Source organism: Campylobacter concisus (assembly GCF_002165775.1).
GTDB lineage: Bacteria > Campylobacterota > Campylobacteria > Campylobacterales > Campylobacteraceae > Campylobacter_A > Campylobacter_A concisus_E.
On record NZ_NDYP01000002.1, the window covers coordinates 115,344 to 346,029 of the forward strand.

At 37.5% G+C, this 230,686-nt stretch carries 227 protein-coding genes, 4 tRNA genes and 4 pseudogenes (2 of these 235 only partly in view); 170 read left to right on the top strand and 65 right to left on the bottom strand.

Features of this window, described 5'->3' with window-relative positions; translation table 11 throughout:
* From B9N66_RS01580 to B9N66_RS01725, 30 genes are all read left to right on the top strand, one after another.
* Positions 1 to 397 carry the 3' portion of an NINE protein gene (locus B9N66_RS01580; RefSeq protein ID WP_141083426.1) on the top strand. The gene continues 71 nt to the left of window position 1, outside the view, so the window shows 397 of its 468 coding nt (coding positions 72–468); the start codon falls outside the window, past its left edge; the stop codon is at positions 395 to 397.
* A 1-nt stretch (position 398) separates the two neighbouring features.
* Positions 399 to 929 carry an Lcl C-terminal domain-containing protein gene (locus B9N66_RS01585; RefSeq protein ID WP_087579613.1) on the top strand — a complete coding sequence of 177 codons (531 nt, stop codon included), beginning with the start codon at positions 399 to 401 and terminating at the stop codon, positions 927 to 929.
* Between the two features lie 66 nt (positions 930 to 995).
* Positions 996 to 1,133 carry a hypothetical protein gene (locus B9N66_RS09640; protein ID WP_180382046.1) on the top strand — a complete coding sequence of 46 codons (138 nt, stop codon included), beginning with the start codon at positions 996 to 998 and terminating at the stop codon, positions 1,131 to 1,133.
* Positions 1,134 to 1,450: 317 nt separating this feature from the next.
* Positions 1,451 to 1,909 (top strand): Lcl C-terminal domain-containing protein, encoded by a 459-nt coding sequence (locus B9N66_RS01590; protein ID WP_087579614.1) that lies wholly within the window; start codon positions 1,451 to 1,453, stop codon positions 1,907 to 1,909.
* 95 nt (positions 1,910 to 2,004) lie between these two features.
* Entirely contained in the window at positions 2,005 to 3,660 is a 1,656-nt protein-coding gene (locus tag B9N66_RS01595) for an McrB family protein (protein ID WP_087579615.1), read from the top strand.
* 4 nt (positions 3,661 to 3,664) lie between these two features.
* Positions 3,665 to 4,918, top strand: a complete 1,254-nt coding sequence (locus tag B9N66_RS01600; protein WP_087579616.1) for a 5-methylcytosine restriction system specificity protein McrC — start codon at positions 3,665 to 3,667, stop codon at positions 4,916 to 4,918.
* Between the two features lie 454 nt (positions 4,919 to 5,372).
* Entirely contained in the window at positions 5,373 to 6,605 is a 1,233-nt protein-coding gene (locus B9N66_RS01605) for a hypothetical protein (protein WP_087579617.1), read from the top strand.
* Positions 6,606 to 6,644: 39 nt separating this feature from the next.
* Positions 6,645 to 6,974, top strand: coding sequence for a type II toxin-antitoxin system RelE/ParE family toxin (locus B9N66_RS01610; protein ID WP_087579618.1), 330 nt, complete (start codon positions 6,645 to 6,647; stop codon positions 6,972 to 6,974).
* Entirely contained in the window at positions 6,971 to 7,255 is a 285-nt protein-coding gene (locus B9N66_RS01615; RefSeq protein ID WP_084041731.1) for a helix-turn-helix domain-containing protein, read from the top strand. Before B9N66_RS01610 ends, B9N66_RS01615 begins: the two co-directional genes overlap by 4 nt.
* A gap of 823 nt (positions 7,256 to 8,078) precedes the next feature.
* The gene (locus tag B9N66_RS01625) at positions 8,079 to 13,082 is read left to right on the top strand and encodes a retention module-containing protein (protein WP_087579620.1); all 5,004 of its coding nucleotides are present in this window, start codon (positions 8,079 to 8,081) and stop codon (positions 13,080 to 13,082) included.
* Positions 13,083 to 13,182: 100 nt separating this feature from the next.
* Entirely contained in the window at positions 13,183 to 13,776 is a 594-nt protein-coding gene (locus B9N66_RS01630; RefSeq protein ID WP_054196173.1) for a LemA family protein, read from the top strand.
* The gene (locus B9N66_RS01635; protein ID WP_180382047.1) at positions 13,776 to 14,630 is read left to right on the top strand and encodes a TPM domain-containing protein; all 855 of its coding nucleotides are present in this window, start codon (positions 13,776 to 13,778) and stop codon (positions 14,628 to 14,630) included. The genes B9N66_RS01630 and B9N66_RS01635 overlap by 1 nt, the downstream gene beginning before the upstream one ends.
* A 66-nt stretch (positions 14,631 to 14,696) precedes the next feature.
* A complete protein-coding gene (locus tag B9N66_RS01640; RefSeq protein WP_087579622.1) occupies positions 14,697 to 15,377 on the top strand; it encodes an ABC transporter substrate-binding protein in 681 nt (226 codons plus the stop codon).
* Positions 15,358 to 15,879 carry a 4'-phosphopantetheinyl transferase family protein gene (locus B9N66_RS01645; RefSeq protein ID WP_087579623.1) on the top strand — a complete coding sequence of 174 codons (522 nt, stop codon included), beginning with the start codon at positions 15,358 to 15,360 and terminating at the stop codon, positions 15,877 to 15,879. Before B9N66_RS01640 ends, B9N66_RS01645 begins: the two co-directional genes overlap by 20 nt.
* A 23-nt stretch (positions 15,880 to 15,902) precedes the next feature.
* The gene (locus B9N66_RS01650; RefSeq protein WP_257639741.1) at positions 15,903 to 16,280 is read left to right on the top strand and encodes a hypothetical protein; all 378 of its coding nucleotides are present in this window, start codon (positions 15,903 to 15,905) and stop codon (positions 16,278 to 16,280) included.
* Positions 16,264 to 17,433, top strand: coding sequence for a beta-ketoacyl synthase N-terminal-like domain-containing protein (locus B9N66_RS01655; protein WP_257639742.1), 1,170 nt, complete (start codon positions 16,264 to 16,266; stop codon positions 17,431 to 17,433). The genes B9N66_RS01650 and B9N66_RS01655 overlap by 17 nt, the downstream gene beginning before the upstream one ends.
* Positions 17,433 to 17,873 (top strand): ApeP family dehydratase, encoded by a 441-nt coding sequence (locus B9N66_RS01660; RefSeq protein ID WP_257639743.1) that lies wholly within the window; start codon positions 17,433 to 17,435, stop codon positions 17,871 to 17,873. Before B9N66_RS01655 ends, B9N66_RS01660 begins: the two co-directional genes overlap by 1 nt.
* Positions 17,866 to 18,585 carry a 3-oxoacyl-ACP reductase FabG gene (fabG, locus tag B9N66_RS01665; RefSeq protein WP_087579625.1) on the top strand — a complete coding sequence of 240 codons (720 nt, stop codon included), beginning with the start codon at positions 17,866 to 17,868 and terminating at the stop codon, positions 18,583 to 18,585. The genes B9N66_RS01660 and fabG overlap by 8 nt, the downstream gene beginning before the upstream one ends.
* Positions 18,585 to 19,838, top strand: a complete 1,254-nt coding sequence (locus B9N66_RS01670; RefSeq protein ID WP_087579870.1) for a beta-ketoacyl-ACP synthase — start codon at positions 18,585 to 18,587, stop codon at positions 19,836 to 19,838. The genes fabG and B9N66_RS01670 overlap by 1 nt, the downstream gene beginning before the upstream one ends.
* 11 nt (positions 19,839 to 19,849) lie before the next feature.
* Positions 19,850 to 20,266 (top strand): hypothetical protein, encoded by a 417-nt coding sequence (locus tag B9N66_RS01675; protein WP_021090821.1) that lies wholly within the window; start codon positions 19,850 to 19,852, stop codon positions 20,264 to 20,266.
* On the top strand, positions 20,266 to 20,934 hold the full coding sequence (locus B9N66_RS01680; RefSeq protein ID WP_087579626.1) for a beta-ketoacyl synthase chain length factor: 669 nt from the start codon (positions 20,266 to 20,268) through the stop codon (positions 20,932 to 20,934). Before B9N66_RS01675 ends, B9N66_RS01680 begins: the two co-directional genes overlap by 1 nt.
* Positions 20,861 to 21,670: a lysophospholipid acyltransferase family protein gene (locus B9N66_RS01685; protein WP_257639744.1), complete on the top strand. Its 810-nt coding sequence runs from the start codon at positions 20,861 to 20,863 to the stop codon at positions 21,668 to 21,670. Before B9N66_RS01680 ends, B9N66_RS01685 begins: the two co-directional genes overlap by 74 nt.
* Positions 21,654 to 21,911, top strand: coding sequence for a phosphopantetheine-binding protein (locus B9N66_RS01690; protein WP_021090881.1), 258 nt, complete (start codon positions 21,654 to 21,656; stop codon positions 21,909 to 21,911). The genes B9N66_RS01685 and B9N66_RS01690 overlap by 17 nt, the downstream gene beginning before the upstream one ends.
* Positions 21,912 to 21,913: 2 nt before the next feature.
* Positions 21,914 to 22,159 (top strand): acyl carrier protein, encoded by a 246-nt coding sequence (locus B9N66_RS01695; protein WP_021090641.1) that lies wholly within the window; start codon positions 21,914 to 21,916, stop codon positions 22,157 to 22,159.
* A 22-nt stretch (positions 22,160 to 22,181) separates the two neighbouring features.
* A complete protein-coding gene (locus B9N66_RS01700; protein WP_257639745.1) occupies positions 22,182 to 22,694 on the top strand; it encodes a DNA gyrase subunit B in 513 nt (170 codons plus the stop codon).
* A complete protein-coding gene (locus tag B9N66_RS01705) occupies positions 22,684 to 24,240 on the top strand; it encodes an AMP-binding protein (protein WP_087579629.1) in 1,557 nt (518 codons plus the stop codon). Before B9N66_RS01700 ends, B9N66_RS01705 begins: the two co-directional genes overlap by 11 nt.
* Complete coding sequence (locus B9N66_RS01710) at positions 24,237 to 25,847, top strand: glycosyltransferase family 2 protein (RefSeq protein WP_087579630.1); 1,611 nt, start codon at positions 24,237 to 24,239, stop codon at positions 25,845 to 25,847. Before B9N66_RS01705 ends, B9N66_RS01710 begins: the two co-directional genes overlap by 4 nt.
* 2 nt (positions 25,848 to 25,849) lie before the next feature.
* Positions 25,850 to 26,272, top strand: a complete 423-nt coding sequence (locus B9N66_RS01715; RefSeq protein ID WP_257639746.1) for an acyl-CoA thioesterase — start codon at positions 25,850 to 25,852, stop codon at positions 26,270 to 26,272.
* Positions 26,269 to 26,787 carry a LolA family protein gene (locus tag B9N66_RS01720; RefSeq protein ID WP_087579631.1) on the top strand — a complete coding sequence of 173 codons (519 nt, stop codon included), beginning with the start codon at positions 26,269 to 26,271 and terminating at the stop codon, positions 26,785 to 26,787. The genes B9N66_RS01715 and B9N66_RS01720 overlap by 4 nt, the downstream gene beginning before the upstream one ends.
* Positions 26,784 to 29,012: a hypothetical protein gene (locus tag B9N66_RS01725; RefSeq protein ID WP_087579632.1), complete on the top strand. Its 2,229-nt coding sequence runs from the start codon at positions 26,784 to 26,786 to the stop codon at positions 29,010 to 29,012. The genes B9N66_RS01720 and B9N66_RS01725 overlap by 4 nt, the downstream gene beginning before the upstream one ends.
* A gap of 155 nt (positions 29,013 to 29,167) precedes the next feature.
* Here the strand turns inward: B9N66_RS01725 and B9N66_RS09845 are convergent, their stop codons facing one another.
* The 3 genes from B9N66_RS09845 to B9N66_RS01735 form a co-directional block, all read right to left on the bottom strand.
* On the bottom strand, positions 29,168 to 29,488 hold the full coding sequence (locus B9N66_RS09845; protein ID WP_257639747.1) for a pectate lyase family protein: 321 nt from the start codon (positions 29,486 to 29,488) through the stop codon (positions 29,168 to 29,170).
* The gene (locus B9N66_RS01730; protein WP_257639748.1) at positions 29,482 to 30,300 is read right to left on the bottom strand and encodes a pectate lyase family protein; all 819 of its coding nucleotides are present in this window, start codon (positions 30,298 to 30,300) and stop codon (positions 29,482 to 29,484) included. The genes B9N66_RS09845 and B9N66_RS01730 overlap by 7 nt, the downstream gene beginning before the upstream one ends.
* 122 nt (positions 30,301 to 30,422) lie before the next feature.
* A complete protein-coding gene (locus B9N66_RS01735) occupies positions 30,423 to 31,520 on the bottom strand; it encodes a CinA family protein (RefSeq protein ID WP_087579633.1) in 1,098 nt (365 codons plus the stop codon).
* Between the two features lie 95 nt (positions 31,521 to 31,615).
* On the opposite strand from B9N66_RS01735, the gene ileS reads away from it, so the two are divergent.
* The 14 genes from ileS to B9N66_RS01805 all read left to right on the top strand — a co-directional run bounded on the left by ileS (position 31,616) and on the right by B9N66_RS01805 (position 49,063).
* Entirely contained in the window at positions 31,616 to 34,372 is a 2,757-nt protein-coding gene (gene ileS / locus B9N66_RS01740; protein ID WP_087579634.1) for an isoleucine--tRNA ligase, read from the top strand.
* Between the two features lie 99 nt (positions 34,373 to 34,471).
* Complete coding sequence (gene gatA, locus B9N66_RS01745; RefSeq protein WP_087579635.1) at positions 34,472 to 35,830, top strand: Asp-tRNA(Asn)/Glu-tRNA(Gln) amidotransferase subunit GatA; 1,359 nt, start codon at positions 34,472 to 34,474, stop codon at positions 35,828 to 35,830.
* 4 nt (positions 35,831 to 35,834) lie between these two features.
* On the top strand, positions 35,835 to 37,283 hold the full coding sequence (gene guaB / locus B9N66_RS01750) for an IMP dehydrogenase (protein WP_087579636.1): 1,449 nt from the start codon (positions 35,835 to 35,837) through the stop codon (positions 37,281 to 37,283).
* A complete protein-coding gene (metX, locus tag B9N66_RS01755; RefSeq protein WP_087579637.1) occupies positions 37,283 to 38,389 on the top strand; it encodes a homoserine O-acetyltransferase MetX in 1,107 nt (368 codons plus the stop codon). The genes guaB and metX overlap by 1 nt, the downstream gene beginning before the upstream one ends.
* Positions 38,390 to 38,392: 3 nt before the next feature.
* Positions 38,393 to 38,584, top strand: a complete 192-nt coding sequence (gene xseB, locus B9N66_RS01760) for an exodeoxyribonuclease VII small subunit (protein WP_004317712.1) — start codon at positions 38,393 to 38,395, stop codon at positions 38,582 to 38,584.
* Entirely contained in the window at positions 38,577 to 39,371 is a 795-nt protein-coding gene (locus B9N66_RS01765; RefSeq protein ID WP_087579871.1) for a carbon-nitrogen hydrolase family protein, read from the top strand. The genes xseB and B9N66_RS01765 overlap by 8 nt, the downstream gene beginning before the upstream one ends.
* Before the next feature lie 91 nt (positions 39,372 to 39,462).
* Positions 39,463 to 39,816, top strand: a complete 354-nt coding sequence (locus B9N66_RS01770; protein ID WP_087579638.1) for an MmcQ/YjbR family DNA-binding protein — start codon at positions 39,463 to 39,465, stop codon at positions 39,814 to 39,816.
* An 87-nt stretch (positions 39,817 to 39,903) separates the two neighbouring features.
* Complete coding sequence (gene murC / locus B9N66_RS01775; protein WP_087579872.1) at positions 39,904 to 41,211, top strand: UDP-N-acetylmuramate--L-alanine ligase; 1,308 nt, start codon at positions 39,904 to 39,906, stop codon at positions 41,209 to 41,211.
* Entirely contained in the window at positions 41,211 to 41,528 is a 318-nt protein-coding gene (locus B9N66_RS01780; RefSeq protein ID WP_087579639.1) for a hypothetical protein, read from the top strand. The genes murC and B9N66_RS01780 overlap by 1 nt, the downstream gene beginning before the upstream one ends.
* On the top strand, positions 41,522 to 41,866 hold the full coding sequence (locus B9N66_RS01785; RefSeq protein ID WP_087579640.1) for a hypothetical protein: 345 nt from the start codon (positions 41,522 to 41,524) through the stop codon (positions 41,864 to 41,866). The genes B9N66_RS01780 and B9N66_RS01785 overlap by 7 nt, the downstream gene beginning before the upstream one ends.
* On the top strand, positions 41,863 to 44,064 hold the full coding sequence (locus B9N66_RS01790; RefSeq protein WP_180382048.1) for an endonuclease MutS2: 2,202 nt from the start codon (positions 41,863 to 41,865) through the stop codon (positions 44,062 to 44,064). Before B9N66_RS01785 ends, B9N66_RS01790 begins: the two co-directional genes overlap by 4 nt.
* Before the next feature lie 174 nt (positions 44,065 to 44,238).
* On the top strand, positions 44,239 to 46,053 hold the full coding sequence (locus B9N66_RS01795) for an EAL domain-containing protein (RefSeq protein WP_257639749.1): 1,815 nt from the start codon (positions 44,239 to 44,241) through the stop codon (positions 46,051 to 46,053).
* 8 nt (positions 46,054 to 46,061) lie between these two features.
* Positions 46,062 to 47,156, top strand: a complete 1,095-nt coding sequence (dapE, locus tag B9N66_RS01800; RefSeq protein ID WP_087579643.1) for a succinyl-diaminopimelate desuccinylase — start codon at positions 46,062 to 46,064, stop codon at positions 47,154 to 47,156.
* A 122-nt stretch (positions 47,157 to 47,278) separates the two neighbouring features.
* Complete coding sequence (locus B9N66_RS01805) at positions 47,279 to 49,063, top strand: P-loop NTPase fold protein (RefSeq protein WP_087579644.1); 1,785 nt, start codon at positions 47,279 to 47,281, stop codon at positions 49,061 to 49,063.
* On the opposite strand, the gene polA is transcribed toward B9N66_RS01805, so the two are convergent.
* Positions 49,055 to 51,691 (bottom strand): DNA polymerase I, encoded by a 2,637-nt coding sequence (polA, locus tag B9N66_RS01810; protein WP_087579645.1) that lies wholly within the window; start codon positions 51,689 to 51,691, stop codon positions 49,055 to 49,057. The two genes, B9N66_RS01805 and polA, sit on opposite strands and share 9 nt — an antisense overlap.
* A gap of 119 nt (positions 51,692 to 51,810) precedes the next feature.
* On the opposite strand from polA, the gene B9N66_RS01815 reads away from it, so the two are divergent.
* The 6 genes and pseudogenes from B9N66_RS01815 (at position 51,811) to B9N66_RS01840 (ending at position 57,687) form a co-directional block, all read left to right on the top strand.
* Positions 51,811 to 52,854, top strand: coding sequence for a glycosyltransferase family 4 protein (locus tag B9N66_RS01815; RefSeq protein WP_087579646.1), 1,044 nt, complete (start codon positions 51,811 to 51,813; stop codon positions 52,852 to 52,854).
* Positions 52,851 to 53,795, top strand: coding sequence for a lipopolysaccharide heptosyltransferase II (gene waaF, locus B9N66_RS01820; protein WP_087579647.1), 945 nt, complete (start codon positions 52,851 to 52,853; stop codon positions 53,793 to 53,795). Before B9N66_RS01815 ends, waaF begins: the two co-directional genes overlap by 4 nt.
* A gap of 135 nt (positions 53,796 to 53,930) precedes the next feature.
* Positions 53,931 to 54,358: pseudogene (exbB, locus tag B9N66_RS01825) on the top strand (TonB-system energizer ExbB).
* Positions 54,345 to 55,445 carry a TonB system transport protein ExbD gene (exbD, locus tag B9N66_RS01830; protein ID WP_087579648.1) on the top strand — a complete coding sequence of 367 codons (1,101 nt, stop codon included), beginning with the start codon at positions 54,345 to 54,347 and terminating at the stop codon, positions 55,443 to 55,445. The pseudogene exbB and the gene exbD overlap by 14 nt, the downstream one beginning before the upstream one ends.
* A gap of 151 nt (positions 55,446 to 55,596) precedes the next feature.
* Positions 55,597 to 55,672 (top strand) — tRNA-Phe (locus B9N66_RS01835).
* Positions 55,673 to 56,019: 347 nt separating this feature from the next.
* Positions 56,020 to 57,687: an anaerobic C4-dicarboxylate transporter gene (locus B9N66_RS01840; RefSeq protein WP_054196208.1), complete on the top strand. Its 1,668-nt coding sequence runs from the start codon at positions 56,020 to 56,022 to the stop codon at positions 57,685 to 57,687.
* A 51-nt stretch (positions 57,688 to 57,738) separates the two neighbouring features.
* Here B9N66_RS01840 and flhB read toward each other — a convergent pair whose 3' ends face one another.
* Complete coding sequence (flhB, locus tag B9N66_RS01845) at positions 57,739 to 58,812, bottom strand: flagellar biosynthesis protein FlhB (RefSeq protein ID WP_087579649.1); 1,074 nt, start codon at positions 58,810 to 58,812, stop codon at positions 57,739 to 57,741.
* Between the two features lie 143 nt (positions 58,813 to 58,955).
* On the opposite strand from flhB, the gene B9N66_RS01850 reads away from it, so the two are divergent.
* From B9N66_RS01850 to rpmA, 3 genes are all read left to right on the top strand, one after another.
* Positions 58,956 to 59,918, top strand: coding sequence for a hypothetical protein (locus B9N66_RS01850; protein WP_087579650.1), 963 nt, complete (start codon positions 58,956 to 58,958; stop codon positions 59,916 to 59,918).
* Positions 59,919 to 60,025: 107 nt separating this feature from the next.
* Positions 60,026 to 60,340, top strand: coding sequence for a 50S ribosomal protein L21 (gene rplU, locus B9N66_RS01855; protein WP_021090648.1), 315 nt, complete (start codon positions 60,026 to 60,028; stop codon positions 60,338 to 60,340).
* An 11-nt stretch (positions 60,341 to 60,351) separates the two neighbouring features.
* Positions 60,352 to 60,609 carry a 50S ribosomal protein L27 gene (gene rpmA / locus B9N66_RS01860; RefSeq protein WP_002942569.1) on the top strand — a complete coding sequence of 86 codons (258 nt, stop codon included), beginning with the start codon at positions 60,352 to 60,354 and terminating at the stop codon, positions 60,607 to 60,609.
* A 45-nt stretch (positions 60,610 to 60,654) separates the two neighbouring features.
* Here rpmA and B9N66_RS01865 read toward each other — a convergent pair whose 3' ends face one another.
* The 4 genes from B9N66_RS01865 to B9N66_RS01880 are packed head-to-tail and all read right to left on the bottom strand — an operon-like array spanning position 60,655 to position 65,220.
* Entirely contained in the window at positions 60,655 to 61,761 is a 1,107-nt protein-coding gene (locus tag B9N66_RS01865; protein ID WP_087579651.1) for a glycosyltransferase, read from the bottom strand.
* 3 nt (positions 61,762 to 61,764) lie between these two features.
* Positions 61,765 to 63,033, bottom strand: a complete 1,269-nt coding sequence (locus B9N66_RS01870) for a hypothetical protein (RefSeq protein WP_087579652.1) — start codon at positions 63,031 to 63,033, stop codon at positions 61,765 to 61,767.
* The gene (locus B9N66_RS01875) at positions 63,017 to 64,141 is read right to left on the bottom strand and encodes a glycosyltransferase (protein WP_087579653.1); all 1,125 of its coding nucleotides are present in this window, start codon (positions 64,139 to 64,141) and stop codon (positions 63,017 to 63,019) included. The genes B9N66_RS01870 and B9N66_RS01875 overlap by 17 nt, the downstream gene beginning before the upstream one ends.
* Positions 64,138 to 65,220: a glycosyltransferase family 4 protein gene (locus tag B9N66_RS01880; RefSeq protein WP_087579654.1), complete on the bottom strand. Its 1,083-nt coding sequence runs from the start codon at positions 65,218 to 65,220 to the stop codon at positions 64,138 to 64,140. The genes B9N66_RS01875 and B9N66_RS01880 overlap by 4 nt, the downstream gene beginning before the upstream one ends.
* Positions 65,221 to 65,373: 153 nt before the next feature.
* Between B9N66_RS01880 and obgE the strand changes: the two genes are divergently transcribed.
* The 24 genes from obgE to B9N66_RS02000 all read left to right on the top strand — a co-directional run bounded on the left by obgE (position 65,374) and on the right by B9N66_RS02000 (position 84,336).
* Positions 65,374 to 66,432, top strand: a complete 1,059-nt coding sequence (obgE, locus tag B9N66_RS01885; RefSeq protein ID WP_087579655.1) for a GTPase ObgE — start codon at positions 65,374 to 65,376, stop codon at positions 66,430 to 66,432.
* Between the two features lie 118 nt (positions 66,433 to 66,550).
* On the top strand, positions 66,551 to 66,814 hold the full coding sequence (locus tag B9N66_RS01890; protein ID WP_180382049.1) for a hypothetical protein: 264 nt from the start codon (positions 66,551 to 66,553) through the stop codon (positions 66,812 to 66,814).
* Between the two features lie 16 nt (positions 66,815 to 66,830).
* Positions 66,831 to 67,736: a methionyl-tRNA formyltransferase gene (fmt, locus tag B9N66_RS01895; RefSeq protein WP_087579657.1), complete on the top strand. Its 906-nt coding sequence runs from the start codon at positions 66,831 to 66,833 to the stop codon at positions 67,734 to 67,736.
* Between the two features lie 25 nt (positions 67,737 to 67,761).
* Complete coding sequence (thiD, locus tag B9N66_RS01900) at positions 67,762 to 68,550, top strand: bifunctional hydroxymethylpyrimidine kinase/phosphomethylpyrimidine kinase (RefSeq protein ID WP_087579658.1); 789 nt, start codon at positions 67,762 to 67,764, stop codon at positions 68,548 to 68,550.
* Position 68,551: 1 nt separating this feature from the next.
* Complete coding sequence (locus B9N66_RS01905; protein WP_087579659.1) at positions 68,552 to 69,187, top strand: biotin--[acetyl-CoA-carboxylase] ligase; 636 nt, start codon at positions 68,552 to 68,554, stop codon at positions 69,185 to 69,187.
* The gene (locus B9N66_RS01910; protein WP_021090449.1) at positions 69,184 to 69,966 is read left to right on the top strand and encodes a ParA family protein; all 783 of its coding nucleotides are present in this window, start codon (positions 69,184 to 69,186) and stop codon (positions 69,964 to 69,966) included. Before B9N66_RS01905 ends, B9N66_RS01910 begins: the two co-directional genes overlap by 4 nt.
* Positions 69,967 to 69,981: 15 nt before the next feature.
* Positions 69,982 to 70,842 (top strand): ParB/RepB/Spo0J family partition protein, encoded by an 861-nt coding sequence (locus B9N66_RS01915; RefSeq protein ID WP_087579660.1) that lies wholly within the window; start codon positions 69,982 to 69,984, stop codon positions 70,840 to 70,842.
* A gap of 95 nt (positions 70,843 to 70,937) precedes the next feature.
* Positions 70,938 to 71,360 (top strand): FoF1 ATP synthase subunit B', encoded by a 423-nt coding sequence (locus tag B9N66_RS01920; RefSeq protein WP_087579661.1) that lies wholly within the window; start codon positions 70,938 to 70,940, stop codon positions 71,358 to 71,360.
* Positions 71,361 to 71,369: 9 nt separating this feature from the next.
* Positions 71,370 to 71,882, top strand: a complete 513-nt coding sequence (locus B9N66_RS01925) for a F0F1 ATP synthase subunit B (protein ID WP_012001332.1) — start codon at positions 71,370 to 71,372, stop codon at positions 71,880 to 71,882.
* Positions 71,882 to 72,412, top strand: coding sequence for a F0F1 ATP synthase subunit delta (locus B9N66_RS01930; RefSeq protein ID WP_002939419.1), 531 nt, complete (start codon positions 71,882 to 71,884; stop codon positions 72,410 to 72,412). Before B9N66_RS01925 ends, B9N66_RS01930 begins: the two co-directional genes overlap by 1 nt.
* A gap of 14 nt (positions 72,413 to 72,426) precedes the next feature.
* Positions 72,427 to 73,944, top strand: coding sequence for a F0F1 ATP synthase subunit alpha (gene atpA, locus B9N66_RS01935; protein ID WP_087579662.1), 1,518 nt, complete (start codon positions 72,427 to 72,429; stop codon positions 73,942 to 73,944).
* 9 nt (positions 73,945 to 73,953) lie between these two features.
* Positions 73,954 to 74,841, top strand: coding sequence for an ATP synthase F1 subunit gamma (gene atpG / locus B9N66_RS01940; protein ID WP_087579663.1), 888 nt, complete (start codon positions 73,954 to 73,956; stop codon positions 74,839 to 74,841).
* Positions 74,842 to 74,852: 11 nt separating this feature from the next.
* Entirely contained in the window at positions 74,853 to 76,250 is a 1,398-nt protein-coding gene (gene atpD, locus B9N66_RS01945; RefSeq protein WP_087579664.1) for a F0F1 ATP synthase subunit beta, read from the top strand.
* An 18-nt stretch (positions 76,251 to 76,268) separates the two neighbouring features.
* Complete coding sequence (gene atpC / locus B9N66_RS01950; RefSeq protein ID WP_087579665.1) at positions 76,269 to 76,658, top strand: ATP synthase F1 subunit epsilon; 390 nt, start codon at positions 76,269 to 76,271, stop codon at positions 76,656 to 76,658.
* Positions 76,659 to 77,243, top strand: a complete 585-nt coding sequence (locus B9N66_RS01955; RefSeq protein ID WP_087579666.1) for a MotA/TolQ/ExbB proton channel family protein — start codon at positions 76,659 to 76,661, stop codon at positions 77,241 to 77,243.
* Positions 77,244 to 77,642, top strand: a complete 399-nt coding sequence (locus tag B9N66_RS01960) for a biopolymer transporter ExbD (protein ID WP_021090535.1) — start codon at positions 77,244 to 77,246, stop codon at positions 77,640 to 77,642. It begins immediately after the preceding gene.
* 1 nt (position 77,643) lies between these two features.
* The gene (locus B9N66_RS01965; RefSeq protein ID WP_087579667.1) at positions 77,644 to 78,591 is read left to right on the top strand and encodes a TonB C-terminal domain-containing protein; all 948 of its coding nucleotides are present in this window, start codon (positions 77,644 to 77,646) and stop codon (positions 78,589 to 78,591) included.
* A 24-nt stretch (positions 78,592 to 78,615) separates the two neighbouring features.
* Positions 78,616 to 79,872: a Tol-Pal system protein TolB gene (gene tolB / locus B9N66_RS01970; protein ID WP_087579668.1), complete on the top strand. Its 1,257-nt coding sequence runs from the start codon at positions 78,616 to 78,618 to the stop codon at positions 79,870 to 79,872.
* 64 nt (positions 79,873 to 79,936) lie between these two features.
* Positions 79,937 to 80,443: an OmpA family protein gene (locus B9N66_RS01975; RefSeq protein ID WP_021090913.1), complete on the top strand. Its 507-nt coding sequence runs from the start codon at positions 79,937 to 79,939 to the stop codon at positions 80,441 to 80,443.
* Between the two features lie 17 nt (positions 80,444 to 80,460).
* On the top strand, positions 80,461 to 81,303 hold the full coding sequence (locus tag B9N66_RS01980; protein ID WP_087579669.1) for a tetratricopeptide repeat protein: 843 nt from the start codon (positions 80,461 to 80,463) through the stop codon (positions 81,301 to 81,303).
* Between the two features lie 56 nt (positions 81,304 to 81,359).
* Positions 81,360 to 81,962: an FKBP-type peptidyl-prolyl cis-trans isomerase gene (locus B9N66_RS01985; protein ID WP_223155301.1), complete on the top strand. Its 603-nt coding sequence runs from the start codon at positions 81,360 to 81,362 to the stop codon at positions 81,960 to 81,962.
* Positions 81,963 to 81,971: 9 nt separating this feature from the next.
* The gene (gene fabD / locus B9N66_RS01990; protein ID WP_087579671.1) at positions 81,972 to 82,901 is read left to right on the top strand and encodes an ACP S-malonyltransferase; all 930 of its coding nucleotides are present in this window, start codon (positions 81,972 to 81,974) and stop codon (positions 82,899 to 82,901) included.
* The gene (locus B9N66_RS01995) at positions 82,898 to 83,581 is read left to right on the top strand and encodes a 5'-methylthioadenosine/adenosylhomocysteine nucleosidase (RefSeq protein ID WP_087579672.1); all 684 of its coding nucleotides are present in this window, start codon (positions 82,898 to 82,900) and stop codon (positions 83,579 to 83,581) included. The genes fabD and B9N66_RS01995 overlap by 4 nt, the downstream gene beginning before the upstream one ends.
* Positions 83,578 to 84,336: a tRNA 2-thiocytidine biosynthesis TtcA family protein gene (locus B9N66_RS02000; protein WP_087579673.1), complete on the top strand. Its 759-nt coding sequence runs from the start codon at positions 83,578 to 83,580 to the stop codon at positions 84,334 to 84,336. Before B9N66_RS01995 ends, B9N66_RS02000 begins: the two co-directional genes overlap by 4 nt.
* Positions 84,337 to 84,606: 270 nt before the next feature.
* Here the strand turns inward: B9N66_RS02000 and recO are convergent, their stop codons facing one another.
* From recO to bamA, 7 genes are all read right to left on the bottom strand, one after another.
* The gene (gene recO, locus B9N66_RS02005) at positions 84,607 to 85,221 is read right to left on the bottom strand and encodes a recombination protein RecO (protein WP_087579674.1); all 615 of its coding nucleotides are present in this window, start codon (positions 85,219 to 85,221) and stop codon (positions 84,607 to 84,609) included.
* Positions 85,222 to 86,145 carry a tRNA dihydrouridine synthase gene (locus B9N66_RS02010; protein WP_087579675.1) on the bottom strand — a complete coding sequence of 308 codons (924 nt, stop codon included), beginning with the start codon at positions 86,143 to 86,145 and terminating at the stop codon, positions 85,222 to 85,224.
* Positions 86,142 to 87,140 carry a uroporphyrinogen III synthase HEM4 gene (locus B9N66_RS02015; protein WP_087579676.1) on the bottom strand — a complete coding sequence of 333 codons (999 nt, stop codon included), beginning with the start codon at positions 87,138 to 87,140 and terminating at the stop codon, positions 86,142 to 86,144. The genes B9N66_RS02010 and B9N66_RS02015 overlap by 4 nt, the downstream gene beginning before the upstream one ends.
* A 9-nt stretch (positions 87,141 to 87,149) precedes the next feature.
* Complete coding sequence (dksA, locus tag B9N66_RS02020; protein ID WP_035167251.1) at positions 87,150 to 87,506, bottom strand: RNA polymerase-binding protein DksA; 357 nt, start codon at positions 87,504 to 87,506, stop codon at positions 87,150 to 87,152.
* A 10-nt stretch (positions 87,507 to 87,516) separates the two neighbouring features.
* Positions 87,517 to 87,972, bottom strand: a complete 456-nt coding sequence (locus B9N66_RS02025; protein ID WP_087579677.1) for a 23S rRNA (pseudouridine(1915)-N(3))-methyltransferase RlmH — start codon at positions 87,970 to 87,972, stop codon at positions 87,517 to 87,519.
* A gap of 2 nt (positions 87,973 to 87,974) precedes the next feature.
* Positions 87,975 to 88,889 (bottom strand): acetyl-CoA carboxylase, carboxyltransferase subunit beta, encoded by a 915-nt coding sequence (accD, locus tag B9N66_RS02030; protein ID WP_087579873.1) that lies wholly within the window; start codon positions 88,887 to 88,889, stop codon positions 87,975 to 87,977.
* A gap of 129 nt (positions 88,890 to 89,018) precedes the next feature.
* On the bottom strand, positions 89,019 to 91,274 hold the full coding sequence (gene bamA / locus B9N66_RS02035; RefSeq protein ID WP_087579678.1) for an outer membrane protein assembly factor BamA: 2,256 nt from the start codon (positions 91,272 to 91,274) through the stop codon (positions 89,019 to 89,021).
* Positions 91,275 to 91,363: 89 nt separating this feature from the next.
* Here bamA and B9N66_RS02040 point away from each other — a divergent pair, with 89 nt between their 5' ends.
* The 12 genes from B9N66_RS02040 to ribD all read left to right on the top strand — a co-directional run bounded on the left by B9N66_RS02040 (position 91,364) and on the right by ribD (position 102,888).
* On the top strand, positions 91,364 to 92,194 hold the full coding sequence (locus tag B9N66_RS02040; RefSeq protein WP_084108777.1) for a prephenate dehydrogenase: 831 nt from the start codon (positions 91,364 to 91,366) through the stop codon (positions 92,192 to 92,194).
* Positions 92,195 to 92,255: 61 nt separating this feature from the next.
* Positions 92,256 to 93,626, top strand: a complete 1,371-nt coding sequence (locus B9N66_RS02045) for a M23 family metallopeptidase (protein WP_087579679.1) — start codon at positions 92,256 to 92,258, stop codon at positions 93,624 to 93,626.
* 62 nt (positions 93,627 to 93,688) lie between these two features.
* On the top strand, positions 93,689 to 94,573 hold the full coding sequence (gene lpxC / locus B9N66_RS02050; RefSeq protein ID WP_087579680.1) for a UDP-3-O-acyl-N-acetylglucosamine deacetylase: 885 nt from the start codon (positions 93,689 to 93,691) through the stop codon (positions 94,571 to 94,573).
* A gap of 80 nt (positions 94,574 to 94,653) precedes the next feature.
* Positions 94,654 to 95,016 (top strand): glycoprotease, encoded by a 363-nt coding sequence (locus tag B9N66_RS02055; protein WP_180382057.1) that lies wholly within the window; start codon positions 94,654 to 94,656, stop codon positions 95,014 to 95,016.
* Positions 95,017 to 95,024: 8 nt separating this feature from the next.
* Positions 95,025 to 95,909, top strand: a complete 885-nt coding sequence (gene thrB, locus B9N66_RS02060; protein WP_087579682.1) for a homoserine kinase — start codon at positions 95,025 to 95,027, stop codon at positions 95,907 to 95,909.
* A gap of 21 nt (positions 95,910 to 95,930) precedes the next feature.
* A complete protein-coding gene (locus B9N66_RS02065) occupies positions 95,931 to 96,185 on the top strand; it encodes a hypothetical protein (protein ID WP_035167247.1) in 255 nt (84 codons plus the stop codon).
* A complete protein-coding gene (gene infB, locus B9N66_RS02070; RefSeq protein ID WP_087579683.1) occupies positions 96,172 to 98,820 on the top strand; it encodes a translation initiation factor IF-2 in 2,649 nt (882 codons plus the stop codon). Before B9N66_RS02065 ends, infB begins: the two co-directional genes overlap by 14 nt.
* On the top strand, positions 98,817 to 99,182 hold the full coding sequence (gene rbfA, locus B9N66_RS02075) for a 30S ribosome-binding factor RbfA (protein WP_021090755.1): 366 nt from the start codon (positions 98,817 to 98,819) through the stop codon (positions 99,180 to 99,182). The genes infB and rbfA overlap by 4 nt, the downstream gene beginning before the upstream one ends.
* On the top strand, positions 99,175 to 99,591 hold the full coding sequence (gene rimP, locus B9N66_RS02080) for a ribosome maturation factor RimP (protein WP_087579684.1): 417 nt from the start codon (positions 99,175 to 99,177) through the stop codon (positions 99,589 to 99,591). The genes rbfA and rimP overlap by 8 nt, the downstream gene beginning before the upstream one ends.
* Positions 99,592 to 101,241, top strand: a complete 1,650-nt coding sequence (locus tag B9N66_RS02085) for a formate--tetrahydrofolate ligase (protein WP_087579685.1) — start codon at positions 99,592 to 99,594, stop codon at positions 101,239 to 101,241. It abuts the gene before it with no gap.
* Positions 101,242 to 101,253: 12 nt separating this feature from the next.
* A complete protein-coding gene (locus B9N66_RS02090; protein ID WP_087579686.1) occupies positions 101,254 to 101,805 on the top strand; it encodes a hypothetical protein in 552 nt (183 codons plus the stop codon).
* Between the two features lie 15 nt (positions 101,806 to 101,820).
* Positions 101,821 to 102,888, top strand: a complete 1,068-nt coding sequence (gene ribD / locus B9N66_RS02095) for a bifunctional diaminohydroxyphosphoribosylaminopyrimidine deaminase/5-amino-6-(5-phosphoribosylamino)uracil reductase RibD (RefSeq protein ID WP_087579687.1) — start codon at positions 101,821 to 101,823, stop codon at positions 102,886 to 102,888.
* Here ribD and B9N66_RS02100 read toward each other — a convergent pair.
* The 3 genes from B9N66_RS02100 to B9N66_RS02110 all read right to left on the bottom strand — a co-directional run bounded on the left by B9N66_RS02100 (position 102,885) and on the right by B9N66_RS02110 (position 104,235).
* The gene (locus B9N66_RS02100; RefSeq protein WP_087579688.1) at positions 102,885 to 103,748 is read right to left on the bottom strand and encodes a VIT1/CCC1 transporter family protein; all 864 of its coding nucleotides are present in this window, start codon (positions 103,746 to 103,748) and stop codon (positions 102,885 to 102,887) included. The genes ribD and B9N66_RS02100 overlap by 4 nt on opposite strands.
* Positions 103,749 to 103,803: 55 nt before the next feature.
* A tRNA-Leu gene (locus tag B9N66_RS02105) sits at positions 103,804 to 103,888 on the bottom strand.
* A gap of 44 nt (positions 103,889 to 103,932) precedes the next feature.
* Positions 103,933 to 104,235 carry a F0F1 ATP synthase subunit C gene (locus B9N66_RS02110; RefSeq protein WP_087579689.1) on the bottom strand — a complete coding sequence of 101 codons (303 nt, stop codon included), beginning with the start codon at positions 104,233 to 104,235 and terminating at the stop codon, positions 103,933 to 103,935.
* A 205-nt stretch (positions 104,236 to 104,440) separates the two neighbouring features.
* Here B9N66_RS02110 and B9N66_RS02115 point away from each other — a divergent pair, with 205 nt between their 5' ends.
* The 7 genes from B9N66_RS02115 (at position 104,441) to pckA (ending at position 113,969) form a co-directional block, all read left to right on the top strand.
* Entirely contained in the window at positions 104,441 to 105,787 is a 1,347-nt protein-coding gene (locus B9N66_RS02115) for a sodium-dependent transporter (protein WP_087579690.1), read from the top strand.
* Positions 105,784 to 107,115, top strand: coding sequence for a sodium-dependent transporter (locus B9N66_RS02120; RefSeq protein WP_087579691.1), 1,332 nt, complete (start codon positions 105,784 to 105,786; stop codon positions 107,113 to 107,115). The genes B9N66_RS02115 and B9N66_RS02120 overlap by 4 nt, the downstream gene beginning before the upstream one ends.
* Positions 107,115 to 108,455 (top strand): sodium-dependent transporter, encoded by a 1,341-nt coding sequence (locus B9N66_RS02125; protein ID WP_021090462.1) that lies wholly within the window; start codon positions 107,115 to 107,117, stop codon positions 108,453 to 108,455. Before B9N66_RS02120 ends, B9N66_RS02125 begins: the two co-directional genes overlap by 1 nt.
* A 9-nt stretch (positions 108,456 to 108,464) precedes the next feature.
* A complete protein-coding gene (locus B9N66_RS02130; protein ID WP_087579692.1) occupies positions 108,465 to 108,974 on the top strand; it encodes a TRAP transporter small permease subunit in 510 nt (169 codons plus the stop codon).
* The gene (locus B9N66_RS02135) at positions 108,974 to 110,362 is read left to right on the top strand and encodes a TRAP transporter large permease (protein WP_054196248.1); all 1,389 of its coding nucleotides are present in this window, start codon (positions 108,974 to 108,976) and stop codon (positions 110,360 to 110,362) included. Before B9N66_RS02130 ends, B9N66_RS02135 begins: the two co-directional genes overlap by 1 nt.
* A 122-nt stretch (positions 110,363 to 110,484) precedes the next feature.
* Complete coding sequence (locus tag B9N66_RS02140) at positions 110,485 to 112,287, top strand: biotin/lipoyl-containing protein (protein WP_087579693.1); 1,803 nt, start codon at positions 110,485 to 110,487, stop codon at positions 112,285 to 112,287.
* Between the two features lie 107 nt (positions 112,288 to 112,394).
* A complete protein-coding gene (gene pckA / locus B9N66_RS02145; protein WP_180382058.1) occupies positions 112,395 to 113,969 on the top strand; it encodes a phosphoenolpyruvate carboxykinase (ATP) in 1,575 nt (524 codons plus the stop codon).
* A gap of 354 nt (positions 113,970 to 114,323) precedes the next feature.
* Here the strand turns inward: pckA and B9N66_RS02150 are convergent, their stop codons facing one another.
* The 3 genes from B9N66_RS02150 to B9N66_RS02160 are packed head-to-tail and all read right to left on the bottom strand — an operon-like array spanning position 114,324 to position 116,905.
* The gene (locus B9N66_RS02150) at positions 114,324 to 115,679 is read right to left on the bottom strand and encodes a cation:dicarboxylate symporter family transporter (RefSeq protein ID WP_087579695.1); all 1,356 of its coding nucleotides are present in this window, start codon (positions 115,677 to 115,679) and stop codon (positions 114,324 to 114,326) included.
* 12 nt (positions 115,680 to 115,691) lie between these two features.
* Positions 115,692 to 116,186: a peptidylprolyl isomerase gene (locus B9N66_RS02155; RefSeq protein ID WP_087579696.1), complete on the bottom strand. Its 495-nt coding sequence runs from the start codon at positions 116,184 to 116,186 to the stop codon at positions 115,692 to 115,694.
* A gap of 11 nt (positions 116,187 to 116,197) precedes the next feature.
* Positions 116,198 to 116,905 (bottom strand): YebC/PmpR family DNA-binding transcriptional regulator, encoded by a 708-nt coding sequence (locus B9N66_RS02160; protein WP_087579697.1) that lies wholly within the window; start codon positions 116,903 to 116,905, stop codon positions 116,198 to 116,200.
* 149 nt (positions 116,906 to 117,054) lie between these two features.
* On the opposite strand from B9N66_RS02160, the gene B9N66_RS02165 reads away from it, so the two are divergent.
* From B9N66_RS02165 to B9N66_RS02180, 4 genes are read left to right on the top strand one after another with little or no spacing between them, the layout of a single operon-like run.
* Positions 117,055 to 117,609 (top strand): GNAT family N-acetyltransferase, encoded by a 555-nt coding sequence (locus B9N66_RS02165; protein ID WP_087579698.1) that lies wholly within the window; start codon positions 117,055 to 117,057, stop codon positions 117,607 to 117,609.
* Positions 117,606 to 117,809: a heavy-metal-associated domain-containing protein gene (locus B9N66_RS02170; protein WP_087579699.1), complete on the top strand. Its 204-nt coding sequence runs from the start codon at positions 117,606 to 117,608 to the stop codon at positions 117,807 to 117,809. Before B9N66_RS02165 ends, B9N66_RS02170 begins: the two co-directional genes overlap by 4 nt.
* A gap of 1 nt (position 117,810) precedes the next feature.
* On the top strand, positions 117,811 to 119,988 hold the full coding sequence (locus B9N66_RS02175; protein ID WP_087579700.1) for a heavy metal translocating P-type ATPase: 2,178 nt from the start codon (positions 117,811 to 117,813) through the stop codon (positions 119,986 to 119,988).
* 3 nt (positions 119,989 to 119,991) lie between these two features.
* Positions 119,992 to 120,531, top strand: a complete 540-nt coding sequence (locus tag B9N66_RS02180; RefSeq protein WP_087579701.1) for an oxidoreductase — start codon at positions 119,992 to 119,994, stop codon at positions 120,529 to 120,531.
* 2 nt (positions 120,532 to 120,533) lie between these two features.
* Here B9N66_RS02180 and B9N66_RS02185 read toward each other — a convergent pair whose 3' ends face one another.
* On the bottom strand, positions 120,534 to 120,923 hold the full coding sequence (locus B9N66_RS02185) for a hypothetical protein (RefSeq protein ID WP_087579702.1): 390 nt from the start codon (positions 120,921 to 120,923) through the stop codon (positions 120,534 to 120,536).
* 205 nt (positions 120,924 to 121,128) lie between these two features.
* On the opposite strand from B9N66_RS02185, the gene argH reads away from it, so the two are divergent.
* From argH to B9N66_RS10045, 3 genes and pseudogenes are all read left to right on the top strand, one after another.
* The gene (argH, locus tag B9N66_RS02190) at positions 121,129 to 122,541 is read left to right on the top strand and encodes an argininosuccinate lyase (RefSeq protein ID WP_087579703.1); all 1,413 of its coding nucleotides are present in this window, start codon (positions 121,129 to 121,131) and stop codon (positions 122,539 to 122,541) included.
* Positions 122,542 to 122,986: 445 nt separating this feature from the next.
* A pseudogene (locus tag B9N66_RS10040) lies at positions 122,987 to 123,265 on the top strand (methyl-accepting chemotaxis protein); the annotation flags it as partial.
* 84 nt (positions 123,266 to 123,349) lie between these two features.
* Entirely contained in the window at positions 123,350 to 123,658 is a 309-nt protein-coding gene (locus tag B9N66_RS10045) for a CZB domain-containing protein (RefSeq protein WP_374057415.1), read from the top strand.
* 45 nt (positions 123,659 to 123,703) lie between these two features.
* Here the strand turns inward: B9N66_RS10045 and B9N66_RS02200 are convergent, their stop codons facing one another.
* Positions 123,704 to 124,057: a histidine triad nucleotide-binding protein gene (locus B9N66_RS02200; RefSeq protein WP_087579705.1), complete on the bottom strand. Its 354-nt coding sequence runs from the start codon at positions 124,055 to 124,057 to the stop codon at positions 123,704 to 123,706.
* 118 nt (positions 124,058 to 124,175) lie between these two features.
* On the opposite strand from B9N66_RS02200, the gene pheS reads away from it, so the two are divergent.
* From pheS to efp, 8 genes are all read left to right on the top strand, one after another.
* On the top strand, positions 124,176 to 125,171 hold the full coding sequence (gene pheS / locus B9N66_RS02205) for a phenylalanine--tRNA ligase subunit alpha (RefSeq protein ID WP_087579706.1): 996 nt from the start codon (positions 124,176 to 124,178) through the stop codon (positions 125,169 to 125,171).
* The gene (pheT, locus tag B9N66_RS02210; protein ID WP_087579707.1) at positions 125,168 to 127,504 is read left to right on the top strand and encodes a phenylalanine--tRNA ligase subunit beta; all 2,337 of its coding nucleotides are present in this window, start codon (positions 125,168 to 125,170) and stop codon (positions 127,502 to 127,504) included. The genes pheS and pheT overlap by 4 nt, the downstream gene beginning before the upstream one ends.
* A complete protein-coding gene (gene aroA, locus B9N66_RS02215; RefSeq protein WP_087579708.1) occupies positions 127,501 to 128,778 on the top strand; it encodes a 3-phosphoshikimate 1-carboxyvinyltransferase in 1,278 nt (425 codons plus the stop codon). The genes pheT and aroA overlap by 4 nt, the downstream gene beginning before the upstream one ends.
* Complete coding sequence (locus tag B9N66_RS02220) at positions 128,768 to 129,592, top strand: 4-hydroxy-3-methylbut-2-enyl diphosphate reductase (RefSeq protein ID WP_021090890.1); 825 nt, start codon at positions 128,768 to 128,770, stop codon at positions 129,590 to 129,592. Before aroA ends, B9N66_RS02220 begins: the two co-directional genes overlap by 11 nt.
* 80 nt (positions 129,593 to 129,672) lie before the next feature.
* Positions 129,673 to 131,349 (top strand): 30S ribosomal protein S1, encoded by a 1,677-nt coding sequence (locus B9N66_RS02225; protein ID WP_087579709.1) that lies wholly within the window; start codon positions 129,673 to 129,675, stop codon positions 131,347 to 131,349.
* A gap of 5 nt (positions 131,350 to 131,354) precedes the next feature.
* Positions 131,355 to 131,837, top strand: coding sequence for a hypothetical protein (locus B9N66_RS02230; RefSeq protein ID WP_054196265.1), 483 nt, complete (start codon positions 131,355 to 131,357; stop codon positions 131,835 to 131,837).
* A complete protein-coding gene (gene serA, locus B9N66_RS02235) occupies positions 131,831 to 133,411 on the top strand; it encodes a phosphoglycerate dehydrogenase (protein WP_257639761.1) in 1,581 nt (526 codons plus the stop codon). The genes B9N66_RS02230 and serA overlap by 7 nt, the downstream gene beginning before the upstream one ends.
* Positions 133,412 to 133,430: 19 nt before the next feature.
* Entirely contained in the window at positions 133,431 to 133,997 is a 567-nt protein-coding gene (gene efp, locus B9N66_RS02240) for an elongation factor P (protein WP_021090997.1), read from the top strand.
* Between the two features lie 344 nt (positions 133,998 to 134,341).
* On the opposite strand, the gene B9N66_RS02245 is transcribed toward efp, so the two are convergent.
* On the bottom strand, positions 134,342 to 134,599 hold the full coding sequence (locus tag B9N66_RS02245; protein ID WP_257638046.1) for a SelT/SelW/SelH family (seleno)protein: 258 nt from the start codon (positions 134,597 to 134,599) through the stop codon (positions 134,342 to 134,344).
* An 84-nt stretch (positions 134,600 to 134,683) separates the two neighbouring features.
* Between B9N66_RS02245 and B9N66_RS02250 the strand changes: the two genes are divergently transcribed.
* From B9N66_RS02250 to B9N66_RS02260, 3 genes are all read left to right on the top strand, one after another.
* On the top strand, positions 134,684 to 135,235 hold the full coding sequence (locus B9N66_RS02250) for a DJ-1 family glyoxalase III (protein WP_087579711.1): 552 nt from the start codon (positions 134,684 to 134,686) through the stop codon (positions 135,233 to 135,235).
* 223 nt (positions 135,236 to 135,458) lie between these two features.
* Complete coding sequence (locus tag B9N66_RS02255; protein ID WP_087579712.1) at positions 135,459 to 135,704, top strand: RNA recognition motif domain-containing protein; 246 nt, start codon at positions 135,459 to 135,461, stop codon at positions 135,702 to 135,704.
* The gene (locus tag B9N66_RS02260) at positions 135,682 to 136,572 is read left to right on the top strand and encodes a glutamate--tRNA ligase family protein (protein WP_087579713.1); all 891 of its coding nucleotides are present in this window, start codon (positions 135,682 to 135,684) and stop codon (positions 136,570 to 136,572) included. Before B9N66_RS02255 ends, B9N66_RS02260 begins: the two co-directional genes overlap by 23 nt.
* A 73-nt stretch (positions 136,573 to 136,645) precedes the next feature.
* Here the strand turns inward: B9N66_RS02260 and sppA are convergent, their stop codons facing one another.
* Both sppA and mqnF read right to left on the bottom strand, forming a co-directional pair.
* Complete coding sequence (gene sppA, locus B9N66_RS02265) at positions 136,646 to 137,509, bottom strand: signal peptide peptidase SppA (RefSeq protein ID WP_087579714.1); 864 nt, start codon at positions 137,507 to 137,509, stop codon at positions 136,646 to 136,648.
* Positions 137,497 to 138,714 carry an aminofutalosine deaminase family hydrolase gene (gene mqnF, locus B9N66_RS02270; RefSeq protein WP_087579715.1) on the bottom strand — a complete coding sequence of 406 codons (1,218 nt, stop codon included), beginning with the start codon at positions 138,712 to 138,714 and terminating at the stop codon, positions 137,497 to 137,499. The genes sppA and mqnF overlap by 13 nt, the downstream gene beginning before the upstream one ends.
* Before the next feature lie 84 nt (positions 138,715 to 138,798).
* On the opposite strand from mqnF, the gene aroQ reads away from it, so the two are divergent.
* From aroQ to B9N66_RS02345, 15 genes are all read left to right on the top strand, one after another.
* Positions 138,799 to 139,278 carry a type II 3-dehydroquinate dehydratase gene (gene aroQ, locus B9N66_RS02275; RefSeq protein ID WP_009294223.1) on the top strand — a complete coding sequence of 160 codons (480 nt, stop codon included), beginning with the start codon at positions 138,799 to 138,801 and terminating at the stop codon, positions 139,276 to 139,278.
* Positions 139,275 to 140,300 (top strand): M24 family metallopeptidase, encoded by a 1,026-nt coding sequence (locus tag B9N66_RS02280; protein WP_087579716.1) that lies wholly within the window; start codon positions 139,275 to 139,277, stop codon positions 140,298 to 140,300. The genes aroQ and B9N66_RS02280 overlap by 4 nt, the downstream gene beginning before the upstream one ends.
* Positions 140,297 to 140,773, top strand: coding sequence for a 2-amino-4-hydroxy-6-hydroxymethyldihydropteridine diphosphokinase (folK, locus tag B9N66_RS02285; protein ID WP_087579717.1), 477 nt, complete (start codon positions 140,297 to 140,299; stop codon positions 140,771 to 140,773). Before B9N66_RS02280 ends, folK begins: the two co-directional genes overlap by 4 nt.
* A gap of 10 nt (positions 140,774 to 140,783) precedes the next feature.
* The gene (gene flhF, locus B9N66_RS02290; protein ID WP_087579718.1) at positions 140,784 to 142,142 is read left to right on the top strand and encodes a flagellar biosynthesis protein FlhF; all 1,359 of its coding nucleotides are present in this window, start codon (positions 140,784 to 140,786) and stop codon (positions 142,140 to 142,142) included.
* A complete protein-coding gene (locus B9N66_RS02295; protein WP_085657667.1) occupies positions 142,135 to 143,001 on the top strand; it encodes a P-loop NTPase in 867 nt (288 codons plus the stop codon). Before flhF ends, B9N66_RS02295 begins: the two co-directional genes overlap by 8 nt.
* Before the next feature lie 13 nt (positions 143,002 to 143,014).
* Entirely contained in the window at positions 143,015 to 143,359 is a 345-nt protein-coding gene (locus tag B9N66_RS02300; protein ID WP_087579719.1) for a hypothetical protein, read from the top strand.
* On the top strand, positions 143,331 to 144,035 hold the full coding sequence (locus tag B9N66_RS02305) for an RNA polymerase sigma factor FliA (RefSeq protein ID WP_087579720.1): 705 nt from the start codon (positions 143,331 to 143,333) through the stop codon (positions 144,033 to 144,035). The genes B9N66_RS02300 and B9N66_RS02305 overlap by 29 nt, the downstream gene beginning before the upstream one ends.
* Positions 144,035 to 145,138: a flagellar motor switch protein FliM gene (fliM, locus tag B9N66_RS02310; protein ID WP_087579721.1), complete on the top strand. Its 1,104-nt coding sequence runs from the start codon at positions 144,035 to 144,037 to the stop codon at positions 145,136 to 145,138. The genes B9N66_RS02305 and fliM overlap by 1 nt, the downstream gene beginning before the upstream one ends.
* On the top strand, positions 145,128 to 145,976 hold the full coding sequence (gene fliY, locus B9N66_RS02315; protein ID WP_087579722.1) for a flagellar motor switch protein FliY: 849 nt from the start codon (positions 145,128 to 145,130) through the stop codon (positions 145,974 to 145,976). The genes fliM and fliY overlap by 11 nt, the downstream gene beginning before the upstream one ends.
* Complete coding sequence (locus B9N66_RS02320; RefSeq protein ID WP_087579723.1) at positions 145,976 to 146,569, top strand: LOG family protein; 594 nt, start codon at positions 145,976 to 145,978, stop codon at positions 146,567 to 146,569. The genes fliY and B9N66_RS02320 overlap by 1 nt, the downstream gene beginning before the upstream one ends.
* 48 nt (positions 146,570 to 146,617) lie before the next feature.
* On the top strand, positions 146,618 to 147,640 hold the full coding sequence (gene mnmA, locus B9N66_RS02325) for a tRNA 2-thiouridine(34) synthase MnmA (protein WP_087576724.1): 1,023 nt from the start codon (positions 146,618 to 146,620) through the stop codon (positions 147,638 to 147,640).
* A 112-nt stretch (positions 147,641 to 147,752) separates the two neighbouring features.
* Positions 147,753 to 147,827: transfer RNA gene (locus tag B9N66_RS02330), tRNA-Asn, on the top strand.
* A gap of 326 nt (positions 147,828 to 148,153) precedes the next feature.
* Entirely contained in the window at positions 148,154 to 148,408 is a 255-nt protein-coding gene (locus B9N66_RS02335; RefSeq protein ID WP_035145040.1) for a helix-turn-helix transcriptional regulator, read from the top strand.
* Positions 148,408 to 148,725, top strand: coding sequence for a plasmid mobilization protein (locus tag B9N66_RS02340; RefSeq protein ID WP_087579724.1), 318 nt, complete (start codon positions 148,408 to 148,410; stop codon positions 148,723 to 148,725). Before B9N66_RS02335 ends, B9N66_RS02340 begins: the two co-directional genes overlap by 1 nt.
* 2 nt (positions 148,726 to 148,727) lie before the next feature.
* Positions 148,728 to 150,278 carry a relaxase/mobilization nuclease domain-containing protein gene (locus B9N66_RS02345; protein WP_087579725.1) on the top strand — a complete coding sequence of 517 codons (1,551 nt, stop codon included), beginning with the start codon at positions 148,728 to 148,730 and terminating at the stop codon, positions 150,276 to 150,278.
* A gap of 106 nt (positions 150,279 to 150,384) precedes the next feature.
* Here the strand turns inward: B9N66_RS02345 and B9N66_RS02350 are convergent, their stop codons facing one another.
* On the bottom strand, positions 150,385 to 151,407 hold the full coding sequence (locus B9N66_RS02350) for a hypothetical protein (RefSeq protein WP_087579726.1): 1,023 nt from the start codon (positions 151,405 to 151,407) through the stop codon (positions 150,385 to 150,387).
* A 134-nt stretch (positions 151,408 to 151,541) separates the two neighbouring features.
* On the opposite strand from B9N66_RS02350, the gene B9N66_RS02355 reads away from it, so the two are divergent.
* The 5 genes from B9N66_RS02355 (at position 151,542) to B9N66_RS02375 (ending at position 159,147) form a co-directional block, all read left to right on the top strand.
* A complete protein-coding gene (locus B9N66_RS02355; protein WP_087579727.1) occupies positions 151,542 to 152,858 on the top strand; it encodes a DUF262 domain-containing protein in 1,317 nt (438 codons plus the stop codon).
* Positions 152,839 to 154,515, top strand: a complete 1,677-nt coding sequence (locus B9N66_RS02360; protein WP_087579728.1) for a DUF262 domain-containing protein — start codon at positions 152,839 to 152,841, stop codon at positions 154,513 to 154,515. Before B9N66_RS02355 ends, B9N66_RS02360 begins: the two co-directional genes overlap by 20 nt.
* A complete protein-coding gene (locus B9N66_RS02365) occupies positions 154,502 to 155,980 on the top strand; it encodes a DUF2779 domain-containing protein (protein ID WP_087579729.1) in 1,479 nt (492 codons plus the stop codon). The genes B9N66_RS02360 and B9N66_RS02365 overlap by 14 nt, the downstream gene beginning before the upstream one ends.
* 56 nt (positions 155,981 to 156,036) lie before the next feature.
* Positions 156,037 to 157,245, top strand: coding sequence for a PDDEXK-like family protein (locus tag B9N66_RS02370; protein ID WP_087579730.1), 1,209 nt, complete (start codon positions 156,037 to 156,039; stop codon positions 157,243 to 157,245).
* A gap of 153 nt (positions 157,246 to 157,398) precedes the next feature.
* Positions 157,399 to 159,147 carry a DUF262 domain-containing protein gene (locus tag B9N66_RS02375; RefSeq protein ID WP_087579731.1) on the top strand — a complete coding sequence of 583 codons (1,749 nt, stop codon included), beginning with the start codon at positions 157,399 to 157,401 and terminating at the stop codon, positions 159,145 to 159,147.
* 28 nt (positions 159,148 to 159,175) lie between these two features.
* Here B9N66_RS02375 and B9N66_RS02380 read toward each other — a convergent pair whose 3' ends face one another.
* The gene (locus tag B9N66_RS02380) at positions 159,176 to 159,466 is read right to left on the bottom strand and encodes a hypothetical protein (protein ID WP_087579732.1); all 291 of its coding nucleotides are present in this window, start codon (positions 159,464 to 159,466) and stop codon (positions 159,176 to 159,178) included.
* A gap of 128 nt (positions 159,467 to 159,594) precedes the next feature.
* On the opposite strand from B9N66_RS02380, the gene B9N66_RS02385 reads away from it, so the two are divergent.
* Entirely contained in the window at positions 159,595 to 159,927 is a 333-nt protein-coding gene (locus tag B9N66_RS02385) for a hypothetical protein (protein WP_087579733.1), read from the top strand.
* Here the strand turns inward: B9N66_RS02385 and B9N66_RS02390 are convergent.
* The 4 genes from B9N66_RS02390 to B9N66_RS02405 are packed head-to-tail and all read right to left on the bottom strand — an operon-like array spanning position 159,909 to position 162,643.
* A complete protein-coding gene (locus B9N66_RS02390) occupies positions 159,909 to 160,484 on the bottom strand; it encodes a metallophosphoesterase family protein (protein WP_087579734.1) in 576 nt (191 codons plus the stop codon). The two genes, B9N66_RS02385 and B9N66_RS02390, sit on opposite strands and share 19 nt — an antisense overlap.
* A complete protein-coding gene (locus B9N66_RS02395; protein ID WP_087579735.1) occupies positions 160,477 to 160,794 on the bottom strand; it encodes a hypothetical protein in 318 nt (105 codons plus the stop codon). Before B9N66_RS02395 ends, B9N66_RS02390 begins: the two co-directional genes overlap by 8 nt.
* A 59-nt stretch (positions 160,795 to 160,853) precedes the next feature.
* Positions 160,854 to 161,771 (bottom strand): helix-turn-helix transcriptional regulator, encoded by a 918-nt coding sequence (locus B9N66_RS02400; RefSeq protein ID WP_087579736.1) that lies wholly within the window; start codon positions 161,769 to 161,771, stop codon positions 160,854 to 160,856.
* A gap of 53 nt (positions 161,772 to 161,824) precedes the next feature.
* Positions 161,825 to 162,643 (bottom strand): SIR2 family NAD-dependent protein deacylase, encoded by an 819-nt coding sequence (locus tag B9N66_RS02405; protein ID WP_087579737.1) that lies wholly within the window; start codon positions 162,641 to 162,643, stop codon positions 161,825 to 161,827.
* A gap of 103 nt (positions 162,644 to 162,746) precedes the next feature.
* Here B9N66_RS02405 and B9N66_RS02410 point away from each other — a divergent pair, with 103 nt between their 5' ends.
* On the top strand, positions 162,747 to 163,493 hold the full coding sequence (locus B9N66_RS02410) for a hypothetical protein (protein WP_087579738.1): 747 nt from the start codon (positions 162,747 to 162,749) through the stop codon (positions 163,491 to 163,493).
* Positions 163,494 to 163,507: 14 nt separating this feature from the next.
* Here B9N66_RS02410 and B9N66_RS02415 read toward each other — a convergent pair whose 3' ends face one another.
* Positions 163,508 to 164,305 carry an agmatine deiminase family protein gene (locus B9N66_RS02415; RefSeq protein ID WP_087579739.1) on the bottom strand — a complete coding sequence of 266 codons (798 nt, stop codon included), beginning with the start codon at positions 164,303 to 164,305 and terminating at the stop codon, positions 163,508 to 163,510.
* A 133-nt stretch (positions 164,306 to 164,438) separates the two neighbouring features.
* Between B9N66_RS02415 and B9N66_RS02420 the strand changes: the two genes are divergently transcribed.
* The 8 genes from B9N66_RS02420 (at position 164,439) to B9N66_RS02455 (ending at position 176,436) form a co-directional block, all read left to right on the top strand.
* Positions 164,439 to 165,026 (top strand): hypothetical protein, encoded by a 588-nt coding sequence (locus B9N66_RS02420; RefSeq protein ID WP_087579740.1) that lies wholly within the window; start codon positions 164,439 to 164,441, stop codon positions 165,024 to 165,026.
* A 9-nt stretch (positions 165,027 to 165,035) separates the two neighbouring features.
* Positions 165,036 to 165,932 carry a hypothetical protein gene (locus tag B9N66_RS02425; RefSeq protein WP_087579741.1) on the top strand — a complete coding sequence of 299 codons (897 nt, stop codon included), beginning with the start codon at positions 165,036 to 165,038 and terminating at the stop codon, positions 165,930 to 165,932.
* 130 nt (positions 165,933 to 166,062) lie between these two features.
* Complete coding sequence (locus tag B9N66_RS02430) at positions 166,063 to 166,410, top strand: hypothetical protein (protein WP_087579742.1); 348 nt, start codon at positions 166,063 to 166,065, stop codon at positions 166,408 to 166,410.
* A 593-nt stretch (positions 166,411 to 167,003) separates the two neighbouring features.
* A complete protein-coding gene (locus B9N66_RS02435; RefSeq protein ID WP_087579743.1) occupies positions 167,004 to 169,421 on the top strand; it encodes a type I restriction-modification system subunit M in 2,418 nt (805 codons plus the stop codon).
* Positions 169,418 to 170,512: a restriction endonuclease subunit S gene (locus B9N66_RS02440; protein ID WP_087579744.1), complete on the top strand. Its 1,095-nt coding sequence runs from the start codon at positions 169,418 to 169,420 to the stop codon at positions 170,510 to 170,512. Before B9N66_RS02435 ends, B9N66_RS02440 begins: the two co-directional genes overlap by 4 nt.
* 3 nt (positions 170,513 to 170,515) lie before the next feature.
* Complete coding sequence (locus B9N66_RS02445) at positions 170,516 to 173,593, top strand: type I restriction endonuclease subunit R (RefSeq protein ID WP_087579745.1); 3,078 nt, start codon at positions 170,516 to 170,518, stop codon at positions 173,591 to 173,593.
* Positions 173,594 to 173,655: 62 nt separating this feature from the next.
* Entirely contained in the window at positions 173,656 to 174,276 is a 621-nt protein-coding gene (locus B9N66_RS02450; RefSeq protein WP_257639750.1) for a M48 family metallopeptidase, read from the top strand.
* A gap of 141 nt (positions 174,277 to 174,417) precedes the next feature.
* The gene (locus B9N66_RS02455) at positions 174,418 to 176,436 is read left to right on the top strand and encodes an AAA family ATPase (protein WP_087579747.1); all 2,019 of its coding nucleotides are present in this window, start codon (positions 174,418 to 174,420) and stop codon (positions 176,434 to 176,436) included.
* A 322-nt stretch (positions 176,437 to 176,758) separates the two neighbouring features.
* Here the strand turns inward: B9N66_RS02455 and B9N66_RS02460 are convergent, their stop codons facing one another.
* Both B9N66_RS02460 and B9N66_RS02465 read right to left on the bottom strand, forming a co-directional pair.
* Positions 176,759 to 177,841, bottom strand: a complete 1,083-nt coding sequence (locus tag B9N66_RS02460; protein ID WP_087579748.1) for a Fic family protein — start codon at positions 177,839 to 177,841, stop codon at positions 176,759 to 176,761.
* Between the two features lie 133 nt (positions 177,842 to 177,974).
* Positions 177,975 to 179,120: a tyrosine-type recombinase/integrase gene (locus B9N66_RS02465; RefSeq protein WP_087579749.1), complete on the bottom strand. Its 1,146-nt coding sequence runs from the start codon at positions 179,118 to 179,120 to the stop codon at positions 177,975 to 177,977.
* A gap of 541 nt (positions 179,121 to 179,661) precedes the next feature.
* Between B9N66_RS02465 and B9N66_RS02470 the strand changes: the two genes are divergently transcribed.
* From B9N66_RS02470 to B9N66_RS10050, 4 genes are all read left to right on the top strand, one after another.
* Complete coding sequence (locus B9N66_RS02470; RefSeq protein WP_087579750.1) at positions 179,662 to 179,928, top strand: hypothetical protein; 267 nt, start codon at positions 179,662 to 179,664, stop codon at positions 179,926 to 179,928.
* 34 nt (positions 179,929 to 179,962) lie between these two features.
* Positions 179,963 to 180,385, top strand: a complete 423-nt coding sequence (locus B9N66_RS09850) for a hypothetical protein (protein ID WP_257639751.1) — start codon at positions 179,963 to 179,965, stop codon at positions 180,383 to 180,385.
* 98 nt (positions 180,386 to 180,483) lie between these two features.
* A complete protein-coding gene (locus B9N66_RS09855) occupies positions 180,484 to 181,467 on the top strand; it encodes a hypothetical protein (RefSeq protein ID WP_257639752.1) in 984 nt (327 codons plus the stop codon).
* Between the two features lie 433 nt (positions 181,468 to 181,900).
* A complete protein-coding gene (locus B9N66_RS10050; protein ID WP_374057414.1) occupies positions 181,901 to 184,144 on the top strand; it encodes a molybdopterin oxidoreductase family protein in 2,244 nt (747 codons plus the stop codon).
* A 196-nt stretch (positions 184,145 to 184,340) separates the two neighbouring features.
* Here B9N66_RS10050 and fdh3B read toward each other — a convergent pair whose 3' ends face one another.
* The 6 genes from fdh3B to tupB form a co-directional block, all read right to left on the bottom strand.
* A complete protein-coding gene (gene fdh3B / locus B9N66_RS02490; protein WP_087579753.1) occupies positions 184,341 to 184,982 on the bottom strand; it encodes a formate dehydrogenase FDH3 subunit beta in 642 nt (213 codons plus the stop codon).
* A gap of 1 nt (position 184,983) precedes the next feature.
* Positions 184,984 to 187,794 carry a formate dehydrogenase subunit alpha gene (locus B9N66_RS02495; RefSeq protein WP_087579874.1) on the bottom strand — a complete coding sequence of 937 codons (2,811 nt, stop codon included), beginning with the start codon at positions 187,792 to 187,794 and terminating at the stop codon, positions 184,984 to 184,986.
* 46 nt (positions 187,795 to 187,840) lie between these two features.
* Positions 187,841 to 188,017 carry a twin-arginine translocation signal domain-containing protein gene (locus tag B9N66_RS02500; RefSeq protein ID WP_084040950.1) on the bottom strand — a complete coding sequence of 59 codons (177 nt, stop codon included), beginning with the start codon at positions 188,015 to 188,017 and terminating at the stop codon, positions 187,841 to 187,843.
* Positions 188,004 to 188,729, bottom strand: a complete 726-nt coding sequence (locus B9N66_RS02505; RefSeq protein WP_087579754.1) for a TorD/DmsD family molecular chaperone — start codon at positions 188,727 to 188,729, stop codon at positions 188,004 to 188,006. The genes B9N66_RS02500 and B9N66_RS02505 overlap by 14 nt, the downstream gene beginning before the upstream one ends.
* A gap of 301 nt (positions 188,730 to 189,030) precedes the next feature.
* Complete coding sequence (gene tupC, locus B9N66_RS02510; RefSeq protein ID WP_087579755.1) at positions 189,031 to 189,984, bottom strand: tungstate ABC transporter ATP-binding protein TupC; 954 nt, start codon at positions 189,982 to 189,984, stop codon at positions 189,031 to 189,033.
* A 93-nt stretch (positions 189,985 to 190,077) separates the two neighbouring features.
* A complete protein-coding gene (gene tupB / locus B9N66_RS02515; RefSeq protein ID WP_087579756.1) occupies positions 190,078 to 190,770 on the bottom strand; it encodes a tungstate ABC transporter permease TupB in 693 nt (230 codons plus the stop codon).
* A 74-nt stretch (positions 190,771 to 190,844) separates the two neighbouring features.
* On the opposite strand from tupB, the gene tupA reads away from it, so the two are divergent.
* Positions 190,845 to 191,663, top strand: a complete 819-nt coding sequence (gene tupA, locus B9N66_RS02520) for a tungstate ABC transporter substrate-binding protein TupA (protein ID WP_087579757.1) — start codon at positions 190,845 to 190,847, stop codon at positions 191,661 to 191,663.
* Positions 191,664 to 191,750: 87 nt separating this feature from the next.
* Here the strand turns inward: tupA and B9N66_RS02525 are convergent, their stop codons facing one another.
* The 8 genes and pseudogenes from B9N66_RS02525 to B9N66_RS02565 all read right to left on the bottom strand — a co-directional run.
* Complete coding sequence (locus B9N66_RS02525) at positions 191,751 to 192,731, bottom strand: hypothetical protein (RefSeq protein ID WP_141083428.1); 981 nt, start codon at positions 192,729 to 192,731, stop codon at positions 191,751 to 191,753.
* Positions 192,716 to 192,961, bottom strand: coding sequence for a hypothetical protein (locus B9N66_RS02530; protein ID WP_087579759.1), 246 nt, complete (start codon positions 192,959 to 192,961; stop codon positions 192,716 to 192,718). The genes B9N66_RS02525 and B9N66_RS02530 overlap by 16 nt, the downstream gene beginning before the upstream one ends.
* Positions 192,962 to 193,012: 51 nt before the next feature.
* The gene (locus tag B9N66_RS02535) at positions 193,013 to 194,338 is read right to left on the bottom strand and encodes an aminotransferase class V-fold PLP-dependent enzyme (RefSeq protein ID WP_087579760.1); all 1,326 of its coding nucleotides are present in this window, start codon (positions 194,336 to 194,338) and stop codon (positions 193,013 to 193,015) included.
* Positions 194,339 to 194,520: 182 nt separating this feature from the next.
* Positions 194,521 to 194,709 carry a hypothetical protein gene (locus tag B9N66_RS02540; protein ID WP_004320751.1) on the bottom strand — a complete coding sequence of 63 codons (189 nt, stop codon included), beginning with the start codon at positions 194,707 to 194,709 and terminating at the stop codon, positions 194,521 to 194,523.
* A 27-nt stretch (positions 194,710 to 194,736) separates the two neighbouring features.
* Positions 194,737 to 195,504 carry a winged helix-turn-helix domain-containing protein gene (locus B9N66_RS02545; protein WP_087579761.1) on the bottom strand — a complete coding sequence of 256 codons (768 nt, stop codon included), beginning with the start codon at positions 195,502 to 195,504 and terminating at the stop codon, positions 194,737 to 194,739.
* Complete coding sequence (gene fdhD, locus B9N66_RS02550; protein WP_087579762.1) at positions 195,497 to 196,279, bottom strand: formate dehydrogenase accessory sulfurtransferase FdhD; 783 nt, start codon at positions 196,277 to 196,279, stop codon at positions 195,497 to 195,499. The genes B9N66_RS02545 and fdhD overlap by 8 nt, the downstream gene beginning before the upstream one ends.
* A 1,132-nt stretch (positions 196,280 to 197,411) precedes the next feature.
* The gene (locus B9N66_RS02560) at positions 197,412 to 197,684 is read right to left on the bottom strand and encodes a helix-turn-helix domain-containing protein (RefSeq protein ID WP_087579763.1); all 273 of its coding nucleotides are present in this window, start codon (positions 197,682 to 197,684) and stop codon (positions 197,412 to 197,414) included.
* Positions 197,671 to 197,928 (bottom strand): annotated as a pseudogene (locus B9N66_RS02565) (type II toxin-antitoxin system RelE/ParE family toxin); the annotation flags it as partial. The pseudogene B9N66_RS02565 and the gene B9N66_RS02560, both read right to left, overlap by 14 nt.
* 127 nt (positions 197,929 to 198,055) lie before the next feature.
* Between B9N66_RS02565 and B9N66_RS02570 the strand changes: the two are divergent.
* Positions 198,056 to 201,139 (top strand): type I restriction endonuclease subunit R, encoded by a 3,084-nt coding sequence (locus tag B9N66_RS02570; RefSeq protein WP_087579764.1) that lies wholly within the window; start codon positions 198,056 to 198,058, stop codon positions 201,137 to 201,139.
* Positions 201,129 to 201,788, top strand: a complete 660-nt coding sequence (locus B9N66_RS02575) for a M48 family metallopeptidase (RefSeq protein ID WP_087579765.1) — start codon at positions 201,129 to 201,131, stop codon at positions 201,786 to 201,788. The genes B9N66_RS02570 and B9N66_RS02575 overlap by 11 nt, the downstream gene beginning before the upstream one ends.
* Before the next feature lie 111 nt (positions 201,789 to 201,899).
* On the opposite strand, the gene B9N66_RS02580 is transcribed toward B9N66_RS02575, so the two are convergent.
* The 6 genes from B9N66_RS02580 to aspS form a co-directional block, all read right to left on the bottom strand.
* Positions 201,900 to 201,976, bottom strand: a tRNA-Ile gene (locus B9N66_RS02580).
* 123 nt (positions 201,977 to 202,099) lie between these two features.
* The gene (gene ppa, locus B9N66_RS02585; RefSeq protein ID WP_087579766.1) at positions 202,100 to 202,618 is read right to left on the bottom strand and encodes an inorganic diphosphatase; all 519 of its coding nucleotides are present in this window, start codon (positions 202,616 to 202,618) and stop codon (positions 202,100 to 202,102) included.
* A gap of 70 nt (positions 202,619 to 202,688) precedes the next feature.
* Complete coding sequence (locus tag B9N66_RS02590) at positions 202,689 to 203,024, bottom strand: NirD/YgiW/YdeI family stress tolerance protein (RefSeq protein WP_087579767.1); 336 nt, start codon at positions 203,022 to 203,024, stop codon at positions 202,689 to 202,691.
* Positions 203,025 to 203,095: 71 nt separating this feature from the next.
* On the bottom strand, positions 203,096 to 203,560 hold the full coding sequence (locus tag B9N66_RS02595; protein WP_087579768.1) for a hypothetical protein: 465 nt from the start codon (positions 203,558 to 203,560) through the stop codon (positions 203,096 to 203,098).
* Positions 203,561 to 203,697: 137 nt separating this feature from the next.
* Positions 203,698 to 204,267, bottom strand: a complete 570-nt coding sequence (locus B9N66_RS02600) for an adenylate kinase (protein WP_087579769.1) — start codon at positions 204,265 to 204,267, stop codon at positions 203,698 to 203,700.
* Positions 204,268 to 204,453: 186 nt separating this feature from the next.
* Positions 204,454 to 206,211, bottom strand: a complete 1,758-nt coding sequence (gene aspS, locus B9N66_RS02605) for an aspartate--tRNA ligase (RefSeq protein WP_087579770.1) — start codon at positions 206,209 to 206,211, stop codon at positions 204,454 to 204,456.
* Positions 206,212 to 206,303: 92 nt separating this feature from the next.
* On the opposite strand from aspS, the gene B9N66_RS02610 reads away from it, so the two are divergent.
* The 13 genes and pseudogenes from B9N66_RS02610 (at position 206,304) to mrdA (ending at position 217,918) form a co-directional block, all read left to right on the top strand.
* Positions 206,304 to 207,179 (top strand): NAD(+) kinase, encoded by an 876-nt coding sequence (locus B9N66_RS02610; protein WP_087579875.1) that lies wholly within the window; start codon positions 206,304 to 206,306, stop codon positions 207,177 to 207,179.
* Entirely contained in the window at positions 207,172 to 208,692 is a 1,521-nt protein-coding gene (locus B9N66_RS02615) for an AAA family ATPase (RefSeq protein WP_180382051.1), read from the top strand. Before B9N66_RS02610 ends, B9N66_RS02615 begins: the two co-directional genes overlap by 8 nt.
* 88 nt (positions 208,693 to 208,780) lie before the next feature.
* Complete coding sequence (locus tag B9N66_RS02620) at positions 208,781 to 210,037, top strand: GGDEF domain-containing response regulator (RefSeq protein ID WP_087579771.1); 1,257 nt, start codon at positions 208,781 to 208,783, stop codon at positions 210,035 to 210,037.
* Positions 210,034 to 210,819: a TatD family hydrolase gene (locus B9N66_RS02625; protein ID WP_087579772.1), complete on the top strand. Its 786-nt coding sequence runs from the start codon at positions 210,034 to 210,036 to the stop codon at positions 210,817 to 210,819. The genes B9N66_RS02620 and B9N66_RS02625 overlap by 4 nt, the downstream gene beginning before the upstream one ends.
* A 64-nt stretch (positions 210,820 to 210,883) precedes the next feature.
* Positions 210,884 to 212,095 (top strand): lytic transglycosylase domain-containing protein, encoded by a 1,212-nt coding sequence (locus B9N66_RS02630; protein WP_087579773.1) that lies wholly within the window; start codon positions 210,884 to 210,886, stop codon positions 212,093 to 212,095.
* 127 nt (positions 212,096 to 212,222) lie between these two features.
* Positions 212,223 to 212,939, top strand: a pseudogene (locus B9N66_RS02635) (septal ring lytic transglycosylase RlpA family protein); the annotation flags it as partial.
* 15 nt (positions 212,940 to 212,954) lie between these two features.
* Positions 212,955 to 213,530, top strand: a complete 576-nt coding sequence (gene hisB / locus B9N66_RS02640) for an imidazoleglycerol-phosphate dehydratase HisB (RefSeq protein WP_180382059.1) — start codon at positions 212,955 to 212,957, stop codon at positions 213,528 to 213,530.
* Positions 213,527 to 214,015, top strand: coding sequence for a KdsC family phosphatase (locus B9N66_RS02645; protein WP_021090575.1), 489 nt, complete (start codon positions 213,527 to 213,529; stop codon positions 214,013 to 214,015). The genes hisB and B9N66_RS02645 overlap by 4 nt, the downstream gene beginning before the upstream one ends.
* Entirely contained in the window at positions 214,006 to 214,533 is a 528-nt protein-coding gene (locus tag B9N66_RS02650; protein WP_087579776.1) for an LPS export ABC transporter periplasmic protein LptC, read from the top strand. The genes B9N66_RS02645 and B9N66_RS02650 overlap by 10 nt, the downstream gene beginning before the upstream one ends.
* Positions 214,506 to 214,982, top strand: a complete 477-nt coding sequence (gene lptA / locus B9N66_RS02655; protein ID WP_087579777.1) for a lipopolysaccharide transport periplasmic protein LptA — start codon at positions 214,506 to 214,508, stop codon at positions 214,980 to 214,982. The genes B9N66_RS02650 and lptA overlap by 28 nt, the downstream gene beginning before the upstream one ends.
* Positions 214,979 to 215,590: a ribosome biogenesis GTP-binding protein YihA/YsxC gene (yihA, locus tag B9N66_RS02660; RefSeq protein ID WP_087579778.1), complete on the top strand. Its 612-nt coding sequence runs from the start codon at positions 214,979 to 214,981 to the stop codon at positions 215,588 to 215,590. Before lptA ends, yihA begins: the two co-directional genes overlap by 4 nt.
* 1 nt (position 215,591) lies before the next feature.
* On the top strand, positions 215,592 to 216,083 hold the full coding sequence (locus tag B9N66_RS02665) for a hypothetical protein (protein ID WP_087579877.1): 492 nt from the start codon (positions 215,592 to 215,594) through the stop codon (positions 216,081 to 216,083).
* Positions 216,080 to 217,918: a penicillin-binding protein 2 gene (gene mrdA / locus B9N66_RS02670; RefSeq protein WP_087579779.1), complete on the top strand. Its 1,839-nt coding sequence runs from the start codon at positions 216,080 to 216,082 to the stop codon at positions 217,916 to 217,918. The genes B9N66_RS02665 and mrdA overlap by 4 nt, the downstream gene beginning before the upstream one ends.
* 205 nt (positions 217,919 to 218,123) lie before the next feature.
* On the opposite strand, the gene queC is transcribed toward mrdA, so the two are convergent.
* Positions 218,124 to 218,870: a 7-cyano-7-deazaguanine synthase QueC gene (gene queC, locus B9N66_RS02675; protein ID WP_257639753.1), complete on the bottom strand. Its 747-nt coding sequence runs from the start codon at positions 218,868 to 218,870 to the stop codon at positions 218,124 to 218,126.
* Here queC and ybeY point away from each other — a divergent pair.
* Positions 218,862 to 219,305 carry an rRNA maturation RNase YbeY gene (ybeY, locus tag B9N66_RS02680; RefSeq protein WP_087579781.1) on the top strand — a complete coding sequence of 148 codons (444 nt, stop codon included), beginning with the start codon at positions 218,862 to 218,864 and terminating at the stop codon, positions 219,303 to 219,305. The two genes, queC and ybeY, sit on opposite strands and share 9 nt — an antisense overlap.
* Here the strand turns inward: ybeY and B9N66_RS02685 are convergent.
* From B9N66_RS02685 to mobB, 5 genes are read right to left on the bottom strand one after another with little or no spacing between them, the layout of a single operon-like run.
* On the bottom strand, positions 219,302 to 220,285 hold the full coding sequence (locus B9N66_RS02685) for a ferrochelatase (protein WP_087579782.1): 984 nt from the start codon (positions 220,283 to 220,285) through the stop codon (positions 219,302 to 219,304). The two genes, ybeY and B9N66_RS02685, sit on opposite strands and share 4 nt — an antisense overlap.
* A complete protein-coding gene (metG, locus tag B9N66_RS02690) occupies positions 220,286 to 222,208 on the bottom strand; it encodes a methionine--tRNA ligase (protein ID WP_087579783.1) in 1,923 nt (640 codons plus the stop codon).
* Positions 222,209 to 222,223: 15 nt separating this feature from the next.
* The gene (locus B9N66_RS02695; protein WP_087579784.1) at positions 222,224 to 222,442 is read right to left on the bottom strand and encodes a hypothetical protein; all 219 of its coding nucleotides are present in this window, start codon (positions 222,440 to 222,442) and stop codon (positions 222,224 to 222,226) included.
* Positions 222,442 to 223,305 carry a class 1 fructose-bisphosphatase gene (locus B9N66_RS02700; RefSeq protein WP_257639754.1) on the bottom strand — a complete coding sequence of 288 codons (864 nt, stop codon included), beginning with the start codon at positions 223,303 to 223,305 and terminating at the stop codon, positions 222,442 to 222,444. The genes B9N66_RS02695 and B9N66_RS02700 overlap by 1 nt, the downstream gene beginning before the upstream one ends.
* The gene (mobB, locus tag B9N66_RS02705; RefSeq protein WP_084040860.1) at positions 223,305 to 223,784 is read right to left on the bottom strand and encodes a molybdopterin-guanine dinucleotide biosynthesis protein B; all 480 of its coding nucleotides are present in this window, start codon (positions 223,782 to 223,784) and stop codon (positions 223,305 to 223,307) included. The genes B9N66_RS02700 and mobB overlap by 1 nt, the downstream gene beginning before the upstream one ends.
* A 121-nt stretch (positions 223,785 to 223,905) precedes the next feature.
* On the opposite strand from mobB, the gene B9N66_RS02710 reads away from it, so the two are divergent.
* The gene (locus tag B9N66_RS02710; RefSeq protein WP_087579786.1) at positions 223,906 to 224,385 is read left to right on the top strand and encodes a hypothetical protein; all 480 of its coding nucleotides are present in this window, start codon (positions 223,906 to 223,908) and stop codon (positions 224,383 to 224,385) included.
* Here B9N66_RS02710 and B9N66_RS02715 read toward each other — a convergent pair.
* Genes B9N66_RS02715 through gltX form a run of 3 tightly spaced genes read right to left on the bottom strand, consistent with a single transcriptional unit; the run spans position 224,306 to position 227,518 of the window.
* Entirely contained in the window at positions 224,306 to 225,943 is a 1,638-nt protein-coding gene (locus B9N66_RS02715) for a lytic transglycosylase domain-containing protein (RefSeq protein WP_087579787.1), read from the bottom strand. The two genes, B9N66_RS02710 and B9N66_RS02715, sit on opposite strands and share 80 nt — an antisense overlap.
* On the bottom strand, positions 225,921 to 226,214 hold the full coding sequence (locus tag B9N66_RS02720; protein WP_021090481.1) for a YggT family protein: 294 nt from the start codon (positions 226,212 to 226,214) through the stop codon (positions 225,921 to 225,923). Before B9N66_RS02720 ends, B9N66_RS02715 begins: the two co-directional genes overlap by 23 nt.
* A gap of 8 nt (positions 226,215 to 226,222) precedes the next feature.
* Complete coding sequence (gene gltX / locus B9N66_RS02725) at positions 226,223 to 227,518, bottom strand: glutamate--tRNA ligase (RefSeq protein ID WP_087579788.1); 1,296 nt, start codon at positions 227,516 to 227,518, stop codon at positions 226,223 to 226,225.
* Between the two features lie 145 nt (positions 227,519 to 227,663).
* Between gltX and mscL the strand changes: the two genes are divergently transcribed.
* The 4 genes from mscL to B9N66_RS02745 all read left to right on the top strand — a co-directional run.
* The gene (gene mscL / locus B9N66_RS02730) at positions 227,664 to 228,068 is read left to right on the top strand and encodes a large-conductance mechanosensitive channel protein MscL (protein WP_087579789.1); all 405 of its coding nucleotides are present in this window, start codon (positions 227,664 to 227,666) and stop codon (positions 228,066 to 228,068) included.
* A 102-nt stretch (positions 228,069 to 228,170) separates the two neighbouring features.
* On the top strand, positions 228,171 to 228,809 hold the full coding sequence (locus B9N66_RS02735; RefSeq protein ID WP_087579790.1) for a Crp/Fnr family transcriptional regulator: 639 nt from the start codon (positions 228,171 to 228,173) through the stop codon (positions 228,807 to 228,809).
* Positions 228,810 to 228,929: 120 nt separating this feature from the next.
* Positions 228,930 to 229,502 (top strand): cytochrome c3 family protein, encoded by a 573-nt coding sequence (locus B9N66_RS02740; protein ID WP_087579791.1) that lies wholly within the window; start codon positions 228,930 to 228,932, stop codon positions 229,500 to 229,502.
* Between the two features lie 9 nt (positions 229,503 to 229,511).
* Positions 229,512 to 230,686: the 5' portion of a multiheme c-type cytochrome gene (locus B9N66_RS02745; protein WP_087579792.1), read on the top strand. 193 nt of this gene lie beyond the right edge of the window; 1,175 of the gene's 1,368 nt are visible here — the first part of the coding sequence; it begins with the start codon at positions 229,512 to 229,514; its stop codon lies off the right edge, out of view.

The window sequence follows — 230,686 nt, forward strand, 5'->3', positions numbered from 1 at the left end:
AGTAATCAAAGATAGAATACAGAAGTTGGAGGCAAAAGGTATAAAATTCGATATATCGCCTACTTTGGCTAGGCTCAAATTTCCCGTAACGGGCTTATTGCTCGGCTTATTTATAGGATGCATTGGTGCGGACAGATTTTACAAAGGCGATAAGAATCTTGCAATAAATAAGCTAAGCTATTTTATCGTAGCGATCGTGTTTACCATACTAGGCATATATCATAGCAGCGAAAGTGAAATTACTTTTTCTTTTATACTATACCTTATTGTTTCTATTTGGTGTTTGGCCGATATTCTCCCAGTATTTTTCGGTATCAAAAAAGATAACTTCGACAAAATAATGCAAGCTTTGGACGATTATGAAAACAAAGACGTGAATTTAACTCAGAAAGGATAAAATGAAGAAAATTTGCTTTATGCTTGCACTTTTGCTGTGCAGTAGCTCCGCATTTGATTTTAACCCAGTAATATTGATTAAAAGGGCATTGAGCTCAGACTTTACTACTAACAAAAAGGCACCAGGGATCACAGCCGGGTTTGGCAGAGATGACCGTTTGGGGGTTGTTAGAGATGATATATATAAGCTGATGTGGCAAGACGGTGAGGAGATATTTAAAGGCGATTACGACGAGGCGGTAAAATACTGCAAAAATTTAAATTTTGCCGGTTTTGATGACTGGCGTTTGCCTACGATAAATGAGCTTTTAAGCATCACGGACGATACTAGGGTTGATCCTGCCATAAACAAAGCTTTTAAAAACATCGCATACGAGACGAACGATAAAGGTGAGAAAAATTACTTGTACTGGAGCTCTACCAAAAATGCCGGCTACCAGTCTCATGCGTGGATGGCGTATTTCTGGGGTGGTAGCGACTTCTTGGCCGGCGTTTCTGATCGCGGCTTCGTGCGGTGCGTACGGCAGTATTGATTTTTGAAAGGACTTTAAAGAGTTGCTATACGAAAATTTGCCTATATGTAGAGCTTCTATGAGACTTTGCGTTTATTTGGAAGATGGGGTCATGGGCTTAGTGCTATCACACCGTTAGAGACTATCTTAGAAGCTGCGCTAGGGAGACGTGATTTTTACGCTAAGCGTATAGATAAAGATAGGCCGTTTGAAATTTTAAACTAGTCAGTTTTTGCCAACTAAGAGCTAACTGTTTAGGGCTTGATTTCTTACGATATATCATAAGAGATAGATATGTGCTAGTAAGAAACAAAGTGGTGAAAAACTATAAATTTAAAAACTTCGTATCTAAATAAATACGAAAAAAGAAAGGAAAAATGGATAAAAAAGAGATAGATAAATTTTTTAGCCATTCAAGCTTCGTTTCTAGCTCATATAAAATTGGCTAACTCGTATAGGCCAAGGCAAAAGGTGGCTTTGATAAACGAAAGCCGAGAAAATATCCAAGCGATATATAACTTTAGAAAGTAAAAGGAATATGGATGAAAAAATGCATAACTATATCTTTGCTACTTTGCGGTTTGCTTCACGCAGAGGCGCTAAGCCCTGAGTGCTACCGAGATAACGATAAAAACGTAGTGATATGTAGCGAAAAAAAGCTAGGAAGACTAATGTGGCAAGATGAAAAGCAAAACTTTGAAGGAACGTGGGAGCAGGCACAGGAGTATTGCAAACTAGTAAATCTAGCCGGATACAAAGACTGGAGGCTACCTACGAGAGTGGAGCTACTAAGCATAGTGGATAAGAGTAGATATAAAACCACTCTAAATATGGCTTTTAAATACATAGCAGACGCCGACTATCTATCTCACTTTTACTGGAGCTCTACAAAAAGTGCCGACGTCTCGTCTTTTGCGTGGTATGTGTATTTCGCGACTGGCGTCGTCGGCTGGGACGACGTTTCTGGACGCTCCTTCGTGCGGTGCGTCCGAGAGGATTAATTTATGAAAATTTTAGGAAATTTGGACTTAACGGTAGCGCTTTGAAAAGCCTTTTGCTCCCATTGTGGGAGCTTTTTAAAATTTAGGAGAATAAAATGAGTAACTTTACAGCTGAGCAGATAATAAAAATAAACGAAATTTTTAGTAGAGTTGTCGACTGTAAGGGAAATTTGAAAGTGTTTAATGGGGCGTGGGATAAAATCAAAGACTCCGTAGCAATATGCGTAGAGGATAATAAAAACAAAGACAAGCCCAAAGCTTTTGATGAAAATAAGCTAAACAGCTCAAACCCAATATATAAAAACAAAATCATTGAGTACTATAATGGTAAAAATAATGGAGCGATACTGGACATATGTATAAAAGGCAATATAATCGACTACAAGAATATCAACGATATAAAATTTACTATAGGGGATATACAGAAAGAACCTATTGACACACATTTTTCTTCATTATTGTATAAATTTGATATTCTTGAAAAAGAGGATTTTGCTATTCTTTATGGTGCTTTTTACGATGTATTGGCAATTTGCGGCTACGACTTTAATTCAAGTGATAATCATACGATACTTTATCTAAACATTTTTCAAAGATTAATTGATTACTTCAAGGACGGCAAAATAAATTTTGACGTAAAGGACGGTAATGTAAAACAAATAGACAATATTTTGGCTGAAAAATTAAAAGAAATCTACGAGATAAATAAGCTATTTTGCAAGATTAAAACAAGTCAAAATTTATACAATCTAAATGATGATGAAAAATTAATTTTTAAGAAATATGGATATTTAGTAAAAGTTGCCGTTTTTGTCACATCAATAGAAAAGTGTCCTAAAAATATGATTTTCTACGGTGCGCCTGGAACCGGCAAGACGAAATTCGTAAAAGACTGCCTTGATATTTTAGATCCAAACCGCGCTAGAACCGAGTGGGTACAGTTTCATAGCGGTTTTGAATACGAGGATTTTATAGACGGCATAAAACCGGTCGGCATACAAAACGGAAATTTAAATTTAGCTTTGACAAACGGCGTATTTAAAGAATTTTGCTTAAAAGCGGCGCAAAATAAAAAAGAAAATTTCTTTTTTATGGTCGATGAGATAAATAGAGCCGACATAGCAGCGGTATTTGGCGAGACATTATCACTTTTGGAGGAGAATTACCGAGGTGAAAGCATAAAGACTAAAAATTATACGCTTAGTAAGCAGGAGTTTTCTATACCAAGCAACATATATTTCATAGGTATGATGAACGATGTGGATAAGAGCATCGACTGCTTTGATCTGGCTCTTAGAAGGCGCTTTGCGTGGGTCTTGATGGAGTGTAATTATGAGGTTGTAGAAAATGCAACGGATGAAGCTTACAAGACAAAATGTGAAAGTTTAAATAACTACATCACCAGCGATCTCAAATATTTAGTCGAATACGAAGATGAAACTAGGGTAAAAATAAAATCCGTTCAGTCTTATAATGATGCCGAAAACAGAGATGATGCTTATAATAAATTATTCTCAAATGCATCTAACCAAGAAAAGGATAAGAAAAGATACGAAAAAACTAGTGGTTTAAATTTAGGTAGAGCTTATGAGATTGGGCATTCGTATTTTCTAAAAAAAGAAACGACGGATGAGAAAGAAATCTGGGCTAGGCATATAGAACCGATCTTACGTGAATATATCAGAACGCAGTTTGGCGACGGCGAAGTAGAGAAAAAGCTAGAGACAGCTAAGAAAATTTTCGTGGGCTAATGCGATGTTTGAAGATAATAGCCCCTGCGATAGCGTAACGCATCAAAAAGAAATCACCTTTGATGAGCTGGCAAAAGGCAAGACGGATGTAATCTTTTTAAACGGACGGCACGATAAATTTAAACCCAAGATAAAAGACGACAAAGATGCGCACTATATTTTAAGAAAGTGCGAGAATGGCGGTTTTAAATTCGGCAACTATATAGGCCGTTTTACCTTTGAGGGGCAAGAGTATGTCATAAACTCGCACTTTGGCAAAGAACTAGAAGCCGAGCTTTTAAAAACTATCGACTCGGCGTTTTTTAGCTCTGGCAGTAGCGTCGCCGAGATAAATGGCGAGATCCCTATGGACCACATCCTTTACGCCTCGTTTATCAGCCGCTTAAAGCTAGCCAAGCTAAGCGGCTTCCCAAGCGTTTATAAAAAGATTCTTTTTAGAGACTACGGCCTACACGGAAGCCTTGACGTTAAAAATTTCATCAAAAAAGATCAGCCCTTTACGGGTAAAATTTCAAGCTGCAAAAGCTCGCGAGTGCCTGACGAAGTGGTCGCAAGGGTGCTTTTAAAAGCTTACGATATCTTGGTTAGAAAAAACCCTAAATTCGCACTTTATGACAAAGAAATAAGGAATTTTTTGATAGCCAATGCTAACGGCGAGATGAAAAGTATCAGAGATATAGATGCGGCTTTGAACTCAAAATCCGTGATGAACGAGCTTTATAAAGACTACAAAATTGCTCTTCAAATCGCTAGGATTATCATTTTGCAAGATTCAAGATACACTAGCAAAAATGCCGTCAAAAATCTAAAATTTGGTTATTTACTGTATGCACCAAATCTCTTTGAGCTTTACGTTGAAAGTCTCATAAGAAGCGTATTAGGCGAATTTGGTGGTAAATTTAGGCTAGAAACTCAGTATAAAATTCCAGGCTCAAATTTGAGACCTGATTTTGCGATAAAAGATGAAGAAGGGAAAATTTTAGCTGTTTTGGATGCTAAATATAGGCATTTTTGTAATGCCAATTTAGGTGAAACTGATTGCAAGAATTTGCTACAAATAAAAAGATATACAAAGAAAGCTGGTTCAAACACCGGAATTCTAATCTATGCCAAAAGTAACGTCTTTAATGGGTTAGGAATCATAAGACATAGTTCTGAAAACAAAATTTTTATATTCAGTGTATTAAGAAATGATAATAAAACATTTGCTGACAAATTTAAAAAGTATCTTAAGAAGATTTTAGAAACTATAAAATAAAAGAGATAATGTGAAAAACATTATAAAGGTTGTAGCGTTTATGACTATAAGCTTGTTGGATGCAAAAGCTACTTTGTCCATAGAAGGATATATGGCAAAGATGTTCTTTTAAAAGAAAAAAGATGGCAACACTGTCTATGTGGCAAATGATGTACAAACAAGCTAGTAGAGGGTATACATAAAAGGACTCATTTAATCTATTTGGGTCAAATTTAAACTACGATCCGCTACTTTCAAAGTCTATACAAGCTAGAGTACTTTGAAACAAGCAAGTCAAAATAGGACTTAGATTTTTAAAAGAATGTAGGCTGTCTCTCTTGCATTAGAAAGCCTCGCAGAGCCCAAGGGTTTAGAGTTCTCTAAACCCATTTGGGCATTAAATGGTTAAAACCTACTCTTTTTAACAAAATACATATAATTAATAGTAATTAGATCATAGTTTTTGGAGAGTAAGATGTTTAAAGACCAACAAGCAAATATAACATTTGAACTAGCAAGTGAGCACCTGAATGCTCATAACAGTAGAGAAAACCGACCAAAATATCTCATGCCGGGATACTACTTAAATGAAAATTTTTGCGTATCTAAGCCAGTGGAGTATATAAGGCTAAACGAGCTTAGTTTTGATGAGCTGTGGCAAAAAAGAAGAGATGAGATGAAGAGTGAAGTGGTGCGTAATGGCAAAACAAAGCTGGTGGATATAGAAAGGGGCAAAAAACCACTCAAGCAAAACTGTCACTATGAGTGCGTCATAGGGCTAAATGAGCATACAAGTGTTTCAAGCCTGCTACGCTCCATAAAGGCAGTAGGAGAAATTTTAAACATAGAGCCCATAAATGTCTATATACATAGCGATGAGGGCCATCTTTTAAGAAAGCGTGATAGTAAAGAGATATATCCACTCTTTCGTGATGAAAATGGTAAGCTAGGTGGTACGTATGTGACTGATACAGACGGCAGAGCATACTACATACATATCAAAGAAAACAAAAAAGGCGAACAGTACTATGAAAAAGGAGCGGAGCTAAGATATGATGAGTTTGAGCCTATGTTTCAAAGGCATGCACACGTAGAGTGGAACACTCTAGTATCTAGCAGAAACCAGATGCAAAGGTTTAAAAGATACAGTGCTGATGCAAATTTAGATGCTAAGACTGTTTTTAAAAATGTATATAACACAAATGCTGAAATTTTAGGTATGAAAAAAGGCAGTGGCAACAGCAAACACAAAAAACTAAAAGAGTTTAGAGTGGCTAGTGAAAACGAAAAGCTAGCTAGTCAGATAGAAGAGCTAAAAAGTCTAGTAGAGCAAAAGGAAGCTCAGATGCAAAGCGCCTTTGAAACTGAGGTAAAGCAAAGGGATAAGATAAGAGAGCTGGCTATACAAAACGAAGGGCTGAAATCTGAGATAAAGGAGCGTATAGAACTATACGCTATGAAGTTACTTGAGCTACTAGATACTAAAGATGAGCTCGCACTAGCAAATGAAACACTTGCCGAGAAAGATATTGAGATAAAAAATTTAATAGATGAGATATCTTACAAAGATGAAGAGATAATGGCAGCTAGAGAAGAGATAGAACAAATAAAAGAGCAAATGCGTAATATAGAATACAAGCAAGAAGCAAGTATAAAACCTGCCAATACAAAAGGCAAAAGTCGTGAGGTGTATGAATTTGGGATGTGAAATTGACAATAAGTTATCAAATATGATAATATAGCCAACATGAAAGATCAATTATGGAAAATTACATTTTATGATAAGAGTGTTGAAGACGAGACACTATCTTTGCCAGATACGATACTAGCTAATTTACTTAGAGTACTTGAAATGGCAAAAGAGGTTGGACCAAATTTGGGTAGACCGCATAGTGCTCCTCTTGGAAATGGGCTATTTGAGTTTAGGGCAAAAGGCAAAGAAGGTATTGCAAGAAGTGTCTTTGTAAATGTTATAAATAAAGAAATAGTGATTTTGCATACGCTCATTAAAAAATCAGACACCATTCCTAAAAAAGATATGAAGATCATTATGCAAAGAGCAAAGGAGATAAAATGAGACCAACATTTGAGGACTTTAAAGAAAAAGCTCTAAAAAGAAGCGAGGTAAAAAAAGAATACGATAGGCTGGAGATTGAATTTGAGTTAAAACTAAAGCTTATAAAGATCAGAAAAGCTGCAAATCTAACTCAAGAGGAGATGGCTAGCAGGATGAATACTAGTAAAAGCAACATCTCAAGATTAGAGAGCCTAAACTCTAAAATTTCACCAACAATCTCTACTTTAAATGCCTATGCAAATGCTGCGGGATATAGGCTGGATGTAAATTTTGTGCAGTAAATTTTAGTGGCGTATAGGTTAGTGAAAGTATATAAAAATTTTTATGAAAGAATGTATGTGGAGGCTGATGTGTTTGGGTTTAGGGTACATTTGATATTTTATAAAATCTGTCCTGATTTAGGACAAAATTCTTCCAATAAAAATGTTATTTATAGTTTAATAAAAAGGGCTAGAGTGTGTTACATAGAATTTGGACTTTTGTTACAGAAAATAAGTAAAAATAAAGCTTTACAATGTATAATTGTAAAGTTCATAAAACACGTCTATATAAGCGTTTCTGAAAGGTTAAATGTGTATCAAAACGCCAAAATGGCGGAGTGTCCCTCTCTGTCCGCCACTGCTTATAAATAATCATAAATTTTTATTATCATTTCATATTATTTTTTGAATATCTTTATATAAATTTTTCGCGTTAGAAAATTGCTTACCTAGAAAAACTTAACTATAAGTTTGTAGATTTTAGACTGATGATTTTTTGTGAAATTTATAAGTAAAAATTTTATAGTGATCACACATTTTTAAAAAATTATGATTTTTTTGGTTATATTGTTGTTTCAAACTAATTAAAAATATCTTAAATTAAGTTTTTATTATAAAAAGTATTATATTTTACATGACTAATTATATTGACAATCAAAAAGCTATTTTTTTGATAAAAGCTCAGAATTCGCTTTTTACAAACTATTGACATTTGGAATTTATATATTTAATTAATATATTTTTTTCTTAAAAGATAAAATTTCTCATATAAAGTTATATCTTATAAAGATAGTATATAATCACGCAAAAATTTAAATAATACAAAAAATAATAAGGAGTAATCTTGGCTAAAGAAGCTGGAGTAGTAAAATTTATTAGTGGCAAGGCAGTTGCTATCGATCAAAACGGAAATGAGAGAGAGCTAAAAGTAGGTGACATCCTTTATATGGGAGAGAGCATCAAGACAAGTGATACCGCTGATAAAATAACAATCGTTTCAAATAATGGAAAAGAGATTACGATTGTAGGCAATGATACGCTTGCTTTAAATCAAAGCACCATAGGCGCGGAAGGTTTGGCAGATATTAGTGATTTGCAAAATGCTATTTTAAATGGTGGAGATCTAACAAAACTTGAAGAGACTGCTGCTGGTGGAAACACTGCTGCTGGTGGTGGAGATGGTGTTAGCCTAGGTGATGCTAAATTTGCTGAGGGCGGTCACTACTCAAACGTTAATGCAACATATAGAAATTTAAGTGATACAAACAGAGCTTTTGCATCATACGACAGCCCAATAAGCGGATACAATGGTGGAGATGATACTATAATCCCAAGCAATCCTCTTGTAACTTTTATAAGCGATCTTAATAACGATGGTACTTTAAGCAGGGTTGAGCATGCACGCGATACAAATTTAAACACATCAAAAGTTCTTATTACAATTCCAAATGATGGCACAGTAAGGGCCGGAGATATACTAAATATCACTATAACTAAGCCAGATGGTAATACTGAAAATAAAACAATTCCTATCACTCCAACTATCATAAGCAATGGTTATCAGTTTGATGCACCAATACAGACTGGCAAAATTTCAAAAGTTGATGCAACTATTACAAATTTTCAAGGAAATGTTAGTGGTAGAAGTGAAGATAGCGTAACTTCAAGTGGCTTTAGTGCTCCAGAGGTTAAATTTACAGAAGATAACAGCCCTGATAATAATCTATTAACATATACTGAAAATGCTAAAGATGGCAAATTAAATGAAACTCCAGTACTTATAACTGTAAAAGATGTGATTGTCGGAGATGTGCTTCACGTGACTTTAACAAAGCCTAATGGCACAACCGAGGTTAGAAATGTATCTATTGATCAAAACATAATAGATAATGGATATAAGATAGATAATATGCCAGTTGAGCACGGTAAGCCTTCAAAAGTAGAAGCTTATGTAGCAGATAGCACAAACACGATGAGAAGTGCAACTGCAAGCGACTCTACTACTCTTGATGTAAAACCGACTTTAACATTTACAGAGGATCAAGATAACAATGGCTATTTATATGATCCAGAAAATAGTCAAGACAATGACTTTAGAAGCACGACAGTAGAAATAACTCTACCAAAAGATGTAGTTATTGGCGATAAAATCGTTATAACTTATACCGATCCACTAACTAAGCAAGATACAACAAAAGAAATTTCTCTTACACAAGAGATGATTGATAGTCAAAAAGTAAATACCTCTCTTCCGATATTTCCAGATGTAAGAACATCAGCTAGTGTTCATGTGGTAGATAAAAACAATGTTCGAAAAAGTGAAGAGTCAGATCAAGATAGTGTAATGCCTATTGGCAGAAATTTAGAAATGACATTACCAGAAGAAAAGACTCTTCATGAAATTTCAAGACAAGAGAGTATGGATGAGCATGAAGTAAATGAGACAACAGCTCTTATAAGACTTCCGAATAAAATAGATAATGGTGACATAGTTACACTTACTATAAACGAGCCTACAAATGGAGTTTATACAAGAAATTTCACTATAAATATGAATGATAAAGGTGAGGTAACAAGTATAACAGAGATCGGCAATGGCGGACAAAATTTCCCATTGACAAAAGAGAGTTATAATCAATACTCATTTAAAGTACCAGGCTTTGATCTAAGAAATGGACAAGATACGACTATCAGAGCTAGCATCACAAACATGACACCAGGCAGACATACATCTATAAATGAGTCAGAAGTATCGGCTAGTTTAGAATATGTAAAAAAACCTGAAGTTATCTTTGGGGAGGCTAATGGCACTAGGAGCATGAGCAGAGAGCAAGCTATGAGTGATCATGATCTTAATAGCACAACAGTTACCATCAAGCTTTCTAAAAATGCAGTAAGTGGAGATAAACTAACTGTAACTATAAAAGAGCCAAATGAAGCTACTGCTAGAGAAATAAAATACACTATTGGAAAAGATAATAATGGTAAGTTCTTTGTAAAAGATAGCGATGGCAATAAAATAGATACAGAAACAGATGGTAGAAGCTTTAAAATTTCTGGTATTAAAACAGCAACTGGTCTAGAAACTAAAGTAACAGCTGAGATAAAAGATAAAGACGGTATTCAGCATGCAGAAGATACAAGCACAGTTACTATCTCAAATATAAACGATATGGCGGTATATTTCAAAGAGGATGCTGACCGTAACGTATCCTTAACGAGAGCAGAGAGCAAGGACGCAGATGGCGACCTACATAAAACGACAGTAGTAGTAAAAGTGCCAAATAACGTTATAGTTGGTGATATGGTAACTGTAAAAATAGATAATGGCACTTCACCTAAAACTTATAAGGTTACAGGTAGAGACCCAAGCGGTAAAATCATGCTAGAAGATACTTCTACTCATGCTTCTATAACTGCAAGTGATAAAAATGAGATAGAAATTCCTGGCGTAGAGATCATTGCTGGCAAGACCATTAATGTAACCGCAGAGACCACCGATGCAAGCGGTGGTAAAAAAGCTGAAGCACAAAATCATAATACTCTTGAAAAGCTTCATGAAGATATGGAGATAACTTTTGAAAAAGATACCGATAATGATGGCATTTTGGGTAGTGCAGAGGCAACTGGAGCGACTACTATAGCAACTATCAAGCTTCCTTCAAATTTTGTTTTAGGTGATAAATTAATAGTAGAGTCACATAACGAAGATACACCAAACAATAAAACAACTAAGACATACGAGATAGTAAAAGATAATAACGGCAAATTGATAGCCAAAAATGGTAGTGAAGAGCTTGATATTACCGATGATGCTGACGGCAATAAGGTGGTCAAATATACACTTGGCTTAACAGAAGATCATAAGACTATCATTAATGCTAAGGTTACTGATAATACTGGCGCTGATAAGGTTGAGACAAATAGCGATATTACGCTTGATGCTCAAGGTAGCGGCTCTGGAACAGGCTTTAGGCTATTTATTGATGAGGATAAAGATAGAAACGGAGTTCTAAGTAGAGATGAAGCTATGAAGGATGGAAAATTAAATACCACTTCGGCGACACTTCAAATCCCAACCACTGTAAATAGTGGCGATATTATAAAAGTCAAGGTAAATGGTGGAGCAGAGAAAACTTATACCGTTGCTTCAAATGATGGTGCAAACGTTACCATAAAAGATGCAGGTGGCAGCCTTGTCGCACTTGAGCCAGGAAATAAACTAAAAATTTCTAATGTTCATATAGATAAAGATCATCCAGCAGTGGTTGAAGCTACTATAAATGGAGTAACAAAGACAGCTAAAGCTACACTGGAGTCAGTAGATACTAAAAATTTAAAGATTGAATTTGTTGAAGATAATGCAAGTAGAGACAATGTAATAGACAGAGATGAAGCTATTTTGGACAATGATATAAAAAAGACAATTATAAGCGTTCAGGTGCCGCATAATGTCACAAATGGCGATAAGGTAGCAGTAACAATAAAAGAGCCTCAAGCTAATGGTACAACAGGGTCTAGAACCATAACTTATACAGTTTCAAAAACTGCTAATGGTAAAATTTCATTAACAGATGATAGTGACACTACTCATACTCCACATGAACTAGAAAATAACACTATAAAAATTCCTGGTGTTGCTATGCTTCCAGGTCGCGAAACTAGTGCAGTAGCTACTATAACAAATGGTGCTGAGACTACAACTAGTAGCGAAGCAAAAGCTAAACTTGCACCTTTAAGTGAAGCAGGATTAAGTGTAAGCATAGTTGCTGACAAAAATGACAATGGCATTATCTCAAGAGATGAGTCAGGTAGTAAAATTTCAAAGGTTTATGTTTCTATCCCAGGAAGTGTTATAGCTGGTGATAAGATAGATGTCAAGATAACAAATCCTAATGGGTCTATCTTAACTAAACATTATGAAGTTATGGGAAAAGATGTAAATGGAAAAATTAAACTTAAAAATTTAGATGATGGTTCTCAACAAACGCTTGATAGAGATAATCCACTTGAACTTGATGCTACTATCGCAGTTGATAAAGAAACAAAAGCTGAAGTTACCCTAACTGACACATTTGGTGAGAGCAAAACAGTAAGCGATACGGCACATGCTGAAATCGATGCTATAAGAGGCATCATGTTTAATAAAGATATAAAAACCTCAGAAAGCGGTGAGAGATCTACTACGGTTAAAGTTTATCTTAATGAAGATGCTAGAGATGGAGATACGGTAGAGCTTAAGTACACTGATCCAGACAACCATGCATTAACTAAGACCGCAACATATACTCTATCAGCTGCAGATATAGCAAAAGGCACATTTGACCAAGAGCTTGATATCAATGCAAGATCAGCCTATGATCTAAATGTTAAAGCCTCACTTAAAACTTCAGATGGCTTAGAGTCTAAATCTTATGAGCCTTATAAACCACTTCATATAGGCGTTGAAAACTATACGGTTAAATTTGACGCAAGTAAAGATATGAAAGGTGGCGAAGGTCATGATACCTTGGTGTTTGATAAGCAAATAGTTGATCTTAGAGGCATTGCTAATCTTGATTCAAAAGTGGAAAGCTTTGAAAACCTTGAGCTTAAAGGAGAAACAAAGATCAAATTTAATGCACAAAATATCCTTGATATCACTGATAATCCTGACACGGTGCTTAAGATAAAAGGTGGTGATGTTGATGCTAATGGCAATAAAATCACAAAAGTTGATCTAGTTCATAAATGGACCGCAGATCATTCATATGATACTGCTGGATTTAAAGGCTACTCAAGCATTGATCAAATAAATGGAAAAACTATCCATATCCAAATAGACGATAAAATCCAAACCGATCTTTAATCCCCAAAATGAGTGCGTAAATTCGCACTCATTCCAAACTCAAACTCACATTATTTTTTAAGTCTTGTTTTACTAATATTTGCTCCTTAAAGGAGAAAATATGAAAAATTTAATAGCCGTTATTATAGTTATTGCTGCACTTGCTTTTGGTGCTTTTAAGTATATAAATTCATTTGTTGCGCTTGATGAAAATGTAAATGCAAAGTGGTCACAGGTGTTAAATCAATATAAAAGAAGAGCCGAGCTTGTACCAAATTTGGTTGAAACTGTAAAAGGCTACGCAGCTCATGAGCAAAAAATTTTTGAAGATGTGGCAAATGCTAGAAGCAAGAGCATGCAAGTAAGCGTTGATGCAAGTGGTCTTAGCGATGAAGCTAAGATGAAAGAATTTATGACAGCACAAAGCTCATTTGGCTTGGCGCTTGGCAGGCTTATGGCAGTTAGTGAGAACTATCCAGAGCTAAAAGCAAATCAAAATTTCTTATCTCTTCAGAGTCAGCTTGAAGGTACGCAAAACCGCATAAGTGTAGCAATGCATGATTATATCGAAGCTGTAAAAGAATATAACGTAGCCCTTAGAAGCTTTCCAAATAAATTTATAGCAAGTGCTTTTTATCCTGAGCTAAAGCCAAAACAAAATCTTGAAATAAGCAACGAAGAGAAGATAAATCCAAAAGTTTCATTTGAGAAATGATGAAGAAAATTTTTGCTTTTTTATTTTTTACATTTTGCTTTTGTTTTGCCATAAATTTTAACGAGCAGATAAATGACGAGGCTCAAATTTTCTCTAAAAATGAGAAAGCTGAGCTTTTAAGCTTAGTGCAAAATTACGAGCAAAATAGCACGACGCAAATTGCTATCGTGACGCTTAAATCACTAGAAAATAAAAGCATAGAAGAGATCTCTCTTGAGATAGCTAGAGGCTACAAGCTGGGACAAAAACAAAGCAGTAATGGAGTGCTTTTAATAATCGCTCCAAACGAGAGAAAAGTACGTATAGAAGTTGGTTATGGGCTTGAAGGCGTACTAACCGACGCTATATCAAGCCAGATCATAAATGATGTGATAGTGCCTAAATTTAAGCAAGGAGATATGGGCGGTGGCGTGATAGATGGCATAAGAGCCATCATAAAAGTGGCTAGTGGCGAAGAATTTGAAAGTGTGAGTGATGATGAAGAGATACCATTTGGAATAGTTGCCTTTTTTGCTGGCATGATCTCGTGTTTTGTCTCTGGCTTTTTAGGTAAATTTTTTATGCGAATTGGCTTTAGTGCGTGTTTTGCAGGGCTTACATCTACGGTATTTGAGCAATTTTTTGGCGTAAAAAATTACTTCATTGTCTTTGCCATTGTATTTGTAATATTTTTTATTATTTTAAAAAATGCCTTTAAAAAAAATACTCAAAGCAAAAATACACACAGTGACTTTAGGCGCGATAGATCAGACTCAAATAGTAGTGGCAGCGGCCATTCAAGCAGTTCAAGAGGTGGTAGCTTTAGTGGCGGCGGAGGCGGTTTTGGCGGAGGTGGAGCAAGTGGCAGTTGGTAAAATTTCATCAAAGATTAGCTTGTAAAGCTCAAACCCTTTAAAATATATAAAAACTTAGGAGCAAAGATGCTAGCTGGCGAGCTACTTAAAAGCCATTTTGCTAAATTTGATCTAGTGACGGTGCTTAGTAAATTTTTAGAGCAAAGTCATTTTGATAAAGAAAAATTTGATCTGCTTAAACAAAATAACTTTAAAATTTTAGATAAAAATATAAAACAAGAGATAGTTGGGACTGCTGGCTTTAAAGAGTTTTTTGATAAGAAATTTCAGAGCTTTTTATGTGAGCTTATGCAAAGTAAAGTTTTAATTGTTTCTGGCAAAGAGTATAAATTTAGCGAGATTGAAATTTATACTTGTTTTGACGCAAATACCTACAAAAGGCAGTGTGAAGCTGGAGAGATTTACTTTCATAACTTTGGCTTTGACATATCTTTTAAAAGCGAGCCATCGCTTTATGGTGGCGTTTTAGTAAGAAGCCTAAAGCCTTCAAATGGGCAAAATTTTATCTTTGGGCCAAGAAAATGTGCCTTGCATATCTTAAATAGCAAAATGAGCAATTTAAACTTTGATCTAGAAGAGGCTAATTTTAGAAAAGATGAGATTACTTTTACGTCACGTATTAGATCATTTGGCGATGAAAATCAGCAAAAAAATGATCGTCTTAGAGCATTTACTGCTGAGTTTGAAAAAGCCTTAGAGTGCGATGAAAATTATAAAAAGAGATTAAATGTCTATAAAAAGGGGTGAAATTTATCTTTTTATCAGCTTTTGCGGTGAGGAATTTAGCCAAAAAATGTTAGATAAAAAAGATCGCAGAAGAGTAAAAAAATACCCAAATTTAATAAAACAAAACTCATTTAAAATATCTCGCTACTTAAAATTTAAAGCAAAGATGAGAGGTAGAATCTGTTTTTCTCATAAAGAAAATATCGCAGTTTTAGCCATTTCAAAAGAAAAGATCGGAGTCGATGTAGAAGAGCTAAAGCAGAGAAATTTTGACGCAGTAGCTAGCTTTTGCTTTACAAAAGAAGAGAGCAAAAATTTGGCAAATGCAAAAGATAAAACGCAAAAATTTTATGAAATTTATACCGCAAAAGAGGCGATTTTAAAGCTTAAAAATTTATCGTTTAGCGATCTTGGTACTACCAGCTACGATGAAATGGCAAAAAAATACTTAATTATTAATAATTCATTTATTATTTGCCTTGCATTTAAGCAATGCAAAGATATAATTATTAAACTTTTGTAATTTTTAACATTAAAAGGTAAAGATTGCTTATAAAAAAAATAGTCATGATCCTTGCTATTTCGCTTTTTGCTCTTGGATGTGCAAAGAAATTTGATACGCCACAGATGGCAGATTTTGACTTAAAAACATTTAAGGTAAGCTCATCAAAAGGTCTACTTTTGCTTTACGTGCAAAATAGCGAGAACGAGTATAAATTTAGCCTTGTAAACGCACTTGGCGCGCCAGAAGCCAGGCGAGTTTTAAAAGATGGTAGCTTTAAAAATTTAGGTTTTTTGCCACCAAATAGCGCCTACAATGAACTTTTTATAAAAGTGCTAGAGATGATAAAAGATGAAAAAAATGAGCAAAAATTTATGATAGATGATCAATATTATAAGGTAGAAAGTGTTGATCTACATTAGCAAACCAGCCATTATTAGTGCAGCAGGGAGCAGTAGTGATGAGAATTTGAGCTCGCTTTTAAGTGGAAAGAGATTTCTAGGCCTTAGCAGTGAGTTTCATCCTGAGAATAAATTTTTAGTAGCGAAATTTGATAAGGCACTGCCAGAGTTTGCCAAGAACACAAAAGAACACTTCAAAACAAGAACCAATGCTTTGCTTCTAAACACGCTTCTTGAGCTTGACGATGAGATAAAAAAGGCTATCAAAAAATTTGGTAAGAGCCGTGTAGGTGTTATTTTAGGCACTACAACGAGCGGAATTGAAGAAAATTTTTGGACTTTTAAAGAGTATATAAAAACTGAAGTTTTTGATAAAAGCAAGTTTGGCATAGATAGAAACTGTCTTGCAAATGTGACCGAATTTGTGAGCGAATTTTATGGACTAGAAGGTCCAAGTTTTTGTGTTTCAACTGCCTGTACTTCTGGTGTTAAGGCGATTATTGAGGCACAAAGACTAATAAAAAGCGATATTTGCGATGCGGTTATATGCGGTGGCGTCGATAGTTTAAACACCTTAACCATAAATGGCTTTAACTCACTTAGCATTTTAAGCCAAAAACCAAGCGAACCCTTTTCTAAAAATAGAGAGGGCATAAACATAGGCGAGGGAGCTGGGCTGTTTTTGCTGAGCCGTGATGAAATTTCAAACGTCGTTGTTGCTGGCTCAGCCTCAAACTGCGACGCTTTTCATATGACTCAGCCTGATTTTAATGCTAAAATGGCAATTTCTTGTATAGAAGAAGCTTTAAAAAAAGCTGGCATGAGTGGCGTGGATTATGTAAATTTGCATGGCACCGGTACGCAAGCAAATGACAAAATGGAGGCAAAAGCTGTAAATTTAACGCTTGGCTTTGCATATGCTAGCTCGTTAAAGCCGCAGATCGGACACACGCTAGGAGCTGCTGGAGCCATCGAGAGCGCCATTTGCGTGATGCTTTGCATGCAAGAAAATAGCGCCTTGCCACCGCATGTTTATGACGGAGCTTACGATGAGGAGCTCGAGCGTCTAAATTTAGTAAAAAGTTGCACGAAATTTGACGTAAAGACGGCGATGTCACTATCTTTTGCATTTGGCGGAGATAACGCCGCAATAATTTTTAAAAGAGTGAGATGATGATAAGTGATTATTTGCCGCACAGTAGCGCCATAACCCTGATCGATGAAATTTTGGAATTTACGCCTTGTGAGAGCATCAAAGTAAGAAGCGTGATAAATGATCAAAATCCATTTTTAGAAGATGGGAAATTTCATACACAAAAGGCTATCGAAATGATGGCTCAAAGCCTAGGGATCTATGACTCAAAGATGCGTGAACTGCGCGGCGAAAAGGCGATATTTGGCTTTTTGCTTGGAAGTAGGAAATTTGAAATTTTTAGGCCGTATTTTAAAGTGGACGATGAGATAGTGATCATCTCAAACTGCTCGATCCAAGATGAGAGTGGATTTGGCGTTTATGACAGTGAGCTTTTTGTAAACGGCGAGCTTGGCGCAAGGGCGGTTTTAAATGTGATGAGCCCTGATGAAGAATTTGTAAAAAAGGCACTTAGTGAGTAAGAGAGTATTGATAACTGGATCAAGCAGGGGCATAGGAGCTAGCATCGCTAAATGCCTAGCTAGCGAGTACGAAGTGGTGCTTCATGCAAGAAGTAAGAGCGATGAGCTTTTAAAGATGGCTAGTGAGCTTGGGGCTAAATTTTTGATATTTGACGTGGCTGACACCGCTGCAGCAAAAGAGGCGATAGAGGCCGACATGGAGGCAAATGGCGTTTACTATGGCGTCGTTTTAAATGCTGGCATAACAAGAGATAACACCTTTGTCGGTCTTAGCGATGAAGAGTGGTTTGACGTGATAGATGTAAATTTAAATGGCTTTTATAACGTGCTAAGGCCAACTTTGATGCCGATGATAAGGGCTAGAAAGCCAGCTAGGATAGTGACACTAAGCTCTGTTTCAGGGGTTATTGGCAACAGAGGTCAGGTAAACTACTCGGCTAGCAAAGCTGGCATCATAGGAGCTAGCAAAGCCCTTGCAGTTGAGCTTGCAAGTAGAGGCATAACAGTAAACTGCGTGGCCCCAGGGCTTATAAAGACAGATATGAGTGAAGAAATTTTAAATAGCGACTTTTTAGATGAGGTGCTAAAAGCCATACCTGCAAAAAGAGCTGGCGAGGCCAGCGAGGTGGCATGGCTGGTAAAATTTCTACTAAGCAGTGATGCTAGCTATATCACAAGGCAGGTCATCGGCGTAAATGGAGGACTTTGCTAATGCGTGTATTTGTCACAGGTATCGGCACTGTCAGTGCTTTTGGCAATAGCTGGGAGGAGATGAGGGCTAAATTTCTTGAAGGCAAAAATGCCGTCAGATATATGAGCGAGTGGGATGGCTATAAGGATCTAAACACGCGCCTAGCAGCGCCTATCATAGACTACAAACACCCACAGGAGTGGGACAGAAAACAGTTAAGAAGTCTTGGTAAGGTCTCGTGTTATAGCGTACATGCGGCTGGACTTGCTTTAAAAGACGCTGGCTTGCTAAAGGGCGAAGCTTTGATGGCTACAAATTTAGACCCAAGTGTGCAAGATGGCAGGATGGGCGTAGCAAGTGGCTCAAGCACTGGCAGCACGGACTCCATCCTTGATATGGCAAAACTAGTTTTGGACATGGATAGTGGTTTTAACGCAAATACTTACATAAAAATGATGCCTCACACCACAGCGGCAAATATTGCACTATTTTACTCACTAAAAGGCCGCATCATCCCTACATCTTCGGCATGCACAAGCGGTTCGCACGCCATTGGCTACGCATACGAGAGCATAAAAAATGGCAGCATAGATATGATGCTAGCTGGTGGAGCTGAGGAGCTTTGCGTGAGCGAGGCGTACGTCTTTGACAAGCTTTACGCGACTAGTGTCAAAAACAGCACGCCAAATTTGAGCCCAACGCCATTTGAAAAAGATAGAGATGGCTTGGTGCTTGGCGAGGGGGCTGGATTTTTAGTGCTTGAAAGTGAAGAGAACGCCTTAAAAAGAGGAGCTAAAATTTACGCTGAGGTTGTTGGATTTGGCTCGACGTGTGATGGCACGCACATCACTAGGCCACAAAGTGCGACAATGAAAGCGGCGATGAGTCTAGCGCTTCGTGACGCAAATTTAGAGCCAAAAAGCATAGGTTACGTAAATGCTCATGCGACTGCGACAAAACATGGCGATATAGCTGAAAGCATCGCCACAAATGAGCTTTTTGGAGAGGATATCGCCATTAGCTCGCTTAAAAGTTATCTTGGTCACACGCTTGGAGCTTGCGGCGGACTGGAGGCGATCGCTTCTATCATGATGATGAGAGAAGAGCTATTTTTTCCAACTATAAATTTAAACGTGATCGATCCAGAGTGTGCAAAGCTAAACTATTTAAAAGAGCCAACCCCGATAAAAACGGACTTTGTGATGAGCAATAACTTTGCATTTGGTGGTGTAAATACATCTTTGATATTTAAAAGAGTTAAAAACATTTTTTAAAAAGGATAAACATGAAAAAATTAGTTTCATTAGTTGCCATTTTGGCATTTGCTACAAGTCTTAATGCAAGAGATGATGTGAAATATCACTCACTTGATTTCCTAAATGGCCCAAAAGCTAAAAATTTCTTACTTCCAAATGTAAGTATCAGCTTTGGCACAGGCTATAGCGGTCAGGTAATCGTAAAAGATCTAACATCAAATAAAAAGACAAATGGTTTTAATAAAAGTGATGAAGAGGCATGCCAAATTGCACTTCTTTCGGCTTTAAAGACTTTCCAAGAAAGAGCATTAAAAGAAGGCGGCACAAAGGTTGTAAATCTAACTGGCTACTACAAAAAACAGCCATTTAACTCAAAAACTCAGTTTCAATGTGGAAGCGGCGCTTTGATGTCTGGCGTTACTCTAAAAGGTGATATCGCGAAATAATGAAATTTCAGGTAGATTTTTTTGATGCGATAGCTTATGGCGATGTCGGCGAGGATCTAGCTAGATATAAAAAAGAATTTGATCTAGCAAAGATCCCACCGATTCAAAGAAGAAGATTGAGTAGTGCTGCAAAGTGCGCTTTTAGCTTGCTTGGTGGTTTTGACGAGCTTGATATGCCAGTTATTTTTAGCTCATATGAAGGAGAGATAAATCGCTGCTTTGAGCTAGAGACTACACTGGCAAAAGCTGAGCCTGTTTCGCCTACATCGTTTTCACTTTCTGTGCATAACGCTATCTCGTCACTTCTTAGCATAGAAGCTAAAAATCACAATGAAATTCTTGCCATATCGTCATTTAGTCCAGTTGAAGATGCCTTGCAAGCGGCATTTTTAAGACTAAATGATGGATATGAAAAGGTGCTAATACTTGCCTATCATGAGTCGATAAAGCAGAGTTATTTTGATGAGAAAAAGCCGTCATTTATGCTCGCTCTTGTTGTCTCAATGGCAAAAGATGAGAGAGTTTTAACTCTAAAAAGAGCTAAAAAAGAAAAAGAAATTTGCGAGAATTTATTACAAAACTTTATTGTAAATTTTGATCCAAAAATATCAAAAAGCTGGCAAAGTTGTAGTTATTCTTCATCTTGGAATTTTAGCTATGAGCCTTAAAATTTTAAGAGCTGGATTTTTATTTTTCCTTTTTGCGATCATTTGCATAAGCGGAGATTTACTGCTTGTGCCAGTGGTGCTTTTGAGGCTAAATAAATTTAAATTTATACAAAATTTATGCCGTGATCTAGTTAGAATTTCTTGGGGATTTTTTATAAAAGTTACTAAAATTTGTGGGCATCTGGACTATAAATTTGAGCTTGGTGAGCTAAATGGCGGATCAAATTTAGTCATAGCAAACCACCCTTCGCTTCTTGATGTGGTCTTTTTGATCTCAAGATTTAAAAGGATAAACTGCATCGTAAAGGGCGAGCTTGGTAAAAATATATTTTTATTTGCTGCAATTAGAGCGTGCAACTATATACCAAACACAAATAATGAGGAATTTTTACAAAAAAGCGTAGAAGTTTTAAAAAGTGGTGAAAATTTATTAATTTTCCCAGAAGGCACACGTACGAAAGATAAAATTATTTTTCATAAGGCAGCTGCTCACATAGGTGTAAAAGGCGCTAAAAATATTGTATGTATCGGCATCAATATGCATCCAAGAAGTCTTAGAAAAAATGAACCATGGTACAAAATACCAGATGAAAAGATAAAATATCATTTTAAAGAGATGAAAAATTTTGATGTTGATATGTTTTTACAGGATAGGCCAAGTCCGGTAAGGGCTAGGGCAATGCATGATGAGATAAGTAAAATTTATAAGGAGGAATTTGGTGAAAGAGCTAGTTAATGAGATAAAAGAGTTGATCATCACAAGCTTAAATTTAGAGGATATGAAGCCAAGCGATATTGATGAGAATGCGCCACTTTTTAATGATGGTCTTGGGCTTGATAGCGTTGATGCTTTAGAGCTTGGGCTTGCGGTGCAGAAAAAATATGGCCTTGTGCTTGACTCAAAGAGTGCAAATCTAAAAGAAATATTTTTTAGCGTATCTTCTCTTGCAAAATACATTTACGAAAATAGGAAATAACGATGAGTGAAAAAGAAATTTTTGAAATTTTAAAGAAAGCCTTGATCGATCTTTTTGAGATAGATGAGAGCAAGATAAAGCCAGAGACTAGGATATATGAGGATTTGCAGATTGATAGCATTGACGCTATTGATATGATTGACTACATCAAACGTCAAACCGGACATAGGCTGATGCCAGAGGATTTTAAAAACGTAAAAACGCTTGATGATATCGTAAAAGCCGTAGCAAAGAAATTTGAAGCATAAGATAGTAAAAGTAGCGCTAGTTTTGATAAGTATTGCTTACCCTTTAGTGCTATTTTTCTGGCAAGAAAATGCCACTTTTATATTTGGTGTTTTATGTGTGCTTTGGGGGCTTAGAGCCTATTTTGAAAGTGGCAGGAAAAGGCAGGTTTGCTTATCGGCTGGGACATTTTTTGCTATTTGCGCTATTTTTAGAAGTGTAAATTTAGCACTTTTATATCCAAGTATCGTAAGCCTTGGCTTTTTGGCTCTCTTTTTTTACAGCTTAAGGGGCGAGGCGATCATAACCAAAATCGCTAGATTAAAAGAGAAAAATATAGATGAAAAGGTCGTTAGCTACACAAGAGAGTTAACAAAAATTTGGTGCTTATTTTTTATATTTAATGCAGTTGTTGCCTTTGCTTTATCGTGTTTTGAAAATAAAATTTATTGGAGTATTTACTGCTCCTTTATCTCTTATATTTTGATGGGATTTTTGTTTTTTGGAGAAATTTTATATCGTAAAGTTTTTATTTTAAAGAGGAAAGATGGAGTTTGAAAATAGTCTAAAAGACTTTAAATTTGTTGATATTGATAAAAATTTATACTCACAAGTTGTTATTTTTGGGGCAAATTTAAAAGAGTATGGCCTAGGTGAGGTAGAGATCTATCTAAGCGAAACTTTTGACTTTTGTGTAGCCTTTTTTGGAGTACTTGCGATCGGCGTGAGACCGATTTTGCTTGCAAAGCCTATTTTTAGTAGTGATAAATTTAATATCAATGATGAAAATTTCAAGAATTTTTTGGCTCCAGCTAGAAATATAGAGCCAAAATTTGATATAAACTCTACTTTTTTTCTTCAGACTTCGGGCTCGACTGGAAATAGCAAAAATATCCCAAAAAGACTTGGTGCAATGATAGAAGAAGGGCTATTTTTAAAAGAAGAACTTGGATTTAATGAAAGTGATACATTTTTTTCAAGCGTTTCGCATCAGCATATGTTTGGTCTTACTTTTAAGGTATTTTTGCCCATCATTTCTGGTGCAAAGGTTGTTAGTAGGGAGCTAAATTACCCAGAGGCGATCTTTGAGTTAGAGCTTGAAAATTTAAGTTTCATAACAAGCCCAGTTTTGCTTCAAACGCTAATTTCTAGTCCAAGAGCAGCTGAAATTTCAGGACTAAAAAACATAATCTGTGCTGGCTCGGCACTAAAGAGTGAGCTAAGAGCTAGCATATCAAAACTAAGCAAAACACGCATTATTGACATCTATGGTAGCACCGAAACTGGTGCAGTGGCTAGAAATTTAGGCGATGAACTTTTACTTTTTAGTAAGGTAAAGGCAGGTATTAGCGAGGACGAGGCATTAAACGTGAGCTCGCCATGGTGTGAGTTTTTCCAAACTAGCGACTGGGCACAGATAAATGGCAGCAAGCTCACGCTAAAAGGTAGGATCGATAGGATAGTCAAGCTAAATGATAAAAGGGTCAATCTAATAAGCATCGAAAATAAGATGTTTGAAAGTGGCCTTTTAAAAGACTGCTACTGTGATACGCATCCAAAATTTAAGCGTCTGGCCGCACTTTTAGAGCTTAGTGAAGAGGGTGTGAAGCTCTTTAGAAATAGCGGTAAAAAGGGCGTTGTAGCAAGGCTAAATGAGCTTTTAAGGCCTGAGTTTAAAAATAGTGTTAGGTATTTTAAAATCGTTAGCTCGCTTTGTAAAAACGCTCAAGGGAAATTTCTAAAAGCAAATTTTAAAGAGCTTTTGGAGAAAAACGAGGAGCTTGTTTGGGAAAAAAGTAGCGAGAATGGCATTTATAAATTTAAGATAAAACTTAGCCCAGCACTTGGCATTTTTACTGAGCATTTTCCAAATTTACCGCTGCTACCTGGCTTTGTGCAGCTTGATTTTGTATTTAAATTTGCAAGAGAGCTTGGCGCAGAAATAGGCGATCAGTGCGTGGTGGAGAATCTGAAATTTTTAAAATTTGTAAGGCCAAATGACGAGCTTTGTATAGAAATTTCGCAAAAAGATGAGAAGGTTTACTTTGAGATATTTTGTAATGGCACTAGAAGCAGCGTTGGCAGGATAAAGCTGGGCTTATGAAGACGCTCTTTCTCATACCATTTTATAACCATCCAGAGAAGATTAAAGACCTTTGCGAGGCGCTTGCAAGATATAATCTACACATTTTAATAGTCGATGATGGCTCAAACGAGACTTCAAAAAAAGCTTTGCAAAATTTGAGCGGATTTGGCGTAGAAATTTTGACAAGAGAGCAAAACGGCGGCAAGGGAGCTGCACTAAAAGATGGCTTTAGACACGCTGTGCAAAATGGCTACACGCATGCGTTTCAGATCGACGCTGACTTTCAGCATGATATAAGCGAGGTGGCAGAGTTTTTAGAGCTTAGCAAAAAGTATCCACACGATATGATAATGGCTGATCCGATTTATGGCGAGGACGCGCCAAAGTCTAGATTTTATGGTAGAAAGATCACAAATTTTTGGGTCAAGGTAAACACCTTAAACACCAACATAAAAGATGCGATGTGTGGCTTTAGAATTTATCCGCTAAAAGAGCTTGAAAGCGCGATCGCTCATAGTGGCTCAAATAGGATGGAATTTGACATGGAAATCCTAGTAAATGCTGTGAGAGCAGGCATTGGACTAAAGTGGATACCGTTAAAGGTAAGATATGAAAAAGGTGGAATTTCTCACTTTAAAATGCTAAAAGATAACATGCTAATAAGCCTTATGCATGCAAAATATTTTTTTAGTTTAGTTCCATTTTTGCTAGGTAAAGCCTTTAAGAGGCAAAAATACGCATGGTGGCAAAAAGGCGAAAGATCAAATGAATTTTTCTTAAGGGTGAGCTTGTTTTTAACCAAGAATTTGCCTATTTTTCTTATAAAACCTATCGTTATGATCGTCGTTTGTTTTTATTGTATTTTTTCAAAAATAGAGAGAAAAAATATAAGAGAATTTTTGCAAAATGTAGAGAAATTTAGTGGTAAAAAGCCGGTTACTGGTGTTTTTAGAAATTTTTATGATTTTGGTATAGCTATTTGCGATAAATTTCGTATTTGGCAAAATGGTGTGCTCGAAAATGAACTAGATATTGACGAACTCATGTGGATAAAAGAAGAGTTTGAGGCATCAAAGCGTGGCAGAATTTTGCTAACAAGCCATCTAGGAAATGTAGAAATTTGCAAGACACTTTCGCTTAGATCGCCAAGTTTTCGTATGATCATCTTGGTTTATAGCAAGGGAAATGAAAATTTTTATAAAATTTTAGAGCAGATAAGTAAGGGGCAGATCAAGCTAATAAGCGTAGAAAACCTCGATGCAGCAGCTATGCTTGAGCTAAAAGAGGCGGTAGAAAACGGCGTAAATATCGGCATAATGGGCGATAGAACCCCAGTAAATGGCGATAAATTTGTTGAGGTTAGCTTTCTTGGCAAGATGGCTAAATTTAACTATGGCCCATACTTATTAGCTGGCATTTTGGGTGTAAAAATGAGCACGCTTTGGTGCGTGAAAAATGGCGATAAATTTAGTATCGAGCTAAGTGATATCGCAGATGAGATAAAACTAGGTCGCGACCGTAAGGCAAGCGTCATGCCATACGTGCAAAGCTATGTAAAACAGCTCGAGGATCACGCTTGCAAGAACCCATCGCAGTGGTTTAATTTTTTTGATTTTTGGAGATAAATTTGGAAATTTCACACGTTAGCACATTTAAAGTGGCGTTTTTTGACGTTGATAGCATGGAGGTGATGTGGCATGGCAACTACGTCAAGTACCTAGAAATGGCGCGCTGCGAGCTACTTGATAAGCTAGGGTACAACTACATCGCTATGAAAAAAGATGGTTACGCCTTTCCTATCGTAAAACTTGACGTAAAGTACGTGCGCCCAGCCTTTTTTAACGACGTCATAAAGGTCACGACGACGCTTAGCGAGTGCGAAACGTTTTTGAAATTTCACTATCTTATAGAAAATGAAAAGGGCGAAAAACTAAGCGAGGCAAATACTGCGCAAGCCGTCATCGATATGAAGAGCTTACAAACTTGCTTTGAGATGCCAGAGGCGCTAAAAAAGGCGATCGAAGCTTACACTAAAAAGGAAAATTTATGAAAAATGTAGCTCTTTTTTTAGCCATTTTTATATCTTGCTTTGGCTATGAACTAAGCGAGCTTAAAAATATAGTAAAAACAGATGGCGTAAGCGGAAATTTCACGCAGACAAAGAGCCTGGCTGGCTTTAATAAAAACATAAAAAGCACAGGCGAGTTTAAGCTAGAAAAGAGCGGTCTTTACTGGGATACGCTAGAGCCAGTCTTCTCAAAGGTTTTTATAAATAAAGATGGCATTTTTAAAAACGAAAATGGCAAGCTTGAAAAGACAACGGCAAATTTTGATGAAAAGCTCTTTCTTGCTATCATCAGCCTAGATGAGAGCGAGCTTAGAAAAGAATTTGATATAAAAACAAGCGGCAGCTTAAAGGAGTGGAGCATAGAGTTAAGCCCTAAAAATTTACTCTTTAAACAAATTTTTAAAAGCATAAAGATAAGCGGCGATGAGGCGGTAAAAAAGATCGAGCTTGACGAGATAAGCGGCGATAAAACGATAAATGAGTTTAGTCTAAAATGAAAAAACTAGCCACGATCTTGGCTTTTATCTTTGTTTTTTTAGCCTCGCTTGGATATTCGCTTGCGAGCCTAAAAAACGTCCAAACCGACATCTTTTCGCTGATAAATTTTAAAGACGCCAAAGAGGCAAAGGTGCTAAAAGAGGTGCAAGATGAGATGGTGTCAAATTTTTTAGTGCTGGTAAATTCTAAAGAGCTGGCCAAAAATGTGCAAAATTTAGCTCTTAAAAGTTCGCTTTTTAAGAGCTTTGAGGTGAACATTGACGTAAATTTAAATGATATAAAAAACGACATCAACCGCTCAAAGATCGCGCTTTTAAGTAGGGCTGATCTAGAACTTTTAAAAAACGATAAAAACACCTTTTTTAAAAAGCGTGCAGAGGAAATTTTTAGTAGCTTTAGCTTTAAGCTTTTAAATGTAAAAGATGATTTTTTCTCGCTAAGTAGTGGTTTTAGTGCAAAAAATGGCAATGTGAGCTTAAATTTAGCCGAGCTCATGCTTGAGGTAAAGGACGGAGAGAAGAGCTTTTTCTTGCTAAAAGGCGAGCTAAAAAGTGGCGTGAGAGGTGAGGGGCTAATAAAATTTTATAATGAGCTAAATGCGCTAAAAATTGGACAAAACGAGCTTTTTGTACACTCAAGTGCGCTTTATCAGGCATTTTCAAAGCAAAAAAACGAGAGCGAGAGCCTTTATATGAGCACGGTCTCGCTTAGTTTGACCGCTATATTTTTGATGCTTGCCTTTAGAAATTTGCGAATTTTTTATGTGATATTTATTGCTGTATTTGGCTTTAGCGTGGCATTTGCAGGCACTTTGCTATGTCTTGGTGAGCTAAATATCCTTACTATTTTAATAAGCACAAGCCTTATTGGCCTTATGTTTGACTACGTCTTACACTGGCTTAGCAAAAACGAGGGCGAAGTGATCAGGGCAGGCAGCATAAAAAATATGCTAAAAATTTTCTTGCTAGGCCTTCTTGTCACGCTTAGTGGCTATCTAGCTTTTACGTTTTCTGATCTTAGGCTGCTTAAAGAGGTGGCGCTATTTTCGGCGTTTGCGCTAGTTGCTGCGTTTTTAGCTAGCTACTTTTTCATGCCTTTGGTTTTTGAAGGGGTAAAATTTTATAGATCAAAGCTCTTTGATAGGTTTTTAACTAAATTTTGTGAGCTCTCAAGCATAGTTGCTAGGCATTTGGGGGTTAAATTTCTAGCTATTTTGCTTATTTTGCTAGCCATTTTTCTAGGATTTGACCTTAAAAATTTATCAAAAAGCGAAAACGTAAAAGACTACTCAAATATGCCAAAGAGCCTACTAGCGGACTCTTCTTATATCTTAAGCCTAACTGGCGACAACCAAAACACGATGATAGTGACAAGATCAAGAGGCGACATTTTAGGAGGTGAAAAGAGTCTTTTAGATGAGCTAAAAAAGAGAAATTTGATAAAAGATGAGAGCTCGCTAAGCGATATGTTTTTAAGTAAAAGCGAGCAGGGTGAGCTAAAAGAGGCCCTTAAAAAGGCACTTGATGATGAGCAAATTTACGTGATTTATGAGAAATTTGGCTTTAGCAAAGATGAAGTGCGAAGCGAAATTTTAAAGGTTTTGAGCGAAAAAGAGCTTAGCGTGAGTGAAATTTTAGCTCTAAAATCAATGAAAGATTTTAAGAAATTTATGCTTGATGAAAATACAAGTGTGGCTTACGCGAGCGGCTTTGTAAAAGGGGCGCAAAGTGATGAGGTGCTAGAGCGCCACAACGCTTTTAGCCTAAATTTCGCTGACTCGCTAAATGAGAGCCTAACTCAGGCAAAAGAGCTTGCTCTAAAGCTAAAAATAGTAGCGCTCGTGATCGCGTTTGTACTGCTGTGGTTTTATTTTAGTGCGATCATTTCGGCACTTGTGATGGGCACCATCGTCTTTGGCGTGCTTCTTACGCTCTTTATTTTCGCCATTTTTGGCATAAATTTAAGCATCTTTGGTGTCTTTGGGCTCATACTTGCAAGCGCTGTAGGGATTGATTACATGATATTTGCGCTAAATGATAGCCTTAGCGAAAAAGAGCGAATTTATGGTATTTTTTGCGCATTTATCACGAGTTTTATCTCGTTTTTTATGCTCTCTTTTAGCCAGACCGCCGCTCTTAGCGTCTTTGGGCTAAGTGTTAGCCTTTGCGTGCTGATATATGGGCTGATCGCCAGCGTTTTATCTTGTAAAAATATAAAAATTTAGTTTGATTTTCATGCCCCAAGTGGCTTGCTTGGGGCTTTGATTTTTTTATCTTATAATGGCTAGTTTGCCGGTGCCGGCGTTTTTATTTACCTTGTTTTGGACGTCTGAGGCTTTGAGGAGCTCAAATTTATATGGAGGCTCAAATGGCGGCTTGGTTAGCTTTTCGCAAACGCTGCCTTTTTTGAAAGGTCTATGTTGCCGCTTTCAAAAATGGTGCCTTTGTTACACTTGTAGCTTATTTTGACGCCATTTGTAAAGTAGTTGTTTTGAGCGTATATTAGCGAGCCAAAGCGCACGCCAATGGCGTATTTTTGGTCATAGAAGCCATCTTTTGAGTCATAAAAGTTGTTATAGACGTGCACCTTTGCATTGCGTGCCATAGGTAGGCGTTGCGCGCAGTTGTCAAAAACGTTACGAGCGACCGTTATAGTCCTTGTTTCGCTGCTGCCGTCAGAGTCTCTTGAGCCTATTAGCATCGTTTTGTCATGGTTTTCAAAGATGTTGTGCGAGATCGTGATAGCCGCACTATCTCTCGCACAGTTCCGTCGTAAGTCTGCCATTTAATAAGCTCTCCACCTGCTAAATGCACATGGCTAAGATCCACAGTATCCTTAAAATGGCAGTGATCTACCCAGATGTTTTTGCTTGACTCTATGCTGACGCCGTCATATTGCGCATTAAAGCCGTCATTTTTTTGTATATCTGGAAATGGATCAAAAGCATCTTCGATCTTTATATTGCGGATCGCGATATTTTGGACATTTTTTAACAAAAGCGAGCCGCCTTTTATGCCTGAGTTTTCGCCTAAGCCGATTATTGTGGTGTTGCTAGCTACCGGCACTACGATGAGCTTTTTGTACTCGTTGGCTAAATTTTTGCGAAGCGCTGCTAGCTTTGGATCTTGCGAACTGTCTAAATTTGCACGGCATGAAGCGCCGTAAGCCTGCATAAATTTGGCATAAGAGCTAAACTTGCTACCGCTAATCTCACTTATAAATTTATCCAGCCCATCGCTATTGCCATTTTGTGGAATCTTGCCTTCGCTAAGGTCTATGAGCCCATCCACATAGATGACGTAACCACCAATTTGAGCGTATTTTACGAGCTCTTGCCTATCTTTTACGACGACTTCTTTACTCTCTTTGCCGACGTATCCGCCAAAATTTTGCTCTACTCCAACGCTAGCGTAACCAAAGGGCGAGTCGCTTGCTTTTATCTCGCCCGCTTGTGTCTCAGCACCAAATGCAAATAATGCACCAACGACGAGAAACAATATCTTTTTAAACATCTTTAGCCTCCCAAATTTGGCTTTTTATTTTTGATCTTCTGTTATAAAATCGCTGCCGAATTTTATTTTGGCTCATTAAATTTAGCGTAAGACTTTTATAAATTTTTAGTAAAAGCGAAATTTTACGCGAAAAATATCTCGCTTTTTAGACGAAGTAGGCATAGATAGGCGCTTAGCACGCTTTGTTCTCTAATGTAGTTGCGATCCCCTTTTAAAAGTAACCTCTCAACCTCGATGTTGCCGTTTCTATCGCCAGCTGCGACGTAGACCGTGCCAACTGGCTTGCTAGCTGTGCCACCACCTGGTCCTGCTATGCCGCTAATGGCAAGTGCAAAGTCCGCATTTGTCGTGCTTAGTGTGCCTTTTACCATCGCTTTTACGCAAGGCTCGCTCACAGCTCCGTAGGTCTCTAAAATTTCATCCTCGACGCCAAGCCACTCGTGCTTTATGTGGTTTGCGTAGGTTACTAGCGAGCCATCAAAGCTAGCTGAGATGCCACCATATCTTGCAAATTTAGCCGCCGCAAGCCCAGCCGTGCAAGATTCGGCAAATGAAATTTTAAGCCCCTTTTGCATGAGCCTCTTTGCTATAAATTCGATCACGTCTTTTTGTGGGATAAATTTTTGCGAAAATAGCGTTTTTACTCCCTGTAAAAAGCTCTCGATCTGACCAAATTTATTACTTTTTGCCCTTACTAGTATCAAATTTGGCAGGATCTGCGCAAGAGTGATATCGACTTCATAAGTTTTAGCAAGTGGCAGCATAAGGATCCTCGCGCTATCTGCGTCGATATCCATTAGATGAAAGTAGCTAAAATCAGGCTCGTATTCGATTAAAAACTCGCCCAGCTCTTCATTTGGATTAGCTTTTATGAGATTTATCTGGGCGTTATTTAGGCTAGCTAAAAAGCTATTTTTTGAGTAGTCTAAGCTATCTTTAAGTGCAAGCGTTGTGCTGTCTTTTAGTTCTAGTGAGCCCCCAGTTAGCGTTGCTACGATCTTTGCGGCGATGGCAAAATTTTCATCCGAGCCAAAAATGCTTACAAAGTCGTAATCTTTTGATAAATTTTCTATGATAAAAGGTAGCTCTTTGCTATTTTTTGGAGCAAAACTAACCACTCCAAGCTCGCCAAAATGATCCTCGTAACTTTGAAAAATGTAGTTTAGAAATTCTCTATTTATCTCAAGATCTTCGCCTATTATCAAGATACTTTGTCTCATTTTTAAGCTCCTTTTTTTGCCTCATTATACTATTTTTCAGTGTGATTTAACCAGCACAGGTGTAAAATTAGCAAATTTTAAAATCAAGGTAAAAAATGGACTACAAAGAGACACTTTTACTCCCAGAGACAAATTTCCAGATGCGCGGAAATCTCCCACAAAATGAACCACAAAGACTAAAATCATGGTACGAAGACCGCAAGGTTTACGAAAAAATGAAAAAAAACCGCCAAAATGCGGTTAAAAACTTCAACATCCACGACGGCCCTCCGTATGCAAACGGACACCTTCACATCGGCCACGCGTTAAATAAAATTTTAAAAGATATCATCACAAAAACGCACTATTTTTACGGCGAAAACGTCCGCTACGTGCCAGGCTGGGACTGCCATGGTTTGCCGATCGAGCAGCAAGTCGAAGTTAAGCTTGGCGATAAGAAAAAAGATCTTAGCAAGGTCGAGATCAGGGAGCTTTGCAGACAGCACGCGAGAGAATTTATAGATATCCAGCGCGATGAGTTTAAGACTCTTGGTATTATCGGCGACTTTGAAAATCCATACATGACGATGAAATTTGAGTTTGAGGCTGACATCTACAAAGCACTTTGCGAGATCGCTAAAAAGGGCCTTTTGATAGAAAGAAGCAAGCCAGTTTATTGGAGCTGGGCGGCCAGATCGGCGTTAGCTGAAGCTGAGGTCGAGTACGAGGAGAAAGAGGACTACTCTATTTACGTAGCATTTGAGCTTGATGGCGACGCGCTAGAAAAGCTTGGCGTAAAAGAGGCAAGCGCTGTCATCTGGACGACCACGCCTTGGACACTTCCAGCAAATCAAGCCATAAGCCTAAAACCAGATGAAATTTATGTGCTAACGGCTGAAAATTTGATCTTTGCAAAGCCACTACTTGAAAGCGTTGTGCAAAGTGGCCTAAGCAAGGGCGAGATCAAAAAAGAGTTTAAATCAAGCCTACTTGAAAATACTCACGCGATAAATCCATTAAATGGCAGAAAGTCGCGATTTTTACTAGGCGATCACGTCATGATGGACGGGGGTACTGGACTTGTTCATACAGCTCCAGGTCACGGCGAGGACGACTACTACGTCTGTTTGAAATATGGCTTTAGTGAAATTTTGATGCCAGTTGATGATGGTGGCTGCTACGATGAGAGCATAAAACATCACGGACTATTTAGAAGCGACGTGATAGACGAGTTTGTCGGTATGCACATCTTTAAAGCAAATGAGAAAATTTTAGAGCTACTTGGCAAAAATTTACTTAGCGTCTCTAAATTTAGACACTCTTATCCTTTCTGCTGGAGAACGCACAAGCCTGTCATTTATAGAGCCACAAAGCAGTGGTTTATCGCTATGGACGAGGCTAAACTTGGCGGCAAAACGCTTAGACAAACAGCGCTAAAAGAGCTTGAAAAGGTTAAATTCTACCCAAGCGTTGGCATAAAAAGAATAGGCTCTATGATAGAAAATCGCCCAGACTGGTGTATCTCACGCCAGCGTGACTGGGGCGTGCCGATCGCGTTTTTCAGAGATAAAGCGACAAAAGAAGTTATATTTGATAGTGAAATTTTAGACCACATCGTGGCTATCTTTAAAGAAAAAGGCGCTGATGCGTGGTGGGCGCTAAGTATAGATGAGCTTTTACCAAAGGGCACAAAATACAAGGCTGAAAATTTAGAAAAAGTGATGGACATCCTTGACGTTTGGTTTGATAGCGGCTCGACATGGCATGCGGTCTTGCAAAGCGACAACTACGACGCTGGCAAATACCCTGCAAGCATGTATCTTGAGGGCTCAGACCAGCACCGCGGCTGGTTTCAAAGCTCGCTTCTAGTAAGCACAGCTATAAATTCTCACGCACCTTACGAAAGCATCCTAACTCACGGCTTTACTGTCGATGCTAAGGGCGAAAAGATGAGCAAGAGTAAGGGCAACGTCATCGCTCCACAAGATGTGGCCAAAACTCACGGCGTGGAAATTTTACGCCTTTGGGTTGGCATGAGTGATTACTCAAGTGACCTAAAGATAAGCGAAGATATATTAAAACAAATAAGCGAGCAATACCGCAAAATCCGCAATACGATCCGCTTTTTACTAGCAAACGTAAATGATCTTGAGAGCTTAAATACAGAGTTTAACATCCTTGATAAATGGATATTAGCTCGTGCTAAAAAGGTCTTTGACGAGGCGAGCGCTTGCTTTAGAAATTATGACTTTTCAAAGGGCTTTAACATCCTTTTAAATTTCTTATCAGCCGATCTTAGCGGCGTCTATCTTGACGTTTGTAAAGATAGACTTTACTGCGACGCAAAAGACGCCCCAAGAAGAAGATCAGCTCAAAGCGCAATGGCGATCATAACAAAGGCACTTTTGCCACTCATCGCCCCAACGCTTACTTACACCGTTGATGAGGTGATGGACTACGCTCCAAAGATCATCAAAGGCGACGCAAAAGACGCGTTTGATCTAGTCTATGAGCCAATCAAATTTGACCTTAGTTTTGAAGATGAGCTGCTTTTTGCCAGTAGGGAGAAATTTAACGAGATCGTGGATGTTCTTAAAAAAGAGAAAAAGATAAAATCAACCCTCGAGCTAAGCCTAGAGACCACAAACCATAACATCACAAGCTACGACGAGCGCGAAGTGGCCGATCTTTACATGGTAAGCTCGGTTAAAGCTTACGATGATAGTGAGACACTAGCCGAGTTTGAGCTAGAGGGTGATAAATTTAAGATTATAGCAAGCAACCTTCACAAATGCCCAAGATGCTGGAAATTTAACGCTAGCAAAGAAGATGCGCTATGCCCAAGATGTGAAGAGGTCATAAGTGCTAAGTGAGCCAGTAAGCGCAACTATCATAATAGCAACGATCGCTGCGGTGGTCGTTGTTAGCTTGTTTGGCATATTTTTGGTTAATAAATTTAAAGGATAAAAATAGTGGTAACTTTAAAAGAAGCTTTGAAATTTTCAGCTGAAGAGATAAGAAATTTAAGAGCCGAGCTTGAGGCGAAGATCATAAAAGAAAAAGAGCTTGGCGCTTATGTCGAGCAGCTAGCAAATTTGGAGATCGCAAAACTAGGCGAGGGCGTGCCTATCGCTATAAAAGACAACATCCAGGTAAAAGGCTGGAATGTAACAAGTGCTTCAAAAATTTTGCAAGGCTATGTGGCACCATATAATGCAACTGTCATTGAGAAGCTACTTAGTAAAAATTTAGCTCCATTTGGCCGCACAAATATGGACGAATTTGCGATGGGAAGCACGACTGAGAGCTCATTTTACGGCAAGACTCTAAACCCACTAAATCATGCCCATGTACCAGGTGGCAGTAGTGGTGGCTCGGCAGCAGCAGTCGCAGCCGGTCTTGCAGTAGCAGCACTCGGAAGTGATACTGGTGGCTCGATCCGTCAGCCAGCGGCATTTTGTGGATGTGTGGGCTTTAAGCCAACCTACGGCAGAGTGAGTAGATATGGGCTTGGCGCTTACTCAAGCAGTCTTGATCAGATAGGACCGATCGCTCAAAACGTAGAAGACGCAGCCATTTTATATGACGTGATCGCTGGACACGACCCAAAAGATAGCACGAGCGCAGATGTACCATTTGTGAGCATTAGCGACAAGATAGATAGCGAGAAGAAGCTAAAAATTTGCGTTGTAAAAAACTATGTTGAAAACGCAAGCGAACAGACAAAAGTCGCTTTAAATTTAGCAATCGAGAAGCTAAAATCACACGGTCACAGTGTAACTTACACAAATTTTGAAGACTCAAAATATGACGTCGCAACCTACTACATAATAGCAACTGCAGAGGCAAGCGCAAATTTAAGCCGCTATGATGGCGTAAGATACGGCAGAAGAGCTGATGCTAAAAATTTAAAAGAGCTATATATTAACTCACGCTCTGAGGGTTTTGGTGAAGAGGTAAAAAGAAGAATTTTGCTTGGTACGTTTGTGTTAAGTAGCGGATACTACGATGCTTACTATATCAAAGCACAAAAAGCAAGAGCACATATAAAAGCTCAATACGAGAGAATTTTAGAAGAAAATGACCTGATATTTATGCCAGTAGCTCCGAGCACAGCCTATAAATTTGGAGCCCACAGTGATCCGCTACAAGCTTATCTAAGTGATATTTACACTATCAGCGTAAATTTAGCAGGCCTTCCAGCTATCTCTGTGCCAGTTGGCAAAGATGATCTAAATCTAAATATAAGCGCACATCTAATCGCAAAAGCATGGGATGAACAGACCTTGATAAATGGTGCCAAGAGCCTAGAAAATTTAATAAAAGGATAAAAATATGAAGATAGTAAAGAGAGCTTTAACATTTGAGGATGTGCTTCTTGTGCCTCAGTACTCTGAGATCTTACCAAAGCAAGTAAATGTTGCAAGCAGGATCAGCAAAAACGTCACTCTAAATATCCCAGTGGTCTCTGCTGCGATGGATACGGTGACTGAGCACAGAACTGCTATTATGATGGCAAGGCTTGGCGGTATAGGCGTAATACATAAAAATATGGACATCGAAAGCCAAGCAAAAGAGGTCAAACGTGTCAAGAAAAGCGAAAGTGGCGTCATCATCGATCCTATCTTTATAAATCCAGAAGCGACCGTGGCTGAAGCTTTAAGCCTTATGTCAGATCTTCATATTTCAGGCGTTCCAGTTATAGATAAGGACCGCAAACTAATAGGAATTTTAACAAATCGAGATCTTAGATTTGAAACAAATATGAGCACTTTGGTAAAAGACCGCATGACAAAAGCACCGCTTATCACTGCACCAAAGGGCTGCACACTTGATGATGCGGAGAAAATTTTCTCTCAAAATAGGGTTGAGAAGCTACCTATCGTTGATAAAGATGGCAGACTTGACGGGCTTATCACCATAAAAGATCTAAAAAAACGCAAAGAGTATCCAAACGCAAACAAAGACAGCTACGGCAGACTTCGCGTGGCTGCGGCTATTGGTGTGGGTCAGATAGAGCGTGCTAAAGCACTAGTTGATGCTGGCGTAGACGTCATCGTTATCGATTCGGCTCACGGCCACTCAAAGGGTATTATCGATACTTTAAGAGAGGTAAAGGCAAAATTCAAAGTTGATGTCGTAGCTGGCAATATTGCAAACCCAGCGGCTGTAAAAGACCTAGCAGAAGCAGGAGCGGACGGCATAAAAGTAGGTATTGGACCAGGATCAATATGCACCACAAGGATCGTTGCTGGTGTTGGTGTACCGCAAATTTCTGCCATTGACGACTGCGCAAGCGAAGCAGCAAAATATGGCATCCCAGTTATCGCAGATGGTGGTTTAAAATACTCAGGCGACGTGGCAAAAGCCCTTGCAGCAGGGGCAGCTTGCGTTATGGCGGGAAGCTTGCTTGCAGGTTGCGAGGAGAGCCCAGGCGAGCTTATAACATTTCAGGGTCGCCAGTACAAAGTATATCGCGGCATGGGCTCAATAGGCGCTATGACAAAGGGTAGCTCGGATCGCTACTTCCAAGAAGGCACCGCTCAAGACAAGCTTGTGCCTGAAGGTATCGAGGGTCGTGTGCCATTTGCTGGTAGCATAAAAGATGTGATACATCAGCTAATAGGCGGCCTAAGAAGCGCTATGGGCTATGTCGGTGCAAAAGATATCCCAACCCTTCAAGAAAAAGCTGAATTTGTCGAGATAACAAGCGCAGGACTAAAAGAGAGCCACGTTCACGACGTAGTTATTACTCACGAGGCACCAAACTACAAAGTTAATTAGTGTTAGACCTGCAAACTAGAACTATTAAATTTAACGAGCCACTCTATCTTGAGAGTGGCCGTATACTATCAAATTTCAAGCTTATTTATGAGACTTATGGCACGTTAAACGCCGATAAAAGCAACGTTATCGTGATCTGCCACGCTCTAACTGGCTCGCACCACGCAGCTGGCACTTACGCAGGCGATGAAAAAGCTGGCTGGTGGGACGGGTTAATAGGCAGCAAAAAGGCGGTCGATACGGATAAATTTTACGTTATTTGCGTAAATATACTGGGTTCATGCTTTGGCTCGACTTCGCCACTAAGTGTAGATAGAAGCAGTGGTAAAGAGTATAGGCTAAATTTCCCAGTCCTTGCCATAAGCGACGTAGTAAAGGCGCAAATGAGGTTATTTAGCGAGCTAGGCATCACAAGAGTAAGAGCCGTGATAGGTGGCAGTCTTGGCGGTATGCAAGCACTTTGCTACGCTATCGAGTTTCCAGAATTTGCGCAAGATATCATCATGCTTGCAAGCACCTATCAGACTAAGCCTTGGGCGATAGCTTTTAACAAAATAGCCATCGAAGCCATTTTAAACGATGAAAATTTCAAAAACGGCGAATATGACGCGGAATTTATAAGAAAAAATGGTCTAAAAGGCATGGCTTACGGCAGGATGGCAGGGCACATCAGCTTTTTAAGCCCTGATAGCATGGATGAGAAATTCGGGCGAAACTATGTTGAGACAGACGGCCTTTATGAGCTTTCTGGGCGCTTTCAGGTGGATCGCTACATGGAGTACAACGGTTACAACTTCCCAAAGAGGTTTGACCCACTAAGCTACCTATACATCGTAAAAATGATGAACATCTTTGACTGTACAAGACACTATGACAACCTAAAAGACGCCCTTGCGCCGATCAAAGCAAATTTACATCTAATCGCTTTCAAAGGCGATCTACTCTTTCCGCCAAGCTGCATGAGAGAAATTTATGACACGCTTTGTGAGATGGGGCGAGGAGAGAATACAAATTTCGTAGAGATAGATAGCAACTACGGCCATGACGCATTTTTGGTCGAGATAGAAAAATTTGATGGATATATAAAAAATATATTAAAAGGATAGAAAATGGAGCAAAAAGAGCAAAGCTTTGAAGAAAAATTAGCCCTAGCAGATAAAATTTTAAACGATCTAAACAAAGATGATGTGAGCCTAGAAAATAGCATAAAGCTGCACGAGCAGGGCAAAAAGCTCTTAAATGAAGCAAGAGAAATTTTAGAAAACGCAAAACTTAGCATAAAGCAGGTGGATGATGAGTAGAATTTGTGCTCTTCAGCTACCAACTCAGCCTTTAAGTGAGGCAAGGCTTGATTATTACCTAAAAATTTGTGCGGACGAAAACGCAAGGCTAGTTGTGCTTGGTGAATATGTGCTAAATAGCTTTTTTAAAGAGCTCATTAGCATGCCAAAAAGCCTTATAAAAGAGCAAAGCGAGCGCAAAAAAGAGGCTCTTTTTTTAATGGCAAAAAAGTATGATCTAAATATCGTTGCACCTATTGTAAATCTAAAAGGCAAGGAAATTTTTAAAAGTCTAGCTAAATTTACCCCAACACAAGTAAAGCTATATGATCAGCAAATTCTCATGCCTTACGCTCACTGGAATGAGGCGAAATTCTTTAATAACACAAGCGATGAGCTAAATTTGCCTATTTTTACCTACGATAAATTTAAAGTCGGCGTCATGTTTGGCTATGAGGCGCACTTTGATGTGTGCTGGGCCTATATGAGCGCTAAGAAGGTCGATATTGTGCTCGTGCCAACGGCTTGTACATTTTTCTCGCAGGCGCGCTGGGAGGAGCTTTTAAAGGTTAGAGCTTTTACAAATAATGTCTACGTGCTGCGCGTAAACCGCGTAGGAAGCCACAAGAGCGATGATGCGCAGTGGAGCTTTTACGGCGATTCGATGCTTATTAATCCGTTTGGTGAAGTCAAAAATAGACTCGGCAAGAACGAAGAGATGATGATAGATGAGCTTAGCAAAAAGGAGCTTAGCGAGGCTAGAAGCACTTGGGGCTTTATGCAGATAGAGGCTAAATTTAAAAGATAAAACGCTGTGCCTAGGTAGAAAAGAGCAAATTTAGCAAAAGTTATCACGATTGCGAGAATGAGCGCTATTTAAAAGAATTTTGGAGTGAAATTTGAAACAAAGTGACGTTGAAGGATATATAAAAGAGAAATTTAACGTTTTGGGCGAGCAAATTTTCCCAAAATTTCCAAAAATTAATGTCTTTCGTCACAAGAAAAATGAGAAGTGGTTTGCACTGCTTATGGAGATAAGCGCTAGCAAGCTAGGGCTTAAAAATGACGAGATGATAGAGATTTTAAATCTAAAATGTAGCCCAGATCTAGCCATGGTACTAGTTGATGAGCAGCAAATTTTTAAAGCATATCATATGAACAAAAAGCACTGGATAAGTGTAAATTTAAACTCCAAAATCTCACAAAAAACAGTTTTTGACCTGATAGATGAAAGCTTTACCTTAAGCAAATAAAAGCCATTTTTCAGCCTTAAATTTAGTAGTTTTTGTTAAAATTACGAAAAAATTTAAGGATAAAATTTGCAAGAGCTAAACAATGAGATCAAAAAAGTCCATTTCATAGGCATCGGCGGCATCGGTATCTCAGCTATCGCTAGATTTTTACACGAAAAAGGCCACAAGATAAGTGGTAGCGACATCAAAGAGAGCAAAACGACGCTAGAGCTTCAAGATGAAGGCATCGAGGTTATCACTCCGCACTGTAAAGAGGCGATAAAAGACCAAGACTTTGTGGTCTACTCGGCCGCGATAAAAGAGGATAATATCGAGCTAGTGGAGGCTAGAAACAAGGGCATAAAGTGCTTTTCTAGAAAGGAAATTTTGCCTTATGTGCTTGAAGATAAGTGTGTCTTTGCAGTAGCTGGCGCGCACGGCAAAAGCACGACTTCAGCGATGCTAGCAAGCCTAATTGAAGGCTCAGTCATCATCGGCGCCATCTCAAAGCAGTTTGGCTCAAACATGCGCTACGCCAAAAGCGACAACGTCGTATTTGAGGCAGATGAGAGCGACTCGAGCTTCTTAAACTCAAACCCATATCTAGCCATCGTCACCAACGCAGAGCCAGAGCACATGGAGCACTACGACTACGATCTAGCTAAATTTTACGCAGCCTACAAGGGCTTTTTGGAGCGCGCAAAGGTTAGAGTAATAAACGCTGAGGACGAGTTTTTAAGCACGCTTAAGCTTGATGCGATCAGACTCTTTCCAAGCACTGATATCACCGAGCTTACGATGGTTGTAAGAGACTATCAGCCATACACCAGTTTTAATCTTAAAAATTTAGGCAAATTTGAGGCCTTTGGCATGGGCGAGCACATCGCTATAGACGCATCTTTGGCAATTCTCGCTGCGATGCACGAGACGCCGCTAAAAGATATAAGAGAAAATTTATTAAATTTTAAAGGCATCAAAAAGCGTTTTGACATCCTTAGCGCAAACAAAAATTTCGTCCTAATAGACGACTACGCGCACCATCCAACCGAGATAAAAGCGACGCTAAAATCAGTCTTTGAATACGCTAAAATTTTAGGCATAAACAGCGTCACAGCGATATTTCAGCCACACCGCTACACAAGGCTTAGTACAAATTTAGCCGGCTTTAAAGAGTGTTTTAAAGGTGTTGATGAGCTTGTTATCTTGCCAGTTTATGCAGCCGGTGAAAATCCGATCGAGGTTGATATGAAGAGCGAATTTAGCGAGTATAACCCGATCTTTACAGGCAAGGTCGAGAGGGTTGAAGAGGGGATAGAATTTACAGATGAATTTGGCGTGAAAAACCGCCTAAGTGACGGCATCGTAGTTGGTTTTGGAGCGGGCGATATCAGCGTGCAGCTAAGAGGCGACTACTAATGGATCTAGATAACTTCAAGCACCAAGATGAAAATGAAATTTTAAAAGAGATAAAAGAAAAAGAGCTAAGCGAGGATGAAATTTCTAGCCTTATAAATTTAGGCAAAAAAGATATCTTGATCGCACTTGCAAGGGAGCAAAAGCTAAGTAGCGCTCAGATAAAAGATATGCTGCCAAATGCCCCGTATATGGTTGTTTGCTTGCTAGTCGAAAAACAAGATATAAGTGAGGTTAAGGCTGAAATTTTAGAAAAGATCGAGCCTCATGCTGAGCTTTACAAAGAGCTCATCGCAAAGTATAAAGGCGTAAAATGGTAAGAAATTTGATAATAATCGCCGGCGTGATACTGCTTTTTGGAGCGATCTGGGCGATAAAAGATGAAAAGATCAGCAAAGGCATAAAAGCGCTTGTTAGCGCGGTGCTTGTAGCGATCTTTATTTGCGTCTATTTTTACGAAGAGAATTTATCAAAAAACGAGGATGCTATCTCAAAGCTAGTTAGCGATTTTAAACAGGGCAAAGTGCTAAAATGTGGCGAATACAACGTGAGTGCTGAGAAATTTAACTACGAATTTGGCACGGCGTCTTTTTTGCCAAAGCGAGAATTTAGTGATCTCTCAGGCGTCATCGTGCCTATAACGAGCTGCGAGCAATGAACGATATATTTGCAAAGCTCGATCTGGGCGAGTATCTGGATAAATTTAACTCCTTTTTAGCAAGGCAAAAACCGCTATTTTTACAAGGCGACAGCAAAATCCACTTTGAAAACATCAGCGAGCTTTCAAAGTATGATTTTAAGGCACCTGACGAGATAAAAGAGCTTGATGATGCGCTTATGAGACTTAGCAAGCAAGCAGTGCTTCACATCAGCGAAATTTACGAGTTTGCAAAGATTATTAAGTATTTTTCATATCTAAAAAAGCAAAAATTTGAAGGCAGGCTAGGCGAGTGGATAGCAAAGGTTGAAATTCCTGAAGCGATGATCACTTTGGCAAACAGCTTTGATGAAAACGGCGAGTTTAGTGACAGCGTAGATGAGAGATTTCACGCGATAAAGCAGGCGTTTAGCGAGAAAAAGCGCCAGATAGATGCCGAGCTTAAAAAGCTCATCTACTCAAAGCACATCACGCCCTATCTAGTCGACACCCAGACGCACTACATCAACTCGCAAGAGGCACTTTTAGTGCGTGGCGGCTTTAATCACGCCCTAAAAGGTACCGTGATCGCTAGAAGCTCAGGCGGCTACTTCTACGTCGCACCTGCAAGTACAGAGCGCCTAAAAAAGGAGCAAAGCGAGCTACTTGATAGAAAAGAGGAGATCATTTTTGAGCACTGCAAGAAATTTAGCTTGCAGATGAGCAAGAGCCTACTCTTTTTGAAATTTATAAATAACGCTTTTGATCAGTTTGACGCATATCAGGCGCGCGTAAATTTGGCTAGATCACGTGACTATGAGTTTATTTTGCCAAACAGCTCACACGTTATCAAGCTTGAGAAATTTGCCCACCCAGCGCTAAAAAATCCAAAGAGCGTGAGCGTGGACTTTAGCAAAAAGGTGCTTTTAATAACTGGCGTAAATGCTGGCGGTAAGTCGATGCTTTTAAAATCGATCATCTCAGCCACGCTGCTTGCAAAGTATCTGCTGCCTATGCGTATCGACGCAAACCGCTCAAGCATCGGCTCTTTTAAAGAATTTGACGCGATCATAGAAGATCCGCAAAGTGTGAAAAACGACATCTCGACCTTTGCTGGCAGGATGGTGCATTTTGCAAAGCTTTTTACTAAAAAATCGATCATCATCGGCATCGACGAGATCGAGCTTGGCACCGACTTCGAGGAGGCTGCGAGCTTGTATGGCGTCATGATAGAGCGTCTCATCACTCAAGATATCAAAATGATCATCACGACCCACCACAAGCGCCTTGCGATGTTGCTAGCTAAAAATCCAGAGGTTGAGCTAGTGGCGGCACTTTACGACGAGACGGCACAAAGGCCAAAATTTGAGTTTTTAAAAGGCACGATCGGCAAGTCTTATGCCTTTGAAACAGCGGCAAGATACGGCATATCTCAAAATCTAGTGGCGCAGGCTAAGAAAATTTATGGTGAAGATAAAGAGAATTTAAACGAGATCATCACAAAGACGCTAAATTTACAAACTAAGCTTGATGAGGGCATAAAAGAGGTCACGGCAAAAGAGGAGCGGCTGGAGCGCTTGCTCGAGGAGCAAAAAGAGCTAAAAGAGAAAAATGAGATCAAGCTAAATGCGACTATTTCACGTCTGGAAAAAGAGTATTTTGAAGCAATAAATGCGGCAAAAGCGGTTATAAATTTCAAGGATATAAAAGACAAACAAAGAGCGCTAAATGTGGCAAATGAGAAAAAAGCTGCTATCGTTAAGCCTAAAAAAACTGAGCGTGAGAGCCTAAAAGTAGGCGATAGAGTGAAGTATGAAAATATAAAAGGCACGGTTTTAAGCATCTCAAAAAATGATGCAACGATCGAATCAAATGGCATAAATCTGCGCGTGCCACTTGAGCTTTTAAGAAAAAATGGCAACGAAGTAGTCTTGCCTAAAAAAGGTGGTGTGAGCCTAAATGTCGATAAGCCAAAGTCTGCCTCGCTCTCAATTGATCTACACGGCATGAGAGCTGACGAGGCGATAGCAAAACTTGATAAATTTATCTCAGATAGTCTTGTTATGGGATTTGATGAGGTTAGCGTATTTCACGGCATCGGCACTGGCAAGCTAGCCTTTGCTGTCAAAAATTTCTTAAAAGAGCATCCAAGTGTGAAAGATTTTTTTGACGCACCAGCAAATCAAGGTGGATATGGAGCTAAAATAGTCAGGCTTTAACTTCTTCCTAAAAGTTAAAATTTATTTTAAGGTTGATATAATCAGGGCAAGTACACAAAATAAGGGAAGTAACTTTTGAGTAACAAGGACGAGCAAACGGGTAAAAATCTAAACATCACTAAAACGATTATAGGTTTAGTGTTTGTTTTGGGAAGTATTTTTTTAGTCGAAAACTTGGCAGTTTTTTATTTTAAATTTAATAATGCTTCTGCTGAAAATGGTTTTAATCTTCGAAAGAAAGTTGATTATTTGACATATCAATATGTTGATTATTTCAAAAATGTCAGCAAATATGATGTCACAAATTTTCAATCTTACATTAACGATAGTGCTATGGGTGATGTTCTTTTATTAAAGGATGATAATAAAAATGGATACAAGGTCGTAGCGTCTTCAGATAAAAGAATAATAAATCAAGAATTTAACGACAAAAGCTGTGGAAACATCTTTGCTCATAATTTCCAAAAAGATTATTTTTGGGCAAAAATTTTGCCAGAAAATGCTGCTAAAGTTTGTATGTTTGTGCCAGTTGGAGAGTATATATTAGGCTTTAAAGGAAAGGTCGATCAGCGTATTACTGGCACGCATGATGAGTACTTTTTTGAGTGGCTTTTAAATAATATGACTTTAACATTCATCTTAAGCTTCGTTGGCGCAATAGTTGCTTTGTCTACTTGTATATGGTATGCGGTTAAATATATAAAAGAAAAAAATAACTATAACGCATTAAAAACAGATACTAAAAAACAGATAGAAGAGCTTGGAGAAAAGCTTTATATCGATCCAATGACTGGACTTTTAAATAAAACAGCATTGGTGCGTGATATTAATAGCTATGAAAATCCTAAAGTAGTGCTTATAGATATTGACGATTTTGGCAAGATGAATGACTTTTACGGTAAATTTGCATGTGATCAGATTTTGGTCAAAATGGCTGATTTGATCAGTGAATTTGCCAAAGATGAGAATATGAAGGCTTACTGTATAGAAGCAGATAGGTTTGCTCTAGTAGAAGATAGTGATAGCTTTATCGATAGATATGAAGATATGGTTGAAGATTTGATAGAAATTTTTAAAGGTCGTATGCTAAGTATAGTCGATGAAGATGGTAGGGAGATAGAAGGTATCGAGATACATAGTACAATAGGCTTTGCTCTTGATAGTGACCAAACACTAAGAAAAGCAACAATAGCGTTAAAAACGGCGAAAGAGCAAGATAAAGACTATGTTTGCTATTTTAAAGGACTAAATCAAAAAGAGGAATACGCAACTCAAATAGAACGCTCTAAACTGATACAATACGCCACTATAAACAACAATATTGTCCCTTATTTTCAGCCGATAGTTAATGACCAAAAGGTACCTGTAAAATACGAATGTTTGATAAGACTTTTAGATAGAGGCGACGTTATATCACCAAATGTCTTTTTGGATATCTCAAAGCGTATTAAGCGTTATGCTGATCTTGAGAAACAACTCATTAAAAAGTGTTTTAAGCAGCTTGTAGAGGATAAGAATTTAGTACTTTCTATAAATTTAAGCAGTAGAGATATGATCGATGGTGATGTTAGCTCACTTGTTTTAAATTTATTAAATAAGCACAATGTTGCTGGTAGAGTAGTATTTGAGATCGTTGAAGATGAAGAGCTTAAAAATTTAGAGAGAGTTTCAAATTTTATCGAGCGTGTAAAAAGCATGGGTGCAAAGATTGCTATTGATGATTTTGGCTCAGGATATTCAAATTTTTCTTACATCATAAAGATCAAGCCTGACTACGTGAAGATCGATGGTTCTATTATAAAAGATATAGACATAAATAAAGATTCACACTCTATCGCAAGTGCGATCGTGGCATTTGCAAAAGACCTTGGTATAAAAACTATTGCTGAATATGTGCATTCAAAAGAGATATTTGAAATCTGTAAAGAGATCGGTGTAGATGAGTTCCAGGGCTTTTACTTTGGTGCACCAGAGCGCGCTGGCTCATAAGGCACTTAGTGGTAATTAGCTTTTTAAAAGAGCTTTTAAGCTTTCGCTCTATCACGCCTAATGATGCTGGAAGCTTAGAATTTATCGCTAAATTTTTGCCTGACTTTGAGGCGAAATTTATAGAAAAAAATGGCACCAAAAATCTCATACTTTCTAAAATTTATGGAGACGGCGAGCATCTAGCTTTTGCTGGACACGTTGATGTCGTGCCTCCAGGAGATGGCTGGGATAGCGAGCCATTTAGCCCACTTGAAAAAGATGGCTACATCTACGCAAGAGGCGCACAGGATATGAAAAGTGGTGTGGCTGCCTTTGTTTGTGCTGCTAAAGATGCGAAATTTGATGGGAAGCTAAGCCTCATATTAACAAGTGACGAAGAGGGCGATGGCACATATGGTACGCCTTTAGCACTTGAATATTTACGCGAAATAAATGATTTGCCAAAATTTTGCGTAGTAGCTGAGCCAACTTGCGATAAAGAATTTGGCGATAGCATAAAAGTTGGCAGACGTGGCTCAATAAATGGCAAGATCGTGATAAAGGGCGTTCAAGGGCACGTGGCGTATCCTGAAAAGTGCATAAATCCGGTAAATTTGATAGCTCCACTTTTAAGCAAGATTGCAAATCACGATATGGACGCTGGGAGCGAGTTTTTTAGTCCAAGCAAGATCGTGGTAACGGATATTAGAGGCGGCATGCAAGTTTGCAACGTCACTCCAAGTGAGCTTAGCATAATGTTTAATGTGAGAAACTCAAATTTAACCGACGTAAATGACGTTGAGAGCTATCTTAGAGAGGTCTTAAAAGGGCTTGATTACGAGCTTAGTATAAAGCAAAGCTCAAAGAGATTTTTAACAAACAAAGATAGCAAAATCGTAAAAAATTTAATAGCTTCTGTCAAAAAGATCACCGGAGTCACGCCGGTTCTAAATACAAAGGGCGGCACGAGCGATGCAAGGCACTTTGCTGAATTTGGTGCAGATGCGATAGAATTTGGCGTCATAAACGACCGCATACATGCCAAAAACGAGCGAGTTAGTACCTACGAAGTAAATAAACTTTATGAAATTTTTAAAGATCTCATAGAAAATTTCAAAGAATAATATTCACAAATTTTCACTACACTAAAAACAAAAATACGAACCTTTTTCTAAGACAGCTTTTTAGCTGGTTGTGCTAAATTTTCTATTGTAATTTTTAAAAATAAAATTTGCAAAGGTTTACTATGAATAGCTCAAAAGTAGATATTGAAGAAAGACTAGAAAAAATACTAAAACGCGAAGTTGGCACATGCATTGTTTTAGACGGTGAATGGGGCGTAGGGAAAACAACTTTTTGGAAAAATTTTTCTGATACAAAATTTAATGAAAAATCTGTTTATGTCTCCTTGTTTGGCAAGGAAAGTATCCAAGAAATAAAGCAAGAGATAAGTTTAAAATTTTATAGAAAGAATAAAATTGTATCAAGGATATCAGAAAAATTTATTCCTACAGGTATTTTTAGTTTCTTTACAAAAAGATTTGCCGACAATAAAATTGCAGAATTTAGTTTAATTATGCTCGACTCCTTGTATACAGATAAGTACAAAGATGCAATAATCTGCTTTGATGACTTTGAAAGAATGTCTAATAAGATAAATTTAAAAGATGTTTTAGGATTGATTTCCGAATATAAAGAGCAGCAAAATTGTCATATAGTTATGATTTTAAATCGCTCAAAGATGACGGCTCTTGCTAATGAAGCACAAAAAGCAGATGATGAAAATTTAGAAGATAAAGAGCTCAAAAAAACTAGCCAAATAAAAGAGAATAAAACAGAACTAGAAAAAATTTTATCAGAATACAAAGATAAAATCATGGACTACGAATTTTATTACGATCCAACTCCACAGGAATCTTTTAGTGTCATATCAGACAAACTAGAGGAAGTTTACCGAGATGCGGCATTGCGGTATTTCGCAAAGCACGCCATAAATAATATTAGAGTGATGAGGCGAGCTATAAATGCTTTAAATGATTATTATCAATTTATAGAGAAGATGTTGCAAAATGATGGATTAATAAAAGAGGAGGTCATAAATCATATCATAGGAGTGTCAGTTGTAAATGCCATTGGTCTGTCTTCTAAGCTTGATGGATTTTTGTTTCGCAAAGATAAGAGCCAGACAGAGCTAAGAGATATGTTTGTTTTACTTATTGGTCATGAATTTGGTTATGAAATGTCACAAAATTCTCGCCGATTAATTAAAAATATATTTTCTTATGTAAAAAGGTCTATTGTAGATTATGAAGATCTTGAACAAATTATAAAGGATATAGTTAAGAAATATAATAATAAAACTATAAGAGAAAATATAAGAAGTGAATATTTTAATGGTGTATATAATCTGCAATATAAGAATTCTTACTTTGTAAATAATTTATTTGATTTATTGAAAAAAAATAAAGAAAACATATTAGACATCGTAGAGATTGGTTCGTTTTTATTGTATATAGAAAAATTGGAAGATTTTGATAAAAAGCATAAAAAAGAATATCGTAAATTTGCCTTCGAAGTATTATTAGAATATTTAAAATATATATTTGATAGCGAAAAATATGAAGATCCTGACATATGGATCATTATTGATAAAATGATAGAATTTGATCAGAAATTTAAAGATTTATATGATGAGTTTATGTATAAAAAAGAACTTTTTAAAATATCTACTGCAGAAGGTATAATAGAAAATGTTTTTAAAGGCAAGAGTCGAGTTAAAAAAGAATCTTTGACAAAAATACCAGAAGAAAAATTAGAAGAATATTGTTGTAAAAATAATGATTTTGTATATAACGCAACAAAATTTATACGCTCTAATAGATATCCAGAAGCTGAAGATTTTAAAGGTAAAATTCAAAAAATATTTCAAAAGATATCAAAAAATGGAAATGAAAGCCAAAAACTACAAATGACTTTATTACTTGAGTTCTTAGAAAAAGAAAAGGGTAAGCCAAGCATGGAGTTACTTTAACTCACCCCAGTTTTTGGCGATATTTAGCGATGTTTTAAGTGGTACATTTAGTGTGTAAATTTCCTCCATTGTCTTTTGTGTCGCTTCGCCAAATTCTTGTGCAAATTCGTCTTTTACTTCAAATATCAGCTCATCGTGGATTTGAAGCAACATTCTCGCGTTTCCATCTAAATTTGCTCTAACTTTTACCATCGCCATCTTGACTAGATCTGCTGCAGAGCCTTGAAAGACTGTATTTACCGCCTCACGCTCAAACATGGCTATTTGCATAGGTGTGGCACTTTTAAAGTCAAAGTAGCGCCTTCTGCCAAGTAGTGTCTGCACAAAGCCGTCGTTTTTAGCTGAAATTTTTATCCCCTCTAAAAACTCTTTAATCGTCTCAAACGCCTTAAAATAGCGCTCTATATACTCTTTTGCCTCGGCTCTTGTGATATTTACTTGATTTGCCAGCTTGCTTGAGCCCATGCCATAAATGAGGCCAAAATTTATACTCTTTGCCACGGCTCTATTTTGCCCGTCACTGCTACCAAATATGCTAATAGCCGTCCTTGCGTGGATGTCCTCGTCATTTTTAAATGCTTCAAGAAGTGCTGGATCACGGCTGAAGTGAGCTAGCAGCCTAAGCTCGATCTGGCTGTAGTCAAGCCCCACAAAGCTATAGCCCTCGCGCGCCTCAAAGCACTCTCTGACGTCCTTTGCGAGGCTACCACGAGCTGGGATATTTTGTAAATTTGGATTTTTACTTGAAAGCCTGCCAGTGCTTGTGCCAGTTTGCAAAAAGCTCGTGTAAATTCGTGAGCCCTCATCCTTTTTCGCAAGCGCTAAAAGTGGCTCGCAGTAGGTGCTTTGCAGTTTATATAGCTCTCTGTAAGCTAAAATTTTTTCTATCACCGGATGAGCGTCCGTAAGCTCAGCTAGCACGCTCTCATCGGTGCTATATCCTGTTTTTGTCTTCTTTTTGGTAGGGAGTTTTAGGTGTTCAAAAAGTATGACGCCAAGCTGTTTTACTGAGTTTATGTTGAAATTTTCGCCGCTTAGCTCGTAAATTTCGTTTGTTAATGCCTTTAGTTTGGTGTCGTTTTCGAGGATTAGTTTTTGCATTTTGGCTTCGTTTATCTTGATGCCGTTTTGCTCCATGTCAAAGAGTGTGAGGATAAAAGGAAACTCGTGTGTATCGGCAAGGGCTAGTAAATTTTTATCAAGCGTGTTTAAAAAAGTTTTATAAAATTTAAGCGTTATCCAAGCGTCCTCACTCGCGTATTTGGCGGCATTTTCTAGCGGTACATCGCCAAAAGTCTGCCCCTTTTTGACCACATCTTCAAATTTAATCGTGTCGTAGTCATAAAGCCTCTTTGCCAGCGCGTCCATGCCGACACTTGAGTTTGGATCGCTAAGCCAAGCAAGTATCATCGTATCTTTAAAATTTGCTGGGGGATTTAGACCAAGATTGTTTTTCACGATCTCAAAGTCATATTTTAAATTTTGTCCGATCACGCAACCTTTGTAAATTTGCCCTACCGCCCAAGTGGTAAATTTTAGGTCTATTTGCTTTGGCGCGCCTAGGTAGTTGTGAGCCACTGGCACGTAGTAGGCGTCCTCGTCGTTAAAGCAAAAGCTAAATCCAACGATCTTTGCGTTCCTGCTATCAATGCCTGTGGTCTCGGTGTCAAAGGCGACGATGGTCTCTGGCGTGATGCCTGATAAGAGCTTTTCAATGCTAGCCTCATCAAGGAGTAAATTTGCTCTAAAGCCAAGTTTAAATTCAGCATTTTCCTCTTTTTGCAAGCTCTTAAGAAGTCTGTTTAGGTCGTACTCTTTTAAAATTTCTGAGATATTTATTAAAGGATTTTGCTCTGGAAATTTAGAGTGTTCAAGATCAAATGAGCTAACTGCGTCATCAAATAAAGTGGCTAGCTTTTTGCTCAAAAATGCTTCGTCTTTTGCAGCTGCTAGCATATTTTTAGTGCGCTCGTTTCTAAGAAGGGCTAAATTTTCATAAATTCCCTCTAAGCTGCCATACTCTGCCAAAAGCTTCTTGGCCCCCACTGCGCCGATGCCTTTGACGCCTGGGATGTTGTCCGAGCTATCGCCTGCGATCGCTAGAAAGTCCCTTACTTGTGCCGGATAAACTCCATACTTTTCAAAGCAGCTTGCACTATCATGATCGATCTTGCTTTGCGGGCTGTAGATACTCACTTTGCCGTCCTCTATGAGCTGGTAAAGGTCTTTATCGTGGGTGACTATTCGCACAAATATATCTTTGTCTTTACAAAATTTAACCGCACTTGCGATGATATCATCGGCCTCATAGCCCTCGCGGCTAAGGCTGTAAAGTCCCATTTTTTCTATCATATCTATACAAACTGGAAGTTGCTCTTTTAGCTGAGCCGGTGGCTCGTTTCTATTTGCTTTATAATCACCTAAAATTTCGTGACGTAAGGTCTTACCTTTGCTATCAAGTGCGAAGATGAGATAGTCGCTTTGGTATTCATCCTTGAGGCTTGCTATAAAATTTGCAAAGCCACTTATCATACCGCTTGGCTTGCCTTCGCGGTTTTTAAGTCCGCTCATGGCGTAGTAGAGCCTAAAAAAGAAACCAAAAGTGTCAATAATCGTAAGTGTTTTCATTTTTATCCTTTGTGTAATTTTATGAAATTTAGGCAAAAAATAGGCTGATTTATAAAAATTTTTGATATTATGGCGGACATTGCAAATAAAAAATCACAAAAACAAAAAGCTTTGAGGTCATGAAAAAAATAGTTTTTTTACGTATCAATCCAAATGCAGTCGGTGGTGCCGAACGCTATTTAAGAAGGCTTACTAAAGCCCTAAAAGACGTAGGTATAGACACATCTATACGCTCATATCTAGGAGAGGCTAGGATCTCGTCATGGAAAAAGGCTTTGAGATTTAACTCACAGGTAAAACGCCAGAAACAAAGCAATGAGGTATATTTTAGCTTGGAGCGAGTGAGCTGCGCAGATATTTATAGAGCAGGGGACGGTGTGCATAAAATTTATCGTGCCACAAAGCCATTTTGGTGGGTTAATCCTCTAAATTTTGTCTATCCATATCTAGAAAAACGTTGCTTTAAAAATTCTAAAAAGATAATCGCAAATTCAAACTACATAAAAGAGCAAATTATTTCAGCTTACGGTGTCGATGAGTCAAAAATCGTTACCATTTACAACGGTATAAATTTGCCACAAAAAGTAGAAAAAGGAGAAGCAAAACTTAGCGTATGTGAAGAATTTGGACTCGATTACAATTTACCAATTGTGCTTTTTGTCGGAAATGGCTTTAAAAGAAAAGGAGCAAAAGACTTTTTACTTCTTGTCTCAAAGCTAAAAACGCCAGTAAATGCACTAATAGTAGGCAAAGATAAAAATTTAAATTCATATAAGAAGCTAGCAAAAAAGCTAAAAATAAAGGCATTTTTTACAGGTGAGCAAAAAATGACTGCAAAATTTTATGAAGCAAGCGATATTTTTATATTTCCAACACACTATGAGCCATTTTCAAATGTCGTTTTAGAGGCACTTAGCTTTAAAAATATTGTCTTTACAACGGCTCAAAATGGGGCAGCTGAAATTTTAGAAAATCGTTTTGTTATGCGTGAACCAAATGATGAAAGTATACTGGAGCTAGTGGAGCAGGTGCTTAATGATAATGACATGATGAGAGAGCTGCAAGAGAAGTCATTTTTACTTTCGCAAAAATTTAGTATAGAAGAAAATGCAAGCAAAACTCTTGAAATCATAAACGAAGTGCTAAATTTGGAGCAAAAGTGAGAGTTTTTATAGAGCTTCCAACTTGGCTTGGAGATGCTGTGATGGCGAGCGGGGCGATAGAAAATTTAAGCAAAAATGCTAAAAATATTGTATTTTTTGGCTCTTATGTGGCCTGTGAGCTTTACAAATCACATCCAAAGTGCGAAAAAGTAGTCATTGACGATAGTAAAAAGCAAAACTCAAGATATCTAAGTCTTATAAAAACAGCTCACAAGCTTGGAAAATTTGATATTGCTATTAGTTTTAGAAGCTCATTTGCTAGTAAATTTTTGCTTTTTTTTCTAAAAGCAACGCAAAAATTTTGCTTTAAAAAGAGTAGCGAGAGCTTGCATCAGGTGCAGAAATATCTAAATTTCATAAAGCAAAGCCTAAATTTAAAAGAAATTTCAAACGAACTAAAAATTTATTATGAAGCTAAAAAAAGCGAGCAAAAGCTCCTCGTGCTAAATCCAGGTGCTAGCTACGGAAGCGCCAAAAGGTGGTATCCGCACTATTTTGCAGAGGTTGCACTGCATTTTAAAAATGAATTTGATGTAAAGATCACTGGCTCAAAAGCCGAGCTTGAGATCTGCAATGAAATCGAGCAAATACTCTTACGAAATGGTATGAAATGTGAAAATTTGGCTGGAAAAACAAGCATAAAAGAGCTTTGTGAGGTTATAGGTTCTATAAAAAATGGCATCTTTTTGACAAACGATAGTGGTCCTATGCATATCGCAGCTGCCTATAAAGTGCCGCTTGTGGCTCTTTTTGGACCGACTAAATTTAAAGAGACTAGCCCATGGCAAGATGAGAGTGCAAAGATAGTGCATTTAAATTTAGAGTGTATGCCATGTATGAAGCGGGTGTGCCCTATAAAAACACATGCCTGTATGAAGGAGCTTACGCCAAAAATGGTTATTGCTGAAATAGAGCTACTAAGAAAAAAATTAAATTTTTGAAATTCTAAACATAATTAAATATATACATACATAATTAAAAATTTTAGTTTTTATTTGATCGCATTTTTACCAAGCATTTGACATTGGTTATCAATATAGCTATAACCACGCAAAAATTTTTACTAAGAAGGTATTATGGAGCTAATTAAACATCACATTGATCATGTAATTATTGCAATTTTGGCATTATGAGTTTTTTTGTACTTTGGTATACGATTGAGCGTATCATTTTTTATTCGCGCGTTGATATAAAAGGCTATAAAAGTATAGAATCGCTTGAAGAAGCACTAACCAAAAATTTAACCGTGCTTTACATTATCTACTCAAATGCACCATATGTAGGACTTCTTGGTACAGTTGCTGGCATTATGATCACATTTTATGATATGGGTATGGTAGGCGGAATCGATACTAAAAGCATAATGGTCGGACTCTCTCTTGCGCTAAAGGCAACTGCTTTTGGACTACTTGTGGCGATACCAACTTTGATGATTTACAATGGTTTTGTCAGAAAAGTAGATGTAATGCTAAATAGATACAAGGCTGAAAATGCGTCTAAATAAAAAAGATGGGTTAAATATTGTCCCATTTATTGATATTATGCTTGTTTTACTCGCCATCGTGCTTAGTATTTCGACTTTTATTGCTCAAGGCAAGATAGCTATTGATCTTCCAAGTGCAAACAGTGCCGAGCAAAGTAAAGAAGACGATAAAAAGGTAAGCGTAGTAATTGATAAGGATAATAAATTTTTTATAGATGATGTAGAAATTTCTGAGAACGAACTCAAAGATAAGCTAAATGCGGTTGATATAAAGACATTGATCGAACTAAAAAGCGATAAAAATTCGAAATTTGATAGCTTTGTCAAAGTAATTGATATATTAAAAGAGAAGGGCCACGAAATTTTGCAATCCAAACAATCTCTGAATAAAATTTCAAATTACAGCGGCTTAGCTGTTTCGCTTGTAGTGCATGGAGCAGCAGTATATTTTTTGCTTTCACATAATTTTGATGAGATAAAAATAGGTGAGCAAAAACCGATAAAAATAGCTCTTAATTCATTTACTCCAGTGCCACAAGTCTCAGCACCTCAAATAGCGGAGCAAATGCTTATACCAGAGCCACCAAAACCTGAGCCAAAGCCGGAACCAAAACCTGAACCTAAAAAGGTGGAGAAACCAAAGCGTGAAATAAAAAAGGTAGAGCCTAAAAAAGAGAAAAAAATAGAGCCCAAGCCTGAACCGGTAATTGCTCAGCCAGTGCAGCCTATTGTACCGCCAGCTAGTGTAAATACAAATTTGCCAGCCAATAACAAGTCTATCGCTGCAGCTCCAGTTCAAAATGTAACACCTGAGCTAAATTTATCAAATTCGCAAGGTGATGAAGATTTTACGAAGGTTATAATCGCAGTTAAGAGGCATAAGAGTTACCCAAATAATGCTAGACGTATGAAACATCAAGGAGTTGTAGAAGTTAGGTTTTTACTTAAGCAAGACGGCAGCATAGATGAACTTAAAGTTAGTAAAAGCTCTGGTTTTGAGTCGCTTGATAATGGTGCTTTAGAAAATATTCAAAGAGCAAGTTCTGAGTTTCCAAAGCCTAAACAAGATCGTTATCTGCGCTTTCCTATTTCATATACATTAAAATAAATTACAAGCTTATTTAAGCTCGTAATTTATTAGAATTTCTTTTATATTTCAAGTCAAAATAGAAAAACATAACTTATTTTATTTAAAAAAGTGTGTATTTTAAACTTGCTTTAAATATTAAACATGTATAATCTGACTTTCTTTAACGGGTGGTTGGATAGCTCAGTCGGTAGAGCAGCAGACTGAAAATCTGCGTGTCGGCAGTTCGATTCTGCCTCTAACCACCATTAACCTTTCCTTAAACATCAATCATTTTTCTCTTGGTTTTATTAAATTTCGTATTTACAAGGCTTTTATGCTATTTTTCTAGGTTATTTATAAAATTTAAATAAATTTTTATTATTAATAAATTTAGAATATAACAATGCTATTTTCATTTTATATATTCTAAGACAAATAAAATCTTCAAGATCAAATAAAAATTTGTAAGAGATAATCTTATAAAAATTTATTCTAAATAAGCTTTTTTAATCAAAACATTATGTTTATATCAAGTTGTCCTTAAAATATAAGTTTAATCTAAATTCATAAGAGATATAATCTTGATTAAATTTATATTAACTTAGGAGGTTTCATGGATTTTCTCATGAATTTAAGTGAAGGCATGCAGTTTGCTATCCAGCTTCTCATCGTCCTTATCTGTTTGTTCTACGGAGCTAAAAAAGGCGGTATCGCACTTGGTATGCTAGGCGGTATCGGTCTTATAGTTCTTGTTTTTGGATTTAATATCGAGCCTGGTAAGCCAGCAATTGATGTTATGCTAACTATCCTTGCTGTTGTTGTGGCAAGTGCTACGCTTCAAGCTAGTGGTGGTCTTGATGTTATGCTTCAAATAGCAGAAACTATACTTAGAAAAAATCCAAAATATGTAAGTATCTTGGCTCCTTTTGTAACATGTACGCTTACTATTTTATGCGGTACTGGACACGTTGTTTATACTGTGCTTCCTATCGTTTATGATATTGCTATCAAAAATGGTATCCGCCCAGAGCGACCAATGGCAGCAAGCTCAATAGCTTCACAAATGGGCATCATAGCAAGTCCAGTTTCAGTTGCTGTTGTAACTCTTACAAGCTTTCTTATTAATGCTAAAACTCACCTAGCTGGCTTTGATGGGTATTTAGATCTTTTAAAGATTACAATTCCATCAACATTTTGTGGCGTTTTGGTGGTAGGAATTTTTAGCTGGTTTAGAGGCAAAGATCTTGATAAAGACGAAGTATTTCAAGCAAAGCTTCAAGATCCTGAGTTTAAAAAATATGTTTATGGCGATAGTGCGACACTTTTAGGCAAAAAGCTTCCTGGCTATCAATGGGCTGCAATGTGGATATTTTTAGGCTCTATTCTTGTAGTTGCGCTTCTTGGATATTTTAAAGATCTTCGTCCAAGCTGGACCACTTACAAAGATGCAACAGTCGTTCAAGTAATAGCCAACCTCCCGACTGAACAAAAAGTCTTAAAAACCTTAAAAATAAAAGATGCTAGCATCCAAACAGAGGCGGCTGAGCTAAAAGTAGCAAACGATAAGCTAAATGCTAACCAAAAAGCTCAATCAGTCAAAATCATCGGCAAAGATGCAAATCAAACTCTTACTCGCACAGCTGATGGTGCAGTAACATATATAAATGAAAAAGGCGCAAAAGAAGAATTTCAAGGTGCTTACATTAATATAAGCAACAAACAAGCATCTTCAAAGAGCTTAAGCATGGTTCATGTCATCCAAATTTTCATGCTTTTAACTGGCGCTATCATTTTAATCTTTACACCAACAGATGCTAGTAAGATCGGTAAAAACGAGATATTTAGATCAGGTATGATCGCTCTTGTTGCAGTATTTGGTATCTCTTGGATGGCTGAGACTATGTTTGCAGTGCATACTCCGATGATGAAAGAGGCGCTAGGAAGCATCGTAAAAGAGCACCCTTGGACTTATGCGGTTATGCTCTTGATTATCTCAAAATTTGTAAATTCTCAAGCTGCAGCCTTGGTTGCATTTGTGCCATTAGCTTTAAATATCGATGTTAATCCTGCTATCATTCTAGCCTTTGCACCAGCTTGCTACGGATACTACATCCTACCAACATATCCAAGCGACCTTGCAGCTATTCAGTTTGATAGAAGCGGTACGACACATATTGGTAAATTTGTTATCAATCATAGCTTTATCATTCCGGGTCTTATTGGCGTTATATCCTCTTGTATATTTGGCTATATTTTTGCAACTGCTTTTGGATATCTATAATAGATAAATTCTCTTGCTGCTAGTAATTTCTAGTGGCAAGAGTAGAATTTATCAAAGCTTATCTTTAAATTTTTGTTTATTGCTCATATAAACGAAGCTTAGCACCTCAGCTACGGCTCTAAAAAGATGTGCTGGTATCGTATCATCGACTTCACAAATTTTATAAAGCTCTCTTGCGAGTGGTGGATTTTCATAAATTTGCACACCATTTTCAACGGCTATTTTTTTTATTTGCAGTGCTAAAAAATCAACACCTTTTGCAAGTATTATCGGCGCCTCGTCACGACTTTTATCATATCTTATCGCCACGGCGTAGTGAGTAGGGTTTGTGATGACTACGTCAGCTTGTGGGATATTTTGCATCATTCGACGCTTGGCTGCACGCATTTGGGCTTGACGAATTCTGCCTTTTACCTGCGGATCTCCTTCCATTTGCTTATACTCATCTTTTATCTCTTGCTTGCTCATACGAAGGTCTTTAAAGTATTGAAAACGCACGATAAGAAGGTCAATAAGTCCGATCACAAAAAGGATAAAAAGCATGACGCTAACAAGAATGATGAGCTTTTCTTTTAGCCAAGCAAGCTGATCAAACATAGAAAAAAAGAGCGTGTGTGGCAGCTCCTTTATAAACTGCAAGAAAAAATAAAATCCAACTCCAAAGACGATGCTAACTTTTAGCACGATTTTGATGCTATCTATCACTTTTTTCATCGAGAATAAATTTTTTAGCCCTTTTAGCGGGTTTATCTTGCCAAAATTTGGCATTATAGGCTTTGTAGTAAAGATAAATCCAAACTGCATTACATTTGCGATGACACCAGCGATTGCCACACAGATACAAACTGGAAGTATCATAAGAAGCGACCTTGCAAAGGTATTTACGACAATCATTTTTACAGTTGGCAAGGTAAGTGGCTGACCGATAAATTTTGAGTAGTAGATATAAAGTGAGATGATCTGTTCTTTCATAAAATTTAGCATCGCAAGTAGTATGCCAATAGCAATAACTAGGGTCACGAAGCCTGATAGGTCTTGACTTTTGGGAACGTTGCCGTCATTACGGGAGTCTTCTATCTTTTTGGAGGTGGGTTCTTCAGTTTTTTCTTGGTCTTCGCCTGCCATCTTTTTCCTAGGGTTGCTTAAATTTGGGCGATTATAGCCAAAATGCGGTTAAAATATCCGCTAAATTTAACTTTTTGTGAGCCAAAAAACTAAGCCATTTTAGGCGTTTTTGGCTAAAATTAGCAAAAATAAGGAGACGCAAAATGTCATTTTTAGAAGGCTTATTTAACATTTTCAAAGCCAAAAAACCACCAAAAAGCGATGAAGAGCTACTTTTAGACGAGTACGCAAGCATTTACGCCGAGATAAAAGAGAAAAATTTAAACGATTACGACTTTTTATTTAAGCTCATACGCTCGCTATCTTTTTCAAGAGCTAGGCGTTACGATTTTTGCCTTGAAAAGTGCCTAGCTGATGGCGACGACGAGGCATTAAATAATCTCATTTTTCAATACGCTAAGCTAAATTTACTCCCAGGATGCAGCGGTGGATATGATCAGTGCGAGAAGCTGATCCCTGCATTTTTTGCTATCGCTTGTGGTGATACAGATAGTATGGCAAGGATCTTTCCAAAAGGCCTGCCACCCAGCAAAAACGGCTATAAATTTCTATGCGTCATGCACGATCTGCTCACGGCGATGCTTTGGCAAGATGAAAATTTACTCACCCCTGCTCTAGAAAAGGCTCGCACCTTTGCAGAGTCTAAAAAACCAGCAAACGAAAGAGAAGCGGTTAAATTTGTGCTAGCCTTGCATGAAAAAGATACGGCTGCCATGAGCGAGCATTTGCAGAAATTTTGCTCCACTTTTGGCAGGACAGATGCGCCCAAATTTGAAAAACGACTTTACATTTTTGCACACGGACTTCATGCTTTGGCACGCTACTTTTTACCGCTTGAACTCTTTAAAGAGATAAAGCTACCAAAAAATGAAAATTTCAGTAAATTTTACGCACAAAGGCTCTTTCAAAATGAAATTCCTAAGCCAAAACTTTATTTTGTTTTTCCGCCTGAGCTTGAACTGATAAATGTGATCTTAAGCGCACCAGTAGCCAAAACACTGATATATCAGCCACATTTGCCAAGTGACAAAACATTTTTATTAGATCATACATCTATGATAAGAAATTTAGCTGACGAGATCATAAGATCAGGGGCATTAAAGTAGAATTTATAAACTTTTGGCTAATATTCACACCTTACAACCAACAAAGCTCCATAAATCTTTTGCAAAAAAGTGCTTTTTGGTCTTACCAAATTTTAGAAAGGTAGAGTATGTCAAAATACGCTATATTTAAGCATGGCGGCAAGCAATATCGTGTTAGCGAGGGTGAGTACCTTAAGCTAGATCACTTTAGTGCTGAAGCTAAATCAACCGTTGAGATTACAGAAGTTTTAGCTGTAAATGACGGCGAAGTAAAGGTAGGTGCGCCATTTGTTAAGGGTGCAAAAGTTGTTCTTGAGGTCGTTAATGAAGGCAAAGACAAAAAAGTAGTTATCTACAAAAAACGCAGACGTAAAGACTCAAAACTAAAACGCGGCTTTAGAAGACAATTTACACGTGTAAAAGTCGTAAGTATTGCAGCTTAAGGAGATAAGATATGGCACACAAAAAAGGTCAGGGTTCAACCCAAAATAACCGTGATAGTATCGGACGCCGATTAGGTGTTAAAAAATTTGGTGGTGAGTTCGTTCGTGCTGGAAACATAATCATCCGCCAAAGAGGAACAGCAACTCACGCTGGAAATAACGTAGGTCTTGGCAAAGATCACACTATTTTTGCATTAGTCGATGGCTTTGTAAAATTTGAAAGACTTGATAAAAACAGAAAAAAAGTATCTGTTTATCCAGCTGCATAATACCAGGGGCAATCGCCCCTTTTTCTTTTAAATCCACTCAAAAATTTAATTTATCTTTTCTAATTCTTTGATTATTTTTCTAGCTCTATTTTTCCAAGTATTTTCGCTCATATTCTCATAAGCATTTTTTGAAATTTTATTTAGCTCATCATTACTTAACGTCTTTATATAGTTAAATTTTTCTTCTAGACTTTTTTTATCTCCTGCTTCGTACAAAAAACCATTTTTGCCATCTTTTACTATCTCGGCAACTGGTGGAAAATTTGGAGCTAAGACAACGTTTGAGTTTGCCATATACTCAAAAAGCTTTAGCGGAGTGCTATAAAGAGAATAAGCACTTTTTACACTAGGTATTATCAAAATTGTATTGTTTTTAATGAGACTTTTTACAACTTCTTTTTGAGGTAACATCCCTTTAAAACATACCAGACATTCGATCTTTCTTTCTTTAAGAGTATTTTTTAAATTTATAAAACTATTTCCACTATTCTTACCATACAGCTCGAGTTTTATCCTGGTTTTTAAAGCAAAATCCAGCATCAGATCAAGACCTTTCCATAACAAGAATGAGCCATAATAGTTTATACTTGAAAAATCAAAATCTTTTTTCTTAAAAACATAATCTTGTTTGCAACCATTATAGACAACTGCCGAATTTGTTATTTGTAAGTCAAAAAATTTTCTAAGTTCATTTAATGTGCTGATATTGTGCGAAAAGATAAAATCAGCATCTTTTAGTATCTCTTTTTCCATATTATAAAGTGCTTTGTTGCCCAAGGTAAAACACTCATGCACTTCAAATACAACCTTTTGATTGGATATTTTATTTTCTAGTAAAAATTTAGCTATCTTTAAATGTCTCGTATAAAATATTGCGTCTTTATTTGAATAGTTATTTATTATCTTTTTTAGAAAAAAATTAAAAATTTTATTACTTTTTAAAAATAGAATCCTTTTTCTTACAAACAATATGTCATTAGCTTTTAGCTTTAAAGCGAATTTCTCATTTACCTCATTTAAATTTAAAGGAGACTGCGGTAAGACCAGTTTAGCATCGCACATATTACTAAGCTCAAAAAATGTATTTAGTATTGCTATCTCTCTTGCATTACCTTGCGGAATTTGTTCTGGATATATGTAAAATAGTTTCATGAATCACTCCTTGTTCTTGCATAAAAACACTATAAAAAGACCAAGCATTACATAAAGATGAGTAAAGTACATAGTTTCAAATAATCCCCTAAATATATAAGTGAAAAGTATGCTTCCAAATATTGCTATATAAAATTTGTTGTTTGACAAATACCTTTTAAAAGAGACAAAAAGTATATAAAAAACAAGTACAATAAAAAGAGCAGTACCTACTACACCATAATGATAATACTGACCAATAAATACAGGCTCATCATGATATGGATGTTTGGTGCCATCATTTTCTATGCCAGTTGGACCAAGATCCTCATTGTTAATATTTTTATCATTTAAAAATTTAGTATATTGCTTACCGCCAAAACCTATGCCTATGTAAGCTCTATCAGAGCTAAAAAGAAGCGGTAATCTTTTTATTAAAATATCTCCTCTACCAGAAGTATAAAATCCTTGTGAAATCTTAAATTGTAAAAGCGTGGAGTTATAGTAGACGCAAGCATAGGCAGCAAATAAAAATAGGCAAAATATCATAGATTTTTTATTTATAAGATTAATTTTTTCATTTTTAAATATTAGGACTAATATCACTACTAAACTTAGAACAAGTGCAAGCCATGAGCCTCTTGCTCCTGTAAGCAAAATAAAAATTAAGCTAATAATGATATTAAAAATAGTAATAAAAAATTTATAAAAATTATTTTTTATAAAAAATAGTGATATCAAAGAAAAAATGAATAAACTATCAAAGAAACTTGAATAAAATCTATCGATAGGTTGAATCAATTGATTTTTTGCATTTCTTAAATTTAAAAGCGTTCCTTCTTCTATTCCTTTTACAAAAAAATGTAAATTGTCTAAACTTAAAGCTATAACCATGGCAAAAAACAACCATTTTGAATTTTTATAATTACCATCATGCCAAAGGAGAATAATAAAAATAAATACAAAAGCTCGTTTAAATTCACTAAATGCTGAAAGAAATGCATTTTGGGTAGTGTCATAAGGAAAAATTGATATCCCGAAAACATATAAATTTAGTAAAATAAAAAGCAGCAATATAGTTTTATTGTTCTTTATATTATTTTTTATATTTTCTAATGTATTTTTAGTATTAATAATAAAAAGAATCATAGTTGAAAATAGAGCCAAATATATACCTAAATTCTTTACAGCAGTAATATGTTCGTTATATTGACCTATTAAAAAAAGAGACAACAAAAATAGAATTGAACTTTTTAAAAATGTTATCAAATTTGATTTATTTTGAAGTGTCATTCAACACCCCTTTATAAAATTTTTGTATATCCTCGGCGATCTTATCCCAAGAAAAATTCTCCTCACACATTTTTCTAGCATTTGTAATGATTTTTAGTTTATCTGACTCTTTTAAATTTAAAATATACTCTTTTACTTCTTTAGCAAAATTTTCAAACTCAAAAAGCTTACAATTTTCACCATCCACCATATACTCTTTACTGCCGCCACCTGCTCTTGCTATAACAAAACTCTCACAGCTCATGGCCTCTATGCCAACCATGCAAAATGGCTCTCTATCATTTAGAGGAACAATAGTAAAATCAAAGCTATTATAGGCAGTGTAAACTTTATCTGGTGAGATATTATCGAGAAAATCTATATTATTTAGGTTGTATTCTTTTATCTTTTTAACAAGACTTTTGTAGTATTCATAATTATCTTTTCTTTTAATTATTTCACCTATTATTTTAAAATTGTACTCAGATAAATTTTTAAATTCTCTTGCTAGTTCAATCATGTATTCAACATTTTTTTGACTAACTATTCTTCCCACAAAACCAATAATAATTTTTTTATCTTTTTTAAAATTTATTTTTTTAAATTTGTCTATATCTACACCATTTTTTATAACTTTATAAATTTTTGCATTAGGTAGATCTTCAAAATTATTCATAAGAAAATCACTACAAGCTATAACAGCATCAAGCTTATCAAAATTTTTATTTTTAAAATCATAAAAATTATGCAGGTGAAGGATCACTTTTATATCTTTATTCCAAGTTTTTATCTTTTTTGCTAACTTCTCTACACCATTATGATAGTTTTGAAAATGCACAATATCAGGATTTATTTTTTTTATCTCATTGAAAACTCTGTCATTGTAAGAGTAGACGTCCCAGCCTAATATCTTTTGAAAAATTCTTTTATAAATTTTTGAAAGGCGAATCCTATGGTGATAAACACCATCCCTATATTCTTTTAATGGCAAAAATTCATCATCTATACAAATAGTATGAGGCTCATAAAACCAAAGCCTCTTTGCTACTTCATTTGTCCAGGTCTGAACAGCGGCACCCTTGAGTGGGGGTATGGCATAAAAATTACTTACATAAGCTACTTTTTTCATAACCCAACCAGTTCCTGTGCAAATTTTGACCACTCGTACATGCCTTTTATGCTCTCTCTTGGTCTTAAATTTTCTATATTTTCTAGCGTTAAATTTATTTTTTCTATCATGTCGCTTTCATCAGAAATTTTAAATTTATACCCATTTACTCCATCTTTTATTATTTCTTTCATGCCGCCATTTATACTAACTACACAAGGTTTATTGGCGGACAAGGCTTCAATTACGGTTATGCCAAAAGCCTCATGACCAATGCTTGGCTGCAGATAGACGTCGCAGGCGTTATAATACTGATTTAACTCATCATGTCTGGTAGCACCGATAAAAATAACCTTTTGGCTTACATTAAGTTTGGTTGCTAGCTCTCTTAGACTTTGTAAATTTTCACCATCGCCAACAAGCATAAATTTAGCGTTTTTGATCTTGTCTATATTTTTCACCATCAAGCCAAAGCCTTTCCAGCCAACTACTCTACCAACGCTTCCTATTAAAATTTCATCACTATTTACGTCAAATTTTTCTCTTATTTTTTCTTTTAGTGATGCATCTGAATAAAACTTCTCTTTATCTACACCATTATAAACCACTTTTATCTCTCTGCCATATCTTTTTCGTAAGATGTCAGCATTTGCGTCACTCACACTAATGATTTTGTCAATAAATTTAACAAAAAAGCGATCAAAAAAATAAAAATCCTCTCCACCACTTACAAATATAGTCTTTAAATTTTTATCATATTTTTTAAGTAGATATGCTACAAAGAAATCAAATGGTTTATGAATAACTAAAACATCAAATTTTTGAGACTTCAAAAATTTTCTAGCATTAAAATAAAAACTAACTCTCTCAACAAATTTCCTAAACCTATTGCCTAGTTTTAAAACCTTCTCTCTTGGGCAAAAGTCAAACATTTTTAGTTCAATATTGCTTTCTTTTAAAAAGGCTGGCACAAATTTACCTCGCCCAGTACAAATAGTGACTTTATGGTCTTTCATAAGCTCTTTAGCCACAGAATAATAAAAAGTTTCAACACCACCTATTTTTAATGCAGTTGTTACATTGTAAAGTAGAATTTGCAAGATTTTATTCCTTGAATTAGTTTTTGGGCTAATTCTATCATAAAAGCAGCTTTTACCTTGATGAGATTTAATAAAAAACAAATTTTAATTATTTAAAAGATATAATCCAGCCCAAATTTAAAAATAAAAAAATAGATAAATTTAAGGTAAAAAATGTTTATAGATAGTGCAAGATTGACTTTAAGTTCGGGACATGGTGGAGCTGGAGCTGTGAGTTTTCGCCGTGAAAAACACGTCATTTTAGGTGGTCCTGATGGCGGAGATGGCGGAGATGGCGGAGATGTTTATTTTGTTTGTGACAACAATACCCATACTTTAGCAAACTATAAGGGTAAAAGAGCCATGAAGGCTGGCAATGGTGAAGCTGGCATGGGCAAGCGAATGACTGGCAAAAAGGGCGAAAATTTAGAACTCATAGTCCCTCCTGGCACAGCTGTTTATGATGCACAGACAAATGAACTACTCTGTGATATAGTTAGTGAGGGTCAAAAGACGCTATTTTTAAAGGGCGGTAAAGGCGGACTCGGAAATTTTCACTTTAAAAGCTCTATCAACCAAGCTCCAGAATACGCACAAAAAGGTATGCCTGAAGAGAGTATTGAAGTAAGGCTTGAACTAAAGCTCATTGCTGACGTGGGCCTTGTTGGCTTTCCAAATGTTGGCAAATCAACCCTCATCTCAGCCGTCTCAAACGCTAAGCCACAGATAGCAAACTACGAATTTACCACGCTTACACCAAAGCTCGGCCTCGTCGAGGTTGACGAATACAGCGGCTTTGTCATGGCCGATATCCCTGGTATCATAGAGGGGGCTAGCGACGGACGCGGCCTTGGCGTGCAGTTTCTAAAGCATATCGAGAGAAATAAAATTTTGCTTTTTATGATAGATAGTGCAAACTACAGAAGCATGAGCGAGCAGTTTAGTGTGCTAAAAGAGGAGGTCGCTAAATTTTCAAGCGTGCTTGCTAATAGGGACTATGCGATCGCTATCACCAGAGTTGATGCAGCGGAAAATTTAGATGAAAATATAAAAGAATTTATGAAAAGTATAAATTTAGGGCCAAGACAAGATGGTAAATTTGTTTATAAACAAGACCTATACAGCTTTGACGCAAAAAAACCATACTTTGTTTTACCGATCTCATCAGCGACAAATGAGAACATCGACGAGCTTAAATTTGCACTGCTTGAGCTGCTAAAAAAGGAACTTTGAGTTGCAACTTTTTAGTGCTTTGGGCATAGAAATTTGAGAGTATAAAATTAAGAAATTTTTTTGCATTATGCTATTTTACTTTAGCGCATATAGCTGTGATCCAGCGGATCCGGCGTATATGTTTTTGGATTACAATGACATAGATCGTGACGGCATGCTAAATTTAGATGAGTGGACGTCCTGCAAAGTGCCATCAGCACTAAAAATAGCACCAGATCTATGCACTAGTGAGGAATTTAAGAGACTGGATCTTGATCGTAGTGGCAAAGTTAGCATTAATGAGCTAGGAAGTTTGATATTTCAAAAGATTGACTGGCGTGAAGATCCATGCGTCTTTTGGCCGCCAAGCAGTCAAAAAGCAGATCAAAATAAAAGTCGTTGAAATTTAAAGGAAAGTGATGAATGTAGTTTTTATGGGGACGCCTGATTATGCCGTTAGGATACTTAGGCACCTAAAAGAGGCTGGCTTTAATATAAAAGCAGTCTTTACCCAGCCTGATAAGCCAGTTGGTAGAAAGCAAATTTTAACCCCAAGCGAGGTGAAAATTTACGCACAAAATGAGCTAGCAGGCGTGCCAGTCCTTACGCCAAATACGCTAAAAGATGAGGCGGTAGTTAACAAGCTAAAGGCATTTGCGCCTAAATTTATTGTAGTAGCAGCTTATGGCAAAATTTTGCCCCAAAGCGTTTTAGATGTGGCAACTTGCATAAATTTGCACGCTTCGATCTTGCCAAAGTATAGAGGCGCAAGCCCCATACAAAGCGCGATCCTAGCAGGCGAGAAACAAACTGGCGTCACAGCTATGCTAATGGATGCTGGTCTTGATACTGGCGATATGCTAGACTTCATCTACACACCTTGCGAGAGTAAGATGTCAAGCGAGCTTTTTGGTGAGCTAGGCGAGCTTGGCGGCGAGCTAATCGTAAAAGTGCTTAAAAATTTTGAAAATTTAAAACCACAAAAGCAAGATGATGCACAAGCTACGCACTGCAAAAAAATAAGTAAAAGCGACGGGCTTTTTAGCTTTGATGAAGAAGCAGGGCAAATTTATAATAAATTTCGTGCGCTTACACCTTGGCCGGGGATTTATCTGGCAAGCGGGCTAAAAATTTTATCGCTTGAGCTAAGTGAAAAAAATGGCAAGAGTGGAGAAATTTTAAGCGTAGAAAAAGATCACGTTGTGGTTGCTTGCAAGGGTGGGGCGGTCAAAATTTACGAGCTTCAAGAGCCAAGTAAAAAGCCAACAAACGCAAAAGCATATATAAATGGTAAGCGTCTTAGTGTTGGCGACAAGATAGAGTAATAATCAAAATTTAATAGGAGAAAATATGAAAAATGCGTTAAGTATAGCAGGTGTTGATCCAAGCGGCGGAGCTGGAGTTTTAGCTGATATAAAGGTCTTTATAGCACACGGTGTATATGCGATGGGAGCGATTACGGCGGTCACTGCTCAAAATACAAAGGGTATATTTGGCATGCAACTAGTTGAACCAAAGCTCATCGAGGATCAGATTAAGGCGATATTTGACGATATAAAAGTTGATGTGATAAAAATAGGCGTTGTCCCAAGCGTTGAGATCATTAAAAGCGTCGCAAAAACATTAAGAGAGATCAAAAATTTACCGCCAGTCGTGCTTGATCCTGTAATGAGCTGTAAAAATGGCGACATCTGGCTAGAGGGCGCTGCAAAAGATGCGATCGTGGAGGAGCTATTTCCACTTGCGAGCGTAATCACGCCAAATATCTTTGAAGCGCGTGAAATTTTAAAGCATGAGCTAAAGGGCGAGGGCGAGCTGAGAGAGGCTTGCAAGGATCTTTTGAAATTTGGCACAAAAAGCGTCTATCTAAAATGTGGCGAGATAGAAGGCAAGTCGCTTGATATATTTTATGATGGCAGTGAATATGAAATTTTTAGCGATGAGCGTATAAAAACGACTGCGACACACGGCTCAGGCTGCTCGCTATCAAGCGCTATAGCTTCAAATTTAGTAAATGGCCAAAGCCTAAAAGAGAGCGTAAAAAATGCGCATGATTATATCTTTAACGCTATCAAAAACGCGGTTATAATCGGCGGTGGACAAAATCCGGTAAATCACTTCTATAAATTTAAGGTGTGATTTGAAAGTAGAGTTTTTTCAAAGTCTGCCTTCGACGCAGGAATTTTTGATAGAGGCCCTAAAAAACGGCGAGATAAAAGCTCCGTATATGGTTGTGACGTATAATCAAACCAAAGGCATCGGCAGCCGCGGCAACAGCTGGGAGGGACTTGGCGGAAATTTATTTATGTCATTTTGCATAAGCGAAGATGAGCTGCCAAGCGATATACCTCTGCCCTCGATCTCGATATATTTTTCTATGCTGATGCGTGAAGTCTTGAGCGAACTTGGCTCAAAGTGCTGGCTAAAATGGCCAAATGACTTTTATGTGGACGAGCACAAAATAGGCGGCACTTTGACAAATAAAGTGGATGAAATTTACATCTGTGGAATGGGGATAAATTTAACGAGTGCGCCTGAAAATGCGGGCATTTTAGACATAAAGACTAGCGTAGATGAGCTAGTTTGGGGCTTTGTTAGCATGCTTGATAAAAAGATTTTATGGAAGCCAATTTTTAGCAAATTTAGGATAGACTTTTGCAAGTCAAAAGGTTTTATTACGCATATTGCAAATAGAGCTGTTTCGCTTCAGGATGCTGAAATTTGCGATGATGGAGCGATCTTACTAAATGGGGAAAAGGTATATTCTTTAAGATGAGCGAGATAATAACAATAGCTAATCAAAAAGGCGGCGTTGGCAAGACTACAACAGCCGTAAATTTAGCCGCATCACTGGCGGTTGCTGAAAAAAAAGTATTATTAATAGACATCGATCCACAGGCAAATGCGACAACTGGACTTGGTTTTAGCAGAAGTGACTATGAGTTTAACATTTATCACGTCTTAACAGATAGAAAAAAGCTCTCGCAAATCGTATTAAAAACTGAGATCCCAACACTTTTTTTAGCTCCGTCAAATATAGGACTTGTCGGCATTGAGCAAGAATTTAACGATCAAAATAAGGATTATAAACTAATCCTTAAAAATAAAATTTCAGAAGTTGTAAACGACTATGATTTTATCATCATCGATAGTCCTCCGGCACTTGGTAGCATTACGATAAATGCTCTTAGTGCAAGTGATAGTGTTATCATCCCGATTCAATGTGAATTTTATGCACTTGAGGGGCTAGCGCAGATCCTAAATACAGTCAAGATTATTAAAAAAACGATAAATCCAAAGCTAAATATAAAAGGCTTTTTACCGACTATGTTTAGTTCGCAAAATAATCTCTCAAAAGAGACAATTGCAAATTTAAAGCAGCATTTTGAAAATAAGCTCTTTAAGAGTAAGGACAGCAAAGAGGAATTTGTGGTCGTTCCAAGAAATGTGAAACTTGCTGAAAGCCCAAGTTTTGGCAAGCCAGTGATACTTTATGATATAAAATCACCAGGCTCGATCGCGTATCAAAATTTGGCATATTGTATTTTAAACTAAAAAATAAGGAAAAAAATGGCTAAAAAAGGTGGATTAGGGCGAGGACTTAGTGCGATACTTGAAGATGTAGAGCAGGCCTACAGCAAAGAGATTGCAAATTTAAACGACTCTGAGATAGTTGAAGAGATAAATATAGATGAAATTTTACCAAACCCATACCAACCAAGAACACATTTTGATGAAGAGGCCTTAAAAGAGCTAAGTGCCAGCATCAAAAGGCACGGACTAATACAGCCAATAATCGTTATCAAAAAAGATGATGGCTATATGTTAATAGCTGGTGAGCGCAGATACCGCGCCACAAAGATGCTCGGAGCAAGCAAGATAAAGGCGATCATCGCTGATATCAAGTCTCAAAATTTAAGAGAGCTTGCGCTTATCGAAAATATCCAACGTGAAAATTTAAATCCAATCGAACTTGCAAAGTCGTATAAAGAGCTCATAAATGAGTATAAGATCACACAAGATGGCCTAGCAAACATCATCCATAAGAGTAGAACTCAGATAACAAATACTATGAGGCTTTTACTTCTTAGCGACTACACGCAAAAACTTCTACAAGAAGATAAGCTCACGCAAGGCCATGCTAAAGTTATAGTAGGACTTAGTACTGAAGAAGAAAAGATGGTTGTTGATACGATCATCGGTCAAAAGCTAAGCGTTAGAGATACAGAAATTTTAGTAAAAAAGATAAAAAATAAGGAAGAGATAAAAGACAAAAAGCCAAAAATTTCTGAGGAAATGAGCAAAAAATTATCAAATTTACAAGAAATTTTTAAAAATTTAAAGATAAAGACAAAAGTAAAATCTGGCAATCTAGTTTTAGAATTTAATAATATTTCACAGGTGGAAGAATTTATTTCTAGGCTAAAATAGAATTACAAATTTATTTTTATTTTTAGTAATTTATTGTAAAATCAGACTTTAATTTGAATATTAAATAACACTTAATGATAAAATAAGGAGAGTGGATGTTAGAAATAGATGTGCCATTGATGCTTTTAACGGCTATCGTTTTCTTGGTATTGATCGCTATTTTGAATTCCTTGCTGTATAAGCCAATGCTCAAATTTATAGATGACAGAAATGCTTCTATAAAAAATGATGAAGAGAGTACTAGCAAAAATGCAAGTGATCTAAGCGTTCATGAAAAAGAGATTGAAGAGATTATATTAAACGCAAGGACTGAGGCCAATAAAATAAGGCAAGAAGCCTTAAATTTGGCAAAAGAAGAGTCTTTAAAAGAAGTAAATGCTGTAAAAACTAGTTTAGAGGCTGATTACAATGAATTTTTAAATGCTCTAAGCTCTCAAAAAGATAACTTAAAGGCAGATCTATCAGCTAAACTACCTGAACTTAGAGCGGCTTTAAATGCCAAGCTCTCTAAAATTTAAAGGAAATTTATGAAGATAAAAATTTTATTTTTTCTAGCACTTCCATTTCTAGCATACGCTAGCGAGCATGGTGGAACAAACTACGACATAGTTGAGAGAACGCTAAACTTCTTACTTTTCTTTGCCATTTTGGTCTATTTTGCTGCTAAGCCACTAAAAGCTCTTTATCAAAGCAGGATCGATAGGATCGCAAATAAGCTTGAGAGTATCCAAGAGAAGCTTCGTGAGTCAAAAGCTAAAAAAGATGACGTTTTAAAGCGTGTAGAAGAGGCTAAGCAAAATGCAAATGCTCTAATCGAAACTGCGAAAAAAGAGGCTGTAAATTTAGCTGCTAAAGTTAAAAAAGAGGCTCAAAACGATATCGCAAATATCGAAAAAGGCTACAAAGAGCAAAAAGAATTTGAAGAGCGCAAGATGACAAAAGGCGTTGTAAATGAAATTTTGAGCGACATTTTCTCAAGTGATAGCCTAAAAGTCGATCAAAAAGAGCTTGTAAATATCATACTTAAAAAGGTTAGCTAATGAATGAAGTAGTAGCTAAAAAATACGTAAAGGCGATCTTAAGCGACGTAAAGTCCAATGAACTTAATGCATTTGTTGAAAATTTATCAGAGCTAGCTGCTGCTTTTGCTAGCGATAAATTTAAAAGCATTATAAGTTTGCCGACATTAAAGGCTTCACAAAAGGTTGAATTTGTACTATCTTTGGTTAAAAATCAAGATGCTAAATTTGCAAATTTTATAAAGCTTCTTGGTGCAAACAAAAGACTAGAGCTTATACCTGCGATACTAGATGAGATGAAGATAGAGCAATCTTTGCTTGAAAATACATATCGTGGCGAGGTTGTTGGAAATTTTGATCTAAGCGCTGAGCAGCTAAAAGCTTTGGAAGAGAATTTCTCTAAGAAATTTAACTCTAAGATCAAGCTTGATGGCTCAAAGAGCGATTACAACGGTGTAAAAGTTGAGTTAGACGATTTAGGTGTCGAGGTAAATTTCTCGATCGACAGACTAAAAAGTCAAATGAGTGAATATATATTAAAAGCAATTTAAAAAGGAGTGAAAGCGTGAGTGCAAAAATTAAAGCTGACGAAATTAGCACGATAATCAAAGAGCGTATTGAAAATTTTGATTTAAGTGTTGATGTAGAAGAGACTGGTAAAGTCATCTCAGTCGCTGATGGCGTTGCTAACGTTTATGGTTTGAAAAACGTTATGGCTGGCGAGATGGTTGAATTTGAAAGCGGCGAAAAGGGTATGGCTCTTAACCTTGAAGAGAGCAGTGTTGGTATAGTTATCCTTGGAAAAACTAGTGGCATTACAGAAGGAAGCTCTGTAAAAAGACTTAAAAAACTTCTACGTGTTCCAGTTGGTGACGCATTGATCGGCCGTGTTGTAAATTCACTTGGTGAGCCAATCGACGCAAAAGGACCAATCGAAGCTACTGAATCTCGCTTCGTCGAAGAAAAAGCAAAAGGTATAATGGCTAGAAAGAGCGTTCATGAGCCACTTCAAACAGGTATCAAAGCTATCGACGCACTTGTGCCAATCGGCAGAGGTCAAAGAGAGCTAATCATCGGCGACCGCCAAACTGGTAAAACAACAGTTGCGATAGATACTATCATCAACCAAAAAGGTCAAGATGTCATTTGTATCTACGTAGCTATCGGTCAAAAACAATCAACCGTTGCTCAAGTCGTTAAAAAACTTGAAGAGTACGGTGCTATGGACTACACGATAGTTGTAAATGCTGGTGCTGGCGATGCAGCTGCGCTTCAATACCTTGCTCCATATGCTGGCGTAACAATGGGTGAATATTTTAGAGACAACTCTCGCCATGCGCTAATCATCTATGATGACTTATCAAAACACGCGGTTGCTTACCGTGAAATGTCTTTGATCCTAAGAAGACCACCAGGTCGTGAAGCTTATCCAGGCGACGTTTTCTACCTTCACTCAAGACTTCTAGAAAGAGCAAGTAAGCTAAATGACGCACTAGGCGCTGGATCTTTGACAGCTCTACCTATTATCGAGACACAAGCGGGCGACGTTTCAGCTTATATTCCAACAAACGTTATTTCTATTACAGATGGTCAAATTTTCCTTGAGAGTGACCTATTTAACTCAGGTATCCGCCCAGCGATCAACGTTGGTCTTTCTGTATCTCGTGTCGGTGGTGCAGCTCAGATCAAAGCTATTAAACAAGTTTCTGGTACACTAAGACTAGACCTTGCTCAGTACCGCGAACTACAAGCATTTGCTCAGTTTGCAAGCGATCTTGACGAGAGCTCAAGAAAACAACTAGAGCGCGGTCAAAAGATGGTTGAAGTACTAAAACAACCTCCATATTCTCCGCTTCCAGTTGAGAATCAAGTAGTTATTATATTTGCTGGTGCTAAGGGCTATTTAGATGACGTTGCAACTACAAATGTAACAAAATTTGAAGCTGAGCTATATCCATATATCGAGGCAAAATACCCTGAAATTTTTGAGCAGATCAGAACTAAAAAGGTTCTTGATAAAGAAGTAGAAGAAATTTTACATAAAGCGTTGAAAGATTTTAAAGCGACTTTTGCCGCTAACTAGGGCTAAGATATGTCAAATTTAAAAGATATAAAACGAAAGATCAAGAGCGTCCAGAACACTCAAAAGACGACGCGTGCGATGAAGCTTGTCTCAACAGCAAAGCTTCGCAAAGCTGAAGAGGCTGCACGCTATTCTAGAGTTTACGCACTTAAGATCAATGAGGTTTTATCAGAGATAGCTTATAAGATCAATCAATACGCTTCAGTTATGACTGAGAGCAAATTTTTTAATACAACAAAGAGTGTAGAAAAGGTTGATATTATATTTGTGACGGCTGATAAAGGGCTTTGCGGTGGCTTTAACGTCCAGACTATAAAGACAGTTAGGCACATGATCAATGAGCTAAAAGCCAAAAAGATCAAAGTTAGACTAAGAGCTGTTGGTAAAAAAGGTATAGAATTTTTCAATTTCCAAGGTGTTGAACTACTTGAGACATATGTCGGAGCTAGCTCTTCTCCTACTTATGAAAAAGCTCAAAAGATCATAAAAGATGCCATTGATGACTTTACAAACGGCATAACAGATAAAGTAGTGCTAATACACAATGGCTATAAAAATATGATTTCTCAAGAGATTAGAGTAAATGATATTGTGCCTATTGAGCCGTCTAAGATAGTTGCGGTTGAGACAAATTCTTTGATGGAATTTGAGCCAGAAGACAACTATACTAAGATTATGGATGAATTGCTCAATAAATATTTTGAGTATAGTATGTATTATGCTTTGGTTGATTCTTTGGCGGCTGAGCACAGTGCTAGAATGCAAGCTATGGATAATGCAACAAACAATGCTAAAGAGCGCGTAAAACAGTTAAATCTTGCTTATAATAAAGCAAGACAAGAGTCTATTACCACTGAGCTTATCGAGATTATCAGTGGTGTTGAATCAATGAAATAAAAGGAGTATGAATGAAGGGTGTTATTAGTCAAGTTATGGGCCCTGTGGTCGATGTTGACTTTAATGACTACTTGCCGAAGATCAATGAAGCTATTGAAGTTTTCTTTGAGGTTGAGGGCAAGAAACATAAACTAATATTAGAAGTTGCTGCTCACCTAGGTGATAATAGAGTTAGAACGATCGCTATGGATATGAGCGAGGGTCTGACTCGTGGCTTAGAGGCTAAAGCGCTTGGTGCACCTATAAGTGTGCCAGTTGGCGAAAAAGTTTTGGGTAGAATTTTTAACGTAGTTGGCGATTTGATCGACGAGGGCGAGAGTATAAATTTTGATAAGCATTGGTCTATCCACCGCGATCCTCCTCCATTTGAAGAGCAAAGTACGAAAAGTGAAATTTTTGAAACTGGTATCAAGGTGGTTGACCTTCTAGCTCCTTACGCAAAGGGTGGTAAAGTAGGCCTATTTGGTGGTGCTGGCGTTGGTAAAACGGTTATTATTATGGAGCTTATCCACAACGTTGCATTTAAACACAGCGGTTACTCTGTATTTGCAGGCGTTGGTGAGAGAACTCGTGAAGGAAACGACCTTTATCACGAAATGAAAGAGAGTAACGTTTTGGATAAAGTTGCCTTGTGCTACGGCCAAATGAACGAGCCACCAGGGGCAAGAAACCGTATCGCTCTAACAGGTCTTACAATGGCTGAGTATTTCCGCGACGAGATGGGACTTGACGTTTTGATGTTTATCGATAACATCTTCCGTTTCTCTCAATCAGGTGCAGAGATGTCAGCTCTACTTGGACGTATTCCATCAGCTGTTGGTTACCAGCCAACTCTTGCAAGTGAGATGGGTAAATTCCAAGAGAGGATCACATCAACCAAAAAAGGCTCGATTACCTCTGTTCAGGCTGTTTACGTTCCAGCTGATGACCTTACAGACCCAGCTCCTGCGACCGTTTTTGCTCACCTTGATGCTACAACAGTTCTTAACAGATCTATTGCAGAAAAAGGTATCTATCCAGCCGTTGACCCACTTGATTCTACTTCAAGAATGCTCGATCCTCAAATTTTAGGAGCAGATCACTATAAGGTAGCTCGCGGCGTTCAAGCTGTGCTTCAAAAATATAAAGACCTTCAAGATATCATCGCTATCCTTGGTATGGACGAGCTTAGCGAAGAAGATAAGCTAACTGTTGATAGAGCAAGAAAGATAGAGAGATTTTTATCTCAGCCATTCTTCGTTGCTGAAGTATTTACAGGTAGCCCTGGTAAATATGTAAGTCTTGACGAAAACATCGCTGGCTTTAAGGGAATTTTAGAAGGTAAATATGATCATTTGCCTGAAGCAGCATTTTATATGGTCGGAAATATAGATGAGGCTTTAGCTAAAGCTGAGAAACTTAAGGCTTAAATTTAAAAAGGAAGCGTAATGGATAAATTACATTTAGAAATCGTAACTCCTCAAGGTCAGATATTTAATGATGACGTGAGTAGTGTAGTGCTTCCAGGTAGCGAGGGTGAGTTTGGTGTTTTACCAAACCATGCCTCATTAATATCTCTTTTAAAAGCAGGTATTATAGATATAGAACATAAAAATAAAAAACATGACGTTGTTGCGATTAACTGGGGCTATGCAAAGATTGACGAAGGTAAGGTAATAATACTTGCTGACGGTGCGGTTTACGTCTCTGGCGATAGTGAAAGTGAGCTTGCAAATTCATTGGAGGCTGCTAGAAATTTGATAGAGAGCATGAGTAGTGATACAAATGCTTTTGCAGCAACTATATCTAAAATGGAAAATGTAGTGAGAACTAGATAAGTGGGCGGTATAGATTTATTTTTAAATTACATTCAAAGAAGTAGTTTTATTACAATTATTGTTTTAACTTGGCTGTCAATATATTTTATAGTTAGTTTCACAATTCTTTTTTCAAGAATGGCTGGTATTGGAGCTTGGCAAAAACGTGAGCAAAATGCACTTGAAGCACTGCTTATGGGTGCTAAAAATATTCCAAATGATTCGTCTTTGAGAAAATGTGCAAGTGGAAGAATCTCAAGAGAAAAACTAAACGTATGTATAAGTATAGCCGAAAAAAATGCTACAAGTGGACTAACGTGGCTAAGTGTAATAGCATCTACTTCGCCTTTTATCGGCCTTTTTGGAACCGTTGTTTCTATTTTAGAGACATTTTCACAGCTTGGAAATGGTGGAGGTTCATCACTTGGTATTATCGCTCCAGCTATTTCAGAGGCACTTGTTGCAACTGGTTGCGGAATTTTTGTTGCCATCCCAGCATATACATTTAACTTACTCATAAAAAGAAAAGCTTATGAATTAATGAGTGTTATTGAGCGTCAGGCTGATGTAATGATAGCACTTAAAAAAGATGATGAGATACTATAAATGGCCGTTAAATTTACCGATGAGACACCAGAGCTAAATATAACTCCTCTTGTTGATATTATGCTTGTTTTACTAGCCATTTTAATGGTTACTATGCCAACCATAACATATCAAGAGGATATTACTCTTCCGGATGGTTCAAAGGCAAAAACTTCAACATCTAAGCAAAAAGACCTTATAGTATCTATAAATTCGCAAGGACAAGTTAGAGTTGATCAGAGTACTATGAGCCTTGCTGAGTTTCCTGATAATATCGCATTAATGAGTACAAAATATGATAAAACCTCGCCTATCTATATAAAAGCTGATAAAAATTTAAAATACGATGATGTTATGTTTGTATTAAAGACTTTGAAAGGTGCTGGTTTTAATAAAGTAGCTTTAGAGACAAACGGTTAAAATGTCAAATAAAGTTAAATTTCCAACGATTAGTTCGTTTCTTGTAGCATCTTGTATTTACGTTATTATTATACTTGTTTTGTTTATAAAGCTTACTTTTTTTGCAGAACCTCCTAAAAAATATACCGATGATAAAGATGCTATTATGGATGTGGTTATGGTTGATAGAGAAGTTGATCAAACCATTAAAGCTCCAAAACAAGCAGATGAAGTAGTTAAAGAGACAAAGCCTGAACCTAAAAAGGAATCTGAAGAAGATAAACAAGAGACTACAAATAAGCCTGTTGTACCAGATGAACCATTACCTGCCCCAAGCTTACCAACTCCTCCAAAAGAAGAGCCAAAGCCTGAGCCTAAAAAACCAGAACCAAAACCAGAAATTTTAAAACTAAGTGAAGAACCCAAAGAAGATATTAAGCCAGAGCCAAAACCTGAGCCTAAGCCTACACCAAAGCCAGTTGAAAAGCCAAAACCAAAAGAGCCAAATATAAAAGACCTCTTTAGTGACATAGACCCTGCAAAACTCAAAAAAGATGATGGTATAAAAAAGGACGAAAATAAAGTGCAAAGCCGTAAAAAAAGCGAAGCTTCTAGTTCAAAAGCCGCAAAAGAAGCTAGTGATATAATAAAGAGTTTAAAGATAGATCAAAATCCAACTGCTCCAAAATCACAATCTACTGGTACTTACGATCCACTAATGGGTGCGATAACAAAACAAATTCAAAGAAGATGGCAAAGCTATAAGGCTGATTCTGCAAATTTGGCCAAAGTTAAAGTTATGATAGATCAGAGCGGAAATTTTAGCTATGAAATTTTAGAGCTATCATATAATGAAGAATTTAACGCAAAAGTAAGAGAGTGCTTAGAAAAACTTACAATGGAGAAATTTCCATTCAATCCAGACAAAAGCACTACTTTTAATTTAAATTTAGAAGATAAAATAAACTAAAATTTATAAAATTATGGAGTAGAGATGAAGAAAATTTTTCTTTTTTTATGTGTTGCTCTAGGGCTTTATGCTGCTGATGCGACCATATCTGTTGTAAATCAAGGTATTGCCTTGCCAAAGATAGCTTTGCAAGATGCAACAACTGCTGTTAGCGATATGGCTTTTAAAGATAAATTCTTTAAAATCATGCTAGGAGATCTAAAGGTTAGTTCCGATTTTGAAGTAATCGAAGATCATGTGCCTTCTACCTATGAAGGGGATGCGACTACTAATACAATGAGCGATAAAGGCGTCGAGCTTATCTTTAGATATGCTCTTGAGGGCTCTATGGGCTCACCTCTTACTTTGAGAGTAAAACTGATAAACGCTAAAACAGCAACTACAAGATATGAGAAGGTTTATACTATGCCAGACGGCGCAAAGTATCCGTTTTTGGCGCATAAAAGTATAGTTGAGCTTACTAATGAGCTAAATTTACCACCAGTTGGCTGGATGGAAAAATTTATTATTCTTTCAAAATATACTTCAGCTCGCCAAAGCTCTATCATAGTTGCAGATTATACACTTACATATCAAAAGACCATAGTAAGTGGCGGACTAAATATTTTTCCTAAATGGGCTGGAGCTGATCAAAGTAAATTTTACTATACATCTTATGTGAATAATAAGCCAACTTTATTTAGATATGATCTAAATTCTGGTACAAAAACAAAGATAATTGATAGCATTGGCATGCTTATAGCCTCAGATGTTAGTAAAGATGGAAGTAAAATTCTATTAACCATGGCACCAAAAGATCAACCAGATATTTTTATCTATAATACAAATAGTAAAAATTTGACGCAGATTACCAATTATCCAGGTATAGATGTAAATGGAAATTTTGTTGATAATGACAGTAAGATAGTTTTTGTATCAGATAGGCTTGGTTATCCTAACGTTTTTGCAACTCCTGCTATTTCTGGCGGAAGCGTTGAACAAATGGTATTTCATGGTAAGAATAACAACTCTGTAAGCACATTTGAAAATTATGTTGTTTATTCAAGTAGGGAAGCAAGTGGTAGTTTTAATATATATCTAATTTCAACTCAAACGGATTTTATACGCCAGCTTACAGCAAATGGCAAAAATAACTATCCAAGATTCTCAAGCGATGGGCAAAGTGTTGTCTTTATAAAAGAGCTTGGCGGTCAAAGTTCATTAGGGATTGTTAGGCTAAATGAAAACAGAAGTTTTCAGTTTCCTTTAAAAGTAGGAAAAATTCAATCTATAGATTGGTAATATTCTGATAAAATTTAAAATTTTTGTGATATAATTCGACCAAATTTCTAAAAAAGGATAAGGAATGAAAAAAGTAGTTCTAGCAAGTGTTGCAGTTGCAACTTTATTGTTGAGCGGTTGTAGCTCAAAAAACCCTGAAGTTGATATGAATTCAAATTCAAATCAATCTGCAGACAATTCAGGTAGCATGAGCGATGCCGATAGATTAGCAGCTCTTATTGCTAACATCGAGAGTCAAGTTAAAAGTGTATACTTTGACTTTGATAAATTTAATATCAAAGCTGATCAACAAGGTGTTGTTAGCTCAAATGCATCAGTATTCAACCAAGCTGACGCTCAAGCTCTTTCTATAAAAGTAGAAGGTAACTGCGATGAGTGGGGTACAGATGAGTATAACTATGCTCTTGGTTTAAAACGTGCTAAAAGTGCTAAAGATGCTCTTGTAAGAAATGGCGTTAGTGCTGATAGAATCGCTGTAGTTAGTTTTGGAGAAAGCAATCCAGTTTGTACAGACAAAACAAAAGCTTGCGATGCTCAAAATAGACGTGCAGATTTCAAAGTACTTCCATAATTTATAATTAAATAATAATGAACAAAAAAATAATTGTAGTGGCTCTGATTGGAGCCACTATCTCCATTACCTCTGGCCAAGAGATTTCAGCTTTTGATGCAGGCAATATGGATAGTGCGAATCCATATGGTCTAACTGATAATGAAAAAGTTACCTTAAATAATAAGCGAAGCGTTCAAAATATTGAAGAGAATATGAATAATGTTTTAGAACAACTTCAAGGTTTGCAAAGCTTGATTGAGAGCATGAGTGCTAGAATGAATAAGCTTGAGCAAAGAATAAATGATATAGAGACGAAGGTAAATGGTGGCATAAGTGATTCTGGTGTAAGTTTGACATCATTGAAGGCTTATGTTGATGAAACTAGAGATATACAAGACAAAAACTACAAAAATATTACTGCTGCCTTAAATAAATTAGGTGCAATAATGGATAAAAATGCTGCTCAACCAAAGCAAAATGCAAATCCAAAACAACAAAGTAAGCCAACTTCAAATTTTAGTGGAAAAAGCGATAAAGATATTTTGGCTGATGGCATTAAGCTTCTAAATTCTGGCAATAGCACAGAAGCAGCTGAATATTTTGAATATTTAAATAAAAAAGGCTATAAAACTGGTGCAACAAATTATTATTTAGGTGAAGTTGCTTACAGTCAAAAATCATACAGTACAGCTATACAATACTATAAAAAAAGCATACAGAACGAAGATAAGGCTGACTATACACCAAAACTTCTATATCACACAGCTATAAGCTTTGATAAGATAGGTGACACGCAAAGTGCAAATAGATTTTATAAGGCTTTAAAAGTCGGTTATCCAGATAGTAAAGAAGCCAAAGCCTCTCCCAATAGAAACTAAATTTTAATCTTTTTTAGATATAATCCCACATTAATCAAAAAACCAAATCTAAGGAGATTATTGTGAGTAAAGATCAAGTTATAACTATGTTTTACGAACTAAAAGATGCTAATACTGGTGAAATTTTAGAGTCAAACATGCAAGAAGGTGGCCAAATTTCGTTTATAACAGGGCATGGCCATATTATAGAAAAGCTTGAAGAAGAAGTAAGCAAATTAAAATCAGGCGAAAGAGCAACTATAAGCGTAAAGGCAGCAGAGGGTTGTGGTGAATATAATAACGAAGCCATTCAGTCGTTACCAAAAGAGCAGTTTGCTGGTATAGATTTACATGAAGGAATGGAACTTTTTGGTCAAAATGAGGATGGCTCAAGCGTTCGTGTTATTGTTAAAGAGATCAAAGATAACGAAGTAACAGTTGATTTTAATCACCCATATGCTGGTAAAGATTTGTTATTTAATGTTGAAGTTTTAGAAGTCAGAGATGCGACAGAAGATGAAAAAGCAACAGGTATGGTAGCCGGGGCTCATACTTGCGGTTGCGGTGGTCACGATCATGAGCATGAACATGAGTGCTGCGGGGGTCATGGACATGGGCATGGACACGGACACGAGGATGGTGGTTGCGGTTGCGGTGGACACGGACATCACCATCATTAAGAAGCTAAAATGAAAAAAATTGCTTTTGTTTTTGCGGGCCAAGGCTCGCAAAGTATTGGTATGGGAAAAGACTTTTACGAAAATTTTTCTACTGCTAAACTACTTTTAAATGATGCTTGTAATGACACTGGCATTGATTACAAAGAGCTTTTATTTACACAAAACGATAAGTTGGATAAAACAGAATTTACTCAGCCAGCTATTGTTTTAAACTCGCTAATGACTTATTTGGCTTTTTCAAATTTTATTAAAGAAAAACCAGAATTTAGTCTTGGGCACTCACTTGGAGAATTTACTGCTCTTGCAATTAGTGGAGCATTTAATTTTATTGATGCGATTAGGCTTGTGAATTTACGTGGTAAATTTATGCAAGAAGCTTGTATTGGTAAAGATGCCGGCATGATGGTAGTTCTTGGACTTAGTGATGAAGTGGTTGAAGAAATTTGTAAAAAAGCAAGAGAAGAAGGTTTGCAAATTTATGCTGCAAACTACAACTGCGATGGACAAATCGTTGTCGCTGGCGTAAGAGCTGATCTTGCTAGCTATGAAGCAAAATTTAAAGAAGCTGGCGCAAAAAGAGCAGTGCTTTTAAATATGTCAGTAGCAAGCCATTGTCCGATACTTGAGCCAGCTAGTGTTAGGTTGGCAAGTGAGCTTGAGAGTACTTTGGCTACCAAATTTTCTCCAGTTGTCTCAAACGTAAATGCTAAAATTTATACCGATAAAAGTGAAGCACTAGTTCTGCTAAAAGAGCAGCTAATAAAACCAGTTTGCTATAAACAAAGCATTAAAAACTATGAAAACGATGTTGATTGTTTTATCGAGCTTGGCGCTACGACGCTAAAGGGCATCAATAAAAAAATTACTGAAAAGCCAACTTATAGTATTACTGATATGGCAAGTCTTGAAGAAGTTGTGAAAATTTTGGAGGAGAGATGATAGCGATACTAGGAGCCATGCAAGAGGAGATAACACCGATCCTTGAAATGGTTGGTGAATATAAAACTGTTCAATATGCAAATAATAAATTTTACTTAGCAAACTATAAAGGAAAAGAGCTAGTCATTGCCTATTCAAAGATAGGCAAGGTAAATGCAGCCATAACGGCAACTTTAATGATAGAAAAATTTAAGGCCTCAAAGTTGCTCTTTACTGGCGTAGCTGGCTCACTTGATGAGAGTTTAAAAATAGGCGATATGCTTTATGCTACTAGCTTAGTGCAACATGATCTTGATATCACGGCTTTTGGCCATCCTTATGGCTATGTACCAGGCACAAGTATATTTGTTAAAAGCGATGAAGGACTAAATGAACTGGCAAAAAAGATAGCTGATAAAAAAGATATGAGCTTAAGTGCTGGTATTATTGCGACCGGAGATCAGTTTATCTGCGATAATGAAAAGAAAGCTTGGATAAAAAAGATATTTAATGCGAGCGCTACCGAGATGGAAGGTGCTAGCGTTGCACTAGTTTGCGAAACACTTGGTGTGCCATTTTTTATACTAAGAGCTATCAGCGATGGAGCTGGTGATGCAGCAGAGTTTGACTTTGATAAATTTTTGCAAGATTCAGCAAATGTTAGTGCAAAATTTATACTTGAAATGGTAGAAAGCTTATGATAGAGCTTAGTAAAAGGCTTCTTAGGCAAGTTGGTCAGACAAACGCCAGATACAAGATGATAGAGGGCGGAGATAAGATCTTGCTTGGTCTTAGCGGTGGTAAAGATAGCCTCGCACTAGCTCACGTACTAAAGCATATCCAAAACGTTACACCTGAGAAATTTGAGTTTAAAGCAGTAACACTAAGCTACGGCATGGGTGAGGACTACGCTTATCTTACGAAGCATTGCAATGAGCACGGAATAGAGCATGAAGTAATAGATAGCTCAATCTTTGAAATTTCAAAAGAGAAAATCCGTAAAAATTCTAGCTTTTGCAGTTTCTTTTCTCGTATGAGAAGAGGTTATCTTTATACTTACGCCTTAAAGCATGGTTTTAATAAACTCGCGATTGCTCATCATTTAGACGATGCAGCGGAGAGCTTTTTTATGAACTTTACATATAATGGTGCACTAAGGACGCTTGCTCCAAAATATACTGCAAAAAATGGAATCACGGTTATTAGACCGTTTATCTTCATTCGCGAGAGACAGCTTCGCGAAAATGCTATCAAAAATGAATTAAGAGTCATTGGCGATGAAGCATGCCCTGCAATGAGATTTGACGTAAAGATGCCGCATGCTAGATATGAAACCAAACAGCTTTTAGCGACTTTAGAAAAAGAAAATCCAAAGCTTTTTACTTCGCTAAAAGCAGCATTTGAAAATATCCATACTGATACTTTTTTTGCTCTCAATAGCAGTAGTGAAGAGTAAAATTTTACTTGCTTTTTGGGACTAATCCCAAGAAGCAATCTATAAATATTTCTATTTTAATTGGCTTTTATCAAAATAAATACAAAATGTATGAATAGATGAAATTCTTGTGCTTGTGCATAAATCAAAACTGTCATATACAACAAATACAAAAGCATTTAGTGCAAAAACCACTGGTTAAAATTTTGTAACTTAGAAAATTTAAGCTTAAAAAAATAGTCATGTGCTTTAAATATTAAAAAATAGCTATTTAAAATAGCAAGCTATAACTTAAAGTCCGTCAAGTAAAATTTTATAAAGTCGGTTTATCTCATCGTCATTTAGCTCGATCGTGCTTTTTGTATCAAATAAATTTTTGATCTTGCTAGCGTCAAATTCGCTCCTATCAAGGCAGTGCTTGTGAGAGGGTAAAAAACCACGAGTTAAGCAAAGCTCACTCTCTATCTCCTCGTCGCAGATGAAACACTCAAGCTCGCTGTGAAGCCTACCTTCATACTCTAAAATTTTAACGTAGCTTTCGATGATAAGGCGTTTTGGATTTTGTAGCTGCATCTGTTTGGCGCAGCGATCAATCTCATTAAAATAAATTTCATCGAGCTGCTCGACCTCTTTTAGATGATCATAAAGTAGGCGCATGAACTGCTGCCAAATGATGAGCTTGTCTCGCTCTAACAGCCATTTAAAGCCAAGATGAAGTATGCTTCTAAGCTTTGGTAGAAATTTTGCCTCTTGCTCTAGCTCAAAGTCGATCTTGTAGCCGGTCATGATATTTGAGTGGCGTGCGCCAAAAAATCTATATGACTTTACGAGCAAATTTGGCGTTAGCACAAAGACTAAAAGGTCCTCGTCTCTGACCTTTTGCACGCGCAGGATATAGCCTTGCATCTAGGCAAAAAACTCCTTTATACGCTCTCTCATCGCTGTCGCGTCTTTGATGAAATTTATATCGTTTCTAAAGGTTGTTGCACCGTCGATGCCCTTGCTGTACTGATGCAAATGCTTTCTAAATATGCAAAGTCCATGCTCTCCGTAGTGCTCGATCATCGCATCAAAGTGAACTAGGATGATCTTTTGTTTTAGCGCCTTATCTACGCTAGTTTTGGTCTTTATCTCGTGAAATATCCAAGGATTACCAATGCTTGCTCTACCGATCATTAGGGCGTCGCACTTTGTGAGGTTTAAAATTTCATCTGCATTTTGTGCGTTGATATCGCCATTTGCGATGACTGGGATTTTCACGCTTGCCTTTACCCTAGCGATCGCTTCGTAATCAACCTTTGCGCTGTATCCGCCAGCTCTGGTACGCCCATGTACTGCGATATAGTCTGCGCCGGCTTCTTCGCAGGCTTTTGCTATCTTTTTTTCGTTTTTGTCGTTAAAGCCAAGTCTAAATTTAACGCTTAGGCTCTCTTTGTTTGAGACACTTTTTATGGCTGAGATGATGCTTTGAAGCTTGTCAAGATCGTTTAGTAAAGCAGAACCCGCACCTTGTCTAACGACCTTTGGCACAGGGCAGCCGCAGTTTAGATCGAGCCCATAAATTCCATTAAATTTATTGATGATTTGCACAGCTTTTTTTATATTTTCTGTGTCATTACCAGCTATTTGAACGACGTAAGGCTCTTCGTTTGGGGATTTTTTAATCATTTCAAGAGTTTTGTCACTACTCTCATATACTAGAGCATTTGCGCTGATCATTTCACTAACAGTGACATCACAGCCAAATTTCTTAACTACGCTTCTTAGTGGCAAGTCAGAAAAGCCAGCAAGAGGTGCTAAGAAAAGTGGTTTTTTGCTAAAGTCTATCATTTAAAAAATAGCGAGCTAGGCACCATTTTGCCGTTATCTCGTAAAAACAGCAAGACTTTTATCTCTTTAAACTCATCTGGGTCGCTACCTTCGATAGCCTCTCTTACTTTATCAAGCATCTGAAGCTCAAATAGCGCATATACGTAAGCCTCATCAGCATCAGTATGGATGCTTTTTAGCTTCTCAAAGATGCCGATAAATGCATCTGGTTTTAGCTTATTTTTAAGCATTATGGCTGCTTTGTCGTATTGTGCTTTTGTTACTTTTGCGTTGTTTAAAAGATCAAAAATTTCATCACTGCTTATATCGATCTCGTCATTTACAAAGCGGGTAATAATAAGCATTATATCTTCACTTGCTAGCTCAAAATTTAATCTTTTGATCTCGCTAAAAGAAGCTACTTTTATAAGTTTATCAAATGCAGCTTTTTTAAGGCTCTCATTTTGATCTTGATTTTTAAGTATGTCAAGATAGTAAGTAGGTAGTTGCTCGATCTTATTTAGCTCATTTAGGATATTCAACTTGCTATCTTTTGCTAGTCTAAATTTCTTTAGATCGACAATCTCTTTATTTTTTATACTTTTTATAGTTTGTAAGATATTGTTTATCTCAGCATCATCTACACCGACATCTTTAAGCTCGCCTACTGGTGAGATAGAGCGAGTGAGCTGCGAGGCGATCTTGTAAGTGTCGGTTTTGAAGTCTTTATTGCTCTCAAAGCCAAGAAGCGTCTCTTTGGCTAAGTCTTTATAAAGCTGGCTATCTTTTTTGATCCATTTTTTATATCTATAAAAAGCATATCCATGATAAGCGATATGAAGTAGGGCAAGAAGTGCTAAAACAGCTACTGGAAGAGCGACCCAAATAGCAATTGGCAAAGTTATAGTTTGGCCTAAAAGCTCAAATGTGTAATCAGAACTATTAAGAGAATAAGTAAGTCCTGCAACAACTACTATGTATATTATGCAGTAGACGAGAAATTTTCTAGTTTTCATATTTTCTCCTTAGTTTTTTGCTGTTTTTTCGATTATTTCACGGCAAGTTATGCAGTATTTTGCATGTGGTTTTACCTTTAATCGTGGTATGCTGATCTCCTCTTCGCACATATCACAAATTCCATAAGTTTTATTTGCTATCTTCTCTAGTGCTTCATCTATCTCTGATAGCTCTGCTCTTTGTTGCGTCGAGATGGAATGCTCTATTAGCTGGTCTGTATTTACTGAGGCTATATCAAACTCGTCGCTTACACCACTATCTCTTAAGCCATTTACTTCAACAGATGAATCATAGATGTTTTTTTTGATCTGTAATTTTCTTTCTTCAAGTAATTTTTTAAAAAAATTTAGCTCAGTTTGTGTCATTTATATTCCTTTATTTGTGGTATGGGTGGTTTGCATTTATGCAAAGTGCTCTAAAAATTTGCTCAAAAAGTACAAGCTTGGCAACCTTATGAGCCATCGTCATCTTGCTTAAGCTTACAATTTTTTGTGCTTTATTCTTTAAATTTTGGCTAAGGCCATAAGCTCCACCTATGAAAAAGTTAATTTGTGAATTTGAGTTTAAAATTTGTGCAAATTCTTGGCTGTCAAGTTGCAAACCATTTTCATCAAGCATTATGCAAAAACCTTTTAAATTTGGCTCGTAAATTTCATCATAAGCTCTTAATGCTTCGCTTTTTCCAGTACTTTGAGCTTTTGCTATTTTTTCATTGAAAAAGACTTTATCGTTTATCTTGGCAAATTTTGCACTCATTTTTATATATTCTTGTATCTCGTTTTCAAAGTTGTCACGTAATGATTTTTGAATGCTAAAAACTGAAATTTCCAAATTTAGCCTTTGGTTTTTAGCTTTAGTTCAAAGTTATTTCCACTCTCATCTTGGTTATTTTTTTGATGTATTGTCTTATTATTTGTGAGAAATTTAACCATATCGCTTATATATTTTTTATGTTCGCTTCTTGGCACAATAGCATCGATTAAGCCATGCTCTAATAAAAACTCAGCTCTTTGAAATCCCTCTGGTAAATCAGCACCAATGGTTTGTTTGATGACCCTTTGACCAGCAAAGCCTATTAAAGCGCCAGGTTCAGCGATTATTAGATCTCCAAGCCAAGCAAAAGAGGCACTAACGCCACCCATTGTCGGATCAGTAAGTATTGAGATGTAAGGTAGTTTTGCTTCATCAAGTAGTTTTAAAGCAGCTGATGTCTTTGACATTTGCATCAAAGAGAATGTACTTTCTTGCATTCTAGCTCCACCTGAAGCACTCACTATGACTAAAGCTTGGCGTTTTTCTATCGCTCGTTTTATCGCTCTTACGATCTTTTCACCCTCAACTGAAGCTAGCGAACCACCCATGAAACCAAAGTCAAAAACAACTAGCTGTATCTCTTGTCCGTCGCATTTGCCTTCGCCGCATATCACTGAGCTTGTGCGTCCTGTTTTTTCTTTATTCTCTGTGATTCTTTTTTTGTATGATTTTTTATCAACAAAATTTAATGGATCTACCGGTTTTAAATTTGCGTCAAATTCTACAAAGCTATCTTCATCACAGATCAAATTTATGCGATCAGTAGCTTTTAGTCTCATATGATAACCGCATTTTGGGCATACATTAAAACAAGCTTCAACTTCTTTGTAGTACATCAGTGAGTGACAATTATCGCATTTTACCCAGTGTGTAGGTGCTTCTTCTGGACGAGGTTGAGCTTTTCTTATCTTTGAAAAAATGTCTGAGAAATTCATATTTTTACCCACTTATATTAAAAATTGTGGGATTATATCTAATGTTTGCCTTGCTTTTTCTTATATGACTTAAAGTTTGTTTATTTGTGGAGGTTTAAAGGGGTAAGTTGGCCCCTTTAAAGTATCTTGCTAGAATCGTCTTCCAATAGTAAATTCAAATGTATTTGTATCATCGCCCTCTTTAGGTTTAAGAGCTTTTGAAAAGATCAGTTGAAGTGGTCCGATAGGAGTTATCCACTCGATGCCAGTGCCAACTGATGATCTTTTTATCTCATTTAGGCTATTCTCACCGATCATGCCATAGTCATAAAATACAACACCACGCATTTTGACACGATCTATTATAGGGAAGCTTATTTCAGCTGAATTATTAAACGAAGTTTCGCCGCCATATTCGTAGTAGTCGCCATTATATTTTACCTTTGGAGATACGGTTCTGCTTTCGTAACCACGTAAGCTTCTTATACCACCAAGGTAAAGTCTTTCGTTGATCGGAGTATATCCTCTTTCCCAAATTTTTCCAAAGCTTGCTTTGTATCTTAAGATAAGATCGTAGTCGATGTACTCTCTAAGGCCTAGGTAGTAGTTAAAATTTGTACGATTTTTAATAAAGTCTATATCGCCACCAAGCCCAGCTATCTCAAATGATGTGCTAGCTATGATGCCACGTCTTGGCAAGTAATAATCGTCGGTGCTATTATATGTTAAAGCTGGAGTTATGGCGCTTTTTATAGCTTTACCTTCTCTATAAATTTCTTTTTTGGTTTTTGTGTTGATATCTCTTAGCTCATCATCTTTTAAAGTAATTTTGCTTTGCTCAATGTTGTAAGTAAGTGATGCGCTTAAATTTCTAGTTAGTTTTCTACCTAGTGTTGTGCTAAAACCATAGCTTCTCTCTTTATATGTTCTCCAGTCATAGTCATTTGCATAGAGTGTTCCGCCAAGGCTATACTCTGAATCGAAAATTCTTGGGTTTGTAAGACTTATCTGACCTGAAAGCTCTCTGTCGCTCTTATCTACGCTTATTTGCCCTTGAAGACCAGAACCAAAGATATTTGTGTCAGAAAGTGCTGCATTTAATAATAGTCCGTCACTACTGCCGTATCCGATACCACCACTTATTGAGCCAGTTGAGGCTTCTTTTACTTTTACTTTTAGATCAACTGTATTTTTATCAACCGGATCTTCTTCTATCTCAACATCATCAAAGTAGCTTGTTCTTTTTAGTGCATCTTTTGAGTCTTGAAGGTCGGTTCTACTATATAAATTTCCTTCAGTTAGATAAAGTTCACGTCTTACAACGCGGTCAACGGTCCTATCGTTTCCTGAAATTTGAACATTTCTTATATATACTTTTTCACCAGGATCGACCTCGTAGTCAATATCGACAGTTTTATTTTCATCAAATTTATCAGTCTTTGGATAGACTTTTACAAATGCATAACCTTTATCAGCAACCATATCATCGAGCTTTTTCATATCTTGGCGAAGTCTTGCTGAGTTCATCGTATCACCAGCCTCAAGCCTAAAGTCATCTATGATCTTTTTAGTATCAAGCTCTAGCTCTTCAGGTGCTGTAATACTTACATTTGAAACCTTATAAGGCTCACCTTCATGAACATAATAAGTAAGATCAGCCGTGTAATTATCAAACGATGAATTTAAATAAGGTGACGAAATAGTCGCGTCTAAATAGCCTTTTTGGAAATATTTGTCTTGTATTCTTGCCGGATCATTTTCAAGCTCAAAAAGTTTAACTTTACCATCATTTCTGCCCCAAAGCCAGCCCATAAATTCTCTACTTTTATTTGCAACTACTGGCTCAATGTCGTCATAATCAAACTCTTTTGCACCGACTAAATTTACATTTTTGATTATCATATTTTCGCCGCGGTTTATGTTAAGTGTTATAAAAAGTGAGCTGTCGTTATCTGCAACTGGTTGTTTTTCTACGTCTACAACGGTATCAAAATAACCCTTTGACTCATAATACTGACGAATTCTCTCTTTAGTTTTTTCTATTGTAAGCTCATCATACATATTGCCTGGTTTGATGTTGATTAGCGACTCGATCGCAGTTTTATCATTTGTTACGACGCCTTTTAGATCGACTCTCGCAACACTTGGCTTCTCTTTTACAGCTACTAAAAGATTGCCATTGCCTGTATCTTCTATGTAGATATCGTCGAAATAATTTTGTTTGTATAAATTTGTGATCGCCTTATCGCTAAGCTTTGGAGTCAGATCCTGACCGACTTTTAAGCCCATTATTTGGCTTGCTACTTCAGGCGAAAGGTGAATTAGGCCTTTAAAATTTATTGACTGGATTGTTTGTGCGCTTAGGCCGCTGAAAGCTAATGCTAATAAAAATAATTTCTTTTTCATTAAATTTAACCTAGAGTTTTAGTATAAGTGCGTATAATATCATATTTTATTTTTAATAAATTTAAATTTTATAATTTTGAAGGTTTTTTATGAAAATAGGCATCATCGGACTTGGTCTTATGGGTGGCTCACTTGGGTTAGCATTAAAAGATGAAAAACTAATCTCATGTGTCAGCGGATATGATAAAGATGAAAATCACAGCAAAAAAGCGCTTGAACTTGGCTTGGTGCATGAAATTTTAAGCATCGATGAGATGAAAAAGAAGTGTGACATCATCTTTTTGGCTGTGCCAGTCGAAGCTATCGTGAGCATCGTGCAAAATTTAACTGACATTAGCGAAGATACAACTATTATTGATTTTGGCTCAACTAAACAAAAGATAATAGAAGCTGTGCCAGAAAAAATTCGTAAAAATTTCATCCCAGCTCACCCGATGGCAGGTACCGAGTACTCTGGTCCTGAGGCTGCCTTTAAGTCGCTTTACACAGGGGCAACTGTCATAGTTTGTGACTTTGCAGAAAGCGCAGAAAAACATGTAAAAAGAAGCGTTGAGCTATTTTCTTGCCTTGGTATGAAAATCATTTTTATGAGTGCGAAAGAACATGATCATCACGTGGGTCTTATTTCGCATTTGCCTCATGCGATTGCATTTTCTCTAGCGAGTGGAATTTTAAAAGAAGAGGATAAAAGGCACATTGTAGCACTTGGCGGACCGACATTTAAGGGCATGATACGTGTCGCAAAGAGTTCGCCTTTTATGTGGAGCGATATCTTTAAGCAAAATAAAAATAATGTTGTTGAAGCCATAAATATGTTTGAAAAAGAGCTAAATTTGTGCAAAGATCTCATCAAAGATGAACGCTGGGATGAACTTTTTGCTTGGATGAGCGACGCTAGAGCTGTAAGAGAAATTTTGTAATTAACTAAAAATTTATTGATTAAATGTAAAATTTCGCAAATAAAATTTAAGGTAAAAATATATGTATAGACGTGGAATTGGTGGTTTTGGTATTGTTGTGCTTTTGCTAATTTTAATCTTAGCCGGTGGTCTTGGCTATGCTTTGATGTCAAAAGATTTTGAGCGAAATGAGCCGATAATCGGTGTTGCTGATAAGGTTTATTGGAATCTTAGAACCCCAATGAATATCAAATTTAAAGATGATAGCGGTATAAAATTTGTACGAATTAGTATGAATGATGGGAAAAATGATCTAAATTTATTAAATCAAATCATACAAAATCCAAGTACTGAGCTTGATGTAAATTTAACCTTTCCAAAGACTGGCTTTTTTGCTCAAAAAGATACTTATGAGATGAATATTGAAGCTGTAGATACTAGTAAATGGAGCTTTTTTACTGGCAACAAAGCTAGTAAAAAGGTTGAAGTGGTGCTTGATACTTCAAAGCCTGATCTTTACGTGCTTTCGCAGTCTTATTCTATCTCAAAAGGTGGTAGTGCGGTTGTGGTCTTTAGAGCAACTGATAATCAGCTAAAAGAGGTCTATGTGCAGACAAATTTTGGTAAGAAATTTAAGGCTGTCCCATTTTATAAAGAGGGCTTTTATGCAGCACTCGTTGCTTGGCCAGTTCAGGTTGAAAATTTTAGTGCTGAGGTCATTGCAAGAGACTTTGCAGGCAACGAAAGCAAGTCACATGTTAGATATTTTTACGAAAATGTAAAGTATAAAACTTCAACTATTGCATTAAATGATAGATTTTTAGATGGTAAGATAGTTGATTTAACTGATCAATATGCAAAAGATCCAAGCGCACTTTCAAGACTTGAGAAAATGAGATTTGTCAATGAAACGCTTAGAAATTCAAACGAAGAAAAAATAACAGCACTTACTACAAATCCTGGCGATGAGATGTTAACTGGCTTTAGTGTGACTCCGTTTTATCCACTAAGAAATGGTAAAAAAGTGGCTGACTTCGCCGATCACCGATACTATACATATAATAACGAGCAAGTAAGTGAGTCTTGGCATATGGGAATAGACTTTGCAAGTGTGGCAGCGGCTCCTATAATAGCTAGTAATGCTGGTCGTGTCGTACTTGCATCCGAAAATGGAATTTATGGATTAAATATTGTGATCGATCATGGATTTGGGCTTTATTCGCTTTATGGACACTGCTCAAGCACTAGAGTAAAAGAGGGCGATATGGTCGCTGCTGGTGATCAAATAGGTACTACTGGAACTAGTGGTCTTGCGCTTGGAGATCATTTGCACTTTGGAATTTTAGTCCAAGGTGAAGAGGTAAGACCTCAACAATGGATGGACAAAAAGTGGATAAAAGACAATATCACAAGTGTCTTAGATGCTGCAAAAGCGATGATAGACAAGAACTAAAAAATTTGCAAAATTGATTTTTTAGTGCTATCATAAGCGGATTAAAAATATAAGGAAAATTCTTGAAACAAACTACTATCGCAAGACGCGTTGAGACCGTTGGTATAGGGCTTCATAAAGGTGAGCCGATAAGACTTATACTAGAACCTCTTGATGCAAATTCTGGTATTATTTTGCACCGCGAAGATCTTGGTATTAGTTTTAAGGCTGAGCCTAAAAATGTGATAAATACGCAGATGGCAACCGTTGTTGGCAACGAAAAGGGCTTTGTTAGTACGATTGAGCATCTAATGTCAGCCATAAATGGTTATGGTATTGATAATATTAGAATCTCTGTTGATGCAAATGAAATTCCAGTCATGGATGGCAGTGCGATAAGCTTTTGCATGCTACTTGATGAAGCTGGCATAAGATATCTTGATGCTGGCAAAAAAGTAATTCTTGTCCGCCGTGAAGTTGAGGTTGTTGAGGGTTCTAAATTTGTGCGAACTTCACCTTCAAGAAGTCCAAAATTTGACTATACGATAAAATTTGATCATCCAGTTATTGGTGAACAAAGATATGTTTTTGATTTTAGTAAAAGCTCTTTTATAAAAAATATAGCTCGTGCTAGGACTTTTGGCTTTTTGAAAGATTTACAACGTTTACAAGCTCAAAATTTAGCTCTTGGCGCATCGCTTGATAATGCTGTGGCAATCGATGATACACATATCCTAAATCCAGAAGGTTTGAGATTTGAAAATGAGTTTGTAAGGCACAAAATTTTAGATGCGATTGGTGATTTAAGCTTGCTTGGAGCGCCTTTGTTGGGCGATTATACAGCATTTGCTGGAAGCCACGATCTAAATCACAAATTAACTCTTGCTTTGATGGCCGATGAGAAAAACTACGAGATCGCAACTCTAAATGGTGAACTTCTAAAAGAGTATCAAAAGGTATTTGCATAGAAAATATTGAAATTTTAGTTGTCTCTTTATCTACTCCGCTTTTAGTTGGAGTATATAAAGACGGCGTAAAATTTGATGAAATTACAACTGATGAACATGTCAGTGAAGCTTTGATAAAAATCTTAGAAAATTTATCCTCTAAATTTAATATCACAAAAATTATCTATGCAAATACGCCAGGAAGCTTTATGGGGTTAAAGGTGGCCTATGTCATCTTAAAGACTTTCTCTTTAGCAAAGGGTTGCGAATTTTATGCGGTTAGCGGCTTTAGCTTAAATGGCAGCCAAGCGATCAGGGCAAATAAAAATTTAAGCTTTGTTTTAAAAGATGGCAAAATTTTACTTGAAAAAGTAGGGCCAGTAGGATTTAGTTTGCCTTTAAATTTAGATGAATTAAAACTAAATTCAGATACACTACCAGATTATATCATCCAAGCAGTTTAGGAGAAATTTTGAATATCTTAGTGCCTGCAACAAGTGCGAATTTGGGCCCTGGTTTTGATGCTTTGGGGCTTAGTTTGAAGCTTTTTAATAGCGTGAAAATCGAGCCAGCAAAATTTAGCTCAGTGTCGATAAACGGCGAAGGCAGTGGAAGTGTAAATTTAAAGAGAAATAATATATTCTTAAGTATTTTTAATGAAATTTTTTTTGAGCTAACTGGTAAAAATGAAAATTTTAGAGTCGTTTTTGAAAATAATATCCCATTTTCAAGGGGACTTGGTAGTAGCTCCGCTGTGATCGTTGGAGCCATTGCTTCAGCGTACGAAATGGCTGGCTTTAAGGCAAGTAAAGAGACAGTTTTAAATAAAGCTATCATCTACGAAACCCATCCTGATAATATCTCGCCAGCAGTTCACGGCGGATTTATCAGTGCGATCGTAAAAAATGGCAATGTTTACGCAAATAAAATAAATTTATGTGACGAGATAAAAGCAGTAGTTGTCATCCCAAATAAGCCAATGAGTACATCCTCGTCAAGACAAATTTTACCAAAGAACTATACGATGAAAGAATGCGTAAATAACTTATCTCATGCCGCTTTTTTAACGTCTTGTTTTTATGAAAAAAAGTATGATCTCTTAAAAATAGCAAGCAAAGATTTGATGCATGAAGAGCGTAGAATGCACGCTTTAGAAGAACTTTTTGAAGTTAGAAAAGTAGCTTATGAAAATGGTGCTTTAATGAGTACGCTTTCAGGCTCAGGCTCAAGCTTTTTAAATATCGCTTACAAAGATGATGCTAAAAATTTACAAGATATTTTAAAGAGTAAATTTAGTGATTTTAGGGTTGAGGTTTTTTCATTTGATAACGATGGATACGAAATTACGCAAAGCTAAAAACAAGTTTAAAAAGATATAATGAACAAAAATAATCCTGTAAGGACATGTGTCGCTTGTAAAATTAAAATTTCTCAGAACTTGCTAAAAAGATACCGCTTAGTAGGTAAAAATTTAGAGCATGGCAAAGGAAATGGTCGTAGCTTTTATCTGTGCGACAAATGTATACAAAAAGATATAAAAATTTTAAAAAAAATAATTGATAAACAAACTAAAGGTGCTTTTATTTGTGATGCACCGAAGTTAAAGGAGATACTCTTAAATGAGCAATGTTAGGATTTCAGAGATCGCAAACGAGCTTGGCTATCCAAGTAAAGAGATAGTAGAAAAAGCTCAAGAGTTAGGATTAAAAGTCAAAACTCACTCAAATGCAGTTAGCCTTGAAGAGGCCGAAGCTATATATGAATATGTTCAAACTGGCGTGATACCAGATAAATTTAAAAAGAAAAAGAGTGAACCTAAACCAAAAAAAGAGCCTAAAAAAGAAGTAGAAAAAGAGTCAGTAAAAAAAGAAGAAAAACAAAAAAGTGAATCTAAAAAAGCTACTACTAAAACTGAGTCAAAGTCGGTAAAAGCTGAGACTAAGAAAGAGACACAAATTTTAGAAGAAAAACAAAAAATCGAGCCTAAAAAAGAAGAAATCAAAGTAGAGCAAAAACAAGTCGAAGCTCTAAGACCAAAAGAGAGCTTGGCTGATGTGACTCAAAAAAGACGTGGCCTTGTGATAGTAAAAAAGAAAAAAGATTATGAAACGCCAATTGCTACAAAAGAAGAGAAAAAGCCTGAACCAAGCATAGCTAATATAAGCGATTTTAAAAGTATGTTTTCATCAAGCGATGAAAATTTAGCTAAGAAAAAGAAAAAAGATAAAAAAGTAGTTGTTGCAAGTAAAAAGGATAGCGCCCAGAAGATGGATCTGCTTGGAGGAAGTGATTTTGGTGACATAGTGCTAGAAGATGAAGATGTAGTCGTTCTTCCTGATTTTAGTTTTAAAACTCCGGCACCAGCACCAGCTCAAAAGACAAAACAGCCAAATGTTATGAGAACTACGGTCAATAATACAATAAATTCTTTTGGCGAGGGCGGCATTCAAAGAAGAGCTAGAAAAAAACACAAAAAGCCTGAAAATAAACAAAACAACGAAGCTGTGACCTCTATAAATATTCCAAAAGAAATTCGTGTTTATGAATTTGCTGAGAAGCTAAACAAACAGCCAAGTGAGGTCATAGGCAAGCTTTTTATGCTTGGTATGATGACAACAAAAAATGACTTTTTAGATGAAGATGCGATTGAAATTTTAGCCGATGAGTTTAATGTAGAGGTTAATATCATCGATGATCAAAAAGAATTTGACTACGTAGCAGCCTATGAAGAAGAGATAAAAGACGATGAAAATCTCCAGCCAAGAGCACCAGTCATAACCATCATGGGTCACGTTGATCATGGTAAAACTTCATTGCTTGATTACATAAGAAAATCACGTGTAGCAGCAGGAGAGGCCGGTGGTATCACTCAGCATGTTGGTGCTTATATGGTAAATAAAAACGGCAAAAACATCACATTTATTGACACCCCAGGTCACGAAGCATTTACTGCTATGCGTGCAAGAGGTGCTGGTGTAACTGATATAGTTATCATTGTTGTTGCAGCAGATGATGGCGTAAAACCACAAACAAAAGAGGCGGTCAGCCACGCAAAAGCTGCTGGTGTACCAATAATCATCGCTATAAACAAAATGGATAAAGAGTCAGCAAATCCTGACCTAGTAAAGACTGGTCTTGCCGAGCTTGATATCATGCCAACAGAGTGGGGCGGAAAATATGAATTTGTGCCAATCTCTGCAAAAACAGGCATGGGTATAGATGATCTGCTTGAGATTGTACTTTTACAAGCTGATCTTTTAGAGCTAAAAGCAAATCCAAAGGCAAACGCAAAAGCAACTGTCATCGAGAGCTCACTTCAAAAAGGTCGTGGCCCAGTCGCTACTATTATCGTTGAAAATGGCACGCTTCATGTTGGAGATACTGTTGTAGCTGGTGTTGCATATGGAAAGATAAGAAGCTTGCTTGATGACCAAGGTAAGCCTTTGCAAGATATAAAACCAGGCGAATGCGGTGTTATAGTAGGTCTTAGCGAGATAGCAGAGGCAGGCGAGACATTAATAGGCGTAAAAACTGACAAAGAGGCTCGTGAATACGCGCAGAAAAAGGCTGAATATATCCGCCAAAAAGAGCTTAGCAAGAGCACAAAAGTTAGTATTGATGAGCTTAGTGCTAAGATCGCTGAGGGTGAGTTAAAGACGCTTCCAGTTATTATTAAAGCTGACGTTGGTGGCTCACTTGAGGCGCTAAAAGCAAGTCTAGAAAAACTAGCAAATGATGAGATCAGGGTAAATGTCATCCACTCAGGTGTTGGCGGCATCACGCAAAGCGATGTAGCACTTGCTAGTGCGAGCGAAGACTGTATAATCCTTGGTTTTAACATAAGACCAACTGGCGAGATAAAAGAAAAGGCAAAAGAGAGTGGCGTTGAAATTAAAACTTATAACGTTATTTATAATTTAATTGACGACGTGAAGGCAATTTTAGGTGGATTAATGTCACCGATAATTAGAGAAGAGCAGCTTGGTCAAGCTCAGGTTCGTCAAGTGATCCATGTGCCAAAAGTCGGTACTATCGCTGGATGTATCGTTACTGAAGGCACGATAAACAGAGGTGCAAAAATTCGCCTTATTAGAGAAGGTGTGGTCGTTTACGAGGGCTCGGTAAGCTCATTAAAACGCTTCAAAGATGACGTCAAAGAGGTTGCTAAAGGTTATGAGTGTGGCGTTGGTATCGAAAATTTCAACGATATTAGAGAAAATGACTATATCGAAAGCTTCAAAGAAGTCAAGGAGAAAGCTACTCTATGAACGCTAACGAGATAAAGCGTATGAGAACAGAGAGTGTGCTAAAAGAGCTCATCCCAGAGGCTTTAGCTACTCTTGAAGATAGCATTTTAAAGGGGCTTTGTGTCACTGATGTCGAGTGTAAAAAGGGCAGATACGACGCCTTTGTTTATCTTGATAAGATGGCTTTTGATGAGCGTGAACAAGAGTATATTTTGGGACATTTAAAGCGAGTTTGCAGACACTTGCAAAACCACTGCATGGCAGCTGAGGGCTGGTACAGATGCCCAAATTTTCACTTTAAATTTGATGATAGGTTAGAGTATCAAAACCATATGGATAAGTTGTTTGATAAAATTTCAAAGGATTTAAACAAAAATGGATAATTTAGACAAACTAGTACGCGAATGCGGTGTCGAGCTTTACGATAGCGAGATCGCAAATGAAAATGGTAGGGCTATTTTTAGAGTTTATATTATAAAAAATGGCGGAGTGAGCCTTGACGACTGTGAAAAAGTGAGCCGTCTGCTCTCACCTATCTTTGACGTGACACCGCCAGTTAGTGGGGATTATAACCTCGAAGTTAGTTCGCCTGGCCTTGAAAGAAAACTTAGTAAGCCATCTCACTTTAAAGCGAGCGTTGGCGAGCTTGTAAAAGTTCAAACTGAGACTGAGAAATTTGCAGGAAGGCTTGTAAAAGCAGACGAAGAGGGCATAGCAGTTGAAAACGAAGAGGGAATCTTTGAGATCAACATCAGTGAGATAAAAAAAGCAAAAACATATTTGGAGTGGTAAATGCTAAGCGACATAGAGATAACTCACCAAACGAAACTAGAACACATCAGTAAAGTTGCCGCAAGACTAGGTTTAGACGAAGACGAGCTCGAGCTTTATGGAAAATTTAAGGCTAAAATTTCTCCTAGACTTGAGCCGTCAAACTCAAAGCTCATCTTAGTCACTGCGACTAATCCAACTCCGTATGGCGAGGGTAAAACGACTATGTCTATCGGCTTAGCCGATGCGCTAAATTCACTTAATAAAAAGGTTTGCCTAGCGCTTCGTGAGCCATCTCTTGGGCCAGTTTTTGGCATAAAGGGTGGAGCAGCAGGTGGCGGCTACTCACAGCTTGCGCCGATGGAGGATCTAAATTTACACTTCACTGGCGATTTTCACGCGATAACATCGGCAAATAACCTGATTTCAGCGATGATAGATAATAGCCTTTATCAAGAAAACCCACTAAAAATAGAGAAAATTTTATGGAAGCGCTGTATGGATATGAACGACCGCGCGCTTAGATTTATCACTGTGGGTCAGGGCGGTAGAACAGATGGCGTGCCAAGAGAAGATGGCTTTAATATCACCGCTGCAAGCGAGATCATGGCTGTGCTTTGTCTAGCTACGAGCCTTTCTGATCTAAAAGAGCGTGTGGCAAATATCATGGTTGCCTACGATAGCGATAAAAAGCCTATCTACGTGCGTGATCTAGGCTGCGAAGACGCTGTTTGTATACTTTTAAAAGATGCGATCAAGCCAAATTTATTTCAAACGCTTGAGCACACACCTACGCTCGTGCATGGTGGTCCATTTGCAAACATCGCGCACGGCTGCAACTCAGTCATCGCAACAAAAACAGCTCTAAATTTAGCTGACTACGTCATCACTGAAGCTGGCTTTGGCTCTGAGCTTGGTGCGGAGAAATTTTTAGATATAAAATGTAGGGTTGCTGGCATCAAACCAAGTGCTGTAGTGCTTGTAAGTACGATAAGATCGCTAAAATATAATGGCGAAGCAAACAAAGATGAGATTACAAAACCAGATATGAACGCTCTTAAAAAAGGTATCGAAAACCTTGGCGGACACATCGAAAATTTAAAAGTCAAATTTGGTCAAAATGTAGTTGTGGCGCTTAATAAATTTGGATTTGACACCGATGAAGAGATAAATTTCGTAAAAGAGTACTGCCGTGAGCTTGGCGTAGAAGTGGCAGTTTGTGAGAATTTCTTAAAAGGTGGCAAAGGTGCGGTTGAGCTAGCTGAACTAGTTTTAAAAGCATGCGATAAGCCAAGTAAGATAAATTTCACCTACGAGATGAGCGATGATACGAAAACTAAGATAGAAAAGGTCGCTAAAGAAATTTACGGAGCTGGTGAGGTGGTCTTTGAAGAGGCCGCTCTTAAAAAGATCGAGATGATAAAAGAGCTAAATTTGAGCCATTTGCCAGTTTGTATCGCAAAAACTCAGTATTCATTTAGTGACGATGCGAAGCTTTTGGGCAGAGCAAAGGGCTTTACATTTAGCGTAAAAGACCTTGACATTAGAACTGGAGCTGGCTTTATCGTAGCAGTTTGCGGTAAGATCATGCTAATGCCAGGACTTCCAAAAGTGCCAGCTGCGGTCAATATGAAGATAGACGCAGAGGGCAAGATCGACGGCTTGTCGTAAATTTGGAGAAATATGAAATTTGTAAAAATACTCTTTTTAATAGTTTTAGGTGTTTTCTTTGTTGGATGCGCAGGAAGATATAAATATAATGTTGAGCCAACGCCGATACAAAAAGGCGTGGCTAAATATATTGTTAGTGATTTTAACCTAACATTGACAAATCAACCAACTAGATACGAGCACAACACTAACTATAAAAATGAAAGCGAACTTCGTGATGAGTTTGTGGAATTTATAAACAAACATCTAAAAGAGCAGGGCATTTTAGGGGACGAAAATAGCTTCAAGATAAAAATACAAATGGACTATGAAAGATGGTTTAACTGGGGTGGCAAGGTATTAAACAAGCCACACTTTCGCTATAGCGTGAAAATTTATGATAACGCTGATAGGCTTTTGGTCTCTTACGCTATACCACTCTCTACAACGAAATATAGCTATTTTAAAGAGATCGCTGTTTTGGCAGAGATTGCTGCTTTTAGGTGGGACGTGGAGGATGAGCCGACCGATATTGACTTGATCTCAAAAACTCTTGTTGATGAGATAAAAGATATAGGAAAATAAATATAGTCTGCTAAGATGAACGACGAATTTTACATGGATCTTGCATTAAGCGAGGCTTGGAAATTTCAAATATTAACCTATCCAAATCCAGCCGTTGGGTGTCTTGTCCTTGATGAAAATGGACAAATTTTATCTTGTAAGGCTCATGAAAAGGCTGGGTATTTACATGCAGAGCCAACGGCGATACTATTTGCGCTTTGCAGGAAAAGTAAAAATTTCCAAGATAAATTTCTAAAAGCATATAATGAAAAATTTTTCTTAAATTTAAAGCCCATTGATCTTGAAGAACAGCCTTTAGAGCCAAAATTTACCTACGAATTTATACTAAAAAACCACTCAAATTTACTAAAAAATGCAAAAACTTATGTCACACTTGAGCCTTGCTCACATCATGGTAAAACGCCACCTTGCACAAATTTACTAAAAGAGCTTGGCTTTAGTGAGGTGATAATAGGCAGCCACGATGAAAACAAAATAGCAAGTGGCGGCGCAAGTTTACTGCAAAGTTCTGGCATGAGGGTGAAATTTGGCGTTTTAAAAGGGCGTTGTGACAAGCTACTTGAGCCATTTTTGGCATATCAAAATGGTGGATTTAGTTTTTTAAAAATAGCTCTTAGTAAAAATGGCGTGGCAAGTGGCGGTATCATCACAAATGAACTTAGCCGCACGCATGTCCATAAACTAAGATGCATCATAGATACGCTAGTGATCGGTGGCAATACAGTGCGAACAGACCGGCCAAAGCTTGACAGCAGGTTGGTGGGCAGCGGTAAAAATCCAGACGTTATAATCTACTCAAGAAGTGATAAATTTGATGAAACGATACCGCTTTTTAGTGTGCCATATCGCAAAGTGAGCGTGCAAAAAGAGCTAAATTTAAAAGGGCTTACTATGTTTGAAGGTGCTGGTGAGTTTTTAAAACTTGCAAAAGATGGCAAACTGGCAAACGTAAAATGGCTACTTATCTATCAAAGCTCAAATTTTAAGGATGGTAAAAATTTAAGCCTTGATCTAAATTTAAAGCCACTATTTAGTGGGAATTTTGGAAACGATAGCTACACTTGGTATGAAATTTTGGATTAAATATCTAAGCCAAAATAGTGCTTAACTAAAAAGCCAATACCAAATGAAATGATCGCAACACCAAAAGTTATCACACACATCTCAATTACTCTTGGTAAAAATTTAAGCTCTTTTGCCACGCTTATGTAAAAGTTGTAAGTGATAATGGCAACAAAGGCAAAGAAAAACATCGACAAGACAGCGTAAAGACCACTTGAAAAGATGAAAAATGGAAGTATCAAAAACGCCGTTGTTATGATGTACGAACCACCTGTATAGAGCGAATAGGTAAGCGGTTTGATCTCGTCGCTTGGATTTTCTTTTGACTCAAGATATGCTGACCCTGCCATGGAAAGTGCAGCTGCAATGCCCATGATAAGGCCCGTCGCACCAACTGATTTTGTATTTGAAAAAGCGAGTGCGATGCCACTTAGCGTGCCAGTTAGCTCAACTAATGCGTCATTCATACCAAGAACGATACCACCGGCATTGACTAGTTTTGTATCTTTTAGCATAGAGATTAAATTGTTTTCATGATTTACTTCTTCTTCATAAATATCTCTAGCTTCAGGATACTCATCAACGATACCAAGATAAAATTGCTCTGCGTCTTCTTCGCGTGACTCCATAAATTTTAAAGTAAAAGATGTACCAAAAATTTTAACAAGTATCGTATAGAAGATGACTTTGAATAAATTTGCAGTTCTGCTCTCGCCTGTTATCTTTTGACAAAAAGCATAATGTCGTTTTTCTTCAGTGATTAATTTACGAAGTATTTTTTTATTCTCTTCATTTTTTTCACTAGCTTCAAGTAGTGTATAAATAGCTGTATCATCTGCTTCGTTTTGTAGCTGTTTTAAAGCACGCTTTTTATCTAGCATAAATTCCCCTTTTTTAAATTTTGTAAGATTTTGAATTTTGAAGTGTAAGATTAGATGGTGCGATCAGCGAGACTCGAACTCGCACACCTAGTGGCACTACCCCCTCAAGATAGCGTGTCTACCAATTCCACCATGATCGCAAAAAGAGTAAAAGCCCCAAAGGGGCTAAATTTAAGCTTTACGCTTAGCCAAGCATTGGGTTTGCGTAAAGAACGATAAGTGTAATAACTAGTGCGTAGATAACTTGTGCTTCGATCATCGCAAGAGCGATAAACATTGTAGTCATAAGTTTGCTACCTACACCTGGGTTTCTAGCTGTTCCGCTGATAGTCGCAGCAGCTGTGTTTCCCATACCTATAGCACCGCCAAGAGCTGCAAGGCCAAGGCCGATACCGCCAGCGATAACTGAATATGATTTGATCATCTCGCCATCAGCGCCAAATGCGAATGCAGCAAGACCAAGAATTAAAAACACGATCTTTTTCATCGTTGCTCCTTTAAAATTTTAAAGCTCTTTCGGATCTGCCCCCTACTAAAACTTTATAAGCCGCAATATTACAAAAATAAAACTTTGTTTCAAATAAAAACACTAAAAATTTAAATTGCCTATAAAAAATTCTTGGCTTAGAAAAATAAAAGTTTTTTTATGTTATCTTTGAAAAAATTAATTTATTCTTAATCTCAGGTAATCAATGATAAATGAAAAATTTTCAAAAATAGGCTTTGTTCTTGCGATGGCTGGTTCTGCTGTTGGACTTGGTAATGCATGGAAATTTCCAACAATGGTGGGAAACAACGGCGGTTCAGCGTTTATAGTTTTATATTTGCTTCTTACGTTTGCTATCGCTTTTGTAGCGTTTTTAGCAGAGCTTAGCATTGGTAAGCTTGGTGAGAGTGACGTTGTAAGCTCCATTTATAAACTTGCTCCAAAACACAAAAAAATATGGTCTTTTTCAGGCTTTTTTATGATAGGAGCGATACTTATTGCTTCGTTTTATATGGTTGTCATTGGCTGGATATTAAAGTATATTTATCTTGGCTTTTCGCCACTTTTAAGCAATCAAGAAGAGGCAGCCCAGCAGTTTAATACGCTTTTATCAAATGATTTAAGTAGCGCTATTGTTTGCTTTAGCTTGGTCTTTTTGATGGTATTTTTTGCTGTTTCAAAAGGTGTGAAAAGTGGCATTGAAAAGCTAAATATCTGGATGATGCCGGGCCTTTTTATACTGCTTGTTTGTATACTTTTTTATGCAATTAGTATGGGTGATGGTTTTGTTAAGGCGGCTAAATTTTTATTTGTACCAAATTTTAGCGCGATCACGCCAGATGTTGTTTTGCAAGCTCTTGGACTTGCATTCTTCTCGCTATCTATGGGTGTTGGTGTAATACCGACATACGCTGCAAATTTACCAGAGCGTACAAATTTAATAAAATCAACGCTTTCTATCATCTTTATAAACATATTAATAGGCGTTATGATGGGACTTGTGGTCTTTACATTTATATTTGCTTATGGAGCTGATAGTACGGCAAGTGGACCAGGGCTTATTTTTATCTCACTTGTTACACTTTTTGCAAAGCTTGGGATAGTTGGCAATATTATGGCCATCGCATTTTTTGTTTCACTTTTATTTGCTGGTGTTACAAGTGCTGTTTCGATGATTGAACCATTTGCTTATTATTTGGTTAGAAAATTTGAAATTTCACGCAAAATGGCTCTTGTTTATATTGGAATTTTTGTCTATATTTTAGGCCTTTTTTGTATTTTTTCATATTATGCGCAGACGGCTAATATTTTTAGTGTTTTTGGTAAGCCAGTCTTTGATGCACTTGATTTTCTTACTTCAAATATAATGATGCCAATAGGCGCCATAATTTTTAGTTTTTTTGTTGGCTATAAACTTAAAAAAGAGAGCCTATATCTACTCTTTGGCGAATTTATGGGAAAAGTATTTTTTGAAATTTGGTACTTCACTCTAAGATATATCGTGCCAATTGCAATTTGTGCCATCATGATCTATCAAATAGCAGGTAAATGATGGATAGATTTAGTAAAGTTGGTTTTGTTCTTTCTATCATTGGAGCGGCTATTGGCCTTGGTAATGCATGGAAATTTCCATATATGGTCGGTAGTAACGGTGGTTCAGCATTTATTCTTATATATCTATTTTTTGCTTTTGTTGTTGGACTTAGTATATTTTTTGCTGAGATGGCAATGGGTAAAATTTCACGCCTTGATACGGTTGGGGCATTTAAATGTCTAGCTACAAAGGGGGCAAATTCCTGGAAATTTGCCGGTATTGTGATGGTGACAGGGATATTCATCGCATCTTTTTATACGCTCATTATCGGCTGGGTTTTAAAATACGCTATCTTAAGTCTTGGTGAGCTTCCAAAAGATATGGCAAGCTCAGAAGCGCTTTTTGTAAATTTTACTTCAAATGGTGCATGGGAGCAAATTTTATATTTTAGCATCGCTTTTTTTGCATACTTTTTTATACTTACAAAAGGTATAAAAAGTGGAATAGAGCGTATAAATGTATATCTTATTCCGACACTTTTTATTTTACTTTTGCTTATGCTCGGCTACTCTTTTGGTATGAATGGATTTGATGAGGCGGCTAAATTTTTACTAGTACCAGACTTTTCAAAGATAGATCAAGGCGCTATCTTAAATGCTCTTGGGTTAGCTTTTTTTACGATGTGTATTGGCATTGGCTGCATTTTAACTTACTCATCAAGCCTAGGCAATGATACAAATTTATTCACTTCATCACTTTATGTAGTCTTTGCAAATATAATTATTAGCGTAATTATAGGGCTTATAGTTTTTACATTCACCTATGAATTTGGCTCAGAGCCATCAAAGGGTGCAGGGTTAGCATTTATCTCGCTTCCAACGCTTTTTGCAAAGCTTGGTTTGCTTGGAAATTTCTTAGCTTTTGCATTTTTTACATCTTTATTTTTTGCTGGTATAACATCGGTTATTTCACTAGTTGAACCATTTATATTTTTCTTAAATAAAAGCTTGGGACTTAGTAGAAATAGATCAATTATTATTGTTGGTGCCGTAGTTTATCTTTTGGGAATTTTATGCGCATTAAGCGGTATTGGCGATTTTAAGGAGTCACTTACATTTTTTGGTAAGAGCTTTTTTGATTTGCTTGATTATATTAGCTCAAACATTATGCTACCACTTGGTGGCATTATATTTGCTATTTTTGTTGGATACTTTATAAAATTTGAGCTTTTAAAAGAGCTATTCTTGCCTTATATGGGTGAGATTGTTTTTAAAATTTGGTATTTTTTAATAAGGTTTGTAGCACCAATTCTAGTTTTTGTGGTGCTAGTAAGGGAGATTGCATAATGGCAAAAGAACAGTTTTCTAAAATAGGTTATGTTTTAGCAGTTGCAGGGTCAGCTGTTGGACTTGGCAATGCATGGAAATTTCCATATATGGTTGGTGAAAATGGTGGATCGGCATTTGTTATTTTATATCTTTTGATAACGTTTTTAGTTGGCATACCTATCTTTATGGCAGAGCTAAGTATTGGCAAGCTTAGCGAAAGCGATAGTGTAAATGCCTTTAGAAAGTTGGCGAATAAAAATAAAAATTTATGGCAACTAGTTGGAATTTTAGCTATGGTAACCGCAGCTATAATCTCATCTTATTATATTGTGATCATCGGCTGGGTCTTTAAGTATTTCACACTATCTTTTACCGGTCTTCCAAACGATATAGAAAGTTCAAAAGTAATATTTAACGAGCTTCTTACGCATGGTCTTGGCGAGCAGACGCTTTATTTTGTTATAGCATTTGTAGCTTGCTTTTTTATCCTTTCAAAAGGTGTGAAAAGTGGCATTGAAAAGCTAAATGTTTGGATGATGCCAAGCCTATTTATCATGGTTTTAATTATGCTTATATTTTCTATGACAATGAATGGCTTTACAAAATCTGCTGAGTTTTTACTTGTTCCCGACTTTAGTAAAATTTCATTTAACTCGCTCTTGCTTGCTCTTGGGCTTGCTTTTTGGACACTATCTCTTGGTATGGCAGCGATCATTACATATTCAGCTAGCCTAAGCGATGATACAAATTTAGCCACTTCTACACTAAGTATCGTTTTTATAAACATCGTCTTAGCCATCATGATGGGTCTTGTTATCTTTACATTTATATTTGAATTTGGCGCAGAGCCGTCTCAAGGACCAGGACTTGTCTTTATCTCGCTTCCAACGCTCTTTGCTAAGCTTGGCGTGATAGGTCAAATTTTAGCTGTAGCATTTTTTGCTGCACTTATCTTTGCTGGCATTACTTCAGCCATCTCTATCGTAGAGCCGTTTGTATTTTTCTTGATCAGAGAGTATGGCATTAGCAGGATAAAAGCTCTTAGTATAGTTGGAGCTGGTGTTTTTGTTTTAGGATTTTTATGTCTTTTATCAAATATAGAAAATGTTGGCGACAAATTTATGCTCTTTGGTAAAAATTTCTTTGATTTTCTTGACTTTACCGCTTCAAATGTTCTGCTTCCAATTAGTGGTATTGGTGGAGCGATATTTGTTGGATATTTTATGAAAAGAGAGGCACTTTATGTGCTATTTAGTCCATATATGAGCGACTTTGTATTTAGTGCATGGTATTTTTTATTAAGATATGTGGCGCCAGTTTGCGTCTTTATCATTATGATAAATAAATTGTTTTTTTAAGGGTTGTTTATGCAAAAAGTTGAGAAATTTTTTGATAAGGTTGGCGATATAGTCGGCTATATTTGCATGTTTGTTATGGCTTTGATGATAATAGACGTCTTTTTTAACGTTGTGGCAAGATATTTTTTCTCTTATGGAAATGTTGCATTTCAGGAGCTTGAGTGGCATTTTTTTGCTGTGATATTTTTGCTTGGTATGAGCTATGCATTAAAAGAAGATGCGCACGTTAGAGTTGATATCTTTTATGCTAAATTTTCACCAAAAAATAAAGCTCTTGTAAATATGATAGGAACTGTTATTTTTGTAATCCCATTTGCACTTTTAGTTTCAAATTTATCGTTTGAATTTGTGAGTGATGCTTATACTTCAGCTGAAGCTAGTGCAGATCCAGGCGGTCTTACTCACAGATGGATCATAAAAGCACTTATTCCTTTTTCTTTTTATCTGCTTGTATTTTTTGCGATTGGCTTTTTTATAAGAAATTTTAATCTTTACAAAAAAGCTAAAAAGGGGGAATAATGGCTGGTTTGATAATGTTTATAGCTGCGCTTTTGATGCTAGGCATTGGCTTTCCAGTAGCCTTTACCTTTGGTGCGGTTTCGATGATATTTGGAATGATTGGTAGTATTGTTGAGAGCATTGGAGACGGAGATGGTCTGCTTGGAAGTATCGAAGTTTTCAAAGATATGTTTAACTTCATGCCTTATAGAATTTTCTCTATCATGGAGAGTAGAATTTTTATAGCAGTTCCACTTTTTGTCTTTATGGGCGTTGTTCTTCAAAAGTCAAAACTAGCTGAGAGGCTACTTGAGAGCATGGGTATGCTTTTTGGAGAAATTCGCGGAGGCATTGCTATTAGCACTATCTTGGTTGGAGCACTTCTTGCAGCTTCAACTGGTGTTGTTGGTGCAAGTGTCGTTGCAATGGGCGTTATAAGCTTGCCTGTCATGCTAAAGTATAAATACGACCAAGCGCTAGGTTGTGGCACTATATGTGCCGCTGGTACTCTTGGACAGATCATTCCACCTTCTATCGTGCTGATTATCTTGGGTGATATATTTTCAGTGCCAGTTGGTGAGCTTTTTCATCAAGCCATCATCCCAGGACTCACACTAGTAGCAGTTTATATCATTTATATTTTGATTGTTGCTTATTTGAAACCAGATACTGCACCGGTAGTAAAAGATGAGAGCGGTGTTAGTAAATTTAAGCAGATCATGAGAGCACTAATCGCTATCTTTCCACCGCTTTTACTGGTTATTTGCGTATTGGGTTCTATATTTGCAGGTATCGCTACACCAACTGAAAGTTCAGCTTTTGGCTGCGTCGGAGCCATTATTTTAGCTATTTTTTATAGGACATTTTCATTTTCTATGATAAAAGAGGCATTGGCTGAAAGCGTAAAAACCACAGCACTTGTCTTTGCCATACTTGTTGGTGCGACAGCCTTTTCTATGGTATTTAGTTACACTGGTGGCGATGAGATTGTTGAAAAATTTATGACAAATTTGCCAGGCGAGAAGTGGGGCTTTATCATTTTTAGTATGGTTGTCATCTTTGTGCTTGGCTTTTTTATCGACTTTGTTGAAATTTCATACATTGTGCTTCCTATCTTGGTGCCAATAGCCGCAAAGCTTGGTATAAATCCAATTTATCTAGCAATCTTAGTTGCTATGAATTTACAAACTTCATTTTTGACGCCGCCATTTGGATTTAGCTTATTTTTCCTAAGATCAGTCGCACCAGCTGAGATAAAAACGACTGCTATTTATAAAGGTGTTGTGCCTTATATTTTTATTCAGCTTGCTGTACTTGTATTTTTCTGCGTCTTTCTAATGGAATTAAAGCCAATGCTTGATGCGAGCCACGGCGGATTATTAAACTTCTTACTCTCGCTTTTTAAATGATATAAAAGTTTTTGGTTGTAAAATACCAAAAAACAAGCAAAATGGCTAATTCGAGTTTCTAATCAATTTAGCCATTTTCTATGAATTCTTTAAATAAATTTATAAAATTAATGAGGTGGGTGATGGCGAAGAAATTTATCGATGTTATGGATACGACCTTTAGAGATGGCTTTCAGTCAGTTTATGGCGCCAGAGTGCTTATGAACGATTTTTTGCCTGCGCTTAAAGCGGCCAAAGAGGCTGGCATAGAGCATTTTGAATTTGGCGGAGGAGCGAGATTTCAAAGCCTTTATTTTTACCTAAATGAAGACGCTTTTGCGATGATGGATAAATTTAGAAGCATCGTAGGACCAAAAGCAAATCTTCAAACCCTAAGCAGGGGCGTAAATACCGTTACACTTGATACTGGTAGCCGCGAGCTAATCGACCTTCACGCAAAGCTTTTCAAAAAACACGGAACCACCACCATTAGAAATTTTGACGCACTAAATGACGTTGAAAATTTAAAATATTCAGGCGAGAGGATCGCTCATCACGGATTAAAACACGAAGTTGTTGTTACGATGATGGATCTACCTAGTGGCTGTGTGGGAGCTCATGATGTTAAATTTTATGAGAAAATTTTAAGAGAAATTTTAGATGCAAATATCCCTTATCACAGCGTTTGCTTTAAAGACGCAAGTGGCACAAGCAGCCCACAAAAGGTCTATGAAACCATAAAAATGGCTAGAAAGCTGCTGCCAGAGAAAACTCACATCAGACTTCACACTCATGAAACCGCAGGCGTAAGTGTGGCTTGCTATCTTGCAGCGCTTGAAGCTGGCGTTGATGGCATAGATCTAGCCGCAAGCCCAGTAAGTGGTGGTACAAGTCAGCCAGATATCTTAACTATGCTTCACGCAGTAAAAGGCAAAAACTACGATCTTGGCGGACTTGACGTGGAGAAAATTTTAAAATATGAAAGCGTTTTGAATGATTGCTTAAAAGAGTATTTCTTACCACCTGAGGCCGTGCAAGTAAGCCCACTCATACCATTTTCGCCGATGCCTGGTGGCGCACTCACTGCAAATACCCAGATGATGAGAGATAACAACATCTTAGATAAATTCCCAGAGGTCATCCTTGCGATGCGTGAAGTGGTGCAAAAGGGTGGATACGGTACTTCAGTGACCCCGGTTAGTCAGTTTTACTTCCAACAAGCATTTAATAATGTGATGTTTGGCAAGTGGAAAAAGATCGCCGAGGGATACGGCAAAATGGTGCTTGGCTACTTTGGCAAGACCCCAGTTACGCCTGATAAAGAGATCATTAAGCTTGCAAGCGAGCAACTAGGGCTAAAACCAACTACAAAACACGCAGTTGATATAGCTGATAAAGATGAGAGTAAGTCGCTTGCTCATGTAAAAGAAATTCTAAAGCAAAACAATATAAAAACTACCGAAGAAAATATATTTATAGCAGCAGCTTGTAAAGAAAAAGGCATCGCGTTCTTAAAAGGCGAAGCTAAAGTAAATGTAAGAAAGATCGATCCAAATGCCAAGGCAAATGAGGGCAGACAAACTCAAAGCGGCAGATATAGTGTCGTCGTAAATGGCAGCCGATACAATGTCGAAGTAAGCGAAGGCTTTAACGATAGCATCCAAGTAAAATCAATCACTGAAGTTGAAGGTAAGAGCGTAAAAAGTGCCAAAAGTGCAGTAGCAGGCGCAACAGAAAATGACATCGTTGCTAGCTTACCGGGTGCTGTGCATAAAATTTTAGTGAGTCCTGGCGATCAAGTCAAAAAAGGGCAAGCTGTAGTCATGCTTGAAGCAATGAAGATGGAGATAGAGGTCAAAGCCCCAAAAGATGGTGTGATAGGCTCTATTGAAGTTAGCAAAGGTCAAAGCGTCGCGAACAATCAAGTGGTGGCTAAATTTAAATAAATTTGCCACTTTTAAAAAGATAGTGTTAAGCGAAATTTGATTAACATTTTGATGACTTTTAGGTCAGAATTTATAAAGAAATGAAAATTTTAAAAGGAAACAACATGATAAATAAGCTAGATGAGCTAGGTCTAAAAGAGATCAAAAAGATAAATCACAATCTAAGCTATGATGAGCTTTTTGAGCTTGAAAAGGCAAACAACGAAGGCAGGGGTTCAAGCAACGGTACATTTATGGTTGATACGGGAATTTTTACTGGAAGAAGCCCAAAAGATAAGTACTTTGTAAAACAAGATCCGAGTCAAAAGTATATCGCTTGGGGTAAGATAAATCAGCCTATCACAAAAGAGCTTTTTGACAAGCTTCTTAAAAAAGCAAAAGAGCAGCTAAGCGGCAAGGAAATTTTTATCCAAGACGCATTTTGTGGAGCTAGCAAAAAGAGCCAAAAATCAGTCCGTTTTGTCACTGAAGTAGCGTGGCAAGCGCATTTTGTAAAAAATATGTTCATCCGCCCAAGCAAGGCAGAGCTAGCTAAATTTGAGCCTGATTTTGTAGTATATAACGCTTGTAAGACAAAAAATGATGATTACAAGGCTGATGGGCTACATTCAGAGGTCTTTGTCATCTTTAACGTCGAAGAAAATGTTGCAGTAATAGGTGGTACATGGTACGGTGGTGAGATGAAAAAGGGCATTTTTTCTATGATGAACTACTGGTTGCCACTTGAAGGTAAACTAAGTATGCACTGCTCTGCAAACGTAGGTGAGAAGGGTGATACAGCGCTATTTTTTGGCCTATCAGGTACCGGCAAAACTACACTTTCAACTGATCCAAAACGTAAGCTAATAGGCGATGACGAGCACGGCTGGGACGATGATGGCGTGTTTAACTTTGAGGGTGGCTGCTACGCAAAATGTATCAACCTTGATCCAAGTAGTGAGCCAGAAATTTACGCAGCGATCAGGCGTGACGCGCTACTTGAAAATGTTGTAGCTGACGAAAATGGCGTGGTTGATTACAAAGATGGCTCAAAGACTGAAAATACACGCGTGAGCTATCCGATCTATCACATCGACAACTATGAACCAAGCTCAAGTGCCGGCCATCCAAAAAATATCATCTTTTTAAGTGCTGATGCTTTTGGCGTGCTTCCCCCAGTTGCAAAGCTTACAAAAGAGCAGGCGATGTATTATTTCCTAAGTGGCTATACAGCAAAAGTTGCTGGCACAGAGCGCGGTATAACTGAGCCAGTCGCTACTTTTAGTGCTTGCTTTGGCGAGCCATTTATGCCACTTCACCCAACTGTTTATGCAAAACTACTAGGCGAGAAGATCGATAAACACGGCGTTAATGTCTATCTTGTAAATACAGGCTGGAGCGGTGGTGCTTACGGCGTTGGCAAGCGTATGAGCATAAAAGCAACTCGTGCTTGCATAAATGCGATCCTTGATGGCAGCATCACAAAATGCGAATTTGAAAATTTTGATAAATTTAACTTCGCTATCCCAAAAGAGCTTGATGGTGTCGAGACAAAACTGCTAAATCCAATAAACACATGGACAAATCCGGCTGAGTATAACGCTTCACGCGATAAACTTGCTAAAATGTTTGTTGAAAATTTCAAACGTTACGAAGATGTAAAAGAGGGCGTTGAGTACGCTAAAGCTGGTCCAAAAGCTTAATTTGTATAGCCTTGCAAAGCTTCTTGCAAGGCTAGTCTTTTTATTTGATATTTTTGATATGACTAAATTTAAAGTATCTCTCTTCTAAATTCCAATCTCAAGTGTTACATTTGTAAATTTATTCTAGTAAGTAACAAAATATTAGATATTGCCAAATATATTAGTTACTAATAAAATTTTTCTATTACACTTAGCCTCTAGTTTTTCTTTTTGTGCTTGAACCAGTTATCAAATATCATTTATTGCGATGCTGTTTTTAAAATTTTTATAGGTTTGAGGAGGAGATAGATCGCATAAATTTAGGGTAAAAAGAAAAAATAAGGGCAAAGTTGCCCTTATAGTTATAAATGTATATTATGAGTGAAAGTGAAATTTCTCTGGATGATCTAGTGCGTATCTAAATTTATCCATATCGACTTTTTTATCCCAGATAGAAACTATCATGCAACCAACAGCGTTACCGCAGAGATTACCAACTGCACGCATTTCTGACATAAATTTATCAACGCCAAGTAGCACAGCCACGGTGACGACTGGTATGCCAGTGCTCGGAAGTGCGCTTAACGTGCCAGCAAGTACGACAAAGCCTGATCCTGTCACACCAACTGCGCCTTTACTTGTGATCATTAGTACGATTAGTATACTTATTAGATGCTCAAAGCTTAGCGGGATATTAAATGCTTGAGCTAGGAAGATAACGCTTAAGCTTAGATAGATGTTGGTGCAGTCAAGGTTAAATGAGTAACCAGTTGGAATGATAAGACCAACAGCACCTCTATTTATACCAGCTGATTCTAGCTTTTGCATAAGTGGCGCAAGAGCTGTTTCGCTCGAGCTTGTCGCAAAGACTACCAATACCTCTTTTGAAATAAAGCGCATAAATTTAAAGACATTGATTTTTGCAAAATAGCAAATAACGCCAAGTACCACAAAGATAAAAAAGCAGCTTGCAAGTGCCATAACAATCAAAAGTTCCATCATGCCAAGAAGCGTTCCGATACCAAATTTGCCGATTAGATAAGCCATAGCTGAAAATGCAGCCACTGGGCTAAAGAGCATAAGCCAGCTAAGAAGTTTTAAGACATAGTGCTGAATAAATTCAAGTGGCTTTAGGCAAGCTTGTTTTTTATCATGAGCTAGCAGCGAAAGTACGATGGCAACGATAATAGCCATGAAAAGTACTTGAAGTGTGTTTGATTTTATAAATGGATCAAGTATATGCACGTAAGGAAAAATGTCATCTACTGGCACTGCACCTCTTAAAAGATGAAGTGTATGTGCTACAAATCCGCTATTTGCGTCCATATTTGCAGCTTGAGATGTAAATTTAGCTACGCTTGAGGCATCAAGCTGAGTGTAGTCAAGATTCATGCCATGTCCTGGACGAAGTGTCTCACCAAAGATGATACCAACAGCAAGCGCAAGTGTGCTAACTATCTCAAAATAGATAAATGCCTTTAATCCAATAGATCCAAGATCTTTTAAACTCTCAAGCCCAACGATACCTGAAACGATCGTTAAAAAGATGATAGGGCCGATTAAAATTTTAAGTGCTTTTATAAAATAATCAATACCTGGTTTGCTTGCTATACCAAGCTCAGGTGCAACCATGCCAACGATAACGCCACCAACAATACCGATCACAACCCAAAAGGCAAGATTGGTAAATAATCTTACAGCAAGATTTCCTTGCTTTTTAGCATTATTCATAAATTTTCCCCTTTATAGGCTTTCTCTGATCTTAGCAGAGATAATCTTATCGCCTTGTCTTATAGCGTCAAGCACCTTTAGGCTCTCATCATCAACGCATTTTCCAAAGACTGTATGCACGCCGTCAAGATGAGGTTGTTTGCTGTGACAGATGAAAAACTGTGATCCGCCAGTATCACGCCCTGCATGAGCCATACTTAGGCTACCGCGCTCGTGCTTTACCCCTTGCTTATCGCATTCGCATTTTATTCTCCAGCCAGGGCCGCCTGTACCTGTGCCATTTGGACAACCGCCTTGGATGACAAAATTTGGTATAACTCTGTGAAAATTTAGACCATTATAAAAGCCTGATTTTATCAAATGGACAAAATTTGCGACAGCTTGTGGAGCTTCCTCGGCAAAAAGTTCAAGTCTGATCTCGCCTTTGTCTGTCTCTAAAACTGCAAATTTATCTTTTTTAAGCTCATCTAAATTTATGTCATAAACTTTTAATTCATCAAAACGCATGTATTTCCTTTTTATTCGATATTTGTATAAACTGCTTGAACGTCATCATCGTCTTCTAGCTTATCAAGAAGTCTCTCAACCTCAAGCATTTGCTCTTCGTCTAAATTTACAGCTTGGTTTGGTAGGTACTGAAGTGAAGCTTTTTTAACCACTAAATTTAGCTTCTCTATGCCCTCGTGAAGTGTGCCAAAATTTGCATAATCACCGTATACAAATAGCGTCTCATCGTCAGCCTCTATATCGCTTAGACCATAATCTATCAGCTCAAGCTCGATCTCTTCAATGTCTGCGCTTGGTTTTTCAAGCTCAAAAACGCTCTTTCTTGTAAACATAAAGCTAAGGCTGCCACTTGGTAAAATTTCTCCACCATTTTTGCTAAATATCGCTTTAACATTGGCAACCGTTCTTGTTGGATTGTCGGTCGCACACTCAACGATGATTTGCACGCCGTGAGCTGCTTTGCCGTCATAAAAAATAGTCTTAATATCGGCGCTATCTTTGCCATTTGCTCTTTTTATAGCTGCATCGATGTTATCTTTTGGCATATTTTCAGCTTTTGCCGCTGCGATAGCTGCGCGAAGTTTAGGGTTCATATCTGGATCACAACCACCATCTTTTGCGGCTACTGTTATAGCTTTTGCAAGTTTTGGAAATACCTTGCTCATCTTATCCCATCTAGCTTCTTTTGCGGCTCTTCGGTACTCAAATGCTCGTCCCATAAATATCCTTAAATAAATTTTTTACGGATTATAACTAAAAAAATTTTATACTTTTTTAAAACATTTTTAGTTTGCCAGCCAAAGCGCCTAATTTGTAAATTTAAAAAAATATTTGGTAAAAATTTAAGCTAAAGGCATATAATCAAGCCATGATAAAAAATGCTCAAAAACAAGATGCAAAAATCTGCATAAAACTACTAAATTTAGCGATGGAAGATATCGCCTACAAGCTAAGTGGTTACGATGATCCTATTAAAAGTAATGAAATTTTAGAAATTTTTTTCAAAAGTGAGACAAATAGACTAAGCTATAAAAATGTCTTTGTTTATAAACATAATGAGGAAATTATCGCTGCTATGTGTGTATATTTTGGTGGCGACGCGGAACAACTTGATATAGAAATTTTGCAGCATTTAAAGGCGCTTGGCAAAGACGCCCAGGTAGAAAAAGAGTGTTTTGATGATGAGTTTTATATAGATAGTATCGCTGTTGATGAAAATTTTAGAGGCCAAGGGCTTGCAAAAGAGCTCATAAGGTATTCATTTGTCAAGGCAAAAGAACTAGGGCATAAAAAGGTTTCATTAATAGTAGATACAAATAAGCCAAAAGTTCGTAAATTTTACGAGAGTTTGGGCTTTAAATTTAATGTCAAGAAAATTGTAAATTTACATGAATACGACCATATGATAAAGGAGATAATATGAAAACATTTGAAGCAAACAATATCCACTGCCAAAACTGCGCAAACACTATAAAAAACGCACTTGAAGATGACTTTGGCAAGATAGAAGTTGATCTTAGCAAAGAGCCAAGACAAGTTAGGGTTGATCTTAAAGATAGTGAAGTTGAAAAATTTAAATCTGAAATGGCTGATCTTGGATTTGACGTTATAAAGGAGCTTTGATATGCCTTTAAAAGTCAAGCTAAATATAGCGGGAATGAGCTGCGTAAATTGCTCAAACGCTATCGAGAAAGTTTCTAAAAAGATAGATGGGGTGCTTGAAGCAAATGTAAATTTTGCAAATGCAAGCGGCGAATTTGTCCTAAAAGACGCTAGCGTGCGTGAAGTTTTAGAGCAAAAGATAAAGAAGCTTGGCTATTTTGTGGCGACAAATATTGATGAATTTGAAGCCAAAAGAGACGAGCATATAACTGCGATCAGAAATAAATTTATATTTGCATTTCTAGCGAGCATGGTCATCATGGCGCTTGAGATGTTTGTAAGGCCTAGCGTGGTTGTAAATTTAGCCATTTTAGCGCTTGGCTTTTTGGTGCTAGCTTTTAGTGGCAAAGACTTCTTTGCTCACGCCATAGAGGCTGTTAAAAACAAAAACTACGATATGAACGTGCTTGTAGCTCTTGGAAGCGGCAGTGCATTTTTATACTCGCTTTTTGTTGTGATCTTTTCAGATTTCATCCCAGATGATCTAAAAAATGTCTATGTCTCGGGCGCAGCGATGATAATAGCCTTTGTTTTGCTAGGTAAGTATCTTGAAGAGCGCTCAAAGGCAAAGGCAGGCGACTACCTAAAGACGCTACTTAAAATTTCGCCAAAGACCGCCTTTTTGGTCATGCCAGATGGACATAGTAAAGAGGTAAATGTAAATGAGCTAAAAGTAGGCGACATCGTTATCGTAAAAAATGGCTACAACATTCCAAGTGATGGCGTGATAGTTCAAGGTGGCGCTGAGATAGATGCTTCTATGCTTACAGGAGAGAGCTTGCCAGTTTATAAAGAGGTGGGAGATGGCGTATTTGCCGGTACTCTAAACACAAATGGCTACATAAGCGTAAAGGTGACAAAGAGCTCTTACGAGAGCTTGCTATCTCAAATTTTAAACCTACTAAGCGACGCTAGCTCTAAAAAGATGCCTATCGGACGGCTGGCTGACAAGATAGCAAACATCTTTGTGCCAAGTGTCGTGGCGATCTCAGTTCTTACATTTTTAATATGGATAATTTTTAGTGGAAATTTCGCCTATGCGATCTCTAGCGCGATCTGCGTGCTTATCATCTCATGCCCATGCGCACTAGGACTTGCCACGCCAATAGCAATAGTAAGCGCGCTTGCACGTGGTGCAAAAGCTGGAATTTTAGTAAAAAATCCAGAAGTTTTAGAGCTAATAAAGGATGCTAAATTCGCAGCATTTGACAAAACAGGCACACTTAGTAAAGGACAAATCAGCGTCAAAAGCTTAAATTTAAGCGAGCAAGATTTAGCTCTTATCGCTTCTGCTGAAAATTTAAGTGAGCATCTCATCTCAAAAGCTATCGTTAGATATGCAAAGCAAAAATGTATAGATTTACAAAAGCTAAATGGAAAATTTCAAAATGTTGTCGGGCAAGGCATCATCTATGAGGATGAGAATAATCAGATAATAATCGGAAACGAAAAGCTGCTTTTGGCAAATGAAGTAAGTTTAAATCCGGATGAAAGTAACGCTATAAAAGAGGCTACAAACGATGGAAGCGGCGTCATACTTTGTACTATAAATAAAAAATTTGTTGGTTTTTTAACGCTTAGTGATGAGCTAAAAGACGAGGCAAGCGATGTTATAAACGAGCTTACAAGTCTAAATTTACAAAGTGTGATCCTTTCAGGCGATGATGAGAAAGTAGTTGCAAGCATCGCTAAGAAGCTAAATGTGAGTAAATATCACGCAAATATGCTGCCTGAAGATAAATTTAATGAGATAAAAGAGCTTACAAATCATGGTGGCGTTATCTTTGTTGGAGATGGCGTAAACGACTCACCATCACTTAAAGAAGCAAGTGTTGGTATCGCTATGAACTCGGGCTCAGATATAGCAAAAGGTGCTGGAGATATCGTGCTTATTAAAAATGATTTGCGTGGAGTGACTGGACTAGTTAGATTAGCAAATGCTACTATGGCAAACATAAAAGAAAATTTATTTTGGGCGTTTATGTATAACGCGATTTGTATCCCGGTGGCTGCAGGCGTGCTCTACCCTATCTTTGGTCTACTTTTAAGCCCAGTTTATGGCTCAATGGCGATGTGTCTTAGCTCTGTTACTGTCGTTTTAAACGCACTTAGACTTAGATATCTACGACTTAAGGATTAAAATTTGAAACTTGGAGAACTTTATAGCGTTGTAGCGGCTGCGCTTGCTGCAAATTTTAGTGGCATTTTGGATGTTTCTTCTTTTATGCGTATCAAAAAGACAAATGCGTGGATAACGCAGACTAATAGCGAAGCAAATAAAAAAGGCAATGAGCTTTATGCCAAATTTATCAAAGATGAAAGTAGTGCTGCTTTATGTGACGATTTTGTCATTTTAAAGTCAAAATTTGAGGCAAGTTACTATTTTTCGTCTGCAAAAGATGATCTAGCTCAATTTTATAAGGCTATAAATTTTCAGCCAAAAATGGGCGAGGTTGATAGCATCTCAAATCAGCTAATTTTATTAGCAAATATCTTAAAAAGTGAAGCATCTAAGGAGTCTATGAAGCTTCTTGCAGCTTTTAGTGTCTCATTTTTCTTGCCTTATGCTAAACAGCTTTCAAAAGATATCCAAAAAGACGCAACTAGCAATTTTTATAAATCAATGGGATATTTTTTAGAGGATTTTTGCCTAGTTTTAGAAACTATTATTGGTAAGGCTTAGTTTTAAGCCTGTGCCATTTCTATCATTTGAGTTTTAATACTTAAAATGTTATTTTGAATGGCTGACTGCTCTAAATTTAAGTAATGAAGCATTTGCATAGAGTTACGATCTTTTAGGCTTTGGATGCTTGAAATTTGATGCGAAATATCTAGCTTTTGATCTTGTAATTTTTCTAAGTCTTTTTGTAACTGTATGGCACTTACTTTATTAATAATTATAGAGGAAATTTTAGCATCTTCTCTTTGTTCTACATGTACTTCATTGCTTCTAACAATATCTTTCTTGTCATAGCCGGAAGATACTAGTATGCTTGTTTTTGAGCTATTTGAAGAGATAGATGTATAGCCATCATGATAGAAAATATTTGAGTTCATATTTGCGTCTATTTGCATATCATCCTTCCTCTTATAGATTATTTTTATTTTAAACTATATTCAATAGAAAATTAAAATAGTTTTTAAAAAGTTATATTTTGAATTATATTTCTATATCCTTAAAGATAAATTATATTTATAACTTTTTTGCAACTTTATAGTTAAAATACCCAGTTAAGTGCTATTTTGTTAAAATCACGCAAAACTAATCAAAGGTAAAGCTATGAAAGAAGAGAAAAACGCACTCAAAAAGATGTGGGAGGGAAGATTTAGCGAAGCTAGTTCGAAGCTACTTGAGGAATTTAACGCTTCTATAAATTTTGATAAAAATCTTTTTGAAGAGGATATCGCTGGCAGTAAGGCACATGCTAAAATGCTAGGAATTTGTGGAATTTTGAAAAAAGATGAGTCAGAGGCGATCATAAAGGGGCTTGATGAGGTTTTATCTGAGATAAGAGCAGGTAAATTTGAGTTTAAGCTAGAAGATGAAGATATACACATGGCAGTTGAGAAGCGACTTAGCCAGATCATCGGCGCCGAGCTTGGAGGCAGACTGCACACAGCTAGAAGTAGAAATGACCAAGTTGCGCTTGATTTTAAATTTTACGTATTGAAGAAAAATTTAGAAATTTCATCTCTCATCAAAGAGCTCATCGCCATGCTTACAAATTTGGCAAAAAAACACAAAGATACGCTAATGCCAGGCTACACACATCTTCAACACGCTCAGCCAGTAAGCCTTAGCTATCACTTGCTAGCATATGTATTTATGTTTAAAAGAGATTTCGAGCGATTTGTTAGCTCGTATGAGCGAAATAATCTAAGTCCGCTTGGCTCAGCAGCACTTGCAGGCACTCCTCATAAGATAGATAGAACTATCGTTGCAAGCGAGCTTGGCTTTGCAGGCTGCACGCAAAATGCGATGGATAGCGTGAGCGACCGCGACTTTGCACTTGAAATTTTATTTAACATTAGCGTTTTCATGACGCACGCTTCTAGGCTTTGTGAGGAGCTCATACTTTGGAGCTCTCAAGAATTTGGCTTTGTAAGCATTAGCGACGCTTATAGCACGGGCAGCTCTATCATGCCTCAAAAGAAAAATCCAGACGTCGCTGAGCTCATACGCGGCAAAACTGGACGTGTAAATGGAAATTTAGTGGCGCTACTAACTACGATGAAGGGCCTGCCACTTGCTTATAATAAAGATATGCAAGAAGATAAAGAGGGCGTGTTTGACAGCGTCTCGACCATTTTAAGCTCGGCTACCATCCTAAACGAGATGATAAAAACAGCTAAATTTAACGAAAAAAACATGCTAAAAGCTACAAAAACCGGGCATCTAAGTGCGACTGATTTGGCAGACTATCTAGTGCGTGAGAAAAATATCCCATTTAGAACGGCGCATTTTATCACGGGTAAAGCCGTCGCAAAGGCTGAAAGTTTGGAACTTGATCTAAGTGAATTAAACGAAGATCAGCTAAAAAGTGTGGATGAAAATTTAGATGTAAATGCTATTAAATTTTTAGATCTTCACGCTTCAAAAGAGGCTCGTACTTCAAAAGGCGGCACGGCAAATAAAAGTGTGGAGGAACAGATAGAAATTTTAGATTACTGGCTTAAGAAAAAAGAGTTATAATTACGCAAAATCTACAAATTTTAAAGGATGAAAAATGTTTTTTGATGGCAAAAATAAAGAGCTTTCTAATAAAAATGAAGCTTTAGAGAGAGAAAATGAAGCTTTAAAGGCTGAAATTTTAGCACTTAAAGATGAGCTAAAAAACGTTAAAACTTGCGAGCCAAAAGAGCAAGCTAAGGATAAGCAAGAGGCTGTAAATTTATTGCTTTCAAGTTATCAAGATGGTATAAATTTCTTGCAATTAACAATGGAAGAAAATCTAAAAATGCTTGAAAGTATAAATGGACTAAATGAAAAGACTTTCAAAGAGACGGGCGAACTCAAGTCGCAAACGGCTGAAATTTTAAACTCGATTGAGCAAGTAAGTCAGATGAGCAATGACCTTTCAAATGACGCTTCTTCGCTTGATGGAAGCGTAAATTCGATTGTTGAGATTATAAATCTAATTAAAGACATCTCAGATCAGACAAATTTGCTAGCTCTAAATGCTGCGATCGAGGCGGCCCGTGCTGGTGAGCATGGACGAGGTTTTGCTGTCGTGGCAGATGAGGTTAGAAAGCTAGCTGAGCGCACTCAAAAAGCAACACTTGAAGTAGAAGTAAATATAAATGGCCTTAAGCAAAGTGCGAATACGATGATCGAAATGAGTGAGAATTTTTCAAAAATTTCTGCAAATGCTATGAAAATTTTAGGTGGATTTGAAGGAAATATCTCAAGTGTAAATGCAAATACGCAAAATATACTAAATCAGGCTTTAAATGTTACAAATGAAGTCTATGTAAGCAATGGAAAAATAGATCATATAAATATGAAGCTAAATGGATATAGAGGCGTACTTTTAAATGAATTTAATAAAATTCAAGATGTTCATGAGTGTAGATTTGGCAAATGGTATGAAAAAGATTTGAAAAATACTCTTGTAAAAGATGCCAAAATTCTCTCAAGTATCGCAGCTCATCATGAAAATGTTCATCATGGACTAGAAAAAGCGATGGTTATTTTTGCTGATAAAGATAAAGGAAATCTACCTGGCGTTGAAATATTAAAAGATGTTGAAAACTCAAGTAAAGTAGGTTTTGAAGAGTTGCTTGAAGCTATAAAGGCTGCCAGAAAATAGAATAAAATTTTAGACTCAAGATTTGAGTCTAAAATTTATAAGTTATTAAAATGTGCTTTGTGGATCAGCTACGCCTTCGCTCCAGCCAAGCTTCGCTCCGCCAAGCAGGTGAAAATGTAGATGCATAACTTCTTGACCACCGTTTTCACCGCAGTTTGTTATGAGGCGATATCCGCTCTTATCAATGCCCATTAATGTGGCGACCTCTTGGATAAATTTAGCCATCTCACCCATCAAAACTGGATCCATCTCTTGGAAGTTTTTGTAGTGTTTTTTAGGGATGATGAGGATGTGGATCGGTGCTTTTGGATTTATGTCGTTAAAAGCTAGAAATTTCTCGCTTTCAAGCACTTTGTTGCAAGGGATTTCACCAGCTACGATCTTTTCAAATATGGTCATTTTAGCTCCTTTGAAATTTTGCAAAATTATATCAAAGTGTGCTTAAATTTCGTGCTCTTTATCTTGATTTTAACTCTTTTTCTATAAAATCGACTCAAAAATTTATAAAGGTAAAAAATTGCAAGATTTCGTTAATAAAATAAAAAATGAAATTTCAACGCTTGATGATTTGGAAAAAGTCAGGGTAGAAATTTTTGGCAAAAAGGGCATCTTGGCGCAAGGTTTTGCGAAGCTAAAAGAGCTTGGCGAAGATGAGAAAAAGGAATTTGCAGCAAATTTAAACAAGCAAAGAGATGAGCTTGGCGCGCTAATAGAAGCTAAAAAGGCTGAGCTTAGCGAGCAAGAGATAGATAACAAGATGAAAAAAGAAGCCGCTGATATCACGCTATTTAATGAGCCTGTTGCTAGCGGGGCACTTCATCCTGTGATGGCCACGATGGATAAGATAATTGAATATTTTTTAGCTCTAAATTTCTCGCTCGAGACTGGACCACTAATAGAAGATGATTTTCACAACTTTGAAGCGCTAAATTTACCAAAATACCACCCAGCACGGGATATGCAAGATACATTTTACCTAGATGATTTTAGACTTTTAAGGACGCATACGAGCCCAGTTCAGGTACGAACTATGCTAAATCAAAAGCCACCTATTCGCATGATAGCGCCAGGTACGGTTTTTAGACGTGATATGGATTTAACGCATACACCGATGTTTCACCAGGTCGAGGCTCTTGTGGTGGAGGATGCTGAGAAAGTTAGCTTTGCAAATTTAAAATCAATGCTTGAGGGCTTTTTAAAGCACATGTTTGGCGATGTTGAAGTGCGTTTTCGCCCTAGCTTCTTCCCATTTACGGAGCCTAGCGCAGAGGTTGATATTAGTTGTATATTCTGCCACGGCAAGGGCTGCAGAGTGTGCAAGCAGACTACTTGGCTTGAGGTACTTGGATGTGGTGTCGTTGATCCAAATGTATTTAAGGCGGTTGGCTATAAAAATGTAAGTGGATACGCCTTTGGCCTTGGCGTTGAGAGATTTGCGATGTTGCTTCATAGAGTGCCTGATCTAAGGTCGCTTTTTGAGGGAGATTTAAGATTGTTGGAGCAGTTTAAATGATAATTTCAAAGCATTGGTTAAACGAGTGGATCGACCTTAGCGAAGTTAGTGGCGAGACACTTTCAAAAACATTAAATTCTATCGGGTTAGAGGTTGATAGTTATAAAGAGATAAATTTACCAAAGAGTATTGTGGTTGGCTATATAAAAAGCAGAGAAAAGCACCCAGATGCCGATAAGCTAAGCGTTTGTCAAGTGGATGTTGGTGGAGAGACGCTTCAGATCGTATGTGGGGCTAAAAACGTCGAGGCTGGCCAGTTTGTGCCAGTTGCGCTCATTGGCACGACTATGCCAAATGGTCTTGAGATAAAAAAAGCAAAGCTAAGAGGTATCGAGTCAAGTGGTATGATCTGCTCTTCAAGTGAGCTGGGACTTCCAAAGGTAAATGATGGAATTTTACCGCTTGATGAGAGTATCGGCAAGCTAAAACTTGGTACAAGCCTTAGCGAATTTGAGGTATTTAAAGATACGATAATTGAAGTTGATGTCACAGCAAACAGAGGTGATTGCCAAAATTTACATGGGATCGCAAGAGAAATTTATGCAGCGCTTGATCTAAATATGAAAGATAGTCACGAAGACGATGAAAGCGAAAATTTACTAGGTATTGGCAGAATAGCTTCTGTGCGAGCAGAGGATAAAGTAAATGGGTCATTTTTGTATAAGGCTTTTGAGTTAAAAGAAGGACTATATGAAAATCTAATAACTCGCATGCGTCTAGCATTAATAGAGTGTCAAAAGACAAATTTAGTTGAGAGACTGCTTGAATACGCGACATTTTGCACTGGTGTTTTATTTAGGGCTTATGATCACGCTAAACTTGTAAGTGAAGGCGAAAAGGCTGTTTTTGATATAAAAAATGGCGAAAATGGCGAATGTGTCGTTTATTGCGGGGATAAAAATTTAGGCATTGCTGGAATTTACCAAAGTGACGTAGCAAGAGTAGATGAGAAGTCAAAAGTGATCCTAGTAGAAGCTAGCTACGTAAAGCCAGATGTAGTTTCAAAAGCTATTTTTGAAAATAAAAATTTACCAAAGGGTGATCAAATTTATCGCTCAAGTCGTGGCAGCGAGCCAAATTTAGCTTATGGCGCGGATTATTTATTCAAAAGACTTACCAATTTTAAAGATGCACTAAATCTCTTTGCCGGTTCACAGCAGTCGCTTTTAAATACCGAGCCTATCACGCTTAGTATCTCTCTTTTTGAGATTAAAAATATGATCGGTCAAGATATTGCTAGAAATGATGTTGTTAAAATTTTAAAGAAACTTGGCTTTGAGATCGCGGTAAACGTTGAGCAAGAAAGCTTTAACGTAAAAGTGCCGTTATTTCGCCATGATATAGTAAATTCTCACGATGTTTGCGAGGAGATCGTAAGGATAATAGGCATAGATAATATCGCCTCAAAACCACTAAATTTCTCTGAGAAAAATAGGCTAAATAAGACATATTTTGACTATAAAAACGCCCTAAATTTAAGGCGTAAAGCAGCTGATAATGGCTTTTTTGAAAGTGTGCACTATGTCTTTGATAGTGAGGACGAGCTTAGCGAGCTAAATTTTAAGCCATGCAAAGTTAAGATACTAAATCCTATAAACAACGAACTAAATACGCTTAGACCGACACTTGTTAATCACCTTCTAAGCTCAAGCGAGAAAAATATCAAAAACTCAAAACGCTCAGTTAGGCTATTTGAGCTTGGAGAAATTTTTGATGAAAATGCAAACCAGGGCTTAAATTTAGGCTTTGTCGTATCAGGGCTTTTAAAAGAACCTACACTAATAAACGGCGCAAAAGGTGAGGAGGCAAATTTCTATGCATTCGCATCTATGGTGCAAAATGTCATAGGTAAATTTGAGCTAAAACCTTGCCAGGGCATCTCATATCTTAGCTCTTATGAGCAAGCACACATCTATCAAAATGGCGAAAATATCGGCTATATCGGTAGAGTCGATGCAAGGGTTGAGGCAAAAAGGGATCTACCAAGAACATATGTTTGCGAGATTGATTTTACTAAGCTTAAATTTGAGCCAATTTTGGCAGTGCCTTACTCTAAATTTCAAAGCACAACAAGGGATCTTAGTCTCATCGTGCCTGAAAATTTCGAGGCTGGACGAATTTATGAGTGCATAAGAGGGCTAAATTTAAAAGAGCTAAAAGAATTTTTGCCGGTTGATATTTATAAAGATGCGAAGCTAAATGGCTCGATCAGCCTTAGCCTCAAATTTATATTCCAAGATATGGAAAAAACGCTTGAAGATGGCGATATAAACGCACTTATGGATAAAATTTTAAGCAAGCTAAAAGAGAAACTAAATATCGGAATAAGATGAGAATTTATCCATTAGAAAAAAGTCTAAATTTAACTATTGACGACATCGCAGCGGATAAATCAATATCGCATAGATGCGCGATCTTTTCACTTTTAAGCGACAAACCATCTCACATTAGAAACTATCTAAGGGCTGGCGATACACTAAATACATTAAAGATAGTCGAGCTTTTAGGTGCAAAAGTTGAGGACAATGGTTTCGAAATAACGATCACACCGCCGCAAAAGATAAAAGAGCCAAATGAAATTTTAGAGTGTGGCAACTCTGGTACGGCAATGAGGCTTTTTATGGGACTATTAGCCGCACAGGATGGCTTTTTCGTACTAAGTGGTGATAGATATTTAAACTCACGTCCAATGGCTAGAATAGCAAAACCTCTAAACGATATGGGTGCAAAGATAGATGGTGCAAACAACGCAAACAACGCCCCGCTTTGCATAAGAGGGACAAAATTTGAAAGATTTAGTTTTGATAGCAAGATTGCCTCAGCTCAGGTAAAAAGTGCCCTTTTGCTAGCAGCTCTTTACTCAAATGGCTGCAAATTTAGTGAGCCAGAGCTAAGCAGAGATCATACTGAGCGTATGCTAGCTGGCATGGGAGCTGATATAAAGCGTGACGACCTAGAGATCACTTTAGAGCCGATGAAAGCTCCACTTGCGCCACTTGATATAGACGTGCCAAATGATCCAAGTTCTGCATTTTTCTTTGCGGTCGCAGCACTTATCATTCCGGGCTCACACATTATTTTAAAAAATATTTTGCTAAATAAAACTCGTATCGAAGCTTATAAAATTCTAGAAGAAATGGGAGCTGAGATAAAATTTCACAAAACCTCAAGCAAATACGAAGATATCGGTGATATCGAGGTTAGATACTCGCCAAATTTAAAAGGCGTAGAGGTTAGTGAAAATATCTCGTGGCTCATCGACGAAGCTCCAGCTTTAGCCATCGCATTTGCCTGCGCTAAAGGTCAAAGCAAGCTAACAAATGCCAAAGAGCTTCGTGTAAAAGAGAGCGATAGGATAGCCGTCACGATAAATGCGTTAAAGCAGTGCGGCGTTGATGCTAGCGAGCTTGAAGATGGCTTTATCATAAATGGCTCTGAGGCTAAATTTGCCATGATCGATAGTCACGGGGATCATAGGATTGCGATGAGCTTTGCTATACTTGGACTAAAGTGCGGCATGCAGATAGAAAAGAGCGAATTTATCGCCACTTCGTTTCCAAATTTTGCTGAAATTTTAAAGAAAATGGGAGCTAGAGTTGAAGATTGAGCTTGCTAGTAGTTATGGATTTTGCTTTGGTGTAAAAAGGGCGATAAAGATTGCTGAAAATGCAGGAGATGCTGCGACCATTGGGCCACTCATCCATAATAACGAAGAAATAAACAGGCTTGAGAAAAATTACAATGTAAAAACACTTGAGGGTATAGACGAGCTAAAGGATGAGAAAAAGGCGATCATTCGCACTCATGGCATCACTAAAAACGACCTCGCAGAGCTAAAAAAGACAGATATAAAAGTGATCGACGCAACTTGTCCGTTTGTGACAAAGCCACAGCAAATTTGTGAAAAAATGAGTGAAGAGGGCTACGATGTGGTGATCTATGGCGACATGCATCACCCTGAGGTAAAAGGCGTGAAGTCATACGCCAAGGGTAACGTCTATGTCGTGCTTGAAGAGAGCGAGCTAGAGGGCATTAAATTTAAGCAAAAGGTCGCACTTGTTAGTCAAACGACTAGAAAAGTCGAGAAATTTATGCAAATCGCAAACTACCTTATGCTTCACGTAAAAGAGGTACGCGTTTTTAACACCATCTGCAACGCAACATTTGAAAACCAAGAGGCTGCTAAAAATTTGGCAAAAAGAGCCGATGTGATGATAATAATCGGTGGAAAAAATAGCTCAAATACAAAACAACTCTACCTAATATCTAAAAATTTCTGCGAAGATAGCTATCTGATAGAAAGCGAAGAAGAGCTTGAAAAATCATGGTTTGATGGCAAAAATTTGTGTGGCATAAGTGCTGGTGCAAGTACGCCTGACTGGATCATACAAAAAGTCGTTGACAGAATCAAAAAAGTATAAAATTTATCCTAGCTAAAGCCACAATTAACTATAATAAGCCAATTTGCCTCTACTGGCATAATAAAATTTAAAGGATCAAGATGGCTGTGAACAAAAGTGTTCAATTAGGAAAAGCAAAAGACGAAGATATCGAAGATATCGATTTTGCTGCGATGTTAGAGGAGTCTTTTAAAAAGACTGAAGAAGATAGTGACGCAAAGATCGTCAGTATCAATGGCGATGAGGTTTTAATCGACGTTGGCAAGAAGTCAGAGGGCATTTTAAATGTTTCTGAGATCACTGATGCAAACGGCAACCTAACACATAAAGTTGGCGATACGATCAAAGTTGTAATAACTGGATCAAGAAATGGAAGACCTATAGTGTCGCACAAAAAAGCACTTAGAAAAGAGAAAGTTAAAGCTTTCATCGAAGCTTACGATCCTGAAAATTCTGGCGAAATCGACGTAAAAGTAGTTGGAAAAAATAAAGGTGGCTTTATAACTCAAGATGTAAATGGGGTGGAATTTTTCTTACCAAAAACTCACAGTGGCTTTAAAAACGCTGAAGGCATAATTGGTAAAACATATAAAGTAAGAGTTATAAAAATTGATAAAGAGGAAAATAGCATAGTTGTCTCTAGAAAGAAAATTTTAGATGACGACCGCAAAAAGCGTAAAGAAGCTCTATCAAGCATAGTAGAAAATGATAGCGTTATAGAGGGCACAGTTAAAAAAATCACAACTTATGGTATGTTTGTTGATGTTGGCGGTGTCGATGGGCTTGTGCATTACAGTGAGATAAGTTATAAAGGTCCAGTAAATCCTAGCTCACTATATAAAGAAGGCGATAAAGTTTTAGTTAAAGTTATCAGCTATGACAACGAAAAACGCCACTTGTCTTTATCTATCAAGGCAGCTACTCCAGATCCTTGGGAAGAGATCATAAATGATGGGCTAGAAGTTGGTGACACTATCAAAGTTACAGTTAGCAATATCGAGCCTTATGGTGCATTTGTTGATCTTGGAAATGATATTGAAGGATTTTTACATATATCTGAAATTTCATGGGACAAAAATATAAAAAATCCAAAAGACCATATCAATGAAGGTCAAGAGATCGATGTTGAGGTTATTGAGATAGATGCAAAAGGACACCGCCTAAGAGTAAGCCTTAAAAATTTACTTCCAAAGCCATTTGATGAGTTTAAGGCAAAACACAAAGAAGGTGACGTAGTAAAAGGCGTTGTGACAACTATCACAAATTTTGGTGCATTTGTTAGAGTAGGCTGCGTTGAAGGTTTGTTGCATAACGAAGACGCATCTTGGGATAGAAACGATAAATGCAAAGATATGTTTAAAGCTGGTGACGAGCTTGAAGTAAAAATCATCAAAATCGATAGCGCTGAACAAAAAGTTTCACTCAGCCTAAAAGATCTAAAACAAAGTCCAGTTCAAGCATTTGCTGATAAATTTAATGTAGGCGATATCGTAAAAGGAACAATTCGCGATATTAAAGACTTTGGCGTGTTTGTAGAGCTTGGTGATAACGTTGATGCGCTGATCCGTAAAGAAGATCTAGGTAGTGTAGACGTTAGTATACTTAAGATCGGTGATGAGATCGAAGCAGCTATCGCATTTATCGATGAGAAGAAAAATAGAATTCGCCTTAGCATACGCCGTTTAGCAAAACAAAAAGAGCGTGAAGTGTTAAATGAGATCAATGATAACGATGATAAAGTAACACTTGGCGATATTATAAAAGAACAATTACTTTAGTTTAAATGGGCAGACGCGTACTTTTATTAGTAGTTGTCCTGCTATTTGTAATATTGGGTTTGGTTGGAATTTCTCTTGTTAAATTTGCAAGTGTAAATTTCAGCCAAATACATGAAGAAAATATCACAAATGAGCAAAATTTAACCAAAAGCACGACCAGCAATATTAACTGGATGAGTGAGCTAGCAACTATTAGAAAAAGAGATTATGTGCTGCCTGTAAATGAAATTTTTATAGAATACAACCGACCCAAAATAGAAAAACCAAAGATTACTGCATATGAGCTTTTGATAGATAAAAATGATATCTATTCAATGTTTTGTTTGATGCAGACTTTAAGAAAAAGCGAGGTCGATTTTACTGTTGTAAAAGATGGTGCAAAAAGCCAGATATTTTTAAATACTCAAGACTCTAAACTTCTACAAAATATCATTTTAGAACTAAGAGTTTATGATATCCACTCAAGTGTGAGAGAGGTAAAATTATGAAAACTATCATTGTTTGCGATGCAATACATCCAGTAGGTTTTGAACTTTTAAAAAAAGAGCAAGATATAAACGTAATAGACGCAGTTAATACTCCCAAAGATGAACTTTTAAAAATTTTAGGCGAGGCTGATGTTGCTATAACAAGAAGCTCAACTGAAGTAAACGAGGCCTTTTTAAACGCTGGTAAAAAACTAAAAGCTATCGTTAGAGCTGGTGTTGGTGTAGATAATGTCGATATAGAAGGATGCTCAAGGCGTGGCATAATAGCTATGAACGTTCCAACTGCAAACACTATTGCTGCAGTTGAGCTAACAATGGCTCATATGCTAGCTTCAGCTAGATCTCTTGAATACGCTCATAATGATCTAAAGCTAGATAGAATCTGGAAGCGTGAGAAGTGGTATGGGGTTGAGCTTTTTAAGAAAAAGCTTGGTGTGATCGGCTTTGGAAATATTGGCTCGAGAGTAGCTGTTCGCGCAAAAGCTTTTGGTATGGAGATCATCGCTTATGATCCATATATTGACCCATCTAAAGTTATCGACATGGGCGGTACTTATACTAAAAATTTTGATGATATTTTAGCATGTGATTTTATCACGATACATACACCAAAAACTAAAGAGACAACAAATATGATCGGCGCCAAAGAGATCGCAAAAATGAAAGATGGCGTAAGACTTATAAACTGCGCTAGAGGCGGTCTTTATAATGAAGAAGCACTTTATGAAGGGCTAAAAAGTGGCAAAATAGCATTTGCCGGTATTGATGTTTTTACAAGAGAGCCAGCAACTGATCATCCACTTCTTGATCTAAATAATGTAAGCGTCACTCCACATCTTGGGGCAAATACGCTTGAATCGCAGCGAAATATCGCAGTAGAGGCAGTCGAGCAAGCTATTTTATCAGCTCGCGGTATAAGCTATCCAAATGCGTTAAATTTACCTATAAAAACAGAAGATCTACCGCCATTTGTTGAGCCTTATATCGATCTTACAAGCAAGATGGCATTTCTTGCTGCACAGATCAATAAAAGCGCTATCAAGGCTATCCGCATAGAAACTCACGGTCAAATCAGCGAATACGCAAATTCACTACTAACATTTGCCATAGTTGGTGCACTAAAAGAGAGTCTAGGTGATGCGATAAACTACGTAAATGCCAAATTTTTATGCGATGAAAAAGGCATAGTAACAGAAACCATTGCTGGTGGTGATAGCATTTTTAAAAATAAAATCACTGTTCGCATCACGACCGAAAAAGGCATCGCAACAGTTGGTGGCACGGTATTTGGTGAAAATCAGCAACGTATCGTAACAATAAATGGATTTAAGACCGACTTTAAGCCAAAAGGTAAGATGATCATCTTTAAAAACCATGATGTGCCAGGCGTTATTGCTCAGATTAGTAAAATTTTAGCTGACGAGAAGATAAACATTGCAGACTTCCGCCTTGGTAGAGATGATCACAATATGGCACTTGCTGTTATCTTGGTTGATGAACATATAAAAGCAGAAACGTTAGAGAGACTAAACGCACTTGAAGCTTGTGTTTGGGCTCAATACGCAGTTATATAAAATTTTGAAAGGATAAAAAATGGCTTCATATTCAATGGGCGATCTAAAAAAAGGGCTAAAGATCGAGATCGATGGCGTTCCTTATAAAATCGTAGAATATCAACACGTTAAACCGGGCAAAGGTGCAGCTTTTGTTCGTGCAAAAATCAAATCTTTTATCGACGGAAAAGTGCTTGAAAAGACTTTTCATGCAGGCGATAAATGCGAGCAACCACATCTTGAAGAAAAAGAGATGCAGTATCTTTATGATGATGGTGAGTATTGTCAATTTATGGATACAGTTACTTATGAGCAAGTTGCTATCAGCGACGAGGATGTGGGTGATGTTAAAAAATGGATGATCGATGGCATGATGGTTGAAATTTTATTTCACAATGGCAATGCGATCGGCGTTGAAGTGCCACAAGTAGTTGAGCTAAAGATAGTTGAGACTCCACCAAATTTCAAGGGTGATACGCAAGGCGGTAAAAAGCCAGCTACTCTTGAGAGTGGCGCGGTAGTTCAGATACCATTTCACGTACTTGAGGGCGAAGTAATTCGTGTTGATACAGTTCGTGGCGAGTATATCGAGCGTGCAAATAAATAAAGCAGCTTAATATTTCTTGCTAAATTTATGTTTAGTAAATCTAATGCTTAGCTAAAGTCACTATTTAAAAAGTATTGGCTTTAGCAAAAAAACTTCATTTCTACATTGTGAAATTTCAAACAGTGTTAGCTTAGAATACACAAAATTTTTATATTTTATAAAAATCCAAATATAGCCAAATATCAGCTCATAAAATTTTTAAGAATCAAAAAATATATAAAAAAATGAAAATTCTTAGCGAGATAAGTAAATGTTTTAACTATAAAATTTTTATATTAGGATAGTAGAACCGTAAGTCAAAAACAGGGGAAAAACGAGACGGTTTCCCGTCTCGGTAGCTAGCATTAAGCCGACTTTTCTTTGAGATATTTGTTTATAAGAGTTGTGATCTCTTCACCGTGAGGAAATCTCGCTTCATCATTTCCGATGCGATCTTTCTTAGAAAATATAACATCTCCATTAACCTCGACGATGAAATTTCCACCATCACCTATAACCTTTTCGACTCTTGCATCACTAAAGTTCGCTTTTATTTCATCTTCTACACGAGAAGCTACCGGACGATAGTTTCAAGAGTTGCAGTAAATAATTTTTACTTGCATGCTCTGTCCTTTCTTGTGAAATAAGCCAACATTATATAGAATTTTACTTAACAAATAAAACATATTATTGTAAAGGATAAATTTATGAAAAAAGTTGCTGTGATTTTAGCTGAAGGATTTGAGGAGATAGAAGCACTAACTTCTGTTGATGTTTTACGTAGAGCTGGAGCGATAGCTTCTATTATTGGGCTAAATGACGTAAACATTAAAGGATGCCACAATATATGTGTAAAAGCCGATGTGACACTTCGCGAGATGAAAGAGCTAGACTACGATGCGATCGTCCTTCCTGGTGGACTTCCAGGAGCTAGCAATCTAGCAAACGATACAAGGCTCAAAGCAATTTTGCAAAATTTTGATAAAAGCAATAAGCTTATTTGTGCCATTTGTGCTGCTCCTATGGTGCTTGAGAGTGCTGGTGTGCTAAAAGATCATTTTGTTTGTTATCCAGGATTCGAAGAAAATGTAAGAAGCGATAAAAGAGGCTACATGAGCGATAAAAACGTGCTAAAAGATCAAAACATCATCACAGGAAAGGGTCCTGCATTTTCAATGGAATTTGCACTTTTTATAGTTAAAAATTTACTTGGCGATGAAGCCTATCTTCAAGTAAAGAATGATTTACTTTATAAATAGCTTATAAAGATAAAATAGTTTTTTATTTAATTATTCTTTTTAAACTTAAGATTAGATTTTGTTTAGTGATAGTTATAAAAGTTCTATATATACGAGCTTGTAGCTTTTAAGAATATTTTTCAAAAAAATATAATAAATTTTTGATTTTTTACATCTTTTTGACGAAAATTAGCTATTATCACACTAACCGAATAAATCGGTAATTTTTTTAAGGAACACTCCTGTGAATATTTATGTAGGAAATTTGTCGTATAGAACGACAGAGGCAGAATTGAAGGAAGCTTTTGCACAATTTGGTGAAGTAAAGCGCGCAAAGATCGTAAAAGATAGAGAAACTGACCGCTCAAAGGGTTTTGGTTTTGTTGAGATGGATGACGCAAATGAAGGACAAAGAGCCATAGACGGGCTAAATGAAAAAGAACTAGGCGGACGTACTTTAAGGGTAAATGAGGCCAGACCAAGGGATTAATGACTATTTGCCACCAAATGGTGGCATAGTATCCCGCATAGCTCCTACGCCTAGTGGGTTTTTGCATGCTGGTAACGCTTATAACTTCATCCTAACTTATCTTTTGACACGTTCAGTAAGTGGCATTTTGCACTTACGTATTGATGACTATGACCTTAGTAGATACCGGCGCGAGTTCGTTCAAAATATCTTTGATGTTTTAGAATTTTTGGGGCTTGAATGCGATAAAGGGCCTGTCTACACGAGTGATTTTGAGCAAAATTTTAGCTTTAAAGTAAGAGCTAAAAGATACGAAGATGTACTTAAAAAACTAGATGAAATTTATATCTGTGAATGTTCAAGGACTACAAAAGGTGCCTATAAAAACGACATTTACACAAAAATATGCAAAGATAAAAACCTAAAATTTATAAAAGATAAAACCGCCATTAGATTAAACATTGATGAAGACGATGAGCTTGGCAAGGCTGTATCAGCGCAGATGGGCGATTTTGTAATTTATAAAAAGGATTTTACTCCAGCTTATAATTTTGCAAGTGTGATAGATGATGAGGATATGGGCGTAAATTTGGTTGTTAGAGGGGAAGATCTGCTACCTTGTACACTAGCTCAAAGATACATCGCAAAAAGGCTAAAATTTAACTTCTCAGAGGCAACTTTTATTCATCATAAGCTGCTTTTAAAAGATGGCAAAAAACTATCCAAAAGTTCAAAATCACCGCCAATCGATCTAAGATCTAATCCGCAAATCTATTACAAAATATTAGCAAATGATCTTGGATTGGATATAAAGTCAACAGATAAAATTTCAAATCTTCTTTACGAGTTTAAGCTAAAAAATATAGCTAAAAATTTTTGCAAAGTATGAGCTAAATTTATACTGTATATGCAGTTTATCCCCGCCTTGATCTTTTGCTTTGATTAGCCATGTATTGCTTTGATTATTTGAGCTTTGTCTCAAAAAATGCACTAAAAAGCGAGTTTATGCCTTGCTTTGTAAATTTCTCCATTATCTTTTCGATCTGCGGTTTTTCTTGCCAGACGGGCTCATCTACGAGGCTCATTTTTGCTAGCTCATTTTGAGCGTCTATGTAGCTGCCAAGGCTATCAATTAGCCCAATTTTTAGGGCGTTGTGTGCCAAAAAGACCCTTGCATTTGCCCACTCGTCTTTTTTCTTGATGTCTAAATTTCTAGCCTCCGCCACGTCACTTACAAAGAGCATGTAAGCGTCATTTACGAGCCCTTGCAAGCTCTCACGCTCCTGCTTGCTCCAGCTCCTCATAAATGTGCCAGCCTCTTTAAACTCGCCAGCTTTCACCACCTGCTCGCTCACGCCTAAATTTTTGGCTAAATTTTCGATGTTTGCCCCTTGCATGATGACGCCGATCGAGCCTATGAAAGCGCCCGGGTTTGCAATGATAGTATCAGCATTTACGCCAGCGTAGTAGCTGCCGCTTGCCATGTTGCCAGCTGCGTATGCGAGTACTTTTTTGCTCTCTTTTAGTCGCTTGACTGCCATAGCTAGCTCCACGCTTGGACTTAGCGCACCGCCTGGGCTGTCGATGTAGAGCAGCACGCCTTTGATGTTGTTATCCAGCCTTGCTTTTTCGAGCGCATCTAAAATTTCGCTTGTGTCCATTATCGTGCCTGTGATGTCGATGCGGGCTAAATTTGGCTCTTTCATCTTACCATCTGGCGCAAATACGAAAAATAAGATCAGTAAAAATATGATCGCCTTAAAGTAGTTGCTGATAAATTTAAAAATTCCCAAAATTCCTCTAAAAATAAGCCTTAAAATTTGCAAATTTTGCCTCCAATATATAGTTTTTTGGCTTCATTTGTGTGAAGTATGAGCTGCAAAATTAGCTCGCTGTCATCGCACTCTAGGTCGCTATAGATTGCGATATCAGCTGCACGTCCTGCCTTTATCTCGCCGTTATTTGTCCTAAGTGCCTTTGCGCCACCATGCGTTGCAGCGACAAAAAGCCTAGTGGCAAGCTCGTTTAGATCAAGGCTAGCGTGGGTAAATAGGGCAGCCCTTAGTTCATGCCAGAAATTTAGGCTGATATTTGAGCTAAGGCCATCTGTACCGATATTTAGGCTGACATCATTTTTAAAAATTTCTTTTAAATTTAACGCCTTTTTGCCAAGCAGTCTATTTGAAACGGCACAGTGTGTCACGCTGTGATAGGGCTTAAATTTAGCAAAATCACTCACATAAACGCAGTGCGTAAAGAGCGTATTTATCTCACGAAACATCTCAAAATAGCTCTTCGTGTCATACATTGGCTTTGGGGCCGGATTAAATCTTAAAAGATGTTTTTTAAACCCTCCGGTGCCACGCTCTAACCACTGCTTTTCAGCCTTGCTCTCTAAAAAGTGCGTGCTTACAAGTAGCTCATCTTTTTTAGCCATTTCAAGGGCGGCTTTGGCGAGCTTGGGGTGCACAGAGTAGGGTGAGTGCAGCGAGATAGCTGGGGTGAAATTTTTACTTTTATAGCCCTTTGTCTTTTCAAATTTGGCTAAGAAATTTTGTAAATTTTGTTCGCACAGCTGCTCGTTTGAGCCTAAAATTTCACTAAAAAGCACGACTTTTAGTGGGCTAGCGGCTAAAATTTCAAGATCCGAGCCAAAGCTAGATATCTCGCCAATGGTGCAAACTCCGCTTTTTAGCATCGAATTTATAGCTTCATTCATCGCCTTTTTAGCATCCATCTTAGCTAGCTCACCACCTTTATCGATGATGGAGCCAAGCCATTTTATAAAATCACCACATTTTAGGGTGCTGACGTTTGAGCTAAACTCCAAATGAACGTGCGAGTTTATAAAGGCTGGGGCAACCACGCTATCATCAAAGTCACAAATTTTAGCCTCTTTAAATTTCTTTTGCGCCTCTTTTTCGTTTAAAATTTCTAAAATTTTACCCTCATCAATGACAACACAAGAATTTTTAAAAATTTTTGGATTTTCTCCGCCAGTGATGATCTTTTTTGCTTTTAGAATTTCCATTTTTGGCCTTAAATTTTTGTTATTGTAGCGAAAATTTAGGAACGAAAATGTATAATTTAGGCTATTTAATCAAAAAGGAGTGACATGGATAAGAAGCTAAAAATAATGGTTATCCAAGGCCCAAATATCAACATGCTTGGCGCTAGAGAGCCAGGAATTTACGGCGTTATGAAGATGGAGGACATCCACTCTCAAATGAAGATTGTCGCCGATCAAAATGACGTCGAGATCGAGTTTTTTCAAAGCAACCTTGAGGGTGAGCTAGTTGATAAGATCCAAGAGTGTTTGGGCGATGCAGACGGCATCATCATAAACCCAGCTGCCTACACTCACACATCTATCGCTATCCGCGATGCGCTAAGTGCGGTTGCGCTGCCAGTTATTGAGGTGCATATCAGCAACGTTTATAGAAGAGAAGAGTTCCGCCATAAAAGCCTCATTGCGCCAGTTGCAGCAGGTCAGATCGTGGGTTTTGGACCAGTTGGCTATCATTTAGCAATGATAGGAATGCTTCAAATTTTTGAGCAGATAAAAGCAGTAAGAGCAAATCAAAACGCACAATGAATTTTATCTTAAAGGACGAAAACGCCGTATTTTACGAGTGCGGCTATAGCTGCGACAATGAGTTTTTGCTGTGTCTTGACGGCGTGAAATACTTTTTCACGGATGCGAGGTATTACTTCGAGGCAAAAAGCTGCGTAAATGCTGGTGTGGTCGTTCTTTTGGCACAAAGAAATTTAATAAGCGAGGTCAGAGCATTTTTAAGGAAAATAAAGCCAAGCAGCCTCGTTTTTAACCCTGACGAGTTAAGCTTAAGCGAGTTTAATGCACTTAGCAAGGGCTTTAAGATAAATTTCAAGCCAAAGGCAAATTTCTCTAGGCTAAAGAGAATTTGCAAGAGCGAAGATGAGATAAAAATTTTAAAAAAGGCTAGCGAATTTGGAGCAAAATGCTTTGATGAATTTGCCAAATTTGTCCGTGAAAATGGCGAAGGAATGAGCGAAAAAGAGCTTCATTTTAATGCTTCGCTCATATTTAGGCAAAAAAACGAGCTAGGTCTTAGCTTTGATCCGATCGTGGCGATAAACGAAAATGCCGCAAAGGCGCATGCGCTGCCTGGGGATAAAATTTTAAAAAAAGGCGATTTGTTGCTACTTGATGCGGGGGTTAAATTTAACCGCTACTGCTCTGATCGCACTAGAACCGCTTGCTTTGATGAAAATTTTAACTTCTCAAAGGAGCAAAAATTTACAAACGCCAAGATGCAAGAAATTTACGAGATCGTAAAAGAGGCTCAGGCTGCTGCAATAAAGGTCGCTAGAGCTGGCATTAGGGCGTGCGAGATAGACCTTGTAGCAAGAAATGTGATAGCAAAGGCTGGATATGAAAAGGCCTTTTTTCACTCGACAGGACATGGTGTGGGAGTCGATATACACGAGCTTCCAGTCATCTCAGCAAGAAGCGAAACGCTCATAAAAGAGGGCATGGTCTTTAGCGTGGAGCCTGGAATTTATCTAGAAAATGAATTTGGCGTACGCATCGAGGATGTGGTGGTCGCAAGAGAAGGTGGGTGCGAAATTTTATGAGGCTAGCTGGAGCAAGAAAGATCGCAAGAAGCCGTTTTTGCCCTAGTTTTTTTCATAAAAGAGATGAGTTTAAGTATGAGGCGCTAGTTGGTATGGGTGGCAACATCGGTGACAGCGCAAAGAGGTTTGATAGATTTATAAGAGCGATTACAAGTGATAGCAGGTTTCATGTAGTTGAAGTCTCGCCGATCCTTATAAATGCGGCGTTTGGCTACGAAGTGCAGGATGATTTTAGTAACGCTGTTATAAATTTACAAACATCTCTGGGGCCTAGAAATTTACTAAAAATTTTAAGGCACTATGAGAGTAAATTTAAGCGCGTGAGGACATTTAAAAATGCACCACGTACGCTTGATCTGGATATTTTGTATTTTAGTAAAAAAGTCTATAAAACGCCGCGTCTTATCGTCCCGCATCCAGGAGCCGATAAGAGGCTTAGCGTGATCGTGCCACTAGGGCTTATGAGAGGTTAAAAGGATATAAATGGCTACAAAATTTCATACTTTTACAGGTGAGAGCACCATTGAGGCTTTGAAAAAGGCTCAAGAGACGTGCGGCGAGAAGGCCATACTCGTTACTACAAAGCAAATTCAAGCCAAAACAATAAACAAAAAGCCACTTTATGAGATTTTAGTAAGTGTCGAAGAGGACGACGTTAAACAGCCTCCAAAGCCAAATGCAAAAGCCATTAACTACGAGAATGCCTACTCAAAATTTAGCAAAAACTATGAGCCGCCAAAGCCAAAATTTGAGATAAAAGAGGAGCCTGCTAAATTTGAGCAAAAGACTATGTCGCCTGAGCCATACGATCCAAATGAGAGCGTGCTTTTAAATATCTCGGCTGCTGCAAAAGAGATAAGTACAATTGCAAATGTCGATATGAACGAGATCAAAGAGCCAAATACAAATGGCATGAATAAAAAAATAGACGACGTAGCAAAGCAAGTAAGCGTGCTAAGCGAAAAAATAGGGCTGATAACTGACATGATCTGGGACGAAAAAGCTCCAAATCGCAATAATCTCTCTATCCCGCCAGAATTTGCTAGCATCTACAAGCTCGCAAAACAAAGCGGTATGAAAGAGGAGCATTTGGAAGCGATAATGCAAACTACGCTTGAAAATTTGCCAGTTTCGATGAAAAGCAATCCAACCGCGGTAAAAAGGTACTTCTACTCACTTTTGCGAAATATGCTACCTTGCAGAAAAGAGCCAAGCGATAAAAAACAACGTATAATGATGCTAGTTGGTCCAACTGGAGTTGGTAAGACGACGACTCTTGCAAAGCTAGCGGCTCGTTTTGCCTACGGCAACGAAAAGCGCTATAAAACAGGTATCATCACGCTTGATACGTACCGTATCGGAGCGGTTGAACAGCTATTTCAGTATGCAAAGATGATGAAGCTACCTATACTTGATGTTATCGAGATAGATGACTTTCAAAATGCTATCAAACAGCTTAATTATTGTGATGTGATACTTATAGACACGACTGGAAATTCACAGTATGACAAAGAAAAACTTGAAAGGCTTGATAAATTTTTAAAGCATAGTGGTGCAAAGATCGATGTAAATTTAGTCCTTTCGGCTGGCTCAAAGGTTGAAGATCTAATAGAAATTTATAATGGGTTTTCATTTTTGGATATTGACACGCTAATAATCACCAAATTTGATGAGACAAAAATTTTTGGCAATGTCTTTTCGCTGATATATGAAACAAATACGCCAGTTAGCTACTTTAGCGTGGGCCAAGAGGTGCCTGATGATCTTGTGGAGGCAAAGAGCGAATTTTTAGTAGAGTGCGTGTTTGACGGCTTTACAAAGCAAAAGGCTAGCGATGAATAATCAAGCGCAAAAGTTACAAAGTTTAGTCCAGTCTCAAAGCAAGAGCAAAAATACGCATTTTATTGCGATAACTAGCGGTAAAGGCGGTGTTGGTAAGAGTACGATAAGTGCAAATTTAGCAAATGTTTTATCAAAAAATGGCTACAAAGTAGGGCTTTTTGACGCTGATATCGGCCTTGCAAACCTTGATGTCATCCTAAATGTAAAAATGGGTAAAAATTTACTTCACGTGCTAAAAGGCGAGTGCAGCCTAAAAGATATCTTGATACCTATAAATAAAAATTTGATCCTCATTCCTGGCGAAAGCGGCGATGAAATTTTAAAATTTAACAATCAATTTTTATTTGAGAGGTTTTTGGATGAGGCGAGCGAGCTTGATGAGCTTGATTTTTTGATCATCGATACTGGAGCTGGCATAGGTGGTAGCACGCAGCTATTTTTAGAAGCGGCTGATGAGGTCGTGGTGGTGACTGTGCCTGATCCTGCGGCGATAACTGATGCGTATGCGGTCATAAAGATCGTTTCAAGGTTTAAAAATAGTGAGCTTTTGCTTTTAAATATGGTAAAAAATGAAGCAGAAGCGACTAGAATTTATGAAAATATCAAACGTGTTGCTAATGCAAATATTGGGCCTAGCTTAAATTTAGAGCTTATAGGATTTGTGGCTTCTGATAAGAATGTTTCAAGAAGTATAAAACAACGAACGCTTTTTACAGACGACGCTGCTTATGCTGAGCCTAGTGCCCAGATAAAACAGATAGCTTCGAATTTACTTTATAGGTTGGAACGAAAAGTGCTTAACGATGAGCAAAGCAGGAGCTTTGGGGGCTTCTTTAAGCGTTTGATAGAACAATTTTAATGGAGATTGAGCTTTGCGTGCAGAAAATTTTATAGCATTTTTTACGGTTTGTGGTTTTTTTGTAGGTATAGTTTTTACCTTGCTAAAGGTGAGTGAGCCTATCGAAATGCTTGTTTATACACTAGTTATTACTTTGTTTTTTTATCTTATAATTCACATTGTTATCATGAACTACATCGATGTGAAAAGGGCTTTAACTAAAATTTTTGACAAACAAAAGCACGAAGAGATCGCAGACTATCTCATCTCTGAGCTAAATACTAGAGAAAAGCGTATGGAAAATATAATGGTAAAAATGACTGCTGAAAATTTTGATTCTGGTAAACGAAATGCACGAACTAAAGCAAAAGCAGCTTAACGCTTATAAAAACACGATAAAAAAGGAACAAGACGAAATCGTCTTAAAATATATGCCAGCACTGCGTGCAATGGCATTTAGGCTTAAAGAGAGGCTACCATCAAGTATAGATACAAATGACCTAATAAGCATTGGCGTTGAAGAGATGATAAAACTTAGCAGGAAGTATGACAAGGAGCAAAATGACTCTTTTTGGGGTTATGGTAAGAAGAGAATTTATGGATCTATGCTTGATTACCTAAGGACTCTTGATGTTGTTAGCAGAAGTGATAGAAAACTTGTAAAGAGTATAAATAGTGAGATAGATAATTATTTCAATGAGCATGAAGAAGAGCCAAGCGATGAGTATTTGGCTGAAAAACTTAATGAAGATATTGAAAAGATAAGAGAGGCCAGAGGCGTTAGCGGTATTATCACTATTTTGCCAATAGACGAGCAAATGGAGCTAATTGGTCAAAATGATGTCGAGAAAAGCATTGAGAGAGAGGATCTTATTTTAAAAATAGAAGAAGCTTTAAAAGATTTTGACGAAAGAGATCAGATGTTGGTTCAGCTTTATTATTATGAAGAGCTAAATTTAAAAGAGATAAGCCAGATCATGAATATCAGCGAGAGTAGAATTTCACAAATTCATAAACGCTTGCTTGATCGTATCAGGCGTAGCTTGGGGGTTTAATGGCTGATATTTTAAGTCAAGAAGAGATAGACGCGCTACTTGAAGTTGTTGATGAAGACGGTGATACGAGTAATTTCGAGGTCGAAGAGAGATCGCAAGGCGAACAAAAACAGATTGTTATTTATGATTTTAAGCGTCCAAACCGCGTTAGTAAAGAGCAACTTCGTGCGATAAAAGGCATCCATGATAAGCTTGCCAGAAATTTGGCTAGTCAAATTTCTAGTGTTATGAGAAGTATCGTCGAGATCAGACTTCACAGTGTTGATCAAATGACTTATGGCGAATTTTTGATGAGTTTACCAAGTCCAACTAGTTTCAACGTCTTTTCTATAAAACCGCTTGATGGAAACTGTGTTTTGGAGATAAATCCAAGCATTGCTTTTCCGATGATAGATCGTTTGCTTGGCGGAACTGGTGAAAATTTTGAGGCAAATAGAGAACTAACCGATATTGAAGTAAATTTGCTTGATGCGGTGCTTAGAATGATCATGCAGCGTCTTAAAGAGAGCTGGTCAATGATAACTGATATGTACCCAAATGTGGAAGCTAAGGAGAGCAGTCCAAATGTCGTACAGATCGTCTCTCAAAATGAGATCGTCATCATGGTCGTTATGGAGATCATAGTCGGTGGCTCAAGCGGTATGATAAATTTATGCTATCCGGTTATCTACCTTGAACCGATACTCTCACGCCTTGCAAACAGAGACATTATGCTTGGTGAAACAAGTGCAAAAAAAAGTAGAAACAAAGAGTTAAAAACACTTATCGGACGGGCAGAAATTTTATATGAAGCTATACTTGGCAAATCGATCATTAGCGTAAATGAGTTTTTAAATTTAAAAGAAGGCGATATTTTAAGGCTTGATAGAGGAGCTGATGATAAGGCGATCGTTTGTATAGATAAAAAAGAAGTTTTCTTGGCTGAGGTCGGACTTCATAGATTTAGAAAATCTATAAGAATTGAGCAGTTAATACGCTCCGATAAAGATGAGATCAAAAACATCCTAGAAAAATATGAAGAAGAGAGAAAAGCAAAACTAATGGCTTATGAAGCTAACGAACGCAATATGGAAGAAGAAGAGAGTGACGAAGATGATGAATAATTTTTTTAATATATTTTCCAATGAGTTAAAAGCTACGATCGAAGGGCTTACAGGTAGAGCTCCAGAGGTTGGCGAGAGAAATGAATTTGATGCACCAACACAAAACGGCATAAAGCCTCCAGTGGTAATGGCTAGCGTTGCATTAAGCGGAGATATTAATGCCAAAGCAGAGGTTGTATGCACTCCGGTTTTAATAAGTGCCATTAGCGAATGGATGATGGGCGAAGAGGAAATTTCAAAGAATGAAAATTTAGGCAGTGATGAGCTTGACGCTGCAAAAGAGATATTTTCAAACCTTTTTAGTGCCTTTAGTACATCTTTGGGTGCTCAAAAGGGCATGCCAAAGATAAATTTTGAAGTAATAAATGTAAATTTTTTAGATGAAAATTCTTCGCTTGATTTTAGTGTTTATGAAAAGCTATTTTTATTTAATGTCAAAATTGAAGATCTAAGCGAGCATATCGGTTTTGCTTGCGATCATTCGCTAATGAAATTTTTTGAGCCAACGAAGACTGAAGCACCAGCTGCACCAGCAAGCACTCCTCACGTAGCCAAGGGCGATTTTAGCGTTGAAGAGATGAGAAATATCGGTCTTATAATGGACGTTAGACTGCCTATTCGTGTTCGTATCGGCTCAAAAAGAATGCTTTTAAAAGATGTGCTTACCATGGATATTGGCTCAGTTATTGAGCTAAATCAATTAGCAAACGATCCGCTTGAAATTTTGATCGGTGATAAGGTTATAGCACTTGGCGAAGTTGTCATAATCGATGGAAACTTTGGCATCCAGATCACTCAGATAGGCTCAAAACGCGAGAGGCTCCAACAGTTAAAATAATGAATAATGAATTAGTTAGTGATCTTTTAAATTTTCCAAACGTCTTAAAATATAAAAATAAAAATGTTACCTTCTTTGGCTCGGCTAGATTTGATGAAGAAAATTTCTACTGCAAAAAGGCTTATGAACTAGCTTACAAACTAAACGAGCTAGGATATGCTATCTTAACCGGAGGTGGAGATGGCATAATGAGAGCTGCAAACAAGGGCGCATTTGATAGCGCAAAGTCTCCAAGTGTCGCACTAAACGTAAGGCTACCGTTTGAACAAAATACAAATCCTTACGTTACTGCAAAATATCTCTTTTCAAATTTAAGCCCAAGAAAATTTGCACTCACCGATCGTTCAGTCGCATTTGTAGTCTTTCCGGGTGGCTTTGGCACTCTTGATGAACTTTTTGAAATTTTAGTACTCGCTCAAGTTGGTAGCAAAAAAGTAAAAATTTTTCTTTTTGGGAGTGAGTTTTGGCAGGGGCTTGATGAATTTATAAAAAATACGCTAGTTAGCCAAAAAACAATAAAAAAAGAAGATATAAATTTATACAAAATCACCGATGATTTAGAGCTTATCGCAAACGAAATTTTGACTATTTAAAAATAAGATATAAAATATCCGCTTTTAAATTTCAAAGAGGTAAAAAATATGAAAATAATGGTCGCAATGAGCGGTGGTGTAGATAGCACTATGACGGCTAAATTTCTGCAAGAAGCTGGTCATGAAGTGCAAGGTTGCTATATGATGCTACATCAAAAGCCAGGATATCACGAAGAAAACATCAGAAAAGTCAAAAAAGTGGGCGAGTATCTTGGCATAAAGGTGCATATTTTGGATCTGCAGGATAAATTTAACGAGTTTGTCTATGATCCTTTTGTGAAGCTCTATAAAGAGGGCAAGACGCCAAATCCTTGTGCTTTGTGCAATAAATTTATAAAGCTTGGTGCGTTGCTTGATTTTGCAAAGGCAAATGGCTGTGAGAAGCTTGCTACCGGGCATTATGTGCAAGTTATTGATGGATTTATCACATGTGCAAAAGATCCTAGCAAGGATCAAAGCTACTTTTTAGCTCAAGTGCCAAAAGAGATATTAAAAGATGTTATTTTCCCGCTTGGGGATAAATTTAAAAAAGATATAAAAGAGCTTGCAAGAAGTGTAAAAGTGCTTGAAGAATTTGCTACGCAGGCAGAAAGTAGTGAAATTTGCTTTGTGGAAGATACTTATATCGAAGTTTTAAATAAGCATTACAATACAAATTTGCCAGGAAACGTAGTTGATAAAGACGGCAAAATAATCGGTCGCCACCAAGGTTATATGCACTATACTATCGGTAAGCGCCGTGGTTTTGAGGTTTTTGGTGCTCATGAGCCACATTTCGTTATAAAAATAAATGCCGATAAAAACGAGATCGTTGTAGGAACAAAAGATGACTTGGCTCAAAAAGTAGTTGAGCTTGAAAACGTAAATTTATTTATAGATAAAGATAAATTTGAGTGCGAAACCAAGATAAGATATAGAAGCCCTAAACTTGATGCTTTTGTTGAGGTTGATAAAGAGAATAAAACGGCAAAATTAACGCTAAATCAAAATGCACTTGGTGTGGCACAAGGCCAGCTTTGTGTTATGTATGATGGTGATAAGGTTATTGCAAGTGGATTTATAAAAGGCTAGCTTTAGCCTTTTATAAAAATTTATTGAGCTCTGTGCGATTTTTTATAAATTAAGCTAAAATTTATTGACAAAACATATCTTTTCGTCTATAATACGAGCTCTTTTCAAGTGTTCCGGATTAGCTCAGCGGTAGAGTAGGTGACTGTTAATCACTTGGTCGCTGGTTCGAACCCAGCATCCGGAGCCATTTATCTTCAAAAATTCTTTTAAAACCCAGATTTTAACGATGTTTTAAGAACTTTAAGTTTTCTTATTTTTTGTATTTTTCCCCTTTATTTCCCCTCAGTTTTATTTAATATTTTAAAATTTTCTATTTTGCTCTAATGTGTTTTTATGTATATTATTTTTTGTTTTTAAAGAGTTGTAGGCAAAAATATAAAATATTTTTACTCTAATTCGCTCTAAGCTACTCTAAAGAGCTATATTTTATAAAGAATTTCTAAAAATATCTCATTCTGTAATGAAAAAATACCTCAATTAGTATAATTAATAGTAAAAGCAAAAAGGATTTTTATGCTCGATAGTAATGAGTTTTTAAATACAGTACTACAAAGTCTAGAAAGACAGTTTCCATCTGTGCAAGCTCTAGATCGGAAGCAAACAGCCAAGGCGATTGGAATTGGGCTTTCAACATTAGACTTACGTATCAAAGATGGCAGGAATTTACCTAGATATATAAAAATAGGTGATGCTAAAAATTCAAGGATAGTTTTTCCCTTACTTTCAATAGCTGAGTTTTTAACAAATCAAAGGCAAAAGGTTTTATGATGAAGCAAAATAAGAGAAATAGACTCACTATAAGACTTGATGATAATGAATTTAATCAAGTGAATCTAAATGCTTCAATATCTGGGCTAAATAAGTCAACCTATATAAGACACGTTTTAATAAACGCTAAACCACCTATTCATAAATTTGATAAGGCAATGATAATTCAGGTGGCAAAAATAGGCAATAACATAAACCAAATTGCAAAGCATGTAAATATAGATAAAGTCATAGATGGTGTTGTTTTAAAACAAATAATTGATGTCAATAAAAAATTAGACGACTTAATGCTGCAAAAGCAAAATTTAGGAAGTTAAGCATGTTAGTAAAATTCTTTAAAACTAAAAACGGCGGTGGTGTTGCGGGTATCAACTATCTTTTAAATCATCGGGCAAAAGACAATACAGCGTTTGTTTTAAAAGGTAGCGAAGTGATTACTAGGCAGATAGTATCCAATATGACCAAAAAACAAAAACTTTGTATGGGTTGTTTGAGCTTTGAAGAGGCTGACATTGATTTGGATACCAAACAAAAGATTATAGATGAATTTGAAACACTGCTACTCGGAAGATACAAAGAGAGATTTAATATCCTTTGGGTTCAACATATCGATAAAGGTCGGCTTGAGTTAAATTTTGCCATACCAAAAGTTGATTTAGAAAGCGGAATGGCTTTTAATCCATATTATGACAAAAAAGATAGAGCTTTAATAGACGCTTGGCAAAACCTTACAAATTTCAAATTCAGCTTTAGCGATCCAAAAGATCCCGCAAAAGCCCATATGCTTCAAGGCTCAAGAAAAGAGATTGGTATCATTAAAGAATATATTGAGCTAGAAAAAATACTGACCGAAAAATTTATAAATCAAGAATTTACTTGTAGAGATGACATTTTAAAAGCTTTAAATGATAGCAGGATAGAGATAACTAGAATTAGCAAAGACTACATATCGGTCAAATTACCTGGCACTAAAAAAGCTAGAAGATTCAAGGGGGATATGTTTAGTGAAGAATTTAGAAATATTAAAAGCATGGAGCAACTCCGAAATAAAACTGAAGCGAGAGCAGCAGAATTTAGAGGTAGAGCAGATACGCAAACAAATGTTGGAGCTTCAAGACAAAGTTTTATATTTGCAAGACAGCTTGAAACAAAAGAACCAAGAGAATTTAGAATTGTTAAATTTAAACAAAGCTTGTCAAAACGAGATCAAGAGCTTGCAAGACTCAAAAGAGGACTTGACAAACAAATACAAGAGCGAAATAAATGGCTTGAAGTCCAGGTTAACAGAGTGCAGAAGCGATGCAAAATTTTTCGAAATCATATCATGGATATCGGTTATTGCATTAGTGCTAATTTCGATATACATATGGAGCCTATATTTACAAAAGCCCTAACTAATGCAAATAAATCAGCCAATGATGGTATAGATAAAACAAAATACAAATGGCGAGCAACAAATCATAAACACACTATTTTTAACGAAAGGATTTTTGATAATGACTCTACTAGAGCAAACATTATTGACACAATTAGAAGAAAAAGAGAAATGGGAGCAAGATATGGTAATGTTATTAGGACAACTATTGATGGAATTCGAGACATTAAAAGAGAAATTAGTCAGTATAGAGATAGAATCAACAAACAATATAAATTCCTTATATCAAGAGTTATCAAACTTGCAACTGCAGCTAACAAACTTGCAGAAAGAATCCGAGAATCAGACATTTTTTCAAGAGAATTACATGATGCAACTAGAGAATTTGAAGAAGTCGCTAGAAGGTATGCATTAAGTCATGCGCAAAAAGATGTTAAGATCGATGTAGATGTGCCAAAAAAGAGAGATATTGGTGGTATGGGGTTTGATTTTTGATTGGGAGATTAAATATAAATTTTATCTCCCAATATATCTTGCTAATATAAGTGCAATGATTAGTTCATCTATATATTTATGAATTTCACCTTTTGTAAGCCCCACTCTAACAATAATCAAGCGGATCAAAATCACTATACTCTTTTTCATAGTATATATCTTCAGCCCAGTAGTCAAAGCACTGAAGCTCTTTTAACGCTAGCCTTAGCTCCTTTCGCTCAAGATGCTCATATCTAAAGCTTATCACGCGTATTAGTATCTCTCTTATAAAATTTCTATCACTGCTAAAATTTTGTGCCGCACTTTTTAAAGTTGCTATGACATTTTTTATAAATACACCTTTATAATAAGCCACTCCTAAAGCCTGAAACAGCATTATCTTTGCCTTGTCGATAACTCCATTTTTATAAAAAATTTCTGCTATTTTTATGCATATTAGCGTATCTTTTTCGAAGTAGATCTCGCTATCCCAAAGCCCAAATTCGTCTGATATCTTATCTAAACATATATTTTCTTCTACGCTACAGCCATTATAAGTGTCAAACTCGGCATCAGGTCTTAAAAACCACTCAAATTCTATTTTTGCATTTTTGCAGATGACGTAAGTTTGCCAGCTTCTCATAGAAGCTCTTATAGCGTAGCTATGTAGTTTATGTTCGAGTTTTACGAAGTAGCATTTGCTTTTTAGCGGGATTATCTTCACTACTTCGCTTTTTGAAATTTGATCCGCGATCTCTTTGTAGTATGAGAGCGGTTTTATCTCATTTTTGATATATTTTTCTGCCTCATTGGCAACGACGAAAAATTCCTCTTTTGTTGTGGCGGCTTTTATGAGTTTTTTGAAACTTTCGCGAGCCCATTTGTGAAAGCCTATATGTGAGAAAAGATCATCCTCTAGTTCATACACTTGCCCAAATAACTCAGCGCTTTTGTTCTTTTGCATGAGCTTAAATATAGCAGCTGCGCCAGCTATGCCGTTTTCAAGCCTACCACACATCGTGCGGTATATCCATCTTGTGCATACAAAGCATTGATTTGTCGAGTCATTTAGTAAGTGACCTAGCATATCCTTTGCTTGCTTCTCTTTACCTGCCTCAAATAGCTCTTTTATCCGTTTGATCTTCTTCATCGCCACTCCTTTTGGGATGAATTTTAAAGTAAAAAATGGACAAATTTTATTCCTGTTATGCTGCTATGATCTCACAAAAGGACGTTAAAATAAAGATCTTTTTGACGATATAGAGTAGATAAAGGAGGAATGTAATGGAAAATGAAACAAACTATATTTTAAGTGCTGGCGATATGCTAAGTTGTCAAAAATATCAAATTCCAGACTATCAGCGCCCATATGTGTGGAGTGAGGATCTAGCCTTGGGGCTATTTTCAAGCATTAAAAGGTCATTTGAGAATGGAGTCTCTGATGAGATTTTATTAGGACATATTATATTGCATGTAGAAGCAGACGCCATAAATATAGTTGATGGACAACAGCGAATAACTACGCTGGCCCTTATTTTAAAAGCTCTAGGCGATAATAATGTACCTTTTTTAGATAATAAGCTAAATATCTTATCACATAAGGCTTTGAAAAGAAATTTTGAGCTTTTAAAATTAGAATTGGCTGATACAAAAGATAAAGAAAGACTCGTAGAATATATAAAAGAAAAGGTTAAATTTACGTTCGTAAAAACTGAAGACTTAGACGAAGCATTTTTATATTTTGATACGCACAATACTAGCGGCAGAGCCCTTAGCGAAACAGATCTACTCAAAAATCACCACCTAATGTTTATGGACGAGACAAAATCAAAGCAATTAATGCTTCACTACACTAAAAAATGGAATGAGTACTCTTTATGCGGGGTTAATACCTCTTGGTTTTTGAGGGAGAATTTGATATTTCGCACACTACGAACTGCACTAACCATAAGGAATATAAAAACTAATGCATATTATCCACATATAGTATTTGGTTATTATGGAGCAGATGAAGAGTGGTATAGGATAAATTATTCTATTTTTCAAGAATTTAAAAACCATTTCGATGAAAAAATAAAAATTTACAAAAGCAATATATCGATAGTAGATGATGTGCTTGGTGGCGCAAATTTTTTTGAATACGTTTTTAAGTATTGCGATATCTTAAAATATATTGAAAGTAGTTTTATATTTTTTAATGGAGATTTTACAGGATGTAGTTACCTAAATCATGCTTGCCACGTGGTTTTACTGTGTGTAGCTGATAAATTCGGTACTGAAGCATTGGATGAAATTTCAGATTTAGTACTTTTCAATGTCTTAATAGTAGTTTGTAAACATGATAGGATTGATCCGAATAACTACATGCTATCAAATTTGACCAACCGACTCCTGCAGCTCATAGACACATCAAGTGTATTAGAAACTTTAAAAATAAAGATAGAAAAAGAGTTAAAATCTAATGTTGATACAGTATATATCTCGCCTGAAAAATTAAAAAAATTAAAAAATAAGGATAAATATACAGAAAATTATATAAAAAGTCGCTCGTTTGGTATTATAAAATTGAAAGGAAAAGAAGATGGAAGCAAGAAAAAATAATATCGGCAGTTTAAAAAAGCTAAAATTTGAAATACCTTTTTACCAAAGGGCATATTCTTGGGAAAAACAAGATATTGAAAAGTTAATAAATGACATAAATGCTAGAAGCAAACACTATCTTGGCAATATCGTATTTAAAAAAAATGATGATAAATTTATAATTATAGATGGACAGCAGAGGCTAACTACAATTTATATTATTTTTATGGCTCTAAGAGAAAAACCGTTTGAGCTAGATTATGAAATAGACAGTGGTGACGGCGAAAAACTAAAAAACTTTGATATCAACGAATATAGATATATTAACCAGCAAATTTTAGAGGCTATTAATTTTGTAAAAAATAATAAGACTTTATGTGAAATTTCTTTTAAAGAAAAACTAAATTCAGCTATTTTTACAATGACTATTATCCCAGAAAATATCAAAGCTACTGAGTATTTTGAACTAGTTAATACAAAAAGCATCCAGCTTGAAAATCATCAAGTTTTAAAGGCTAGATTTTTAAGTAATATCAAAGACAACTATGTAGGCATAGCAAGAAAATGGGATATGATCTCAAATATGGATGAAAAGTATAAGGATCAAGTAAAAAACAACAATAAATATACACAATGCGGGGAGCTAGAAACTATAAATGTGCTTTTAAATAAAATCTACAAAGAAGAGCAAAGAGCACAAACTAAAACAAATTCTGATGCAAAGAGCTTGGTAAAATTCCCGGTATTTTTACTTCTAGCTTTAAAGGTCTTTGTTGCTAAAAAAGAACTCAAAATAGACATTATCATAAACAAAGATAAACTTTTAGGTGAATTTGATAAGGTTTTTAAAGAACAAGCCAATATATACTCTGAATTTATTAAGTTCCTAGAAGATATGCGTAATAAATTCGATGGATTTGTCTATAGAGATGACGATATGAAAGACAAAAAGCTACTAAATTTACAAAGGATGTTTTACTATACCAGTGAATATGATAAGCCAGAATTTATTGCTGCACTACTAGCCTTTTTAGATAAAAGCTCGCTAGGAGAGTATAATGAGGAAAATGCAAAAAAAGTTACTAAATTTCTTGAGCAATTAGACAACGAACTGGTAAAAAGTGCTCTAAGAAATAACGGATCTCGTAAAATAGTAGAAACAATAAATAACGTTATAGAAAAAATTTATAAAAACGAAAACATAGAAACACAAATGCTTGAAAAAATAGACTCAAGTTTTTTGGATAATGGGACAGCGATACCACACTATTGGTTCTATAGGCTAGAGTATCTACTTTGGCAAGATTTTGAAGATTTAAATGTTTGTGGTATTTGTGCAAACAATATAAAAACGGTATTTCCTAAATTTAATAGAGACGAATACCTAATCAAATCCCAAGACACGGTAGAGCATATGTGGGCAACAAATTTACAAGAAAATAACAAAGCACTAGATGATTTTGGAAATTTGGCCTTAATAAGAAAAGATTTTAATTCTAGTTTAAGCGATTATAATTTTGGAGAGAAGCTAAAAAGGATAAAAGAAAATCCAAACTCAAGTATAAAAATGTTGATATTTTACACACTTCAACAAGGCTATAACATTGAAAGAATAAAAGACCTTGGCATAAAAATGAAACAAATTCTTTTTCAGGGCATATACAATGGCACTATCTAAATCCCTCTACATTCGCGGTCTTCAGTGTGAAAAGAGCTTGTGGCTTAAAAAGAAAAAGCCAGAAGTCTTGCAAGCTCCAGATGATGGCGCGCAGGCTGTGTTTGACACTGGCACATCGGTAGGCGAGCTAGCCTGTGAGCTTTTTAGTGGTGGCGAGAGGATAGAATACACTGGCGACTTTGGCTCGCAAATGGCAAAGACCAAGGAACTTATGGGGCGCGGCGCAAAGGTCATCTACGAGGCCACTTTTTGCTTTGATGGCATCCTTGTTATGGTTGATATCCTTCGTATCGGTAGGGACGGGCTTATCATTAATGAGGTAAAGAGCTCAACCTCGGTAAAAGAGGTCTATATCGATGATGCAAGCATCCAGTACTACGTCATTAGCTCGCTTGGCTACAAGGTGAGTGTCGTAAATATCATCCACATAGATAGCAGCTACGTAAGAGGCGAGAAGCTTGAGCTTGAGAAGTTTTTTCATACCGAAGACGTGACTGAGCAAGTAAGGCAAAAACAAGCAGATATCCCTCGAATTTTAAGTAAATTTGATGAAATTCTTAGCAAAGACGTTGAACCAGAGATTGATATCGGAGTTCAGTGCTCAAACCCATATCCTTGCGATGCTTGGGAGTACTGCTGGCGCGAGCAGCGAGGCATACCAGAGTATAGTATTTTTGATATTAGTGGCTTAAGAAGTAAAAAGAAATTTGAGCTTTATAAAAGTGGCATAGTTAAATTTGAAGACATAAAAGAGCTAGATAAATTTAACACCTCTCAGCAGATCCAAATCCGCTCCGAACTATCCAAGGAGCAGGTCATAGACAAAGAGGCTATCAAAGAATTTCTAGAGACACTTAACTATCCGCTATATCACCTTGACTTTGAGACATTTCAGCAAGCAGTGCCAGAGTTTGTGGGTCTTAGTCCGTATGAGCAGATACCTTTTCAGTTTTCTATTCACAAGGATGATGGCAAGGGAAATTTAGAGCATTTTGAGTTCTTGGCCGAGGTCGGGGCTGATCCTAGATATGAGCTGGCGCTAAATTTGATCAAATTTATCCCGCAAGATGCCTGCGTGCTAGCCTATAATATGAGCTTTGAAAAAAGAGTTATAAGACGTCTTGCTGAAATTTATCCGCAAATCTCAAATGAGCTTATGGCCATCCACGACAACATAAAAGACCTGATGACGCCATTTGCTAGCAAAAGTTACTACCACCCAAAAATGCAAGGTAGCTACTCTATAAAGTACGTCTTGCCAGCACTCGTGCCAGAATTTGAGTCGGCGTATAATGATCTAAATTTGATCCACCATGGTGGCGAGGCGATGCAGGCCTATGAGGCTATGGCGTATATGCCAGCCAAGGAGCGCGATGCCTATAAAAAGGCACTTTTAGCATACTGCAAGCTAGATACTCTGGCGATGGTTAAAGTTTTAGAAAAACTGCGCGAAGTGGCAAAATAGACAAAAAAGTGTCTGCTTTGCTGAATATAATGCTTTAAAAATTAAAGGAGAAAAATATGGATATAGAAAAATTTGAATCTATGCTAAAGCAAATCAAAGTCCTAAATGACAAGCTAGAGATCAAAAAGCTACGCGGCAATAACGACTATAACTTATTTTTAGCACTTCTTGATATAAACGATGAGGTGCGATTACACTCACGCTTTATCTATTCACTACTTGATCCAAATTCGTCACATTATCAAAAAGAGTTATTTTTAGAGCTTTTTATAAAAGCATGCAGGCTAGAAGATTTTGGGCTAGACCCGCAAAGTGCAAAAGCCTACAAAGAATACGAAAACATAGATATCTATATAACTGACGGCGCGAAGCATATTATTTTAGAAAATAAAATAAATGCCGGCGATCAAGAAGCTAAAATAAAAAGATATATAGAAGCTATCCAAAATAAAAACGACGGCGAAGCTGAAATTTACGTACTATTCTTGTCTAAGCAAGGGCGAGAGCCTAGCGGCTATAGTTTGAGTGGGCTCAAAATCGAAGACGGTAAAATTTTAGAAAAAAACGGTGATGAAGTGGCTAAATTTAAGGCGATTTCATACGACAAAGAGATAATGGCGTGGCTTGGCTTATGTCTTGATGAGGCTGGAAATTTGGCAAATTTAGCCGCCGTGATATCGCAATACAAAAACGTAATTGAAAAAATTTATGGAAAATATAAAGGAGTGCAGATGGATGAGAAAAAAATAAGCGAGATAATACTTGAGAACTATGATCTAGTCGATGAAATAAGAAGTAAATACTTTGATATGGCCAATGCAAATAGACTTAATGAATTTATGTCAAATGTAAAGATTGAACTCGAAAAAAGATTATCACAAGAATGGTGCGTAGAAATAGAAGAGGCTGATGCTAGTAGATATTTTACACCTATATATATTTTTAAAAGAAGTTGGGATAATGGCTATTTATTGGCATTTGTTTTAGAATTTGATAGTAAAAATTTTTTATATCCATATATCGGACTTGCTTATGATACAGATAGAATAAATAAGGCATACGTTGATAGCATACAAGTTAAAATTTCTAGCGAATGGAATATAGGTACAAGATTTGCCAGATGGAAATGGCTAAAAAAAGATCAGTTTTTGAGAGAGATAGTTTTTTATAAATATAGCGAAGATGAGCTAGTGGACGAACTAATAAAGATGAAAGACGAACTAGAGCCACTAGCTGATGAAATCGCTAAATTAATCGAGGCATAAGTCATGCACGACACAATACTTCAAGCAAAAGAGATCATCAAAAACGCAGACGCCATAGTCATCACAGCAGGTGCTGGCATTCTTATTTTTAATAATTATAAATGAAATATAAAAACGGCTATAATAGTAGCCAAATTTTAAAATGGAGTAAATATGGCTGGATTTCAACAAATAACAATAGCGGATGCGATACGAGAAATTGGGTCAGATAAATATCTTATTCCTGAATTTCAAAGGGAGTATGTTTGGTCTGGAGAGCAAGTAGAAAGGCTATTTGATTCTATTATGCGAGGTTATCCTATTAGCTCTATGCTTTTTTGGAAAGTTAGAAGCGAAAGTGCAGAACAAAGGAAATTTTACAGCTTTTTAAGATACTTTAGAGAGTGGTTCCATACTCATAACGAATATAAGCCTACTAAGAGCATAGGTGAATTTTCAGCTATACTAGATGGACAACAAAGACTAACTTCGCTATATTTAGCACTTTGTGGCGAATACCATACACATAGGCCGTATAAAAAATGGGAAAATACAGATGATAAATTTAAAATTTGTGAATTCTACTTTAACCTAACTGCAAGTCAAGAGCCTAAAGATGATAACGTAGAATACGAATTTTTATGGCTGGAAAAAAATGAAACTGGCAGTAAAACGATTTATACGGATAAATTTGGACAAAAATGGTTTAAATGTAAGGATATATATCCTCATAGTAATGATGAAGTAAAGGCTATGGAAATACAAGGAAAATTTGAGTTATCTAATAAAGAAACTAGAAATTTAGCGCTTTTTGAAAAAAGAATTTTTTCTGAAGATATCATCAGTTTCTATCAAGAAGATGATCAAAATCCAGAAAAAGCAGTAAACATATTTATTCGTATTAACTCGGGCGGGACACACCTTAGCTATTCTGATATCTTATTTAGCTATGCTATCGCTAACTGGAAACAAAAAAATGCTAGAAATGAGATAAATGAACTTGTTGATTTTATAAATAACTCTAAAGGCTTTAATATCTCGAAGGATTTAGTACTAAAAGCGTTTTTGTATTTATATCACGAAAATATAAAATTTGACATAGGTAGTTTCAATAACGGATTTATAGAAAATATCGAACAGCAATGGGATAACATAAAAATGGCCTTTCATGGCGTTTATAATCTGCTTGAAAATTTTGGGTTTAATGCTCAAACAATGAGTTCAAATAATGCAATTTTACCAGTACTTTATTATGTCTATCATAAAAATTTGGCCAGTTCTATAGTTCACAGTACTGGGCAAAAGCAAACTAGGGAAGTTATAAAAAAATACTTACTAAGGGCTACGCTGTTTAAGCCGTTTGGAGGAAGTGCAGATAGCGTTTTAACCGCAACGAGAAAAGTATTTAAAAAGGATTTTGACGGTAAAGTATTTTTTGACGAAAACATTGATGAATTTCCGCTAGAGGGTATTGAAAAGTCTTATAAATATAGCAATACTTTCGATGATGACTTTTTGCAAGATTTGATGCTATATAGAAAAAATAGTCCAGAGGCCTTTGCCATCTTATCTATCTTATATCCAAATTTAGACACAAAGAATAACTTTCACAAGGACCACTTGCATCCAGAAAGTAAATACAAAGAGTATAAAAAATTGATGGAGAAAAATAAAAAAGAATACTATGGCTTTTCCATGTATGATACTCTCCCTAATTTACAGTTGCTAGATGCAAACGAAAATATGGCTAAAAACGATAAGAGTCTTGAGGAGTGGGTTGAAAGCGAATGTATAAATAAAGACAAGAGTAAATTTTTAATGGATCATTTAATACCTGATGTTGATTTATCTTTAGATAACTTTGATGATTTTTATGAAAAACGTAAAAAGCTAATGATAAACAAATTACGAGAGTTGCTATAGGGTATACTTTATAGTTGTATAAATAAATTTAAGCTCTGATCTTTGGGCTTAAATATTTTACATAGCATAGCTCTATACCACTAAGATCATCATCTTCAAAGTAAAAGTCCTGTAACTCAATAGAGAGAATTTCCTCCTCGTAGTCTTTCATATAAAAACTAACCTCGCAGACAATGTCTATCATATCTTTATCACGGTCAAGATATGCCTTGAAAAGCTTTTTAAGACGCAGATACTCTGCCGTCATCTCGCGCTGTATCTCAAGAAGCTTTTGATCAAAAGCTACCAAAAGCTCTTTTTCTTCTTTGGTGCAAACCATTTTTTACCTCCTAAAAAATTTAAGAGGATATTAGCAAGAGTTAAAGACAGAAAAATGTCTGCTTTTTGGATATTTTATAGACAAATTTTGTCCATATTTTTATTTATAATAAAAACATAGGAGTAAAAATGAGCGATCAAGAACTTTGGCAAGAGTATGATGAGTTTTCTTTTTTGGCGCAGGCTAAGTCAAGCTATGACTATGTAAATAATGCAAATTTTATGAAATATAGCAACACTGAGATGTCAAAAGATTTCTACAGGCAAGCCGTCAAGGCACTAAATAATGCGTATAATGTCGTTACTGAGGCTAAATTTATACTGCAAAATCTAAAAAACGACTTTGGATGTGAGAGCGAATTTATAAAAGAGATATGCTTGCAAATTTTAAATACAAAAATGACGCCATATGAACATCAAGAGGTGGCTAAAATGATAGATAGCTACAGCTCTATCACTTGATAAAATGGCTCTTTTGCACCACTACTTGCTGAGTTGTAAATTTTAACTCCGTTTAAAACGTCTATGTGAGATTTTGGTTCGTGGATATGCCCACAAAGTATGATCTTTGTCTTTAAAAGATTATTTTTTATAAGCCTTGTAAGCTCCATATCTCCGTGATCCTTGTCATTTTTACTGATGCTCGTATTTGTCTTTGCCGGCGGAACGTGGGTCAGTAAGATATCACACTCTGCAAATTCAAGCAGATCATCACACAAGTAAGGCACGCAGCCAAATTTAACACCATTGATAGTTTTTATTGTGCCATCAGAGTATATGGTACTTATGGAATTTAACCAAGATGCTGGCGTATCGTGATTTCCAGAACATACAAACACTGGCTTTTTAAAGCTTTTTAGCCACAATGTAATTTGCTCTTTTTCGTGCGCGCTATCTTTGTATAGAAAATCACCGCTAAAACAAAAAATTTCAAATTTGTCTTGAAAGGCTAAAATATAGTCAAAATAGCCAGCATTAAAGTGCAGATCGCTAGCGTGAAAAAGTTTTAGATTATTCATTTATACCGGTTGCCAATATTCTAAATCTAACTGTATCCATATCTAGATTGTTATCTGTGCTAGTCATAAATATAAAATCTAGCTCAAGCTCAAAAAGTTTACTAGTAATTTCTTCAATGCTGGCAAATGATAAGTTCTCATTCATCTCAACATGCATAAGTATTGCGTTAGCTTTTGAAATCACGCTTTTTAATCTTTGATTTATTGTGTTGCTAAGTTTAGATATTTTAAAAGTCCCGACAAAGCCATCTATCTTACCATCATAAGACATTATTTCCATTATATCGTGCAAGTCTATAATAGCGTCCATCATCGCTCCTTTAAAAATTTTAGATATTTTAGCTTAGAATTTGGACGTATCTTGTCTTGTTAAATATCTATTTCCTTAAAATAACTTCCTACTTCATCTCTTATTTTATTAGCTAGCTCTTTTGGCTCAAGCACCTTGATAAATGGCAGGTAATAATATATGAGCGGTTTTATCTCCATTATGTGGGTAAATTCTATCTCGATCTCGACTGAGCCGTCGCTATCTTGACCAGTTATGCGCTGCTTTGCGTGCGGTTTTCGCTCGAAGTATTTTGCCACTTCTGGTGCCAGCAGTAGCCTTGCTATTTTTGGGGCTTCTAAATTTGCCCATGCCGAGTTCATCGCCTTTACGCGCTCATCTAGCTCGCCACTTAGTTCAAATTTATCCCCGCTATGCTTTATATCTTTTATGCTCTTTAGGTGAAATTTCTTAAATTTATTGCCCTTTTTGCTATCAAGCAAGAGCAGATACCAAAATCCCTCAAAAAGTGCCAGCTTTAGAGGTTTTACAAGAAACTCAAAGCCGTTATACGTGCATGTTATCTCCGCTTTTTCTCTTATGGCATCCTCAAGCGCTTGAAAATTTACAAGATCCTCCTCGCTTAGCTTTTCGTTGTTTATATTTGTAAGTATCGGGTGGTTTAGCTGCTGAGAAATTTGCTCTAAAAGCACGTGAGCCTTACTATAAAAATTTGAGCCCATGTTTTTTGCCACGTTATCAAGGATATTTAGCACCACTCTATCATCGCCGTCTAGTCCGTCGCTCGCATCCTCGTCGTTTAGGCTCCAGTAGTGCCCCTTTTTGACGGCACCATACTCTCTTAGCGTGTCGTAAAGGTCGCGCTGGATGGTCTTTGAGGTCACTCCAAGAATAGCTGTTAGCTCTTTTATCGTGTGCGGTCTCTCTCTTAGCTTTAGGGCTATAAAATTTATGCGTTCAAATTTGCTGTTTTCTTGTTTGGTTATGATGGGTTTCATTTGCTCTCCTAGTTTGGGGATTATATCCAAATTAGGACTAGAGGGTGTCTTTTCTAGCATAATATCTGCCTAAGGCCATCTAGCGCGCCACATTTTAAACTTATGCCGAAATACTGCGAGATGTAGTTATCTCGTGGGTTTATGCGGATAAGAGTTGCTTTTTTGGAGCGTTTTACAAATTTCTCACCAAAATTTCTAATAGTCGGCACCGCAAGCCCAGCACCTAGCTCTATGATCACAAAGCGGCTATCTTTGTTTTGCTCTAGCCACGCTTCATATCTTCTATACTGCTCGTTTATGCGCCTTGTATTTACCATCCAGTCGTAAAACATCACGATATTTGGGCGGCTCACACAGCCACACTCTGGGCAAACTGGCATATCTAAAGCGATAAATTTCTCTTCATCTACTTTGATGTCGCTACAAGTCTGCCATATAGTGCCATCACGCTTGTGGATACATTGAGAGTAGTGGATAGAGCCGTGACACTCGTAAATTTTCTCTTCGCTAAAGCCAGCCTTAGCAAAGTGTCCATCGACGTTTGAAGTGTAGACGAAGTAGTTTTCGTTTTTGCTTTTTACAAGATCTAAAAGCAGCCTAAAGCCCTCATGAGGCTCTGTGTTTTTGTATAAATTTAGCCTGTGACCATAAAATGCCCATGCTAGCTTTGGATCATCTAAAAACCACTGCGGATTTGCCATATCTTCAAAGCTTAAATTTTTGTCCCTTAAAAGTGGATATGCCCTCCAAAATCCCACATCTCCTCTAAAATCAGGCAATCCACTATCCACGCCCATGCCAGCACCTGCTGTGATGATGAGAGCATCGGCCTCTAATATGATTTTTTTGATCCTATCTATCTTCTCTTGCATTTTGATCCTTTTAAAGAAATTTGAGTAATTGTAGTGATAAGACTAGACATTTTTGTGTCCGCTCTCTTTTGGTAAAATAGTTAAAATTTTATTGGAGAAGAAGATGGCATCATACAACGATAAGCTAATTGATAGCTTGGCAACCAGAATTCAGTTATTTCTATTTTGGAAATCATTTTATAAAGAAGTCATTAAGACCGAGAATATAGCAAATTACATTGATGAAATCGAAAAATTTAAAATCACTAACGATTTGGCAAATTTATACAGTAATACCTACTATCAAACCAAGCTTAAAGAGAAAAGGGAGATATCATTTAACGGCAAAAATGCCTATGTAGATAATATTTGTAAAAATATACCATCAAAAACTAAAATAAAAGAGCTATTAAGAAACGAACTAAAGCCATTAAAAGATAAGTATAAAGAAAAATTTGAAAAGATTTTTCCTCTAAAAGAATTTGAAAATATGACAAAAGGCAAAACAACTTGCTCATATTGCTCATATTGCGGTATAAGCCTAGCCCAGATCGAAGAGCTTGGCAAAAATGGCAAGCTAAATAACAAAAGAAGCGATACACGCGGATATACGCTAGAGATAGATAGAATGCTACCAAATTTGGAGTATAGCAAAAAGAATTGTTGCATGGCTTGCTACTGGTGTAATAATGCAAAAACCGATGAATTTTCACCAGAAGAATTTAAGCCTATTGCTGAAGGTATTAGAAAGACTTGGAATGAAAGACTGAAGGCTATTGGGTATAGCGAAGAAGAAATAAAAGACGTGCCAGACCCAGAAATTTGGAACACTAAATTTGATACAAGCATGGAGCCAGATATAGAGAAATAATTAAGGCGGTAACTCTACCGCTCAAATTTCTCTGCTGTTATGCAGTGTAGCGCACCGCCAAGCTCTATGATCTCGCTTAAATTTATCACCTCTACTTTATAGCTACTATAAAATTTCTTGATCTGCTGCAGCGCAACATCGTCATCATCTATGCCGTATATTGGAACTATTAAAATATCCTTAATTTTAATAAAATTTAAGTAAGCACCCCAGTCTCTTTTTTTAGTGAAAAATCCCTCTTTATACTTCATAAATTTCATATCCAAACCGCTCTTTTTAAGCGCTTTTATGAGTCTATCGTTAAAACTTTTACTCTCATTTGAAAAGTCATTTACTAGCACGCTATATTCATCTATCCACCTCACCATAGCGTCGCTGTGCCCTAACATATCGTAAGGCTGCTTTGGTATGATGATGAGCTCATTTAGCGCGCATTTTTGCTTTATAGTTTCCACGATCTCAGCTTTTGTTTTCAGTGGATTTTCTCTAAAAATTTTATCAGTCATGATGGCTTTAGCTCCAAACCTTACGAAATTTCCGCCGTCTAGGACTAAATTTATATGCTCTTTTGATGGCTGGATCTTTGTTCTTAGATGGCTATATTTTTCATCTTTTAGGTAGTCTGGATCGTAGTCGTAAGAGACAAGGCGCCAATCATCAAGCAAAATCGGCATAAAGTCTCTCATCCAAATGTCTTTAGTCTCTAAAAACTCGTATTTAACCCCGTGTTTGTCAAATATCTGACACAAGCTTTTGGCTGTTTTGGTGTGGTGCTTTGCCAAAAGCGCGGAAAGTAGGATGGTTGGCTGCATATTTGCTCCTAAATTTGATAGTTTTGTGAAATTTTACTAATAAATTTCTAGACATTTTTTGTCCATTCTAGTCGCTATAATTTCACAGATCGCAAAAAATGTATCGGCGATAAAAATCAAAAAAGGATAATCAATGATCTACGAACAACTTAAAATTCTCACACAAAACAGCGATAAAAAGGTGCTCTCAAAAGCACTTGGCTACGTAAGAGAGCAAAATTTCACAAGAGCACTTGCAAATTTAGAGGCGGCAAAGAGCCTAGATGAGTTTATCACAAAGGGGCACTTTGACTGGGCGCACAGCTCAGAAACGCTCATTCTAGCCCTTAGCAAGCACTTTGCTCTTAACATAGACGCAGAGCTTGGCGAGGTGCAAAAACTCTACAACGAGCGAGTAAAATTTAGAGGCTCATATATCTATATAGATACGGATTTTAAGCGCAAGAGTGAGCCTATATTTGCCCTTGCTATGGCGCAGCATCTAAGATATATCAGCCTAACGCCGTTTTTAGATGAACTTTGTTTTAAAGCTTTGCACGAGCAGCTAAAAGTTATCTCAAATATCATTAAAAACTACTATCAAAAAACGAAAACTCTGCCTATTTTTGGTGCTATAACTAGCTTTAAGCTCTATTTTCTAGGCAAAGATTATTCGCTTGATATAAACGGAAATTTTACGGATAAAGAGATCGCCGAACAGGTGGCGGTGATTAAATTTTAAAGGACAAAAATGGGACAATTTACAAAGGAACAAAGGCGAAAGCTAAATAGCATAAACGAAAGGCTCTATGACCTTGAGCGCCGTGTCGTGCCACGTGCAAAGCAGATAGACCTCTACGCAAAAGATATAAAAGAGGCATATGATCATTTTTGTGAGATACTACTCTCTTTTTACTCAAAAGATAAACTTCTTATGCGATATGAGCAGTTCATGAATCACATAGATGACTACTTTTATACTGAAAATCAGAGCGAATTTAGAAACTGGCCAACGCATGAGATGTTTGGCGAGTGGCACTGTTGGTTTTATCACTGCTTATATGATCACACTAGCCTTAGCTGGGATGAAATTTTGACTATCGACAGGATGGAGGGCAGGCTTCGCTCATGGTATGACTATACGCCTATAGATCTTTGTCTGGAGAAGCTAGAGTGCAGCGAGAGAGAAGAGTATATCTCTGATGCCAACAAAGATCAGTGGGAGCAGATAGAGAAAATAAATAAAGCTCTAGCTAGCTATCAAGATATCCTAATAAGAGATGCAAGAATGCTTGAAAACAGGCTAAAAGCAAGGGTTGAGGGTGGATTTATCGAGGATTATGCTATGGAATTTCGTTTGGTCTTTTATTTGCGCGAAGACGATCCAGATTATGACGAAAATGACGATAATTTCTTAGCTATCATCAACGAGCCTATCGTCCCTGGCGAAATGAGCAAGAAAAAGAGCCGTTGGACGCAAAACTGTAATGAATATTTTGGTAGCTCTGTCTATTTTGATAAGAAGGCATATTTTTGCTATCTATTTGCAGCTTTTGAAAACAACACACATATCAATAAGATAAAAGATATACTGCGCATAGGCTCTATTGATATGGCGCTTTGCTGGGATGAATACTATGAAATTTAAAGCAAGATAAAAAATATTAAATTTTTAATTCAAATTTTAAAATATAGACATTTTTTGTCCATTTTGCCTGTTATAATTTCACATGTCACAAAGATATCTTGACAAAAGCAATTAAAACAAAGGAGAAAAAATGTCAAAGAAAAAAGTTGTTAAAACTGCTCCTATAATTGAGCAGTTTGTAGATCTAGCCAGCACACAAAGAGAGCTAGCAGATGAATTAGGAGCTAAGTTTTTAGAATTTTGCAACACATACCTAAATGAAAAATGTGTTATTGCCAAAAATGAATTTACTTACCAAGACTCTTTTTTGCCAGCAAACCTAACTATCGAAGCCTACACTAAAAAGCCGACTTCTAACATAACAATGGTAGATGCATACATTGGTAATGTGCATTTTAGGTTAAATTGTGATTATTCATATGAAGAGTATGATGATGACCGTTTTAAAGATGAGTTAGTTAAGTTCTTAAATAAATAACACTATATAGCAAGAGAAACCGTGCGGTGTAAGATCGCGTTAGTTCGGCATAAAGAGCACTCAAGATAGGTAAATTTTTGTTGCATTAAATAGCAGGGATAAAAAATCCCTGCAATAGTTGCCATGGTGACTAATTTATTCTACTTTCGTACTAGTTTATCATGTTAGTTTTGAAAAAGGAGTAGTATAAAATTTGGTTATATTATTTCCGCAATTTTCATCTTACCTTATGAATATATATAGCAATATCAAGACCTTGAAATCACATTTGTAAAGAAATTTTACTACCATCCAAAAATGTGCGGAAGTTCATCTATTAAGAAAGTTCTACCAGCTATAGTGCTTAACTTTAAAGATGTGTACGTAAATTTGAATTAATCCATAACGGTGGAGAGGCAATGAATGAGTATGCAAAGTTAAATAGCAAAATAAAAAAGAACAAGATGTGATTATAAAAGCATTTTGGGAGTATTGCAAATTAGATATACTAGCTATGGTTAAGATTTTGAAAAAGCTAAAAATATATAGTGCATTATCTTTTATAATTTAATGATATAATTTAATCAAAAATTTTAAGCAAAAAGGTGACTTATATGGCACTCAAAAAGACAGAACTTTATTCATCGCTTTGGGCTAGTTGCAATGAACTGCGCGGCGGCATGGACGCAAGCCTTTATAAAAACTATGTTCTAACGCTCTTATTTTTAAAATACATCTCAGACCGCAAAGACAGCACGGTTTTGGAGCTACCTACGGGTACAGATTACGCAAGCATTGTCGCGCTTAAACACAAACCAAGCATAGGCGATGAACTAAACAAAAAGATAGCCTCTATCGCAGAAGCAAACGACCTTCAAGGCGTTATAAATCAAGCTGATTTTAACGACGAGGATAAATTAGGCAAAGGCAAAGAACTGGTTGATAGGCTTAGTACGCTAGTATCGATTTTTGAGAACCTTGACTTTTCGTCAAACAGCTCTGAGGGTGATGACTTGCTAGGCGATGCATATGAGTATCTCATGCGCCATTTTGCGACGGAATCCGGTAAATCAAAAGGGCAGTTCTATACCCCAGCCGAAGTATCGCGCATCATGGCACAAATCATAGGCATTCCGTCTACCGCCAACCGTTCTACAACGGTTTACGACCCAACTTGCGGGTCCGGCTCGCTCTTGCTTAAAGCCGCCAATCAGTCAAAATTGGGACTTAGCATTTACGGTCAAGAGATGGATGTAGCCACATATGCGCTTGCCCGTATGAATATGATACTCCATGGCAACGACACCGCCGACATTCGCCAAGGAAACACTATAGCTAAGCCGGCATTTACCGATAGAAATACCCTAAAACGTTTTGATTTTGCTGTGGCAAATCCGCCGTTTTCTAACAAAAACTGGACAAACGGCATAGTTCCGACATCAGACATATATAACCGCTTTGAAGTTGGCATTCCGCCAGAAAAGAACGGCGATTACGCTTTCTTGCTCCATCTTATTGCAAGCCTTAAAACCACTGGTAAAGGCGCTATCATCTTGCCTCACGGAGTGCTATTTCGCGGAGATGCAGAGGCTCGTATCCGCACAGAACTACTTCGCCAAGGCATTATAAAAGGCATCATCGGACTACCGACAAACCTATTTTATGGCACAGGTATACCGGCATGCATTATAGTTATAGATAAGCAAGTTGCATTTAACGAGAAAGGTCAAACTTTAAGCGATAGGGGTGTCTTTATGATAGATGCCTCAAAAGGTTTTATAAAAGATGGCAACAAAAATCGCCTTCGTGAGCAAGATATACATAAGATAGTAGATACCTTTACGACGCAAAAAGAGCTAGAACACTACAGCCGTTTAGTCTCGTTGGATGAAATTTCTCGCAACGATTACAATCTAAACATCCCACGTTATATCGATAGTGCTGACAAAGCAGATATGCAAGACTTACATGCGCATTTATACGGCGGCGGTATCCCAAAAAGTGATATTGATGACTTGGGCGAATTTTGGAGTATTTTTGCACAAACAAAAACTAAAATTTTTACCTCCAACGGCTCGCTTTATTCTCCAAATTTTGTCCCAAGTAAACTAAAGGCAACGATACAAGCATCAAGCGAATATATAAAATTTGAAAACGAAATTTTATCGCACTTTAATAATTGGCACGAGGAAAACGATTTAAAATCCATAAAACAAAAAGACCATCCAAAAGAGCTTATTAAAACATACGGCGAAAGCCTTCTAAAGCACTTTAAAGAAACTAAGTTAGTGAGCGATTATGACATTTATCAGGTCTTTATGGACTATGTCGCAGATACATTAAGCGACGACGTTTATGATATCGCGCAAAACGGCTGGCTAACAGCACGCGATCTAACACCATTAGAAAAAGGCGATAAACAAACGCCGAATTTAATCCTAGGCTCTGGAAGAAATGTAAAGAAATTTATAAGCGAGATAATTCCACCAGAGCTTGTCACAAAGCGTTATTTTGCACAAATTTTAGATCAAATTTCGCTCCTTGAAACCCAAATTAGTAAAAAGCAAGATGAATTTACAAATTTTGTAGATGAGTTTGAAGAAGACGAGCTATCAAACGCCTATGACGATAAAGACAAGATAACCATAAAAAGCCTAAAAGAAGCTATAAAGCAAACTAGCGATAAAAATGAGCAAGAAATTTATAATAAAGCGCTTCAAATTTTAACCGAGCAAAAAGAACTCGAAAGCACACTAAAGGTCGCCACTGGAGAGCTAAATCAAAAAGTATTTGACAAATTTAAAACCCTTGACGAGAACGAGATAAAAACCTTAGTCGTCGATGATAAATGGCTAAGTGATCTAAAAGGGCAAATTTTATCCACCGTAGAACGAGCGGTACAAGAGTGCATAACTCGCATAAGCACGCTTGCAGCTCGCTATGACAAGACACTAGATGAACTCACTGAGCGCGCTAATGCTCTATCGCTTCGCGTCAAAGCCCACCTTGAAGCAATGGATAAAGCAAGATGAGTAGTCAAATTTATGATAAAAAAATCCCTCAAGGTTGGGGAGTTACAAAACTCGGGGATATAGTTAATTTTTTTGACAACCTTAGAATTCCGGTTGCAGCCTCTTTACGAAAATTTGGAACTACACCTTATTATGGTGCAAATGGAATTCAGGATTACGTGGATGGCTTTACTCATAATGGTGAGTTTGTGTTAATAGCCGAGGATGGTGCAAATGACTTAATAAATTACCCAGTTAATTATGTTAATGGGAAAATTTGGGTTAATAATCATGCGCATGTTGTAAGCGGAAAGAATAAAATTATAGATAATAAATTTCTATCCTATTGCTTAAAAATAACAAATTTTTCTAAATTTCTAGTTGGAGGAACTCGTGCAAAATTAAATGCAAGTATTTTGAAAAATATTGAAATTTTACTTCCAAAAGACATCAAAGAACAAACCAAGATAGCTCAAATTTTAAGTGATGCAGATGAACTTATTAATGTTAAATGTGGACTTTTAGATAAAAAACGTGCGATAAAACAAGCCGCATCCCAGCAACTTCTCACCCCCAAACCCCACTGGCACACTGCCACACTTGGGGAAATTTGTAAATACATAAAAACTGGTAAGCTTGATGCAAATGCCATGGAAGAAAATGGCGAGTTCCCATTTTTTACTTGTGCAAAAAAAGTATATAGAATAAATAAATATAATTTCGACTTAGAAGCGTTGTTGATTTCCGGGAATGGTGCAAATGTAGGATATATTCACTATTATAAAGGTAAATTTAATGCTTACCAAAGAACATATGTTCTCTCGGATTTTTCTTGCAATATTTTTTACTTAAAAAATTTTTTAGATTTAAAGTTACAAGAAAGAATAGAAAAGGAAGTTCGTTCTGGGAATACCCCGTATATTACAATGGATACTTTGGTTGATATGTGGATTTCATTTCCGAATTTATCAGAGCAAACTAAAATTGCTAAAATTTTAAGCGATATGGACGATGAAATTTCAGCTTTACAAGATGAGATAGAAAAGCTAAAGATAATAAAACAAGGCGCTATAGACGAGCTGTTGAGTGGCAAAATAAGGCTAAAGGGTTGAGTTATGCAAGAAAATACGGTAGAAAAAGAGATAAAAACGCAAGAGCGAGTCATAGATCTTTTTAAAAACGAGCTTGGCTACGAATATATAGGCGATCTGCAAGGACTTGATAATAAAAACATAAGAGAGGACGAGCTTAGGACGTGGCTGCAAGGACGTGGCTACAGCGATAAGCTTATAGATAAAGCCTTAAAAAAACTACTATATGAAAATCACACAAGCGGCGGTCGAAAACTATACGATGCAAATGAAGTCATATATTCGCTTTTAAGATACGGCGTAAAAGTAATAGAAGAAGTAGGCGAAAATAATCAGAGCGTCTGGCTCATCGACTGGGGTAATCCGCTGGCAAATAAATTTAGCATAGCTGAGGAAGTAAGCGTAAAAACTGCAAACGGCGAATTTGACAAACGCCCCGATATAGTGCTTTATATAAACGGTATAGCCGTTTGCGTGCTAGAGCTAAAACGCTCAAGCGTGTCGGTTGGCGAAGGCATAAGGCAAAATTTGTCAAGCCAAGATAAGAGGTTTATAGAGAGCTTTTTTACTACCGTGCAGCTTGTAATGGCTGGAAATGAAAGCGAAGGGCTAAGATACGGCGTGATAGAAACGCCTGAAAAATACTTCTTAGAATTTAAAGAAAACGGCGAAAAACTAAGCTTGTATGGCGGACTTAAAGCGCTTTGCAGGCGCGAGAGGCTGATTGAAATTTTACACGACTTTATCATATACGACTGTGGGATAAAAAAGACTTGTAGGCACAATCAATACTTCGGTGTAAAGCGTGCGCAGGAGTTTTTACGTGACAAAAAAGGCGGTATCATCTGGCATACACAAGGTAGCGGCAAAAGCCTAAGTATGGTCTGGCTCGCAAAATTGATAAAAGAAAATTTAAACTCTAGGGTGCTTATCATCACGGATAGAACCGAGCTTGACGAGCAGATAGAAATGGTCTTTAATGGCGTAAAAGAAAGCATTTACAGAACAAAAAGCGGAGCTGATTTGCTAGAAAAATTAAGCAACTCCGAGCATTCACTCATATGTTCGTTGGTACATAAATTTGGCAGAAACGGCGCAGAAGACGAAAGCGATGATGGTGCCATGAGCGCGTATCTGGACGATATCAAACGCAGAGCTGGAAATTTTAAGGTAAATGGCGATGTAGTTGTATTTGTAGATGAGTGCCACAGAACGCAATCCGGAAAGCTACACGAAGCTATGAAAATGTTAATGCCTAATGCAATTTTTATCGGCTTTACGGGAACGCCGCTTTTAAAAAATGACAAAAAAAGCTCGGTGCAAGTATTTGGCGAGTTTATACATACATATAAATTTGACGAAGCGGTGCGTGACGGCGTGGTGCTAGACCTTGTATATGAAGCTAGGGATATCGAGCAGTGGCTAGGCTCAAAAGATAAACTAGACAAAGAATTTGAAAACAAAACAAGAGGGCTAAGCAACCTGGCTAAGGGCGAAGTAAAGGCTAGATGGGCGACTTTACAAAAGCTTATGAGCTCAAAACAAAGGCTCGATAAAATCGTAGGCGATATACTTTTTGACATGGAAAATAAAACTAGGCTAAGAGAACGTGGAAATGCGATATTTGTCTGCTCTAGCATATATGAAGCATGCGAGGCATATAAGATTTTTAGCGATAACGGATTTGAACAAAAATGTGCCGTGATATCTAGCTACAGACCGACTGCGTCAGCGATAAGAAACGAAATAACTCCAGATGGTATGAGCGACGGCGAATATAAGTATAAAATTTACAAACAGATGATAGCCAACTACTATGGCATAGACACTAAAGATGTAGATGATGCTAAAGCCGATAAGTTTGAGCTAGACGTAAAAAAAGAGTTTAAAGAAAAACCTGAACAAATGAAGCTTTTAATCGTCGTCGATAAGCTCTTAACTGGTTTTGACGCACCAAGCGCGACATATCTGTATATCGATAAACCTATGCGCGATCATGGGCTTTTTCAAGCTATATGCCGAGTAAACCGACTAGACGGAGAGAGCAAAGAGTATGGATATATCGTGGATTATCGCGATCTTTTTAAGAGCTTAGAAAAAGCGTATAGCGATTATACAAAAGAGGCGTTTGAGGGGTATGACGAGAGCGATATTGCTGGACTTTTAAAAGATAGACTCGAAAAAGGTAAAGAAGACCTAGAAAATACATGGGAAACCTTGAGTGCGATATGCGAGGGCGTGAAGTCGCCTAAAGGAAATAAAGAATTTATAGAGTATTTCTGCGGCGATAGTAGAGAAAATTTAAGAGACGAGATGCAGACCAGAAGGCTTAGCTTCTACCGTGCGGTTGCGAGTTTTATTAGAGCGTATGACGGAGTAGCAAATGAACTTTTAAAGCTAGGGTATAGTATAGAGCAAGAGCAGCAATGGGCTAATCGCGTAAAGAACTTCTCTATGCTAAGAGATGCCGTCAAACTAGCAAGCGGAGATTATGTAGATATGCGCAAATGGGATAGTGACATGCGTACGCTTATCAATAGATATGTAAATGCCAGTGACAGCAAGGTCTTGGCGGAATTTGAGGACAAAGGTCTACTCGAAATTTTAATCCAAAATGAGGGCATTAGCGAAGAAGAAAATGGGGCACTAGGTGGCAACGAATCAGCTGCAGAAGCAATAGAAAACAATATAAGACGCATAATCGTTGATAGCAATCCGCTAAATCCAAAATTCTACGAAAACTTATCTCAAATACTAGACGAGCTGATAGAGCAACGTAAAAAAGGCGCGTTGGACTATGAAAAGTATCTAAAAGAGGTTATAGGTCTAGCCAAACAGCTAAAAAACAAAAGCACTGGCAAAACCTATCCTGCACCGGTAAACACCACAGCAAAACAAGCTATATATGATAACTTTAGTCAAGATATAGACTGGATCGCCAGACTAGACGAGGCAATCAAAACATATAAACCAGACGGGTATATCGGTAACATAATGAAAGAACGTGAACTAATGCGCACCATAAAACCGCTATCGGACGAAAAGAATTTGGATATAGACAGGCTTTTTGGGCTTATAAAACTACAAAAAGAATACCAATGAGGATAGGCTCGGTTTATGTCACTGTAGCACGAAAGAATATAAAAAACTTACACATCTCCGTAATGCCGCCAAATGGCGAAGTAAGAGTAAGTGCGCCGTTTGATGTGAGCGATGATAGAATTCGCATAGCTGTAGCTGGCAGGCTTGCGTGGATACGTAAACATCAAAATATTTATAACTCGCAAGAGCGCATAGGCGCAAGAGAGATAGTAAGTGGTGAAAGTCACTATCTATGGGGTGAGCGGTATTTAATGCAGGTAATAAACGGGGTCGGCGGCGTGACGGTAAAGCATAATAAGATGGTATTAAGTGTGCGAGATGGCGGAAATTTTGAAAGTAGAAAACGAATTTTAGAAAAATTCTACCGAAATGAACTAAGGACAAAAATAGCAAAAATACTAGAAATTTGGGAAACAAAAATCGGAGTAAAATCAAGCTCTATAAGAATCCTAAAAATGAAAACCAAATGGGGAAGTTGTAATATAAAAGATGGCAATATTGTTATCAACTACGAACTCGCAAAAAAACCGCTAGAATGCCTAGAATACATAGTCGTTCATGAGCTTGTACATATATTAGAAAGGCATCATAATAAAAAATTTATAGCGTACATGGATAAATTTTTACCAAACTGGCAAATCATAAAAAGCATGCTAAATGCATTGCCACTAGAGTATATATAAACTCAATATTATTAAATAAAGGCAAAATGGTTTATTGAGTTTATCTTTCACAACAAATTTCTCAAATTTTATATTTATGGACATAAAAATGTCTTTTCTATTAAGTAAAATAGCTCCAACAAAAGCAAAAAGGAGCTTATCATGCAAAAAGAGAATTTTTTCGTAGATAATGAGATATATGAGCTTGCAACACTTTGGGTGCTTCGTGCCATTTTTTATGCTGGAGGAGAAAAAGAGTTTTTAAGATGCCGAAGCGATGATGTCTTAGAGTTTTTGGATATATGCACAAGTGAGCCCAAAGAAGAAGACATTGAGGCTTTAAAAAATAGGCTTTGGCTCCTTGAAAAAAGCAAAATTTCATGCGAGTTAAAAGAGCTTGAGCACAACCTAAATTTACTTCAAGAAAATTTAGGTCTAAATGAGACCGAAAAAGAGATTTTGAGATTTGCCGCGATCATGTATAACTATGAAGTAGTCTCAAACGCTTGTGATCTGCTAGGAGAGCTAAACACCAGACAGGCCATAAAAGCGATCTCAAAGATACTAAAACTAAAATTTAGCGATGTGCAAAATGCCTTTAGAAAAGATGGAGTTTTTGCTAGGACCTCGATACTAAAAATAGATAGTTACGGACGCAGTCTAAGGTCAAAAACCGATGTTATAAATAATAGTTTCATGGGTGATTTGTTTGTTGAGTGCAAAAGCATAGACGAGATATTTGAAAGTGCGATAAAGCCATGCAGCAAGACAAATTTGACTACAAAAAACTACCCTCACATAAAAGAAGATGTGAAAATTTTGCTCTCGTTTCTAAAAAATGCCACTCGCAAAAAGCAAAAGGGAGTAAATGTGCTCCTTTATGGCTCAGCTGGGACTGGTAAAACTGAGTTTAGTAAAGCAGTAGCTAGTGAGCTAAATTTAAAACTTTACGAAGTAGCTTATGATGATGGAGATGGTTACGCAAACGAGTACCAAAGGATAAGATCATATTGCCTTGCACAAAGTGTATTGTCTGCTGGGTCAAATTTGCTGATGTATGACGAAGCAGAAGATATATTTAATACCAAAAATGATGAGAAAAGGCAATATGGCAAAGCCTTTATAAATAGATCCCTTGAGACTAACGAAGTGCCAACTATCTGGATAACAAATAATATCCTTGACATGGATGAAGCTGTAGTTAGAAGGTTTAACCTAGCCATAGAGATAGGCATACCAACTGAAGATGTAAGAGCTAAGATCATAAAAAAATATAGTGAAAATTTGATAGACAGTAAGCTTGTTAAAAAGCTAGCTAAAAATCGATTTGTAGCTCCAGCAGTCGTTAGTAACGCTAGCTTAGTCGTTTCAAATTTAAACACAAAAGACAAAAATAAAGCCTTTGAGCGAGTGATAAGCAACACTTTAAAAGCACAAGGCTACGACGAGATAGAAAAAGACGAGAAGCCAAGCGTTGATCTGCCAAGCAGCTATGATCCAAATTTCGTAAACTCAGACTGCGACCTAACCGAGCTAATGCAAGGCATAAAAGCGAGCAAAAACGCAAGGATATGCCTTTACGGTGTGCCTGGAACTGGCAAAAGTGCTTACGCTAAATTTATTGCTAAAAGCCTAAAAAAGCCAATCATCATTAAAAAAGGAAGCGATCTTTTGTCGATGTTTGTAGGAGGAACTGAGCAAAATATAGCTCTAGCCTTCAAAGAAGCCAAAGATAAGAAAGCCGTGCTAGTCTTTGACGAAGTAGATAGCTTTTTGCAAGATAGAAGCATGGCTGCAAGAAGCTGGGAGGTAACGCAGGTGAATGAGATGCTAGTGCAGATGGAGAGCTTTGATGGCATCTTTATCGCAACGACAAATTTGATAGACAATCTTGATAAAGCCTGTCTTAGAAGATTTGATCTAAAGCTTGAGTTCGGGTATTTACTGCCAGAGCAAGCGCAAAATTTATTTAAAAAAGAGTGTGCGCTATTAAAAGTAAAATTTGATGAAAATGCAAGCAAAAAGGTCTCAAACCTTGGCTTGCTAGCACCTGGAGACTTTGCCAGTGTGAGAAGACAAGCTAAATTTAGACCTATAAAAAATAGCGACGACTTTTGTCATAGACTTGAGCTAGAAGTTGCACTAAAAAATGAAGAAAAGAGCGTGAAGATAGGGTTTTAGGGATGATCCCTAACGAGGTCTTTTGTCTGACTTGTCAGACAAAAAGTATCCTCGCCCAGATGGAATAAAAGATAACTTTTTGATAGATGATATCATATGTATGCGAATAGTGAGCTGGTTATGGATTGTATTTTTTAATCCGTTTAAGGCAGTATTAAAAAATGGTTTAAGAATTTTATAATGAAATAAAAAGAACCTTGTGTGGTTTTGATGTCATAATATGACAATTTTTAATATGTTAAAAATTTTTAATATTTTTAACAAGTTGTTGCCAATATGTTAAAAATATTAAAAATTTTACAAATTACCAACCATTAGCAAGTTATAAAATTAAGCCTCGTTTTAGGATTTCAAATAGCCTTAAATTTACGAAGTAATTTATACGACCGAGCTTTACACATTTAAAGGCATTTAATTTTTCGCAAATTTTAAGATATTTAGAAGCGGTTTGCCTGGAGATATTTAGTTTTTTTTCTACCGATTCTATTTTTGTATACGGGTATGAAAAAAGTAACTCAACAAAATCCTTGCTATATACACTTCGCTCTTTTTCCTGCAAGAGCTCGCTAAATTCTCTTATAGCATCGTCTATTTCTTTTATTAGTGTGACGGATGCCTCTGCGGTACGCTCTATACCGTTTAGCATATACTCTATCCATTCGCTCCACTCGCCGTTTTTGCTTACATTTTCTAAAAGTTCATAGTATTTGGATTTGTTTTTTATGATATAGGCACTTAGATATAAAATAGGTAGATCAAGAAGCTTTTTGTGCGTTAGATATAAGACATTTATGATGCGTCCAGTTCTGCCGTTTCCGTCGTAAAACGGATGAATGGTTTCAAATTGATAGTGGATCATTGCCAGCCTAATTAGTGGATCAAGCTCGTCTAAGTCCTCGTTTATATACTTTTCTAAATTTGCCATCAATCTATTTATATCATCTATGTGTTGTGGAGGTATATGCTTTATCTCACCTGTAGCAGGATTTTTAAGCATAGTTCCGCTTTGGATGCGAAAGCCGGCGTTGTTGCGTTGCAATCGTTTTTGAATCTCCAGTATATGGCGAGTTAAAAATAGATTATCTTTTTTTATAAGCGAGTAGCCCTTCTTTAAGGCGATTTCGTAGTTCATTACTTCTTTTGCGCTTTGCGCGATCTTTGTTTCGTCTATTTGCGCTAAAAATAGCTCATCGTGCGTCGTGATAATATTTTCGATCGCACTTGAGTCTTTTGCTTCTTGTAATACGAGAGAATTTATCAAAATATCATGGTTTGGTATGGTTTTTATAAAGCCATTTAGCTCGCCTAGTTTTCTTGAGGCTCTATTGAGTGCTTTATAAATTTGCTCAGTAGGCTTAAAATCCAGCGGAAGCTCTTGGGGTATAAATTCTCTTTTTTGGGTCATTGTGTTTGCCTATATAATGTATACGATTTAAATTTATGGTTTTATTTTTATAAATGGTAAGTAACAGAATTAAACATCTTAATCCGTTTATAGTTGTTGGATTATACAACTTTTTCTGCAAATAAGCCACAAATTATGCTTTATATAGTTTCTTTACCATCTCTTTACCACTATCAGGCATCAGCTTTGCATATCTTAGGGTGTGATTGATGTCTGAGTGGTTCATGAGCTTTTTTATCGTTAGTATTGGGGTGCCGGCTATGGCTAGATGAGAGGCGAACGTATGCCTTAACGTATGTATTACGACTCTATTTGCACTGTCCTCTGGCGCAAGACCATCATTAAAGAGCTTGTTTAATAGATGCTGCAAAACGTTTTGGAGAGTAGCGTAGGGTTTATCAACAAGAGCGTCATTTGGTGAAATTTTCGTGTAGATTTTGTTGATCAACACCAATGCCTCATCGCTTAAAAATCCAGTGTATCTTTTATTTTCTGGATTCTTGCTTTTAAAGTCGGTTATGTTTACGCTCATATTTGAAAGTGATATATCTTTTTTCTTTATATTCAATATGCCATCAAGCCTAGCTCCAGTACATAAAGCAAGTTCTACGAATAACTCTAACGCAAAATCTCCTTTGCAGGCTAGCTCTTTGCGTAAAAGCTCGATTTCCACAAGTTCTAAAAATCTCTCTCGTTTATTATCTGGTTTTTTGATCTTTATATCAAATGGACTAAGATGAGATATAAGCTTTTGTTTTATAGCGTAGTTAAAAATCGTTCTTATTATGCCCATAATAGCATTTGTACGCGATTGTGATAGCTTGCGACCGGTTCTGCTAGACACAGTTTCTTTTATATTTTTAAAATGCTCTTGTATCATCTCGGAGCTTATCAAGCTTGTAACGATACTTCCGAATTTACTTTTATGATACTGCTCATACATACAAATTTGCTCTTTAATGTTTTCCGTTTTATCTGGCGTTTGTTCGAGCCTATAATCAAAAAATGCTTTTGCTATGTCATCAAATTTTAAACCACCTTTAACAAGCTGTTTCTTAGTTATACTATCCGGTAGCTCGCCGTTTCTCTTTTTGGTGTCGTATTCTTTCTTTTTATTATAGGCGTAGGTTACGTTTACGCCTTCTGATTTTGAGCCTACTTTTATGTCTTTGCCGTCTAATCTTACGTAAAAAATCATATCGTTATTTTCGGGAATATAAATTCTAACTCCCGGATATTTATTTGTATTTGCAAATTTATTATAAGACATTAAAGCCATTTAAGGTTTCTCCTTTTACTTAAAAAGTGGCGAAGCATTTTTCCCCTTTATTTCCCCTCTATTTTTATAAAAATACATGATATTTTAGGATAGCTTAGAATAAGCTTAATCAATAAAATCGCCTATTTTAGGTATTTTTGTAGTATATTAGAGGTATATAAAATACTTTAAGAAATAGTATTATACGAACCCAGCATCCGGAGCCATTTATATTCAAAAATCCTTTTAAAACCCCGATTTTTACAATGTTTCAAGAGCTTTAAGTTTTCTTAGTTTTATAAAATTTGTTCCCTATTTGTTCCCGAAATTTTTTAATATTCCAATTTCTCGCCATGTTTTCTAAGTCAATCTAAGATGCTTTATTTTTTGTTTTTAAAAACAAGAAAACATTTTTTATCCTAAATTACTCTAAAATACCCTAAGGAATCATAGGGTATTAAAAATTTTTTCAAAAACTATCCAAAAACTACTCAAAATAGCAAGAGTAAATGAAAAGTACATATAATTAGTTATATAAGAATAAGCATAAGGAGAAAATGGGATGCTTAACGAACTATATAACGATGTAGAGTACAAAACGCTTCTTGAGCACATATCTAGCCAATATAAAGGAAAGGTAGTTCTAGACAGAAAGCAAACCGCAGGGGTTCTTGGCATCGGCGTATCTACTCTTGATCTTCGTATATCGCAGGGCAGAGATATTTCGCGTTATATAAAGATGGGAGATGCAAAGAATTCTCGCATAGCGTTTGCGATAACGAACATTGCGACTTATATTTTTCAAAAAAGGGTTAAAACATGTTCTTAATTTCTATAGTAGATAATAAAGAAAAGGACTAAAAATGAGTAATGCCCTTCAAATAGGCGGACACAGCCTAGTTCTTTGTGTAAGAAGCGAATTCTTGACGCTCAAAAATACTATTATAAGGTATGAGCACAATGTTAGAGAGATCAAACACGCCTCTAAGATCGGATATCTTAGAGGTAACAGCCGAAATAATAGATATATAGCGCTTAGCGAGTATAACAACAACGGCCACATGCGAGAGATTGCAGCCGGAGATAAAGAATTTAATGATAAGAAATACATAAAAACGCTTTTGAGAGAATACCACGAAAAAATCAAAGCCGACTACGAAGCCCAAACTAAAATCTATAAAAACGGCAAGGCGGTAAAGAATCGTTGGCGCAACAACATGGTTGGGTTTTCCGAAGCGATCATAAGTTTCGGCACCGAGCGTCCAAAGATCCCAAAGAAGGACTAAATCAAACCGAAGTTAATTTTGTTAATGCTCAAGTTTCGCTTGACAGAGTTCTTGAATTTGCGAGATAGTACTGTGCAAAACATGGCGTAAAGTGTTTATTGATTAGCGAACATAACGACGAAAAGGCTAAGCATTATCAGCTTATTTTTACGAACTACCAATTTGAAAACCATAAAAATCTTAGGTTTAACGGCAAGGGCGAAACGCTAAAATTTGGCAGAAGTATGCAAGAAATGGGAGGGGCGGCGTTTAAGGGCATAGCATTGCGCGGCGAGCTAGGCTCTAAGATGAGGCATAAAAATATAAAACAAATGCACAAAACCGAAAAAGAGTATAGTAATGAGCAAAAGTTTAAAAATAAAATTAGACAATTCATAGTCGATGAAGCAAGAAAGTATATAAAAAAGAAAGAGTCTATGTTTGGCAAAGACTATTTGAGATTGGAAATCGAGGACGATAAGACTTTTATAACGAGTCTTACGAATTTAGTATTAGATCAAATGCAAAATAATATAAGTATAGTTACCGACGTAGAACTAAAACAAAGGGTTTACGAGCTAACGAATCAACTAATAAACAAGGGTGAGATAATTGCAAAAAATAACGAGCTGAATCAATCCAATGAAAATCTAATCCAAGAAAATAAAAATCTAAAAGAGATTAACGCGAACCTAAACAATCAAGACAATATTATAAAAGATAGGAATTTGCAAATAAACAACCTCTCGGCCGAGCTAATCCAAAAAGAAGATGAAAACAATAAATTAAAAAGCCGATTAGAAAATATTGAAGCTGATATAGCGCAAATAGATAAACTAAAACAAAAAGCCGACCAAAGCGATGCCCTACAAAGCAAGCTCGAAGAAGCTAATACAGATCTAGAAAGTAAAGAAAAAACAAATCAGTCTTTGAAACAAAGAAACGAAGAGCTGGAGGCGTCGATAAGTAACGAGAATGCCTTAAAGGAAGACAATGAAAGCAAGCTACTACAAATCGTTAAACTACAAACTTCTATAAATGGCAAAGTTCAAAGAATATCTGAGCTAGGAGAAGAAGTAAAAGTTAAAGACGAAAGGATATAAAATTTACAGGATAAGTTAACTATATTAGAAAGCTTTAAAACGAAGGTTATTAATTTTATCTCAAAAATAAGCAATTTAATACCGAATTTTAGTAAGCTACTGGATGATGAGCCTACAGAGATAAAAAATGAGATAAAAGGCAAAGCATACAGTAGGGATGGGATGGAGATATAAGCAAGTTATCGGCAGCAAGAAATCTTTAATAGATTGTTATAGAGTGGGTACCGGTAGGACAAATTTTATCAAAATGACTAATATGTGATTTTGCTTTCAAAATACGATTTTAAAGACAAATTTAGCCAAAAGAGTAATATGCTAAATTTGCATATTACTTAAATAATTCTTAAAAAAATATACTAATTTTAAAACTAAATTTACATTTGCAGTTGTATAATAATCTCATAATTTTCAGTAATACCAGAAAGGAGCAAAAATGGAAGAGATCGTAAAGACCACCTGTCCATATTGCGGTACGGGCTGCGGCATCGATCTTATCGTGCGAAACGGTAGAATCGTAGACGCCAAACCCAGCAAAGACCACCACGTAAACGACGGCGAGCTTTGCTTAAAAGGAATGTTCGGATGGGAGTTCGTAAACTCTCCTAAACGCTTAAGCCGACCGATGATGAGAAAGCTAAACGGCGTCTATGACAAGTGCGGCGAGCTTGAAGAAGTGAGTTTTGAGGAGGTTTATGATTTCCTCGCGGATAAATTTAAATCCACCGTCGAAAAATACGGCTCAAGCTCGATCATGGGCTTTAGCTCCGCGCGCTCAAATAACGAAGACAACTACGTTTTCCAGAAATTTTTCCGCGCCCAGGGCAGCAACAACGTCGATCACTGCGCCCGTCTTTGACACGCTCCTACAGTGGCAGGTCTTGCCAGCACGCTAGGAAACGGAACGATGACTAATGATTTGGTCGAATTTGCGACCGATACGGACGTATTTTTACTCATCGGTACCAACACGAGCGAGTGCCACCCGATCATCGCTATGCAGATGCAGCGCGGCCTTCAGCGAGGCGCGAAGATGATCGTCGTAGATCCAAAGCGCACCGATATGGCCAAAAAAGCCGATATTTTCTTGCAAATCCCGATCGGAGCGAATATCAAAACGCTAAATACGATGATGCACGTCATAATCGCCGAAAATTTGCAAGATAGCGAGTTTATCGAGAAGTACTCCGAGGGATTTGAATATCTAAAAGAAGCGGTTAAGGACTTTACGCCTGAGCGTTTCGAGCGTGAAACTGGCGTAAAAAAAGAGCTCATCATAGAGGCAGCTAGGATGTATGCTAAAGCAGGCGCGGCGGCGATTTGCTACACGATGGGTATCACGCAGTTTAGCGACGGTACGTCAAACGTCTTTTCGCTATCAAATTTAGCCGTTTTAACCGGAAATTTGGGCAAAAAGGGTGCGGGCGTAAATCCTCTGCGCGGTCAAAACAACGTCCAAGGCGCATGCGACATGGGCGCGCTGCCTAACGTAATCCCGGCAGGCGCGGTAAATAGCCCTTATGCACAGGAGCAAGCGCGCAAAGTATGGCACTTTGAGCTAAATCCGGTTCCGGGCTTTAAGCTAACGCAAGCGCCGGATAAAATGGATAGCGGCGAGCTAAAAGTCCTCTACGTCTACGGCGAAAACCCCGTAATGAGCGACCCTTGGACCGAGCACTTCGCCCACGCCGTGCATCATCTAGACTGCTTTATAGTGCAGGATTTGTTTTTCACAGAGAGCGCGCATAAGGCCGATGTGGTGCTACCTGCCGCGGGCTGGGGTGAAAAGGACGGAACCTTTATCAACACCTCTCGCCGCGTCCAACGCACGCGCAAGGCTAGTGAGCCCGTTAACGGCGTGGAGCCCGACTGGAAGGTCGTTTGCAACATCGCAAACCGCATGGGGCTAGAGGGGTTTGATTTTGCGAGCCCTGAACAAATTTGGAACGAGCTAAGGGAGCTTATGCCTAAATTTTTCGGCGGTATCAGCTACTATAGACTAGGCAAGCTAGGCGGTATCAGCTGGCCATGCCCGGACGAGGAGCATCCGGGTACGCCGGTGCTTTACGCAGATCACAAGTCCATGCTGCCTGGCGGCAAATTCCGCTTCGCGCCGGTACTTTACGTAGATGATAAAGAGGAGCGCGCAAAGGCTGAGGCTGAATTTAGAGCCAAGATGAATATCCCGGACGGCTACCCAGTCGGTAGCGGCGCGCTTAGTGAAGTGCCTGATGAGGTATATCCGTGCCTATTTACGACCGGACGCAAGGTCTATCACTACCACACCGGCACGATGACTAGAGAGTGTCCGGCTCTTGAATACGGTGCTGGCATCGAGGGCGCGCTCATAGAGGTGAGTCCCGATATCGCTCGCGAGAGGGAGCTAGAGGAGGGCTGCTACGCGCTCGTACAAAACAAACGCGGTCAGATCGCCGCCAAACTGCGAGTAAATCCGGATCTAAAAGAAGGCACGATATTTACGACCTTCCACTACAGCGAGGCCGACGGTAACGAGCTAGCCAACGCCGGCGATCCCGATCCGCTCTCGGGCATCACGCCGCTAAAGATGACGATAGCAAATATCAGGCGTCTAAGCGAAGAGGAATTTATCAAATTTAGAGAGCAAAACGAGATGTCGATGCACTCGGCAAATCCGTATTTATCGCCTGTTAGAGCATAAATTTAGGGCGGGAGACCGCCCTTTTATACTTAAATTTATCCATTTTATTTTAAATTTACCCGCATTCAAATTTGACGAACTACCGCGTAAAATTTAATAAAGCTAAAGAAGCGTGAGTCAAATTTGACGCAGACAAACCGCGTCAAATTTGATGAGATTACTCGCCCCTGCAATCTCGGCGAGAGCGAGCTAAATTTTAAGATTTTATTTTAAGCCTATCGCCAGCATAGTAGGCGAGCTTCCAGGTTGGAGTTTGTTTTAGGTCTTTAAAGCCGTAGCCGCGAGCCTTGACTCTATCGCCGTAGATTTTTTCTATCATAGCCGATTCGCCTACTAGCAGCGCCTTTGTCGAGCACATCGCCGCACAAACCGGCACCTTTCCTTCTGAAATTCTATCCTGGCCGTACTCTTCACGCTCGGCTTCGCTATTTGTCGGTAGCGGACCACCTGCACACATCGTACATTTATCCATAACGCCTCTTGCACCAAATACACCATCTTTAGGGAATTGTGGTGCGCCGAACGGACACGCGTATAGGCAGTATCCGCAGCCGATGCAGATATCTTTGTCGTGTAGTACTACGCCGTCGGCTCTGATATAAAAACAATCGACCGGGCAAACCAGTGAGCACGGCGCATCCTCGCAGTGCATGCAAGCTATCGAGGTCGATATTTCCTTGCCCGGTACGCCTTCGTTTAATGTGATGACGCGGCGGCGACGGATGCCAAGAGGCAGCTCGTGAGCCTCGTCGCAAGCTACCGCACAGCCGTTACAGTCGATGCATCTATCGTCGTCGCAGTAAAATTTAAGTCTATTGTTATCGTTAAATTCGCTCATTTTACGCCTTTTCTATGCGGCATAGACCGCTTTTGGTTTCAGGAATCTGAGTGTTTATATCATATCCGTAGTTAGTGACGGTATTTGCGCTCTCGCCTACCGCATAAGGCTTTGTGCCTTCCGGGAAATTACCAGTCATATCGGCGCCTTGCATATAGCCCGCATAATGAAACGGCATAAAGATGGTGTCGGGTTTAACGGACGGTACTACTCTAGCGCGCACCTTAACCTTAGTGCCCTCAGGCGAATGAACCCAGATGAAATCCCAGTTTTTAATGCCGTGTTTAGCCGCAAGCTCAGGGTGGATATCCGCAAACATCTCAGGCGTTAGACGGCTTAGATACATACTAGCTCTCGTCTCCATGCCCGCGCCGCTAAAATTTACGAGGCGAGCCGTCGTGAGGATAATAGGAAACTCTTTTGAGTAGTCCTTTGCTAGCTGGACGGATTTAAATTTCGTATCGACGCGGTTTTGAAGTTTCTTATCCTCAAAGCTCGGATACTTCTGCGCCAGATCGAATCTAGGCGTATGCAGCGGCTCTCTGTGAAGAGGAATTTGATCCGCAAAAGTCCAAACGATCGTTCTAGCTCGCGCGTTGCCGTACGGAGCGATGTTTTTCTCCATGCATTTTTTAGCGATGATATTACTATCGTCATGTATCCAGCTGCCGCCTATTTTAGCCTTTTCATCTTCGGTTAGCGTGATGCCTAGCACCTTTTCGATGTTATCTTTTTTGATCTCCGGATATCCGCCCTTGACAAACGAATCTACGGGCGCGCTACCGTCTGCGGCTAATTGGCTAACTCCGTTATGCTCTAAGCCGAAGCGGTTTCTAAAACCCATACCGCCTTGCCTAACGGACTTGTTTATATCGTAAAGTATCGGGCTGCCCGGATGATCCTCCGTCCAGCACGGCCACGGCAAGCCGTAGTATTCGCCTTCGACTACGGTGCCCGGTTTTCCTAGACTTGTTTTTTCGTCAAATTTATCCCAGTTTTCTTGGTGCTTTTTGAGCCTTTCCGGAGTCCAACCCGTCATGCCGATAGTTTTTATTATATTTGCGATCTCGCGCGTAGCGACCTCAGGCCACTCGATCTTGCCTTCGGCGTCTCTGATCGTGCGCGTTAGCTCGTCATAGTAGCCTAGCCTTTTGGCAAGCTCAAACAAAATTTCGTGATCTGGCATACTCTCAAAGAGAGGCTCTACGACCTGGCTTCTCCACTGGCCGCTGCGGTTTGTGGCCACGACCGTACCGCTAGTTTCAAACTGCGTCGCCGCAGGCAGTATATAGACGTCGTCTTTTTTGTCCGTTATCACGCCGGCATCGTTTACGAAAGGATCTACCAGCACTAAAAGCTCAAGCGCATCTAGGCCTTCTTTTACTTTTACTTGTTGCGCGGTTGATGTGATACCGTTGCCGATTACCACTAAGGCTTTTATACTGTCGCCGGCATTATCTACGGCTTCGTTGCCGTTTTTACCGTCAAGCACGCCTGCCCACCATTTTGATAGCGTAAATCCGGGTTTAAACATCATTTCAGGCTTAACGAAATTCTTTTGGAGCCATTCAAAATCTACTTTCCACATCTTAGCGAAGTATTTCCAGTTGGCTTCGTTTTTTGGATAGTACCCGGGTAGCTCGGTCGGCAAATTCGCCATATCCGTCGCGCCTTGAACGTTGTCGTGACCGCGCAGAATATTACAGCCGCCGCCTGATACGCCCATATTTCCTAGCACTAGTTGCAGGATCGGAGCGATACGAGTGTTTGAGCTGCCTATGGTGTGTTGAGTTAGACCCATCGCCCAAACGACCGATCCCGGGCGATTTTTGGCGTAAACTTCGGTTATCTCAAGAAGCGTCTCTTTTTTGATCCCGCAAACATCGGCCACGACTTCGGGCGTCCATTTGGCAGCTTCTTCGCGGATCAGATCCATACCGTAGACGCGGTCGTTTATAAATTCCTTATCTTCCCAGCCGTTTTGAAAGATGATATTCATCATGCCGTACATAAAAGGTATATCCGTGCCGGTGCGAATTTGAGCAAAATAATCAGCCTTAGCCGCAGTTCTCGTGTATCTTGGATCGACCACGATTAGCTTTGCGCCGTTATTTTCCTTCGCTTTTAGAAAATGTCTAAAGCCGACCGGGTGATTTACCGCCGGATTTGCGCCCACTATAAAGATAGACTTCGCGTTTTGGATATCTCCAAGATGATTGGTCATAGCTCCGTAACCCCAAGTATTCGCCACACCGGCGACTGTAGAGCTGTGTCAAAGACGTGCTTGGTGATCTAGGTTATTAGTCCCGAACATCGCTACGAATTTGCTTATATAATAGCTTTGTTCGTTGCAATCTTTTGCAGAGCCTAGAAACATCACTTGTTCAGGATTTTTTTCGCGATACGCTTTTAGTTTAGCACCGATTTCATCAAGAGCCTCTTTATAGCTGATGCGTTTCCATTTGCCGCCTACTTTTTTCATCGGGTATTTTACACGGCAGTGAGAGCGCACCATATCGATGACGTCGCTACCCTTACAGCAGTGGCCGCCAGCACTTACCGGGTGATCTTGAGCTACCTCTTGGCGTACCCAAACGCCGTTTTCTACCTCGGCGCGCACTCCGCATCCAACGGAGCAAACCGTACAAACGGTTTTTACGATTTTAGAGTTTGGAAACGGATTTGCCATTTCTTCTTTTGTGGCGCTTCTAGTTACGCCGCTAGCGGCCAGTCCGCTCATGCTGCCCGCTACGCCCGCTAGCGCGGCCATTTTTAAAAACGATCTTCGCCCGACTGCGTTTGAGTGGGGCATAAGACGTAAATTTGCCTCAGACATATTTATCCTTTCTTAAATTTTATTATTTCGCTTGTTCGTAGTATAGATCCCAGTTTTTGCTTCTTTTATAAAGCACTTCGGTCTTTTTGCTTTTGCCGTATTTTAGGTTTGACGCCGCTGCCGTCGCTACTCCGGCCGTAGCCGCTGCCGCGCCGACTAGCCCCGCCTTTTTTAAAAATTCTCGCCTATTTTTTTGCATTTTCTTCCTCCATAGCTTTTAGCTTTCTCACTCGGTTTTTTTGTCTTCTTATGGCCTCAGATCTTGAAACTCCGTCCAAGGTCTTTTTGTTTTTGCCTTGATTTATAGGACGCGGCGCGCTTAAAACTACGCGCTCAAACTCTATAAATCCTTGCAGAAGCACTGCGACGTCTTTATAAATTTCGCTGCTTTCGTGGTTAAAAAGACTCTCTATAAACTCGTCGATGTTTGGGTTTATGATCTCTTTAAAAAGCTGCTCCTCAAGCTCGCCGTATAGCTCACGCTTGCCCTCGCGCGCTATAAATTCGCTCATTAGCGCAAACACGAAGCCCACGTTATCTTCGTTTTCTTTAAATTTAGCCTCGTCGCGCCTAATGTCTGTGGGGGCTAAAATTTTACGCACTTTTGCGCAGGCGTGCCCGACCTCGTAGCCCTCGTCGTAGTAGGACAGCGAGTTTCTAAGCGGACTTGGCAGAGCGTGGAAAATTTCATCGAATTCATCCGCTAAATTTTGCGAATTTTTCTCGTCGAATTTTGCCTGTATGCGCATTATCGCGGCGGCCGATTCCTCGTTTAGAGCGTGCGCCGAGGCAAGGCCTAGCATCGCGTTTACGCCGCTAAATCTATCGGCTTCTTGGCTAAAAACGAAAAAACGCGAAAATAGCGAGTAGTAAAGCCCACGTCCCGCCGCAAATTCGCCCTTGCTAGTCATCGCCTTCCTTTATCATTTTTGTCTATTTTTTGAGATTTTTCTCGATTGTGAAACTATACTACTTTTTGGCTTATTTCTTATACTTAAAAAAAAATAAATCAAAAAAATTAATATATGCTTAAATATGCCTTAGTTGCATATTGCTTACGGCGAATTTTAGGAGGTAAAATAAATATGAAATTTCAGCATATATATTGCATTTACGCTTCATTTTGATATTTACTTTTAACTAGGCTATTTTAACGGGCGTTAAACGAGCCTAAATTTAAAATCAGGAGCGAAATTTGCAAAATTTCGGGGCTCACTCAAGCCCCAAAAACGCTCCTTCGTCAAATTTAAAATAAATATTTTCGCCGACTCTAAAATTTTGCGAATTCGCCGCCAGCGTTTTAATCAAAAAGTCGCCGACTTTGATTTTCACCAAAAGCTCTTTGCCAAGATAGAGCGAAACCGAGTGCAAGATGCCGCCTAAGTAGCCTTCTATCGGCGTTTTGCTTAGCGTTATTTTACTTGGATTTACGGCGATTTTTACGGCATTACGTAAATTTTGCGGCAAATTTACGTTCGCGTTTTCGTCAAATTTTAAAACCCCGCCATGCGCGTCAAAAATATTTTTGTACTCAAATTCGCACACGCGGCCCTTGTGTAAAAAGACGTTTTCTTCGGTGACCGCGCTTAGCCATTTGTCGTCGTGGCTAGCGATCACAAAGCCGCAGCCGTATCTTTGCCGCATATAAAGCACCGCCTTGCCGAAAAGCTTTGAGGTGCCCACGTCCACGCTATTTGTCGGCTCGTCTAGTAGATAAAGCCGCGATCTAAGCGCCAAATTTAACGCAAAGCTAACGCGCTGCGTCTGTCCCGAGCTAAGCTCAAAGTGGCGCTTGTTCAAAAAGCTCTCGTTAAGCCCGACCAAATTTAACGCCTCGCTCGCCCTTTCGTTAAATTCCGCTAGCACTCCGCGGCTTTTTAAAACGGCTCTAAAATTTTCCCTCACGGAGCGTTTTAAAAGTGCCGGTTCGGGCAACAAAATGCTAACGTCGCGCAGTAAATTTAGACTCGGCGCGCTGCTCCCCCACAGCCGCACTTCGCCGCTAGTGGGCTTTTGTAAAAACGACATTACTCGCATCAGCGTGCTTTTGCCGCTGCCGTTGCTGCCCGTTAGCGCGGTGATTTTACTAACGTCGATATCAAGGTGCGGGATGTTTAAAATCTCGCTCGCGCCGTAGTTTAGGCGTAAATTTCTAACGTTTATCACTTTGCGCCTTTCTCGTTAAATTTACAAAAGAGCTCAAATTTGACGCGCCTAGCCTGCTTTTTGCGAGCGTAAATTTTCTAAATTTATCAAATTTCATTTATCCAGCCTTTTTAGCGCGTGTATCGCCAAATTTACGGCAAACGCGATAAAGATGAGCACCAAAGCTAGCGCGATACCCATCGCAAACTCGCCCTTGTTCGTCTCCAGCGACACCGCAGTCGTGATCGTGCGGGTAAAATACTTGATGTTGCCACCTATCATCATCGCAATGCCCACTTCAGCCACGATTCTGCCGTAGGCTGTGGCGATAACTACCATGAGAGCGTAGCGCAACTCATAAAGCACGCAAAAAACTAGCTTTGCTGGCGCAAGGCGTAAATTTAGGATAGTTAGATAGTGCTTTGTCTCCATATTTTCAACCACGCTTGCAGTAAGCGAGATGATGATAGGAAGGGCTAGCACAAACTGACCCAGCATGACCGCTTTTAGCGTAAAGAGTAAATTTAGGCTGCCAAGCGGGCCATTTCTCGTGATAAATGCATATAAAATAAGACCGATCGCAACCGTTGGCATGGCAAGAGCTGTGTCACTTAGAAGGCGTAAAATTTTGCGGCCCTTAAAGTCATAAAATCCAAGCGAAAAACCAAGTGGAAAGCCTATAAGAACGGCAAAAAGTATCGACACACTTGATGTGTAAAGGGTAGCCTTGATGGCTGAATATGTTTCAAGATTGCCGTTTAAAAGTAGATTAAAGGCTTCTGCAAAGCCGTGAAGTAAAAAATCCAATTATTCTTTCCTAGCATATTTCTTAAGATTATTTTAAATGTGCTATAATATCACAATTTTTTTAAAGGAGAAAAATGAAAAAGATTATTTTAGGCTCACTAGTAGCCGCAGTTTTGGCGTTTGGCGCTGATAATGAACTGATCATGGCGACTACAACAAGTACAGATAACACTGGCTTGCTTGACGCGATCTATCCAGTTTATAAGGCAAAAACAGGCGTTGATATAAAATGGACAGCTGTTGGCACAGGCGCTGCACTAAAGCTTGGCGAAGACTGCAACGCTGACATACTTTTCGTTCACTCACCAAAAGTTGAGAAAGAATTTGTAGAAAAAGGTTTTGGCTTAAAAAGAAATGCCGTAATGTATAATGACTTCGTCGTTATCGCTGATAAATCAATCGCTGATAAATTTAAAGGTAAAGATATAAAAGAGAGCTTTGAGCTTATCAAAAAAGATGGTATCAAATTCTTCTCACGTGGCGATAAATCAGGCACAGACAATAAAGAAAAAGGCATCTGGAAAAAGATCGCTGGTGAAGTCCCTGAAAAAGACGGCTGGTATATGCAAACAGGCCAAGGTATGCTAGCTACGATAAATGCTGCTGCTGAGCAAAAAGGCGTTACATTTACTGATCGTGGTACTTACATTAAATATGAAGCAAACCAAAAAGGTCATCCTGAGATGGTTATCATCAACGAGGGCGACAACGATCTTAAAAACTTCTACTCTCTAATCGCAGTAAATCCAAAACACTGCCCTAAAACTGACATCGAAAATGCAGAGAAATTCATAAAATGGGCTACAAGCGAAGAGGGTCAGAAATTTATAGGTGACTTTAAGCTGCTAGATAAGCCGCTTTTCACGCCTGACGCAAACAGTCGCAAAAACTAATTTTATTTACGCGCAAATTTGAGTCGAATTTATGGCTTAAATTTGCGTGATTCGGGCGCGCTTTGCGCCCTTTTTATAAATCAAAATTTATTTTGCCTCTTCTTCAAATTTAAACTCTCCGACGTTATTTTTAAACGTCTCAAAACATTTATTACTAACAACTTCGTCTTTAGTGTATGCTTGATATAATTTTAGTAATTCTAAAGTCGCTATTATTAATATACCTTCACTTTTTGCATAGCTTATTTGATTGGCATGTATCGGCTCCCTTTTGCCAGGCTCTATGTCGCGTTGAGGGTTAACTATTAGCAGGCCTTTTACATTGCCAGGAGACTTGGTATCGTCTTCGGCTATTAAATCAGTTACGTGTTTCTTGCACTGTGCTATATTGCTATTTTTGACGTTTGTATTTATTCCCTTTATCTCTACCATAAAGTTAACATCTTCAAATTCGAATCTAAAATCTTCTTTTTTCACATCTGTAAAATGACTGTCTGTTAGTTTGAAAATATCTACTAAAATTTCCTTCACTACACCAACTAGCTCATCTCCTGTTGAATATAGGATTGATTTAAATCTATTATTTTTATCAATTTGCCCGTCTATATTTTTAATTTGCCGATACATATCCAATAATTCACTACGCTTATTTTTTAACGCAGCATCATCAAAGTATTCCAAACTGTTAAACCAATCAGGAATATCGGATTTTTTAAATCTAGAAAGAATAAATGATATTAAAATTCCTAAATCGTTGGCTGTATTTTTTATGAGAAGGGTAGTAGAATATAGTCTTTCATTATATTTTATTATTGTGCTTTTACCACCATTAGACCGCTTGATAGTTTCGTAATCTACATCGTCAAATACAAAATCCGAATAAAAATCCTGTTCGTCTATGGTTGTTGTACTTATTTCATATCTTAGCCGCGCATAAGACAAGGTTAATTCGCATAGTTCATAATTAATTTGCTTGATAATATCTTTAATTAAAATAGTTTGAGCAGTTAAGCCTCCAGAACGAAGCAATGATACTTTTGTGTTCGCAGGCATTAATATGATAGACATGCTTTTTTAGAGTTCTCCATAATTTCTTTTAATGTTTTAATACAATATATGGCCCTGTTGCATTTTTGGTCTTCAAGACTGAAACTCCATAAGTTAGGACTATTTAAATCTATAACATTTATATCAAATTCATCAAAACTCTTAGGACGTTCAAAAGTGCTAATAGTACAAGATATGTGCGGATCATTTATTTTAAATATTGTGGAGTAAGATATTATTTGAATTTTCATTTATTATATTTCCTTAAACTTATTTACTTCCGTTTAACCACTATTGTAAAGCTAAATTTTCCCGCCGAACATCTCATACATCGCCTTTTCCTCGCCCCAAAGCTCGCGGTGCTTTTTGATACAGGATTTTATCGCGCCAACTAGATATAGCACGTCTTGCTCGGTGTGCGTGTAGTGCAGGCTCACGCGCACGAATCCCGGTTTGCTTTCTGGCATGCGCCCCTCTTTGATACCTAGCAGATCGTGAGCGTAGGGCCCAGCGCACATCACGCCCGCACGCGTCTGGATACTAAAGTCGTTGCTAAGGCTCGCGGCGAAATCATAAGCCGATACGCCGCGAATGTTAAACGAAAAAATCGGCAGCCGCGGCGCGCCCTTTGGAGCGTAGTTTATGATCTCATCAATGCCCGCTAGCTCGCTCTCAAAAAGCAGCGCAAGCTCGTCCTCGGCGCTTTTTATCCTCTCAAAGCCGACCTCGTTTCGCAGCGCGTAGGCCAAATTTGCCCGCATAAGCCCGATGATAGGCGGCGTACCGCCCTCCTCTAGCTGCTCGGGGTTTTTCAAAAATACGTGTCCTTCGCGGCTGGCGTAGGCGACCGTCCCGCCCGCGGCAAATGTCGGCACGTCGCCGTTAAGCAGCTCCTTTTTGATCGCCAAAAGCCCGCAGCTAGCAGGTCCGCCGAGCAATTTATGCGGAGAGAGGAAAATTGCGTCAAAGTAGTCGCAATCTAAATTTGCGTGCGAGCTTAGAGCCGCACAGTCAAAGGCCACGATACCGCCCGCGGCTCTGATTAGTTCGCTGATCTTTTTGTAGTCGCTAACGACGCCCGTGACGTTTGAGGCGGCGCTAAACGAGCCGATGATGCGGCGTCCAGCGTTTAGCTTCAGCATGCGCTCAAGCGCAATCAGATCGATCTCACCAGAGTCGCTAAGAGGCACGCGCAGGTAGTCGCAAAGCCCCTCGCGAAAGCTAAGCTCGTTTGAATGGTGTTCGTATGGCGAAACGAGCACGAGCGGAAGCTGCGCGGCGCGTAAATTCGCCTCGCCGATCGCGCTTCTGGTCGCAGGCGGCAAGTAGATGCCAAGCAGCTCCTGAAATTTCTTGATCGCGGCCGTCGCGCCCTGTCCGCAGGCGATGAGATAAAACCGCTCGTCAAGGCCCAGCAGCTTTTTCAGGCTCTCTCGCGCGCCCTCGTAGCGCCTCTGCGTGATGATCGCGCTCGAGCTACTATCGGAGTGGGTGTTGGCATAGGTTTTTAAAACGTCCGCTATCTCGCGCTCTACGGGCTCGTAAGCAAGCCCCGAAGCCGCGAAATCAAAATAGTGCACGCCTTGTTTTAGTATGATATTTTTTCTTATTTCGTCTAAATTTGCCATTTTTACTCTTTAAATTTGATGCGGTAATTATAGTAAATTTTCGCAAATTTGGGACTTTTGCGTTGGAAATGATTTAGTAAATTTGGAGATTAAATTTGAGCAAGTCAAATTTAACCGCAAAGCGGCAAATTTAACTTGATAAAGCACAGAAGCGCGAGCCGCAGCGGCTCACGACCATTTTATTATTTGTTTATAAAATTTTTCTCTAGCCACTCGATAGCTTTTGCTTCGCTCTCGAAGCGTCCGCTTTTAGCGACTTGATTTTGCCCCTCGTAAAAGCGGATCCTGATACCATCTTGGACGCTATCTACCTTTATTCTAGTGATCTTGTCTTTGTTTAGATAGACCCTATCGTTTAGTTTTACGTACATTTTTTCTCCCTTAAATTTGATGTGGTTTTATTTATTTTTATCGTTTGCGTCGTCTTTGGTTGCGTCTTTTTTCTCGCCGTCTTTTTTCAAAAATAGCTCCTTAAAGCGCTTATCCGCAAAATCCTCGATGTCGTTTTGTAGCTGCCTGTAGGCGTTTATGAGCTCGTGTGCGCGCTCATTTAGCGTAGTGCCGGCGTTCTCGCCGCCGCCTTGTTTGGTAGTGAAGAGCTCCTCTTTTAGATTTTTTTGCAAAATTTGCAGATGATTCCAGCATTTTTTATAGTTCATGCCTAGGATTTCGGCGGCCTTTGAGATCGAGCCGACCTCGGCGATGACGTCTAGGACTTCGGTTTTACCCTTGCCAAAGATAAGCTCGCCCTCGTCGTTTTCTATCCAAGTTTTGGTTTTTACTCTCATCTTTTTTCCTTTCTTCTCCTTAAAACATCCCAGTTGGCAGTATTTTACGTCGATTTTATAGTCTTTTAACGTTGATCGGATCGTCTTTAGCCCCACGCCCGCAGCCGCGTCCCTAGCGTCTTTGCACAGGATTCTGCCCTTTTCATCGGTCATCTGCTTTAGCTGCGTCATCACGGTGTATTTGCCGCGTCCGTTTTCTAGCCCGCCAAATTGTCCCAGCTCGCAGTTGTCGATCTTTACGCCCATTTTTTCAGCCTCGTCGCTAACCTCGCCGATCTCTACGCCTAGCTTTGCGGCGATCCTAAACGCCGCGCCGCAGTCTAGCCTGCCCTTTGGATTTAACAGTTTTGTTATCAGTTCGCGGATTTGCTCACTCATAGATTCTCTCTGCGCCGCTATACACGTTTATGTTTTCGCCGCGAGCAAAGCCGCACAGCGTTAGGTTAAATTTACGCGCTATCACGACGCCAAGACTAGTCGGAGCCGTACGCGAGACGAGCACTGGGATGCCGTGCATGACGGCTTTTGCGACCATTTCGGAGCTGAGCCTGCCGCTCACCATCAAAAACGAATTTTGCAGCTGCGCGCCGGCTAGTATAGCTTTGCCGACGGCTTTGTCTATGGTGTTATGCTGAGCGATATCCTCGCCGATGTAAAACTGCTCTCCGTTCACGAAAAGCTTAGCCGTATGCACGCAGCCCGTCATCTCGTAAAGCTCGCACTGCGTGTAAAACTGCCCCATCTGGCGCAAAATTTCGTCTTTGTTAAATTTGACGTCGGTCTTTACGGAGCGCGCCGCCATAGCCCCCGGGTCGATATTTGCCGTCGAGCTGCGTCCGCAGCCGCTGATTATCACCTTTTCCTCGTCAAACTGCTCGAGGCGCTTTTCGTTGATTTTAGCCTTTACCCGCACGCTTAAAGCGTCGCTTGAAAGCTCTATGCTCTCGATATCCTCAGGGCTTGCGATCAAATTTTCGCTGATGAGATAGCCAGCAGCTAGAGCCTCCTGATCGGTCGGAGTCGCCATGAGCGCGCCGAAACGCTTGCCGTTTATGTAGATCTCAAGCTTGATCTCGCGCACCAAAATATCATCAACGACGCTTTTTTGCGCGCCTTTAAATTTGGTGATTTGGGTCGTAAAAATAGGTTGCATGATTTTCCTTAATTTTTGCGAAATGATAGCTTGAAAATCTAAATTTAAGATTTGATTGTAGTGAAATCTTGCTTAAATCAAGCAAAAACTTAAACGTATTTTAGCGCGTTTTTATCGGTATCTGATGATGATTTGTATATGCGAATTTAGCATATATCTTAAGATATTTTTGACCACGATTTTATCATTATCTATTATTTGCATAAGAAATGAAGGAATAATAAAAAATAGCATAAGGCTAGAACGAGATCGCACATAACTTGCCGCATATGTAGGTTAAATCTTGAAAAATCATAAATATAATTTGCGGCCTGACGTAAGACCGAGAAGGAAATTTATATTATAGAGTCGAGTCAAAAAACTAATTTTGTCAAGCCGTATTTTACTGTTATATGGCCCGTGCATGACTCAAACACGCCGACCGTATATAAAAAGCCCTTAATTATATTCATTAAGGGCTTTTTATATGAAAACTTAGACATTTTGCCGATGAAAAATCATTTTCGAGCGATAAGGTTTCGTCTAAGTTTTTATATTTTTCTTTTGCCTAGACAAAGAAAAATATCGGCCGTCTGCCAAGACCTTACAGCAAACTCATTTGAGTTTGCTAAGTAAGTACTAACATATTGTCTTATGTAAGGGTTGTTTATTCTTGATGTTTTGATAAATGATATTAAGTTCTAAGACTATACGATGGAATTAGAAGCGATTATTTTTTATTAAGTTAAAGTAAATTTTGGTTTATAGGGAAATTTACTTTTGTTTTTTTATTTGGTATTTTAGCGCAAATTTTAAAAAATTGAGATTTTGTTGGTTTTTATATAGCATAAATAAAGATTAAAGTAGAGATTGTTTTTTGAGCAAGAAATAAAAATCAAAAAGAAGAGTATTTTTGTGTGGGATTAAGATTATTTAATAAAACAAGCATCGTTATAATATAGCCGTATTTATTTTTGTAGACGTATTAAAAATCTCGATTTTATCGTGTTAAAAATATATTTATACCATAACGATCTTATTTTTTCCAAATTACTAACAGTCGTATTTGCAAAAAAGCCCCGATTTGATAATCAACAAAGCTTAATATTTTCTTCTGTATTGACTTGAGTATTTGCTAGATAATTAATCTCACTCAAACTATCGCCACTCTTTTACCGCAAGCTTTTATGTAGTTAAAGAATGTTTTATACTTGATATTATACGCTCCGCTTTCTATCCTAGCTACGGCTGATTGGGTTATGCCCATCCTTTTAGCTAGCTCGCTTTGAGTTAGCCCGGCTTCGCTTCTGGCGTCTATTAAAGCTTCTATGGCTTTATATTCGTCCTCTAACGCATCGTATTGCGCTTTAAATTCCGGATTTTTTAGCTCTTCTTTTAAAACTTCTCTAAAATTAACGGTTCCCATCTTTAAACTCCCTTAATCTTTGTTCCGCCAAATTTAGTATGCTTTTTTGCGTTTTTTGCGTTTTTTTGACAAAAGTTAGCAGGATTATTATTCTTTTGCCGATTTCATAACAATATATGCTTTTAGCTATACCTTCATCCGACTTTATACGTATCTCAAATAGTCCGTCATTTAGGCTTTTGGTGTACGGCTCCCCTAAGGTATTACCCCTAGCCTCTAAGAGCTCGAACATTTTATAACCTCTTTGCCTGAGACCGGCTTGTGTATTCTAAGTATCCTATTATTTCACAGCCACAAGGAAGCAATCTTAACTTGATAGAACTATCCAAAGAATATAAGGCACTTTTACGTGATAAAAATGGAGCAAAAAAATGACCCCAGATACTTCAGAAAATAAGATCCAGCAAAACAGCATAAATTTACTTCAAAGCTCGGGCTATAAATTTATAAGCAGGGAGGAAAATTTAAGGCTTCGTGGCGGTAAATCAAGCGAGGTTTTGTTTAGGGAAATTTTGATCAAAAAGCTTGGCGAGATAAATGGCTACGAGTATAAGGGCAAGCGATATAAATTTAGCCAAAGTAACATTTTAAAGGCGGTCGATGAGCTAGCTGGGGTATCTTTAAACGAAGGGCTAATGGTCGCAAACGAAAGGATCACAAATTTACTCTTGCTTGGAACCAGTTTAGAAGAAAATTTAGAAGATGGGACGAGGAGGAGCTTTTCTTTTAAATTTATAGACTTTGAAAATTTACAAAACAATGATTTTTATGCAACGGAAGAATTTGAAGTAAGCAGAGTAAGCCAGAGCGATGTGCAAAAGCACAGAAGGCCTGATATTGTGCTTTTTATAAACGGTATACCAATAGTCGTGATCGAGCTTAAAAAATCAAGCGTAAGCTTTGAAAACGGCATAAAACAGCTTGAAAAAGAGCAGGGCAAAGATGAGATAGCGCATCTTTTTAAATACATCCAGCTAACCATCGCAGCAAATGGAAGCGGGGCAAGATACGGCACTACTGGAACGCCGTTTAAATTTTATAGCGTGTGGAAAGAGCAGAACGAAGCAAAAGCAAAAGAGAGCCTAAAGAGCGTGATAAATAGTAGAGAGGTGAGTGCGCTTGATATGACGCTCTTTGCGCTACTATCTAAAGATAGACTGCTAAGGCTAGTTAGGCACTATATAGTGTTTGATAAGAAAATGAAAAAGGTTTGCCGCTATCAGCAGTTTTTCGCTATCGAGGAGACACTAAAGAGGGTATCGGCGAAAAAAGACGGAGCAAGAGTGGGCGGACTCATCTGGCACACGCAAGGAAGTGGCAAGTCGCTCACGATGGTGATGCTAACAAAGCTTTTAAAGCAAATTTACATAAACTCAAAGATCATCGTAGTAACTGACAGGATAGATCTAGATGGGCAGATACACGAGACCTTTGAAAACACGGACGTAAAAGCAGGGCGAGCAAGTAGCGGAAGCGATCTGGTAGAAAAGCTTCAAAGCGGCATTAGCGTGATAACTACGCTCGTGCATAAATTTGAAAAGGTAAAAAACCAAAAGGTAGCGGTAAGAGACGGCGATATATTTGTGCTAGTAGATGAGAGCCACCGCACGCAAGGCGGCGATCTGCATAAGGCTATGAAAAAGGCGTTGCCTCTTGCTTGTTATATAGGATTTACTGGCACGCCACTTTTAAAACGCGAGAAAAACAGCTTTGCCAAATTTGGCGGAGAAATACATAGATACACGATAGATGATGCGGTAAAAGACGGAGCCGTGTTGCCGCTACTTTACGAGGGGCGATACGTCGGTCAAGAGGTGCTAGACTCTGATGGGCTAACTAGGAAATTTGATCTCATATCAAAAGAGTTAAGCGATGAGGCTAAAAGAGACTTGCAACAAAAGTGGGCGAGGTTTGAGCGTGTGGCTTCGAGTGAGCAAAGGCTAGAGCTCATAGCGGTTGATATAAATGAGCATTTTAAAAAGAGTTTAAAGATGGCAAAAGGCGGCTTTAAAGCGATGTTAGCTACGCAAAGAAAATACGACGCCATAAAATATCATCAAATTTTTGAAGAATTTGCAGAGTTGCGGAGTGCCTACGTGATATCAAGCAACGAGCACGAGGAGCTTGAGGGCGGGCACAAAGAGTACGTCGCAAAGGCGTGGCAAGAGACTATAAAAGAGTACGGCAGCGAAGAGGCGTATCTAAAGTACGTAAAAGACGAATTTGTTAACGGCGACGAAATAGATTTGCTTATCGTCGTGGATAAGCTTTTGACGGGATTTGACGCGCCAAGAGCAAGCACGCTTTATATAGATAAGCAGCTAAAAGAGCATAATCTGCTTCAAGCAATAGCTAGAGTAAATAGGCTTTATGACGGAAAAGATTATGGCTACATTATTGATTATAGAGGGCTTTTAGGCGAGCTTGATGAGGCGCTTACTAGCTATGCGTCGCTAAGTGGCTTTGACCCGGAGGATCTAACTGGGGCCGTGATAGACGTAAGAAGTGAGATCGTAAAGGCTAAGACCTACTATACTCATTTAGACGGGCTTTTTAGCGATGTCAAATTTAAAGACGACTTGGAGAGTTATGTGGCAGTTTTAGAGGATGTGCAAAAAAGAGACGACTTTAAAGAGTGGCTGTCGCAGTTTGCTAGAGCTTTTAAACTAGCGCTTTCGAGTGAGAAAATTTGCGATATCTTAAGCGAAGAGGAGATAAAAGCTTATAAGCAAAGGGTTAAATTTTATAACGAGCTAAGAAAGGCGGTGCAGCTAAGGTATCATGAGGCTTGCGACTTTGGCAAATACGAAGCACAGATGCAAAAGTTGCTTGATACTTATGTGAGCGCAAAAGAGGTCAATGAGCTTACAAAACTCGTGAATATCTTTGAGACGGAATTTGATGATGAGGTGCAAAGAGTCGAAGGTAAAAATGCAAAAGCCGATACGATAATCAGCGCCGTAAGTGCGGTGGTAAAAGAAAAAATGGAGTCAAATCCAGCGTTTTATAAATCAATAGCCAAACAGATACAAGACGTCATCGACGAGTATAAGGCTAAAAGACTTAGCGAAGAAGAAAAACTTGCCAAAGCAAAACAGCTAAAAGATCTGATAACAGGAGCTTTAAAACCAAACGAAGATAGATATCCAAAAGAGTTTAACGGCAAGGAAATTTTGTTTGCCATTTATGATAATTTGCTTGACATTTTAGGCAATGTGGAGCTTGCAGATATAGAGACGGTCGCTAAAAATTTGAGTATGAAATTTTATGAAATTTACGAGCAGGCCTCAAAGAAACCAGAATGGCACAAAAATATGGACGTGGAAAACGAGATAACAAGCGCGATGGAAGACGCTCTTTGGGATGTCGAGGACGAATACGGCGTATCTATCGATGATAAAGAGAAAATTTATCAAACTATCCGTGGTATAGGGATAAGCTTTTATGCAAAGTGACGTAAAAATCATCAAAAAAGATGTAAAAAATATCACTTTAAAAGTTAGGCCAAACGGCGAAGCGATACTAACTGCGCCAAATTCGGCAAACGATGAGCATATAAAATTTATCATGCAAAAAAGAGCCCAGTGGATATCGCAAAAACGGGCGTTTTTTGCTTCGTTTAAGACGCCGCAAAAAGAGTATGTAAGCGGCGAAGATTTTAGCTATCTTGGACGAAGCTACCGGCTAAAAGTGGTGCAATCTAAGGAGGAGCGCGTAAAGATACAAAGAGGTTATCTGGAGCTATTTGTAAAAGATAAAAGCGACCTAAAGCGAAAAGAAAATTTGATTTATGGGTGGTACTATGAAAAGGCGACGTTATATTTTTTTAACATCTTGCAAGAGTTTAACAAGATAGTAAAGCAAGATATCAAAAGCGTAAAAATAAGACAGATGAAAACAAGATGGGGGAGCTGCAATCCGTATAAATCATATATAAATTTAAACATAGAGCTTATAAAAAAACCAAAAGCATGTATCGAATATGTTGTATTTCACGAGCTTGCTCACCTGCTCTATCCAAATCACTCAAAGAAATTTTATGACTATCTAACGCTTTATATGCCTGACTGGCAAAAACGCAAGGAAATTTTAGAAAGAGTTTAGAAAATTTGGCTTAAATTTTGGACTATTAAACATTTTTGTATTTTAAAAATATTTTAAAACCTAAGGAAAAGTGATAAAAAATTTTTAATTTTTTAGTGTTGATAAAGTAGGTGGTGGGTTCACCAGGACTCGAACCTGGGACCATCCGGTTATGAGCCGGATGCTCTAACCAACTGAGCTATGAACCCACAGTTGAAAGAAAATCGTATTATACAAGAAAAAGCTTATCTAAATATAAAAAATAGCCTTTTTTACGTGGAGTATAAAACGAACAAATTTAAAAAGAAAAGCCCTAAAATAGGGCTTATAAATTATTTATAATTTTTTATTGCAGCGTCTAAAATCTCTTTTGCAGCATTTGCGTCTTGAAATTCTTTGACTTTAACCCATTTGTTTGGCTCAAGAATTTTATAAGTTTCAAAGAAATTTTTAATTTTATTTAGCGTTGCAACTGGTAAATCTTCGTAGCTTTTTATCGCTTCATATCTTGGATCGATCTTTGTAACTGGCACAGCCAAAAGCTTCTCGTCCATACCTGCTTCATCTTCCATCACCAAAACGCCTATTAAGCGGCAAGGGATGACGCTGCCAGCTTGGAGTGGATACTCATTTAGAACCAAAATATCAGCTGGATCACCATCAGCTGCAAGTGTATTTGGCACAAAGCCATAGTTTGCTGGGTAGAACATCGCTGAGTAAAGCACGCGATCAACCACGACTGCGCCGCTATCTTTATCGATCTCGTATTTGATATTTGAGCCATAAGGTATTTCGATTACGGCATTGATTTTGTCTGGGTTTGAGCCAGCTTTGATTTTTGAAACGTCCATATATTCGTCCTTTATGTTAGAAATTTTCGTGATTTTAGTATTTTTTGCATTAAATGCGTGTAAATTTTAACTACCTTATGATTACGCTATCTACGTCGATCTCTGTTTTCGTAAGGTCTTTGTCTATCTCGCCTCTTATTCGTAAAGGTGTATCTTCATTGACTGTTATGTTGCCCCATTTGTTATTGTCGATTTCAACGACAATGACATCACCATTTTTATCAATAAATTCATATTTGTCTGATTTTAGATGTGATTTTATTTTACCCTCTAGCACAACTTTGGTGTCGTCGTTTAGTTTTAAGGCATCTTTTACGCTTATAACATTTTTGCTTGGGTGTTTTGAGACAAAACCTCCAGCCATTGCAATGCTAGCAGATATTGCAGCGATTATAATTTTTTTCATTTTTATCCTTTAAAATTGGTTGTGAAATTTTAAGGGATAGTATATTTTTGATATTAATAAAAGGTAAGTTTTTACATAAAATCTTTTGTAACAATTTTATAGATATTTTTAGCGGTAATCGGTAGCGCTCTATCTGCGCTACCACCAAGAAAGCCATATCTAATCTCGACAGTAACGTTAAATTTGGCTACCTCTTTGCCACTTTGGTCGACTAAATTTATGACTGCGAGAGTTTCAGATTTACCTGCACCACCTATGCCTAGGGTTAAGTGTCTAAGAATCCTAACTCCATTTTTTGTTCTTTGTATATCACATTTTATGATTAGGTCGTCACCGTATTGGTTTTTCTTTTTTAAAAATGTATTTATGTGTCCTTCTAACTTTTTATCAAGTTCAGTTTCGCCACAAACCGCTTTAGCACTGCTGTACTTATATGTAGTATCCTTTTCAACCATCTCTATGTACTTTTTGGCACATCCTGTCAAAGTAAAAATGGCTATGATCGCAAATAGTATTATAAATTTAAATTTATGCATAATTTCATCTTTGTTTAGGCCTGTTAAAAATAAGTTTAGAATTGTAAGGAAGTTACATTTAAAATAAAATTAAAAATAAGTATATTTGAATGATATTTCTTTGGGACCTTGCACATTTTGATGCAAGGTCTGTGAGTTTATAAAAGTTTAGCTAGTAAATTTTTGATATCAGCTACGATTTCGTCGATGCCACGCTCACCATTTACCACGTGAAGTAGCTCTTTTTCGCTGTAAAATTTGCGGATAGGTTTTATCGGATCAAGATAGACTTTCATGCGGTTATTAAAGACTTCGTTGTTGTCGTCAGCGCCTCTTGCACGGCCAAGCACTCTAGCTCTTGCCACATCTTCGCTAACATCCACTTCGATGACGCCTTTTAGAGAAATTTTATCTTGCTCGCTTAAGACTTTGTCAAGCTCAGTCATTTGCTCAACGCTTCTTGGATAGCCGTCGATTATGATGTTTGATTTATTCGAGCTTTTGATAGCTGAGACGATCGCATTTACAACAACGTCAAGTGGGACCAAATTTCCTTTTGAGATAAAGCCGTCTATCAGTTTGCCAAGCTCGCTACCACTTGCGACTTCAGCTCTTAAAAGATCGCCAGTTGAAAAGTGTGCAAATTTCTCATCTTGCTGTGCGATGATCGATGCGTCTGTTGTTTTGCCGCTGCCTGGAGCGCCGATGATTAAAAATAAATTCTTCATTCTTTCCCTTTTTATATTTTTTGAGCGCCTTTGGATGAGTTTGAAAATTTCATCCTGCAGCAGACTATATGTCTAGCTTTGGGATGAAATTTTCTGCACAACATCCAAAATCATCTCAAAAATTTAAATTTTTAAAATAACTCAGATTTAGACATTCAAAAAGTCTAAATTTATTGCAATAAATTTTTAAGCCTTTTGCTCTTTTTCTCTTATCCTTAGTCCTAGCTCTCTAAGCTGCTCGTTGCTGGCGTGGCTTGGTGCCTTTGTGAGTGGGCACTGAGCGCGCTGTGTTTTAGGGAATGCTATGACGTCGCGGATCGAGCTTGCTTTATTTACAAGCATATTTAATCTGTCAAAGCCGATCGCGATACCACCATGCGGAGGCGCACCAAATGTCAAGGCATCAAGCAAGAAGCCAAATTTCTCACGCTGCTCGGCTTCATCTATGCCAAGAAGTTTAAAGACTTTTTGTTGGATGTCGTTTTTGTGAATTCTTATGCTTCCGCCGCCAAGCTCAAAGCCGTTTAGGACGACGTCGTGAGCGATAGAGAGGATATCTTCAAGATCAGGCTCGTCTATATTTTTTGGCATAGTAAATGGATGGTGCATCGCAGAGTAGCTTCCATCGTCATTTTGCTCAAACATTGGGAAGTCAAGCACCCATAAAAACTCAAGCTTGTCTTGATTGATGATACCCATTTGTTCAGCTAGGAAAATTCTAAATCTTCCCATATAATCAAGCACGATTTTTTTCTTGCCAGCGCCAAAAAATACTACGTCGCCAACTTTTAGCTCACATCTTGAGATGATCTCGTCAAGATCGCTTTGCTCGAAAAATTTGCAAAGTGGGCCTTTTAGTCCTTCTTCTTTCATTTGGAAGTAGCCAAGCCCTTGTGCGCCAAATTTACGCACAAACTCCTCAAATCTATTCATCTCGCGCTTACTAAAGATGTTGTCGCCATTTGGCACTTTTAGCGCTTTGATACGGTTTTTCTTCTTGTCTTTTGCGATAGAGCTAAAAATTTCATTGCTTGAGCGTTCAAAAATATCGATTACATCGACCATTTTGAGGTCATATCTGAGGTCTGGCTTATCTGAGCCGTAAGTCTCAGTGGCCTCTTTGTAGCTCATGCGTCTAAATGGCGTTTTGATGTCGTGTCCGCAGGCTTTAAAGATATCTTTTAGCATCGTTTCAGCCATATTTATGATATCTTCTTGCTCCACAAAGCTCATTTCGATATCTATTTGGGTAAATTCTGGCTGTCGATCAGCCCTTAAGTCCTCGTCACGGAAGCATTTTGCTATCTGAAAATACTTATCAAAGCCAGAACACATCAAAAGCTGTTTAAATAGCTGTGGACTTTGTGGGAGTGCATAAAATTGACCCGGATATACACGGCTTGGTACTAGGTAGTCTCTAGCACCTTCTGGGGTTGCACGTGTTAAAACTGGAGTTTCAAACTCGATAAAGCCCATTTTGTCTAGGCTGTTTCTAGCTGCGATCGCTGCACGAGAGCGCATTTTAAAGATATTTTGCAAGCGTTCACTTCTAAGATCTAGAAAGCGATATTTTAGCCTGATATCCTCATTTACGCTCTCATCACCTATCATAAATGGCAGCGCTTCACTTGGGTTTTCAATGATCAGCTCGCTTACTATCACTTCTATCTCACCAGTTTTGAGCTTTGGATTGGTCAGCCCTTCGCCTCTAGCTCTTACTTTTCCTTTTGCTTTTAAGACATATTCATCTCTTACTTTTGCAGCAATATCGTGTGCTTCTTTGCTGTCAGCTGGGTCACAAACTAACTGAATAAGCCCACTAACATCTCTTAAGTCGATGAAAATGACGCCTCCATGATCTCTATATGTGTTTGCCCAGCCACAAAGTATTACTTCTTTGCCGATATCAGCTTTGCTAAGATCGGTGCAATAATGACTTCGCATAAAATGCTCCTTTGCAATGTTTTTTAGGCAATTATAATCGCTTTTTTCTTTTGAAAAGCTTTGTTAAAATAAAATATGTTACAATCATTTACATGAAAAATGAACAAAAATTTAATACTTTTTGCACAAAAAAAGTAGGACTTATCGCGAAAGATTATCCATTGTTTAGGCAAGATTTAGAAAAATTAGAAAAAATTTTAAAAAAGTATAACGCAGAAATTTTATTTGAGAAAAGTTGTGCCAAGCGTATAGAAAAAAATGGTTTTGAGCTTATAAAATTGGCAAAAGAGTGCGAATTTTTAATCACGCTTGGCGGTGATGGCACTATAATCTCAACTTGTAGAAAACTAGCTCATATCTCGCCGCTTGTTCTTGGCATACACGCTGGTAGGCTCGGATTTTTAACGGACATCACGATTGGCGAGAGTGAGAAATTTTTTAAAGACTTTTTTGATGATAAATTTGAGGTGGAAACGCCTTTTATGCTTGATGTGACGCTTCACAAAAATGATGGCAAAACTGAGCAAAAGATAGCATTTAACGACGCAGTCATCGTTAGTAAAAATGGTGGCTCAATGACGCATATTGAGGCATTTTTAAATGAAAAATATTTTAACTCGTATTACGGTGATGGTGTCATAGCAGCCACTCCAGCAGGCACTACGGCTTACAATATGAGTGCAAATGGCCCAATTATCTATCCTTTAAGCGAGGTCTTTGCACTAACTCCCATTTGTTCGCACTCGCTCACGCAGCGTCCAGTCGTGCTTACCAAAAATCACACGGTTAAATTTAAGACAAAAAGCGATGCTATTTTGGTAATAGACGGTCAAGATAGGTTTGATATGAGTAAAATTTCAGCCGTCAGCATGAGCCTCAGCGATAAAAAAGCTAGGCTGATACGCCATATCGGTAGAGATTATTTTCAAATTTTAAAAGAGAAACTTCACTGGGGTTATAATGATTGATCGAATTTTGATTAAAGATTATCTAAATTTTAAAAATGTTGAGCTAAATTTCAAAGAGGGTCTTAGTGTATTTACGGGCGTTAGCGGCGCTGGCAAGTCTGTACTAATGAGTGCGATCATGGCTGTTTTTGGCCTAAAAGATAGCGAGGCAAGGCTCATTGAAGCTGACGTGGAGCATAAATTTGAGCTTGATGAGTTTGGCATAGAAAATGAAGAGGTCAATATTTTCAAGCTTTTAAAAGATAAGAGCACGAGGTATTTTATAAACCAACAAGCCATCTCAAAGAAAAATTTAGCCCAAGTGGCGCGCGAGCATATCAAATACCTCTCGGCAAAAGAGGCAAACGAGTTTGAAAATGAGAAATTTCTAAATTTGCTTGACAGGCTAGAAATTTCAAAAAATGAGAAATTTAAAGAGACAAAGCAGGAATTTGAAGAGGCCTTTTTGGAATTTTCTAAAATTTCAAAAGAGCTAGCCACTATAAAAGAGGAAGAGAAAAAGGTCGAGGAGCTAAAGGAGCTTGCTAGCTTTGAGATCGAGAAGATAAGAAGTGTTGGGCCTAAAAAAGGTGAGTTTGAAGAGCTTATGGAGACTAAAAAGAGGCTTAGTAAAAAGGATAAGATAAATGAGGCGTGGGCTAGGGCTGAGCGGATATTTGAGCTAGAGCACAGCGTAAATGAGGCGCTAAGCATCAGTGACCTTGACAATGGCTTTTTTGAAGATGCAATGAACGAGCTAAGGGTCGCAAGAGATAGCCTAAATATGGAGGAGCTTGACGATATCGACGTAGAGAGCGTGCTTGATAGAATAGAAGCTCTTAATGCCATCATCAGAAGATACGGCAGCGAGGAAGAGGCCTTAGAAACGCTTGATAAAAAGGAAAAAGAGCTTGCTAGATATGAAAATTTAAGCTTTGAAAAGAGCGAGCTAGAGAAGAAATTTGAAATTTTAAGCAAAAAGGCAAATGAGCTAGCCAGCACTTTAAGCTGGGCAAGGAGCGTAAATTTAAAAGAGCTTGAGAGTATGATAAATTCATATTTAAAAGAGCTTTATATGCCAGATATCACGCTAAGGATTGAGGGCAAAAAGCTTGATATTTTAGGTGTTGATGAGGTTTGTCTAAATTTAAATGAGACCTCGCTTAAAAATTTAAGCTCAGGCGAGCTAAACCGCCTAAGGCTGGCCTTCATAGCTGCCTCTAGCGAGATCACAAAAACTGGTGGTGATGTCATTATTTTAGATGAAATAGATGCAAATTTAAGTGGAAAAGAGGCGATGAGTATCGCAAATGTTTTGCTTAAGCTTGCAAATTTTTATCAAATTTTTGCCATTTCACATCAGCCACAGCTTAGTTCAAAGGCAAATTCACACTTTTTGGTAGAGCGTCACGGCGAGAGCTCAGTCGTAAGAGAGCTTGACAAAGAGGAGCGTGTAAATGAGCTTGCGCGCATGATAAGTGGCGAACATATAAGCGAAGAGGCGATAAATTTTGCCAAAGGGCTTTTAAAGTAGCTTAATTTAAATTATTAATTTAAGCTTTGTAAATAAATTTATTTGATAAAATCGCCACTAATTTGATAAAAATTTTTGTAGGAATAATATGGAAAGAATCCTTGTAGTTGATGATAATAAGGCGTTAGCAAAGCTGATTGTTATGCAAATGGAAAAGACCATTGATGAGATGGCAATTGATGTCGCATATAGTTTTGCCGAGGCTCAAATGCTAATTAATGAGCATGACAAAGATTATTTTATGACTATTTTGGATTTAAATTTGCCAGATGCTCCAAATGGCGAGATCGTTGATTATGCACTTTCCAAAGGGCTTTCGGCTATCGTTTTAACAGGTAGCATTGATGATGAAACAAGGCAAAATTTTATAAATAAAGATATTGTGGATTATGTTTATAAAGGAAATATGGACGATATCAACTATATCTTCCAAATGATAAATAGACTGAGCAAAAATAGACAATACAAGGTTTTGGTTGTTGAAGACTCGCTCCCTTTTAGAAATATGATAAAAAAGATATTAACTAGCCTTCAATTTAAAGTTTTAGCTGCTGCTCATGGCGAAGAGGCAATGAACTATTTTGCGGATAATCCTGATATAAATCTTATAATAACTGATTATAGAATGCCAGTAAAAGATGGCCTTGAAGTTTTAAAAGAGGTTAGAAAAGAAAAAGACAAAAATAGTCTTGGCGTAATCGTTATGACATCTCCTAGCGAAAAGACTGACGCATCAATATTTTTAAAAAATGGTGCGAGCGATTTTATAGCAAAACCATTTTCAAAAGAAGAGCTAATATGCCGTGTTAATAATACGATCGAAGCGATGGAAAATATAAACAAGATAGCAAATTTTGCAAATCGCGACTTCTTAACAGGAGTTTATAATAGAAGATTTTTTTATTCTGACGTAGAAGAGTATGTTCAAGTAGCTGAAGAGACTAATGAGCCTTACGCTTTTGCAATGATTGATGTTGATTATTTCAAAAAGATAAATGATAAATATGGCCATGATGGCGGAGATAAGGTACTAAAATCAATCGCAAAAATTTTAAATGACAATACAAAAGGAAGTGATATTGTTGCTAGATTTGGCGGCGAAGAATTTTGCGTTGTCCTTAAAAAAATAAACAAAGAAGAAGCTGTTAAATTTTTTGTAAATTTACGAGCCAAAGTGGCTGAAAATGAAGTAACTATAAAAAAGGAAAAAGTAAAAGTTACTATATCAATAGGTGTATCTTTTGGCAATGGTCATTGCGAGATAGACGATATGCTTGAGGCTTGCGATTCAGCACTTTATACCGCAAAAGAAAATGGTAGAAACAGAGTAGAGATAGCTTTATGATTATAGATACGCATTGTCATTTAGATAGTAAAATTTACGATCCTGACCTTGATAAAATTTTAGAAGAAGCTAGAAATTTAGGGCTAAAAGGCTTTATTATCCCGGGAGCTGATATCAATGATTTACCAAAAGCGGCTAAAATAGCGCATGAAAATTCTGACGTTTTCTTTGCCGCTGGAGTTCATCCATATGATAAAGAGAGTTTTAGCATTGAAATTTTAAGAAATTTTGCTAAAGATGAAAAGTGTGTGGCAATAGGTGAATGTGGTCTGGACTACTTTCGCTTACCAAAAGATGAAAATGAAAAGATAAAAGAAAAAGAGGATCAAAAACGTATTTTTTTAGCTCAACTTGATTTGGCTGTTGAGTTAAAAAAAACCGTTATTCTTCACATTAGGGAGGCTAATGAGGACTCTTTTAATATCTTAAAAGAGTATGCACCAAAGCTTGAAGCTGGAGTGATTTTGCACTGTTATAATGCTTCGCCACTTCTTTTAGAGCTTTGTAAATTTGGGAATTTTTACTTTGGCATAGGCGGTGTTTTAACATTTAAAAATGCTAAAAATTTAGTCGAAATTTTGCCAAAAATCCCATTTGATAGGATAGTTATTGAAACTGACGCTCCTTATCTCACGCCAGAACCAAATCGTGGTAAGAGAAATGAGCCGGCGTTTACGACATTTGTTGCTAAAAAGATAGCTGAAATTTTAAACCTTGAGTTTGAAGTTGTTTGTGAAAAAACTTCAAATAATGCCAAAAGGTTGTTTAAGTGCTTTGCTTAAATTTTGAGCGTTGCACTTGTTTAAGATGCTAGCATCTTAAGTTTTGACACGAAAAAGGATAGAAATGAAAGCAATGCTTAAAATATTTTTAATGTTTGCATGCAGTACCTTGCTACTGGCAAATACACCTGAAAAAAGCTCATACGATACTCAGGTAAAGATTTTAAAAGAGCTGGACATCGATGCTAGCTTTATGAAGACTTCTCACTATGCAAAGATGAGACAAGGTATCAAACAATCACAACTTGAAACATTTACAGATGCTCTAAAAAATGGTTATATGTATATACCGATGGTAAAAGAGCAGATCAAAAAATCAGGCGTACCTGAGTCATTTTTTTATCTGGCAATGATAGAATCAGGCTTTTCAAATCACACAGTCTCAAACGCAAAAGCTACTGGCATGTGGCAGTTTATGGAGCAAACGGCTAGATTGCATGGCCTAAAGGTAGGACAGTATGTCGATGAGAGAAAAGATCCAGTAGAGTCTACTATTGCAGCAACAAATTATCTAAAGTCGCTTAAAAATCAATTTGGCAAATGGTATCTAGCAGCTATGGCCTATAACTGCGGCGATGGAGCCTTAAAAAGAGCTATACAAAAAGCTGGTACAGATGATCTTGTAACGCTTCTTGATGCAGAGAAAAAATACCTTCCAGCCGAAACTAGAAATTTTGTTATCAAAATTTTAAGAGCAGCATATACCGCAAAAGACGCGGACTTCTTGATGTCTAAAGATTCATCTTTGTTAAACATAAACGGAGGACTAAAGCTTGTAAAAGTAAAAGTACCTGGCGGTACAAATTTAGCTCAAATAGGCGATAGTATCGGCCTTAGTACAAAAAAGATGAAAAATAACAACCCGCATTTAAAATTTGTATTTACTCCACCAACCCTAAAAGATTATTATGTTTATATCCCTGAAAATAAAAAACATCTTTTTGCAGAAAATTTCAAGCCATTTAATGGTAAAAATAATTTTTATACCTACGTTGTAAAAAAAGGCGAAACACTACTTTCTATCTCTAAAAAAACAGGTGTTAGTCATAGAGCGATCAAGGACTACAACGAGCTTAGTACAAATGCCGTAAGCTATAATCAAAAACTAATTATTCCATTTTCTGCACAAAATAAATCTCAAAACTATATAGTTCAAACTGGTGATACGATAGCTTCTTTATCTAAGAAATTTAATGTGAGCGAAAAAGATTTAAAAGATGCAAATTCTTTTGCTAGTTCAAATTTAAATGTTGGAGCAAATATTGTCATACCATAAGAGCCTAAAATTTTATATAGGACTAAGTTTTACTCTTCTAGTTACTGGTTGCTCTTGGAACGGGGCACCATTTACACCAAGTGGCCCAACTAATGTAAAGGGCAACAATTCAGCTTCTATCCAAAAAGCAACAATGAGACCTTACACGATAAATGGCAAAACATACTACCCAACCGTTGTAAGTGTGGGTGATAGGGCAAGTGGTACAGCAAGCTGGTATGGTCCAAATTTTCATGGTAAAACAACCTCAAACGGCGAAATTTATAATATGTACAACATGACTGCAGCACACAAAACTTTGCCGATGAATACGATCCTTAAAGTAACAAATTTAAGAAATCAAAAAAGCGTCATTGTTCGCGTAAATGATCGTGGACCTTTTGTGGCTGATAGAGTTTTAGACCTTTCAAAGGCGGCTGCAACTAAACTTGATATTATCGGTACAGGCACGGCTCCAGTCAGTATGGAAGTCATAGGCTTTAATGAAGATATAAATGCTGTTGCTAGCATTAATGCTCAAACAAAACCAACAAGCACTGGCATAAAAGTGCCAAATCCAGTCTCTCCGACAGCTCCAACTGGGGGCATTATTATTTCGTCAGAGCAACGAGTCGTAGGTGGAGATTTTATGGTGCAAATTGGCTCATTTAAAAACCTTGAGGGCGCAAACAGATATCAAAGAGAACATCAAAGCATAGATGGCTATAAGTCGGTAGTTAAGACATTTACTATAGATGGATCTACCATTTATAGAGTATTTTTAAATGGCTTTAGAAGTGAGGACGAGGCCAGGGATTATGCAAGAAGCGGTAAATTCCAAGGTGCATTTATAGTAAGAGGCTAGGGCGTGAGAGAAGAAATTTTAGAACTAACTAGAAATACAAAAGAGACACAAATCTCAATCAAACTTAAAATTTATGGCTCTGGTGTTGCAAAGATAGATACTGGCATTGGCTTTTTTAACCATATGCTTGAGGCATTTACTAAGCACTCTTTGCTCGATCTTGAAATTTCATGCAAGGGCGATACCTATGTGGATTTTCACCACAGCGTTGAGGATGTCGGCATAGTTTTGGGTCAGCTTTTAAAAGAGGCCTTGTATCCTTTAAGTGGCGTTGAAAGATTTGGCGAGGCAAGTGTCGTTATGGACGAAGCTGCTGTTTTTTGCGCACTAGATCTTAGCAATAGAGCCTACCTCGTATATGAAAATTTTAATGAAAACGCCAAAGTAGGGGAGTTTGACACTGAGCTTGTGGAGGAATTTTTTAGGGCAGTTGCTATAAATTCTGGTATCACGCTTCATCTAAATCAAATTCGCGGTAAAAACACTCACCACATCATTGAAGCAACGTTTAAATCATTTGCCGTCGCATTTCGTAGAGCACTTGCTAAAAACGCAAGGATCGGCACACCAAGCACAAAAGGTGTTTTATGATAGAGATTATATTTTTAGATGTTGATGGCTGCCTCACTGATGGCAAGATCATCTACAATGCAAACGGCGAAGAGCTTAAATTTTTTGATGTAAAAGACGGCTACGCGATAGAAAGCTGGCTAAAGCTTGGCAAAAAAGTAGCTATCATAACTGGCAGAAAGTCAGCCATCGTTGAGCGAAGGGCTGAGGATCTAAAGATAAATCACGTCTATCAAGGTGTTGGTAATAAATTTGAAGTGGCGAGTGAGATATTAAAATTTGAAGGGCTTAGCTTTAAAAACGCAGCAGCTATCGGCGATGACTACAATGACTATAAAATTTTAAATGCAGTTGCTTGGAGCTTTAAGCCAAAAGATGCGATAAAAGAGCTTGATGTAAAAACAAAACTAAAGCACAAAGGTGGCAATGGCGCGGTTAGAGAGATGATCGAGCTTATTATAAAATCAGAAAATTTATATGACGAGTGGTCTAAGCGTTGGTTGTAAAAATTTTCTACTTCGTCGTGGCAATTTTTAGTGTCGTGATGATATTTTTGGCAGCTCAAGATCCATACCTTGCAAATGTTTTAAAGATCGACACAAAGATATCAAATATGCAGATAAATGACGTGATAGATTACGAGATAAATTCCACGAAAATAAGCGGAGTCTACGAGGCTGATGAGCTAAATAGATACAATGATAAAGATGAATTTTTGAGTTTTAAAGCAAAAATTTTAAGAGGAAATTTAAAACATTTTTTAAGCTCAGACAAAGTAATCTCACAAAATGATGAAATCATCTTTCAAAAGAATGCGAACTATGAAAACAACGATAGTTTGAGATTTATAAGTGACGAAGTGATATATGGAACAAAAATAAAGATAGTAAGATCTGAAGCAAATTTCACGCTCATAAGAAATAATGATAAGGCACTGGGCGAGAGTGGAAGCTATGATCTTGGCAAAAAACAAACGCAGGTAAAAGGGTTAAGGGCATGGGTAGAAGAAAATCAGCGATTTTAGCGGTGATATTGGGTTTTACATTTTTAAATGCAGAGCAAGTTGAAATCACATCAAATGATTTTTTTGCAGATGAGAATAAACAAACTAGTGAATTTATAGGTAATGTAAATATCAAAAAGGGCTCATTTGATGAGCTTAAGGCAGACAAAGTGATCGTCTATTTTGACAAAAAACGCCAACCTATAAAATATGTGGCTACTGGCAATGCAAGAGCTAAAATTTTTATAAAAGATAAGCACTATGATGGCAAAGGCAATACTCTTACATATGAGCCAGCAAAACAGATCTATACTGTTAGTGGAAATGGCTATTTGCATGAGGTAGAAACTGATAAAAATGTTTATGGCGAAAAGATCGTTGTTAATCAAAAAGATGGCACATATAGTGTAAATAGTGATGAGAAAAAGCCTGTTAAGTTTATCTTTCAGGTAGAGGAAAAAGATAAGTGATAAGGCCACTAGGTGCTAAATTTATCACATCAAGCCCAAGTATAAAAGAGGCTCCAAACTTCGTAACAAGCGAAGTAGTCTTTTTGGGGAGATCAAATGTTGGTAAAAGCAGCCTCATAAATACACTTGTAAATCAAAAAAATCTAGCCAAAAGCTCATCGACTCCTGGCAAAACTCAGCTTATAAATTTTTTTGAGGCCGAGTTTTGTGAGGAAAAAGAAGAGGGCGAAAAATATAAATTTAAGCTCATTTTGGTTGATTTGCCAGGCTTTGGCTATGCAAAAGTGGCAAAGTCAAAGCATGATGAATGGCGTAAAAATTTAGATGAGTTTTTGAAATTTAGAAGCGACATAAGACTTTTTATACATCTAATTGACGCTAGACATTTTGATTTAGACATAGACGTAAATGTAGATGCTTATCTAAAAAGCTTTTTAAGAGCTGATCAGAAAATTTTAAATTTATATACAAAAAGCGATAAGCTAAATCAAAGCCAAAAGAGTGCGGTAATGAAATTTGATCCAAGCGGCATCTTGGTCTCAACTCTTAATAAAAGCGGTATTGAAAAGGCTAGAGAAGCTATCATAAATAACGCTCTTGGTAGATAAAATGCAAACCATAAGTAGCTTAGATATTAAAATTTTTAAAGAATTTTGGTGGGCTATTTTTTTATTCTCATATGAGATCGCAACTACGCAATTTGGCTTTTTGCCGCCACTCATTGGTATTTTTTTTACTTATATGATTTTGGAGTATTCAAGAAAACAAAAGCAATACGACGAGTTTAAGCACAATTGGTACTTTGCGATAATTTTTATAATATTTGCTGAGCAAATTCATGGATTTCATCTTTTTTCAACAATTATTGCATTTTTGCTTTTTTATAATTTTATTTTAGACTGGCTATATACCACGATGAAGTGGCGAAACTGCCTACTTATCATCTTTGTAGCAGCTGGATATACTTTAACATTTCTTGTAAATAATCTATTTGCTTACGTTTTAAATGAGCAAAATTTAGCATTTTCGTCTGAATATCTATTTTTTATAGCATTTGAAAGTATTTTTGCTATTGTTCTTTTTAGGGATAAAGTGCTATGAGAATGCGCATAGTCTTTAGTGTGATCGCTCTTTTTTGGATTATACTTTTGGGACGAATTTATCACCTAAGCATAAACTCAAATACCTACTACAATGAGATCGCAGAACAAAACGCGATAAAGACTATCTATATTCCGCCAGTTAGGGGTATTATTTTTGATACACATGATAAGCCAATGGCTGTTAATCGTCTTGGCTTTTCAGTATCCATTAGACCTCATTTAAGTGCTAATAAAAAGGTAAAAATTTTAGATGATGAGCTAGCTTACATTGGCTCACTATTTAGCGATCTAAATGTTACAAAGCTTAAAAATGAATACACAAAAAATGACTCAGCTTATAACCAAGATTTTATAAATGTGGTCGAATTTATTGATTATGATAAATTTTTACCATTTTTTGCATCGCTTTCTTTGCGTGAAAATTTAGAGATAAGGCCCGCTTCAAAACGCCATTATCCGTATAACGATCTAGCTTCTCACATTATCGGCTATGTCGGTAGGGCAAATCAAAAAGATATGGATAATGATCCTTTGACAAAGCTTACAAATTACATTGGTAGAAGTGGTGTGGAGCGGTTTTATAATCCTATTTTGCAAGGAATACAAGGCTTTAAAAAAATAAAGGTAAATGCCTTAAATGAAGAGGTTGAGCAGGTAAATTACCAAGCTCCACAAAGCCAAAATATAAAGCTAGCAGTTGATCTTGAGCTTCAGCAGTTTGTCGCTGATGTCTTTGGCAAGGATGCAGGAAGTGTCATAGTTATGAGTCTAAAAGACGGTGCTATCATAGCTGCTGGTAGCTTTCCAGAGTATGATCTAAATCCATTTGTACTTGGAATTTCTCAACCTGAATGGGAAGAGCTTGTAAAAAACGTCGATCATCCTTTTACAAACAAGCTAATAAACGGCCTTTATCCGCCAGGTTCGGTCGTAAAAATGGGTATGGCGCTAGCGTTTTTGGATAATGGCATGAGTAAATACGATAGCTTTTTTTGTAGTGGCTCGTATGAGCTTGGAGGACGTAAATTTCGCTGCTGGAACTCTCACGGACATGGAAATGTTAATATGAATACGGCAATTAGAGAGAGCTGTGATGATTATTTTTATAAAGGTAGTCAAAAGATCGGCATAGACGCTATTGTTCCGATACTTGAGCGTATGGGATTTGGTAGAAAAACCGAGGTTGATTTGCCAAATGAGTTTGTAGGGACTTTGCCAAGCAGAGAGTGGAAGATGAGGAAGTATGGAAAGGCATGGTTTCAAGGCGAGACCCTCATCACTTCTATCGGACAGGGAAATTTCTTGGTCACGCCTATGCAAGTGGCAAAATATACAGCTGGCCTTGCAACTGGGCTAAATGTGACTCCACATTTTTTAAAGAGCATTGATGACAAGGATGTTGATTTTACACCAACAGATGATGCTTTTACGCCATTTGAAAAATCACAGTTACCAGCCATTAGACATGCAATGTATGAAGTGGCAAATCACCCAAGAGGTACGGCAAATAGGCATTTTATTGGAAGTCTAGTCAAAGTTGCCGCAAAGACAGGTACTGCCCAGGTCGTTGGAATTTCTCAAACTGAAAAGAAACGTATGAAAGAAGAGGATATGGCGTATTTGCAAAGATCTCATGCATGGATGACTACTTATGCGCCTTATGAAGATCCGCAATACGTCATCACAATGGTTATCGAGCATGGTGGCCATGGCGGAAGTGCGGCTGGGCCAAAAATCGCTCAAATTTATAATAAACTCGTTGAAATGGGATATATAAATTTAGAAAAAATCCAAAGTGATCAAAGTAAAAAACAAGATAATAAGAAAAAATAAGATCACTAAAAAGCCGTGGTAGTGACCACTTACTTAGAAATTTTTACCTTGTGTTTGGTGCGTTTTGGCTAAAATTATCAACTAAGTTTTAATCCTCTTTATTAAATTTTGGTAAGGTTGACTGAGAAATTATGTTTTTGGTAGCTAGCAAGAGTCTAAGCGTTGATATATCTTTAAATTTTCTAAATGCTCTTGTTTTAGAGGCTCATAAGGAAAATTTTTGATTTTTATATGCGATTTTATCAGCGGCATTTGCCTTTTTAAAGCCATTTAGCCTTAGCCTGCAGCTATCGCAAAGTCCGCATGCCTCGTCATCACTCTCGTAGCAGCTCCAAGTAAGCTCTAGTGGCGAGCCAAGCTCAAGAGATTTTGCTACGATGTCAGCCTTACTTAAATTTACAAGTGGAGTAATTATCTCGCACGAAAAACTAGGCGATGTACCCAAATTTATAGCCTCATTTATGCTTTTTATGAAGCTTTCTTTGCAGTCAGGATAGCCTGAACTATCTTCTTCTACGACTCCGATATAGATAGCTTGTGCATTTTCTTTTTCAGCAAGTGCGGCAGCGACCGAGATAAAAATACCATTTCGAAAAGGTACATAGGTATTTGGCACATCTTTTTCTACTCCATCTTTTCTTATTTGCAAGCTTTTATCAGTCAAAGAATTCCCGCCTATTTGGGCAATAAAGCTAACATCTAAACTTATCTTTTTCGTAATGCCTAATCTTTCACAAATTTCGTTAAATGCACGTTTTTCACGTTTCATCGTTCTTTGGCCATAGTCAAAATGAAGTGCTACGATATCATATCCAGCCTTTTTTGCCATAACCGCACAAAGCGTACTATCCATACCACCACTCATTATACAAATCGCTTTTTTCATATTTTGCCTTTTAAATTTGCTAAAATTATACAAAATTTTACTAAGGACAAGCCAAAAATGATACATTGCGAAGATAGTTATCCAGAAATTTTAGATGAAATTTGCTCATATTTGACACCAGGGGAAGTTGAGCTGGTGTTTATAGATGAATATGAAATGAGAGAGCTAAATAGATCCAAGCGAGGTATCGATAAAACTACAGATGTTTTAAGTTTTCCACTTGAGCTTGTCATTCATGCACCGCTTGGCTCAATCGTCATAAATAAAGATATGGTAAAGCAAAAGGCAAATGAGCTAAATCACAGCGAAGATGCTGAGACTGCACTACTTTTTACGCATGGCTTGTTGCACGTCTTGGGCTACGATCATGAAAAAGATGATGGAGAAATGAGGCAAAAAGAGTGCGAGGTTATCAATAAATTTGAGCTACCTAAAAGCCTAATCGTAAGAAGTGAGGATGTTAGGCTGATTGATCTAATAAATAAAAAAGAGCTAAATTAAAATAGCGAATTTTCTTCGGTGGTTTTGTGAAGCTCCTCTAAGAGGTCTTCTTTTTGGCATAAGATCAATATATAAACAAAGTTTTTTAGTTTTTTTATCTCACTTAAATTTTTAAAATAGATTGCATTTTGTACTTTTAATAAAGAGCCTTCAGGCAAACAAATTTTTATTTCATCAGGGCTAAATTTTTTATTTAAAAATATACTTTGACTTATAAATAGATCTTCATCGCTTTCAGTGATTATAGCTCTAAAGCTATTTCCAAAGCTCGTTGGAGAAAAATTTTTGTCTATGAAAATCGGATCAAAATGCCCATTAATCCTACCTTCATAAGGCTTAAATAAAATTTTATTTTTATCAAGAAATTTTAAAAGCCCATAAAACATACCGGCAAAAACTCGTGGTATGTTTAAGTTTTGATAGTAAGTTTGCTTAAAAACCGTATTTGTAAAAAAGATCGAGCTTGGATTTATCTCGTGCATCGTCGTGTCTGTGTAAATAGTCTCAAAAAGAGGTGATATGCGCTGGAGCGTCCTTATGTCATCGCCAAAAAACACATCAAAGACCTTTGCATGAAAAATTTGATTAAAAAGCTCAGTTATGTTTTTTGACATGACATGTGCGTTGGAGCCAAGTTTTGATTTTTCCAAAAAGTCATTTATATAAGGATTTACAGCACAAAATTTCAAATCTTTGTGAGTTGACTCAAATCTCATAAGCTTTATCATGGCAGTTTGTAAACTGCTGACTTTCAAAAAAGCGATTTCTTTGTCAATAATTGGAACATTATCTTCGCTAATTATGGCGTATGCGCCTTGTTTAATCGCTGTTTCTATGTCGCTATCGTTCGCGTTTAAGCAAATATACGCAAAGCCACGTCTTACATGCTTTAGCTCGAAAACAAACTCGCTTACGCTAGTTATCGTCGGCGCGTTTAGAGCCTCGGCATTTATTAGACGAGTTAAATTTTCTATCGTCATTTAGCCAACGACCGCGCCGTTTTTGACCTTGCCCTGCGTGCCAAGAAGCGTTAGAGAGCCGTCTGATGCGCTTAGGATCATGCCTTGCGAGACATATTTTTTCATCATCGTTCGCTCTTTTAAATTTGCTAAAACGCAAACTTGCTTGCCTACAAGCGAGCTAGGCTCGTAGTATTTGGCGATGCCAGATAAAATTTGACGTGGCTGCTCCTCGCCAAGATCTATCTTAAATTTAAGCAGTTTCTCACTGCCCTCAACCCTCTCGCACTCGAGCACTTCGCCTACTTTTATCACAATTTTGGCAAAGTCATCGATGCTAATAATATCTTCTTCTTTTTTCTCCTCTTTTGGCTCAGCTTTTGCCTCCATTTTTGGCTCTCTTGCCTCGCCCATTAGCTCTTTTTCTATCCTTGGGAAAAGTGGCTCAGTAGCTTTTGTCACAAAATTTGAAATTTCATTTTTTAATACAAGACTTTCGTAAGAAGCCGTATCTATACTAAAGCTAAGCGTATTAGCTATCTTAGCGCAAGTTTTTGGCATAGCTGGGCTAAGTAGTATTGCTACTTTTGCAAGTAAATTTGCACAAAGTGCCACGAGCGCGTTTGCTTCGTCAATTTTGCCAGCTTTTACAAGCGACCATGGCTCATACTTCGCAACGGCTGCGTTTGCTAGCGTTACGACCTTCCAAATATCCTCTAAGTAGCGATTTGTAGCTAAATTCTCTAAATTTTTTATAGCCTCATCAAGGTAGCCCTTCGCCTCATCAAGCTCGGCTTTGTGAAATTTGATCACGTCTTTTGAGTCGATTTTATAGTCGCTATACTTTGCACTCATGCCAACAATGCGGCTTAGCAGGTTGCCAAGTCCGTTGCCAAGTTCTGAGTTTATACGCTCGATCAAAGCCTTTTGGCTGTAGTCGCCATCTTGACCAAATGGTACTTCTCTAAGCAAAAAGTATCTGAAATTTTCAAGTCCGTAAGTATTTGCAACTTCTCTTGGGTTTATGACATTGCCCTTGCTTTTGCTCATTTTTTCACCATTTATAGTCCACCAGCCGTGCGCTGCTACGTGTTTTGGTAGTGGCAAGCCAAGGCTCATCAAAAATGCCGGCCAGTAAACTGCGTGAAAGCGTAAAATATCCTTGCCAACGATATGAGTAGTATATGGCCAAAGATCCATTCTGGCGCCATCTCTTGAGTATCCTAGCGTTGTTAGGTAATTTATAAGCGCGTCAAGCCAGACGTACATAACGTGCTTTTCATCGTTTGCACTATTTGGTAGCTTTATGCCCCAGTCAAAGCTCGTTCTTGTTACTGAAAGATCTTTTAGTCCACCTTTTACAAAGCTTACGACCTCGTTTTTCTTACCTTTTGGGATGACGCAAAGCTCGTCGTTTTCGTACCATTTTAAAAGCGCATCTTCATATTTTGAAAGCTTAAAAAAGTAGCTCTCTTCTTTGACTAAAGAAGTCGCTCGGCCGCAGTCTGGACAGTGATTGTCTTCTAGTAGGTCTCTTTGGTTAAAAAAAGTTTCGCAGCTAACGCAGTAAAATCCCTCATATTCTCCTTTGTAAATGTCGCCATTTGCTTGCATCTTTTCAAAGACATTTTGCACGGTTTGTTTGTGCTCTTCGTCGGTTGTTCTTATAAAATGATCATAGCTTATCTCAAACTCATCCCAAAGTGATCTAAATTTCGCACTGATCTCATCAGCATACTCTTTTGGTGTCTTACCTCTTGCGCGAGCTGCTTGTTCGATCTTTTGACCATGCTCATCTGTGCCAGTCATAAAGTAGGTCTCTTTGCCTTGTAGGCGGTTAAATCTAGCAAGCGTATCAGCGATTATAGTCGTGTAGGCGTGACCGATGTGTGGCACGTCGTTTACATAGTATATTGGAGTCGTTATATAAGCTTTTTCTTTCATATCTTTCCTTTAATTTTAAAAATCAAATCCACCATCACTGCCAGTATTGCCCTTTGACATCGAGTTGTAGCAGCTATTTACGTACTCTTTTCTTGTCTCGCAGTCAAAAAATACTTCGCAGCTAAAGCAGCTTTTTTGCCCTTTTTGGCTTTGGCACTCTTGCATGATTTTAACCTTTTGCTTTAGGGCTAGCTCAAATGCGTCAAGTGGCTCGTTTGTTTGTGCTTCTTGCATTATTTTTGCTCGTAAAATTTATGTAAAAGTGAAATTTCATCACGTGAGCCAAAAAAGCATGGCGTTGTTTGGTGAATTTTTTCTATTTTTATATCAAAAAGTGTTTGATTTTCGCCGTTTGAGGTTGCGCCCTTTGCGTTTTCATATATAAATGCAAATGGCAACACCTCAAAGACGACCCTTAGCTTGCCATTTGGATGATCGCTCGTTGCTGGGTAGCTAAAAAGACCGCCACCTTTTAGTAAAATTTGATGCAAGTCGCTCACCATCGCGCCTGAATATCTTAGTCTGTAGCCCTCGTTAAATAGCTCGTTTATGAAATTTCTATGCGTTTGGCTCCAACCTTTTTGCGTAGCTCCCGTGGCGTTTAGCTTGCCTTTTTCTTTTAGCTCAAGCTCTTTTACAAATTTAAACTCGCCATCTTTGCCAAGCCTATAAAATTTAGGCAAAGCGCCCTTTTTCTCAGCAATTACTAGCTCAAGCCTTGGACCATAGATGCTGTAAGCTGCGGCTATTAAATTTTCTGGTTTTACTTCGTTTTCATAGATACCAAAGATCGAGCCAACGGCGAAATTTACATCAACTAGGCTTGATCCATCGAGTGGATCATAGGCGATGATAAATTTAGCATTTTTGTTTATCTCAAGCTCGTCCTCTTTCTCTTCGCTAATTAGCGCTTTTACGCAGGCAAGCTCCTTAAATTTAGCTGTGATGATCTCGTCGCTTTTGACATCAAGCTTTAGCTGTGTGTCGCCAGTCGCATTTTCGTGAGTTGTGTAGCCAAGATCGGCGTATTTTATCACTTCGCTTATCTCTTTTGCGATCTCTTTTATGGTGTTAAAAATTTGATTTAATTCTTGCATTATACAGCCTTTGCATTTTTGATTATCCACGCACAAATGGCGTCTATATCGTCTAAATTTATATTTTTTATCTCGTAAGGAATTTGTTTTTTGTATGTTGCGATCGCATCTGAAAAGCTAAGATATTTTTCATCTATTTCATCTTTAAAAACACTTAATCTTGGCAGCGGAAGCGTCTTTAACCCCTCGACTAAGAGCATATCAAACTCGCCCAGCATTTTAATGACATCGCTAATTTCTTGTGGATTTTGTGAGAAATAAGTTGTTCTAGTCGGACTCATCACCACCACATCTGCTCCAGTTTGAGAAAATTTAAAGCTATCCTTGCCTTCAACATCAAATTTGGCCTTGTCGCCCGGGTCGTGTTTTACTATCGCGACTTTCAAACCATCATCTATAAATTTTTTTGCTACCTTTAAAATAAGAGTCGTTTTCCCGCTATTTGAAGGGCCAGAAAAAGCAATAGCAAGTCTTTTCATAAGAACCTTTTTTTGTTAAAATTTCTCGCGATTATAACTTATGTTGGCTTTAAAATTTATGAGTGAAATTTAAAAATTAAAATGCTAAAATGGCAGAAATTTTAGAAATTCAAGAGTTTTTATGAGCAAATTTTTATCGTTTTTTGTATTTATTTTGATGATATTTGGCTGTGCTGGTGAAAAAGTAATTGTACATGAGCCGTTAAAAAATGAGCTTCTAGCTTACACGAGCAAAAGTGAGATTATTGACGGTACTGATAGAACGCTAATTGTAGCAACTTATCTAAATCCTATTTATAACTCAGATTTAGATGCAAGCAAAGAGCACTTTTTGGTGGCTATAAACCCAAAAGAGCACGCTAGCGAGCTAAATAATATCAAGGTAAATAATGACTCAAATGCCACAAATGCAAGACTACTTGATGAAAATGACGAGATGCTAAAATTTGCTGGATTTTCTATGCCTTGGGCGGTTTATTACGAAGTGACCGCACCAAGCAAGCAAAGCGATGATCTAGCACTTAGTTTCGAAATTTATCAGTCAAAGCCGGTTTTGTTAAATTTTCGAAAAGTTGCGAAATCTTTATATTGGAACCAGTAAGCGCCATATAGATCACGTAGTTTGCAAGCACCTTTTTGCCGTAGTTTCTAGTCTCAGCCACAGGGACAAGCTCGATCGATAAAAACGGCTCAAATTTTCCCTCTTTAAACATATCATCTCTTGTGATAAGCTTTTTAGTAAAGCCGATACCGCCGTTGTACGCGTATGCGGTAAAGAGCGGATGATAGAGAAATTTATCAAGATAGTTTAGGTGATGGTTTGCAAATTTAAATGCAATATCTGTTTTAAAAAGATCGTCTTCATCAAAATTTGGGATTTTTAGCTCTTTTTTGCCGATCGCATTTGCGAGAAATGGCATAAACTGCATCATTCCAAGGGCGTATGAAGTAGAAACCACGCTTGGGATAAAGAGACTCTCTTGTCTAGCTAGGGCATAGATCATCGATTTTCTTTCGTTGCTGATACCCTCAAGCTCAGGAGAGCTTGGCATCAAGAAGTATTGCTTCTCCCAGCCATGCGCCTTTTGCATGAAAAATGCATAGGCACCGATACTTTCGTTTGTATAAAATTTCTTCGCAAATTCGCTTGCTTGCGTGGCATTCATATCCTTTGCAAGGGCTGCAGTTTTGTTCCATAAAAACGGATCGCTTACGTCAAAATTTTCGATATTTTGCTTACTAGGCCTTGGTACGATGACCTCAAGTGGTTCACCACCGATCAAATCTCTTGCGTAAAGTGAGTATATATTCGCGTCCTTGCTGACACTTAGCTCTTTTAAAAAGCTTTCGTTTTTGCTTATCTGGTACTGCCAAAAGGTCGCATTATCTCTTTGCCACGCCCTTTCAAATGTGCTCTTGGCTCTTGCAAAAAGGCTAAAAGCGATATCGTCTTGTCCTAGTAAAATGGCATTTAATCCAAGCGTAAAAGCATCATTTTTCTCAGTGATGGCTGGATCGATGCTTAGCAAATTTCTCCTAAAGCCTTCATATTTTTTATTAAAAACAATATCGTTTAATAAATTTGTAAAGCCCTTTTGTGAGTAGAGCTTGGTCATGAAATTTGTATCAAAACTTTCGCTAAAAAGTGTACTTTTATTTTGCGGGCTAGAGGCGTTAAATAGCTCTAGAAAGCTCTTTGTATCGTTTAGTTTTACAAATGCCTGGGCTGGATTTGTCTCATTTAGTGCGAGTAAAATTTTTGATTTTTCTGGATTTGTCTTTGCAAGATTAGCTGCTAAAATTTCACGAGTGTGATTATCAAGCTTTAAGCTAAAAGCAATAGATGTTAGAAAATTTTGGCAGATTAGATTTGCCTGGGTGATATTTTTTGCATTTACACCAGGACATTTGCTAGGAGCCGCTTTTGGAGGTAAAATTTTATCGATTGATTTTTGAACAAGGCCTGCTTTTCTAAACACATCACGCGAAAGATCTGCGATCTGCTCTTTTGTGTAACTGCCCTCGTTGATAAGGCGGTTGATGTAGTAGTCTTTTGCTAGGCTTTTTGGCTCATTTTTTAGCTCTTCGTAGGTATAAATTTTGGCCAAAAGAGCAACGCAGGCAAGAGAGAGAATACTAAAGTGACGCAGCAAAACCAAACAAAAGCCTTATTAAAAATTGATCTAAAAATTGAAGTGCTAAAAGTACGATAAGCGGAGTAAAGTCGATGCCGCTAAAATTTGTTTTTATGTAGCGCCTAATAAAGCTATAAACCGGCTCAGTTAGCCTATAAAGTAGCTGCACGACCGGCGAGCTAGGATCAGGTCTGACCCAGCTAATCAGAGCTGCTGCGATGATGACCCAAGTATAGACCGTGATAATAAGGTGCAAAATGTTTGCGATCGCTGAAAATAGGGTGGAAAGTATCATTTTTGCTCCTAGATTAAAATTTTAGCTAGATCATCTTTTATAAGAGGATAGAGCTCGCTTAGCTCAGGGCCGTGAAGATCGTTTGTAAGAAGCGTACGTAGCGGCATGAAAAAGTTTTTACCTTTTAAATTTGTAACGCTCATAAGCTCTTTTTTAAACTCATCAAATGTTTTGCAAGCTTTTAAATTACGAGCTGCTTTTTTGATGATCTCAAATTCGTTTTTGTACTCATCTGGAGCTATTTTTGGTGAGTATATAGCTTCTACTTTTGCTTTTATCTCGGGCACTAATGAGCTTTCCTGAGTGTAAAATTTAACTAACTCAGCCAAATTTTCATCTACGCCAAAAATTTCTTTTATACGCTCTTTTGAAGCAAGCTTGATGTGCTCTCTATTTATCTGCTCGAGTTTTTTCACGTCAAATCTAGCTGGCGAGCGTGAAATTTTGGTTATATCAAACCACTTCACCGCCTCTTCGATGGTAAAAATTTCAGTCGGAGTTTTGTTACCAAGAAGTATCAAATAGTTTGCGATCGCCTCAGGTAAAAATCCCTGCTCAAAGAGCCATTTTACGCTTGATTCGTTCTCGCGCTTGCTCATTTTTTTACCATCTATATTTAAAAGGATAGGCAAATGCGCGTAGTTCATCTTGCCAGTGTAGCCAAGGCCTTCTCGTATGAGATCTTGCTTTGGTGTATTGCTCACGTGATCCTCGCCACGTATGACAAAGGTCACGCCTTCAAGCATATCATCAACTGCGCAGGCGAAGTTGTAAGTTGGAGTCTTGTCTGCTCTCATGATGACAAAGCTATCAACTGCGTCTGGCTCGAAGCTCAGCTCGCCTTTGATCGCATCTGTAAAGCTCATCGTGCGTGTTGGCTTTTTCATACGGATGACAAATGGCTTCTCGCAGTTTAAAACTTCAGCATCGCTTAATCTCTCGCAGGTACCGTCGTATCTATATGCCACGCCTTGTTCTTTTGCTTTTTGTTTTTTTGCCTCGAGTTCTTCTTCGGTGCAAAAGCAAGCAAAGGCCTTTTTATCGATAAGAAGCTTTGAAGCTAACTGCCTGTGGAATTTTAAATTTTCACTTTGGATGTAAATTTGCTCTGGCTTTATACCAAATTTGCTTAAAATTTCTAAGATATCTTTCTCTTTTCCCTCGATATTTCGCTCTTTATCGGTATCTTCTATGCGTAAAATAAAGCCACTTTTATCTTGTAAAGAACAAATATAATTAAAAATAGCGGCACGTAAATTTCCTATGTGCATATCTCCTGTTGGAGAGGGTGCAAAACGATACATAAGCTCATTCCTTACGTTAAATTTTGAGTTTGGATTATAACACCAGCTTGATAAATTTAAAGTTATGTAATTTGATTTTTTTAGCCGAAGCAAAGCATTTCTTGAATAAAATCCGAACAAAAAATTAACATTTTTAGGAGAAACAATGAGTTTTATAAGCGAATTTAAAGAATTTGCGATGCGTGGAAATGTCATAGATATGGCTGTAGGTGTTGTTATAGGTGGCGCGTTTGGAAAGATCGTTTCATCACTAGTTGGTGATGTTATAATGCCAGTTGTTGGTGTTTTAACTGGAGGTGTAAATTTTACTGATCTTAAACTTACATTAAAAGAAGCAGTAGATGGTGTACCTGCTGTTACGATAAATTATGGCTCATTTATACAAACAATGGTTGATTTTTTAATAATCGCATTTTGTATTTTCTGCGTTATCAAAGCTTTAAATACACTTAAAAATAAATTACCAAAAGAGGAGCCAGCTCCAGCAGAGCCTGAAACTCCAGCCGACATAGTACTTCTAACTGAGATTAGAGATCTACTTAAAAAATAATTTCATACAATTCGAAGGGAAAATTCCCTTTGAAAATCTATTAAAATTTATCTTATTTTTATATGCTAAAATATTTTTTATTTCAAAAAGGCGAGTGAAAATATGATAGAGAAAATCCCATTTTTTCAAGGCTTAAACGAAGAAGATTTAGCCAAACTTGAAGCCATAAGTGTCGTAAAAAAGTATAAAAAGGGTGAATTTTTATTTATAGAAGGTGAGGAGCCAAAATGGTTAATATTTTTAATAAGTGGCTCTGTTAAGCTTTATAAAACTACGGCAAATGGCAAGGAAATTTTTATCCATCAGCTTGCACCTATGAATTTTGTAGCTGAAGTCGTAAATTTTGAAAATATCCCTTATCCAGCAAGTGCCATTTTTACCATATCTGGCGAGGTGTTAAAGATAAATTATGAAAAATTCGCGGCTGAATTTTTAATAAAACCAGAAATTTGTATGAAATTTTTAAAATCAATGTCCGAAAAGATAAGAATCACAACAAATCTACTTCATCAAGAGTTAATTTTAAGCTCAGAAGAAAAAGTGGCTAAGTTTATTTTAGATCATGAAGATTTATTTAACGAGCTAAAACACACAAAAATTTCATCAATACTTAATATGACTCCAGAAACTTTTTCGAGAATTTTAAATAAATTTAAAACAAATGGTTTAGTTAAACTTGATGAAAAGAACCAAATTTTGGAAAAAGATGTGGGTGGACTGCAAGAAATTTATTCTTATTGAAAGTTAATATCAAATAAATATTTTCATTTACTTAAAGAAAAAATTTATATATTTTTGGATAGTATTCGTCTAAAATTTTCGTAAAAATTTACGATATATTGATAAATTCAGGAGGAAATTTTGGCTGAAGTTAAGAAGAAATTTTTTGTTTGGTCATCTGTGATAATAGGCATCGTAATCGGCCTTATCGCTTCTATGGGTATAGCTGATGTACTTCATGCGACTGGTAGTGGATTTGTCTGTACAATGTGTCACACGATGGATCCTATGATGCTGCAATATCACGAGGATAAACACGGCGGTAATAACAAGCTTGGCATAAAAGCTGAATGTTCAGCCTGTCACCTAAACCATACAAGTGCCTATACCTATGTACTTACAAAACTTAAAGTATCGATAAATGATGGCTATAAGACATTTTTTACAGATACAGACAAGATCGACTGGCATAAAAAACGCGAGCATGCATCTCACTTTGTCTATGATAGTGGATGTTTAACCTGCCACTCAAATTTAAAAAATGTTATTCAAGCTGGTAAATCATTCTTGCCACATAGAGATTATTTCGTTCTTGGAAATCCTAATAAGAAATCATGTGTTGACTGCCACGAGCATGTTGGTCACAAGAATTTAGGACTACAAATGGATAAATTTGAAGCAATTAAAAAACAAGAAAACAATAAAACCAAGTAAGGAGGAGAGATGTTTAAAAAGTCGCTAATGTTATTAGCCTGTCTAATGTCTTTTGGCTTTGCCGCAAACATGGATGCAAATAAATCTGACGCTTTAAACCTTAATGTTGTAAAAAACATTAAAGTTGCTCACAAAATGTCAGACTTATCAAAAAGCTGTGTTGAGTGCCACGCTAAAGAGACACCCGGCATAGTTGCCGATTGGAAAAATAGTCGCCACGCTCACGTTGGCGTAAGTTGTATGGATTGTCACTCTGTAAATGCAGATAATCCTATGGCTTCAGTTAATGTGCATCCAAAAGATTCTAACAACCATGTTTCAATGCTAGTTAGCCCAAAAACTTGTGCTAAGTGCCACGAGAATGAAGTTGAAGAATTTACTAAGAGTGGTCACGCAAGAGGTGCTATGCAAATGTATGCTAACCCTGTGATAGTAAAACTAATGTATCACTATGAAGGTATGGATCATCCAGAATACAAAATGGCTCCAGACGCTACTGGTTGTTCTCAGTGCCACGGAACCGTCATCAAACTAGACGCTGATCACAAACCTACAAAAGAGACTTGGCCAAACTACGGTATAGGTAATGTTTATCCTGATGGTGGCGTAGGCGGATGTAAATCATGCCACAGCGCACACACATTTAGCATAGCTGAAGCTAGAAAACCAGCTGCTTGTGCATCTTGCCACCTTGGACCTGATCACCCAGATATTGAGATCTTTAACAACTCAATGCACGGACATATCTATAATAGCGAAGCTCACAAATGGAATTTTGATGCTGCTCCTGATACATGGGATGTACCAGACTTTAGAGCTCCAACTTGTGCAGCTTGCCACATGAGTGGTGTTGGTGAAACAACAACAACTCACAATGTTTCAAGAAGACTAAAATGGAACCTATGGGGCGTCAGCAGTAAGCTAAGAACAGCTGGTGATGAACAAGCTGCTGTTGTTTACGAAAAAACTGGCAAACTAAACGTAGGAACACCTCTAGCAGGTCATCCAAATGGACCAGAAGCAGCAAGAGCTGAGATGAAGCTAGTTTGTAAAGCTTGCCATACATCAACTCATACAGATAACTTCTTCATTATGGGTGATAAACAAGTAGAGCTTTATAACGTTTACAATGCTGAAGCAACTAAGATGCTTGAAGAGTTGAAAGCTAAAAACTTACTACTTGC

Bases quoted from the DNA above. Each gene is read 5' to 3' on its own strand.
- B9N66_RS01585 (WP_087579613.1), top strand. From the start codon at position 399: ATGAAGAAAATTTGCTTTATGCTTGCACTTTTGCTGTGCAGTAGCTCC.
- B9N66_RS01590 (WP_087579614.1), top strand. From the start codon at position 1,451: ATGAAAAAATGCATAACTATATCTTTGCTACTTTGCGGTTTGCTTCAC.
- B9N66_RS01595 (WP_087579615.1), top strand. From the start codon at position 2,005: ATGAGTAACTTTACAGCTGAGCAGATAATAAAAATAAACGAAATTTTT.
- B9N66_RS01600 (WP_087579616.1), top strand. From the start codon at position 3,665: ATGTTTGAAGATAATAGCCCCTGCGATAGCGTAACGCATCAAAAAGAA.
- B9N66_RS01605 (WP_087579617.1), top strand. From the start codon at position 5,373: ATGTTTAAAGACCAACAAGCAAATATAACATTTGAACTAGCAAGTGAG.
- B9N66_RS01610 (WP_087579618.1), top strand. From the start codon at position 6,645: ATGAAAGATCAATTATGGAAAATTACATTTTATGATAAGAGTGTTGAA.
- B9N66_RS01615 (WP_084041731.1), top strand. From the start codon at position 6,971: ATGAGACCAACATTTGAGGACTTTAAAGAAAAAGCTCTAAAAAGAAGC.
- B9N66_RS01630 (WP_054196173.1), top strand. From the start codon at position 13,183: ATGAAAAATTTAATAGCCGTTATTATAGTTATTGCTGCACTTGCTTTT.
- B9N66_RS01635 (WP_180382047.1), top strand. From the start codon at position 13,776: ATGAAGAAAATTTTTGCTTTTTTATTTTTTACATTTTGCTTTTGTTTT.
- B9N66_RS01640 (WP_087579622.1), top strand. From the start codon at position 14,697: ATGCTAGCTGGCGAGCTACTTAAAAGCCATTTTGCTAAATTTGATCTA.
- B9N66_RS01645 (WP_087579623.1), top strand. From the start codon at position 15,358: ATGTCTATAAAAAGGGGTGAAATTTATCTTTTTATCAGCTTTTGCGGT.
- B9N66_RS01660 (WP_257639743.1), top strand. From the start codon at position 17,433: ATGATAAGTGATTATTTGCCGCACAGTAGCGCCATAACCCTGATCGAT.
- B9N66_RS01670 (WP_087579870.1), top strand. From the start codon at position 18,585: ATGCGTGTATTTGTCACAGGTATCGGCACTGTCAGTGCTTTTGGCAAT.
- B9N66_RS01675 (WP_021090821.1), top strand. From the start codon at position 19,850: ATGAAAAAATTAGTTTCATTAGTTGCCATTTTGGCATTTGCTACAAGT.
- B9N66_RS01680 (WP_087579626.1), top strand. From the start codon at position 20,266: ATGAAATTTCAGGTAGATTTTTTTGATGCGATAGCTTATGGCGATGTC.
- B9N66_RS01695 (WP_021090641.1), top strand. From the start codon at position 21,914: ATGAGTGAAAAAGAAATTTTTGAAATTTTAAAGAAAGCCTTGATCGAT.
- B9N66_RS01705 (WP_087579629.1), top strand. From the start codon at position 22,684: ATGGAGTTTGAAAATAGTCTAAAAGACTTTAAATTTGTTGATATTGAT.
- B9N66_RS01710 (WP_087579630.1), top strand. From the start codon at position 24,237: ATGAAGACGCTCTTTCTCATACCATTTTATAACCATCCAGAGAAGATT.
- B9N66_RS01720 (WP_087579631.1), top strand. From the start codon at position 26,269: ATGAAAAATGTAGCTCTTTTTTTAGCCATTTTTATATCTTGCTTTGGC.
- B9N66_RS01725 (WP_087579632.1), top strand. From the start codon at position 26,784: ATGAAAAAACTAGCCACGATCTTGGCTTTTATCTTTGTTTTTTTAGCC.
- B9N66_RS09845 (WP_257639747.1), bottom strand. From the start codon at position 29,488: ATGCTAATAGGCTCAAGAGACTCTGACGGCAGCAGCGAAACAAGGACT.
- B9N66_RS01730 (WP_257639748.1), bottom strand. From the start codon at position 30,300: ATGTTTAAAAAGATATTGTTTCTCGTCGTTGGTGCATTATTTGCATTT.
- B9N66_RS01735 (WP_087579633.1), bottom strand. From the start codon at position 31,520: ATGAGACAAAGTATCTTGATAATAGGCGAAGATCTTGAGATAAATAGA.
- ileS (WP_087579634.1), top strand. From the start codon at position 31,616: ATGGACTACAAAGAGACACTTTTACTCCCAGAGACAAATTTCCAGATG.
- guaB (WP_087579636.1), top strand. From the start codon at position 35,835: ATGAAGATAGTAAAGAGAGCTTTAACATTTGAGGATGTGCTTCTTGTG.
- xseB (WP_004317712.1), top strand. From the start codon at position 38,393: ATGGAGCAAAAAGAGCAAAGCTTTGAAGAAAAATTAGCCCTAGCAGAT.
- B9N66_RS01765 (WP_087579871.1), top strand. From the start codon at position 38,577: ATGAGTAGAATTTGTGCTCTTCAGCTACCAACTCAGCCTTTAAGTGAG.
- B9N66_RS01780 (WP_087579639.1), top strand. From the start codon at position 41,211: ATGGATCTAGATAACTTCAAGCACCAAGATGAAAATGAAATTTTAAAA.
- B9N66_RS01785 (WP_087579640.1), top strand. From the start codon at position 41,522: ATGGTAAGAAATTTGATAATAATCGCCGGCGTGATACTGCTTTTTGGA.
- B9N66_RS01790 (WP_180382048.1), top strand. From the start codon at position 41,863: ATGAACGATATATTTGCAAAGCTCGATCTGGGCGAGTATCTGGATAAA.
- B9N66_RS01805 (WP_087579644.1), top strand. From the start codon at position 47,279: ATGAATAGCTCAAAAGTAGATATTGAAGAAAGACTAGAAAAAATACTA.
- polA (WP_087579645.1), bottom strand. From the start codon at position 51,691: ATGAAAACACTTACGATTATTGACACTTTTGGTTTCTTTTTTAGGCTC.
- B9N66_RS01815 (WP_087579646.1), top strand. From the start codon at position 51,811: ATGAAAAAAATAGTTTTTTTACGTATCAATCCAAATGCAGTCGGTGGT.
- exbD (WP_087579648.1), top strand. From the start codon at position 54,345: ATGCGTCTAAATAAAAAAGATGGGTTAAATATTGTCCCATTTATTGAT.
- B9N66_RS01840 (WP_054196208.1), top strand. From the start codon at position 56,020: ATGGATTTTCTCATGAATTTAAGTGAAGGCATGCAGTTTGCTATCCAG.
- flhB (WP_087579649.1), bottom strand. From the start codon at position 58,812: ATGGCAGGCGAAGACCAAGAAAAAACTGAAGAACCCACCTCCAAAAAG.
- B9N66_RS01850 (WP_087579650.1), top strand. From the start codon at position 58,956: ATGTCATTTTTAGAAGGCTTATTTAACATTTTCAAAGCCAAAAAACCA.
- rplU (WP_021090648.1), top strand. From the start codon at position 60,026: ATGTCAAAATACGCTATATTTAAGCATGGCGGCAAGCAATATCGTGTT.
- rpmA (WP_002942569.1), top strand. From the start codon at position 60,352: ATGGCACACAAAAAAGGTCAGGGTTCAACCCAAAATAACCGTGATAGT.
- B9N66_RS01865 (WP_087579651.1), bottom strand. From the start codon at position 61,761: ATGAAACTATTTTACATATATCCAGAACAAATTCCGCAAGGTAATGCA.
- B9N66_RS01870 (WP_087579652.1), bottom strand. From the start codon at position 63,033: ATGACACTTCAAAATAAATCAAATTTGATAACATTTTTAAAAAGTTCA.
- B9N66_RS01875 (WP_087579653.1), bottom strand. From the start codon at position 64,141: ATGAAAAAAGTAGCTTATGTAAGTAATTTTTATGCCATACCCCCACTC.
- obgE (WP_087579655.1), top strand. From the start codon at position 65,374: ATGTTTATAGATAGTGCAAGATTGACTTTAAGTTCGGGACATGGTGGA.
- B9N66_RS01890 (WP_180382049.1), top strand. From the start codon at position 66,551: ATGTTTTTGGATTACAATGACATAGATCGTGACGGCATGCTAAATTTA.
- fmt (WP_087579657.1), top strand. From the start codon at position 66,831: ATGAATGTAGTTTTTATGGGGACGCCTGATTATGCCGTTAGGATACTT.
- thiD (WP_087579658.1), top strand. From the start codon at position 67,762: ATGAAAAATGCGTTAAGTATAGCAGGTGTTGATCCAAGCGGCGGAGCT.
- B9N66_RS01910 (WP_021090449.1), top strand. From the start codon at position 69,184: ATGAGCGAGATAATAACAATAGCTAATCAAAAAGGCGGCGTTGGCAAG.
- B9N66_RS01915 (WP_087579660.1), top strand. From the start codon at position 69,982: ATGGCTAAAAAAGGTGGATTAGGGCGAGGACTTAGTGCGATACTTGAA.
- B9N66_RS01920 (WP_087579661.1), top strand. From the start codon at position 70,938: ATGTTAGAAATAGATGTGCCATTGATGCTTTTAACGGCTATCGTTTTC.
- B9N66_RS01925 (WP_012001332.1), top strand. From the start codon at position 71,370: ATGAAGATAAAAATTTTATTTTTTCTAGCACTTCCATTTCTAGCATAC.
- B9N66_RS01930 (WP_002939419.1), top strand. From the start codon at position 71,882: ATGAATGAAGTAGTAGCTAAAAAATACGTAAAGGCGATCTTAAGCGAC.
- atpG (WP_087579663.1), top strand. From the start codon at position 73,954: ATGTCAAATTTAAAAGATATAAAACGAAAGATCAAGAGCGTCCAGAAC.
- atpD (WP_087579664.1), top strand. From the start codon at position 74,853: ATGAAGGGTGTTATTAGTCAAGTTATGGGCCCTGTGGTCGATGTTGAC.
- atpC (WP_087579665.1), top strand. From the start codon at position 76,269: ATGGATAAATTACATTTAGAAATCGTAACTCCTCAAGGTCAGATATTT.
- B9N66_RS01960 (WP_021090535.1), top strand. From the start codon at position 77,244: ATGGCCGTTAAATTTACCGATGAGACACCAGAGCTAAATATAACTCCT.
- B9N66_RS01965 (WP_087579667.1), top strand. From the start codon at position 77,644: ATGTCAAATAAAGTTAAATTTCCAACGATTAGTTCGTTTCTTGTAGCA.
- tolB (WP_087579668.1), top strand. From the start codon at position 78,616: ATGAAGAAAATTTTTCTTTTTTTATGTGTTGCTCTAGGGCTTTATGCT.
- B9N66_RS01975 (WP_021090913.1), top strand. From the start codon at position 79,937: ATGAAAAAAGTAGTTCTAGCAAGTGTTGCAGTTGCAACTTTATTGTTG.
- B9N66_RS01980 (WP_087579669.1), top strand. From the start codon at position 80,461: ATGAACAAAAAAATAATTGTAGTGGCTCTGATTGGAGCCACTATCTCC.
- fabD (WP_087579671.1), top strand. From the start codon at position 81,972: ATGAAAAAAATTGCTTTTGTTTTTGCGGGCCAAGGCTCGCAAAGTATT.
- B9N66_RS01995 (WP_087579672.1), top strand. From the start codon at position 82,898: ATGATAGCGATACTAGGAGCCATGCAAGAGGAGATAACACCGATCCTT.
- B9N66_RS02000 (WP_087579673.1), top strand. From the start codon at position 83,578: ATGATAGAGCTTAGTAAAAGGCTTCTTAGGCAAGTTGGTCAGACAAAC.
- recO (WP_087579674.1), bottom strand. From the start codon at position 85,221: ATGCAAGGCTATATCCTGCGCGTGCAAAAGGTCAGAGACGAGGACCTT.
- B9N66_RS02010 (WP_087579675.1), bottom strand. From the start codon at position 86,145: ATGATAGACTTTAGCAAAAAACCACTTTTCTTAGCACCTCTTGCTGGC.
- B9N66_RS02015 (WP_087579676.1), bottom strand. From the start codon at position 87,140: ATGAAAACTAGAAAATTTCTCGTCTACTGCATAATATACATAGTAGTT.
- dksA (WP_035167251.1), bottom strand. From the start codon at position 87,506: ATGACACAAACTGAGCTAAATTTTTTTAAAAAATTACTTGAAGAAAGA.
- accD (WP_087579873.1), bottom strand. From the start codon at position 88,889: ATGAATTTCTCAGACATTTTTTCAAAGATAAGAAAAGCTCAACCTCGT.
- bamA (WP_087579678.1), bottom strand. From the start codon at position 91,274: ATGAAAAAGAAATTATTTTTATTAGCATTAGCTTTCAGCGGCCTAAGC.
- B9N66_RS02040 (WP_084108777.1), top strand. From the start codon at position 91,364: ATGAAAATAGGCATCATCGGACTTGGTCTTATGGGTGGCTCACTTGGG.
- B9N66_RS02045 (WP_087579679.1), top strand. From the start codon at position 92,256: ATGTATAGACGTGGAATTGGTGGTTTTGGTATTGTTGTGCTTTTGCTA.
- B9N66_RS02065 (WP_035167247.1), top strand. From the start codon at position 95,931: ATGAACAAAAATAATCCTGTAAGGACATGTGTCGCTTGTAAAATTAAA.
- infB (WP_087579683.1), top strand. From the start codon at position 96,172: ATGAGCAATGTTAGGATTTCAGAGATCGCAAACGAGCTTGGCTATCCA.
- rbfA (WP_021090755.1), top strand. From the start codon at position 98,817: ATGAACGCTAACGAGATAAAGCGTATGAGAACAGAGAGTGTGCTAAAA.
- rimP (WP_087579684.1), top strand. From the start codon at position 99,175: ATGGATAATTTAGACAAACTAGTACGCGAATGCGGTGTCGAGCTTTAC.
- B9N66_RS02085 (WP_087579685.1), top strand. From the start codon at position 99,592: ATGCTAAGCGACATAGAGATAACTCACCAAACGAAACTAGAACACATC.
- B9N66_RS02090 (WP_087579686.1), top strand. From the start codon at position 101,254: ATGAAATTTGTAAAAATACTCTTTTTAATAGTTTTAGGTGTTTTCTTT.
- ribD (WP_087579687.1), top strand. From the start codon at position 101,821: ATGAACGACGAATTTTACATGGATCTTGCATTAAGCGAGGCTTGGAAA.
- B9N66_RS02100 (WP_087579688.1), bottom strand. From the start codon at position 103,748: ATGCTAGATAAAAAGCGTGCTTTAAAACAGCTACAAAACGAAGCAGAT.
- B9N66_RS02110 (WP_087579689.1), bottom strand. From the start codon at position 104,235: ATGAAAAAGATCGTGTTTTTAATTCTTGGTCTTGCTGCATTCGCATTT.
- B9N66_RS02115 (WP_087579690.1), top strand. From the start codon at position 104,441: ATGATAAATGAAAAATTTTCAAAAATAGGCTTTGTTCTTGCGATGGCT.
- B9N66_RS02120 (WP_087579691.1), top strand. From the start codon at position 105,784: ATGATGGATAGATTTAGTAAAGTTGGTTTTGTTCTTTCTATCATTGGA.
- B9N66_RS02125 (WP_021090462.1), top strand. From the start codon at position 107,115: ATGGCAAAAGAACAGTTTTCTAAAATAGGTTATGTTTTAGCAGTTGCA.
- B9N66_RS02130 (WP_087579692.1), top strand. From the start codon at position 108,465: ATGCAAAAAGTTGAGAAATTTTTTGATAAGGTTGGCGATATAGTCGGC.
- B9N66_RS02135 (WP_054196248.1), top strand. From the start codon at position 108,974: ATGGCTGGTTTGATAATGTTTATAGCTGCGCTTTTGATGCTAGGCATT.
- B9N66_RS02140 (WP_087579693.1), top strand. From the start codon at position 110,485: ATGGCGAAGAAATTTATCGATGTTATGGATACGACCTTTAGAGATGGC.
- B9N66_RS02150 (WP_087579695.1), bottom strand. From the start codon at position 115,679: ATGAATAATGCTAAAAAGCAAGGAAATCTTGCTGTAAGATTATTTACC.
- B9N66_RS02155 (WP_087579696.1), bottom strand. From the start codon at position 116,186: ATGCGTTTTGATGAATTAAAAGTTTATGACATAAATTTAGATGAGCTT.
- B9N66_RS02160 (WP_087579697.1), bottom strand. From the start codon at position 116,905: ATGGGACGAGCATTTGAGTACCGAAGAGCCGCAAAAGAAGCTAGATGG.
- B9N66_RS02165 (WP_087579698.1), top strand. From the start codon at position 117,055: ATGATAAAAAATGCTCAAAAACAAGATGCAAAAATCTGCATAAAACTA.
- B9N66_RS02170 (WP_087579699.1), top strand. From the start codon at position 117,606: ATGAAAACATTTGAAGCAAACAATATCCACTGCCAAAACTGCGCAAAC.
- B9N66_RS02175 (WP_087579700.1), top strand. From the start codon at position 117,811: ATGCCTTTAAAAGTCAAGCTAAATATAGCGGGAATGAGCTGCGTAAAT.
- B9N66_RS02185 (WP_087579702.1), bottom strand. From the start codon at position 120,923: ATGCAAATAGACGCAAATATGAACTCAAATATTTTCTATCATGATGGC.
- argH (WP_087579703.1), top strand. From the start codon at position 121,129: ATGAAAGAAGAGAAAAACGCACTCAAAAAGATGTGGGAGGGAAGATTT.
- B9N66_RS10045 (WP_374057415.1), top strand. From the start codon at position 123,350: ATGAAGCTAAATGGATATAGAGGCGTACTTTTAAATGAATTTAATAAA.
- B9N66_RS02200 (WP_087579705.1), bottom strand. From the start codon at position 124,057: ATGACCATATTTGAAAAGATCGTAGCTGGTGAAATCCCTTGCAACAAA.
- pheT (WP_087579707.1), top strand. From the start codon at position 125,168: ATGATAATTTCAAAGCATTGGTTAAACGAGTGGATCGACCTTAGCGAA.
- aroA (WP_087579708.1), top strand. From the start codon at position 127,501: ATGAGAATTTATCCATTAGAAAAAAGTCTAAATTTAACTATTGACGAC.
- B9N66_RS02225 (WP_087579709.1), top strand. From the start codon at position 129,673: ATGGCTGTGAACAAAAGTGTTCAATTAGGAAAAGCAAAAGACGAAGAT.
- B9N66_RS02230 (WP_054196265.1), top strand. From the start codon at position 131,355: ATGGGCAGACGCGTACTTTTATTAGTAGTTGTCCTGCTATTTGTAATA.
- efp (WP_021090997.1), top strand. From the start codon at position 133,431: ATGGCTTCATATTCAATGGGCGATCTAAAAAAAGGGCTAAAGATCGAG.
- B9N66_RS02250 (WP_087579711.1), top strand. From the start codon at position 134,684: ATGAAAAAAGTTGCTGTGATTTTAGCTGAAGGATTTGAGGAGATAGAA.
- B9N66_RS02260 (WP_087579713.1), top strand. From the start codon at position 135,682: ATGAGGCCAGACCAAGGGATTAATGACTATTTGCCACCAAATGGTGGC.
- mqnF (WP_087579715.1), bottom strand. From the start codon at position 138,714: ATGGAAATTCTAAAAGCAAAAAAGATCATCACTGGCGGAGAAAATCCA.
- aroQ (WP_009294223.1), top strand. From the start codon at position 138,799: ATGGATAAGAAGCTAAAAATAATGGTTATCCAAGGCCCAAATATCAAC.
- B9N66_RS02280 (WP_087579716.1), top strand. From the start codon at position 139,275: ATGAATTTTATCTTAAAGGACGAAAACGCCGTATTTTACGAGTGCGGC.
- folK (WP_087579717.1), top strand. From the start codon at position 140,297: ATGAGGCTAGCTGGAGCAAGAAAGATCGCAAGAAGCCGTTTTTGCCCT.
- flhF (WP_087579718.1), top strand. From the start codon at position 140,784: ATGGCTACAAAATTTCATACTTTTACAGGTGAGAGCACCATTGAGGCT.
- B9N66_RS02295 (WP_085657667.1), top strand. From the start codon at position 142,135: ATGAATAATCAAGCGCAAAAGTTACAAAGTTTAGTCCAGTCTCAAAGC.
- B9N66_RS02305 (WP_087579720.1), top strand. From the start codon at position 143,331: ATGCACGAACTAAAGCAAAAGCAGCTTAACGCTTATAAAAACACGATA.
- fliM (WP_087579721.1), top strand. From the start codon at position 144,035: ATGGCTGATATTTTAAGTCAAGAAGAGATAGACGCGCTACTTGAAGTT.
- fliY (WP_087579722.1), top strand. From the start codon at position 145,128: ATGATGAATAATTTTTTTAATATATTTTCCAATGAGTTAAAAGCTACG.
- B9N66_RS02320 (WP_087579723.1), top strand. From the start codon at position 145,976: ATGAATAATGAATTAGTTAGTGATCTTTTAAATTTTCCAAACGTCTTA.
- mnmA (WP_087576724.1), top strand. From the start codon at position 146,618: ATGAAAATAATGGTCGCAATGAGCGGTGGTGTAGATAGCACTATGACG.
- B9N66_RS02335 (WP_035145040.1), top strand. From the start codon at position 148,154: ATGCTCGATAGTAATGAGTTTTTAAATACAGTACTACAAAGTCTAGAA.
- B9N66_RS02340 (WP_087579724.1), top strand. From the start codon at position 148,408: ATGAAGCAAAATAAGAGAAATAGACTCACTATAAGACTTGATGATAAT.
- B9N66_RS02345 (WP_087579725.1), top strand. From the start codon at position 148,728: ATGTTAGTAAAATTCTTTAAAACTAAAAACGGCGGTGGTGTTGCGGGT.
- B9N66_RS02350 (WP_087579726.1), bottom strand. From the start codon at position 151,407: ATGAAGAAGATCAAACGGATAAAAGAGCTATTTGAGGCAGGTAAAGAG.
- B9N66_RS02355 (WP_087579727.1), top strand. From the start codon at position 151,542: ATGGAAAATGAAACAAACTATATTTTAAGTGCTGGCGATATGCTAAGT.
- B9N66_RS02360 (WP_087579728.1), top strand. From the start codon at position 152,839: ATGGAAGCAAGAAAAAATAATATCGGCAGTTTAAAAAAGCTAAAATTT.
- B9N66_RS02365 (WP_087579729.1), top strand. From the start codon at position 154,502: ATGGCACTATCTAAATCCCTCTACATTCGCGGTCTTCAGTGTGAAAAG.
- B9N66_RS02370 (WP_087579730.1), top strand. From the start codon at position 156,037: ATGGATATAGAAAAATTTGAATCTATGCTAAAGCAAATCAAAGTCCTA.
- B9N66_RS02375 (WP_087579731.1), top strand. From the start codon at position 157,399: ATGGCTGGATTTCAACAAATAACAATAGCGGATGCGATACGAGAAATT.
- B9N66_RS02380 (WP_087579732.1), bottom strand. From the start codon at position 159,466: ATGGTTTGCACCAAAGAAGAAAAAGAGCTTTTGGTAGCTTTTGATCAA.
- B9N66_RS02385 (WP_087579733.1), top strand. From the start codon at position 159,595: ATGAGCGATCAAGAACTTTGGCAAGAGTATGATGAGTTTTCTTTTTTG.
- B9N66_RS02390 (WP_087579734.1), bottom strand. From the start codon at position 160,484: ATGAATAATCTAAAACTTTTTCACGCTAGCGATCTGCACTTTAATGCT.
- B9N66_RS02395 (WP_087579735.1), bottom strand. From the start codon at position 160,794: ATGGACGCTATTATAGACTTGCACGATATAATGGAAATAATGTCTTAT.
- B9N66_RS02400 (WP_087579736.1), bottom strand. From the start codon at position 161,771: ATGAAACCCATCATAACCAAACAAGAAAACAGCAAATTTGAACGCATA.
- B9N66_RS02405 (WP_087579737.1), bottom strand. From the start codon at position 162,643: ATGCAAGAGAAGATAGATAGGATCAAAAAAATCATATTAGAGGCCGAT.
- B9N66_RS02410 (WP_087579738.1), top strand. From the start codon at position 162,747: ATGGCATCATACAACGATAAGCTAATTGATAGCTTGGCAACCAGAATT.
- B9N66_RS02415 (WP_087579739.1), bottom strand. From the start codon at position 164,305: ATGCAGCCAACCATCCTACTTTCCGCGCTTTTGGCAAAGCACCACACC.
- B9N66_RS02420 (WP_087579740.1), top strand. From the start codon at position 164,439: ATGATCTACGAACAACTTAAAATTCTCACACAAAACAGCGATAAAAAG.
- B9N66_RS02425 (WP_087579741.1), top strand. From the start codon at position 165,036: ATGGGACAATTTACAAAGGAACAAAGGCGAAAGCTAAATAGCATAAAC.
- B9N66_RS02430 (WP_087579742.1), top strand. From the start codon at position 166,063: ATGTCAAAGAAAAAAGTTGTTAAAACTGCTCCTATAATTGAGCAGTTT.
- B9N66_RS02435 (WP_087579743.1), top strand. From the start codon at position 167,004: ATGGCACTCAAAAAGACAGAACTTTATTCATCGCTTTGGGCTAGTTGC.
- B9N66_RS02440 (WP_087579744.1), top strand. From the start codon at position 169,418: ATGAGTAGTCAAATTTATGATAAAAAAATCCCTCAAGGTTGGGGAGTT.
- B9N66_RS02445 (WP_087579745.1), top strand. From the start codon at position 170,516: ATGCAAGAAAATACGGTAGAAAAAGAGATAAAAACGCAAGAGCGAGTC.
- B9N66_RS02450 (WP_257639750.1), top strand. From the start codon at position 173,656: ATGCCGCCAAATGGCGAAGTAAGAGTAAGTGCGCCGTTTGATGTGAGC.
- B9N66_RS02455 (WP_087579747.1), top strand. From the start codon at position 174,418: ATGCAAAAAGAGAATTTTTTCGTAGATAATGAGATATATGAGCTTGCA.
- B9N66_RS02460 (WP_087579748.1), bottom strand. From the start codon at position 177,841: ATGACCCAAAAAAGAGAATTTATACCCCAAGAGCTTCCGCTGGATTTT.
- B9N66_RS02465 (WP_087579749.1), bottom strand. From the start codon at position 179,120: ATGGCTTTAATGTCTTATAATAAATTTGCAAATACAAATAAATATCCG.
- B9N66_RS02470 (WP_087579750.1), top strand. From the start codon at position 179,662: ATGCTTAACGAACTATATAACGATGTAGAGTACAAAACGCTTCTTGAG.
- B9N66_RS09850 (WP_257639751.1), top strand. From the start codon at position 179,963: ATGAGTAATGCCCTTCAAATAGGCGGACACAGCCTAGTTCTTTGTGTA.
- fdh3B (WP_087579753.1), bottom strand. From the start codon at position 184,982: ATGAGCGAATTTAACGATAACAATAGACTTAAATTTTACTGCGACGAC.
- B9N66_RS02500 (WP_084040950.1), bottom strand. From the start codon at position 188,017: ATGCAAAAAAATAGGCGAGAATTTTTAAAAAAGGCGGGGCTAGTCGGC.
- B9N66_RS02505 (WP_087579754.1), bottom strand. From the start codon at position 188,729: ATGACTAGCAAGGGCGAATTTGCGGCGGGACGTGGGCTTTACTACTCG.
- tupA (WP_087579757.1), top strand. From the start codon at position 190,845: ATGAAAAAGATTATTTTAGGCTCACTAGTAGCCGCAGTTTTGGCGTTT.
- B9N66_RS02525 (WP_141083428.1), bottom strand. From the start codon at position 192,731: ATGTCTATCATATTAATGCCTGCGAACACAAAAGTATCATTGCTTCGT.
- B9N66_RS02530 (WP_087579759.1), bottom strand. From the start codon at position 192,961: ATGAAAATTCAAATAATATCTTACTCCACAATATTTAAAATAAATGAT.
- B9N66_RS02535 (WP_087579760.1), bottom strand. From the start codon at position 194,338: ATGGCAAATTTAGACGAAATAAGAAAAAATATCATACTAAAACAAGGC.
- B9N66_RS02540 (WP_004320751.1), bottom strand. From the start codon at position 194,709: ATGTACGTAAAACTAAACGATAGGGTCTATCTAAACAAAGACAAGATC.
- B9N66_RS02545 (WP_087579761.1), bottom strand. From the start codon at position 195,504: ATGAGTGAGCAAATCCGCGAACTGATAACAAAACTGTTAAATCCAAAG.
- fdhD (WP_087579762.1), bottom strand. From the start codon at position 196,279: ATGCAACCTATTTTTACGACCCAAATCACCAAATTTAAAGGCGCGCAA.
- B9N66_RS02560 (WP_087579763.1), bottom strand. From the start codon at position 197,684: ATGGGAACCGTTAATTTTAGAGAAGTTTTAAAAGAAGAGCTAAAAAAT.
- B9N66_RS02570 (WP_087579764.1), top strand. From the start codon at position 198,056: ATGACCCCAGATACTTCAGAAAATAAGATCCAGCAAAACAGCATAAAT.
- B9N66_RS02575 (WP_087579765.1), top strand. From the start codon at position 201,129: ATGCAAAGTGACGTAAAAATCATCAAAAAAGATGTAAAAAATATCACT.
- ppa (WP_087579766.1), bottom strand. From the start codon at position 202,618: ATGGACGTTTCAAAAATCAAAGCTGGCTCAAACCCAGACAAAATCAAT.
- B9N66_RS02590 (WP_087579767.1), bottom strand. From the start codon at position 203,024: ATGAAAAAAATTATAATCGCTGCAATATCTGCTAGCATTGCAATGGCT.
- B9N66_RS02595 (WP_087579768.1), bottom strand. From the start codon at position 203,560: ATGCATAAATTTAAATTTATAATACTATTTGCGATCATAGCCATTTTT.
- B9N66_RS02600 (WP_087579769.1), bottom strand. From the start codon at position 204,267: ATGAAGAATTTATTTTTAATCATCGGCGCTCCAGGCAGCGGCAAAACA.
- aspS (WP_087579770.1), bottom strand. From the start codon at position 206,211: ATGCGAAGTCATTATTGCACCGATCTTAGCAAAGCTGATATCGGCAAA.
- B9N66_RS02610 (WP_087579875.1), top strand. From the start codon at position 206,304: ATGAAAAATGAACAAAAATTTAATACTTTTTGCACAAAAAAAGTAGGA.
- B9N66_RS02615 (WP_180382051.1), top strand. From the start codon at position 207,172: ATGATTGATCGAATTTTGATTAAAGATTATCTAAATTTTAAAAATGTT.
- B9N66_RS02620 (WP_087579771.1), top strand. From the start codon at position 208,781: ATGGAAAGAATCCTTGTAGTTGATGATAATAAGGCGTTAGCAAAGCTG.
- B9N66_RS02625 (WP_087579772.1), top strand. From the start codon at position 210,034: ATGATTATAGATACGCATTGTCATTTAGATAGTAAAATTTACGATCCT.
- B9N66_RS02630 (WP_087579773.1), top strand. From the start codon at position 210,884: ATGAAAGCAATGCTTAAAATATTTTTAATGTTTGCATGCAGTACCTTG.
- B9N66_RS02645 (WP_021090575.1), top strand. From the start codon at position 213,527: ATGATAGAGATTATATTTTTAGATGTTGATGGCTGCCTCACTGATGGC.
- lptA (WP_087579777.1), top strand. From the start codon at position 214,506: ATGGGTAGAAGAAAATCAGCGATTTTAGCGGTGATATTGGGTTTTACA.
- B9N66_RS02665 (WP_087579877.1), top strand. From the start codon at position 215,592: ATGCAAACCATAAGTAGCTTAGATATTAAAATTTTTAAAGAATTTTGG.
- mrdA (WP_087579779.1), top strand. From the start codon at position 216,080: ATGAGAATGCGCATAGTCTTTAGTGTGATCGCTCTTTTTTGGATTATA.
- ybeY (WP_087579781.1), top strand. From the start codon at position 218,862: ATGATACATTGCGAAGATAGTTATCCAGAAATTTTAGATGAAATTTGC.
- queC (WP_257639753.1), bottom strand. From the start codon at position 218,870: ATGTATCATTTTTGGCTTGTCCTTAGTAAAATTTTGTATAATTTTAGC.
- B9N66_RS02685 (WP_087579782.1), bottom strand. From the start codon at position 220,285: ATGACGATAGAAAATTTAACTCGTCTAATAAATGCCGAGGCTCTAAAC.
- metG (WP_087579783.1), bottom strand. From the start codon at position 222,208: ATGAAAGAAAAAGCTTATATAACGACTCCAATATACTATGTAAACGAC.
- B9N66_RS02695 (WP_087579784.1), bottom strand. From the start codon at position 222,442: ATGCAAGAAGCACAAACAAACGAGCCACTTGACGCATTTGAGCTAGCC.
- B9N66_RS02700 (WP_257639754.1), bottom strand. From the start codon at position 223,305: ATGCAAGAATTAAATCAAATTTTTAACACCATAAAAGAGATCGCAAAA.
- mobB (WP_084040860.1), bottom strand. From the start codon at position 223,784: ATGAAAAGACTTGCTATTGCTTTTTCTGGCCCTTCAAATAGCGGGAAA.
- B9N66_RS02710 (WP_087579786.1), top strand. From the start codon at position 223,906: ATGAGCAAATTTTTATCGTTTTTTGTATTTATTTTGATGATATTTGGC.
- B9N66_RS02720 (WP_021090481.1), bottom strand. From the start codon at position 226,214: ATGATACTTTCCACCCTATTTTCAGCGATCGCAAACATTTTGCACCTT.
- gltX (WP_087579788.1), bottom strand. From the start codon at position 227,518: ATGTATCGTTTTGCACCCTCTCCAACAGGAGATATGCACATAGGAAAT.
- mscL (WP_087579789.1), top strand. From the start codon at position 227,664: ATGAGTTTTATAAGCGAATTTAAAGAATTTGCGATGCGTGGAAATGTC.
- B9N66_RS02735 (WP_087579790.1), top strand. From the start codon at position 228,171: ATGATAGAGAAAATCCCATTTTTTCAAGGCTTAAACGAAGAAGATTTA.